Consider the following 225,918-nt stretch of genomic DNA (forward strand, 5'->3'; position numbering starts at 1 on the left):
GCCTCGCAGGTGATCAACAACGCCGACGAAGTCTGGGCGCGCCACCGATGAAAACAGTCATGACCGTTTGCATCGGGAATATCTGCCGCAGCCCGATGGCCGAAGGCCTGCTTGCCGCAGGCCTGCCGCATTTGCGCGTGGTGTCCGCGGGCACGGGTGCCCTGGTCGGCAAACCCGCCGACCCGATGGCGCGCCGTTTGATGGACGCACGAGGCATCGACATTTCTGGCCACCTTGCACAGCAAGTGAGCCAGATGCTCTGCCGCCAAGCCGATTTGATTCTGGTGATGGACACCGAACAGCGTCGCTTTCTGGAAGCGACCTATCCGTTTACGAGGGGGAAGGTTTTTCGTATTGCTGAAGCTGCCAAGCAGGATGTGCCCGATCCATACAAAGAAGGGGAAGAAGCTTTCGAACATGCATTGAGCCTGATCGAAGTGGGGGCGCGGACGTGGATCGACCGCATTTTGAAGATTACGAAGACTGAGCAGCAATCGATATGAATTCAAACCAGCAGGTCGCCTTGCCGAATCAGGCGCTGGAAGATGATGAAGACGGCATCAACTTTACCGAGTATCTCGACATATTAATAGACAACCGCTGGCTAATTGCCTTGATTGTTTGTTGTTCAGTTATTTTGGGCGCTGCTTATGCAATTTTTGCACGCCCAAAATATGAAGCCAATGTCGCAGTACAGGTTGAAGACTCGGGAAATTCAGCTGGGAGTTTCTTGGGTGATGCTGCAGCTTCTTTACTTAGCGTCAAGACACCAGCTGCAGGTGAAATCGAAATAATTAAGTCGCGGTCCATATTGGGACAGGCGATGGAGAACACAAAACTTTATATCAGTGCTCAGCCGCGATATGCCCCTGTAGTTGGAGTTTGGCTGGCTCGCACCGCTACAGAACTCTCAACACCTGGCTTTATGGGTCTGTCTGGCTATGTCACGGGGGCTGAGAAAATTGTCGTTCCGCAATTTGATGTGCCAAAGGAGTTGGAGGAAAAGAAATTTATCCTTACAACGGGATTGAATGGGAATTACGAACTCTCAATCGCCGACTTCTCCTTCAAAGGTACGGTAGGAAAAGTAATCGAGGCACAAGTTTCAAGTGGCACTATTCGGCTATTGGTTAGTTCCATCTATGGAAATGCCGGGGCCCAATTTCAACTCATTAGGTATTCCAAGCAACTTACTTTGCTCAACCTGCAAGACGAAATAATTGTCGTTGAAAAGGGCAAGCAATCTGGCGTCCTAGACGTTAGTTGGAAAAGCCCAGACGCGGAAAAGCTTACCCAGTTGCTAAACGAAATTGGACGGTTATACGTTCGCCAAAATATAGATCGAAAGGCTGCAGAAGCAGAAAAAACTTTAGGTTTCCTTGACACTGCACTACCCCAGTTTAAGACTCAACTCGAACAAGCTGAGGATACATATAACCGCTATCGAAATCAAAATGGCACCGTAAGTCTGGATGACGAGGCGAAAAATGCGCTTACTCAAACGGTTGATCTTCAAGCGAAGCTCCTTGAGGCAGAGCAGAAGCGGCGGGAGCTGTCTGCGCGCTTTACCGACAAGCATCCAAATATCGTGACCCTTGATGCGCAAATTGCTGCGTGGAAAACAGAGATTGCAGGGGTAGACTTAAAAATAAGAAAGCTGCCATTGTTGCAGCAAAACACGGTGCGGATGCAGCGCGATATCAAAGTTAACACAGATCTTTATGTGTCGCTTTTAAATAGTTCTTTGCAGATGCGTCTAGCCAAAGAAGGCAAAGTTGGAAATGTTCGGATGCTTGATGAGGCACTAACTCCAGAGGAACCGGTTTGGCCAAAAAAGCCGCTCGTGCTGGCGGTGGCGTTCTTGGTGGGACTAATCATCGGGGCAGTTACGGCTATATTGCGAAGTTCCTTTTTTGGGGGTATTCGAAATCCAACTGAAATTGAGGCTCATACGGGCCTTAATGTATATAGCACTATTCCGTTAAGTGTTACGCAAAAAATACTGGACAAGAGCGTCGAAAATAAGGTGAAGGGTGTTCACGTATTGGCGCTATCTCATCCAGAGGATGCAGCTATCGAAAGTCTGAGAAGCCTAAGAACCGCCTTGCAATTTGCCATGCTGGAGGCGTCTAATAATCGGCTAATTATCTCTGGCGCTACCCCAGGCGTAGGGAAGACCTTCGTCTCGGTGAATTTTGCTGCAGTCACTGCTGCAGCAGGCAAACGTGTGCTCCTAATTGACGCCGATCTTAGAAAAGGGCGTGTAAATCAGTTTTTCTCGATTGCACGTGCTTCAGGCCTCTCAGAATTGATTGTTGGAACGCTCGGATTGAATCAAGCCATCAGGTCGCAGATGTTGCCAAATCTCGATGTCTTGACTACTGGTGTACTTCCGCCCAACCCAGCTGAACTATTGACCAGTACGTCTTTTGCTCAAATTCTCGACAAAGTGTCCGCCGATTATGACTTGGTAATTGTTGACACCGCCCCGGTACTTGTAGCTGCCGACACCGCATCCGTGGCTCCGCTGAGTGGGACATTACTATTGGTGGCACGGGCAGAGAAAACCCATCTCGGCGAACTAAACGAGAGCGTCCGTCGATTGGCACATGCCGGGTGCTCGCCAAATGGCGTGATTCTGAACGGACTGAACCTAGCTCGTCGTCATACGGGCGCGCATGGCTATAAATATGGCGGATATCGCTATACGGCATACAAGTATAAAGACGACGGAAGTTCTATTTAACAATGTGAATTTTTTTCGCCGAAATAATTTCCAAGTAAGACTCGATTTATTTGGCGTAGAAATCAATTTGGCAAAAATTCAGGTTTAAATGGATTTGCACCGAAAACGGCCGTGCTTCTTAGTAGTTGAACCCTTGAGCGAAACCCGTATGCCCGCAACGAATGCTTTTAGCTAAGAATACTTCCAAGGTGATGAAATGACATCCTATCGCGAACGGTCATTTGACGCTCTAAGCGAGGAGTTGCCATCCGTGACCGAAGGCTCACCTTTTGACGACGAGTTGTGCCGTCCAAAGCAGTCTAGGCTTCTGAGTGCCGCGAAGCGGGCGGTCGATATAGGTGGGGCCTGTCTATTTTTCTTGGCGTTTGGCTGGCTTTATGCGCTTATTTGGGTTGGCGTTGTAAGCACCTCAAGGGGACCGGGAATTTACTCACAGACCCGCCTAGGTCGTAACGGGAATGTTTTTAAACTCTATAAATTCCGCTCCATGATTCCTGATGCCACTCAGGCTCTCGAATCATATTTAGACGCTAACCCAGATGCTCGGAAGCAATGGGAGAACTACCAAAAATTAGACGGCGATCCAAGAATAACTACGTTTGGTAAATTTATTCGACGAGCGAGCCTTGACGAACTTCCACAGTTTTGGAATGTGTTGAAGGGTGATATGAGTCTTATTGGTCCCCGGCCTTGCATGGTCGAGCAAAAAAGACTCTACGGATCGTACTGGAAATACTATTGTGCTGTCAGGCCGGGTCTCACGGGGCTTTGGCAAGTAAGTGGCCGTAATCACTTAAGTTATCGGCAAAGAGTTGAATTGGATTCTCAATACGTGAAAAATATTTCAGTGTACGGGGATATTTTAATCTTTATCAAAACACTTTGGGTTGTGATTTCCGGCCACGGCTCTCGATAGTCCATCTAAGTCTGGCAGATTCGCGATCAACCAAATGCTTGCCCGTAGCCTTTAATATATAAATGCAGCAAAAAACTCTTCGAATTTTGGGTACGCGGGGCCTTCCTGCACGTCACGGTGGCTTTGAGACTTTTGCTGAAAGTTTGGCGGAATATCTTGTTAAGCGAGGTTGGCGCGTAATTGTTTATTGCCAAGAGCAAGGAAGCGGCGGAATCTATTTTGACGAATGGAACTCCATTGAGCGAGTGCATATTCCGGTAAAAGGCGACGGACCTTTTGGGACAATCCTGTTCGATTGGCTGGCTACTGCGGACGCCGCAAGAAATTCTGATTTGTGCCTAACCCTCGGCTATAACACCGCGATTTTCTGCACACTGTTAAGGATCGCTTCTGTACCAAATGTCATCAATATGGACGGAATCGAATGGCGTAGAAAAAAATGGGGCCCTGCAGCCAAACTTTGGTTTTGGATGAACGACTGGGCCGGGTGCTGGCTTGGTAATCATCTAATTGCGGACCACCCGGAAATTAAAAAACACTTATCGACGCGCGTCGATTCTAAGAAGATTACGACCATTGCTTATGGCAGCGCCCAAATTCTGGATGCTGACGCCCATGAAGTCCAAAAAAGGGGATTAGAGTGCGGTCAATATTTGACCGTTATTGCTAGACCTGAGCCTGAAAATTCGCTTTATGAAATAGTAAGCGGATTCTCAAAAAAGAACCGCGGGTTAAAGTTGGCAGTGCTTGGAAACTATGAGGATAGTGATCCATACCATCGAAAGGTTAAAGCTGCAGCAAGCAAGGAAGTTATTTTTTTGGGCGCCATCTACGATAAGGCTGCAGTGAATGCCCTGAGATTTTACTCAGCCGCATATGTGCATGGTCACCAAGTTGGGGGGACCAATCCGTCGCTGGTCGAGGCTTTAGGTGCGGGAAATCCTGTAATCGCGCACGACAACAAATTCAATCGCTGGGTGGCAGGTACGCGCGCAAAATATTTTGTGGACGATACCGATTTTTGCGAGCTGCTTGACGCGCTTTCGAAAAATCCTGACTTGCTCAAGGATATGAAGAACGAAAGTCGTCTTCGACATGAAGTCGAATTCACTTGGCCATCAGTACTTAGTCAGTATGAAAAAATCCTGATGGATTATTTGCCGGCCACGAGCGCGCTTCGTGCAAATTAGAGATATCTCCTAATGATTAAAAATTTCCTATTGATCGATGCGTTTAGCACGTTGCACGTCGGTAACGGTGCGCTGATCGAAAATACCTACAATTTGGTTCGAGAGAATGGCGGAGAAAGTATCAATATTTTATCTATTGATCCTCAAACTAACATCGGACATTTTCCAAACGTCTACGAAGATATTTTTAAAAAGTACAACGGAGGTGCGTTCCAAAAGTTATCGTTTGCTCTTTCTTTGGGATGGTTCTTTTGCGTCGAGCTAATAAACACAATCGCATTTCGCAGCAAGCTGCGTTTGCCTTGGGGCGAGGGAAAAAGAAAACTTCTTGACCTGATCGACGAGTCGGATGTCTGTATTTCGTTATCTGGTGAGACCATTAATGATCATTATTTCCCGCACATGTATCAGCGCGTCCTTATATATTGGCTGGCGATTTTGAAGAAGAAAGATTTCATAATTTTTCCACAAAGCATAGGTCCAATTTTTAGGCCAATTTCTCGCTATCTATTGCGACTTACGCTAGGGAATTCAAGGTTTATTATCGCCCGGGATAAACAGTCTTTAGAAGTCGCGACCTTACTCTGGGAAGGAAAGCCGGCAAAAATATTTTTTTGCCCGGACGTTGCAGTTATGCAAGATTCGAACCAAATTCAATCTGAGCTTAAAAAGGCCTCTAAGAAGTTACTCGGCGTAACGGTGTCTGACGCACCAAAAGCAGAAATGGGAATCACCGGTGATTATCTTCAGGAGCTGTATAGGGCAATAGGCTTAACTTTTCCAGCCGAAGAGTATGAAATTCTGATGATGCCCTCCAACTACAGCCATTCCGGCGTTAGTAAGGATTATCAAGCGTGCCAAATTGCTATGGAAATATTTATTGAAAATGGATATTCAGCAAGAATTCTGGAAAATCGGCTTCACTACCCCCAAGAATTCCAGGGAATTCAAAAATCACTATTTGCGTTCATATCTACCAGAATGCATGTGGGAATTTTGGCCACTAGCGCTGGCATACCAACATTCATGATTAATACCCAGCATAAAATACTCTCGTATATGGAGAATATTGAGATGCAGTCGTATGTCTCTGGAATCGACGAGCCGGAAAATGTTTTAATCGAGAAACTAGAAAAAATACGCGACCTGAATGAGCAAATTCGGTTGAAATTAATAGCTGCTAATCAAAAAATGCGGGCGGAAGTCACCGCAAAGATGGCATATATATTTCAAAAGATCAGTGAGTAAGGACGTTTGTGCCAGCAATGCTAAAGGGTGGAGGCCTTTTACTACTAGCTTCGATCGCCGGATTCTTGTCGAATTTCTTGTTTTCGATGTTGCTTTCTAAAGAGTCGTTTGGTCAAATTTTCTCGCTCTTTTCTTTAGTTAGCATTGTCGGTTTGATCGTGCCATTTGGATCGAATAGTTATTACTTGACAGATCGTGATAACTACGTAAAGCATGCGCGCGCGATCCAGCTTTTCCCCCAGATCCTCGCAGCTGCAATTGCGCTAATTTTCTTTTTCGCGCGGCCAAGCATGCAAAGTTGTGCCGCTGGTTTTTTGCTGATAGCGACTACTTCGTCTATCCAAGGGATTTTGGCGGGGCAGATTAATCAAAGCTCGTCACAGGCTGCAATCTTTCAATCAATTCCGTCATTAATTAAAGCTGCTGCTGCGCTCGCGCTACTGGTTGTTTCCTTCAGTCCGAAGGGCCCTGGCAGTGCAATGGCCGACCGTGCCGTCTCGTGGTCACTGATCACTTTCAGCATTTGTGCAATCTTTCTAATAGAGAAAAATTCGAAATCAAATGCACTTCGAGTTAACTGGGTTGCTTTCCTGAAGAGTATTAGCCGAAAATCGAGCGTTGAAATGCTTTCATTCTGGGCATCTACAGTTTTAGGAATGCTTTTTAGCCTCGGCATTACCCCGCTCACTGCAAAATTTCATGGTTATGCACTTTCTGGCTACCTAGGGGTTTACTTTATTTTTTGGTCCGCAAACAACATTGGAATAACGTCGATCATAAATAATCATTTCTGGCCGAAGATATCCATCTTGAGGAACAAAAAACAAAACCTGGGTGAGGTACTCAAAATGTCATTCATTGCAGCCTCGCTGCTCGCCGCTATTTCGCTACTAGGGACGACTGGCATGGCGTGGGGGGTTTCAGAAAGAATATGGACGAACTTCCCAGGAATTCAAAAATTCTTAATTATTTGTGCGATAGCATTGTGGATCCGCACTTATAGCGCGTGGATTGGAATGATGCTCCTTAGCTTTGAAGGGATGATCAAATTTAAGGCTGGAGTGCAATTTCTCGGTGTTTTGCTGATGGTTTTTCTTGTGACTCAATGCGAGGGTGTCGATCCCGAAAAAGTGGCGTGGATTATGGTGGCGGTTGAGGCTTTTGGATTGTTGGGGTATTTGGGACTAGGGGTCGGAGTGAAGAAGCTAGGAACAAAATATGAGCTATCAGAAACTAAAAAATAGACTCAAATCTGTGTTATCGGCCTCTAAGCTCGATCAACTCAAGCTCGTAAGGGAGATTTTTCTTTTCTTTCCGAGTTGTATCTACGACATGTATCGGTTTGCGAAATTTTCTGCGACATTTAGAGTTTACAGGTCTAAAGAAAAGCTTCAGGCCATGCTGATCAAGGACTTTCATATTATCGAGAAAGGTATGTCGCTACCACTGCCACGCCCTGGATATGGCCAGGCAGTCGTCAATCGGACGATTTTACGCATTGAAAGATATACCGCGAGCTACGGTAGCGATTCTATTTCTGTAAGTGCGATTAACGCATTGCTGCAATACCGAAATTTCAATTGGCAGCATGGTGTCGCCCTATCAAAAATTGATGCGAAAATTTCCGAGCTGGCGGACTCGTTTCATGGGGTTGCAGAGAAAAGAGGCGGAGTCTTGCTTTTGAGTAGAGCCGAAATAAGTTTACCCGGAAACCAGGGATTTTCTGAGCTTGCGAGAACCAGGTATAGCATCAGAGACTTTGACGATTTACCGGCGGATACTACGCTCCTGGAAAGAGCAGCCGAGATTGCCGCAAAAACGCCATCGGTATGCAATCGGCAGAGTTCAAGAATCTATATCTTTTCCGGCGAGCAAAAATCTGCAATCTTGGCTTTGCAGAATGGCAATCGTGGTTTTGGTGAGCGTGCCAGCCATGTCGCGATAATTGTTTCGGATCTGCACTGTTTTACTGGAGCGGGAGAGCGGAATCAGCCATTCGTTGACGGAGGCCTGATGGCAATGAGCTATGTCTACGCTCTTCATTCTTTAGGCCTAGGTACTTGCTTTTTGAACTGGTCAGTGACTTCGAACGTAGATCAGCAGTTACGGAGAGTCATTAATATTCCTGCATCGCATGTTGTAATTACTTGTCTCGCTATCGGGAATATTCCGCAGAAGCTGAGCGTTGCAGAGTCTCCAAGGAGGTCTGTAGCGGACTTCTTCAGGATCGTGTGATGTCAATAAATCAACCTCGAGAAAATTTGTCTTTTATTCAAAGGAGAAATGCGAGTAAAAAACTTGCATTTGGTGTTCTTGGGTGTTTTTGCATTTTTATTAACATTCAAGAATACTTGCTTTCGAGCCTGAAGCTTGGGGGGGGCGTTGGATATGTCGATGAAGCGTTTCTCTTAGTTCCTTACGTGCTGGCTGCTGGCCTATTAAGTCGAAAAAGAAATGGGTGGATGCTAGGAGTTTTGCTATTCCCATTTGTTTCGATAATTTATGGTGTTTTGGTTAATGGATTTTCATATTCTAATATTAGGTTTGCGAATGTTGCTGTGCAATCCTTTATTAGCGCGAAGCTTTTTTTATACTCGTTAATTTTTTTCTATGCTTTAAAAATTGCCGGCAAGGATTCGAATTTCTTCGAGACAATACTTAGAATTTGTTTAATTGTTTCCTTGGTCGGCGTTGTTTTTAACATTATAAATCCGGCCGGCTTTATCTATTCTGATTTTGCCTATGAATTGGAGAGGAATCGTTTGGTCGGATTTCAATTTAAGCCAAACGACCTTTCGATACTTGCGGCATTTTCCTTCATCTTCTTTCTGTTGAAAAGAAAGAAGAGCATGTTTGACAAATTGTTATTTGTTGCCGTAGCAATGATTGTCGGCTTTGGAGGTTCGCGCACTGCATTGCTGATTGTCCTGATCGCGCTTGGTGGCTATCTGATTGCATTTGGTTCCTACAAAGTATTTATCCCAGGGTTCCTCTTGGCGGTGCTGGCTGTGTTGATTGGCTGGAATTATTTGGCAAACTCATTTTTCTTTCAGGAGACCTTAAGGAATTTTTCTGAATTCGAATCAATTGACCAATCGCAATATATCAGATTTATCATGGTCTATTACGGGGCTTATTTGTCCGCGATAAATTTTCCTGTCGGAGTAGGCCCTGCCAACTTTGGAACAGTCCTTTCGGCAAATAGTCCGGTTTATGAACAGCTAGGACTTTCTGGGAGTCGATTTTTTCAAGAGTTGGCAGGAATCTACGATAGCAATATAGCATCCGTTTTGGGCGAGTACGGCTTTTTAGGAGTACTGACCTTCGGCTATTTTTCAAAAAAAATCGTTGGAAATTTTTCGTTTAATCCGCGGCTGAAGTTTTTTCTGTTTGTGGCAGTTGTTATTGTTGTTTCATTTTCCCAGCCGTTTTTCGCATACCAAGTTAATTCGATAAACTTTCTTTTGGTTATTTTTTCATTAGTCCAAGACGAAAGAATATTTATATCAAAAGCGCGAGCCAATGAGCTGCGAACTTCGCCATGAAGATCGTACTGGCCGGGCAAAATTTTCGTATAACCGGGGGGTCGGATAGGGTTTTTTTTGATGAGCTCGAGCTGTTGGAAGAGCATGGTCATATTGTTGCTCCGTTCTGCGCGAGACATGCGGCGAATATGTATTCAGCATGGAGTTCTTATTTCCCGGTTGGTGCTGAATTTGAAAACCCCGGAATAAACGATGCGGTCAACTACATCTATTCTCGGAATGCTAGACGCTCTGTTACCCGTTTGCTTGAAGATTTTCGGCCGGACATTTTCCATTGTCATATTTACTATGGGAAACTGACCGCGTCAATAATTGCACCGGTGAAACAGGCAAAGATACCTTTAGTTCAGACGTTGCATGAGTTCAAGGTCGTGTGTCCAACATACACCCTTATGTCGCGAGGGGAAATTTGCACAAAATGTTCAGGATTTAATTTCCACAACGTTATTGCAAATCGATGTAACCGCGAGAGTTTTCTACGCTCGGCTTTGACTTATGTGGAAGCCACAGCTTCAAGAATCTTGGGGGCGGTGTCCGCTTTCGATCATTTCATTGCTGTTAGCGATTTTTTGCGTGGCAAAGTGATTGAGATGGGTGTGCCGAGCGAAAAAGTGACGACCGTTCATAACTATACCGACGCAAAAAAATTCAAGCCGGATTTCAATCCCGGTGATTATTTTCTTTATTTTGGTCGGCTTGAGAGAAATAAAGGACTAGGTTTACTGCTGGAGGCTTTTGAAGGGTTGCCGAAGGCAAGGTTAGTAATAGTCGGCGGCGGCTCGATGGAATCAGAAATTAAAAGCCATATAAAAAACAATCCGTCGGGGAATATCGATTTTTTGGGATTCAAAACGGGGCTGGAGTTATCGGAGATAATTCGTCGAGCGAGGGCGGTCGTGGTCCCGTCTATTTGGTTTGAAACGTTTGGGTTGACGATTACCGAGGCTTTCGGGCACGGCAAGCCGGTAATAGCTTCCGATATTGGTGGAATCCCGGAAGTTGTGTCTTCTGGTGAGGACGCAATACTTGTGGAGCCGAAGAACGTGCATGCATTAAGAAGTGCGGTAGAGGATTTGCTCGTTAGCGACACCCGTGTCTCAGCAATGGGGCGTGCTGGGCACGCCAATCTAATTGCTAAATTCAATAGTGACATTCACTATAAAAAGCTTAATGAGGTTTATGAAAAATGCAGAAGCTAAAACTCATTTTTTCGTTCGTGGCTTTTTTTGTCGTGCTCCAAGTCTGCAATGCGGCACCTTTGGCTAACACGAATCCGTTGAAAGGATTCAATATTGATGACAGGCTGACCGAACAAGACTTTCGAGACCTCAAGGAGTTGAACGTAAAGCTTCTAAGGGTTAGCTTTCCCCGCGAGCCATTTCTTGAGGGAAGTCCACCCTTCAAAGTTCGCGAGCAGCCGTTTATTATTCTTGATAAATATTTGCGCTGGGCAAAGTTATATCAGTTTCAGATTGTTCTGGATCCGCATTATTTTCCCGGAATGAAGGGGAAATATAGTACTACTCCCGAGGATTTGATTTGGAGTGATCGAGTTGCTCAAGACGCAATCGTGAATTTATGGGAGGTATTGGCGAGGAGGTATGCGGGACAATCATCTCAATTTTATGGTTACGACTTATTCAACGAGCCAGCGATGCCTGAAGAGGTTTTAGGTAAAGGGCGCTGTGAGTTTTACAATAAATTTATTCGCTCCCTAATTGCTGGTATTCGAAAATATGATCAAAGAGTTCCGTTGATTGTTCAATTTCCCTTCGCGTTAAATGCAGTAGGGCGACCCACCAATCAAATGGATGATGTGGATTGTGTGTCTCCGGTTCTTGATGCACACATAATTTACTCATTTCATATGTATGACCCCGGAAGATTTACTCATCAGGGAGTGTTGAATGGATTTGATAAGGGAGTACGACTTGTCGGCGATGGAAATGAGCGGAAGCTCCATAGTTATCTCTCCGAGAGAATGAAATCTGTATTGGATTTTCAACGCAAATATTCAGTGAATATTTACGTTGGAGAATTCGGGGTTTCAAATTTTGCTGGGAATGACGGCGACCGCTACGTAAAAAGTCTGTTGGAGATTTTTGGCGATTACGGTTGGGACTGGACTTATCATAGCTTTAGGGAGGCCGTCGTTTGGGATCCAGAGTTGGCCGGTGCAACTACGCAAAATCGAAGGGACTCGAATTCAGCGCGAATGCGATTGCTGAAAAATGGAATTTCTCCGTAGTTGGTATAGTCCACCGAAATTGAATATCAGAATCCTTGAGGAGAATTTCTTTAGTTAGTTCGCTCTGAACAATGCCCAAGTCGTTGATGTGCTTCGACATTCGTAACGTTTGCTGGTGCACAATTTGCGGGGGAGGGCGGCGTAGAACACTGCCTTCTTGCATGTTCCGACAAGGTTTGATGATGAAGCCCAAGCTCGCATGAGCCGAGACCGACGAGTTGTTCATCTCCCGGTTCGACGAGTTGATCAACATGCCCCATCCACCGGTGCGTTTGGCCGGCCTGATCGAGTGAGCTGAGATCGGGCGCACTTTCGGTGCCCTCTTCAGTTCGGGGCGTGGTTCACCTGCATTGCCTGCACCGCTCATCGCAGTTCGGCTGTACTTGCAAGACACGTTCGACGTGTCGGATGAAGCACTGTTCAATTCCTGGGTCTAGAACCCCTTTGACAGTATTTTTGCGGTGAGGAATACCTTCAGAGGGAGGCGCCCATTGACCCGAGCCGCCTGACACGCTGGAGGAAGCGCCTCGTGAGGAAGGAGTAGAGACACCCTGCGCATGGCGGCCATTGAAACTACACGGCGCGTCGGTGTTGAGAAGACGTCCAGCATGGATCACGCCGTCGTCGATACGACACTCAAGCCCCAAGGCCGTCGCGCATCTCGCTGACTGTCGCACGCTGGAGAAGGGCCACCAGCACCTAGTGAAGGAGACCCGGGAACATGGCACGGGTCTTCCCAGAACTAGATCCGCATCACTCCGCTCATGGCCGCAAAGATCGGGTGCTATGCCCTTGCCAAACGGTGAAAACGCATGCGCCGTGCCGTTCGCGCCATGCGCACATGCGTGGCTTGAGTGCAGCGTGAAGTGACGTCCCAACTCGGCGCTTTGCGCGAGCCGGCGTAGGCCGGGGTAGGTGACTGCTTGCCTGCACAGGCCGCATCTTGGCCCAGCGCACGAAGGACAAGAACAGCTCTATGCGCTGGATGCCCCGGAAGTCGAATGCATCTCCAAAAGCAAGGCCTGAACGCCGCACGGATTTGGCGTGAAGGTCACCATTGCGACGACTTTGAAGGAAGGGTTGGCGGCGGGCATGCGCAGCATGCCTGGCAATCCGTATGATGGCCACAGGCTGAAAGAAACCCTTGAGCAGGTCGCCATCCGGCCGAGCGGAAGCCGACAACTGCGATCGTGGACAAGGACTATCGGGGCGCGGAGCGCGGTGATACGCGGGGCGGTTCACAACCTGCGGCTGATTGCGGCGAAGCAGCGGCTTCTTACCGCTTGATTCGGACTCGCCTTGCGCGTGTTCCTAAGGGCGGCCGCGCCGTCAGCGGCCAAATTCTGTTCGCCCGATTTTGGAAACTGGATTGTTCATGGCGGGCTAGTTAAGGCGAAATAGCGAAAAGTTATTGGTGCTGCTGATCTATCGTCCAAAATCCAAGATGTTGTCTCCGGCCTTCGGGGCTTGACTGGCTGGCGCTCCGAAACTGAAAGCCTGCCCATCTCTCACTGTGGTCATGTCATACAACTGATTGATCCGCCCAAGCTTCGCCCCCCCATCCCGAACAAGCGGAGCCCACGTGAAGTTCGCTGAGAACTTGCTCGACCGCGGCAGCAAGGCGTCAAACGGAATCGAGAAGTAGATGCCCTTGTCGAAGCTGCCTTCGCCGAACTGCTTCGCCGACAGATTGGTCTTCGTCACATAGGCACCAATCGTCACGCCGTTGTCGAAGACGCGGCTGATGTTCAGGGTCACGCCCTTGTCGCCTGCCAAGTACTGACCGGCGCTGACCGTGGCCACCACACCGTTCCAACCGGTGTTCCAGTACATCGTGGCGTGGCCCGTCGTCACCTTGTAGTCGCGCAGTCCAAAGTCTTGCTCAAAGGCGCGCTGCCGCACGCGGTTGATGTCGACGCCAAACGCGACGTTGCTTCGCCATGGCCGGTAGAGCCATTCCGCGCCAACGCCGGCATACATTGACTCCAGCGCACCGCCGTACACGCTGTAGTACTGGTTGTCCGTCAACCTGCCCACGTGTGTCAGTTGCAGCACAGGCATTGTCAGGCGGCTGGTGGTCACGTATTCGCGCTGGAACGTCCGCACGCGCGGCAGGTTGCTGGGGGCCGTGTAGGTGAACTTGTCGAAGTTGTCGAGCAATCGCCAGTTCAGTGCACCGTTGACCCAGGTGCTCGGGGTGAAACGGTACTGAACGGTGGCGGCAACGCCAAGCTGGTAGAGCACGAACGCATCGGGCCCGCCAATGATCTGACCGAAGCTTGGCGTGATGCCGAACTCGAATTTCTTGGGCGCCGGCTCCCAGGGACCGAGCGATGTGGGGTCGGTCTTTGAGCTCGGTGCATTCACGTTGCTTGAAGCGCTGGTGCTCGAAATAACGGAACGGTTGAGCAACCGGTCTTCGCTGTTGTCTTCCGGCGGAGCGTAGTCGCGTTGGCTGGTCGCGCGCACTTCGGCGGGCGAGCGCGCCTGGTAGTGCTCGGCCACCCACTCGGCACGTTCGATCACTTGCGCACCCATGGCCAGGCCACGCTCGTTGTAGTGAATGATGAAGGTCTTGATCGACGCCGGGGCGTCCCGGTGCAGCACGGCCGCGATCTGCTGCACCCGAGCTTCTCGGTATACCGTATTGCTCTCGGTGATCCACACATGCAGGCCGGCGTTCTGTGGCGCGATGCGTTGCACGGTCCAGTCGGTGCGGTTTTCGATCTCGGCCGCAGTGGACGCCCACCCCGGCGGATTCGCGGGAGGGTCAGGGGTGAAACGCGGCGCTGGCAGGTCGGCGAGCTTGGGTGTGCTCAACGCCGCAAGTTTTGTCGAAAGCGTCACGCCGAACATGACCTTGTTGCCGCGCTCGAAGCCGGCAGAGAAAGCCACGTTGGGCGAGTAGCGGTACTCGAGACCGATGTTGAACGGCGTGCGCTGCGGCAGGTTGTTCTTCAGCGGTTCGTTCTGGTAGTTGTTGCCTTCGTACTCGAGCTTGATCGTCAGCGGCTCCCATGGCGTGCGCCATTGCACGCCGCCGAAGAGAGCGGCAGGGCCGCGAAACAAGGAGCCGAAGTTCGTTCGGCCAGCGTTGGATACCGAGTTACTCGCTGCCGGGCGCGTCCTGAAACGATCGCCCAGAAGGTTGAACGGATTGCTGATGTTTCCGCTGTTGCCCAAATAGCCCCAGCCAATCCCAAGGCTGAAGTCGAGATCGCCGTAGCGCTTGTTGGCCACGAGGTACTCGGCAGAAAACAAGCCGGTACCACCTACGTCGCGGAAGCCAACGGCGAGCTCGGGCACATACGCGGACTCCTTGAGCAGCCTTGCCTTCAAGTCGATGCTCTTGTCCTTGTAGTCCTGATCGCTGATCCCGTAGATGCGGTTGTTGACCGACGTATACCGAAACCCCGCCTCCAGCCAGTCGAACGGCTGGAACATGAAGTTCAACCGCATGTAGGGCGACACGTTCGAGAACGACGACCGGAAATCCCCCGCCACGCCCATGCGGGCGCTGGGCGTTTGCAGCAGGCCGGTTTCGCCCCAGTCGTTGGCGCTGGTGCGTACCGCCTGGTAGCGTGGTGCCAGCTCGGGACGCACGGAGATCGTGGTGCTGCCGCTCTGCGCAAGTGGTTCGGCCGCCGACGGAGCAATGCCCACAGCGCTGGCAACAGGCACAGCGGTCGGGGAGGGCGCTGCCGCCTGCAGGTCTCCTTGTGGCGACGGCCCCTGCGTCGCCAGGAACTTGATGATCCCTTCCGATGCGGCCACCAGGTCGCCCATGCTGCGAGGCGCCGCCCAGATCCACGCGCCGGGCGCGGGTTCGTCCGACGGCTCGCCGGTCCATGGCGCAACGCCCACGCGGGCGGTGCGTCCGTCGGGCTGTGCAACCCAGGCCCAGTCGTAGCCGGCCTGCAGGTCGCAGGCAAGGATGTAGTCCCACGCACTGCGGCCGGCCTCGTGCGCCACGTGGCACAGCTCGCCATTGGCGCGCACCACGGCCACGGTCTTCACGCTGGGGGGCGGCGCCACCAGTGTCTGGCCGGCGGTCAGCACGGGATCTTCTTCGGGGTGCGCCTGCAGCCAGCGCGCGTCGACCACGCCCAGCGCCACGCGCCCGGTCACGGGCAGGCTCTGCAGCCATCGGATGAGCTTGTAGCGCTCCGCCTGTTCGGGCTGGGTGGCGCGCCGGGTGGCGGTTTCAATGCGAAGCAGCAGCGTGTTCTTCAGGAACTGCTGGGCCAGCCGCTCCTGCGGCACGCGCCAGGCCAGTCCCGGTGCGGACACCTCCGCCGGCTGGCGCAGCAGCCAGGTGCTCAGGCGCTCGCCCGGCCGCACGTCCGCGTCGTTGGTGGTTTCGTTCTTGACGGGGGCGGTGGCGGGCTGTGCCGACGCAGACCAGCCCACGGCCATGAATGCGCAGGCAATGGCCGTGCGGCGAGGCCAGGAGGGCTTGCGCATACCGGGGAGCGAGGGTTTCATGTGCCAGCGCTCGAGGGAGTGCCGGCTGCTGGCGTGGCAGGTGTCCACCGCTCGAAGCTCATACAAAGATCACTGGATATGCATTGCTCCGAATACACCACGCGCGGTGTGCCGGAGCTTTCTGAAATGGCAAAGCGCGCGGGCGGCACCGATGCCGCGGCGGGGCGCGATGTGCTGCGCTCTTCGAACCAGCGCAGCGAGGCGGGCGGGGCCACGGTGAGGGCGCTTTTCTGCGGCGGCGCCACGGCGATGCGAACGACGTCGTCGCGAATGCCGAAGCGGTAACCGGGCATGAGGTCGCGCTCGCGCACGAAGCGCTGGGCGGAAGAGGGGGTTGCTGATGCGTCAGGCGCATCGGCCGCGCCGGCGGGCCATGGCGGCACGGCGGAGAAGCGCACCCCGCGCCAATCGGTCGAGAGGCCGGTGGTGCCCACAAGCCGCCCGTCGAGCAACCGGACGACTTCGCCGCTGCTGCTGTACCAGACCTCGACCGCGCCTTCGGGCCTCTTGTCGACGTAGCCGAGCACCATGTAGATGACGCGGCCGTTGACCGTGGTTCGCAGGTAGCGGTAGCTGGGGTTGTAGGACGGCGTCGGCGTATCAGCCGAGCTGTTGTAGAGGAGCCGTGCTGTGTCCAGCATGGCCTTGGAGCCGGAAGAACAACCGCCTACGCCCAAAAAAAACGTTGTCCAGAGACAACATTTTATAAGTCGCGTGGCGATACCAACGCGCGGACTTTTCAGCGAATGCCCTCCGTTGCGGAGGGCATGCGGCATCAGTTGGTGCCGGTGGTACCCGTGGTGCCGGTGGTACCGGTCGTGCCGCCAGGGCCGATGCCGAAGCCGCCGCCCGAGTTGCCGCCGTTGCTGCTGCCGGCAGCAAAGCCCAGTGCCACGCCTGCGGCGATGGTTGCGATGACGGGAGGGGTCAGCACGCCAGCTGCAGCGCCGGTGGCACCGGTAGCGCCAGCCGCCGGGGTTTCAGACGTGGGCGTGGCGGGGGCTGCAGGCGTGCCCTGAGCGAATGCCGACGAAGTGGCCACTGCGGCCAGGGCCACGGCTGCGAAGAGCTTGGAAATTGTCATGCTGATCCCTCGAAATATCGGTGTGTACCCTGCGAAGCGTAACAGCAACGTTAATGTTTCTCAACAGTTTCCCCGTCTCGTAAACAACGTGTTTTCAGAGGGGCGTCCCCTGCGGGGCGGGTGTTTCGCGGTGCTACGTAACGTGTTCCGCCACATGCTTCGTAACAGTGACGCGAAACAGTGTCCACCTACCGCTTTCCGCAGGCCGGGATTTCACTGATTACCTCGGTATTCCCCAATGAAATCAATGTGATCGGCCTGAAGACGGGGCTCCACGCATCCAGGTGTTTCGGGGCGGGCATCGTTCCTGCAACGTCTGATACGAAAGTGAACATTTCTAGTTCCCGGAGTTGTCGCCATGAGCCTTGTATTCCACCCCTCTTCTTCGTTGCCGATGCTGGCGCCCGGAGCGCCCAAGGCTTCCTACGGCGGTGCCTTCCACGGCGTGCTGGTCGTGGAGCAGGACCTCGCCATGGGCGAGCGCATGCGGCGCATCGTGAGCGGGCTTGCGCCGGGTCGCCGCGTGGTGATTGCATCCACGCGCGCCGAGGCCTGCAACCTGCTGGCGGCGCTGCCTTACGACCTGGTGCTGATAGACATGCGCCTGCCCGACCATGACGGCGTGGCGCTCATCAAGCACGTTCGCCAGACCTACCCGTGGATCGAGAGCGTTGCGATGTCGGCCGCCGACGATCACGACCTGGTCGACGCCGCCATTACCGCGGGGGCGGTGGGCTACCTGCTGACCGAGGCGGACGATGCCGAGCTGGCCTTCCTGCTGAGATCGATCGAGCGCGGCGGTGCGCCGATGGACTCGCGCGTGGCGCGCCGCCTGCTGAGCGTGATCGCGGCGTCGTCCAGGCCGCAGGGCATCGCGCCGGTCATGACGCGGCCGTCGATGCCGTCGGCGTCTTCCGCGCAAGCCCGTCCGGCGCCCAGCCCGCTGTCGCCGCGTGAACTCAAGGTGCTGCGGCTCATTGCGCAGGGCTGGAGCAATCGCGAGATTGCCGAGGCGGTCTTTCTCTCGGTCAACACGGTCGAGTTCCACGCCAAGAGCATCTATCGCAAGCTCTCCGTGAAGTCGCGGACCCAGGCGGTCCACGAGGCGACGCAGCACGGTCTCCTGAACTGAGAGCCCGTGTGTCCATGCCGCCCCGTCACGCGGGCGGCAAGGCCACGCCTTCGATGGCGCGCAGCGCAAGCCCGCGCAGCGCCACCGCGCGCCGCTTCAGCGGGTTTTCCGCCTGTTGAAACTCCTTGAAGCGCCCCGCTACAATCCTTGGTTGACCTTGCTACGGTTAAGGTTGGCCCTGCTCCAGCGAAGAAGACAAGAGGATCCCCATGAGTGACATGACCTCCGGCTCGCCCCGGACCGACACCAGCAAGCGGACGTGGTTGATCGCATCCGGATGTGCCGGCGTAGCAGGTGGCGTAGCCACCGCCATCCCTTTTGTGAGCACTTTCCAGCCGTCCGAAAAGGCCAAGGCTGCGGGTGCCGCGGTCGAGGTCGATATCAGCGGCCTCAAGGTCGGCGAGAAGATCACCGTCGAATGGCGCGGCAAGCCGGTCTGGATCCTCAAGCGCACGCCGGCGCAACTCGCCGAACTTCCCAAGCTGGACGGCCAGCTCGCCGATCCGCTCTCCAAGCGTCACCCCGACGAATTCACCCCCAAGTACGCGCAGAACGAGCACCGCTCGATCAAGCCCGACGTGCTGGTCGTGGTCGGCATCTGCACCCACCTGGGCTGCTCGCCCACCGACCGTTTCCAGGCCGGCCCGCAGCCCTCGCTGCCCGCCGACTGGGAAGGCGGCTTCCTCTGCCCTTGCCACGGTTCCACGTTCGACCTGGCAGGCCGGGTCTTCAAGAACAAGCCCGCGCCCGACAACCTGCCGGTGCCGCCGCACATGTACCTGTCGGACACCAAGCTCCTGATCGGTGAAGACTCCAAGAAGGCCTGAGGCAGAAGAACGACATGGCTGAATTCCACGATATCTCCCCCAATGCGCCCGCGGGCGCGAAGCTGCTCAACTGGGTCGACAACCGGTTCCCGCTGAGCAAGCTCTGGAACGACCAGTGGGGCAAGTACTACGCACCGAAGAACTTCAACTTCTGGTACATCTTCGGCTCGCTGGCCATGCTGGTGCTGGTGATCCAGATCGTCACCGGCATCTTCCTGGTGATGCACTACAAGCCCGACGCGACCCAGGCGTTCGCATCGGTCGAGTACATCATGCGCGACGTGCCGTGGGGCTGGCTCATTCGCTACATCCATTCGACGGGCGCCTCGGCGTTCTTCATCGTGGTGTACCTGCACATGTTCCGCGGCCTCATGTACGGCAGCTACCGCAAGCCGCGCGAGCTGATCTGGGTGTTCGGCTGCGCGATCTTCCTGTGCCTGATGGCCGAAGCCTTCATGGGCTACCTGCTGCCCTGGGGGCAAATGAGCTACTGGGGCGCCCAGGTCATCGTGAACCTGTTCGCCGCCATTCCGTTCATCGGCCCCGACCTGGCCCTGCTGATCCGCGGCGACTACGTGGTGAGCGACGCCACGCTGAACCGCTTCTTCAGTTTCCACGTGATCGCCGTGCCGCTGGTGCTGCTCGGCCTCGTGGTGGCCCACCTGATCGCGCTGCACGAAGTGGGTTCGAACAACCCCGACGGCATCGAGATCAAGGCCAACCGCGGGCCCGACGGCCATCCGGTCGACGGCATCCCGTCGCATCCGTACTACACGGTGCACGACATCTTCGGTGTGGTGGTGTTCCTCACGATCTTCTCGGCGGTGATCTTCTTCGCCCCTGAAGCCGGCGGGTACTTCCTCGAATACAACAACTTCATTCCGGCCGACTCGCTGAAGACGCCGAACCACATCGCCCCGGTCTGGTACTTCACGCCGTTCTATTCGATGCTGCGCGCGACCACCGACGACATGGTCAACGTGTTCGCGCTGATCATCGGCGCGGCCGCCATCTGGAACTTCGTCAAGGGCAAGTCGGGCATGGGCCTGAAGATCGCGGCCCTGGTCGTGGCGGCCGTGGTCATCTTCCTGCTGAAGACCTTCGACGCCAAGTTCTGGGGCGTGCTCGTGATGGGCGGCTCGGTCATCATCCTGTTCTTCCTGCCGTGGCTCGACCACAGCGAAGTCAAGTCGATCCGCTACCGTCCGAGCTGGCACAAGTACGTGTATGGCGTGTTCGTGTTCTTCTTCCTGATCCTGGGCTACCTGGGCATCCAGCCGCCTGGCGTCTGGGGCAACCTGGTCATCGGTTCCTTCGCCCTCGACATCGCACAGACCATTTCGCAGATCGGCACGCTCTTCTACTTCGGCTTCTTCCTGCTGATGCCGTGGTGGAGCCGCAAGGGCGATTTCAAGCCCGTGCCCGAGCGCGTGGTTTTTGCCGCGCATTGAGACAAGCCGCCCCCAAGAGCTGAGAGAACACACGATGAAGAAAAGCATTTCCGGCTGGCTCGCGGTCCTGGGTCTGGCACTGGGCCTGACCTTTTCCGCGGCGGCGTCCGCCGAGTCCGAGGGCATTGCCTGGGACAAGGCGCCCAACAAGACCAACGACGTGGCCTCGCTGCAGAACGGCGCCAAGCTGTTCGTCAACTACTGCCTGAACTGCCACTCGGCCGCGTTCATGCGCTACAACCGCCTGCAGGACATCGGCATCACCGAGCAGCAGATCAAGGACAACCTTCTGTTCACGACCGACAAGGTCGGCGAAACCATGAAGGCCAACATCGACGCGCGCCAGGCCAAGGAGTGGTTCGGCACCACGCCACCCGACCTGACGCTGGTCGCCCGCTCGCGCGCCGGCCACGGCGGCACGGGTGCCGATTACCTCTACACGTATCTGCGCACGTACTATCGCGACGACACCAAAGCCACCGGCTGGAACAATCTCGTGTTCCCGAGCGTCGCCATGCCGAACCCCCTGTGGGAACTGCAAGGCGAACGCCGACCGGTCTACACCAAGGTCGAACAGCACGGCCACGAAACCGAAGTGTTCAAGGGCTGGGAGCAAGTCACTCCCGGCACCCTGACATCCGTGCAATACGACAATGCCGTCGGCGACCTGGTGAGCTACCTGCAATGGATGGCCGAACCGGCACAGAACACACGCATTCGCATCGGCGTGTGGGTGCTGCTGTTCCTGGCCATGTCGGTGGTTTTTGTGTGGCGACTGAACGCCTCGTACTGGAAAGACGTCAAGTAGTTCCGTCCACGCCGACCGGGCGCCCGCTGGGGGCAACCGGTCCCACAGAGTGGGTTGCCAACGCGACCCACTCTTTTTGATTTTTAGGAGTCTCTCGCCATGATGGTCTTGTATTCAGGAACGACCTGCCCCTTTTCCCACCGTTGCCGTTTCGTGTTGTTCGAAAAGGGCATGGACTTCGAGATTCGCGACGTCGATCTCTACAACAAGCCCGAAGACATCAGCGTGATGAATCCGTACGGCCAGGTGCCGATCCTGGTCGAGCGCGACCTGATCCTGTACGAGTCGAACATCATCAACGAGTACATCGACGAGCGCTTCCCGCATCCGCAACTGATGCCCGGCGACCCGGTCGACCGCGCCCGCGTGCGCCTGTTCCTGCTCAACTTCGAGAAGGAACTCTTCGTGCATGTCGCCATGCTCGAGAACCGCACCACCAAGGGCAACGAGAAGGCGATCGAGAAGGCCCGTTCGCACATCCGCGACCGCCTCACGCAGCTGGCCCCCGTGTTCCTCAAGAACAAGTACATGCTGGGCGACAACTTCTCGATGCTCGACGTGGCCATTGCGCCGCTGCTCTGGCGCCTGGACTACTACGGCATCGACCTCAGCAAGAACGCTGCGCCGCTGCTGAAGTACGCCGAGCGCATCTTTTCGCGCCCCGCCTACATCGAGGCACTGACCCCGTCCGAAAAGGTCATGCGCAAGTAAGTAAGCTTCGTGCCTGCTTTCACTGTTCTTCGCCGTCCTTCATGATCAACGCGCTCGAGTCGTCTTCCACCCGCCCGTACCTCATCCGGGCGTTGTATGAATGGTGCACGGACAACGGGTTCACGCCCTATGTCGCCGTGCAGGTCGACGACACCGTCCAGGTGCCGCGCGAATACGTGAAGAACGGCGAGATCGTGCTCAACATCAGCTTCGACGCGACCAGCTCGCTCAAGCTGGGCAACGATTTCATCGAGTTCAAGGCCCGTTTCGCGGGCTCGGCGCGAGAAATCAGCGTGCCGGTGGGGCGCGTGATTGCTATCTACGCGCGCGAGAACGGACAGGGCATGGCGTTTCCTGCGCCTGTGCCGTCCGTTCCGGCGGACCTGCAGGGCGGCGACGCCCCGGCGGCCGTGCCGTCGCCGCAGGGCCCGGCGCGCATGCCCTTGCGTGACGCTTCGCGCGGCACCGAAGGCGACGCCGGCAAGGTCGTCCATCTGGTGACGGGCGAGGACAGCGACGAATCCGTCGTCGATGCCGGTGCAGGCACCGACCCGGTCGACGAGCCGCCACGCCCGCCGGTCAACGGTGGCGCACGACCGTCGCTCAAGCGCGTCAAGTAGGTGTGTGCAGGGGCGGGCGGCCATGCCGGCCGACGCCACTAGAATCACGCACTGGATTTCAGCCGCTTTAGCTCAATTGGTAGAGCACCCGCCTTGTAAGCGGAAGGTCGTCAGTTCGATTCCGACAAGCGGCACCATGCAAAGAGCCCCCAAGTCAGCAATGGCTTGGGGGTTTTTTCATGCCGATGCCTCTGTGGCAGCGGACTGCGCCACGCCCTGCATCAGCAGCCCCAGCATCGCCAGTTGCGCCACCAGCGCCGGCCGCTGTGCGGAGCGCAGGTTTTCCAGAACCGTGCCCAGCAGCGCCGCGCCCCGGTCGAGCCCGGCCTGCTTCAGTTGCAGCACCTGTGCCTCGGCACGCGACAGCGCATTGCCGCCCTGATGCCGAAGGCCCTGGCGCAGCCACAACGCCAGCAGCGCGAGCGTGTCGTTCGCGAGCGCGTTCAGCGCGGGCGCCTCGTCGACTTCGCTGTGCAGGCCCAGCGGCTGCGGCGCCTCCGTCTCGACCTGCAGCACCACGGCGCGTTGTGCGGTCAGTAGGCTCAGCGGCTGCATGACCGCCACGCCGCCTTGCAGGTGCACCGTGCCCGCCACGGCGCGCAGCGCGCCATGGTCGCCGGCGAGGGTGCGGGCCAGCGCATCGACCGCGCCCGGCGCCACCGCGCGGTGCGGCAGTGCCAGATGCAGCTGCTCTTCGGCGCGCACCGCTGCGGGTTCGCCTGCCTCGTCCACCAGCGTCTGCGTCTGCGCCTGTGCCTGCGCCAGCGCCGCATGCAGCACCTGCGCGGCCGCATCCCAGTGGCACGACACCACCTCCATGCGATCGAAGGCAACCACATGCAGCTGCCCCGAGGCCCCGGCGGACGCACCGCTCGCCGCCTGCCTGGGACGGACGAAATCGGGCGGCGCCTCGCGCAGGTGCGCCACCAGCGCGGCCACGCTGCCTTGCCGCAGCGGCGCGACGAGGTCGTTCCACGACGTGGGCGAGAGCGGCAGCACGCCCGTCTGCCGCGCGCCGGCCGTGATGTCGACCAGCCCGTTGGCGCGCCGCGTCGCGGTCTTGGTGATGACCTGCCCGCTCGCGAGCTGCCGCAGCGGAAAGCCCGCCACGCGCCGGTTCATCAGCGCCTGCGCCGCGCCGCCGGCCGCCGCGTCGGCCGCGCGCGTCCACTGGCGCTCCAGCACTGTCACGTTCTGCGTGTCGGGGTCGGCAAAGAGAATGCTCGCGCCTTCCGCCGTGTCGTCGGACCAGAGCTCGGCGCCGAGCGACACCAGCCGCAGGTGGTCGAGCGCCACTTCGCCCTTCACGCCGACGCCGAGGATCTGGCTTGCCAGCAGGGCCGGCCGCGGGGTGCCCGGCTGTTCCGCATGCGCCGCCGCCTGCAGCCGCGCCCACAACTCGGCCAGCACGCGCACCAGGCGCAGCGGCTCGAAGCGGCTGCTGCGTGCCTGCTGTGCCTGCAGCAGCTGCCACAGCTCGTCGAGCGCGTCGTCGACCCAGTTCCAGCCGAGCGCGCGGGCCTGTTCGCGCACGGCCTCGAAGCGCGCGGCGAGCGCCATCAGCGGCTGGCCCGAGCCGTCGAGCCAGAGCGAGAGCAGCAGGGCGTCGATATGAGCGCGCAGCGTGCGCGCAGCGTCGCCCTGCATCAGCGGCTGCTGTGCGCCCGCCGTTGCGTCCGCATCCGCCGACGTGGGCGGGCGGACTTCGACCATCGCTTCCGCGGCGCCCGGCGGCAGCGCGCCGGCTTGGCGGAACGCCCACACCGCGACCACCACGTGCGCGCAACCGCTGCCCTGCTTGCAGTCGCAGCGCGCATGCACGAGCGAGCTGCGCGAGAAGAAGCGCACGCTGCACATCGGCAGCCGCGCCACCGGCGGCGCGCTCGCGCTGCGCCACGCCTGCACGCCGACCACCGGCCGCGCGGCGGCGAGCTTGTTCGCCTGTTCGAGCACGGACGGCGCAAAGCTCGCGGCCAGCGCGGCGTCGTCGAACTGCGCGGGGTTCCAGGCGCCCTCGGACTCGGCGGGCGTATCGTCCGCGGCCGCAGGTGCCTGCGCTTTCGAAGACGCCGCCAGCGCCTGGTACGCCAGCACCAGCATCACGCGGTGCCTGCACATGCCGCTGGCCGGGCAACTGCACTGCGCATCGCGCAGGGTGCGCCCGGGCGGCAGGCTGGTGCGCACGCCGTCGTCGAAATGCGCCTGCACCACGCCGTCCGCACCGGCCTCCAGCCGCGGCAGCAGGCCGGCGGCCACGTCCTTCTGCGCACGCTTCACGAAGCCCGCGTTGGCCAGTGCCGTGAGCGCCTCGGGCGTCAGCTCCAGCAGGTCGGTGCGCCATGCGATGTCGCTGCTCATCCCTGCACCTTCTCTGCGAGCCAGCCGGCCAGTTGCCCGGGCGTCATCGCGCCGATCTGCGCGCCTTCGCGCACCAGCCGCGCGGCCATCTCGCGGTCGTAGTTGGGTTCGGCCTGTGCATCGAGCGCGGCCAGGCCCAGCACCTTGGCGCCAGACTCCACCAGCGCCTTCACGCGCCGCACCAGCTCGTGGGGGCTGCCGCCTTCGTAGAAGTCGCTCACCAGCACCACGATGCTGCGGGCCGGATTGGCGACGAGCGACTGCGCATAGCCCACCGCCTTCGCGATGTCGGTGCCGCCGCCCAGCTGCACCTTCATGAGCAGCTCGACCGGGTCGGACACGTCGGCCGTCAGGTCGACCACCGCCGTGTCGAAGGCCACCAGCCGCGTGCGCATGCCGGGCAGCTGCCACAGGCAGGCCGCCATCACCGCGCTGTGGATCACCGAGTCGACCATCGAGCCGCTCTGGTCGATCAGCAGGATGATGTCCCACGGCTCGGCATGCCGCTTCGTGCGGCTGATGAACACCGGCCGCTCCACGTAGAGCTTGCGGCGCTCGGGGTCGTAGCGGTGCAGGTTGGCCGCCAGCGTCTGCTTGAAGTCGAAGTTGCGCGCCACCTTCATGCGCGAGCGGCGGCGCCGGTCGCGGCTGCCGCTGAAGGCCTGGCGCACTTCGGTGGCGAGCTTCTCCATGATGCGGCGCACCACCTCGGCCACCAGCTTGCGCGCGGCCGCCAGCACCTCGGGGTTCATCAGGTGCTTGGTGTGCAGCACGGCGCGCAGCAGCGACTCCGACGGCTCGATGCGCTCCAGCACCTCGAGGTTGGTCACCACCTCGTCGATGCCGTAGCGCTCCACCGCGTCCTGCTCCAGCCGCTCGATCACTTCCTTCGGAAAGAGCGTGTGGATGGTGTTGATCCAGTCCGGCGTGCTGAGCGCCGAGGGGCCCAGGCCGGCGCTGCGTTCGCCGCGGCTCGCGCGGTCGCTGTCGCGGCCGTAGAGCCAGTCGAGCGCGGCGTCGGCCGCTTTCGCTTCGGCGCTCAGGCCGCCGCAGGCCGCCTCGGCCGGGTCGCCCAGCAGCAGGCGCCAGCGTTGCAGCGGGTCGGGAATGTCCAGGCTCATGGGTGAAGCGTTCCTTGCGTATCGTCGAGCGTCACGCCCCAGGCGGCGAGGCGCGCGAGCACGGCGTCTTCCACGCGGCGCGCCTCGGCCAGCTGCGCGGGCGCGGCCTCGCCGGCGCGGTGCGCCGTGAGCGTGCGGCGCGACAGGTGCGCGGCGTCGTGCAGCGCCAGCACCTGGTCGGCCAGCAGTCCGCGCTCCTGCGGCGGCAGCCAGGCGAAGGCGGCGCGCAGGCTGGGCATGGCGCGCACGAAGTCGGCGTTGTCCAGTGCCTGCACGGTGCGGTCCATGCCGGCGATGAAGGCGGGCTCGGACGCCAGCGTCTCGCGCGCCAGCGCCAGCAGGCCGGTGAGCGCATCGCCGAGCACGGGGGCGGTCAGCGAGTGCAGCAGCAGCATCGCCTCGCCCACGCCGTCTTCATGCGCTTGTGCATGCGGCAAGCGACCGGCCAGGCTCAGCGTGGCGCCCAGCGCCGCGCCGCGGCTCACGGGCGCGGCGCCGGCGTCGGCGGCCTTGCGCCGCCACACGGCGAGCGCGCGGGCGGGCTCCACGTCGAGCAGCGAGGGCGCGTGCATGTCGTGTGCGCCGTGGGCGTTGTCCTGCGCATGGGCCAGCACGTCGGCCACGATCTGGCGAAGCGCCAGGTGGCCTTCCAGGTGCGGCTGCATGTCGGCCGGCGCTACGGCGGCGGGCGGCTCCAGCAGCCACAGCGCGCGGTCGAAGCCCGCGCCGATCACCACGCGCAGCACCGGCGCGTCGGCCATGCCCAGCGTCTGGCCGTGGCGCAGCAGCGTGTGCAGCACCGACAGGGCGGGCCCCAGCGCCTCGAAGCGCGCTTCGTTGGCAATGGCGCCCTGCAGCTCGCGCAGCAACGCATCGCTGAGCGCCGACAGGCCCGCCCATGCGGCCTGGTTGAGGCCGTCGGCCAGCGGGGCGATCTGGCCTTGTGCCTGCCGCAGGTCGTCTTCCAGCCGGGCGCGCGCGGCGTCGTGCAGGCTTGCGCCCCAGGCGCCGGCCTCGATCAGCGCGGCCTGCTGTTCCAGCGGTTCGCCGAGCGACCAGAGTTCGGTGCGCTCGCCCGACATCGCGAGCTTCGGCCCCTGCGTGCGCCGCACGCCAGGCAGCCGCAGGATCGACAGCCGGTGCAGCACGCGGCTCTTCGCACGGTCGGCTTCGCCCAGCAAATCGAGCTTGAGCTGCCCGCGCAGCACGATGCCGTGCGCCGCCAGTTCGGCCTGCACCGCGGCCACCAGCGGCGGCTGCGGCGTGCCCGGCGCGAGGCGCCCGACGGTGTCGCCGGCCAGCACGTCCATGGCCTGCACCAGCACGGGATCGGTGCCGGGGCGCATGGCGCCGCGGTAGGTCCAGGGCAACGGGGCGTCGAGCGCGTCTTTCACCAGTGCGCCGGCCAGCGCGTCGAGCCAGTCGGAGCGCAGCGGCTTCTCGTGCCCGCGCAGCCGCGCGAGCCCTTGCGCGCGCAGGTGCACGGCCATCAGGTCGGCGGTGGAGGCAGGGAGCTTCTTCTCGCGCAGGCGCTGCATCACGTGCTGCAGCGCGCGGTGCGCCGCGCCTTCGGGGCCCACCTCCCACACCCACTGGTAGTAGGCCGGGGAGGGCATGCCCGAGGCATAGCCGGCGAAGGCGTCCAGGCGCTTGAAGGTGTAGGGCACGAGGTAGGACCCGAAGCGCAGCGGGGCTTGCGCATCGCGCGTGCCGGCGCCTTCTTCGTCTTCTTCGTCTGGCTCGGTGGATTCGTGCGAAGGCTCAGGCGTGGCGGGCAACTCGGCGGGCATGCCCGGCCACAGCCGCGCGAGCGCGGGCGCGTGGTAGCCGCCGCACACCACCAGCGCCTGCGCGCGGCCGGGCTCGGCCGGTTGCGCCATCGCCCAGGCGATCCAGCGCGCCATCATCTGTTCGCGCGCCTGGTTGCCCTGCGAGCCGGCGTCGTCGCCGCGCAGATGATCGAAGTAGGTGCCAAGGCGCTGCGCCAGTTCGGCCGCCTCGCAGCCGTCCTCGAACAGGTGGTCCCACAGCGCGTCGCGGCCCTGCACGGAAAGTTTCTCGGTCAGCGCGCGCTCGTAGGCTTCGGCGCGTTCCTCATGTGCATGGTCGGCCACGTCGGCATAGCGGTTCTCCATGTGCGAGAAGGCGCCGTGCCACGCGGGCAGGTCGATGAAGCGCACGGCCGCGCCCACCTCGCGCGCCACCGCCAGCGCCTGCCACTCGGGCGAATGCTCGGCAAAGGGCGACCACGAGCCGTGGTGCCGGTCGTCGCCCGACAGGTAGCTGTAGATCGCCACCGGCAAGCGGTGCGGCAGGTACAGCTCGTCGAGCCGCTCGTTGAAATCGGCCGGGCCTTCGATCAGCACGAACGCCGGGCGCAGCGTGCGGATGCGCTCGGCCACCAGCCGCGCGCAGGCCGGACTGTGATGGCGCACGCCGACGATGTGGGGCTGTGTCATCGCGGTATGGTCAGGGCAGGCGGTGGCGCGCTTCGTAGTACGCGCGCCAGTGGGCACCGTTGCGCTTGGCCGCCTTCTGCTCGAAGTAGCGCCGCAGCTTGGCGCGGTCGTCCGCGTTGTCCTTCACCACCGTGCCGGCGATGCAGTCGACCAGGTCGGCCGGCGAGCCTTCGCGCTGTTCGAGGAACCAGGCGCGCACGCCAACCGCATGCGCCACGTTCACCGCTTCGGCGGTCGACATGACGGCGGTGAGCTTGTCCATCGCGCCGTCGTTGCCCCCGTTGCCGTTGCCTTTTTCAGCCTTGCCAGGCGCGCCGCGCAGGTCGCGGAAGGTGGACACCAGCAGCTCCAGCACCGGCGCGGGCACGGTCTTCGGAATGCCGCTCTGCGCGAGCAGCCGCGCGGACGATTCCTGCACCAGCGCCAGTTCGCGGTCGAAGTCCAGGATGGGGAACACCGTCTCGAAGTCGAAGCGCCGCTTCAGCGCCGCGCTCATCTCGTTCACGCCGCGGTCGCGCGTGTTGGCGGTGGCGATGATGTTGAAGCCCTCGCGTGCGTAGAGCATGCCGTGCTCGCCCGCCAGTTCGGGCACCGCCATCACGCGGTCCGACAGCATGCCCAGCAGGCAGTCCTGCACCTCCAGCGGCGCACGCGTGATTTCCTCGAAGCGCACCACCTGGCCGCGCTGCATGCCCAGGTACAGCGGCGCGGGCACCATGGCGCGCGGGCTCGGACCTTCGTTGATGAGCAGCGCGTAGTTCCAGCCGTACTTGATCTGGTCTTCGGTGATCGACGCGCCGCCCTGGATGGTGAGCGTCGAGATGCCCGAGATGGCCGTGGCCAGCAGCTCCGACAGCATCGACTTCGCCGTGCCCGGCTCGCCCACCAGCATCAGCCCGCGGCCGGTGGCCAGCGTGACGAGCATGCGCTCGATGCTGGCCACGGGCGCGACGATCTTCGGCGCGATGCCGAGCGCCGCGTTGCCCAGGATGAACGAGCGCGCGGCTTTCAGGCCCAGTGCCCAGCCGGGCGGGCGCGGGTCGGTGTCCTGCGCCTGAAGGCGCGCGAGCTGATCGGCGTAGAGGATTTCCGCCGGCGGGCGTTGCAGCGCGGCGGCGCCGCCGGGCTGTGTGTCGGTCGGCTTGCGTGATGTGGCCATGGGTCGGGATCTGTGTGGATGTCGAATCGGATGATGGCGCCGGACTGTGCGGTGGCACGCGACCGGCGAGAACATAGCAGAGAGCTCTTTGCGCGGCGCCTTTGTCGGTCCTCAGCGCGCGCCCAGCGCGTCGATGTCGCGCACTGCCTCGCTGAAGACGATCGGGTCGAGTTCGCCGATGGGGTGCCCGTAGTGCAGCAGGCCCAGCGTCTGGTCTTCGCCGGCACCCGCGTTGTGCAGGCCGGGCCCGAAACGCAGCGCAAGCGTGCGGCCGCCGGGCAGCGCGCGCCAGGCGTGGTTGTAGGCGCCGCCTCCGTCGCGACCGCGCAGCCAGCCGCGCGACTCCAGTGCCCACAGCGGACCGGGCCGCGCGATGCGCCCCGACCAGCGCGCAAGCGCGGTCTGCGTGCGCTCTTCGTCGTGCGGCGCATGCACGGCGCGATGCAGCTGGTCGAAGGGCTGGATCAGCTCGTAGTCGGAGAATTGCTGCGAGAAGGCGGCAACCTGCGCGGCGCTCAGTTGCATCGGATGGGCGACGACGATGCGCGCGGCATCGTTGTTGCTGCCGTCGTCCAGGGGCCGCGGCGCTTCGTCGGCATCCACCCATTCGCCCTCCGCGTTCACGCGGAAGGCCGCGTGCAGCAGCGGCACGCCGCGCGCGTCGCGGCCATCGCCCGCCAGGCCCCAGACCAGTCGCTCAGCCAGGTGGCGCATCAGCGGATGCTCGGCGATGAAGCGGCGGAAGTCGGCGACCGGCCAGCTGCGGCCGGTGCCCATCGCGCGCTCGAGCCGCAGCGGCTGCTGGGCCGCGACGGTGGCCGCGTCCTGCTTGAGCGCCTTGAAGCGTGCCACGGCCGCCGCGGCGAGCTCGGCATCGTCGCTGGCACGCGGTCGCGGCGCCGTGGCCAGCCGCGCGCCGGGCCGGCCTTCGACCGACTCGCGCACGAAGGGCACCAGAGACTCGTCGAAGCCGACATGGAATTGGCGGGGACCGAAGTCCAGCAGCAGGCTGCCGCGCTCGTCCAGGCCGAGGTCGGGCGCGAGCCGGTCTTCCAGTTCGTCGCCGCGCAGGCCGCGTTCGGTGGCGGCCTGCGCGAGCTTCTCGACAGCGGTCTGCCGCACTGCGGCGATGCGGTTCTTGCGCGCGATCGCGTCGAGCTGCATCAGCGCGACGTCGCTGCCCAGGCGCGCGAGCGTTTCGAGCACCCAGCCGATACGCGTGGCAGTGCCGCCGGAGCCCGGCGCGCTCCAGCGCCGCACCAGGGCGCCGAGCCGGCGTGCCGTGTCGTCGGTGCCGACCAGACCGAGCGCGCGCAACGCCCAGTTGCCGGGCGCGCCGGCACCGGCCGCCTCCCACGACTCGCAGACGTCCCAGGCGAAGTCCGCCAGGCTCTGGGGATCGCAGGCGGCACGCACGTCGTCCAGTCCGGCATAACCCTGCGGCGAATCGGGGGCGAAGCCCAGCATCAGGCCCAGTGGATGCAGCGCCTCGTCGGGCAGCGGCAGGCCGTCTTCGCGCAGCCTCGGCTTGCGCCAGCCGGCGGGCTGCCAGAAGGCCGGCAGCTTGCTGCGCGCGTGGATGCGCGACGGAAAGTCCTGCAGGGGGTCTTCGGCCAGCAGGGCCTCGACGGCCGCCGGCACGGCCGTCGAGGCGTGGCGGCGTGCGACTGTGCGCACGGCCTCGGCCTGTCCCCGCGCCGCCAGGATGCGCAGCGCGGCGCGGGCCTGCTGGCGCGCTTCGCCGGGCGTGCCCAGCGCGGCCGGCAGCAGGCCGGCGACGGCGTGTTGCGCAAAGCGCGACAGCCATCGCAGGGCATCCGCGCGCCGCGTCGGCCGGCGCGCGATGGCCTGTGCCATGAAGGGCACGATCCGTGGCGCGCCGATGAAGCGCGCCACGAAGTGCTCGTCGCCGTCGTTGGCCAGCGCCTGCAGGAGGCCCGGCAGGGCGTGCGGGCCGAAGCGCGCGACAAAGCCTCCGGTGCGCGGCTCGGGCTTGCCGCTGCCGACGGCGTTCCAGAAGGCCAGCCCGGTGGCGGGCGGCAGGAACCATGCGGCCGCCACCGCCACGTAGTCGCCGTACTGGCGCCTGTCGGGTGCCGTTGCGTCGTGAGCCTGCTGCCAGTCGGCGATGAAGCGCTGCAGATCCTGCGGCGGGCGGGTGTGCAGTGCGGCGACCTCGTCCGGCGTCCAGCCGCGCAGCCGCTCGCAGACGGCTTGCTCGGCCTCCATCGGCTTGTCCAGGGTGTAGGGGCGGTCCCGCGCGATCCAGTGTTCGCGGATCTCGTCGCCCCAGTCTTCCTCGGGCGGTACGTCCAGCATGGGCAGGCCTTCAAGCACCAGCGTTTGTTCATCGGCAGGCCGTTGCATCCAGGGCGGCGCGGCCAGCACCGTGGGCCAGCGATCGCGCTCGGCGAACGCCGTGGGCGCCGAGCCGGCCTGATCGACGACCGCGCCGATCAGCCGCCGCACGGCGGGCGAGAGCGGCGCCAGCAGCGCGGACAGCCGCTCGCCGAGCGAGCCGGCCAGGGTCTTGAGCAGCGGCGTGAGGCGCGCGGCGCCGGCCTTGGGCAGGCCGCCGTCCTCGAGCACCCGCGCCAGCGCGAGAAAGCCGTGCTCCGGGCGCTCGCCCACGGCCCAGCCCAGTGCCTTGATGCAGGAGGCGTCGGCGGCGGCCAGGCGGGCCAGCGCTTCGGCGGCCTCGGGCGTGTCGAAGGCGGCCAGCGCCCAGGCCACGGCGGCGTTCTGGTGGCGCGATCCGAGGTCCAGCAGTATCGGCAGCAGCGCATCGTCGTGCGCGCGCAGCAGCACTGCCAGCAACGCGGGCCGGTCGAGCAGCGGCTCGCCGTTGCCCGCCACCTCGGCCAGCGGACGGCCCGCCGCCCAGGGCAGCCAGGGGCCGCGGCGCTCCAGTTGTCCGGGCGTGCCGTTGTCGAGCAGTTCCTGCGCGACGGCGCTCATCCCGGGCAGCACGATGGCGAAACGGGCGCGCGCCATGAGCGGCAGTTGCGGCTCCAGTTCGCGCATCCGGCCGATGCACGCGGCGCGCGTGTCCGCGTCCGCGAGCACCCAGTGGCCGCGCAGCTGCCACAGCGGGCTTTGCGGCTGGCCCCAGAACGCGTGGTCATCGTCGTCCAGGGGAAGGTCCTGCCGCAGCGTGCTGACGCCGCCGCGTTCGCTGCGCCAGCGCGCCGCATGCAGCAGCGCGTCGAAGGCCGCGCCCACGCCGTGCTGCAGTGCCAGCCAGTGCACCAGCGCGTCGCCCAGGTCGTCGTGCCCGCTGTAGGCCTGCTGGCGGCTGCGCGCGAGCATCAGGCCCAGGAGCCGCGTGTCGGCCGCATCCATCGCGCCTTCGAGCCAGGCCCGCGTGGCGGGTCGCCGCAGGCTCAGGGGCTCGGGCAGCAGCGCGCTGACCCAGTATTCGCCGCCCTTGTCGAGCACCCGCTTGCGCAGTGCGGGCAGTGCCGTGGGCCTGGGCGGCAGCCTGGCGCCGGGTTCGCCGGGCGGCAGGGCATTCTGGAGTTCAGGGGGGAGCGCCGGCGCGCCGCTCATGCCCGCAGGCCTTCCATGTCGCGGATCAGTTCACTCGCGGAAATCGGGTCGAGCTGGTTCAGCGTTTCCGCATCCTGCATGTCGCCCCAGCCCGAGGGCTTGCCGACCTGCACCTGGCCCAGCGTCTGCTCGGGGTACTCGTCCACCATGCCGACGATGATGCCGGGGTCCAGGCTGAGCTCGATCACGCGGCTCGTGCCCAGCGGCTTGCTGAAGTACCAGATGCAGCCCGCGTCCTGGGCCTGGCCGCGGCGCCAGCCCTTGTTGGCCAGCCCCAGCACGCGGCCCGTGGGCACCTTGACGTCTTTCCAGCGTTCGAGCTTCAGGCTCTTCTTCTCTTCGTCGGTCAGTGTGTACACGTCGCGGCCGATCTGCGCGAAGGGCTGCAGCAGCTCGTAGTCGGCGAACACCTGGCCGAAGGCCGCGGCGTCGGCGGCCGGCAGGTCCAGCGCATGCGGCACACCGATGCGGATGTTCGTGCCGTGGCCTGGTTCCGGCAACTCGAACGCGTCGTCTTCGGCCGTGGTGTAGCTGCCGTCCTCCGCCACGCGGAAGCACGCCTGCAGCGTGCCGCCGTAGTTGGCGTCGCCTTCCACCGCATACACGCCCCAGATCAGCCGCTGCACGATGTGGCGCACCAGCGGATGCTCGACCAGGAACATGCGGAACACCTCGGGCGTCCAGCGGCGGCGCGCGCACATCGCCACCTCCAGGCGCAGCAGCTGCTGGCTGGCGATGGTGCGTGCATCCTTCTTCAGCAGCTTGAAGCGCTCGACGGCTTCCTTGCTCAGTTCTGCGTCGTCGGTCTTCTTGGGCTTGGGCAGGTCGGGCAGGCGGGCGCCGTCCACACCGTCGGTCGTCTCGCGCACATAGGGCTTGAGCGTTTCGTCGAAGCCCACCTTGAACGCGCGCGGGCCGAAGTCCAGCCGCATCGTGCCCTGCTCGTCCAGGCCGAGGTCGGGCGCGAGGCGGTCTTCGAGCTCTTCGGTGCTCAGGCCGCGCGCTTCGGCAATGGCGTCGATCTTCTCGCGCGCCTTGTCCTGCAGGCCCTTGAACTTGACCTTCTGCGCAATGCCGTTGAGAAGCATCAGCGCCACGTCGCTGCCGATGGTGGCCAGCACGTCCAGCCCGGTCACGGCGCGCGCATGCGCCGCCTCGCCGGGCCACGCGCGAATGAAGGGCGTGAGCTTGCGCGCGGTGTCGTCGTTGCCGAACTGGCCCAGCATGGTGAGCGCCCAGCCTTCCTTGCTCGGGCCGCCGGCTTCGAGCCAGGCGGTGAAGGCGTCCCAGGCGAACTCGGCCAGCGAGACGGCGTCGCAGGCTTCCCTGACCACGGCGATGCCGCCGTAGACCTCTTCGTTGGTCGGAAAGGTCAGCATCTGGCCGAGGTTGTCGAGCGCGTCGTCGGGCAGGGCCTTGCCGTTCTTCAGCGCGGGCCGGCGCCAGCTGCGCGGCTGCCAGAACTCGGGCAGCTTGGCGCGCTTGGTGGGGAAGCGGTCGAGCGGGCTTTCGTCGAGCACGGCGCGCAATGCTTCCACCACTTCGGGCTTGCCGTAGCGGCCGGCCACCTCGAGCAGCAGCGCCTCGTGGCCGTTGGCCTGCAGCAGGCGCAGCGCGGAGCCGGCGCAGTCGCGCGCCTCGCCGGCCTTGCCGAGCGCCGGCGCAATCAGGCCGCAGGCGGTGTGCTCGGGGTACTTCAGCAGCCAGGCGCGGCCTTCGGCGCGCAGCGTCTTCAGCTTGGCGAAGGCGCGTGCCGCGGGCATGGCCAGTTCGGCCGCGCCGTAGTTCAGCGCATACGAGAGGTTCTCGGTAGGCTTGGTGCGCACCATGGCCACCAGGCCCGGCAGCACGGCCAGGCCGTGGGTGGCCAGGATGAGCCCGATGTCGTCGCTCTCGGCCTCACCGGCCACGGCGTTCCAGAACGGCACGCCGACGGCGGCGGGCAGCAACGCGGCATAGGCCGAGTCGAAGCGAAACCAGTAGTAGCGCTCCTTCTTGCGCTCGGCCACCATCGCGCGCCAGTGGGTGATGAGCGCGTCGGCGTCGCCGGCCTTCACGGCCTCGACCGCCAGCTTGCCCAGCGGGCCGATCGTCTTCTGCTTCGACTTGTCGAAACCCAGTTCGTCCATCAGCACCGACAGGTCCTGGCGCGCCGATGCATGGCGGTTCATTTGCCAGGAGTTGATGCGCAGCGCCTTCTCGCGTTCGCCTTCCTGCCATTGCTCCACGGGCGTCGATGCCAAGGGTTCCAGCGCGAGCGCGCCGGCCGCCTTCTTCTGCACCTTGGCCAGCCACGGCGGCGCCACCAGCACGCCAGGCAGCTCGCTCGCGTCGGCCACCTCGGTGGGGCCGGCCAGCAGCGCCAGTTGCTGGTCGATCACGGCCTGCGCGCCCGCGTCGAGCCAGGGCCGCAGCGCGGGCAGGGCCGCGCCGTGCGCGCGCAGCAGCCGCGTGAGGCTGGGCTTGACGAGGTTCGCGTCCTTGCCGCCTGCCGCGACCAGCCGCGACAGCGCGGGAATCGCCGCCATCGGCCAGCGGTCGACCGACAGCGCCAGGCGTGCCAGCGCGCCCTTCGACGTGCTCGCCACGCGGGCCAGCGCCAGCACCGCATCGGGCGTGCCGATGCAGGCGAGCGCGTCGCCCGCGTCGTCGGTGGCCGCGCCGCGCTCCAGCACGGGAACCGCGTCGACCCCTCGCTCCTGCGCCAGCGTGCTGGTCATGGGGCCGTTGCCCCAGAAGCCGCTCGAATAGCTCAGCCGCACCTTCGCGGCCAGCGCCACGGCGTCGGGGTCGGTGGCTGTCAGCTGCAGCCAGTGCATCGTCTCGGGCGCGGGCTTCGCGGCCGCGAGCGCATGCACCAGCGCGTTGGAAATTTCGGGCGCATCGGGCAGCAGCATCGCCAGCGCGGGCTGGCGGCTCGGGTGCACGCGGGGCAGGCCGGCCTCGATGCGGTCGCGGCAGTCCTGCCAGACCTCGGGCGCGGCCAGCGCCAGCTGCGCGCGGAAGGCCTGCTCGCCTTCACCCAAGGGGCCGTAGTAGGCGCTGCCCATCTGCTTGGAGACGCTGGCGCTGAAGCTGTAGTGGTGCTTCTTCGCCGCCCGGTCGTAGTCGGACTGCACCTCGATCTGTTGCGCGGCCAGCAGGATGTCGACGGCGCCCGGCAGGCCGTATTGCGCCGCCAGGTAGGGCACCAGCTCCGCGCCCATCTGGCTGTTGCCGTGGTTGCCGCTGCTCAGCGCAAGCGCCAGCAGCACCGTGTCGGCCTCGGCATCGGCCGCGGGAATGGGCTGCGTGCTGCGGTCGATCATGCGCTGCGTGGCGTCGCGCAGCACCGCGTCGGTGCCGGTCATGTTCACGTGGAGTTCGAGCTTGCGGCGCACCGGCAGCCAGGCTGCGCCCACGCTCACCGGCGGCTCGAACGGCTTGGGCGGAAAGCGGCGCGAGGGGAATGCTTCGCGCAGCATGTCGGGCGTGAGCCGCATCGGCGTGCCGGCGGCGAGCCAGGGCGGTGTGTCGGCGCTGACGGGGACTTCCGAGGCCGGTGCGGACGAGGCCGCGGCCTGCGTGGTCGAGGCCGAGGTGCCCAGTTCTTTCGCGATGGCCTGCGCGTCCTTGGTTGGCGAGCAACTGGTGCCCCAGCCCTCCAGCAGACCCGCGGATTGCAGCCGCTTGAAGGCGAGCGCGGCGCCTTGTTCGCTCACGCCGTGCTGGCGCTTGAGGCTGGCGGGCGAGAGCGTGTCCTTGCGGGTGAGCGTGCCCTCTTCGATCTGCGAGCGCACGCTTTCGAACACGCGGTCGGCCTGGCTGTCGATGCCTTCGGCGGGCGCGTCCGCCGCTGCGGTGTCGCTTGCTGGCGCGGCCTTCGCGGCCGATGCAGCCGTGGCCTTTTCCGGTGCCGCCTCGGCCTTCGCCTTCGTCTCGGGCTTCGTCTCTGCCTTCGCCTCGGTCTTGCCGATGGCCGCACCCGCCGCCACGCCCACTTCGCTGTAGCCCTTGCCCGTCTTCTCGGCCACCAGCTTGGTCAGCGCGGTGGCGGCCTTGGCGGCGTCGGCGAACGACTTGGTCTGGCTCTGGCCCGCGGTGCCAATGCGGCCCCAGCGGATGTTGAGGTCGGTGTCCGACTGCTCCACTTCCCAGAATTTGCTGGCGGTTCCTTCGATCAGTTCAAAACGGCGCATGGAAAAAACGTCCTCCTGTGAATGCATGGAGCGCCCGCGCGCGATGCGCGCAGCGCTGGATGTGGGGCGGATGAATGAGAGGGCCCTGGCAGCCCGGACCTGTCAGCCACGCGAAGGCGGTGCCGTCGGCGGTGCTGAGAAAACAGGCAGTGCGAAAGCATGGAATCTCATGCCTGAATCATGCACTGTGCCTCGCGGGACGCGAGGTAAGAAGAAGGTTCGAAAGCCGGACGCGCCGCTGGCGTGCCTCGCGCGCCCTTGCTGTCAGCCCTGCGCCGCGCTTCCCGAATTTTCCCCGGCGAACGCATAGGACGGCCCCATGCGCTGCCGCTTGCAATGGCGCAGTGCGCGATCGGCCGATTCGAGCAGGCGCGCCAGCGTGTCGCCGTCGGCAGGGTGGCATGCGATGCCCATGCTGAGCTCGCCGCCCGCGAGCAGCCGGCCTTCGAAGGCCACCGGCGTGGCGCCCGCGGTCTCGATGCGGATCGCCATCTCCGCGAGTTTCTGCCGCGCCGGGTTGCCGGCCAGCAGGATCGCGAACTCGTCGTCGCCCAGGCGGGCCACCATGTCGTCGGCGCGCACCTGCTGGCGCAGGCGCTGCGCGATGGCGGCCAGCACCGCGTCGCCGCCCGCGCGGCCGTGGCGTTCGTTCACGCGCTTGAAGCCGTTCAGGTCGACCATCATCAGCGAGAAGGGACGGCCTTCGCGCAACCATTCCGCGCCGCGGCTTTCCAGGCCCGCGCGGCTGGTGGCGCCGGTGAGCGCGTCGGTGCCCATGGCGCCCATCAGGGCCTGCGTGCGTTGTTCCAGCGCCTTCTCGGCGCGCAGCACCTGGCGGATGCGCGCGGCCAGCGCAAGCGCCAGCAGCGCGAGTTCGGCGATCACGGCGGCCTGCGCGGTATTCATGCGCAGCGCGGTCCAGGGCTGTTCGGCCCAGGCCGGCAGCGGCGTGGCCGAGATGCCGGCCAGCAGCAGCACGGCACCCGCGCAGAACAAGGCCACCGTCCAGGGCAACGCGCGCCACGCCAGCAGCGCACCCACCGCGAGCAGCACGGTGGAGGCCACCACCAGCCCCTGCACCGCGCGCAGCGTCCAGCCCAGCCGGTTGTCGAGCGCGGCGAAGAGCAGGGTGAGGCCGAGCGCGGCCAGCAGCACCAGCGCGGCCTTGTCCAGGCGCGGCGCGAAATGCCGCATGCGCAGCAGCTGCCGCGCGAACTGCAGCCGGCACGCGGCCCACAGCACCAGCGCCGCGGCCGGCCAGTGCGCGAATGCATCGTGGGGCGCCAGGCTGTTCCATCCGGCAAAGGCGGCCAGCGCGAAGCCGCAGGCCAGCACGTACCAGACATGGATGAACGTGCCGAACACCAGCAGCAGCACGAGGCCGCAGACCATCAGGCCCGCCAGCAGGCCATGGCTCGCACCGTCGGTCATGAGCGACGGTCCTGGGTGGAGGAAAAGCGGGAGCAGGGGCTGGGCGGCATCCGGGTAAGTCGAGGCACGGGCACTGACGAAAGACGAGGTCTCCGATCGTATGCCTGAAGCGCCCACCGCCTATGCGCTGCGTCTCAGAAATCTTCAGGCCGCGCCCACGCTGCCCGTCACCGGCAGCACGATACCGGTGATGTAGCTGGCGCAACTCGGCGCGGCAAGGAACACGTAGGCCGGCGACAGTTCCTCGGGCTGGGCCGGCCGCTTCATGTCGGTGTCCTTGCCGAAGTTCTTCACGTCCTCGGGCGCCTTGTCGGCGGGGTTCAGCGGGGTCCACACCGGCCCCGGCGCCACCGCGTTCACGCGGATGCCCTTGTCCAGCAGGTTGCTGGCCAGCGCCTTGGTGAAGGCGTGGATGGCGCCCTTGGTGGTCGAGTAGTCCAGCAACTGCGCGCTGCCTTCCAGCCCCGTGACCGAGCCGGTGTTGATGATCGAGCCGCCCTTGCGCAGGTGCGGCACCGCGGCGCGCGCCATCTGGAAATAGCCGAACACGTTGGTGCGCAGCGTGAGGTCGAAGCGCTCGTCGGTGATGTCCTCGATGGATGCCGCGTGCAACTGGAAGGCGGCGTTGTTGACGAGGATGTCGAGCTTGCCGAAGGCCTTGACGGTCTTGCCGACCGCCTTGTCGCAGAACGCCGGCTTGCGCACGTCGCCCTTGACGAGCAGGCAGCGCGCGCCTTCGGCTTCCACATGGCGCCGTGTCTCCTGTGCGTCGGTGTCTTCGTCGAGGTAGACGATGGCCACGTCCGCGCCTTCGCGTGCGTAGAGCACCGCCACCGCGCGCCCGATGCCGGAGTCGCCGCCGGTGATCAGCGCGGTCATGCCCTTGAGCTTGCCGCTGCCCTTGTAGTCCGGCGCTTCGAAGCGCGGCCGCAGCGCCATGCCGGCTTCGTGGCCGGGCTTGTCCAGATGCTGGGTCGGCAACGGCGTGGCGGGTTGCGGCCGGGGGCCGGCCTGCACCGCTGCCTTCTTCGCTTTCTTCTCTGTCTTTTTCGTGGCCGCAGGCTTGGCGCTGTCCCGCGCGTCCTGTTTGCGCTGCGCGGCGCGGGCGGTGGTGCTGGCTGACTTCATGGACGGCATCTCCTGTGGCAAATGACCACGGTAGAACGCGTGCGCCCGGCGCGGCCGTAGGAGTCCGCCGCCAAAACACGCCCGCCACCCCCGGCCCGCCAACCCGGCCTGATTGCCGACCCTCTTTCAAGCAGTGCCGACGCCAGCCTACGCGTGGCGCGGCGGCCGGCGGGCGATAAACACGCTGCCATGCCAACGCCTCCGAAACAACCCCAGAAGAATCCGTCGATCGGTGAGCTGACCCACCGCAACATCGAAGCCATCCTCTGCCTGGAGGAGGGCAACCGCCGCTCGAAGCCCGCGCTCTACAAGCTGGTGGCGCGCATGTCGCGCTTCTGCGGCACGGTGGCCTTCCTGTGGTGGAACCTGAGTTTCTTCGCGCTGTGGATCGTGCTCAACCAGTGGGTGTGGAAGATCGACCCGTACCCCTTCACCTTCCTGCTGTTCCTGGTGTCGATCGAGGCCATCGTGCTTGCCATCATGATCCTCATCAGCCAGAAAATGTCCGACGAGGAGAACGAGCGCCGCCACCACCTGGACCTGCAGATCAACCTGCTGAACGAGCGCGAGATGACCGCCATGCTGCGGCTGGTGACCCGCATGGCCGAGAAGATGGAGCTGCCGCCCGAGGCCGACGACGAAGTGAAGGCGCTGACCGAGCGCACCGACCCGAGCAAGGTGCTGCACCAGATCGTGTCCGCCGAGGCTGCGCACGGCAAGGGCGCCTGAAGCGCCCCTTGCGCCCCTTGCGCCGCTTTGCGCGCTGCAACCGGAACTAGAACTCCGCGCCTTCGACCAGGAAGCGCAGCCGCCGCACGCCTTGCCATTCGTCGGCATCGAGCCGGAACGCCAGCATCACCTTGGGCGGCAGGGGCTCGGTGTGGCTGAACCAGATCGCGTCGATCGGCTGCCCCTGGTGCCTGAGCTTGAGCGACAGGTGCTTCTCGCCCACCAGGCGCTGCGACACCACCTCCACCTCTTCGCTGAAGGTCGGCGGTGCGAAGCCCTGGCCCCACACCTCCTTGTGCAGCGTGTCGACCAGGTCGATGCGCATGTACTCGCGCGCGATCGGCCCGTCGGTCTCCAGCTGCCGCGTGAGCGCCGAGGCCGCCAGCCATTCGCCGGCCACCTGTGCCAGGCCCTGCTCGAAGGTCTTGAAGTGCTCGCGCGCCACCGTGCAACCCGCGGCCATCGCATGGCCGCCGAAGCGCAGCAGCACGCCCGGATGGCGCTTGGCCACCAGGTCGAGCGCGTCGCGCAGATGAAAGCCCGGAATCGACCGGCCCGATCCCTTGAGCTCGTGCTCCTTGCCGGGTGCGCCGCTCGCCGCGAAGACGAAGGTGGGGCGGTGAAAACGGTCCTTGATGCGCGAGGCCACGATGCCGACCACGCCTTCGTGGAAGTTGGCGTCGAACACGCTGATGGCCGGCGGCGGGGCTTCGATGCCTTCACCATCCGCGGCGAACAGCGACTCGGCCAGCAGCAGCGCCTGGTCGCGCATGCCGCCTTCGATGTCGCGCCGCTCGCGGTTGATGCCGTCGAGCATGCGCGCCAGCTCTTCGGCACGGCCCGCGTCGTCGGTCAGCAGGCATTCGATGCCCAGCGTCATGTCGGCCAGCCGGCCGGCCGCGTTGATGCGCGGGCCCAGGGCAAAGCCGAAGTCGAAGGTGGTGGCGGCGGACGCCGTGCGGCCCGCGGCCTTGAAGAGCGCGGCCACGCCGGCCGGCATGGCACCGGCGCGGATGCGGCGCAGGCCCTGCGCCACCAGGCGGCGATTGTTGGCGTCGAGCTTGACCACGTCCGCGACCGTTCCCAAAGCCACCAGCGGCAGCAGCGCATCGAGCTTCGGTTGCGTGGCCACGTCGAACACGCCGCGCTTGCGCAGCTCGGAGCGCAGTGCGAGCAGCACGTAGAACATCACGCCGACGCCGGCGATGCTCTTGCTTTCGAAGTCGCAGCCCGGCTGGTTGGGGTTGACCAGCACATCGGCCACGGGCAGCTCGGGGCCGGGCAGGTGGTGGTCGGTCACCAGCACCTGCAGGCCGCGCGCCTTGGCGGCGGCCACGCCGTCGACGCTGGCAATGCCGTTGTCCACGGTGATGAGCATGTCGGCTCCGCTGTCGGCTACGCGCTCGGCAATGGGGGGTGTGAGGCCGTAGCCGTCGACCACGCGGTCGGGCACGAGGTAGCTCACGTGCCTGGCGCCCAGCAGGCGCAGGCCGCGCACGCCGACCGCGCAGGCGGTGGCGCCGTCGCAGTCATAGTCGGCCACGATGCACAGGCGCCTGTCCTGCGCGATGGCGTCGGCCAGCAGCACGGCGGCGGCCTGCGTGCCGCGCAAGGTATCGGGCGGCAGCAGGCGCGCAAGGCCGTCGTCGAGCTCGTCCTTGGCGCGCACGCCGCGTGCCGCGAACAGGCGCGCCAGCAGCGGGTGCACGCCCGCCTGCTCCAGTGCCCAGACGGTGCGCGGCGGGATCTCTCTAGCTATGATTTTCATAGCGACTCCAGCACAGCCGAAGCCCGTTTGCGGTCGAAAAGGCTCCTGGCCCAGCGCGCCAGGCCGCGCGGCTGCAAGGTGTAGCGCTGCGCGGCGCGGTCGCCGCACAGCGTGAGCGCCACGTCGGCGCCGCGCGTGCAGTCGGCCAGCAGCGTGGCGATGGGGCCGGCGTCCAACGCCTGCCACGCTTGTGCCCAGCCGGCGCCGTCGTCGCGCAGCGAGGCCACGCGCAGCGCGTCGCTCACCTCGGGCGCGGGGCCGGTCGGCGACGGTGTTTCTTTCAGCGCGCCGGTGCCGCTGAGCCAGAAAGAATTGATGGGCGGCACGCCGCGCGCGGCGCGGTCGTCGTTCACGCGCTCGGTGTACAGCAGCATCTGCATTTCGTTCTGCAGCCGGCGCAGCGAGCGCGCGGCATCGGCCAGCGGCGACCACTGCGAGATCGGGTAGCCCACCGCGCGGTCGATGGAGGCGGTGGCCAGTCCGTCGAAGATGCGCGCGCGCGCCAGCCAGCGGCCGGGCACGGGAGACGCGTGCAGCGCAATGCCGTCTTCCTCGAAGAAGGGGCGCGCCACGGCCAGCAGCGCCGCCGATTCGGCCGCGTCGATCTCGATGGCGGACGGGTCGCCCAGCGCCACGTCGTCGATGCCGACCTGCCAGTTGCACAGCGTGACGAGGCCCCAGCCTTCGGCATCGTCCGGCGTGGCGATGCCGAGCTGCCGCGCCTCGAAGGCGGCCCAAGGGATGCAGCCGTCGGCCGCCTGAATGCCGAGCGCCCGCGCCAGCGCGCGTTCGTGCGGCGGCGAGCGCGTGCTGTCGTCCTGCGTGTCGGTGTCCGCGAGCGTGAGGCGCTGCAGCAGGGTTTCGAGGTTGGGCAGCCGCAACGTGGGCAGTGCCGCACGGCAAGCCGGGGAACCGCGGCCGGCAAAGGGGATCAACAAGTGACGTGGGAGGGTTTCGGCCATCTCCCTATTGTCCGGGAAGCCCTGAGGTCATCCGGAATGCCACAATTCCGACCCTATGCGATTTCCCTATGAACTGCAGCTCGGCTGGCGCTACACGCGCGCAGGCCGGGCGACGCGGCGCAACGGCTTCATCTCCTTCATCTCCGGTGTCTCGATGCTTGGCATCGCCCTGGGCGTGGCGGCGCTGATCATTGTGCTCAGTGTGATGAACGGCTTCCAGAAAGAGGTGCGCGACCGCATGCTCGGCGTGGTGTCGCACATCGAGATCTTCTCGCGCGACGGGCAGGCGCTGCAAAGCCTCGACCAGATCATGGCCGCGGCGCGCAAGAACACCGAGGTGGTCGGCGCGGCGCCCTTCATCAGCACGCAGGCGCTCATTGCGCGCGGCGAGGACATGAAGGGCACCATCGTGCGCGGCATCGACCCCAAGCTCGAACCCGAGGTGACCGACATCAACGGCATTGCGTCGAAGGGCACCTTCGACAAGCTGGTGCCGGGCGAGTTCGGCATCGTGCTGGGCGCCGAGTTGGCGCGCTCGCTGTTCGTGCAGCCGGGCGACCAGGTCACGCTGGTGGCACCGGGCGGACAGGTCACGCCGGCCGGCGTGGTGCCGCGGCTGAAGCAGTTCACCGTGGTCGGCACCTTCGATTCGGGCCACTACGAGTACGACTCGGCGCTGGCCATGGTGCACGAGCAGGACGCGGCCAAGGTGTTCCGCCTCGAAGGCCCCACCGGCATCCGCCTGAAGCTGAAGGACCTGAACGAGGCGCGCGACGTGGCCGACCAACTGGCCGTGAGCCTGCCGGGCGAGTTCCTCATCCGCGACTGGACGCGCCAGAACAAGACATGGTTCGCGGCCGTGCAGGTCGAGAAACGCATGATGTTCATCATCCTCACGCTCATCGTGGCGGTGGCGGCGTTCAACCTGGTCTCCACGCTGGTGATGACCGTGACCGACAAGCGCGCCGACATCGCCATCCTGCGCACGCTGGGCAGCTCGCCGCGCAGCATCATGGCCATCTTCGTGGTGCAGGGCGCGATGGTGGGCGTGATCGGCACGCTGGCCGGGCTGCTGCTGGGGCTGGGCATTGCCTACAACATCGACGTGATCGTGCCCTTCCTGGAGCAGCTGTTCCATGCGAGCTTCCTGCCGAAGGACATCTACCTGATCAGCAAGATGCCGAGCGATCCGCAGCAAAGCGACATCCTGCCGATTGCGATCATTTCCCTGGTGCTGGCCTTCGTCGCCACGCTGTATCCGAGCTGGCGCGCCAGCCGCGTGAACCCGGCCGAGGCCCTGCGCTATGAGTGACGTTGTATTGAAGGCCCGTGGACTGACCAAGCGGTTCCACGAAGGCCGGCTCGACCTGACAGTGCTGCATGGGGTGGACCTCGACGTGCACGCCGGCGAAACGCTGGCCATCGTCGGCGCCTCGGGTTCGGGCAAGAGCACACTGCTGCACCTGATGGGCGGGCTCGATGCGCCCACGGGGGGCAAGGTCGAGCTGCTCGGCAAGGACATCGCGCATGCGGACGCGGCGGAGCAGGGGCGCTTGCGCAACCAGCACCTCGGCTTCGTCTACCAGTTCCATCATCTGCTGCCCGAGTTCAGCGCGCTCGACAACGTGGCGATGCCGCTGAAGATCCGGCGCGTGGAGCCTGCCACGTCGGCGCAGGCGGCCACGAAGATCCTCCAGAGCGTGGGGCTGGGCGAGCGGCTGCACCACCGGCCGGCCGAGCTGTCGGGCGGCGAGCGCCAGCGCGTGGCGATTGCGCGCGCACTGGTCACGCAGCCGGCCTGCGTGCTGGCCGACGAACCCACGGGCAACCTCGACCGCGGCACGGCGGACAACGTGTTCGAACTGATGCTCGACCTGGCAAGGCGTCATGGCACGGCGTTCGTGATGGTCACGCATGACCAGGACCTGGCGAAGCGGTGCGACCGGGTGCTGCAGCTGGTGGCGGGGCGCCTGGCCGGCTGATTCCGGTCTTTCTCCCTCCCCCGCTGGGGGAGGGCCGGGGTGGGGGCTCGCGGCCTTCAACGCCATGCAGCCTTCAAGGCCGCGCGTGCCCCCATCCCAACCTTCCCCCAGAGGGGGAAGGAGCTGATTCAAAGGCAGGCTTCTTCTTCGGTCTGCCGCGCATCCAGCGGCAGCACGCACAACACCTTGCCGCCCAGCGTCAGCACCAGCCCGAGCCGTCCGCCCATCTGCACCACCTGGCAGACCGCGCGCGGCGCGCCCGGCCTGGGTGCCATGGCGGCCGACACCGCGACCGCACGCACCGGCGGCTGCCGCAGCATCGCGAACAGGGTTCGCGCATCGCAGTCGCTCAGCGCCTGCCGGTACGCCTGGAAGGCCGCTCCCGACCCGGTGTCTTCCCCGTCCCCGTCCTCCCCGTCCTCCCCGTCCTCCCCGTCCTCCCCGTCCTCCCCGTCCTCCCCGTCCTTGCCCTGGCGCAGCCGCAGCAGCGCGCGATGCAGCTGCTGCCGGCAGGCTGCCTCGGTCTTGCCGCTGGCCTGCGCAATCTCCTTGAAGCTGGCCTCGAAGACCTCGCGCAACAGCACCGCGGCACCATCGGCCGGCGACAGCCTGGCGGCGATCGAGCGCAGCGCCTGTTCGATGGACTCGGCCTGCGCCGCATCGGCTTCCGCCGAAGGTGCTTCGAGCGTGAGCGGATCGGCATCGCGCAGCCAGCGCTGCATCCAGTTGTCGCGCCGCAACCGATCTACCGCAAGGTTCTGCATCACCGTGGTCAGCCACGCCTGTGCCGAATCGGGCGGCTGCATGTCGCCGGCTTCGAGCGCGCGCAGGTAGGTGTCCTGCACCACGTCCTCTGCTTCGGCCTGCGTGCCCAGCATGCGCGCCGCCGCGCGAACCAGCCGGGCTCGCAGCGCCGGAAATTGCGAGAGATAGCGTTCATCGAGCATCGGCGCAGCTTGCCACAGCAGGCGCGATGTCACGAAACTGTGGGCTTGTTCGTCAAGACAGTCCAACCACAGGAGCTTTCTTCATGCACCCGATGTTCTCTCTGGAATCCGACGACGACACCAAGCCCGCCGCCACCGCCGAGCCGCGCAACTCCTACCTGGAAGAAAAGGCGTTCAAGTCGCGCACGCTGCTGATCTTCGGCAGCATCACCGACGCCGTGGCCGCCGACGTGACGCGCCGCCTCATCGCGCTGGACGCGGACAGCGCCGACAAGCCCATCGACATCCTCGTGAGCTCGCCGGGCGGCCACCTGGAGTCGGGCGACGCCATCCACGACATCGTGCGTTTCATCAGCGCGCCGGTGAACATGATCGGCACCGGCTGGGTCGGCAGCGCGGCCACGCACCTGTTCCTGGCCGCTCCGCGCGAGCGCCGGGTGTGCCTGCCGAACACGCGCTTCCTGATCCACCAGCCCAGCGGCGGCGCGGGCGGACAGGCGACCGACATCGCCATCCAGGCGCAGGAAATCATCAAGGCGCGCCTGCGCATCGCGCACGAGATCGCGCGCGAAACCGGCAAGCCGCTCGACGTGGTGCTGGCCGACATCGAACGCGACCGCTGGCTGTCGGCCGAAGAGGCCGTCGACTACGGGCTGGTCTCGCGCGTCATCCAGCGCAAGACCGAACTGAACTGACGGTTCAGGCCTTGGGCTTGTACGCGACGACGTCGATTTCGACGCGCGCGTCAATCATCAGCCGCGCCTCGGTGGTCGAGCGCGCGGGCTTGTTCTCGCCGAAGTAGCCCATGTAGATGCGGTTGAAGGCACCGAAGTCGCGCGCGTCCTGCAGCCAGACGGTGCTCTTGCACACGTCGTCGAGCGTGGCGCCGGCCAGTGCGAGCACGGTCTTGAGGTTTTCCATGACCTGGCGCGTCTGCGCCTCGATGCCGCCGGCCACGATTTCGCCTTCCTTGTTCACAGGCACCTGGCCCGACACGTAGACGAAATCGCCGGCGCGCACGGCCGGTGAGAAAGGGCGCACCTGACGGTCCGAAGCGAGGGGCGGGGCGCCGAGGTATTCGAGGGGCATGGGAACTCCTTGGGGATGAAAGATGGGGGAAGACACAGGGATCAAACGCGCCGCGAGTATCCCTCCATTCTGAAAATCTATTTCAAAATAACCCCGGACAGAGGGTTTACACGGATGATTTGGCACGGATAGTGCTTCAAAGTGCAGGCAGAAAAGAAAATTTCTTTCACAAACCGCCCACCTCGCGGCGCTTGCCCCAAGAAGGAGTCCCCCATGCCCCACGTCGGTCCAGTCCAGCGCCTGTCTTCCCCTTTGGTGCCCTTGCTGTCCAAACGCACCCTGCTGGGCGCTTCGCTGCTCGCGATGCTGTGTGCCGCATTGCCTCACCAGAGCGCCCATGCGCAGGGCCCGCGCAATTTCGCCACGCTGGCGATGGTGGCCGAGCCGCAGACGCTCGACCCGATGGCTTCGACCGCCGACCTGGTCGGAACCATCATGCAGCACGTGTACGAGACGCTCTACACCTTCGACGCCAAGTGGAACGTGGTGCCGATGCTGGCCGAGGGCATGCCGAAGATCTCGGCCGACGGCAAGACCTACGCCATCACCTTGCGCCGCGGCGTGATGCTGCACAACGGCCGCGAACTCACCGCCGACGACGTGGTCGCCAGCCTGCAGCGCTGGATGGAGCAGTCGCCGCGCGGCAAGGCCGTGGGCAAGGAAATCGACAGCCTGAAGGCCAAGGGCCCGCTGGCGGTCGAGGTGGTGCTGAAGGAGCCCTATGCGCCGCTGCTGTCGCAGCTCGCGCTGCCCAGCGGCATGGCCGCGATCATGGCCAAGGACTCGATCGCCTCGCCGCTGAAGGACTTCGTCGGCACCGGCCCCTACAAGTTCAAGGAGCGCCGCCCCGACCAGTTCGTGCTGCTCACGCGCTTCGACAAGTACGCCGCGCGCAAGGAGCCCGCCAGCGGCTACGGCGGCAAGCGCGAGGCGGCCATCGAGGAGCTGCGCTTCGTGCCCGTGCCCAATGCCAGCACGCGCGTCGAAGGCGCGCTGGCCGGCCAGTACGACTTTGCGGACCTGCTTCCGGTGGAAGCCCTGCCGCGCCTGGAGAAGTCCGGCGGCAAGACGGTGCCGATCATGACGCCCTCGTTCGGCTTCCCGTACCTCGTGCTCAACACCAAGGAAGGCGTGGCCGCCAACCCGGCCCTGCGCCAGGCCATTCAAACCGCGCTGGGCGAGGGCGAGATGCTCGCGGCCGGTTTCGGCGACACGCGCTTCTTCGTGGCCGAGGGCAACCACTTTCCGAAGGGCTCGCCGTTCTATTCGACGGCCGGCGCCGACCAGTACAACCAGCGCAACGCACCCAAGGCCAAGGAGGCCGCGGCCAAGGCCGGCTACAAGGGCGAGCCCATTCGCGTGCTCACCAGCCGGCAGTACGACTTTCACTACAACATGTCGCTGCTGATGGCCGAGCAGTTGAAGCGCGCCGGCTTCAAGGTCGACCTGAACGTGGTCGACTGGGCCACGCTGGTGCAGCGCCGCAACGACTCCAAGCTGTGGGACATCTACGTGACCCATTCGGGCCAGTTCCCCGAGCCCATGCTCTCGCCGCCGCAGCTCGGCGACGGCGCGCCCGGCTGGTGGGACACGCCCGCCAAGAAGGCGGCGCTGCAGGCCTTCAACGTCGAGAGCGACCCGGCCAAGCGCGGCGCGCTGTGGGGCAAGGTGCAGCAGGTGGTCTACGACGAGGTGCCGTACATCAACGTGGGCAAGTTCAACGGCCTGTCGGCCAGGAGCCCGGCGCTGGACAACTACACGCCCGCCACATGGCCGTTCTTCTGGAACGCAAAGATCAAGTAAGCCCGCAAGGACACCCGCCATGCCATCGCGTCGCCAACTTCTGCAAGCCAGCGCACTGGCCTCCGGCCTCGGAGCCTTGGGCCTCACGTCCACTGCCGTCCGGGCCGCAACGTCCGGCCCGGTCTACGCCTACGTCGGCACCTACAGCGACGGCGGCAAGCCGTGGCGCGGCGGGCGCGGGCTGGGCGTGCACCAGTTCGTGCTCGACAGCGCGACCGGCGCGCTCAAGCCCATTCCGGGCGCGCCGCCGGCCGTGGCCAGCACCGGCGAGGGCGCCAAGCTGCGCAACCCCGCATCGCTCGCGCGCCACCCGACGCTGCCCATGCTGTACGCGGCCAACGAGTTCGAGGCCGGCTCGGTCTCGGCTTTTCGTATCGGGGCCGACGGCGCCTTGTCGTTCGTGTCCGAGACGCCCTGCGGCGGCAAGGACCCGGCCTACATCAGCGTGCACCCCGACGGCCGCTTCCTCTTCACCGCCAACTACGCGAGCGGCGACGTCAGCGTGATCGCGCTGCGCGCCGACGGCACGCCCGACGCCGGCACCGCCGCCGTGGTCTACAAGGACATCGAGGCCTGCGGCGCCGGCACGCCCTGCAAGCCCGGCGCTGACGTGGTGCCCGCCGCCGCCCGCTCGCACGAAGGCTTCGCCACCAGCGACCACGACGGCCCGCATGCGCACATGGTGCATGCCGACCCGAAGGGCAACTTCGTGCTGGTGGCCGACCTGGGGCTGGACCGCGTCATCTCCTACCGCTTCGACCGCATCACCGGGGTGCTGAGCCAGCCGAGCACCGTGGCCGTGGCCGAGAGCTCGGGCGCGCGGCATTTCGTTTTTCACCCGAACGGCAAGTGGCTGTACCTGGTGAACGAAGAGGCCTCGACCATCGCCTTCATGCGCTACGACAACGCCACGGGCGTGCTTGCGCTGGTGAGCGAGACCTCGGCGCTGCCGCAGGGCTTCAAGGGCACCAGCTACGCATCGGGCATTCGCATGCTGCCGGACGGCCAGCACTTCGTGTCGCTCAACCGCCTGCACGATTCGATCTCGCTCTTCAGGATCGACGCGCGCACCGGCGCCCCCGCGCTGGTGCGCGAGGAGTGGACGCGCGGCAACTACCCGCGCAGCTGCACGCTCGACCCGAGCGGCCGCTTCCTCTACGTGTGCCACAACAAGCAGGGCGACAACGTGACGGTGTTCCGCGTGCGCAAGGGCGACATCCGGTTCACCGGCCAGTACGTGGCGGTGGGCAGCGCGTCGGCCATCGAGTTCTCTGCGTGATGAAAAGCGCTCCGCTTCGCTACATCGCCTCGCGCGCGCTCGGCATGCTCGTGGTGCTCGCCCTGGTGGCGGTGATCGTCTTCGTGCTCACGCGCGCGGCCTCGGGCGACCCGGTGTCGGTGCTGCTGGGCGACCAGGCCACCGCGGCCGACATCGCCCGCGTGCAGAAGGAATACGGGCTCGACAAACCGCTGCCCGTGCAGTTCGGCTACTGGCTGCGCGAGGTGCTGCAGGGCAACCTCGGCACCTCCATCTTCCTGCAGCGCCCGGTCACGCAGGCGCTGTGGGAGCGCGCCGAGCCGACCACGCTGCTGGCGCTGATGGCGGTGGCCATTGCGGCGCTCATCGGCGTGCCGTGCGGCATCGTCTCCGCCGTGTTCCGCGGGCGGGTGGTCGACCAGCTGTTCACCGGCATCGCGATGCTGGGCGCCAGCATTCCAAGCTTCTGGCTCGGCATCGTGCTGATACAGATCTTCGCGGTGTCCTTCGGCTGGTTCCCGGTGTCGGGCTACGGCGCGCCCGACGCGCCGCTGGCCGAACGCCTGCATGCGCTGGTGCTGCCGGCCGCGGTGCTGGGCCTGCTGAACTCGGCGCTCATCATCCGCTTCACGCGTGCGTCGATGCTTGACGTGCTGGGCGAAGACTACGTGCGCACCGCGCGCTCCAAGGGCCTGAGCGAAAGCACGGTGGTGTTGAAGCATGCGCTGCGCAACGCGCTGGTGCCCATCGTCACGGTGATCGGCCTCACGGTGGCGCTGATGATCGGCGGCGCCGTCATCACCGAGACCGTGTTCGGCCTGCCGGGCGTGGGCAACCTCGTGGTCAGCGCCGTGCTGCGGCGCGACTACCCGGTCATTCAAGGTGCGCTGCTCGTGATTGCGGCGATCTACGTGCTGATCAACTTTTCCATCGACCTGCTCTACGCCGTCGTCGATCCGCGCGTGAAGGTCTGAGGAAAGAAAAATGCAAATGCCTCGCATGCTCCGCCAGCTGATGCATCGCCGCATCGTGATGGTCTCCGCTCTGGTGCTGCTGGTGATCGCCATCCTGGCGATCGGCGCGCCGGTCTTCGCCTCCATGGACCCCAACGACACGGCGGTGCTCGACCGCCTGAAGCCGCCGAGCGCCGCGCACCTGCTGGGCACCGACGAACTGGGCCGCGACATGTACGCGCGCATCGTGCACGGCGCGCGCTACTCGCTGGCCATCGCGGCGCTCACCGCGCTCGGTGCCGTCATTGCAGGCACCGCGCTGGGCCTGATGGCCGGCTTCTTCCGCCGGCTCGACACGCCGCTGATGCGCGTGGTCGACGCGATGATGTCCTTTCCCGACATCCTGCTGGCCATTGCGCTGGTGGCCATCCTCGGGCCCTCGCTGCTCAACACGGTGCTGGCGCTGGTGCTGGTCTACACGCCGCGCGTGGCGCGGGTGGTGCGGGCCTCGACGCTGGTGGTGCGCGAGCTGCTCTTCGTGGAAGCGGTGCGCGCGCTGGGCGTGCGCACCTCGCGCATCCTGTGGCGGCACATCCTGCCGAACCTGATGTCGCCGATCCTGGTGCAGGTGTCGTTCATCTTCGCGTATGCGATCCTGGCGGAGGCGGGGCTGTCGTTCCTCGGCGTCGGCGTGCCGCCCGAGATCCCGACCTGGGGCACCATGGTCGCGGGCAGCCAGCAGTACGCGCACCAGGCTTTCTGGGTGGTGCTGTTCCCGGGCCTGGCCATCATCTTCACGGCGCTGTCGCTGCAACTGCTGGGCGACGGCGTGCGCGACCTGCTCGACCCGAAACTGAAGAAGACCTCGTGATGACGAACACCACCCCACGTCTCACGGTCAGCAACCTGAGCACCAGCTTTCCCACCGAAGACGGCCTCGTGCGCTCGGTGGCCGACGTGAGCTTCTCCATCCAGCCCGGCAAGACGACCGCGCTGGTCGGCGAGTCGGGCTCGGGCAAGTCGGTGACCAGCCTCACGCTGATGCGCCTCTTGCCCAAGACGGCCAATGCGCAGGTCAGCGGCAGCGCCTCGTTCGTGACGCGCGAAGGCAAGACGCTCGACCTGCTGCAGATCGGCGAACGCGAAATGCGCTCGCTGCGCGGCAACCAGCTGTCGATGATCTTCCAGGAACCGATGACCAGCCTGAACCCGGTGTTCACCATCGGCGAGCAGATTGCCGAGAGCGTGCGCCTGCACAAGGGGCTGGACCGCAAGGCGGCCATGGCGCATGCGCTGCGCATGCTGGAGCTGGTGGAGATTCCGGCCGCCGCGCAACGCATCCACGAGTACCCGCACCAGCTGTCGGGCGGCATGCGCCAGCGCGTGATGATCGCGCTGGCCATGGCCTGCGACCCGACGCTGCTGATCGCCGACGAGCCCACCACCGCGCTCGACGTGACCATCCAGGCGCAGATCCTGGAGCTCATGCGCCGGCTGCAGGCCGAGACGGGCATGAGCATCCTGTTCATCACGCACAACCTCGGCGTGGTCGCGCACCATGCGGACGACGTGGTGGTGCTGTATGCGGGCCGCGTGGTCGAGAGCGCGCCCGTGCGGCCGCTGTTCGCGCAGCCGGAGCATCCGTACACGCAAGGGCTGCTGGCCTGCCTGCCAGGCAAGGCGCGCCTGCCGGGACAGCCCCGCCCCAAGCGCCTGTTCGCGATTCGTGGGCAGGTGTCGAGCCCGCTGGCCCCGCCGCCGGGCTGCGCCTTCGAGCCGCGCTGCGACCTGGCGCTGCCCGAGTGCAGCGCCGCCATGCCGCCGCTGATCGAAACGCTCCATGGCCGCGAGGCGCGCTGCGTGCGCGTGCAGCCGGCGCAACCGTTGCCGAGAGTCGCATGACAAGCGCGCTGCCTGGTGTGTTGCTCCTTCCCCATCCGGGGGAAGGCTGGGATGGGGGCAAGCGGCGTTCGTTCGGCGCAGTGCTTCATCCAGTGCCGTCGTGCCCCCACCCCAACCCTCCCCCGGAAGGGGAGGGAGCCCAAACCAAAACCTCACGATGACCACCGCCGCCCCCCTCATCGAAGTCCGCGGACTCAAGAAATACTTCGGCAGCGGCGACCGTCCGGTGCGCGCGGTCGACGACGTGTCCTTCGCGATCCAGCCCGGCGAAACGCTGGGCCTGGTCGGCGAATCGGGCTCGGGCAAGAGCACCATCGGGCGCACCGTGCTGCGCCTGCTCGAACGCACCAGCGGCCAGGTGCTCTACCGCGGCGAAGACATCGGCGCGCTCTCGGGCGAGCGCATGCGCAAGCTGCGCAGCAAGCTGCAGATCATTTTTCAGGACCCGTACGCCAGCCTGAACCCGAAGATGCGCATCAGCGCCATCCTCGGCGAGGCGCTGTCCACCCACGGCCTGCACAAGGGCGCGGCCGCGCGCGACAAGCGCATCGCCGAGCTGCTCGAAACCGTGGGCCTGCGCGCCGAGCACGCCAGCCGCTTTCCGCACGAGTTCTCGGGCGGGCAGCGCCAGCGCATCGGCGTGGCGCGCGCGCTGGCCGTGGAGCCCGAGTTCATCGTGGCCGACGAGCCGCTGTCGGCGCTCGACGTGTCCATCCAGTCGCAGGTCATCAACCTGCTGGCCGACCTGCGCGAGCGGCTGGGCCTGACGATGCTCTTCATCTCGCACGACCTCGACGTGGTCGAGTACCTGTGCGACCGCGTGGTCGTGTTGTACCTGGGCAAGGTAATGGAAGTGGCCACCACCGACGAGCTGTTCGCGCGCCCCTCGCACCCCTACACGCAGGCCTTGCTGGCCGCCAGCCCGAAGCCCGACCCCGAGGTCGCGACCGAGCGCATCGCGCTGAAGGGCGACATTCCCAGCCCCATCTCGCCGCCCTCGGGCTGCGTGTTCCGCACGCGCTGCCCGCATGCCATCGAGGCCTGCGCGCAGACCGTGCCGCCGCTCGACGAAATTTCCACGGGACACTACAGCGCCTGCATCCGCAAGGACCTGCTCTCCAACATCACCGCATGACCATGACCGACAAAGCCGCTGCCGCCGACGCCATCGCCTCCGACTTCAACGACCCGCTTCTCAGCGACCGCTTCAAGGGCTACCCGCGCACCCAGGCGCCGCGCCGCCGCAGCGAAGTCGGTGCCGCCGGCTGGAACGTGCTGGCCGGCGACCTGCCGCTGCCGCTGGCGGTGCTCAAGCGCGAGGCGCTCGAGCACAACCTGGCGTGGATGCAGGCGCGCGTGCGCGAGTGGGGTATCGACCTGGCGCCGCACGGCAAGACGACCATGTCGCCGCAGCTGTTCCAGCGCCAGCTCGACGCGGGCGCCTGGGGCCTGACCTTCGCCACCGTCACGCAGCTGGCCGTGGGCGTGGCCGCCGGCGCGCGCCGCACGCTCATCGCCAACCAGGTGGTGAGCGACGAAGACCTGGCCGGCATCCAGCTGCTGCTGCGCGCGAATGCCGGCCTGCGCATCGTGTTCCTGGTCGATTCGCTCGCGCAGCTGGCCTTGATCGAGGACTGGACGACCCGCCATGCCGGCAGCCTGCCCTTCGAGGTGATGCTGGAGATCGGCGTCGAAGGCGCGCGCACCGGTTGCCGCACGCACGACGAAGCCATTGCGCTCGCCACGCGGCTGCGCGCCAGCGAGGCCACCCGGCTCGTCGGCATCGAGACCTACGAAGGGCAGGGCGCCACCGGCGCCAGCGAGCCCGACGCGGCCTATGCGAAGACACTCATGGATCGCGTGGAAGCCGTGGCGCGCCATTGCGACACGCACTCGCTCTTCGAGACCGACGAGGTGCTGGTCTCCGCCGGCGGCTCGGCCATCTTCGACCTGGTGGCCGGCCGCCTGAAGCCCGCGCTCGGCGCACCGGTGCGCGGCCTGCTGCGCTCGGGCTGCTACGTCACGCACGACCACGGCTTCTACAAGCGCATGGTGACCGCGGTCGACGAGCGCCTGGGCTGCGGCTGCGGCGAAAGCCTGGTGCCCGCCATGGAGGTGTGGGCCACCGTGCAGTCGCGTCCCGAGCCGGGCCTGGCGATTCTTGCGGTCGGCAAGCGCGACATCTCCTTCGACCTGTCGCTGCCCGTGCCCATCGCGCGCGCGGCCCGCGGCGCGCTCGAAGCGCAAACAGTGCCCGCCGGCTGGAAGATCACCGCGCTGAACGACCAGCACGCCTACCTGCGCTGGGACGCGGGCGAGGAAGCGCAGGCCCCCGTGGTCGGCGAGCGCGTCGGCCTGGGCATTTCGCACCCCTGCACCACCTTCGACAAATGGCACTGGATGCCCGTGGTCGAAGAGAACTACCGCGTGAGCGACGCGGTGGCCATGCACTTTTGAACGCGCACCGATGACGCCCTCCCTGCTTCAGAAAATCGCCGAGCTGCGCAGCAGCGCCCCGGCCACGCGGCGCGCGATTCTCGACCTGATCCTCGAAGACCCCGACCGCGCGCTCGAAGAAAGCTTCGAGCAGCTGGCCGAGCGCTCGCGCAGCTCGGTGCCGACCATCATGCGCACCTGCCGCGACCTGGGCTTTGCCGGGCTGCGCGAGTTCAAGCTCGCGCTGGCGCAGGAACTGGCGCTGGGCGGCTCGCCGCTGCACCGCCGCGTGAACATCGAGGATGCGGCCGACGAGGTGGTGGGCAAGATCGCGCGCAGCGCGGCGGCGTCGGTCTCGGGTGTGCGCGGACAGCTCGACATGCAAGTGCTCGAAGGTGCGGTGGCGGCCATTGCGGCGGCGCCGCACGTGGACATCTACGGCGCGGGCGCCACCTCGTGGTTCATGGCCAACGACCTGCAGGCACGGCTGTTCCGGCTCGGCCTGTCGGCCAACGCCTGGGCCGACTACCACCTGCAGCAGGTGGCCGGTGCGGCGCAGCGTCCGGGCGGCGTGGTCATCGCCATCTCGCACGTGGGCGGCATGCCGTCGCTGCTCGACGCGGTGGACATCGCGCGCGGGCAGGGTGCCCAGGTGGTCGCGCTCACGCGGCCCGGTACGGCGCTCGCGGCCAAGGCCGACTTTCTGCTCGGCCTGTCGGTGCCCGACGACGCGGTGATGCACGTGGGCATCGACGCCTACCTCACGCACCTCACGGCCATCGAGATCCTCACGGTGCTGGTGGCGCAGCGCCGCGGCGAGCCCGCGGTGCAGCGCCTGCAGCGCGCACGCGAGGCGTTCCAGCGCCACGGCATCGACGCCACCACGCACCCGCTGCAAAGCTGGGACGGCGGCGGCATCAACAGCAAGAAGGCCGCACCATGAACGAGACCACCAGCAGAGCCATCCTGCTCGAAGCGGGCCTGGTGGTCGACGGCTCGGGCGGGCCGTCGTGGCCGGGCGACGTGCTGCTGCGCGGCGACCGCATCGTCGCGCTGGGCGAAGGCCTGCGCGGGCGGCTGCCCGACGGCCTGGCGCTGGCCGACGTCGACGTGGTCGACTGCCGCGCCAAGGTGATCGCACCCGGCTTCATCGACGCGCACACGCACGACGACGCCATCGTGCTGCGCGACCCGCTGTGCCTTCCGAAGGTGTCGCAAGGCATCACCACGGTGGTGACGGGCAACTGCGGCATTTCGCTGGCGCCGTACCGCACGCCGCAGTCGAAGCCGCCGCTCACGCTGCTGGGCGCCGAATCGTTCCAGCACGCGACCATGGCCGCGTACCGCGCGGCGGTGGACGCGGCGCAGCCCGCGCTCAACGTGGCCGCGCTCATCGGCCACACCACGCTGCGCTTCGCGACCATGCAGGCACTCGACCGCCCGGCCAGCGCCGACGAACTCGCGCGCATGGCGGCGCTGCTCGACAGCTGCATGGCCGACGGCGCGCACGGCATGTCCTCGGGCCTGTTCTACGAAGAGGCCTTTGCGGCGCCCGCGGAAGAGGTCACCGCGCTGGCCCGCGTGGTGGCGCGCCACGGCGGTGTGTATGCCACGCACCTGCGCAGCGAGATGCAGCAGATCATCGAGGCGCTGCACGAGGCCGGCGACTCGGCCTTCGCGGCCGGCGTGCCGCTGGTCATTTCGCACCACAAGTGCGCCGGCCCCGCCAACTGGGGCCGCACCAGGGAAACGCTGCCGCTGATAGAAACACTAGCGCAGCGCCAGCAGATCGCGATGGATGTCTACCCCTACGTGGCCGGCTCCACCGTGCTGCGCGAGGACCTGGTGGACGGGGTGATCGACGTGCTGCTCACCTGGTCCGACCCGCACCCGGAGATGACCGGTCGCCTCGTTTCCGACATCGCGCGCGAGTGGGGCACCACCGAACAGGAGGCCTGCCTGCGCCTGAAGCCCGGCGGCGCCTGCTACTTCCAGATGCAGGAGGACGACGTGGAGCGCGTCATCGCGCACCCGCTCACCATGATCGGCAGCGACGGTCTGCCGCACGACCGCCATCCGCATCCGCGCCTTTGGGGTGCCTTTCCGCGTGTTCTGGCGCGCTACTGGCGCCAACGCCGCCTCTTCACGCTGGAGCAGGCCGTGCACAAGATGACCGGCATGACCGCGCGCAACCTGCGCATTGCCGACCGCGGCCTGCTGCGGGCCAACGCCATGGCCGACGTGGTGGTGTTCGACCCCGAGACCATCGCCGACACCGCCACCTACGACCGGCCGCATGGCGTGAGCCTGGGTGTGGAGCGGGTGTTCGTGAACGGCGTGCTGACCTACCGCGGCGGCGAGGCCGAAGCGCGTGTGCTCGCTCGGGCGGGCCGGATGCTGACGCGCGGCGCCTGAAAGACCGCGACGTCAGGCTGGTTGCTGGCCCTGCCGGTCGGGCGACGGGCCTAAGCTATCTGAAAGTACTAACAGTACGATAGAAAATGCGTCACACTGGCGCCAGACGGGCGGACCTCTACGTGACAGGAGCGACCATGGACAAGGACGCGAACAGCCTCGGAGCCGACTACGAACAGTGGCAAAAGCTCACGGACGACTACGAAAAGGCGCTCGACGCATTGGCTCGCGGCGAGACCGGTGCACGTGAACATGCGATTGCTCTTTCCTTGGCGCTGCGGCGTCTGTACCCGGTACAGAACGTCAGCACTGTGAATTAAATGCTTCGCCTGCTGGAGCGTTACGGACAGAATCGCTATCGTCGATTGATTTTCTATCTCGATGAGGGCATAGCCTCTTGGCTGTGAGCATTCATCAACTTATTCGCGAAGGTCGAAAACGTCTCGGGATGAGCGAGCAACAGTTTGCTGACGCCGTCGGAGTGAGCCGTGGTGCCGTACAACAATGGGAAAAGGCCGGCGGAACCGCACCGAAGCGAAGCAACCAGCCGCGCGTCGCCGAACTGTTGGGTGTCTCGCTGGCCGAACTGGTCTCCGGCGGCACCAACATCAGCCCGGGCTTCGACATGCGCGCTGAGGTGCCGCTGGTGTCCGAAGTCGAGGCGGGCAACTACACCGTCATTGACAACTTCAAGCCCAAGGGCCGGTTCGAAACCGTGCCCGTCACGGTGCCGATCAAACGCCACACCTATGCGCTGCGCGTGCACGGCGACAGCATGGTCAGCGAGACCGGCGACTCGTTTCCCGACGGCTCGCTGGTCATCGTCGAGCCCGAGATGGCGGCCTTGCCGGGCGACTACGTGATCGCCATGAACGACACGAACGAAACCACCTTCAAGCAGCTCATCCGTGACGGCGGCGACCTCTATCTCAAGCCGCTCAACACGCGCTATCCCATCAAGCTGCTGGGCAGCGCCACCGTGATCGGCGTGGTGCGCGAGTTCACCAAGCGCTTTCGGTAGCCGCTTTTCATTTATTTCCAGATAGATTTGCCTGCGGGCCGATGAATTTGCTATCGGTGTCCGCGATCCGGCGGCAGGCCGTCATGGGTCTGTCACCTCGGGTTCACAGAATCGGGCCGCCTGCGGCGGGGCGGGCCACGCCTGCACGGGCGTGCCCAGTCTCTTTTTCCTGTGGACTTTCATGCATCACAACTTTCGATGGACCTGCGCGCGCGCCGCGGGATTGGCCGGCCTTGCGGCCTTGTCTCTGGCAGCTTGCGGCGGCGGTGGGGGAGGAAGCGGCTTCGTGCCGGTCGGCGCCCCTGCTGCGGGCGCCCCCGGCGCCGGCAATCCGGACGCCCCCGTCGTGGCGCTCCAGCCGCTGGCGGGCGGTTCGCAGTACACGGGCACCGCCAGCTTCGGCGACACCGTGTCCATCACCCTCGACCAGCCCGCGGCCGGCAAGCTCACGCTGCGCTTCGTCGATTCGCGCTTCGGCCTGGCCGGCGCACTGAGCGCCAGCTACACCACCCAGCCCGACGGCTCGCTGCTGGCCGGCAACTTCGCCGTGGTGGCCGGCAGCGGCGTGCCCGATGCGCTCGCCGCCGCGCTGCCCCGCCTGGGCCTGCGCTTCCAGCTCGACGGCGGCCTGCTCAGCGGCTCGCTGGCCCAGGTGCCCAACCTCAAGGCGGCCGATGGCTCGCTGCTGCAGGGCGAGATTGCCGCTTCGAACCAGGGCGTGGCCGACGTGGCCCGCCTGGCCGGTGTGTACAGCTTCGTCAGGCTCACCACCGCCTACAACGCCAAGGGCGTGGCGCAGGCGGGCCCCGAGTCGGCGTTCGGCCAGTTCAACGTGGCGGCCGACGGCAGCGTGCGCGCCTGCCTGGGCCAGGCCTATGCAGACACCTGCAGCGCCGCACGCACCGGCAAGCTCGCGGCCGAAGCCGACCAGGCGACCTACCCGGGCGCGCTGTCGCTGACGCTGGACGGCCAGCGCGTCGGCCGTGTCATGGTCAATGCGCAATCGGGCGCGGCCACGTTGTTGGCCGATGAGTTCACCACCGCCGCCGACGGCAGCTTCCGCACCGGCACCTGGGTGCTGCAGAGCGCGTCGATGGCCTTGCCCGCCACCGCGCTCGACGGCGAATGGCTGTGCAGCCAGCCCGCGCTCGATGCCACCACCGGCGCGGCCACCGGCCGCACGCAGCGCAACTTCGTGTCGGTGGGCCAGGGCCTGCTGCAGACCGACACCATCGACTACGACGTGAAGCTCGGCGCGGCGGGCACCAGTGCCGTGAACGGCCTCGTCACCGGCCAGTGGGCCGACAGCCAGAAGGCCGCGCGCGTGCTGCTGCCCGTGGGCAAGCAGACCGTGTACTACGTCGGCACCGGCAGGGATGCCGCTGCGTCCACCAACTTCTCGGGGGTATGCCGCATGCTGCCGGTGCAGCCCGTCATCGGCACCTACGCATCGGCGCCCACCACCGGCACCGCCGTCATGGACATCCGCATCGGCGACGCGCGCCCCACGCAGCCGGCCATCGGCTACGACCAGGTCTATTACAAGCAGGCGCGCTACCGCAACAACGCCAACGGGTCGACGCAGTGGAAGAAAGAGTTCGACGACTATTGCGAAGCCCGGGGCCTCACGGACGGCGCCAAGGGCTCGACGGTCATTGCGGGCACCTCGCTGCTCACCGACCCCGCCAGCTTCACCTGCTCGACCAAGAACGCCTTCGACCAGGGCGCGCTGAAGTCGGCCGTGGTCGGCCCGCGCGGCGTGCTGTACCTGACGGACGGCCACCACACCCTCACCAGCTTCTGGGAGGCACCCAACGGCGGCGGTGCCGACGTGAAGGTGCCGGTGGTGATGAAGGGCAACTTCATGGACCAGAACAACGCCACCTTCTGGCGCGGCATGCGTGCGAACAAGACGGTGTGGCTCAAGCTGCCCGACGGCCGCGCCATCACGCCGGCCGACCTGCCGCAGCAGCTGGGCCTGGGCAACGGACTGCTGGACGACCCGTACCGCGCGCTGCTGTATTTCACGCGCGACATCGGCTATGCGCAGCCCGCCAACAGCACCGAGTTCCTGGAGTTCTACTGGTCCGAATGGCTGCGCGCCGCGCCGCAGAACCTGCAGCTCTCGGCCTACACGCTGACTGATGCCGCGAGCTACCTGCAGGCCATCCAGACCGCGTCGAACCTGATGATCGCGACGCCTGACACGACGCCGATCGGTTCCTCGGGCCTCACCGCGCTGCAGATGGGCAAGCGCGCGAGCTTCGACAGCGCCGCCTTCGCCGACCTCAACACGCCGGTGACGGCCGCGAAGCCGGGCAAGCTGGCGTATGCGTTGAGCTACCGGGCGTCGCTGGCGACGAAGTAGGCGGGGAGCAGGTCGCTCGCTGAGCTGCGGGTGTTCAGCCCGGCGAAGCCTCTTCTTCCCCCTGCGCCTGGAACATCCGCGTGAAGTCGCAGCATTCCTGCGCCAGCATCACGATGGACGAGGTCAGCGCGCTGCGGTGCTCGCCCTTGTGCATGGCCACGTACCGCACCACGGGCAGGGCAGGCGTCACCTCGATCACCGCGAGCATGCCCGCGTCGACCATCGGCGACAGGCATTCGCGCGGCAGGTAGCTCACGCCCAGGCCCGACACCGTGAGCCCGGTGAGCGCCACCAGGTTGCTCACCACGATCACGTTGGCCGGCTGCACGCCTTGCTCCTTCATCCATGCGTCGTAGGCACGCCCGGTGCCCGAGTTGTTGCCCTGCACCAGCATGCGGTGGCGCGCCAGCTCGTGCAGCCGCACGGTGCCGCTGGCCGATGCCGCAGGCACCACGCCAGGCTTGCACATCCACGCGCTGCGCACCTGCCCGATGACCGTGTGCGGCAGGCGCGACTCGGCGAAGGTGTCGGGCACGATGACCAGGTCGAGCTCGTCGGCCAGCAGCTTGTCGCGCAGCTGCAAGCTGTCGTCCACGTCGGGCTCCAGGATCACCTTGGGGTAGTGCTGCTGGATCAGCCCCACCAGCCGCGGCAGCCAGGTCATGGCGGTGAGCTCGGTCACGCCGATGCGGATGCGCCGCTCCACCACGCCGGGCTTGCCGAACTGCTCGACCGCGGCGTCGCGCTGTGCCAGCAGCTTCTGCGCGAGCACGAACATCTCCTCGCCCTTCTCGGTGAGCCGCGCGGTGCGCTGGCTGCGGTCGAACAGCGCGGTGTCGAACAGCAGCTCCAGCTCGTGCACCCGCTTGGACACCGCGGACTGCGAGGTGTGCAGCTGGTTCGCCGCCTGCGCAAAGCCGCCCAGCTGCCCGATCCAGTAGAGGGCTTCGAGTTGCTTGAAAGTCATCACGGTGCGGCACTCCGGCTGAAAGAACGCTTTTAGTCATGTGATTCGATCACAAAAAATCGCTTTTGGAAATTCATCCAGAGGCAGAAGATGCGGCCAAGCCACCCCTCATCCACCCTCCGTCCACTCTCTTCGACCCTTCAAGGAACCCCCGATGACCTTCAAGAAACTGCCCCTCGCGCTCTGCCTCGGCCTTGTCTTCGCCTGCGGCGCGGCCAGCGCCCAGGACGGCGGCACGCTGCAGAAGATCAAGGAGAGCGGCACGATCCAGATCGGCGCGCGCGACAGCCAGATTCCGTTCTCGTACAAGCTCAGCGCCGACAGCGCGCCCATCGGCTTCACCAACGACATCTGCCTGAAGATCGTCGACGCGGTGAAGGCCAGGCTCGGCCTGCCGAAACTCGAGGTGCGCTACACCATGCTCAACTCGACCAACCGCATTCCGCTGCTGCAGAACGGCACCGTCGACCTCGACTGCGCCACCACCACCAACACCACCCAGCGCCAGGCACAGGTCGACTTCGCGCCCAGCCACTTCGTGACCAACATCACCGCCGCGGTGAAGAAGGCCTCGGGCATCAATTCGCTGGCCGACCTGAACGGCAAGAACGTGGCCACCGTCTCGGGCAGCACCTCGATCCAGCTGCTGCGCGGCGCGCGCAAGAGCGGCACCATCGAAGTCAACGAGATCGCCGGCAAGGACACCTCCGACGGCTTTCTGCTGCTGTCCACCGGCCGCGCCGACGCCTACGTGCTCGACGACGTGCAGCTCGCCGGCATGGTCGCCAGCGCCACCAACCCGGGCGAGTACAAGCTGCTGAAGGAGTCGCTGCGCCAGGAGCCCTACGGCATCATGCTGCGCAAGGACGACCCGCAGTTCAAGGCGCTGGTGGACGAGACCGTCACCGGCCTCATGAAGTCGGGCGCCATCGAGCAGCTGTACACCAAGTGGTTCCTCTCGCCGATTCCGCCGAAGAACGCGAACCTGAACTTCCCCATGTCCGACGCGGTGCGCGAGATCTACAAGAACCCCAACAACAAGGGCGTCTGAACGATGGCTTCCCCGCACGCACAACACCCCCATGGCCTGGTCTTTTCCGATGCGCTGATGCGCGAGGTGCAGCAGCGCTTTCTCGGCGTGGACCATGACCACCACGGCCGCGAGCGCCTGTACTTCGACAATGCCGGCGGATCGTTTCGCCTGAAGGCGGCGGTCGAGCGCTTCGCGCAGGTCGACGCCATTCCCGACAACGCCGAGCGCATCCACGCCACGGCCGTCGAGCTGCAGGACATCCAGGCCCGGGGCAGCGACGACCTGCGCACCATCCTGAATGCGAAGGGCGGCAGCGTGTACGCCTCGCTCACCGCCTCTGGCGCGATGTTCGACATGGTGCGCGCCATTGCCGAGAACGTGCCGGGCACGAACATGGTCACCACCGTGCTCGAGCATCCCTCGGCCTTCGACGCGATGAGCCTCTATGCCCAGCGCCTGGGCCGCGAGCTGCGCGTGGCGCAGAGCAACCCCGTCACCGGCGGCGTCGATGTGGAAGAGATCGTGCGGCTGGTCGACAAGGACACCTGCCTGCTCAACGTGATCTACGCGTCGAACATCTCCGGTGCCAAGCTCGACATGGAGGAGATCGTGCGCCGCGCGCGCGCCATCAAGCCCGACCTGTACATCGTGGTGGACGCCGTGCAGCATGCGCCGCACGGCCTCATCGACCTGCAGAAGACGCCGGTGGACGGCGTCAACATCGCGCCCTACAAGTTCTTCGGCTGCCGGGGCTCGGGCCTGTCATGGATGTCCGAGCGTGCGGCCGTGCTGCCGCACCACAAGCTGGCCGCCAAGAAGCCCGACTACTGGGACCTGGGCAGCTCGGCGCCGTGGCAGTTCGCGGTGCTGACCGAAATCGTCGACTACGTGTGCTGGCTGGGCAGCCACTTCACGGATGCCACCGAAGCCACCGGCCGCCGCGCCCTGTTCGTCGCGGGCATCACCCACATCGAGCTGCACGAGCGCGCGCTGCTCGCCGTGCTGCTCGACGGCAACGCCAACGCGACCGGCATGCGCGAGATGCGCGGCGTCGAGGTGTTCCTCGACCACGAAGACCTGACCCGGCGCGACCTGATCCTGGGCATCGGCTTCGACCACATCGACTGCACACAGGCGGTGGTCGAGTACGGCAAGCGTGGCGTGACGGTCTACGAACGCGTGGCGACCAGCCTGTATTCGAAGCGCATGCTCGAGTCCTTCGGCCTGGCGGGCACGGTGCGGGTGTCGCCGCTGCATTGCAACTCGGTGGCCGACATGGAGAAGTTCCTGCGGATCACGCAGGAGATCGCGGCTCAGCAGGGGTAGCCCTGCGGCCTTGACGGCGCCGGGCTTCAGGCGAAGGGCGGTGCCGGCTGCACCGCGTCGTCCACGCTCCACGGCGCATACACGTCCGCATGCAGGTCGGGCGAATTCACCTTGGCCAGCAGGTCCCGCACGTCGTCTTTCACACGCGCCAGCGACAGGCGCGCGCCGCGCACGCGCACGTAGGCCGCGAAGTCGCACAGCGCCTCGATGCTGGTGGCGTCGAGGTCGGGCGATTCCTCCAGGCTCAGCACCATGCGCTGCAGGCCCGGCATCGCATCGACGCGCGCACGGATCGACGCGAACACCGCATCCGCATTGCCGAAGAACAGCGGCACCTCGGGCCGCGCGATCAGCGTGTGCGGCGGCACCACCGCCTCGGGGTGGCGGGCCGTGTCGACGTAGTCGTGGCTCTGGCCCAGCCGGCCGAGCCAGCTCACCGTGGTGCGCGAGAAGCCGCGCAGCAGCAGCAACAGGCTCACGCCGATGGCGGCCAGCAGCCCGTCGAGCACGCCCAGCAGCAGCACGGCGGCCACCGCCACGAGTGCCACCAGCCGGTCGCGCCGCCACTGGAAGTAGGGCCGCAGCGCGGCCGGGTTCAGCGTGTGGCTCACCGCATGGATCACGATGGCGGCCAGCAGCGGCTCGGGCGTGTGCGCGATCCACGGCAGCAGCGTGAGCACCGCCACCAGCACCACCAGCCCCGCGACGATGCCCGCCGCGCGGCTCTGCGCGCCGGCCGACTCGTTGGCCGAGGTGGCCGAATAGCCCGCGCCCACCGGCATGCCCTGGAACAGCGCCGAGAGCAGGTTGGCGCCGCCCAGCGCCAGCAGGTCGCGGTTGGCCGACACGTTGTCGCCATGGCGCAATGCGAAGGTGCGGATCGACCCGTACGACTCGGCATAGAGGATCAGCGCCATCGCGAAGGCCAGCCCGCCCAGGTTCTGCCATTGCGCGCGGTCCAGCGGCGGCACGCCGGGGTGCGAGAAGTCCAGCGAGATCGGTCCCACCGCCGCCACGCCCCAGGCCTGGCACAGCCCGCTCACGTCGAGCGCGATGCCGCCCGCGATCACCAGCAGCGCGGCCGGCACCGCGCGCCAGCGCGCGAGACCCCGCAGCAGGGCGAGCGCGACCAGCGCCATGGCCGCGCCGGCCAGGTTCCAGTGCCGCCACTCGCCCAGCAGCCCGCCGGCGAGCCGGAAGAAGTCGCTGTGCGCCGGCTGCACCGCCAGCACCTTGGGCAATTGCTTCACCACGATGGTCAACGCCAGCCCGAGCGCGAAGCCGCGCAGCACCGGCTTGGCGATGAGGCTGGACACCGCGCCGAGCTTCGCGACACCCGCGACGACGAAGAACAGGCCCGCCAGCAGCACGATGCCCGCGCCCATCGCGAGCCGCGTGGCGGCATCCACGCCCGTGACCGACATCGTGGCCGCGAACAGCACCGCGGCGGACGACGACGTGGCCGAGACGATCGCGAAGCGGCTGCTGCCGAAGAGGCCGTAGACCAGCAGGCCCGCGAACAGCGCGATCACGCCGGCCTGCGGCGGCAGGCCCGCGATGCTGGCGTACGCCACGGCCTCGGGCAGCAGCAGGCCCGCGATGGACACGCCCGCCACGAGGTCGGCGAGACCGGGGCGGCGGGAGGCGGTGCTCCGCGGCGGGATTGGCGGGATGGGTGCGGCGGGCGGCGTGGCTGCGGTCATGAAGGAGTGGGGTGTTGCCGCCGCAAGCTATCAGGCGCCGGCGGACCGGAAGCTGACGGCATGCGCCATGTGCGCGGCCCCTGCGGACCGCAGGCCGTTGAGCCCCGCGGGGTCGTAGCGTGCAATGGCCTGGTGCCCGTCGAGATCTTCCTTCAGCCGCAGGCCGGTGTCGAGCAGCAATGCCTGCAACGCCGCGGGATCGAAGCCCGACAGGAAGGACTCTCCTGCGGCCGACACATCGCTGCGCAGCTTGCGGAAGGCCTGCGCACCGGCATGGCCCGGGGCGAGCGCGGCTTCGTCGATGTAGGTGAAGACCAGTTCGCTGTGAGCGGACGTGCACGACGCGATGGATCGCAGCGCCGCCAGGTTCGCCTCGCGCGTGAGGTACATGGTGACCCCCAGCCACGAGAAGAAGGCCGGCTGTGTCGGGTCGAAGCTCGAGCGGGCCAGCGCGGTGCCGAGGTCTTCCGTGGCCAGGTCCGCCTCGATGAAATGCACCGACGGCGACGCGGCCACGCCGCACGCCTGCAGGCGCTGGCGCTTCAGGCGCTGCGTGTCGGGGTGATCGACTTCGTAGATGTTCAGTGTGTGCGCCCATGCGGGCCGGCGGCACACGAAGCTGTCGAAGCCCGCGCCGACGATCACGTACTGCGCCACACCCTTTGCCACGGCCGCCTGGAGCGCGTCTTCGGTGTAGCGCGAGCGCAGCACCACGTCGGCATACGCCGCGTTCGCGCGCCACACGGCGTCCAGCACGCTGTCGGATGAAAAGGCGGTCTCGGCCGCGGCCCCGGCCTTGCCGGCTGCTGCGTGCCGTGCCATCGCCCGCTCGCGAAAGGCCGCGCGCACGGCCTCCGGCACCAGGCGGTCGCCCCACGGGTCGTCCAGCAGCGGGGCGGGGTCGCAGCGCGAATGCAGTGCGCGCATCAAGGACGTGGCGAGGGCGGTGCGGCTGGCTTTCAAGGGGGTCACTGGGGCGGGCTCCAACGTGGAATGGGTGCGCAGTGTGCGTCGCCGGCGTGCCTCTGTACAGTGCATTGTTTCAAGCAAGTACCTGCACGAAATGAATTCATTGGACCTGAACCTGCTGGCCGCGCTCGATGCGTTGCTGAGCACCGGCAGCGTCAGTGCCGCTGCCGAGCGCATGCACCTGAGCGCGCCCGCCATGAGCCACACGCTCGCACGCATCCGAGAGGCGCTCGGCGATCCGGTGCTCGTGCGCGCCGGCCGCACGCTGATTCCCACGCCGCGTGCCCAAGCCATGCGCGAGCCGGTTCGACGGCTGATTGCCGATGCCCGGCTGCTGATGCAACCCGATGGCGGCGTGCCGCTGGCGCAACTGGAGCGCGAGTTCACGGTGCGTTCGCCCGAGGGCATGGGCATCGTCTATGGCGCGACGCTGCTTGCGGCGCTGCGCCGCGACCTTCCGCTCGCACGCCTGCGCTTCGTTCCTGAAAGCGACAGCGACGCGATTGCGTTGCGCGAAGGGCGCATCGACCTCGATGTCGGCACGCTGTTCGACAAGGGCCCCGAGATCCTGACCTCGCTGCTCTACGAGCAGCGCATCGTGGGCGTCGTGAAATCGGGGCATGCGTTGCTGCGGACGCGGGTCACCCCGAAGCGCTTCGCCGCGCAGCAGCATGTGGCGGTCACGCGCCGCGGAAAGTCCAGGGAGCCCATCGACAGCCTGCTCGCCGGGCATGGCTGTACACGGCAGATTGCATTGACGGTGCCCAGTGCCTACGGTGCGTTGATGGCGGCCGCGCGCTCCGCGCTGGTCGCCTGCGTGCCCGAGCCCTTGGCGCGGACCGTGGCGGCGAGTCTCGACCTCGAGATCTTCAAGTTGCCCGTGGCCGTGCCCGTCGAGCAGGTGCTGCAGGCGTGGCATCCACGTGATGCCGCGGACCCTGCGCACCGGTGTCTTCGCGACTGCGTCGCCGCCGTGTCGCGGGACACGCGCTTCGGTCCGCTTGCGGGCCGCGACGCGTCGGACCCGATGCGCGGACGCACGATCGCCGCGCATCGCGCATTGATCTCGAAGGTGCGGTGAATGCTTTAGAACGGGTCGCACGCGATGCGGCGAAAAACTTAAATCTTCCAGGCTAAGCCCTTCGTACGAAGTCCATCTTTCACTCGAAAAATGAGGTCTCGGCTGACACGCCGGGCCTCATGAAAGACGCATCGCGCTGGTATGGTGCGCGGGTAGTTTTTTGTTCGCCCGTGTCTTTGCATCGGGCCCGCCACATGCCCATTCGCCACGCCAGAATCTTTCCGCGCTACTCGTTCTATTGCGTCCTCGGCGGTCTGGCCGCCATCTATGTCTTCTGCGCCATGATGCTGGTGCCGATCAAGGTCTACATCCTTCCGTACCTGATCACGCCGGACTTCATTCGCTACAAGGGTGCGATCGTCGTTCTGTTCCTGGCCATTCCCGCGGCGATCTACCTGATCTGCTGGAAGGGCAGCGACTTCTTCGCGTGGTTGCGCACGCCCGAAACGCTGACCGTCGGCGAGCACGGCCTGCAACTCGGCGAACGCACGCTGGCCTTCGCGGACGTCACGCGCTTTCGCCATCGCCACAACCGCAACCACGTGCTGCTCTCCACGCGCGACGGCAAGACGCTGCGCCTGCGGCTTGATCTGTGGGACCAGCCGGACGCGCTGCTCGCCGAAGTGGAAGAGGCCATCGGCGACACCATGGCGCACGACGTGGAGCGCCGCCTGCATGCGGGCGAGACGGTGAAGTTCGGTGCGCTCGGCCTGCAGGCCGAAGGCCTGGTGCACAAGGGCCAGCTCATTGCGTGGTCGAGCATCGGCACCATCCGCACGCAGTCCGACGAGGAAGGCATGGACGTGGACGAACACCTGGTCATCGTCGCCAGCGGCAAGACCCGAAAGATCGATCGCTCGAAGATCGACAACGAACCCGTGCTCATGGCCTGCCTGATGCAGCGCCTGCCCGCGCACTGAATCTTCTTCGTCGCCCTTCAGCCCTTTTTTCAACCACTCCAACAGACGCACACAGCGAACACCACAAATGGAAATCTACAGCTCCGCCGCACAGCAAGAAAAGACCCGCCAGGACCGTCCCGTGTTCTATTCCCGCTCGCGCCTCATCGGCGGCACCGTGCTCTGGGGCGTGGTGACCCTGGTGCTGGCCGTGCTGTGCATCCGTGCGCAGGACAAGAACATCGGCATCCTCATCGCGGCCTGCTTCGCGCTGCTTACGGCGTGGCTGACCTTCAAGTGCTTCAACACGCTGCGCAACATCGCGACGCCGGCGTTCGTGGTCGGCCACCAGGGCCTGACCTTCGAGAACGGCATGGTGCTGCCGTGGGGCAACATCGTCGAGAACACATGGGTGAACCAGAGCTACGTCGGCATTCCGATCAGCCGGCAGATCCAGATCAGGACCGACCTGCCCAAGCCCAAGGCACGCGTGCTGCGCCGCGCCACGGCGCTGGAGATTTCGGGCGACGAGTACCTCGCGCTGTGCGACGCCTACCGTTGATTCAGCGCTGACTCCTGCATGAACAACGCACAGCACCGCCAGAGCGTTCCGCTCGACAAGGCCTACCGCCTGATGAACCACGGCCCCACCGTGCTCGTGAGCGCCGCGCACGGCGGCCAGCGCAACATCATGGCCGCGGCCTGGGCCATGCCGCTGGACTTTGCGCCGCCCAAGGTGGCGGTGGTGCTCGACAAGAGCACCTGGACGCGGGTGCTGCTCGAAGGCGCAGGCACCTTCGCGCTGCAGGTGCCCACGCGCGCGCAGCTCGACCTGACCGAGGCGCTGGGCAGCAGCTCGGGCCGCGAGATCGTCGAGACCTCGGGCCGCGACAAGTTCGCCGCCTACGGGCTGGAGACCTTCGCGGGCAGTGCCACCGGCGCGCCGCTGCTCGAAGGCTGCGCGGCCTGGCTCGAATGCCGGCTGCTGCCGGAGCCGCACATCCAGGAACGCTACGACCTGTTCCTGGGCGAGGTGATTGCCGCGCAGGCCGATGCGCGCGTGTTCGCCAACGGGCGCTGGAACTTCGACGACCACGACGCGCTGCGCACGCTGCACCATGTGGCGGGCGGGCACTTCATCGTCGACGGCGAGGCGGTCGATGCGCGGGCGTTGCCGCCCACGCCTTAGTTCTCAGGGGCGCCCGGCTCAGGCCGAGTTGCCCCGCGCCGCGCGCGGTACCAGCATCGCGCGCAACACCACCACGCCGCACACGGCCGCCGCCAACGCCAGCAGCACGGCCCACAGCAGGCGCGAGGGCGATGCGGCCTCCAGCCAGTCGGCCAGCAGCAAGGTGGTGGTGTTGTAGGTGGCGTGCAGCGCAATGCACGGAATGAGCGAGCGCGTGCGTTCGTACAGCCAGGCGAGCACGGTGCCCATCACGAAGCCGACCACGAACTGGTAGATGTTCATGTGCGCCGCGCCGAACAGCAGCGCCGACATGAAGATGGCCTGCCAGCGCGGATAGCGCTGCAGGAAGCCGCGCAGCACGATGCCGCGGAACAGCATCTCCTCCAGCAACGGCGCCATCACGCACACCGCCAGCACGGCCGCCACGCTGCCGTCGGCCATGCGGCTGAAGAACGACTCCTCCCAGCGCGACAGCGGCACGATCGCCATCAGCAACTGCAGCGCGGAGGTGATGGCGAGCAGCAGCGCCGGCACCAGCAGCAGCACCGGCGGCACCACCAGCATCAGCATGGCGCCCGGCGATGAAGGCGAATGATGGAAGAGCTCGCGGTAGGTGAGCTTCTGGAAGTGCATGACCACCGCGAACACGCAGCCGTTGCCCAGCACGGCCGAGAGCACGCCGATCTGCATGAGGTTCAGGCCGAGCCAGCCATTGGCGTCGCGCAACGCGGCGCCCACGACGAACTCGCAGAGGAACAGGGCCACGAACAGCAGGGCGGCTTGCGCCGGCGAAGGGAAGGCCGCGCTTTTCGGGGAGGGCATGAGGGGGTGCGCCGGTGGGCGCCTGGGGGACGGTGGCGCGGATGTTACGCGACCGCCCGGGCGGCTCAGGGGCTCGCCAGTTTCCCGTTGCGCAACAGCTGCGAGAGCGGCGACAGCCAGATGCCCCCCGGTTGGCCGGGCAGCGGCAGCACCAGCTCGCGCAGCACCGCGTACTCGTGCAGCCGCGCCGATCCGTGCGGGTCGCCGGGCATGATGCCGGCGGCGGGGTGGCACATGAGCACGTCGCCGCTGCCGCTGGCCGAGAGCCATTCGGCCAGCCGGCGCGCATAGTCGCCGGCATCGCCCGAGAAGTCGTACACGCCCAGCAGGTGCCGGCTCGTGGGAATGCCGTGGCGTGCCGCGAGCGCGGCCAGCCGCGCGCCGCCCAGCGCGTGGATGAGCCTGGCCTTCCAGCGGTCGGGCCCCTGCAGCCAGCCCGGTGCGGTGCATCGCAGCCAGGGCGGCGAATCCGCGTAGCGCCGCGCGATCTCCTCCACCAGCAGCTCGCGCACCACGGGGAACTGGTGCACGTGGCGGTGTCCGTCGATGAAGGCCGGCGCGCGGCCCATGGCGTCCTCGAAGCGTGTCATCTGGTCGCGGATGTCGGCCTTCAGCCCCGCCGCGAACACCGTGCGCGTGAAGGTCCGCGCGAGCAGGCCGGCCAGGCCGGGCTCGGGCCCGTCGACCTGCGACGGCCGCGTGAGGTCCAGGTGCAGCCCGACATCGAGCCGCGCGGGCGCGATGCGCCGCAGCGCCTTCGCACCGGCCAGCCAGGCACTGCGCCGCACCATGCCGCCGGTGGCGGAGATCTTGCCGCGCTCGGCCAGGTCGACGACGGCCGCGTTCACGCCCACGCTCAGGCCGAAGTCGTCCGCGCAGACGCAGATGCGGCGCGCCGTGGCGAGGTGCACGCCGGCCATGTCAGTCATCGCCGCCGCCTCCCGGGGGCGGTGCGCCGGGTGCGGCGTCCAGGCAATGCGGGTCGCTGGTGGCGCTGCCCGCGAAGCGCCACGCGGCCAGGGCATGGTTGACCGCCAGCAGCCGCGCGCGAGCCAGCCAGGGGTTCGCCAGGTGCGCGGTGTTCGCGCCCACGATCCAGGTGGCGCGCGGCACGCAGAGCGTGGAAGCCAGCTGCGTGCGCTCGAGCAGCGTGGCGGCGGCGCGTGCCGGCTCGAAGCGGCCGGCGTCGAAGATCTCCTTGCGCCAGTTGTCGCGGGTGTCGCGGGCCGCCGCCTGCCAGTCGTCCGACACCAGCACCGGCTCGCGCAGGTTCCAGTAGAACGGAATCTCGTAGCTGTAGCTGTCGAGCATCAGCACCCGCTCGCCGGGCGCCACCGACGCGCCGGCCGGCAGGCGCAGGTGTGCGCCCGGTGGCGTCGCATACACCGCCACGGCGACCACGCAGGCCACGCACAGCGCCGCAGACGCCAGCGTGGTGGCGCGCACCTTGGACAGCAGCGATTCCGGCGTGCGGCCCGCGAGCACGCGCTGCGCGATCAGGTACGCCAGCGGCGGCAGCGCCGGCAGCACGTAGCCCACGAGCTTGGAGCGCGGCATCGAGAAGAACACCACGATCACCGCGAGCCAGATCCACATGAGCACGTCGACGTCGGAGCGCCTGGGGCGGGTGTCGTCGTCCTTGCCGCGCGGCACCAGCACCCATGCGAACCACGGCAGCGTGAGGCCGGCCAGCACCGGCAGGTAGAACCAGAAGCCGTGCTCGTTGTTGAAGCCCGACGAGGCGAAGCGCCGGAAGTGCTGCGTGACGACGAAGTAGTCGAAGAACTCGGGGTACTTCATCTGCATGGCCACGAACCACGGGCCGGCCACGGCCAGCAGCACGGCCCATCCGGGCAGCCACAGCGCGAGCTTCAGCGCCGCGAGCCTGCGCGTCGCCGCGCACCAGATGACGATCACCATCGCAGGCAGCACCAGCCCGATGAGCCCCTTGGCCAGCAACCCGGCCGCGGCGAACAGGTAGGCGCCCGCGAGCAGCGCGCGCCACGGCTCGTCGCGCTCCTTCGCCAGGCACGCGCCTGCCGCCAGCAGCACCGTGCACGCGATGCAACCCGCCACCAGCATGTCGAGGTTGGCGAACTGCGCGCCCAAGAAGAAGAAGGGGGTGGTCACGAGCACCACGGTCGACAGCAGCGCCACGCGCACGGTCGACCAGCGGCGCAGGAACAGGAACAGCCCCGCCGCCGCCGCGCCCGCGCCCAGCACGGAGGGCAGCCGCGCCGCCCATTCCACCGGCCCGGTCAGCGCCATCGCGGCCGCGCCGATCCAGTAGAACAGCGGCGGCTTGTGGAAGAAGGGCAGGCCGTCGAGCCGCGGCACCAGCCAGTCGCCCGAGTGCAGCATGGCCAGCGCGATGCCGCCGTAGCGGCCCTCGTCGGGGGCCATCAGGGGACGCACCCATGCCGTGGCCAGCAGCCACGCGAAGAGCGCCGCGATGAGCCACAGGGGCTGGGGCGCGGTCCACCAGCGAGAGCCTGGTTGCCTCATGGGTTCTCGGTCTCCAGGCCGGCGCCGTCCGTTCGGCGCACCACGTACAGCGGCCGGCCCTTGACCTCCTCGTAGATGCGCGCGATGTACTCGCCGACGATGCCGGTGGAGATCATCTGCACGCCGATGAAGAACATCAGGCTCACCACGATGGTGGTCCAGCCGGAGACCGCATTGCCGAACAGCAGGTGGTCGACGGTCACGTAGATGCCGTAGGCAAAGGCCGGTACCGCGAACAGCAGTCCGACCACGCTCACCATGCGCAGCGGCCAGGTGGTGAAGGCGGTGAGGCCGTCCAGCGCCAGGCGCACCAGCCGCCGTGCGTTGAAGCTGCTCACGCCCTCCGCGCGCGGCGCGGGCGTGTACGGCATGGCCACGGCGCGAAAGCCGACCCAGGCGTACAGGCCCTTCATGAAGCGGCTGCGCTCGGGCAGGCTCATGAGCGCGTCGACCACCTTGCGGTCCATCAGGCGGAAGTCGCCCGCGTCCTTGGGCACGGCGAAGCGATCCGACGCGTTGACCAGGCGGTAGAAGAGCTTGCTGCCGAGCTGCTTGAAGCGGCTTTCGTCGCTGCGCTCCTCGCGCACGGCGTACACCACTTCGGCTCCGGCCACCCACTGCGCGATCATCTGGTGGATCAGGTCGGGCGAGTGCTGGAGGTCGCCGTCGAGCAGCACCACGGCGTCGCCGGTGGCCGCCGCCAGGCCCGCCGTGATCGCGGCCTCCTTGCCGAAGTTGCGCGACAGCGAGATGCAGCGAAAGCCCGAGAGCTCGCACCACGCGCGCGCGACGTCGGCCGTGTCGTCGGTGCTGCCGTCGTCCACCACGATGATCTCCCAGCGCAGTTTCGTGGCCCAGAGGATGTCTTCGAGCCGAGGCAGCAGGTGGCGCAGGTTGGCGCCCTCGTTGAAGCAGGGGATCACACAGGAGATGCTGCGCGCGTCGCCGGCCGGTGCACGCGGCACGTCCGTGCGCGAAGCGGGCATGGGCACCCGCGACAGCGTGGGCGGGGCACCCGCGCCGATACCGGCGCGTGCATGCCGGGCGTTGGTAGAAGAAATCATGGATGCCTCCGGAGCGATGCGGCCGCGGTCTTCCTGTCGCGCGCGCGGCCGGCTTGCGACGTCGGAAAAGAAAGGAAGCGGTGTGCCAGCCACTGCGCGCTGCGCAGCGCGCCGGCCACCAGGCCGCCGAGCAGCAGGCCCGCCACGATGTCGAGCGGAAAATGAACGCCCACGTAGATGCGCGCCCACCCGGTGACCGCCGCCAGCGCCAGCAGCGGCAGGCCCAGCCTGCGCAGGCTGGGACGCAGCATGAAGGCCAGCGCCACCATGAACATCACCGACGCATGCGTGCTGGGCAGCGAGCCGCGCCCGGCGTGCACGATGTACGAGGGCGCCAGGCCCAGCACGAAGGGCCGTGGCACGTCGAGCGACGCGCCGATGGTGTGCGCCAGCAGCGAGGTCAGGCCCGCCGCCGCCGCAACGACGAACAGCCAGGCACGGTCAGTGGGCTGGCGCCACAGCGCCACCGCGACGATGCCGGCGCTCGCCCAGGCGCCCCACAGCGCGAAGCCCGACGCCACGGACAGCACCCACGGCGTGGGCTGGCTGCCGGCGGCCAGCCATTGGAAGAGTGCGATGTTCAGCGCGTTCATGGGGCGACCCCGGACAGGCGAGCGAAGACGACAGGCGCACGAAGGCGCCTGGTGCGGCGTGCGCACCAGAAGAAACAGGACATGGTCGAGACCTTTTTCGATGAGAAAGGGGCCGCGCTGCGCGATGTCGCGTGATGCGACGTGACGCAGCGAGGCGTTGCGACGCACGCGGCGTCGAATCGCTTCTCAGATCGGGGAAGGTGGGGCGGTGGTGGGCGGCAGGCGCCGCCAGGGCGCCGCGGTGGGCGGCGCGCCGCCGTGCGGCGGTACATGCTCGGGCACCTTGCGCACGATGGGCACGACCAGCCGTGCCATCGCCAGCACCAGCGGCAGCATCGCCAGCACCAGGGCCATCAGGGCGCCGAGCGCGAAGCTGAAGGCGTCGGGGTGGTCGATGCTCGCCGGCGCCTGCGCGAACACGGTGGTTTCGCGGTCCGTTGGATGGTCGGCGCGGTCGTCGGCCTCGAACTGCGCGGTGTCGCTCAGGCTGCGCACCCGCAGCATCGGTTCGTCTTCCAGGCCGTCGCAACGGAAGTGAACCGCGATGAAGGGTTGAACGAGAACCAGCAGCATGCCGAGCACACACCACGCCTTGCGGTGGGCTTCGGCAAAACGGCGGACGCGTGCGAGGAACATGCGCGGATGCTAGGGGCGCCGTGTGAACGCAACCTGATCGTGCGGGTCAGCGTCCCGCAAGGTTGCCGGCGCGGCGCGGTGCGACGCCGCGCGACGTGCGCAGTGCGCGGGCTACAGCAGGAACGGAATGAAGCGCCGCGTGCCGCGCATGTACGCGCGGTAGTCGTCGCCGAAGTGCGCAATGCACTCCTGCTCGTCGCGCAGCGCCGTCAGAAACAGCAGCACCGTGGCCGCGAGCACCAGCGCCAGCGTGAGCCAGGTGAACTGCTTGAGAAAGGCGCCCCACGCGAGCAGCAGCAGCGCGGTGTACATCGGATGGCGGATGTAGCGGAAGGCGCCGGTCTTCACGATGGACGAGGTCTTCTCGAAGCCGTAGAGCGCGGGGTCGTCGTTGCGCGCCTCGGTGGGCTTGCCCACGGCCCGCAGCAGCCGCACCGCATGAATGGGCAGCCAGATCGACAGCACGAAGAACGCCGAGGAGACGATCTGCTTCGGCGAGAACGGATCGTCGTGCCACCTGGGCAGGTTCACCACGATCAGCACCAGCATGCATTCCCACGCGAAGAAGCGGTAGAAGCCGTGCGAGCCGGGCTGGCTCAGCGGGCCGCGCGACACGTACAGCAGCGCGGCCGTGCCGGCGACGAACAGGAAGAGCTGGAACCAGAAGAGCATGGCGGCCGAATTTACACGGCCTTGCCCGTCCGATGGCGCCTCAGGCGCCCGGTGCGTCGGGTTTCTTGGACACCAGCGTCAGGATGTCGTAGCTGGCCACCAGCTCGCCGTCCTGGTTGGTCACCTCCACGTCCCAGGCCACCACGCCCTGGCCCTGGCCGCTGGCGTCCTTCTTGTTGCGGTCGATCTTGCGCTTGCAGGTCAGGCGCGCCTGGATGGTGTCGCCGATGCCCACGGGCTTCGTGAAGCGCAGCGTGTCCAGCCCGTAGTTGGCCAGCACCGGGCCCGGCGACGGCGACACGAACAGGCCGGCCGCGGCCGACAGCACGAAGTAGCCGTGCGCAATGCGCTTGCCGAACGGACTCTGCTTTGCGGCCACCTCGTCGAAGTGCATGTAGAAGTAGTCGCCCGAGATGCCGCCGAAGGCGACGATGTCGGCCTCGCCCACGGTGCGGCGGTGCGTGAGCAGCGAATCGCCCACGCGCAGGTCTTCGAAGTAGCGGCGGAAGGGGTGCACCTCGCTCTCGCGCACCGCCGCGCCGCGCACGTGTTCGCCGGTGATGGCGGCCAGCATGGTGGGCGAGCCCTGCAGCGCTGCGCGTTGCAGGTAGTGCTTCACGGCGCGCAGGCCGCCGAGCTCTTCGCCGCCGCCGGCGCGTCCCGGTCCGCCGTGCTTGAGCTGCGGCAGCGGCGAGCCGTGGCCGGTCGATTCGGCGGCGGCTTCGCGCTCCAGCACCAGCAGGCGGCCGTGCCATGCGGCGGCCACCGGAATGGCCCTGGCCGCGATGGCGGGGTCGCGCGTGACCAGGGTGCCCACGAGGCTGCCGCGGCCACGTGCGGCCAGCGCCAGCGCCTCGTCGATGCCGTCATAGGGCATCAGCGTGCTGACCGGGCCGAAGGCCTCGACGTCGTGCGCGGCGTCGTGTTCCAGCGGCTTGCGGCTCAGCAGCAGCGTGGGCGCGAAGAAGGCGCCTTCGGCCACGCCGTCACCGACGGGGGAGAAGCCGTCGCGTTCGCCGTACACCAGCTCGGCGCCCTGCAGCAGCGTGGCCACACGTTCGGCCACGTCGGCCTGCTGGTCGCGCGAGGCGAGGGCGCCCATGCGCACCTCTTCGCGCGACGGGTCGCCGACCACCACCTTGGCCAGCCGCGCGCGCAGCCGCTCGGCCACCGCGTCCAGGTGCTGGCGCGGCACGATCGCGCGGCGGATGGCCGTGCACTTCTGGCCGGCCTTGATGGTCATCTCGCGCGCCACCTCTTTCACGAAGAGGTCGAACTCCTCGTCGTCGGGCGTGACGTCGGGCGCGAGGATGGCGCAGTTGAGCGAGTCGGCCTCGGCATTGAACGGAATCGACTGGCGCACCAGGTTCGGGTTCACGCGCAGCCGGGCGGCCGTGTCGGCCGAGCCGGTGAAGGTGACCACGTCGGGGCCCTCGAGCCGGTCGAGCAGGTCGCCCGTGCTGCCGATGACCAGCTGCAGGCTGCCCGCGGGCAGGATGCCCGACTGCACGATGAGGCGCATCAAGGCTTCGGTGAGGTAGCTGGTGGCCGTGGCCGGCTTGCCGATGCACGGCATGCCCGCGAGGAAGCTGGGCGCGAACTTCTCGAGCAGGCCCCACACGGGAAAGTTGAAGGCGTCGATGTGCACCGCCACGCCGCCGCGCGGCACCAGGATGTGCGTGCCCGCGAAGCCGCCCTTCTTGCCGAGCGGGAAGGCCGGGCCTTCATGCACCAGGTTGCCCGAGGGCAGCTCGTTGGTGCCGATGCCGGCATAGGCGCTCAGCGTGCCCGCGCCGCCTTCGATGTCGATCCAGCTGTCGGCGCGCGTGGCCCCGGTGTGGGCCGAGACGGCGTAGAGAGTTTCCTTGTTCGCGGCCAGGTACCTGGCCAGCGCCTTCAGGCGTTCGGCGCGCTGCTGGAAGTCGAGCGCCATGAGCGCGGGAATGCCGGTGCGGCGCGCGTAGGCCAGCGCTTCGGCGAAGTCGATCGCCTCGGCGTGCGTGCTGGCCACGGGCTGGCCGTTGACGGCGCTGCGCAGCTGCTGCGCGGCCTGCTGGCCGATCCAGCGGCCGGCGATGTAGCTTTGGAGGGTGGTGGTCATGGTGCGTGTCCTTTGACTGTGTGTTGCCTTGCTCCTTCCCCCTTTGGGGGAAGGCGGGGATGGGGGCAAGCGGCGCCGGTGCGGCGCGATGCTTGATCGATCGCCGCGTGCCCCCACCCCAGCCCTCCCCCGGAAGGGGAGGAAGAAATACCGTCAATCCTTCTTGCCGATGCCCAGGTACGTATCGATGATCCGCTGGTCGTGCAGCAGGTCGCGCGCCTTGCCTTCGAGCGCCACGGCGCCCATTTCGAGCACATAGGCGCGGTCGGCCACCTGCAGCGCGGCGCGCGCGTTCTGTTCCACCAGCAGCACCGACACGCCGTGGCTCCTGAGTTGCGACACCACGCGCAGCACTTCGCGCACCACCAGCGGCGCCAGGCCCAGCGAGGGTTCGTCGAGCATCAGCAGGCGCGGGCGCGCCATCAGCGCGCGGCCGATGGCCAGCATCTGGCGTTCGCCGCCCGAAAGCGTGGAAGCCATCTGCGGGTGGCGCTCCTTCAGGCGCGGGAAGATCTCGAAGATCTCGTCCATGCGCGCGCGCTGGTCGCGCTTGCCCTTGCGCCACTGGTAGAAGCCGCCGAGCAGCAGGTTGTCTTCCACCGACATCTCGCCGAACAGCTCGCGCCGCTCGGGCACCAGCGCCACGCCGCGCGCCACCATGGTCTCCACGCCGGGGCGCGCGATGCGCTCGCCGTCCAGCGCGAGCTGTCCGGTGGACGGCAACAGGCCCATGGCCGCGCACAGCAGCGTGGTCTTGCCCGCGCCGTTGGGGCCGATGACGGTGACGATCTCGCCCTCGTTCACCTGCAGGCGCACGTTGTGCACCGCTTCCACGGTGCGGTAGGCGACGCAGAAGTCGTCGAGTCGAAGCAGGGGGTGGCTCATCGTGCGTCCTCAAGCAGTTCGTCGTCGGCGCCGCCCAGATAGGCTTCGAGGACGCGCGGGTTGGCCTGCACTTCGGCCGGCGTGCCGGTGGCGATGACGGTGCCGAATTCGAGCACCGTGATGCGGTCGGCCAGGTTCATCACGAACTCCATGTCGTGCTCCACCACGAGGATGCCCAGGCCTTCGGCGCGCAGCTGGCTCAGCAGCACGGAGAGCGCGCGCTTTTCCAGGTGGCGCAGGCCGGCAGCGGGTTCGTCGAGCAGCAGCACCGAAGGCTGGCCGGCCAGGGCACGTGCAATCTCGACCACGCGTTGCTGGCCCAGCGACAGCGATGCGGCGGGCGTGTCGGCATGTGCGCCGAGGCCGCAGCGTTCGATCTGCCTGCGGGCCTCGGCCATCAGCGCGGCCTCTTCGGCGCGGTCCAGCCGCAGCATGGCCGCGAGCCAGCCGCGCCTGGCGCGCAGGTGGGCGCCCAGCGCCACGTTCTCGACCACGCTGCGCTGCCCCAGCAGGCGCACATGCTGAAAGGTGCGGCCCAGGCCCAGCGCGGCAAAGGCGCGCGAAGGCTTGGCGGCCATCGGCTGGCCCGACAGGCGCACTTCGCCCGAGGTGGGGTCGTCCACGCCCGAGATCATGTTGAAGAAGGTGCTCTTGCCGGCGCCGTTGGGGCCGATCAGCGCATGGATCTCGCCGGCCTTCAGCGTCATGGAGATGGCGTTGTTGGCGACGAGGCCGCCGAAACGCTTGCTCACGTCGCTGGCCTGCAGCAGCATCTCGCCGCTGGCGGGCAGGGTGCGCTGCGCGAGCTGCACGGCGGGCGTTTGGGTCGATGCCGACGATGCGGCAGGCGCCTTGCCCGTCGTGTCCTCGCGCACCCAGCGGCGCACCAGGCGCGCGAGCGTGGGCCACAGGCCGTCGGAGAAGCGCTGCAGCACGAAGAGCATCAGCAGGCCGAACACGATCACCTCGAAGTTGCCGCTGGTGCCCAGCAGGGCGGGCAGCACGTCCTGCAGTTTTTCCTTCAGCAGCGTGATGAGCGTCGCGCCCAGCACCGCGCCCCACAGGTGGCCCGCGCCGCCGACCACCGCCATGAACAGCAGCTCGATGCCGATGTTCAGGTTGAAGGGCGTCGGGTTCACGAAGCGCTGCAGGTGCGCATAGAGCCAGCCCGACACCGCCGCCAGCAACGCGGCCAGCACGAACAGCTTGATGCGATGGCGTGCCGTGTCCACGCCCATCGACTCGGCCATGAGCCGCCCGCCCTTGAGCGCGCGGATGGCGCGGCCTTCGCGCGAATCGAGCAGGTTGTGCAGCGCCCACAGCGCCAGCAGCAGCACCGCCCAGATCACCACGCCCAGCATGCGCGGCGTGGCCAGCGACACGCCTGCGACGACCAGCGGCGGCACGCCGGTGATGCCGGTCTGCCCGCCCAGGAAATCCATGTTGCCCAGCAGGTAGTACAGGCTCAGGCCCCACGCGATGGTGCACAGCGGCAGGTAGTGGCCCTGCAGCTTGAGCGTGACCGCGCCCAGCGCCCAGGCCAGCGCGAAGGTGAACACCAGGCCCAGCAGCAGGCCGGCCCAGGGCAGCAGCGCCGGGCTCAGCGCGCCGCCCAGCCAGGCTGCGGCCGTGGGCGAGGTGCAGATCCACGCGGTGGCATACGCACCCATGCCGACGAAGGCGGCCTGGCCGAAGGAGGTCATGCCGCCCACGCCGGTCAGCATGACCAGGCCGGCCGCGACCAGCGCATAGAGGCCGATGTTGCTGAGCACCGAGACGGTGAACTCCGGCAGGAAGCCCCAGGCCAGCGCCAGCAGCACCACGCACACCAGCGTGAGCTGGCGCGGCGTGACCAGCGGCTTGCCTTCGGGCGGTGCGGACACCGCGAGGTTGTTCGAAGACGCGCTCATTCCTCGTCCTCCACATGATGGCTGTTGAGCGAACGCCACCACAGCACCGGAATGATCAACGTGAAGACCAGCACCTCCTTGAACGGGCTGGCCCAGAAAGAGGCGAAGGCCTCCAGCTGCCCGACCAGCAGCGCCCCGGCCAGCGCCAGCGGATAGCTCGCCAGCCCGCCGACGATGGCGGCGACGAAGCCCTTCAGGCCGATGAGAAAGCCGGTGTCGTAATACACCGTGGTGATGGGGGCGATCAGCAGGCCCGAGATGGCGCCGATGAGCGCCGCGAGCGCAAAGCTCAGGTCACCCGACAGTTCCGTCGGAATGCCCGAGAGCCGCGCACCCACGCGGTTGATGGCGGTGGCGCGCAGCGCCTTGCCGACCATCGAGCGGCCGAAGAACAGGAACATGGCAATCACCAGCAGCAGCGTGACACCCACCACCACCAGCGACTGCCCGCTGACGGGGATGCCGCCGATGTCGAAACGCGCGTCCGAGAACGCCGTGGTGCGCGAACCTTCGGCACCGAAGAACAGCAGGCCCAGGCCGACCAGCACGCCATGCAGCGCGACCGAGACGATCAGCAGCATCAGCACGTTGGCGTCCGCCAGCGGCCGGTAGGCCAGCCGGTAGAGCAGGGGCCCGAGCGGCATGATGAGGAGCAGCGTGGTGAGCGTCTGGCCCGCCATGGAGGTGGGCTTGAGCAGCAGCACCAGCGCGGCGGCGGCCGCAGGCAGCACCACGCACCATGCGAGCGCGGAGGCCCAGTCGACCACCGCGCCGCGCTTCCAGCGCCAGAACTCGACCACGAGCACCGCAACGGCCAGCACCAGCAGCAGCCACAGCGTGGCCGGCACGCGGCCGGCCTGCAGCATCGCCATCGAGAGGGCCCCGAAGGCGACGAACTCGCCTTGCGGAATGAAGATCACGCGAGTGACCGAAAACACCAGCACCAGCGCGAGCGCCATCAGTCCGTAGACCGCGCCGTTCACGATGCCGTCCTGCCCGAGCAACAGGGCAATCTGCAAATCCATATAAAACCTTCGGGCTCGGCCCTTGTATCGAGTCAGTGGGAGCGGCAGGCGCAGTCAACGGGCGTTGCTGTCTTGCTCCTTCCCCCGCTGGGGGAAGGTCGGGATGGGGGCAGCACCCGCGTTCAAGGCCGCGCGGAGGTCAATGCCGTCATGCCCCCACCCCGGCCCTCCCCCAGCGGGGGAGGGCGCAAGGCAAAGACCTCAGGGCTGGTATTTCCAGGCGTTGTTTTCGATCTTCACCATCACGCGGGCGCGTTGGTCCAGGCCCAGGTGGTCCTTCTCGGTCGTGTTGAACACGCCGTGCGCGCCCGCCACCTCCTTGGTCTGCTCCAGCGCGTCGCGCAGCGCGGCGCGGAACTCCGGCGTGCCGGGCTGCGCCTTCTTCAGTGCGATGGGAACGGCCGAGCTCATCAGCAGGCCGGCGTCCCAGGCGTGCGCGCCGAAGGTCGACACGGTGCCCTTGCCGTAGGCGGCTTCGTAGGCGGTGACATAGGCCAGCGCAGACTTCTTCACCGGGTTGGTGGCGGGCAGCTGCTCGGCCACGAGCACCGGGCCCGCGGGCAGGAAGGTGCCTTCCACGTCCTTGCCGCCCACGCGCAGGAAGTCGGCATTCGCCACGCCGTGCGTCTGGTACATCTTGCCGGTGTAGCCGCGCTCCTTGAGCGTCTTCTGCGGCAGCGCGGCCGGGGTGCCCGAGCCCGCGACCAGCACGGCGTCGGGCTTGGCGGACATGATCTTCAGCGCCTGGCCGGTCACCGAGGTGTCGGTGCGCGAGTAGCGTTCGTTGGCGACCACGGTGATCTTCTTCAGCGCGGCGGCCTTGGCGAACTCTTCCGACCAGCCTTCGCCGTACGCGTCGGAGAAGCCGATGAAGGCGACCGTCTTCACGCCGTTGGCGGCCATGTGCTCTGCAATGGCCAGCGACATCATGATGTCGTTCTGCGGCGTCTTGAACACCCACTTCTTCTTGGCGTCCATCGGTTCGATGATGCGGGCCGACGCGGCGATGGAGATCATCGGCGTCTTGGCCTCGCTCGCCACGTCGATCATGGCCAGCGAGTTGGGCGTGGTGGTGGAGCCCAGGATGATGTCGACCTTGTTCTCGGCGATGAGCTTGCGCGTGTTGGCCACGGCGGCGGTGGTGTCCGACGCGTCGTCCAGCACGATGTAGTTGATCTTCTGGCCCGCGATGGTCTTGGGCATCAGCGAGATGGTGTTCTTCTCGGGAATGCCGAGCGAGGCGGCCGGGCCGGTGGCCGAGACCGTCACGCCGACATTGACGTCGGCCCAGGCCGCGGCGGCGGTGGCGCACAGTGCGGCGATCAGCAGGGGCTTGAAGAATTTCATGGGTGGTTTGTCTCCGGGTTGAATAAAGGTTGAGGCCTGAGGTTTTTCAGCGCTCGTCGAACGAAAGCGTGACGCGTTCGGTCAGTGGGTGGGCCTGGCAGGTCAGTACGAAACCTGCAGCCACTTCATTCTTGTCGAGCGCGAAATTTCTTTCCATGCGGACTTCCCCGTCCACGCATTTGGCACGGCAGGTTCCGCACACGCCGGACGTGCACGAGAACGGCACTTCGAGCCCGGCCGCCGACGCTGCGTCGAGGATGCTGGGCTGGCCTTCGGTGAAGGTGATTTCGCGCTGCAGTCCGTCGCGCACGATGGTGATGCGCGCCTGCTTGGCGTCGCCGGGCAGCGCCTCGTGCACCACGGCGCCCACCTGCTCGGCAGACGTCGTCGAGGGCAGCGCAACGCCGAAGCGTTCGATGTGGATGCGTTCCTCGGGCACGCCGGCCGCGAGCAGTGCGGCCTCGGCCTCGTCGTTCATCTGGAACGGGCCGCACACGTACACGTGGTCGATGCGCGCGGCGGGCACCACGCTCTTCAGGAACTCGCCGATCTTCTCGCGGTTCATCACGCCGAAGCCCAGCGGCGAGTCGGTGTGCTCGTCGGAGAACACGTGCTGCAGCACCAGGCGCGTCATGTAGCGGTTCTTCAGGTCCTCGATTTCTTCCTTGAACATCGTGGACTGCAGTTGCCGGTTGCCGTAGATCAGCGTGAAGCGGCTGCGCGGCTCGCGCGCCAGCACCGTCTTCATGATCGACAGGATGGGTGTGATGCCGCTGCCGCCGGCAATGCCGACGTGGTGGCGCGCGGCCTGCGGCTCGATCGGCACGAAGAAGCGGCCTTGCGGCGCCATCACCTGCACCTCGTCGCCGGGCTGCAGGTGGGCGTTGATCCAGTTGGAGAACACGCCGCCGCGCACCTTGCGCACGCCGACGCGCAGTTCGCCGTCGTCCAGGCCGGCGCAGATCGAATACGAGCGGCGCAGGTCCTGGCCGTCGATGTCCTTGCGCAGCGTGAGGTACTGGCCCTGGGTGAAGCCGAAGACCTGCTGCAGGTCGCCGGGCACGTCGAAGGAGACGATGACGGCCTCGGCCGTGTCGGGCTCCACGGCCTTCACGCGCAGGGGATGGAAAAGGGTGCTCATCGTGGACATCGTGGGCTCAGATCGGCTTGAAGTGTTCGAAGGGTTCGCGGCAGGCCATGCAGCGGTACAGCGCCTTGCACGCCGTCGAGCCGAAGGCCGAGAGCCGCTCGGTACGCTCGCTCGCGCAGCGCGGGCAGGTGATGCGCTCGCCGGAGATGCGGCCGAAGAGCTTGATCGGCATGGCGGTGCCGGCCGCGGCTTCGGGTGTGAGGTGGGCCGGCGGCGCGATGCCGTAGGCCTTGAGCTTGGCGCGGCCTTCCTCGCTGATCCAGTCGGTGCTCCACGCGGGTGCGCGGCGCAGCGTGGCGCGGGCGTGGCCGAGGCCGGCCTGTTCGATGGCGGCCAGCACGTCGTGCTCGATGGCCTCGGTCGCGGGGCAGCCGGAGTAGGTGGGCGTGAGCACGATCTCCAGGCCGTCGTCGTGGTCGATCACCTCGCGCACGATGCCAAGGTCGCAGACCGACACGGCCGGCACCTCGGGGTCGAGCACGGTGTGCAGCACGGCCCACGCGGCATCGACGCGCGAGGCGGTCATGGCGGTCGCGGCGTGGGTGTTCACCACACGCCCCCGGGGTAGCTGCGTTGCAGGTGCTGCATCTCGGCCAGGATGAAACCCATGTGCTCGCTGTGCACGCCCTGCTTGCCGGTGCTGCGGAAGGCGGCTTCCTTGGGGCTGGCGAGGCCGGCGGCGTCCAGCACCTGCTGCATCTCCGCAAGCCACGGTTCGCGCAATTCGCTCCAGGCCGGGCCCAGGCCGCTGGCGCTGGCTTCGGCTTCCACCGCGTCGCTCTCGAACAGCTCGGGCATGTAGAGCCACAGCTGCTTGAGCGCCTTCTCGGTGCGGCGGCGCGATTCCTCGGTGCCGTCGCCCAGGCGGATCACCCAGTCGCCCGAGTGCTGCTGGTGGTAGCGCGCTTCCTTCACGGCCTTGCCGGCAATGGCCGCCACTTCGGCGTCGCTCGACGTGGCCAGGCGCTGCCACAGCAGCTTGAGCAGGGTCGACACCATCGTGTTGCGCACGACGGCGAAGGCGAAGTCGCCGCGCGGCAGTTCGGCGATGGTGAGGTTGAAGTAGTCGCGCTCGTCGCGCAGGTAGGCCAGCTGGTCTTCGTCGTGCACTCGGCCCTCGTCGCCGCCTGCGCCTTCGAGCTTGCCGGCGTGCGTCAGCAGCGCGCGGGCCTGCCCGACGAGGTCCAGCGCGATGTTGGCCATCGCGATGTCTTCCTCCAGCGCGGGCGCATGGCCGCACCATTCACCCAGGCGCTGCGCGAGCACGAGGCAGGTGTCGCCGATGCGCAGCAGGTACTGCACGGCGGGCGTTCGGTTCAGTTCGATCGATGCTTGCATGGCAGTTCAGTCCTTGCTCACATGTGGTCCACGGACTTGGGCAGCGCGTAGAAGGTCGGATGGCGGTACACCTTGTCCTCCGCGGGGTCGAAGAACATGTCCTTGTCCCCCGGGTCGCTCGCCACGATCTGCTCGGAGCGCACCACCCAGATGCTGCTGCCTTCCTGGCGGCGCGTGTACACGTCGCGCGCCATCTGGATGGCCATCTTCGAATCGGCCGCGTGCAGGCTGCCGCAGTGCTTGTGGTCCAGGCCGGCCTTGCTGCGCACGAACACTTCCCACAGGGGCCATTCTTGTTTTGCTTCGGTGCTCATGCTGCTTCCTTCATCGGTTGTTTGTTGGCGTGCGCCATGGCGGCTTCGCGCACCCAGGCGCCGTCTTCCCATGCATCGACGCGGGCTTGCAGGCGCTCGCGGTTGCAGGGGCCGTCGCCGCCGATCACGCGCCAGAACTCGCTCCAGTCGATGGTGCCGGAGTCGTGCGCCTGGCGCTCTTCGTTCCACTTCAGGTCGGGGTCGGGCAGGGTCACGCCGAGGATGGCGGCCTGCTCCACGGCGGCGTCGATGAACTTCTGGCGCAGCTCGTCGTTGCTGAAGCGCTTGATGCCCCAGCGCATCGACTGCGCCGAGTTGGGCGACTGGTCGTCCGGCGGGCCGAACATCATGATCGACGGCCACCACCAGCGGTTGACCGCGTCCTGCACCATCGCCTTCTGTGCGTCGGTGCCGTGGGTCATCATCGTCAGCAGGGCCTCGTAGCCCTGGCGCTGATGGAAACTTTCCTCGCGGCAGATGCGGATCATGGCGCGCGCATACGGGGCGTACGAGCAGCGGCAGATCGGCACCTGGTTCATGATGGCCGCGCCGTCCACCAGCCAGCCGATGGTGCCCATGTCGGCCCAGGTGAGCGTGGGGTAGTTGAAGATCGAGCTGTACTTGGCCTTGCCGGTGTGCAGCGCATCGAACATCTGGTCGCGCGAGGTGCCCAGCGTTTCCGCCGCGGCGTACAGGTAGAGGCCGTGGCCGCCTTCGTCCTGCACCTTGGCCAGCAGGATGGCCTTGCGCTTCAGCGTGGGCGCGCGGCTGATCCAGTTGCCCTCGGGCAGCATGCCGACGATTTCGGAGTGCGCGTGCTGGCTGATCTGGCGCACCAGCGTCTTGCGGTAGTGCTCGGGCATCCAGTCCTTCGCCTCGATGAAGTCGCCGGCGTCGATGTGGGCATCGAAGCGCGCTTCGAGCTGCATCTCGTCGGCCGAACGCACAACCTTCTTCTTGTCGTCGCCGGCGTCCTTGCCCATGGTGTCCATCGCTTGGGTGTACATGCGGGTGTCCTTTAGGTGGGGTGTGGGGGTGGCTCAGCGCGCGCGCGTGTCGATCACGCGGCGTGCCTTGCCGGTCTGGGTGCGTTCCATCTCGTTGGGCGCGTGAACCACGACGCGCGTGGAAATGCCGATGAGCGTCTTCACGCGGTGCTGCACCCATTCGCCGATGGCGGCGCGGTCGGCCGAGGCGGCGTCGGCGGCATTGAGCTCGCAGTGCACCTCGACCTGGTCGAGCTTGTCGGCGCGGCTCACATGCACCTGGTAGAGGCCCGAGAGGCTCTTGTGCGCGAGCACGATTTCTTCCACCTGCGTGGGGAACACGTTGACGCCGCGGATGATCATCATGTCGTCGCTGCGCCCGACGATCTTGCCCATGCGGCGGAAGGCGCGCGAGGTGGGCGGCAGCAGGCGCGTGAGGTCGCGCGTGCGGTAGCGCACGATGGGCATGGCCTCTTTGCTGAGCGAGGTGAACACGAGCTCGCCTTCTTCGCCGTCGGCCTTCAGCTCGCCGGTCTCGGGGTCGATGATCTCGGGGTAGAAGTGGTCTTCCCAGATGACGGGGCCGTCCTTGCTCTCCACGCATTCGCTGGCCACGCCCGGGCCCATCACTTCCGACAGCCCGTAGATGTCGACCGCGTCCAGGCCGGCCTTGGCCTCGATGTCGCGGCGCATGGCCTCGGTCCAGGGCTCGGCGCCGAAGATGCCGACCTGCAGAGAGCTGTCTTTCGCGCTCAGGCCCTGGCGCTCGAACTGCTCGATGATCACCTGCATGTAGCTGGGCGTGACCATGATGATGTTCGGCTTGAAGTCTTGAATGAGCTGCACCTGTTTCTCGGTCTGCCCGCCCGACATCGGGATGACGGTGCAGCCCGCGCGCTCGGCGCCGTAGTGCGCGCCCAGGCCGCCGGTGAACAGGCCGTAGCCGTACGACACATGGATCATGTCGCCGGGCCGCCCGCCCGCCGCGCGGATGGAGCGTGCGACCAGGTCGGCCCAGGTGTCGATGTCCTTCAGCGTGTAGCCCACCACGGTCGGCTTGCCGGTGGTGCCCGACGACGCATGGATGCGTGCCACCTTCTCGCGCGGCACGGCGAACATGCCGAAGGGGTAGTTGTCGCGCAGGTCGCTCTTCACGGTGAAGGGAAACTTCGACAGGTCGGCGAGCGACTTCAGGTCGTTCGGGTGCACGCCCTTGGCGTCGAAGGCCTGGCGGTAGTGGGGCACGTTGTCGTAGGCGGTCTGCAGCGTGGCGCGCAGCCGGGTGAGCTGCAGCGCGGTGATCTCGTCGCGGCTGGCGGTTTCGATGGGGTCGAGGTCGCCGGGGGCGGGGTGTTTCACGGTCATGGGTTTGTGTCTCCTCAGGCTGCGACAGCGGGGCGGCCCTTGGCCGTGTAGGAGCGCCCGCGGAACATCGCGATGCGCTCGCCGCGCTGGTTGGTGATTTCGGTGTCGTACACGCCGGTGCGCCCGGCCTTGGACACCTCGTGGCAGCGCGCGGTGAGCAGGTCGCCCTCGCGCGCCGGGGCGATGAAGTCGATCGAGAAGCCCGAGGCCACGGTCAGCTCGTTGTACGAGTTGCACGCAAAGGCGAAGGTCGAGTCGGCCAGCGTGGCCATGAAGCCGCCGTGGCAGGTGGCGTGGCCGTTGAGCATGTCGGGGCGGACCTTCATTTCGAGCGTGGCCTGGCCGGGGCCGACCTCGACGATGCGCATGCCCAGGCCCTGGGTGGCGTTGTCGTTGGCGAACATGCCGTCGCGGACGTACTCGGCGGTCTGCTGCGGGGTGCGGTGGGTGTCGGTCATGGCTCAGCGGTCCTTGAACACCGGGGCGCGCTTGGCGCGAAAGGCCTCGACGCCTTCGCGGTAGTCGTCGGCGTTGCCCAGGTCGCGCTGCAGCCGGGCTTCTTCGGCGAGCGCGGTGTCCAGGTCCATGTGCTGCGCGGCGGCCATGGCCTGGCGCGTGGCGACGAGGGCACGCGTGGGCATGCCGGACAGCTTCAGCGCGAGTGCTGCCGCGGTGTCGGTGAGTGCCGCGTCGTCCACGCACTGCCAGATCAGGCCGATGCGGGCGGCTTCTTCCGCTGGCAGCTTGTCGCCCAGCATCGCAATGCCCAGCGCGCGCGCCGAGCCCACGAGGCGCGGCAGCAGCCAGGTGCCGCCCGTGTCGGGCAAGAGGCCGATCCTGGTGAAGGCCTGGATGAAGCTGGCCGAGCGGCCGGCCACCACCAGGTCGCAGCACAACGCCAGGTTCGCGCCCGCGCCTGCGGCCACGCCGTTCACCGCCGCGACCACCGGCACCGGCATCGAGCGCAGGCGCGCGACCAGCGGGGCGTAGTACGTGGAGATGACGTGGCCCAGGTCCTTGGGGGCGGCGCCGGGCGTGGGGTCGGGCGCGACCGAGGGGTCGGCCAGGTCTTGCCCGGCGCAGAAAGCGCGGCCGGCGCCCGTGAGCACCACGCAGCGCACGCCATCGTCGCGCGCGGCCGACTCGAGCGCCGCCAGCAGTTCGGCGTGCAGTTCGGTCGTGAAGCTGTTGAGCGCCGCGGGGCGGTTGAGGCTCAGCGTGCGCACCGCGCCGGCGTTGCTGATGAGTACCAAAGGCTCAGTCATGCGTGTCTCTTTCATCCTTCGTGGGAGGTCGATCGACATGCAAACACTATTGACCGACCGTTCGGTTGATTTTAGGATCGACCTCGATGACAGCACAAGCGGCGGCGGTTTAGGGCAAACCCTAGGCCTCGCACCGCCAACGCGCGCACCCCACGAAACAAGGAGACCGGATGCCCAGCTATTCCATCGACGGCGTGATTCCCGTCGTCGACCCGAGCGCCTACGTGCACCCCACGGCCGTGCTGATCGGCGACGTGATCGTCGGCCCGCGTTGCTATGTGGGCCCCTGCGCCAGCCTGCGCGGCGACTTCGGGCGCATCGTGCTGGAGGAGGGCTCCAACGTGCAGGACCACTGCTGCATCCACGGCTTTCCGGAGAACGACACCGTGGTGGAGGTCAACGGCCACATCGGCCACGGCGCCATCCTGCACAGCTGCATCGTGCGGCGTGACGCGCTGGTGGGCATGAACGCGGTGGTGATGGACGAGGCCGAGATCGGCGAGAAGGCCATCGTGGCGGCCTGCGCCTTCGTGCCGGCCGGCATGAAGGTGCCGCCGCGCTCGCTGGTCGCCGGCATTCCGGCGAAGGTGAAGCGCGAACTGAGCGACGACGAAATCGCGTGGAAGCTGGAAGGCACGCGGACCTACCAGGCGCTCACGGTGCGCAGCCTCGCGAGCCTGCATGAGGTGGCGCCGCTGCCGCAGGTGGAGGCGGGCCGCCCGCGCCTGCCGCAGGCCGAGGTGCGCTCGCTCATTGCCACCAAGCGAGGCGAGGGCGGCTGACCGCGCCGGGCTTCGTGCAAGATTGCGCGTTGCCCTCAACCTTCCAACCCAGGAACCCGACCCGATGCCGCGTGGAAGATCCGCCACCTACGACGACCAGCGTGAACTGATCCTGGCGCAGGCCGCCCAGCTGTTCGCGCGCAGCGGCTATCCGGCCACCTCGATGAACCAGGTGGCCGAGGCCTGCGGGCTCTCGAAGGCGACGCTCTATCACTACTACAAGGACAAGAGCAGCCTGCTGATCAGCATCGCCGAGACGCATGTCTCCAAGCTGGCGGCCCTGGTGGCCGAGGAAGAAGCCTCGACGCAGACCGACGAGGAGCGCCTGCGCCGCTTCATCTACCGCATCGTCGAGGAATATGCCGGCGCGCAGGACGCGCACCGCGTGCTGACCGACGACGTGCGCTTTCTGGAAGAAGCCGACCGCGAGCGCGTGCTCGACCAGGAGCGCAAGGTGGTCGCGGGCTTTGCGCGCGCGGTGGCGGCGCTGCGCCCGGGCACGCCGAGCGACGACCTGGCCAAGCCGCTGACCATGCTGCTGTTCGGCATGATCAACTGGATGTTCACCTGGATGAAGCCGAACGGAAAGCTCGACCACGCGGCCATCGCGCCGATCGTGGCCGACCTGTTCCTGGGCGGCATCGGCGCGGTGAAGTCGCCGGACTACGCGGCCATCGAGGCCGCCCAGACCGATCCTGCCGATCACGCCGTCGCCAGGTAGCGCGCCGCCGGCTTGCTGGTCTGCGATGCGGCGAACAGCTTGGCGCCCGCATCGACAAAAGTCGCGAGGAGGGCGGCATCGTTCACCGACGGCAGGGTGATCGGCTCGCCCAGGTCGAGGCCGGCCAGGGCGGCGTCCACGCAATCTTCGGCGGCCATGATGGTGCCTTCGGCCAGCGCCGACATCGGCACACCCGAGAGCTCCCAGATGTCGGTGGCCGTTGCTGCCGGCAGCACCAACTGCACCTTCACGCCGGTGCCCGCCACCTCGTCCTGCAGCCCGCGCGTGAACGCGACCACGAAGGCCTTGGTGCCGCTGTAGATGCTGCTGATGGGCAGTGTGTGAAAGCCGAGCACCGAGCCGATGTTCACCAGCGTGCCGCGGTTGCGTGCCTTGAAGGCGGCCAGCGCGGCGTGGCTCAGGTGCGCCAGGGCGTTGAGGTTCACGTCCAGCATGCTCTGCAGTTGCGCGGTGGTGGTCTGCGCGACGGGCGCCAGCGTCGAGAGGCCGGCGTTGTTGACCAGCAGCGTGACCGAGGCGTCTGTGGCCAGGACGTGGGTCACACGCGCAAGGTCGTCGTCGGTGGCCAGGTCGGCGGTGAGCGTCTGCACTTTCACGCCGTACCTGGTGCGCAGGGCGACCGCGACTTCTTCCAGCAGGTCGGCGCGGCGCGCCACCAGCACCAGGTCGTGGCCGCGGCGCGCCAGGCGGTCCGCGTAGATCTTGCCCAGGCCGGCCGAGGCGCCGGTGACGACGGCGGTGCCGAGGGTTGCTTGTTCGCTCATTTCGATTCCATTCAAAGGTAGGGTCAGGGGGATGTGGCTTTAAGCATGATGACCATCATGTTTGGCGCGTTGAAGCATGATGACTATCATGCTTAACGTCAAGCCAGCCTACGAAGTACCCAGGAACGGAAAGAGGTCACATGCGATACCCCGCAGCGGAAACCGCCGAAAAGCACCAGAAGATCCTTGCCGAGGCCTCGCGCCTGTTCAAGGAGCGCGGCTTCGACGGCGTGAGCGTGAGCGAAATCATGAAAGCCACGGGCCTCACGCACGGGCCCTTCTACAACCACTTCGATTCGAAAGAAGCGCTCATGGCCGAGTGCATCGCCCATTCCGGGAGCGCCGCACTGACCGATCTCGATGCGGCCGGCGAAACGCCCGAAGGCATGCGCGCCTATGTGCGGGACTACCTGAGCCCCGACCACCGCGATGGTCGTGCCGATGGCTGCCTGGTGGCGGCGTTTGCGGCGCAGTCGGGAACCGAGAGCAGCGGGGGCATCAGCGTGCCGCTGACGACCTATCTCCAGTCGGTCATCGACCGCTTCACCAGGAACTTTCCGTGGCGCGCGAAGAAGAACGCACGGGGCGACGCGATCCGCATGCTGGCGTCGATGTACGGTGGCGTGGTGCTGGCCCGCGCCGTGGACGACGAGGCCCTGTCGGAAGAAATCCTGCGCGAGGTGCTCGCCGGCCTGCAAGCCGCGCCCAAGGCCTAGAAGGCGCCTAGAGGATGCGGTTGAACCACAGCAGCGACAGCCCCGCCGACAGCAGCGTGAGCACCGCCGCGCCCAGCGCGAAGAGCGCGGAGATTTCGGTTTCCTTCTTCTCCACGGTGAGCTTGGAGCTCAGCGTGTTGTAGACCTTCTTCAGGTCGCTGGCCGTGCCTGCGTAGAAGTACTCGGCATTCGTCTTGTTGGCGATGGCCTTGAGCGTGTCCTCGTCGAGCCGCACGCGCATCGACCAGCCTTCGAAGCCGATGGTCTCGCCGTCGACAGTGCCCACGCCCACCGTGTAGATGCGCACGCCGCGGTCGGCCGCGGCCTTGGCGGCGTCGAGCGGGTCGACGCCGGTGGTGCGCTGGCCATCGGTCAGCATGATGATCGCGGCCGAGGTGAACGAGCCGGGCGCCACGGGCGTGAAGTCCTTGAGCTTTTTCTCCGACTGGTCGATGGCCGCGCCGCGCTGGCGGCTCGGTGCGTTGAACTGCTCCACGTCGAGGCCCGCGTCCGGGAACAGCGTGGCCAGCGACACCACGATGGCGTTCCCCGTGGCGGTGGCACGTTGCAGCTGGAAGCTGTCGATGGCAGTCACCAGGTCTTCGTGGTTGGTGGTGGGCAACTGCGCCACCTGCGCGCTGCCCGCGAAGGCGACGATGCCCACCTTCACGCTGCGCGGCAGGTCCTTGATGAAGCTCTTGGCCGCCTCCTGCGCCGCCACCAGCCGGTTGGGCAGCACGTCGGCCGCGCGCATGCTGCCGGACACGTCCATCGCCAGGATGATGGTCTGCTGATTCGACGGCAGCACCACCACCGCCATGGGCCGTGACGCGGCGATCAGCATCGCGGCCATGGCCAGCAGGAACAGCAGCGGCGGCAGGTGGCGCCGCAGGCTCTGCCCGGGGCCCATGGCCTCGCGCACGATCGACAGGCTGGCGTAGCGCACCGCCATCTTCTTCTTGCGGCGAATCAGCCAGAGGTACAGCAGCACCAGCAGCGGCAACGCCGCCAGCAGCCAGAGGAATTGAGGCCAGAGAAAGTTCATGCTGCCACCGCCTTCGCGCCTGCGGAGCCGATGCGCGTGCGGCGCTTGCGCAGATCGGCAAAACGAACGATGGCCTCGACCAGGTCGTCGCTGGTCGACAGCTCGAGTGCATCGACGCCGGCCTTGGCCAGCGCGGCACGCAGGGTGCTTTCGCGCTCGGCCGCCAGGCGCGCGAAGCGCTTGCGAAAGCCGCTGTCGTGGGTGTCGACCCAGAGCTGCTCGCCGGTCTCGGCGTCGCTCAGCGGCACCAGGCCAAGGTCGGGCAACTCGAGTTCCAGCGGGTCGAACAGGCGCACGGCGATCACTTCATGGCGTTGCACCAGCTGCCCCAGCGGTTTTTCCCAGCCGGGTTCGCTCAGGAAGTCGGAGACCACGAACACGGTGGAGCGCCGCGGCATCAGGTTGGCGGCGGACTTGAGCAGGTCGTCCAGCCGCGTCATGCCTTTTTGCGTGGGCACGGCGTGGGCCTGGTCGGCGCGCCGTTCCATCGAATGCAGCAGGTGCAGCACGTGGCGGCGTCCGCTGCGCGGCGGAATCACCGCCTCGAGGTCGTTGCCGTACACCAGCGCACCGACCCGGTTGCCGTGCCGCGTGAGCAGCCGCGCCAGCACGCCGACGAAGCCGGCGGAAATCTCGCGCTTGGCCTTCAGGCCCGAGCCGAAGTCGACCGAGCGGCTCAGGTCGAGCACGAACCAGGCGGCCATCTCGCGGTCTTCGGTGAACACGCGCACGTAGGGCGTCTGCAGCCGCGCGGTGACGTTCCAGTCGATATGGCGCACGTCGTCGTGGTGCTGGTATTCGCGCAGGTCGGCCAGGTCGAGGCCGGCGCCGCGCATCAGCGTGCGGTAGTCGCCCTGCAGCAGGCCGTCGAGCCGGCGGATCACGGTCCACTCGAGCCGGCGCAGCGCGCGCTCGGCACCCCCGGCCACCGCCGCTTCGGCGGCGAGCCGTTCGTCGTTCGCGGCCGCAGGGGCCTTACGCCACCAGCTTTTCATGCGATTCAGGGCACACCGCGGAACCGGCTTTGCCGGACCGCAGGTGTTGCCCCCTGCAAGGGGGAAGGCGTAGCGACACGAAGTGCGCGAAGACTGGGGGTGTGCTCATTTCAGGCCACCAGCTTTTCATGTTCCAGGGGTTTGGGAGGAGCGGGGACGGCACGCATGATCTTCTCGATCAGGCTGTCGGGCGTCAGGCCTTCGGACAGGCCTTCGTAGGAAAGCGTCACGCGGTGGCGCAGCACGTCGGGCACCAGCGCGGTCATGTCCTCGGGCAGCGCATAGCTGCGCCCGCGCAGCATGGCCAGGGCACGCGCGCCTTCGGTCAGGCTGATGCTGGCGCGCGGGCTGGCCCCGAAGGTGATGAAGCGGCGCAGGTCCTTCAGGCCGTGCTTCTCGGGCGTGCGGGTGGCAGATACCAGCTTCACGGCGTACTGGATCAGCGAAGGGTCCACATACACGCGCCGCGTCTCGGCCTGCAGCGCCGCGAGCTGTTCGGTGGTGGCGACCGCCGTGGCCTCGACCGGCGGGCCGATCACGCGCTGCACGATCACGAACTCTTCTTCGTCGGTCGGGTAGTCGACCAGCACCTTCATCATGAAGCGGTCGACCTGCGCCTCGGGCAGCGGGTAGGTGCCTTCGGTCTCGATGGGGTTCTGCGTGGCCATGACCAGGAAGGGGCGCGGCACCTTGTGCGTTTCACCGGCAATGGTGACCTGGCGCTCCTGCATCACCTCGAGCAGTGCGCTCTGCACCTTGGCCGGCGCGCGGTTGATTTCGTCGGCCAGCAGCAGGTTGGCGAACACCGGGCCCAGCGAGGTGCTGAATTCGCCCGTCTTCTGGTTGTAGATGCGCGTCCCCACCAGGTCGGCCGGCACCAGGTCGGGCGTGAACTGGATGCGCTTGAAATGGCCGCGCACGGTGTCGGCCAGCGTCTTGATGGTGAGCGTCTTCGCCAGCCCCGGCACGCCTTCGACCAGCAGGTGCCCGCCCGCGAGCATGGCGACCATCACACGCTCCAGGAAGCGGTCCTGGCCCACGACCACGCGCTTGACCTCGTAGAGGATCTGCTCCATCAGTTCGGCGGTTCCGGCGGCGGTGGAGTTGGAAGTCTCTGTGCTCATGCGAAAGGCTTTCGTGGAGGTTCGTAGACGGAACGAAGAATCAGAACGGCGGCGACCCGGCGGCGGAGGCCGCGTTCTCTATGGGCACCGCGAAGCCGATGCCGATGAAGGTGCGCTGCTGCGTCGGGTTGAGGATGGCGGTGACGATGCCCAGCACCTCGCCGTCCATGTTGATGAGCGGGCCGCCCGAATTGCCGGGGTTGGCGGCCGCGTCGAACTGGATCAGGTTGCCCAGCTCCTGCTTGCCCTCGGGCGAGCGGAACGAGCGCTTCAGGCCCGACACCACGCCGGCCGACACCGACGGCCCGATGCCGAACGGAAAGCCCACGGCCGCCACCTGATCGCCGGGGCGCAGGTCGGCGGTCGAGCGCATGGTGGCGGGAATGAGGTCGTCGGGCACCTTCTGCGCCTGCAGCACCGCCAGGTCGTTCTCGGGCTGCACGCCGGTAATGGTGGCAACGGCCTCCAGGCCGTCGAAGAAGGTGACCTTGATCTTGTCGGCGCCCGCGACCACGTGCAGGTTGGTGAGGATCACACCCTTGTCGACGATCACCACGCCCGTGCCCACGCCGCGCTCGACCTCGCCGGTCGGCCCACCGTCGTTGGGCGCTTCGGGCGCCTTGCCCTTGGCCAGGTTGCGGCCGCGCTTCTGGGTCTTGGCTTCGGGGGTGTTCTTTTCTTCGCCGTAGCTCACCACGCGCACCACGGAAGGCCGGATGATGTCCGCCGCCTTGGACGCGGGCGAGGGCAGGGTGTTGGTCTGCAGCGTGCGCAGCACGGCCGCGTCGATGTCTTTCTGGGTGAGGGCCTTGGCGCCGGGGCGGGGTGCCCAGATGGCACCGCCGACCAGTGCGGCCGACAGCACGACCAGGAGTGCGAAGCTGCGGCGTCCGGGTTGCCAGCCTGTCTTCTTCGCCGTCGCGGCCTGAGCGACGGGGGCGGCACCGGCCGAACCCGCTGCGCCGGTGGCGACAGGCGATGCTGACGCCTGCGCACTCTCGGCCGCCTCTGCGGCCGGTGGCGGCGTGCGTGGCGAACGGCTGTAGAAAGCAGGCCTGCGCATCGGAGCACCTCCGGCAAAAAATATCGCGTGAAGGAGTTCACGGTAGCACGCTTTCCGCGGCCGTGCATCCCTTCGGGCATCATCGCCCGATGGCTACCTTCGTCGATACCCATTGCCATCTGGACGCGCCCGAGTTCGGTGCGCAAATGCCCGAAATCCGCGCCCGCGCCGCCGAAAGGGGCGTGGCGATGTGCGTCATTCCCGCCGTGGCCGTCTTCAATTTCACGACCGTGCGCGCGCTGGCCCACGCGCAAGGCGACGCCTATGCGCTGGGCATTCATCCGCTGTGCACCGCAGAGGCCAAGGACGAAGACCTCGACACGCTCGACGCCGAGCTCACCGCGCACCGCGGCGACCCGCGCCTGGTGGCGGTCGGCGAAATCGGGCTCGACTACTTCGTGGAAGGCCTGGACGGCCCGAAGCAGGAGCGTTTCTTTCACACTCAGTTGCAACTGGCACGCAAGCACGGGTTACCCGTGCTCATCCATGTACGCCGCTCCGTCGACAAGGTGCTCAAGCACCTGCGGCAGACATCGGGCGGCCAGCCGTGGCAGGGCATCGCCCATGCCTTCAACGGCAGCGAGCAGCAGGCCCGGGCCTGCATCGCGCTGGGCCTGAAGCTGGGCTTCGGCGGCGCGGTGACCTTCGAGCGCGCGCTGCAGCTGCGCCGACTGGCCAGCACCTTGCCGCTCGAATCGATCGTGATGGAGACCGACGCGCCCGACATCCAGCCGCACTGGCTCTACCGCACCCAAGCCCAGCGCGACGCTGGCGAACCGCAGGGCCGCAACGACCCCGGGGAGCTGCCGCGCATTGCCGGCGTGGTGGCCGGCCTGCGTGGAGTCAGCACCGAGGAACTGGCCGAAGCCACCACCCGGAATGCGCTCGACACGCTGCCACGTCTGAAAAATCTCACGCCGCTGTCGGAACGCCCGCCGCACCGCGCGTAGGCCAACGTCCCGACCTGCGCACGTGTGTGCAGATGCTGCGGATTTACTGTCATCCTTGAGGTTCGGAAGTTCGTTGCTTAGACCAGTGGCAAGTCAGTCACTTCAAAAACTTCATCCAAACAGGAGCCTTTACATGACCACATCTTTCATTCGCACCATGCCTGTCGTCCTCGCGCTGGCGCTCGCCTCCATCGGCGTGTCGGCCGTGGCGCAGACCACCGCTCCCGCCACCGCGGCAACCCCGGCCACGGCCGAGCCCACCACCGGCGAAAAGGTGAAGGAAGCCGGCAGCAACGCCGTCGATGCCACCAAGCGCACGACCAAGAAGGCCGTGAACGCCACCGAAAACGGCGCCGAAAAGGCCTGGGACGCGACCAAGCGCACCACCAAGAAGGCCGCCAATGCCACCGAAAACGGCAGCAAGAAGGCCTGGAACGCCACCAAGCGCACCACCAAGAAGGCCACCACGGCCACCAAGAACGCCGCCGTGAAGACCGGCGACGCCGTTGAAAACACCGGTCACAAGGCGGCCGACGGCATGCGCAGCACCGGCGCCGCCATCGGCGAGAAGATTCCCGGCACCGCCGAGAACGCAGCCGCCAAGAAGCAGTAAGCCTGCTTCGGCGCGCACGAAAGAACCCGCTTCGGCGGGTTTTTTCATGGGGCCCGACAGTGGCACCATGCCGCCCATGAATTCACCTGTGCTCACCGGGCTCGCGCCCATCGTTTCGCCGAACACGGCCGTGCTCGTGCTCGGCAGCTTTCCCGGTGTGAAGTCGCTCGAACGGCAGCAGTACTATGCACACCCCCAAAACCAGTTCTGGAAGATCCTGCAAGTCGTGTGGCCCGACATTCCCCTCCCCTCGGGCGACCACAGCTACGGCCGGCGTTGCCAATGGCTGCTCGAGCGCGGCCTGGGCGTGTGGGACGTGTACGGCGCCTGCGAGCGCGAGGGCAGCCTCGACTCGGCCATCCGCTCGCCCGTGGTGAACGACATCGCCGGGCTGCACCTGCCCAGGCTCGCCGCCATTGCCCACAACGGCGGCGAAAGCTTCAAGCACGCGCGCCACACGCGCACCCTGGGCGTGCCGGTTCATTCGCTGCCATCCACCAGCCCCGCCAACGCGTCGTGGAGCTTCGAGCGCAAGCTCGCGGCCTGGCGCGAGGTCTTCGTCGCCCACCACCTTCTCTGATGGCATCGAGCAAAACACCCGTCCCGACCCTGGTCCTCCCCGAAGTCAATTTTTCCGACTGGGGCGACATCCGCTACCTGCACCTGGGCACCGAATGGGTCCAGGGCTCGATGAAGATCGACGCGCCCTTCGAGATCGAACTCGAGTACGTGCAGCGCATGATGGCCTGGCTGCTGTTCGCCGACGGCAAGACCGTGGCCAGCCGCCACGCCATGCAGCTCGGCCTGGGCGCGGCCACGCTCACCAAGTTCAGCCGAAAGATCCTGCGCATGCGCACCACCGCCGTCGAGCTGAACCCGCAGGTGGTGTCGGCCTGCCGCGGCTGGTTCAAGCTGCCGGCCGACGACCCGAAGCTGCGCGTGGTGATCGCCGACGCGGCCGCCGAGATCCGCAAGCCCGAGTGGCACCAGACGGTCGATGCACTGCAGGTCGACCTGTACGACCACGAGGCCGCCGCACCCGTGCTCGACAGCGAAGACTTCTATGCCGACTGCCGCGCGCTGCTCACCGAGGACGGCTGCATGACGGTCAACCTGTTCGGCCGCTCGTCGAGCTACGAGCGCAGCCTGGAGAAGATTGCGGCCGCCTTCGGCGCCGATGCGGTCTGGGCCTTCAAGGCGACGCGCGAAGGCAACACGGTGGTGCTGGCGCAGCGCACCCCCAGCCGTCCGAAGCGCGAGGTGCTTGCCGAGCGCGCGCAAACGATCCAGACTCGCTGGGGCTTGCCCGCGCCCAAGTGGCTGCGGGTGTTCAAACCCCAGAATCTCTCCATCACCCGACCTTCCGGCTCATGAGCGCTGCTGTTCCCGCTGCTTCCGCCCCCGTTCCCTTGGCCACCCGCCACGAAGGCCCCCTCGAACTGCGCCGCCTGATCGAATGGCTCGCCGCCGACGGCGTGATCTCCCCGGTCGAGGCCAAGCGGACCATCGCGCGCTGCGCGCAGGCCGAAAGCCGCCAGGCGCCGCTGGTGCGCCTGGCCAATGTGGCCATGACGCGCGAGAGCGACAGCAAGCCGCTCGATCTCGAAATGCTCACGCAATGGCTCGCCGGCCGCGCGGGGCTGGCCTACCTGCGCATCGACCCGTTGAAGGTCGACGTGGGCAAGGTGGCCGACACCATGAGCGCGGGCTATGCCGAGCGCCACAAGGTGCTCCCGGTGCAGGTGCTGCCCCACGAGGTGGTGGTGGCCACCGCCGAGCCCTTTCTCACCGACTGGATCTCCGAGGTCGAGCGCCAGGCGAAACGCACGGTGCGCCGCGTGGTGGCCAACCCCTCGGACATCCAGCGCTACACGGCCGAGTTCTTCGCGCTCGCGAAGTCGGTGCGCGCGGCGCAGAAGGCCGGCGGCAACACCGGCGGCGCGAGCTTCGAGCAGCTGGTGGAACTGGGCAAGAGCAACAAGCAGCTCGACGCCAACGACCAGAGCGTGGTGCAGGTGGTCGACTGGCTGTGGCAGTACGCCTTCGACCAGCGCGCGAGCGACATCCACCTGGAGCCGCGCCGCGAGCAGGGCGTGATCCGTTTCCGCATCGACGGCATCCTGCATCCGGCCTACCAGATGCCCATGGGCGTGATGAACGCGATGGTCGCGCGCATCAAGCTGCTGGGCCGCATGGACGTGGTGGAAAAGCGCCGCCCGCTCGACGGCCGCATCAAGACGCGCAACATGCGCGGCGACGAGGTCGAAATGCGCCTGTCGACCCTGCCCACGGCCTTCGGCGAGAAGATGGTGATGCGCATCTTCGACCCCGACACCGCGGTGAAGGACCTCGACGCGCTGGGCTTCGCGCAGCACGATGCGCAGCGCTGGGAACAGCTGGTCACGCGGCCCAACGGGATCATCCTGGTGACGGGGCCCACCGGATCGGGCAAGACCACCACGTTGTATTCCACGCTGAAGCGCGTGGCGACCGAAGAGGTCAACGTGAGCACGGTGGAAGACCCGATCGAAATGATCGAGCCCTCGTTCAACCAGACGCAGGTGCAGCCGCAGCTGGACTTCGGTTTCACCGAGGGCCTGCGCGCGCTGATGCGGCAGGACCCGGACATCATCATGGTCGGCGAAATCCGCGACCTGGCCACCGCCGAGATGGCGGTGCAGGCCGCGCTCACCGGCCACCTGGTGTTCAGCACGCTGCACACCAACGACGCGCCGAGCGCCATCACGCGGCTGATGGAGCTGGGCGTGCCTTCGTACCTCATCAACGCGGTGATGCTCGGCGTGCTGGCCCAGCGGCTGGTGCGCACGCTGTGCCCGCACTGCAAGCAGCCCGACGACACCGTCACCCGCGAGAAGCTGGAGACCATCGTCAAGCCCTGGCAGATCACGGGCTCGGTGCGCGCCTACAAGCCGGTGGGCTGCGTCGATTGCCGCATGACCGGCTACATGGGGCGCATGGGGCTGTACGAGCTGCTGAGCATCAGCGAGGCGTTCAAGGCTCAGGTGACCAAGGAGCCCAACCTGTCGGGCCTGCGCAGGCAGGCCGTGATCGACGGCATGCGACCGCTGCGGCTGGCCGGTGCGCTGCGCGTGGCCGAGGGCCTGACCACCATCGAGGAAGTGCTGAGCGCCACGCCGCCCCTGGAATAGAGTCCTCTTGTTTCCATATCGGCCGGCCTTCACGGGGCCACTGTGTTCTTTCGGGTTATCCCTAGGCCTTTGGTTAGTGGAATCCACATCAGGCTGACCGGAAGCTGACTCGACAATCCCGCATCGAAATTGTTCGAGGAGACTGTTCGTGAAGATCAAGAGTCAGAAAGACTTTTTTTCGGGTCTGATGTTCACCGTGGTCGGTGTGGCGTTCGCATGGGGCGCCACCACCTACACGGTGGGCTCGGGTGCCCGAATGGGCCCGGGTTATTTCCCGTTGATGCTCGGCATCCTGATGGCCGTCATCGGCCTCGGGATCATGTTCACCGGCTTGACCGTTGAAACCACCGACGGCGAAAAAATCGGCAAATGGGCCTGGAAGCAGGTCGTGTTCATCCTGGGTGCCAACCTGGCGTTCGGCGTTCTGCTCGGCGGCCTGCCGAGCCTGGGCGTGCCGGCCATGGGAATGATCATCGCCATCTACGCGCTGGTGATCATCGCCAGCCTCGCAGGCAACGAGTTCGACCTCAAGAAGGTGCTGGTCCTGGCCACCGTTCTGGCTGTCGGCAGCTACGTGGCCTTCATCTGGGCGCTCAAGCTCCAGATCCAGGTCTGGCCGACCTTCATCACCGGCTGAGAAACAAGCGACTCACATCATGGAATTGTTTGAACACCTCTCGATGGGTTTTGGCGTTGCCTTTACCTTCACCAACCTGCTGTACTGCCTGGTCGGCTGCATTCTGGGCACGCTGATCGGCGTGCTCCCGGGCATCGGCCCGGTCGCGACCATCGCGATGCTGCTGCCCGCCACGTACGCGCTGCCGCCCGTGTCGGCACTCATCATGCTGGCCGGCATCTACTACGGCGCCCAGTACGGCGGCTCCACCACGGCCATCCTGGTCAACCTGCCCGGCGAGTCTTCGTCGGTGGTGACCGTGATCGACGGCTACCAGATGGCGCGCAAGGGCCGTGCGGGTCCCGCACTCGCAGCGGCCGGCCTGGGTTCGTTCTTCGCGGGTTGCGTGGGCACGCTGATCCTGGCTGCCTTTGCGCCGCCGCTGACCGAGCTGGCCTTCAAGTTCGGCCCCGCCGAGTATTTCTCGCTGATGATCCTGGGCCTGATCGGTGCCGTGGTGCTGGCGTCGGGCTCGCTGCTCAAGGCCATCGCGATGATCGTGCTGGGCCTGCTGATGGGCCTGGTCGGTACCGACGTGAATTCGGGTGTCGCGCGCTACAGCTTCGACATTCCGGAACTCACCGACGGCATCGGCTTCGTGGCCATCGCCATGGGCGTGTTCGGCTACGGCGAAATCATTGCCAACCTCTCGCGCCCCGACGACGAGCGCGAAGTGTTCACGGCCAAGGTTTCGGGCCTGTTCCCGACCAAGGAAGACTTCAAGCGCATGATTCCCGCCGTGCTGCGCGGCACGGCCCTCGGTTCGGCCCTGGGCATCCTGCCCGGCGGCGGTGCGCTGCTGGCGGCTTTCGCGGCCTACACGATCGAGAAGAAGACCAAGCTGAAGCCGGGCGAAGTGCCCTTCGGCAAGGGCAACATCCGCGGCGTGGCGGCACCTGAATCGGCGAACAACGCCGGTGCGCAGACCTCCTTCATTCCGCTGCTCACGCTGGGCATTCCGCCCAACGCGGTGATGGCGCTGATGGTGGGCGCCATGACGATCCACAACATCCAGCCCGGTCCTCAGGTGATGACCAGCAACCCCGAGCTGTTCTGGGGCCTGATCGCCTCGATGTGGATCGGCAACGCGATGCTGATCGTCCTGAACCTGCCGCTGATCGGCATGTGGATCAAGCTGCTGTCGGTGCCGTACAAGTACCTGTTCCCGGCGATCGTGCTGTTCTGCGCGATCGGCGTGTACTCGACCAACAACAACACCTTCGACATCTGGATGGTGGGCATCTTCGGTCTGGTGGGCTACACCTTCTTCAAGCTGGGTTGCGAGCCTGCACCCTTGCTGCTCGGCTTCATCCTGGGGCCGATGATGGAAGAAAACCTGCGCCGTTCGCTGCTGCTGTCGCGCGGCGACTGGAGCGTGTTCGTGACGCGTCCGATCTCGGCGAGCCTGCTGGCTGCGGCTGCACTGCTGCTGGTCATCGTGCTGCTGCCCGCGGTGAAGTCGAAGCGCGAGGAAGCCTTCGTCGAGGAATGACCTGAGCCTTGCGCTCTTTGAAAACGGCGCCTTCGGGCGCCGTTTTTACTGGGGCTTGCCTGAGCGCGGCGGCTTCATGTGCTGGCGCGCCATGGCCAGGAAGGCAAGGGCGGCAGGGCTCAACGGATGCTTGGCCAGCCGCACCGCGACCACGGGGTACTCCAGCGTCGGGCGGGTGACGGCCACCGCGCGCAGATTGGGCGGCATCAGCACCTCCACGTAGCGCGGCAACAGCGCCACACCCGCGCCCGCCTGGATCAGGCCGAAGGCCGTCGACAACATCGACACGTGATGCACCACCCGCGGATACACGTTGGCCATGCTCGAGAGCTGGCGGCTGACAGAACGCCACACGTTCGCGTCCGGATTCACATGAATGAACGGCAAGGACTCCAGGTGCCGCGCGTCGACCACCACACGCTGCGCCAGCGCATGGTCTTCACGCACGAACAAGGCCATGCGCTCGGAAAAAAGCGGCTCCGTCGCCAGCTCCGAATGCTTCTGGCCGATGTCCGAGCCGAAGCCCAGGTCGGCCTCCTGCGACAGCACACGCGAGATCATTTGCTCGGCCGTGCTGTCGAGCAGCGTGGTCGCCAGCGTCGGGTGCTGCTGCGAGAAGCGGCCCAGCAACGGCGGCAGCAATGCGCCCGCGGTCAGGTGGCCCACCGCCAGCACGACGCGGCCTTCGCGCAACTGCGACTGCGAACGGCAGGCGCCCACCGACTCGTCGATCAACCGCAGCGCGCGCACGGCAGTCTCCACCATCACCTGGCCCGCGCTCGTCAGCTGGATGCGGCGGCCCCGCACCACCAACGGCTGGCCGAGCTCTTCTTCCATGCGCTTGATCAGGTGGCTGATCGCCGGCTGGGTCAGCTGCAGGCTTTCGGCCGCCAGCGTGAAGCTGCCTGTTTCGGCCACCGCCGCCAGCGCGCGAAGCTGCTGCAGCGAGACCTCTTCGGTGGCGTTCTTTGTCATAAGCAGCGCTCATAGTTGAATAAGCAGAATTATCTGGCTTGATGCGCGGACGCTGAATAGCATGCAAGGTTTTTCCACCGGTCCAGAATCCAGCACCATGAAAAGAATCCAGTTCCTTCAAGGCTTTGCCGCTGCGCTGTGCCTGGCCGCGTCGTCCGCCAGCCTGGCCCAGGGCTACCCGACCAAGCCCATCCGGCTGATCGTGCCGTTCCCGGCGGCCGGCGCCACCGACCTCTTTGCCCGCACGCTGGGCCAGAAGATGGGCGAGAAGCTCGGCACCACGCTGGTGGTCGACAACAAGCCCGGCGCCGGCGGTGCCATCGGCTCCGACCAGGCCGCCAAGGCTGCACCCGACGGATACACCATTCTTCTGGCCACCACCAGCACGCACTCCATCGGCCCGGCCATCAGTAAGCTGCCGTACGACACGGTGCGCGACTTCACGCCCATCGCCCACGTGGGCGACGCGGCCAGCATCATGCTGGTGCCGGTCAACTCGCCCGCCAAGACCGTGCGCGAATGGATCGACTACGCCAAGAAGAACCCCGGCAAGCTCAACTACGCGTCGAGCGGCAACGGCACCATCGTGCAGCTGACGGCGGAGCTGTTCAAGGCGCAGGCCGGCGTGTTCGTCACGCACATTCCGTACAAGGGCACGGCACTTGCCATTCCCGACCTGATCAGCGGCAAGGTCGACGTGCTGTTCGACTCATTGCCCACCGGCATGCCGCACGTGCGCGACGGCCGACTGCGCGCGCTGGGCGTCACCTCGCTCAAGCGCAGCCCACTGGCGCCCGAGCTGCCGCCCATTGCCGACACGCTGCCGGGCTACGAGTCGAACACCTGGTTCGGCTTCTACGGTCCGAAGAACCTGCCGGCCGACCTGGTGGCGCGCATCAACAAGGCAGCGAACGAAGCATTGGCCGACCCCGAGGTCAAGGAAAAGCTCGCGCGCCTGGGCATCGAGCCCGCGACGCCGGGCACGCCCGACCAGTTCGCGAAGATGGTGGCGGTCGACGCCGCCAAGTGGAAAAAGATCGTCGTAGACCGCAAGATCACCAACGAGTAATGGGCTCGCCCCCAGGCTGCGCGCACTTCGTGTCGCTTCGCCAACCCCCTACCGGGGGCAACACCAGCGGCCCGGCAAAGCCGGTTCCGCGGTGTTCCTGAATTGTTCAAGCTATCTTTGAAGGCACTGTATGAAGTTTGACTACGCCAACCCCTACCTCTCCACGCGCATCCCGATCTTCGCGCGCAACGTGGTCTCGACCTCGCACCCGCTGGCCTCGCAGGCCGGCCTGCGCATCCTGCAGCAGGGCGGCAACGCGGTCGATGCGGCCATTGCCACCGCCGCCGTGATGACGCTGGTCGAGCCGGTGAGCAACGGCCTGGGCAGCGACGCCTTCTGCATCCTGTGGGACGGCAAGGAACTGCACGGCCTGAACGCTTCGGGCCCGGCGCCCAAGGCCTGGACGCCCGAGTACTTCAAGGCCAAGTACGGCGCCGACGCCACCACGCCGCCGATGCGCGGCATCGACTCGGTCACCGTGCCCGGCGCGGTGCGCGGCTGGGTCGCGATGAGCGAGCGCTTCGGCAAGCTGCCGTTCGCCGACCTGCTGGCGCCGGCCATCGACATCGCCGAGCGCGGCTACCTGGTGCCGCCGGTGGTGCAGGGCAAGTGGGCTGCGGCCACGCCGGTGCTGCAGTCGCAGCCGGGCTTCGCGCAGACCTTCCTGCCGTGGGGCCGCGCGCCCGAAGTGGGCGAGCTGTTCCGCTTCACGGCCGCCGCGCGTGCGCTCAAGGCCATTGCGCGCACCAAGGGCGAGGCCTATTACAACGGCGAGATCGCCGAGGCGCTGGCCAAGTTTTCCGCCGAGCAGGGCGGCTCGCTGACGGTGGCCGACCTGGCTGCCTACCAGCCCGAGTGGGTCAAGCCGATTTCGCGCGACTACCGCGGCCACACGCTGCACGAGATTCCGCCGAACGGGCAGGGCATCGCGGCACTCATCGCGCTGGGCATCCTCGAGAAGTTCGACATCGCCTCGCTGCCGGTCGACTCGGTGCAGTCGCAGCATCTGCAGATCGAAGCGATGAAGCTGGCCTTTGCCGACGTGTACCGCTACGTGTCGGAACGCGGCACCATGGAAGTGACCACCGAGCAGATGCTCGACGACGCCTACCTCGCCTCGCGCGCGCGCCTCATCGACGTGAAGAAGGCACAGGACTTCAAGGCCGGCAACCCGGTGAAGGGCGGCACCATCTACCTCACGGCGGCTGACGAGAGCGGCATGATGGTGAGCTTCATCCAGAGCAACTTCATGGGCTTCGGCTCGGGTTGCGTGGAGCCCGAGTTCGGCATCAGCCTGCAGAACCGCGGCCACGGCTTCAGCCTGAAGGCCGAGAGCCCGAACGTGGTGGCGCCGGGCAAGCGCCCGTTCCACACCATCATTCCGGCCTTCCTCACCAAGGACGGCCAGCCGGTGATGAGCTTCGGCGTGATGGGCGGCAACATGCAGCCCCAGGGCCACATGCAGACCCTGGTGCGCATGCTCGACTACAAGCAGAACCCGCAGGCCGCCTGCGACGCGCCGCGCTGGCGCTTCAACGCGGGTCTGGAAATCAACGTCGAGGCGGCGATGAACCCGGCCGCGCTGCAAGGCCTGCGCGACCTGGGCCACCACCTGGAAGTGATCAACGACTCGTACCAGGACTTCGGCGCGGGCCAGTTCATCTGGCGCGCGGGCGAGCCCTCGGTGGAAGGCTACGTGGCCGCCAGCGACCCGCGCCGCGACGGCGTGGCTGCGGGGTATTGAGCCAGGGGGCGCAGCAAGGGCGCGAGCTTGCCGCGATGATCGGGGGATGAACAAGACAGCCGCATCGGCCGGCATTCCCATTCCCCCTCACGACGCGCCCAGAAAGGGCTACGCGTCCGGCCTGGTCCTTGCCACCCTGGGCGCCATCGCGTTCAGCGGCAAGGCCATCATCGTCAAGCTGGCCTACCGCTACGGCGTGGACGCCATCACCCTCATCATGCTGCGCATGCTGTTCGCGTTGCCGCTCTTCGCGGTGATGGCATGGTGGGCGGGGCGCGGCAAGCCGAAGCTCACGGCCCGCGACTGGCTCGGCGTGGTCGGCCTCGGCTTCTCGGGCTATTACCTCGCGAGCTTTCTCGACTTTGCGGGGCTCGCGTACATCTCGGCGAGCTTCGAGCGGCTCATTCTTTATCTCAACCCCACGCTGGTGCTGCTGTTCGGCTGGCTGCTGTACCGGCGGCGCGCCACGCGCCCGCAGGTGCTGGGCATGGTCGTGAGCTACGCCGGCGTGCTGCTGGTGTTCGGCCACGAGCTGTGGACCGGCGGCGGCGGCAAGGGCGGCGGCGCGGCGGCCTGGGGCGCGTTCCTGGTGTTCCTGAGCGCGGTGAGCTATGCGGGCTACCTCGTCTACAGCGGCGAGTTCGTCAAGCGCCTCGGGTCGCTGCGGCTCGTGGGGCTGGCCACCACCGTGGCCTGCCTGCTGTGCATCCTGCAGTTCGTGCTCACGCGGCCGATGAGCGCGGCCTTCGAGGTGGCGCCCGAAGTCGTCTGGCTGTCGGTGCTCAACGCCACGCTGTGTACCGCGGTGCCCGTCCTCATGGTGATGATGGCCATCGAGCGCATCGGCCCGGCGGTGGCGGCGCAAACCGGCATGATCGGGCCCCTGTCCACCATCCTCATGGGGGTGGTCATACTCGGCGAGCCGTTCACGCCGTGGATCGCCGCCGGCACGGTGCTCGTCATTGCGGGCATCTTCGTTTTCACACGCAAGGGGCGCCCTGCCCCTGCACGATAGGAGCAAACAACATGGATCTGGGTATTGCAGGCAAGACCGCGCTGGTGTGCGGCGCAAGCAAGGGGTTGGGCTACGGTTGCGCCGAGGCGCTGGTGCGCGAAGGCGTGAACGTGGTGATCGTGGCGCGCGGCGCCGAGGCGCTGGACGCCGCCGCGAAGAAGCTGACGCAAGCCGCCACGGCGGGCGCGTTCGTCAAGCACGTGGCCGCCGACATCACCACCGAAGCCGGCCGCGCGGCCGTGTTCGCGCTGGGCCACGACTTCGACATCGTCGTCACCAACGCCGGCGGCCCGCCGCCCGGTGACTTCCGCAACTGGGACCGCGAGGCGTGGATCAAGGCGGTCGACGCGAACATGCTCACGCCCATCGAGCTCATCAAGGCCACGGTGGACGGCATGGCCCAGCGCGGCTTCGGGCGCATCGTCAACATCACGTCGAGCTCGGTGAAGTCGCCCATCGACATCCTGGGCCTCTCCAACGGCGCGCGCAGCGGCCTCACCGGCTTCGTGGCCGGCGTGGCGCGCACGCCCATCGCGGCGCAGGGCGTGACCATCAACAACCTGCTGCCCGGCTCCTTCGACACCGACCGCCTCAAGGGCACCATGGCCGGCACGGCGCAGAAGACCGGCCAGGACTTCGACACCGTGTGGGAAGCCCGCAAGAAGAACATCCCGGCCAAGCGCTTCGGCACGCCGGCCGAGTTCGGCGCCATCTGCGCGTTTCTCTGCAGCCAGCAGGCCGGATACATGACCGGGCAGAACGTGCTGGCCGACGGTGGGGCCTACCCGGGTACCTACTGAGCGGGTTCACGAGAGCGCCGCGCCGCCACCACGATCCCGCCCACGATCAGCAGGAACGCCGCCCCGTGGTACCAGTGCGGCGGCTCGCGCAGGAAGGCCGCCGACAGCACCGCCGCGAACAGCGGCGTGAGGTTCATGAAGACGCTCGCCGCCTGTGGGCCCGCGCGCTGCACCCCCGTGCCCCAGCAGCGGTAGGCGACCAGCGCGGGGCCGATGCCGATGAACAGCATGGCGGCGGCGAGCGGCCAGCCCATGTCGATGTGCGCGTCGGTCAGCGTCCATTCGCCTGCCGCCAGCGCGCCCGACCAGGCCAGGCCGAACACCAGCTGCGCCATGAGGAAGGCGGCCCAGTCCTGGCGCACCGCCTTCGGCTCGTGCGTGCGCGCCAGCAGCCAGCTGTAGAAGGCCCAGGCGATGGTGCCCGCAATCATGTACAGGTCGCCGGGCACCAGCCGCAGGCCGAGCAGTTGCCGCCATTCGCCGCGGCTCAGGACCAGCAGCACGCCGGCCATCGACAGCAGCGCGCCGCCGATCTCGCGCGCATTGACGCGGGCGCCGAAGAACAGCGTGCCCACCGCGAGCATCCACAGCGGCAGGCTGGAGCCGACCAGCGTGGTGTTGATCGGTGTGGACGTCTGCAGCGCCAGGTACTGGAAGGCGTTGTACAGGCCGATGCCCAACAGCCCGAGCACCGCATAGCGCTTCCAGTGCGCCCACAGCGGGCTGCCGCGGCGCAGCACCGGTGCGGCCAGCGGAAGCAACAGCACGAAGGCGATGATCCAGCGCACGAAGTTCAGCGTGACCGGCGACACCAGGTCGCGCACCATGCGGCCGACGACCGCATTGCTGGCCCACAGCAGCGGCGGAACGAGCAGCAGGAGGACGGTCAGGGCTGTGAGTGGCGCGTGGCGCGAGAGGTGCTGCGGCGGTGTGGACATGGCCGCCGACTCTACCCGGGCAATGATGGCCTGCGCCGCCGCGGGACACCCGGGCGTGGCAGGATGCTCGTCTTCCTTTTTTCCCCGTGCTTGGAGACTCCAACGATGATCAGCAAAGCCGTCCGTATCGACCGCCATGGCGGCCCCGAAGAACTGAAGATCGTCGACGTGGAAGTCGGCGAGCCCGGCCCCGGCGAGATCCGCATCCGCCACAAGGCCGTGGGCCTGAACTTCATCGACACCTACCAGCGCAGCGGGCTCTACCCGTTCCAGATGCCGCTGCAGCTCGGCATGGAGGCCTCGGGCATCGTCGAGGCGGTGGGCGAGGGCGTGACGCACCTGAAGGCCGGCGACCGCGCGGCCTACGCGAGCCCGCCGCCGGGCGCCTACTGCGAGCTGCGCGTGATGCCGGCCAAGTGCGTGTGCAAGCTGCCCGACGACATCTCCTTCGAGACCGGCGCGGCCATGATGCTCAAGGGCCTGACCACGCAGTACCTGCTGAAGAAGACGCTGCCGGCCGAAGGCCTGCAAGCCGGCGACTTCATCCTGTTCCATGCGGCCGCCGGCGGCGTGGGCCTCATTGCCTGCCAATGGGCCAGGGCGCTGGGCCTGCAGCTGATCGGCACGGCCGGCAGCGACGCCAAGTGCAAGCTGGCGCTCGAGCACGGCGCGGCGCACGCCATCAACTACAGCACCGAGAACTTCGCCGCCCGCGTGAAGGAGATCACCGGCGGCAAGGGCGTGAAGGTGGTGTACGACTCGGTGGGCAAGGACACCTACGAAGGCTCCATCGACTGCCTGCGCCCGTTCGGCCTGCTGGCGGTGTTCGGCAACGGCTCGGGCCCGGTGCCGCCGATCAACCTCGGCACGCTGGCGTCCAAGGGCTCGCTGTACGTCACCCGGCCCACGCTGTTCACCCACATGAGCACGCGCGAAAGCACGCAGGCGATGGCCGACGATCTGTTCGCGGTGGTGCGCAGCGGCGCGGTGAAGATTCCGATCGAACAGCGCTATGCGCTGGCCGACGTGCAGCAGGCGCACCGCGACCTCGAAGCGCGCAAGACCACGGGCTGCACGATCCTGACGCTCTGAGCCTGCGGCCGGCAGAACCCCGGTGAACGGCGACAGACTTGTCCTACCTGGGCTGGGGTGTCATGCCTTCGACTTGTGCAGGATGCATTTTGTAGCCTCGATCGCTAGCGCATGAGCGCACCATTCAAGCCCAGGCCGTGATGACCACCATTCGCACCTTCATCGTCGAAGACAACCCCACCATCCGGGAGAACCTCGTGGGCACCCTGCGGGAGGTCGCGCGCATCGACCCCATCGGGCAGGCCGAATCGGAAGCCGAAGGAACGCGCTGGCTCACCGGCAACCTGTCGCAATGGGACCTGGCCATCGTCGACCTGTTCCTGAAGGACGGCACCGGTTTTCGCGTGCTGGAGGCCTGCCGCGAGCGCGATCCGGCGCAGAAGGTGGTGGTGCTGAGCAACTACGCCACGCCCGAAATGCGCCGCAAGTGCGCCTTGCTGGGCGCGGACGCGGTGTTCGACAAGGCCACCGAGGTGGAAGACCTGATCGACTACTGCGTGCAACAGCGGCAGTTGCATTTCACGGTTCAGCCTTCGGTGCCGTTGCGCCAGAAAAAGTTGCCGCACTGAGCAAGGCGGTGTCGCGCACGATGCCCCACACATGCTGCGCCAGGGGCGAGAGCGCCCGGTTGCCGCGGCGGATGAGCATCACGGCGCGCTGAACGCGCGGCGTCAGCGGGCGCACGGCCAGCTGTGCCAGCCCTTCCGGCGGCAACGACATGCCCGGCATCACGCTGATGCCGATGCCGGCTTCCACCATCCGGAAAATCGTGGTCGGATGGCCGAGCTGCTGCTTCACGTCGCAATGCGCCCCATGGCGCTCCAGCGCCTGGTCGATCAGGCGGCGGCTGCCCGAGGCGTGGTCGAGCAACACCAGCGCCTCGCCTTCGAGCGCGCTCCAGCGAACGGACGTTTTTTGCGCGAGCCGGTGCGTGGGCGGCAGCACCAGCACGAAGGGGTCGTTCAGGATGGGCTCGCAGTGCAGGTCGCCCGCTTCCGAAGGCTCGATGACCACGCCGAAGTCGACCTCGCCACTGCGCACGCTGTCGAGCACGTCCTGCTGGATGCGGTCGAGCAGCAGAAACTGGATGCCGGGCGCCTGTTCGGCGCAGGTGGCGATGCAGGCCGGCATGAGGTTGGCCGAGAGCGTGGGGCTGCTCGCCACCCGCACCTTGCCGCCGCGCGCGCTGGCAAGGCCTGCCACGTCCTGCAGTGTCTGGTCGAGGTCGTCGAGCACCCGGTCCAGCCGTGCCGCGAGCGCGTGGCCGGCCTCGGTCAGCACCACCTCGCGCGTGGTGCGGTCTAGCAGCTTGAGGCCGAGCTGCCCTTCAAGCTCCAGGATCGAGCGGCTCACCGCCGGCTGGCTCAGGCCCACCTGGTCCCCAGCCCGGCTGAAGTTGCGGCCCTCGGCGACCGAGCGGAACACGCGGAGCTGACGCAGGGTGACGTTCATGCATTGAAATCATATATCCATCCGATAAATCCATTTCTCTTTTGAATGGCGGCGGCGTCCAATCCGGGTCATGGCCCGTTCACGCTTTCTCCCCGACAACTTCACGCTCGCGCTCGTCTCGGTCGTGACCCTTGCAAGCCTGCTGCCCGCCAGCGGGCGCGCTGCGCATTTCTTCGAAGGACTGACGACCGTCGCGATCGGCCTGCTGTTCTTCCTGCACGGCGCCAAGCTCTCGCGCGAAGCGATCATGGCGGGCATCACGCACTGGCGGCTGCACCTGCTGGTGTTCGCGAGCACCTTCGTCCTGTTTCCCGTGCTGGGGCTGGCGCTGAAGCCGGTGCTGTCGCCGCTGGTGACGCCCGACCTGTACACCGGCGTGCTGTTTCTCTGCGTGCTGCCGGCCACCGTGCAGTCGGCCATCGCGTTCACCGCCATGGCGCGCGGGAACATGCCCGCTGCCATCTGTAGTGCCTCGGCTTCCACGCTGCTCGGGGTGTTCATCACGCCGGTGCTGGTGAACCTGGTGGTGTTGCCGCACGGCGGCAATGCGACCTCGTCGTTCGATTCGATCGGGCGCATTCTTCTGCAGCTGATGGTGCCGTTCCTGGCCGGGCACCTGCTGCGGCCGGTGATCGGCAAGTGGGTGCAGAAGCGGGCGGCGGTGCTGAAGTTCGTCGACCAGGGGTCGATCCTGCTGGTGGTCTACACGGCGTTCAGCGCGGCGGTGATCGAAGGGCTCTGGAAGCAGATTCCTGTGAGTGCGCTGCTGGGCTTGCTGCTCGTTTGTGCGGTCTTGCTGGCACTGGCCTTGACCCTCACGACGTTCATGGCGCGCAAGTTCGGCTTCGACGTTGCCGATGAGATCACGATCGTGTTCTGTGGGTCCAAGAAGAGCCTGGCGAGCGGGATTCCGATGGCTAAGGTGCTGTTTGCGTCGCACGCTGTGGGGGCCATTGTTTTGCCGCTGATGTTGTTTCATCAGATGCAGTTGATGGTGTGTGCTGTGTTGGCGCAGCGGTATGCGCGGCGGGCTGTTGTTGTGCCTGCTGTTGCTGCTGCTGAAAAGACTCAGGGGCTTAAGACGGCTGACTGAGGTTTTTTTTCCGGGGCCGGGACTCGCCCCGGCGGGCGACTTACTTTCTTTTGCTTCGCCAAAAGAAAGTAAGCAAAGAAAAGGCGACCCCACTGTCTGCGACCCTTCGCTTCGCTACGGGCAACCTGCGGTGCTCGCGTTTCGCGGGGTCTCGCAGAACTCGCTTCGCTCAAACAGCTGCGAGCCCTGATCCGCGAAACACTCCGCTCCTCGGCGCAGCCAGAGGGGGTGGAGACCACCCGGGCCTTTGCTTCGCTCGGCCACCAACCGCAGCAGGCGCTGCGCGCCTGCTGCGGTTGGTATTGGGTATTTGGGGTTGGCTGTTGGAATTTCGGAAGCCGAGCGCAGCGAAGGCGTGTCGGTATCCCCACCCCTTCTGGATGCGCCGAGGAGCGCAGCGTTTCGCGGATCAGGGCTCGCCCGTGTTCGAGCGAAGCGAGTTTGGGCGAGACCCCGCGAAACGTGAGCACCGCAGGTTGCCCGCAGCGAAGCGAAGGGACGCAGCCAGCAGGGGTCGCCTTTCTTTGCTTACTTTCTTTGGCGAAGCAAAGAAAGTAAGTCGCCCGCCGGGGCGAGTCCCGGCCCCGGAACCAAACCAGACCTATCCCTCAATCTTCCCAAGCCGAGATTCCCGCAGCCGACTAGGCGCCAACGCCCCAGCCGACTCAAGAATCGGATAAGCAATAGAGCAAATATGCGAATTGATCCGCTTCAAATCGCTGATCAAATCGATGTGCAGAGAACTCGTCTCGATGCTGAGCGTCGTCCGATCCGACAACCGATCCAGATGAGTCGTCGCATAGGCTCTTTCCAGATCCCGAAACCGAGCCTTCTCTTCCAGCAGCTTCTGCGCGTCGCGCACGTTGCCGTTCAGGAACACGCTCATGCTCAGCCGCAGGTTGGCCACCAGCCGGCCGTGCAGCTCGACGATCTCGGCCATGCCGGCTTGCGAGAAGTTGCGCTGCGGTTTGATCTTCTTGTCTTCCACGTCGATGATCACGCGCTCGATGATGTCGCCGATCTGCTCCATGTTGATCGTGAAGCTGATGATGTCGGTCCAGCGCCGGCTTTCCTCTTCGCCCAGCGCCTCGCGCGAGATGCGCGTCATGTAGTACTTGATGGCCGAGTACAGCTCGTCCACCGTGTCGTCGAGCTGCCGCAGCTCCTGCGACAGCCGCGTGTCGTTGTTGCGGATCACGTCGAGCACGCCGATGAGCATGGTCTCCACGATGTCGGCCTGGTGCAGCGCTTCGCGCGCGGCGTTCGAAATGGCCAGCGATGGCGTCGACAAGGCGGACGGGTCGAGGTGATGCGGCCGGCTGGTGCCCGCGGGTTGCTGCGGCGTTGGCAGCATCCGCGTGACCAGTTTGGCCACCCATTGCGTGAGGCCGATGAAGCCCACGCTGATCACCACGTTGAACGCCAGGTGGAACAGCACCACGCCATGCGTCTGGTTGGGCAGCTCGGGCTGCACGTAGCGGATCCACAGGCCGATGAAGGGTGCGACCAGTGCCACGCCCAGCGCCTTGAAGAGCAGGTTGCCGATGGTCACCTGCCGCACCGCGACGCTCGCCTTGGCGGTGGTCAGCACCGCCAGCAGGCCGCTGCCGAGGTTGGCGCCGAGCACCAGGCCCAGGGCCACGTCAAGGGGCACCACGTTCGAGGTCGCCATGGCCGCGACCAGCAGCACCACCGCCAGGCTCGAATAGGCCACGATGGCCAGCACCGAGCCGATGGTGATCTCCAGCAGCACGTCGCTGTTGATCGACGAGAGCAGCGCGCGCACGGCCGGAGAGGAGAACAGGGGCTCGGTGGCTTCGACCACCAGTTGGAGGGCCAGCAGCATCAGCCCCAGGCCGATCAGCACCCGGCCCACGCGGCCGGCCACCGTGTCCGCGCGCGTGATGAACAGCACCACGCCCACGAAGATGAACATCGGCGACAGCCACGAGAGGTCTGCCGAGAACAGCACCGATATCAGCGCCGTGCCCACGTCCGCACCCCGCATCACCGCCAGCGCCGCAGGCAGCGTGACCAGGCCCTGCCCGACGAAGGACGAGGTCATGAGGGAGGTGGCGGTGCTGGACTGCACCAGCGCGGTCACGCCGATGCCCGACAGGGCGGCCGTGAACCGGTTGCGCATGCTCTGCACGAGGATCTTGCGCAGGTTGGCGCCGAAGACGCGCAGCACGCCGGTTCGAACGAGTTGCGTACCCCACACCAGCAAGGCAATGGCCGCGAGCAGATTCAGGAGATGCTTCATGGGTGTCGGGTTCTATCCTTTTCGTTTTGGTTCGTTTTGACCCCCATTTTCCACCAGTACGCGTTTCAGTCGATCAGCGCTCCGTTGTCGTGGAAAGGATAAGGGCCTTCGAAGCTTCCAGAGGCCGCCAGATGGGTCACCAGCCGTCGACCGGCAGGGGACCATGCATGCACCCGGAAGGCGGGCGGCTCCAACGTCCAGGCCGAGGGCGCATCGCTCGCCAGGTCGAGGCACACCTGGTGGGCCTGCGCCGGCGACGTCGAGGCGATGGTGCCGCCGAAGCGCACGTCGATGGCGCGGTGCAGGTGGCCGCAGATCACGCGCTCGACGTTCGTGTATCGAGAAAGCAGCGCTTCGAGCGCCTCGGCGCCCTGCAGCAGGCCGATCTCGTCCATGTGCCCGATGAGCGTCTGGAACGGCGGGTGGTGCATGGCGACCACCACGGGCTCGTCGCGGCTGGCGTCGAGCTGGGCTTCGAGCCAGGCCAGTCGCTGGTCGCACAGCGATCCATGGCTCGCACCGGGCACGCAGGTGTCCAGGGTGAGCAGGCGCAGCGGACCGACGCGCACCGAATACTGGATGAAGCCGCCGGTCTCGGCGCCGGTGCCCAGGTACGCATGGCCGGGAAAGCTGCGGCGCAGCTGGTCGCGGTCGTCGTGGTTGCCGGGCAGCAGGTACACCGGCATGGTCAGCGGGGCGAGCAGGCGGGCAAGGTGCTCGTACTCGGCGGCGCGGCCGAAGTCGGTCAGGTCGCCGGTGACAACCACCGCGTCGGGCGGCTGGCGCAGGGCCAGCACCGACTGCACGGCGCGCTCGAGGTACGGTGCCGTGTCGATGCGGCCGTAGGCCAGCCGGCCCGGCTCGCGGATGTGCAGGTCGGTCAGCTGGACCAGGACGGTGAGCTTGTTGTTCGTTGTTGTCGTCATGCGCTGGTTTCCTGCGATGTCATCAGGCGCTCGGGGTGGATGCGCAGACCCACCGCGTCGCCCGGTCCGAAGGGGTTGTCGCGACCGACGTCGGCCACGAGCACGGGCTGGTCCTGCAGGCGCAGGTGCAGCTGCACGCGGTCGCCGAGGAAGGTGCGGCGTTCGACGGTGGCGGCGCCCCAGCCTGGCTGCTGTGCGCCGACCTCGATGTCTTCAGGCCGGACCAGCAGGGTCGCATGGCTTTGCCACGCGCCCGGGCAGGGAAGGTTCGACCCTCCGAGTCGGACAACGCCCTGCGTGACGGCGTCGGCCGCGCGCTCCAGCCGGTTGACCCGGCCCAGGAACTCGGCAACGAAGGGGTGCGCCGGTGCGCGGTAAAGGTCTTCGCCGCGCCCCACCTGCACGATGCGCCCGGCGCGCATCACCGCGAGGCGGTCGGCAATGGCCAGTGCTTCCTGCTGGTCGTGCGTGACGTGAATGGCCGTGATGTGCAGGCGGCGCAGCAGCTCGGCCAGTTCGTCGCGCAGCGACTCCTTGAGCTTGGCGTCCAGCGCGGCCAGCGGCTCGTCGAGCAGCAGCACGCGCGGGCGCACGGCCACGGCACGCGCCAGCGCCACGCGCTGCCGTTGGCCGCCCGAGAGTTCGGCGGGGCGCTTGTTCTCCAGCCCGCCCAGGCGCACCAGGTCGACCAGCTCGCCCACGCTGCGCTTTTCTTCGGCGGGCGACACGCCGCGAATGCGCAGCCCGTAGCCGATGTTGGCCGCCACCGTCATCTGCGGAAAGAGCGCGTAGCTCTGGAACACCATGCCCACGCCGCGGTGCTCGACCGGGCGCTGCGTGACGTCCTGGTCGCCGAACACGATGCGGGAGCCCGCGTCGGGCGCCTCCAGCCCGGCGATCAGCCGCAGCAGCGTGGTCTTGCCGCAGCCCGAGGGGCCGAGCAGGGCCAGCACCTCGCCGGCCTCCACCCGCAGGTCGGTGGGTTGCAGGCCGCGCGTGCCGTCGGCATAGGTCTTCGCGCAGTTTGAAATGTCGATAGGGATGCGTTCAAGTTCCATGGCGTTTCTGCATCAGGTTGGCAAGGTACTGCAGGCCCCACAGCACCGGAAGAATGACGGCGAAGAAGACCAGCGTGTAGGCCGATCCGATCTCGATGCGCATCGAGGCGTAGCTGTCGGCCAGGCCCACGGGCAGGGTGCGCGTGAGCGGCGTGTGCAGCATCCAGGTGAGGTTGAACTCGCCCACCGACAGCGTGAACACCATCAGGCTGCCGGCCACGATGGCAGGGAACACGGCCGGCACCAGGATGCCCATGAAGCGCTGGCGAAAGTTGGCGCCCAGCGAGCGCGCGGCCTCTTCCAGCGCGAGCAGGTCGTCGCGCTGGAAGGCCGAGCTCACGGTGCGCACCATGAAGGGCAGCGTGAAGATCATGTGGCCCACGAGGATGAACGCGAAGCTCTGGCGAAAGGCGGTGAGTTGGCCGTAGGCGAGGATCAGGGCGAGTGCCGTGGCCAGGCCCGGCACCGCGACCGGCAGCGTCAGCAGTTCTTCGAAGATGCGCGCCGCGCGCGAGCGGCTGCGCGCCAGCGCATAGGCGCAGGGCACGCCCAGCAGCACGGTGCCAATGACGCAGGCCACGGCCAGCGCGATCGACCAGCCGACGGTGCCGCCGTAGTTCTCCCACACCTCGGCGAGCCAGCGCAGGGTGAGGCCGCTTTTCAGGCCGACGCTGTAGTTGTTGACGAGGCCCGCCATGACCGACAGCAGCATCGGCGAGATCATGAACAGGCTCACGATGACCGTGACGGCCAGCAGGAAGGGCGCCTTGGCGTGTGTGTTGTTTCGCATGGTGCGTGGGCTTCGGCGTTCAGCGTGCGACGGGGTTCGCGCCGAAGCGGCGCGCCACGAACAGCACCAGCCAGGTCACGATGCCCAGCGAGATCGACAGCGACGCGGCGAGCGCGAAGTTGGCGTAGTTGGTGAACTCGTTGTAGATGGTGATCGGGATCACCTCGAACTTGCTGGCCAGCGTGAAGGCCGTGCCGAAGGCGCCCATGGAAGTGGCGAACAGGATGGCGCCGCAGGCCAGGGTGGTGGGCGCGAGTTCGGGCATCCACACGTCGCGTGCCACGCGCAGGCGCGATGCACCGAGCGAACGCGCGGCCTCCTCAAGCTGCGTGTTCATCGACTCGGCCGCGGCGGCGTAGGTGGCGATGGCGCGCGGCAAAGAGAAATACAGGTAGGCCAGGAACAGCCCGAGCAGGCCGTAGGCGAAGGTGATGCGCTCGCCGAACAGGCTGTCGCTCAGGTCGGCCACCACGCCCTGCCGCCCGCCCAGCAGGATCACGAAGAAGCCGATGATCACGCCCGGGAACGACAGCGGCAGCGTGAGCAGCGACAGCAGCATGCGCTTGCCGGCGAAAGTGTGGCGCGCGAGGTAGATGCCTACCGCCGCGCCCAGCACCAGCGTGGTCAAGGTCACTGCCACCGAGAGCGCGACGGTGTTGGCCATGCTCGTGAGGTAGCGCGAATCGGTCAGCACGGCGAAGTAGGTGGCCCAGCCCTTGTCGGCCGGCAGCGTCAGCAGGCGCACCACCGGCAGCAGCCAGAAGGCCGCGAAGAAAGCGGCCGCGGGAGCGACGCAGGCCAGCAGCCGCCAGCGCGGGTTCCAGGCGTTGGAGGCGTTGGACGCGTTGGAGGTGGCGGCTTGCGTCATCTCATGCGGCGCGACTCAGCGCACTTCCTTCAGGTACTGGTCGGAGAAGGCGCGCTGCGCAGCCGCCATGCGGCCGTAGTCCACGCTCTTGGCGCGGGCGTATTCGCTGGCGGGCAGGAACTGCGCCTCGATGTCCTTGGGCATGGCGCTGGCGCGCACCGGCCGCAGGTAGGCCTTGGCCCAGATGGCCTGGCCTTCGTCGGACAGCGTGAAGTCGAGCACCTTCTTCGCATCGGCCGCGTGCGGGGCCTTGGCGACCAGGCTCATCACGTAGGGCACGGCCAGCGTGCCTTCGCTCGGAATGACGAAGGCGACGTTGGCCTTGTCCTTGTACTTGGCGCGGTAGGCGTTGAAGTCGTAGTCGAGCAGGATCGCGATTTCACCCGACAGCACGCGTGCGTACGAGGTCTGCTTGGGCACGATGGGCTCGTTCTTCTGCAGTGCCTTGAAGTAGTCGATGGCCGGCTTGAAGTTGTCCAGCGTGCCGCCGCGCGCTTCGTTCACGGCGACCGCGCCGACATAGCCCACGAAGGCCGATGCCGGGTCGAGGTAGCCGATCAGGCCCTTGTATTCGGGCTTGAGCAGGTCGGCCCACGACTTGGGAACCGGCTTGCCCTTGAGCGCGTCGACGTTGACCATGAAGCCGAGCGTGCCCGAGTGAATGGTGAACCAGTTGCCGGCCGGGTCCTTCAGGCCGTCGGGAATGTCTTTCCAGGCGGCGGGCTTGTAGGGCTCGACCAGGCCGTCCTTTGCGGCCTGCACCGCAAAGGTCACGCCCAGGTAGGTCACGTCGGCGATCGGGCTGGCCTTTTCGGCCGTCAGCTGCGCGAGCGACTGGCCCGAGTTCTTGTTGTCGGCCGGCACGGTGACGCCGGTCTTGGCCTTGATGGCCTTGAGCTGCGTGCCCCAGTCGGCCCACTCGGTCGGGCAGTTGTAGCAAATGGCGGTCTGGGCCATGGCGCCGCCGGCGGCGAATACCGCGGCCAGCACGCCAAGGCGGGCGAATCGTTGGAGGCGAAGAGACATGTGGGAGCTCCTTGGAGGGGTGTGGTCGGAGGACGAGGGACAGAGGTGGGTCAGGTCAGGACACTGCGGCGTTGTTGTCTTCGCGCGCGCAAGCGCACGACTCGCCGTCTCGGAAGGCATGGGGCAGCAGCAGGCTGGCATCTGCCCGCAGCGCGGTGCCGCCGGCCATGGCCTGCATCAGCAACTCGACGCTGTGGCGGCCGATGTCGCTGTTGGGTTGCGCGATGGTGGTGAGCGCGGGCGTGAGGTCTTCGCCCAGCGCAATGCCGTCGAAGCCGACCACGCTCAGGTCGTCGGGCACCGACAGGCCGCTGAGGTGCGCGGCGCGGATGCTGCGAATGGCCAGCAGGTCGTTCGAGCAGACGAGGGCGGTGGGGCGGTTGCGCATCTGCAGCTGGCGGGAAAGGGCATCGACGGCGGTTTCGACGAAGGGCACCTCGACGAGCGCCGGCGCCTCCAGGCCGGCTTCCGCCATGCCCCGCTGGTAGCCGCGGTAGCGCTGCTGCGCACGGTCCGACGCGGCCAGCGTGCCGCTGACCATCGCGATGCGCCGGTGGCCCAGCAGCACGAGCCGCGTCACCGCATCGGCCACGGCGCCTTCGCTGTCGACCGACACGCACGGGTGGTCGGGATGGCGGTTGTAGGCCAGCACATAGGGCACGCCGGCGGCCTGCAGACGGGGCAGGGTGGCCGATGTGGAGGGGTTCGACACCACGAGGATCAGCCCGTCGACATTGCCGGCCAGCAGCAGGTGCACGGCGCGCTCTTCCTCGTCGAGCCGGTAGCCGGTGGTGACGGGAATGATCGCGTAGCCGCCCGCGACGGCGGCGCGCGCAATGCCTTGCAGGCACTCGGCGAAGGTCGGGTTCAGCAGCGTGGGCAGCACCACGCCGAGCACGCGGCTGCGCTGGGTGCGCAAGGTGCGTGCGCTGGCATTGGGCAGGTAGTTGAGCTCGCGCGCCACGCGCTCCACCAGCTCGCGCGTGGCGGGCGTCACCTTGTCGGGGAAATTGAAGGCCCGCGACACGGTGGCCACGGAGACCCCGGCTTTGGCTGCTACGGCTTGGATGCTCATCGTGCGGAAGTCAGTGATCGGTGTTCATGTAATCGATTACATTGGACCGCGGCAGTATGACTTTGTGATGACAGCTCTGAAGCGGGGACAAACCCTCGGCACCTGGCGAAGGTGGCGCTGCCCCCAAAGAAGAAGGGGCCCGTGGGCCCCTTGAGAAACTTGCTTACTTGCCCCGGCGCACCCGCCGGATCTCGTCGACGATCAGGCAGATCGCCCCCAGCGTGATGGCGCTGTCCGCCGCATTGAACGCCGGGAAATACCAATTGCCCAGGTGAAAGCTCAGAAAGTCCACGACGTAGCCGTGCATCATCCGGTCGACCACGTTGCCGATGGCGCCGCCCAGGATGCAGGCCATCGAAAACGAGAACAGCTTCTGCCCTGCGTGCGAGCGAAGCATCCACACGATGAAGATCGCCGCGGCCACGCCGATGGCCGTGAAGAACCAGCGCTGCCACCCCGAGTGATCGGCGAGGAACGAAAAGGCCGCCCCCGTGTTGTGCGCGCGCACGACATTGAAGAAGCCCGTCACGTAGGTCGCGTCACCGAGCTTGTAGTAGCCCAGGATCAGCGTCTTGGTGAACTGGTCGATGATCACGATGATCAGCGCCAGCCCCAGCCAGGGCCAGATGCTGCCGGCGCGCGAGCGCGATGCCGACATGGAGCGTGCGGCGGCCATCAGGCAAAGCTCCGCGATTCGCCGGCGCCGAACAGGTTGCTGGTGCAACGCCCGCAGATCGTCGGATGGGCCGCGTCCTGGCCCACGTCGTCGCGGTAGTGCCAGCAACGCTCGCACTTCTGCGCGGTGCTCGGCGTGACCACCGTCGCCAGCGTTTCACCCGCGGCCAACGCGATGGCCGAGGTGATGAAGACGAACTTCAGGTCCTCGCCCAGCGAGCCCAGCAGCGCGAAGTCGTCGGCCGATGCCGTCACCTGCAGGTCGGCCTGCAGCGACGAACCCACCTTGCCTTCGGCGCGCACCGCCTCGATGTCCTTGTTCACCGCGTCGCGGATCTCGCGGATGCGGCCCCATTTGGCGAGCAGCGCTTCGTCAGGGGCGTCGAACTGGCTGTAGGTCTGCGTGAAGATCGACTCGCCCGGCTTGCCCGTGCCCACGAACTTCCAGGCCTCTTCGGCCGTGAAGCTCAGGAACGGCGCCATCCAGCGCAGCATGGCTTGCGAGATGTGCCACAGCGCCGTCTGCGCGCTGCGGCGCGCCAGCGAGCCCGGCGCCGAGGTGTAGAGCCGGTCCTTCAGGATGTCGAGGTAGAAGCCGCCCAGGTCTTCCGAGCAGTAGATCTGCAGCTTGGCCACCACCGGATGGAACTCGTACACCTTGTAATGCGCGAGGATCTCGGCCTGGAACTTCGCCGCGCGCGCCATGGCGTAGCGGTCGATCTCGAACAGCTGGTCGAGCGGCACCGCGTCCTTCGCGATGTCGAAGTCGCTGGTGTTGGCCAGCAGGAAGCGCAGCGTGTTGCGGATGCGGCGGTACGCATCGACCACGCGCGCCAGGATCTTGTCGTCGCCCGCGATGTCGCCCGAGTAGTCGCTCGCGGCCACCCACAGGCGGATGATTTCCGAGCCCAGCTTGTTGCTGATTTCCTGCGGGTCGATGCCGTTCTTGAGCGACTTGCTCATCTTGATTCCCTTGGAATCCACCGTGAAGCCGTGCGTGAGCAGGCCGCGGTACGGCGCGCGGTCTTCCAGGGCGCAGGCGATCAGCAGCGACGAATGGAACCAGCCGCGGTGCTGGTCGTGGCCCTCGAGGTACAGGTCGGCTTCGGGGCCGGTCTCGTGGTGCACCGTGGGGTGCGTGCCGCGCAGCACGTGATAGAAGGTCGAGCCCGAGTCGAACCACACCTCGAGGATGTCGGTGCTCTTGGTGTAGCTCGGCGCATCTTCGGCGCCCAGGATCTCTTCGACCGTCACGCGGCTCCAGGCCTCGATGCCGCCCTTCTCGACGATGTCGGCGGCCTGGTCGAGGATTTCCATGGTGCGCGGATGCAGCTCGCCCGAATCCTTGTGCAGGAAGAAGGGGATCGGCACGCCCCAGCTGCGCTGGCGGCTGATGCACCAGTCGGGCCGCCCGGCGATCATGTCGTGCAGTCGCGCCTTGCCGTTCTCCGGATAGAAGCTGGTCTGCTCGATGGCGTCGAGCGCGGTCTGGCGCAGCGTCTTGGGGGCCTTGTCCTTGGTGAACACGCCTTCGCCTTCGTCCATGCGGATGAACCACTGCGCCGCGGCGCGGTAGATCACCGGCGTCTTGTGGCGCCAGCAGTGCGGGTAGCTGTGCGTGATGGTCTCGGTGGTCAGCAGGCGGTTGGCGTCGCGCAGCGCGGCGATGATCACCGGCACGGCCTTCCAGATGTTCTGGCCGCCGAACAGCGGGAAGTCGGGCGCGTAGCTGCCGTTGCCCTGCACCGGGTTCCGGATGTCGTCGTACGCCACGCCGTGCGCCACGCAGGAGTTGAAGTCGTCCACGCCGTAGGCGGGCGAGGAGTGCACGAGGCCGGTGCCGTCGGTGGCGGTGGCGTAGTCGGCCAGGTACACCGGCGACAGGCGCTTGTAGCCGGCATCCACGTCGTACAGCGGGTGCTCGAATTCGAGGCCGCCGAGCTGCTCACCCTTGACGGTGGCCAGCACCTTGCCGTCCAGCGCATAGCGCGTCATGCACATCTCGACCAGCGAGTTGGCCAGGATCAGCAGGCCACGCTCGGTGTCGACCAGCGAGTACTCGATCTCGGGGTTGAGGTTGATCGCCTGGTTGGCCGGGATGGTCCACGCGGTGGTGGTCCAGATCACCGCGAAGATGTCGCCGAGGATGGTGTGGTCGGTGCCGAAGGCCTTGAGCACCTTCTCGCGCTCGTGCGCCTTGAAGGCCACGTCGATGGTCTGGCTCTTCTTGTCGGCGTATTCGATTTCGAACTCTGCCAGCGAGGAGCCGCAGTCGAAGCACCAGTACACGGGCTTCAGGCCGCGGTACACGAAGCCGCGTTCGATCACGCGCTTGAACGCGCGCAGCTCGCCGGCTTCATTGGCGAAGTCCATGGTCTTGTACGGATGGTCCCATTCGCCCAGCACGCCCAGGCGCTGGAAGTCGACCATCTGCTGGGCGATCTGCTCCGTGGCGAAGGCGCGGCTCTTGGCCTGCATCTCGTCGCGGCTCAGGTTGCGGCCGAACTGCTTTTCGATGGCGTTCTCGATCGGCAGGCCGTGGCAGTCCCAGCCGGGCACGTAGAGCGCGTCGAAGCCTTCGAGCTGGCGCGCCTTGGTGATCATGTCCTTCAGGATCTTGTTCACGGCGTGACCCATGTGGATCTGGCCGTTGGCGTACGGCGGGCCGTCGTGCAGGATGAACTTGGGCGCGCCGTGGCGGGCGTCGCGCAGGCGGTGGTAACGGCCTTCGTCGTTCCACTCCTTCACCCAGCCCGGCTCGCGCTTGGGCAGGTCGCCGCGCATCGGGAAGGGGGTGTCGGGCAGGTTCAGCGTGGAACGGTAATCTTTGGGGGAAGCAGCGTCAGACATGGTGGGGTACGGCGAAACAGGGGGCTCCGACAGGCTCGGCCCGAACTGCCCGGGAAAAAAAGGAGCGTGTCGGTGCGGAAGATAAAGCCGTTCGCCCTGAGCTTGTCGAAGGGCGGCAGCACGGTGCGTGCAGGGCTAAATTCGATCGCGCGTGGTCTGGCGGTGGGTTTCTGCGTGGGTCGATGCAAAGAACGCACGTGCGTCGCGCCCATCCTTCGCGATGCCCGCAGTGAGGGCCTCGAGGCTGGTGTAGCGCAATTCGTCGTGCAGTTTGTGCAGCAGTTCCACGCGGACGATTTTACCGTAGGCCCCTTCGCTCCCGAGATGGGAGGGCCACTCCAGGCAATGGGTTTCGAGCAGCACCCGCCCGCCGTTGACGTCATTCGCGTCCAGCGAAGGGCGCACGCCCAGGTTGGCCACGCCCGGCAGGGGCTGCTCGGCCAGGCCGTGCACCAGCACCGCGAAGATGCCGTTGGCTGCCGGTTTCCAGTGCTTGAAGCGCAGGTTGAGGGTGCGAAATCCGTCGTCCTGGCCAGGCGACGAGGCGCCCAGCGCACGGCCGAGCTTGCGGCCGTGGACCACGTGGCCCGAGATGGTGTACGGCCGCCCGAGCAGGGTGTGGGCGTCGGCCATGCGGCCTTCGGCCAGCGCCTCGCGCACCGCCGAACTGGACACGCGCAGGCCATGGACCTCGTAGCTGTTCATGCGCGCGACGTCGAAGCCTTGCGCGCCGCCGGCCGCATCGAGCATGGCGTAGTCGCCTGCGCGCCTGGCGCCGAAGCGGAAGTCGTCACCCACCAGCACGTAGCGCGCGCCCAGGCCGTCGAGCAGCACGTTCTGGATGAATTCCTCCGGCGACTGGGTGGCCAGCCGGCCGTCGAACGGCAGCACGATGGTCTGCGCCACCCCGCAGGCCGCCAGTTCGCTGAGCTTGTCGCGCAGCGTGCCGATGCGCGCCGGCGCCAGGTCGGGTTTCTTGGTGATGGCCGCGAAATAGTCGCGCGGATGCGGCTCGAACGTGAGCACGCAGCTCGGCAGCCCGCGCTGGCGGGCCTCGGTCTGCAGCAGCGCGAGCATGGCCTGGTGGCCACGGTGCACGCCGTCGAAATTGCCAATGGTGAGAGCGCAGGCAGGGGCCACGCCCGGGTGCCGGAAGCCGCGAAAAACCTGCATCGGTGAGTATCTTTTTGATAGCGCCTTTCGCCCGCCAATTGGGCGAATCAGGCCGATTTGTCACAAAGCCGGTATATTGTGACGCAGTGCGTTGTCCGGCGTGGGTCTGCAATGCGCTCCGTGTCCCTGGTCTTTCCGTGGTTCTTCCCTTTTTTGAGGAGACGTTGGTGAAGGTCTTGAAGCTGTCGGCCCAAGGGCTGCCCCAGTCATGGATATCGCTTGAACAGGCGGTGATTCACTACGCGGCGGACGAAGTTCGCTGGGAAGTGGGCGCGCAGGTGGCGGTGTTTCGTGGCGGCCACAACGCGGTCACGGGCGAGCAGTCGCAGATCGCGATCAACAGCATCATCGGCACCAAGGGCGTGCCGCGCATCAATCCCTTCACCCAGCGGCCCGGGCTGACCAACAGCAAGCTCTTCTCGCGCGACCGCAACGTCTGCGCCTACTGCGGCGGCCACTTCCACGAAGACGAGCTCACCCGCGAGCACATCATTCCCTTTGCCCAGAAGGGCATCGACACCTGGATGAACGTGGTCACGGCCTGCAAGCCCTGCAACCACCGCAAGAGCAGCCGCACGCCCGAGCAGGCGAACATGCCGCTGCTGTACGCGCCCTACGTGCCCAGCCTCTGGGAAGACTTCATCCTGCGCAACCGCCGCATCCTGGCGGACCAGATGGAGTTCCTGATGGCGCACCTGCCGCAAAGCTCGCGGCTGCACGACAGCTAGCTGGCTTCAGCGCTTCCAGGCCGGTGGGCGCTTCTCGATGAAGGCCTGCACGCCTTCGAGCGCGCTCTCGTCCATCATGTTGCAGGCCATGGTCTGGCTGGCGTCGGCCAGCGCGGCCTCGATGCCGGTTTCGAGCTGGCGGTAGAACAGGGCCTTGCCCAGAGCCAGCGCCCGGCGTGGCTTGGCGACGATGCTGGCCACCAGCGATTCGACGGCCGCATCGAGTTCCGCAGGCGGCGCCACCCGGTTGACCAGCCCCTTGTCGCGGGCTTCCTGCGCACCGATGAACTCGCCCGTCACCAGCATCTCGAAGGCCTCCTTGCGCCCCAGGTTGCGCGACAGCGTGACGCTGGGCGTGGCGCAGAACAGGCCCACGTTCACGCCGCTGACCGCGAACCGCGCGTCGCTCGATGCCACGGCCAGGTCGCACACCGCCACCAGCTGGCAGCCCGCCGCCGTCGCAATGCCGTGCACGCGGGCGATCACCGGCACCGGAAGCTTCTGGATCGACAGCATCATCGCGCCGCACCGCTCGAACAGCCGCTGGTAGTAGCCGAGCGACGGTTCGGCGCGCATCTCCTTCAGGTCGTGGCCCGCGCAGAAGGCCTTGCCCGCCGCTGCAATGACGACGGCGCGCACGCTCTCGTCGGCCGCCACCTCGCCGAGCGCCTGTTCCAGCGCGCCGAGCATGCCTTCCGACAGGGCATTGAAAGACGATGGCCGATTCAGCGTGAGCGTGACCACGCCGCGTTCGTCGCGTGACTGCAGCACGAAGGGAGCGCCGGTGTCGTTCATGGCGATGCCTCAGTAGGTGAGTTCGAGCACGGTCGTGTGTTCGTTCGCGGCCGGCCATGTGAGGCCCGTGATGCGCTCGCCGTTGAACTCGCCGGTCACCGCGCGCGGCGCACCGCCGCCTTCCAGGCGCAGCCGGGAGGTCGACACGCCAGCCCCCTTGGGCGGCACGCCGGCCGGCGGGCTCTTGCCGTCGAAGCGCAGGGTGTCGCGCTGGGCGTCGAAGTAGCCGCGCGGACGGGTGAACACCACGACCGAGCTCGCGCCGTTGTCTGCCGGCGTGACGCGTTCGGGCCGCAGGTGCACGAAACTGCCGCTGCGCGGAAACGGGCTGCGGTAGATGTGCGTGGTGCCGTAGCCGGGCGCTGCCAGGACGAATTCGTAGCTAGTGTCGCTGTGCGCCTTGAAAGGCCCCCAGCGGCCGTCGGCGCCCACGGACTGGGTGTGGACGGCTTCGCCGCGCCGCACGCCGGTGGCCGGGTCGACCGCATGGACGGTCACTTGCGCGCCGTTCAGCGCCAGGTTCTCGGCGCCGATCGCGCGGCCGTCGAGCACCACGTTCGGCTGCAAGGCGATGTCGGTGCTGCGCGGTGCCTGGCCCGTCAGGAACTGCCACGTCGCGGCGAACGCGGCGGGCGAGAACGAGGTCTCGCGGTGGTCCACGCGCGGCAGCACGACGTTGGTCGCACCCTTGAGCGCCGGCCCGTCGAAGCCGATGTTCGTCGGCTTGCCCGGCGCGCCGATCCACACGCCGTCGGGCTGGGCGTACTTGTCGTTGTTGTCGGAGCGCAGGGTCATCCATTTCACGCCCGGCGTGACCTCTTCGCCGTTCGGCCCCTTCGGCGCATTGAGCTGCTGCATGAAGCCCGACAGCCCGGAGAACTCGTTGTTCTCGCGGAAACCCTTCACGGCCCAGATGCCGTGCGCCGGGTTGCCGCCCAGCACCACGTGGCTCACCACGGCCGCGCCGCCGCCGTTCTGCACGTAGTTGCGAATGGTGTTGCCGCCGCGCGAATTGCCTACCAGCACGACCTTGCCGGCACCCGTGGCCTTGAGCACCTGGTCGATCCGGGCCTTGAGGAACACGGCCGAATCGGCCGTCGAACTGCGCCCGGCCTGGGCCACGGCATCGTCGTCGCGCGCCAGCGGGTTGGGCTGGTCGAACGCGAAGAGCCGGTCGGCCGGCCAGCCGTTCGACTCGAAGCGCCAGATCGTCGTTTGCCAGAGCGCGGCCGAATCGCCGTTGCCGTGCACGAACACGACGGGCGGGCGTTCGGTGTACGACGGCGACGGGGAGGTGGCGCAGGCGGTGAGCATGGTGGCGGCGGCGATTGCGGAGGTCGTGACGACGGCCATGGCAAGGAGGGTGCGACGGGATTGCATGTTTCGTTCCTGGGGCAGGTTTCCAAGTGAAAACGCCCGCCGGCGCAAGGCGGGCGGGCGTTGGATGCTATGAGAAAAAGACCGTCAGGCGAAGACGCCGGCCGTGTCCTGCATGCGTGCCGACACTTCGCCCAGGTGGTGCAGGGTGTCGCCGAAGGTCATTTCCATCTGCGTGAGCTTGCGGAAGTAGTGGCTGCCGATGTATTCGTCGGTCACCCCGATGCCGCCGTGCAGCTGCACCGAGTTCGCGGCGACGTAGCGCATCGACGTGCCCAGCTGGTACTTGGCGCGCGCGAGCGCCTGGCGGCGTTCGTCGGCCGGGGCGTTGAGCTTGAGCGTCGCGTAGTAGCTCATGGAGCGCGCGAGCTCCAGCTGCATCTTCATGTCGGCCACGCGATGGCGTAGCGCCTGGAAGCTGGAGATGACCACGCCGAACTGCTTGCGCTGGTTCATGTAGTCGATGGTCAGCGCAACGGTCTTGTCCATCACGCCGACCGCTTCGGCGCAGAGGGCGGCAATGCCCACGTCGACCGCGTGTTCGAGCGCGGCCAGGCCGTCGGCCGTGACCAGGGTGGCGTCGGCCTTGTCGAACACCACCTCGGCCGCACGGCTGCCGTCCTGCGTGCCGTAGCCGCGGGCCTCGACGCCGCTGGCGCTGCGCTCGACCAGGAAGAGGGCGATCTTGCCGTCGACCTTGGCCGGCACGATGAAGGCGTCGGCCTCGTCGCCCACCGGCACCACGCTCTTGGCGCCGGTCAGCGAATAACCGCTGCCCGACTTCACGGCCGTGGCGTCGCACAGGTCGAGGCGGTAGCGCGCCTTGCGTTCCTGGTACGCCAGCACCACGATGGCCTGGCCGCCGGCGATGCGCGGCAGCCGGCTTTCCTTGGTGCTGCCGTCGGCATATCCGCTGAGCACCGCGCCGGCGATCAGCGTCTGCGCGAAGGGCTCCAGCACGATGCCGCGGCCCAGTTCTTCCATCACGACCATGCCGGCCACCGGGCCCATGCCCAGGCCGCCGTCGTCCTCGCTGATGTACAGGCCGCCCAGGCCCAGCTCGGCCAGTTCGTCCCAGGCCTCGCGCGAGAAGCCGCCCTTGGCCTCGATGCCGCGGCGGCGCTCGAAGTCATAGCCCTTGTCGACCCACTTGCGAACGGCGTCGCGCAGCTGTTCCTGGTCGTCGGTGAAATTGAAATCCATGTTCGTGTCTCCTCAGCCCAGGACCGTCTGCGCGACGATGTTGCGTTGCACTTCGTTCGAACCGCCGTAGATGGTGGTCTTGCGCATGTTGAAGAAGGTCGATGCCAACGGTGCGAGCGCCGGGTTACCGCCGGGGAAGTTGCCCTGCCAGCCGGCTTCCATCGCTTCGCGGATCAGCGGCAGCGAATAGGCGCCGCCGGCCAGCATCATCAGTTCGCTGTAGCGCTGCTGGATCTCGCTGCCGCGGATCTTGAGCAGGCCGGCCACGTCGAGCGAGTTCTTGCCCGAGGTGGCGGCCGACAGCACGCGCAGCACCATCATCTCGAGCGCGACGATGTCGACCTCGAGCTTGGCGATCTCGTCGCGGAAGCGCACGTCTTCGTACACGCCCTCGCTTTTGGCGATGCGCTTGAGGCGTTCGAGCTCGCGCTTGGCGCGGTTCACGTCGGCGATGTTGGTGCGCTCGTGCGAGAGCAGGTGCTTGGCGTAGGTCCAGCCCTTGTTCTCTTCGCCGATCAGGTTTTCGGCCGGCACTTCGACGTTGTCGAAGAACACCTCGTTCACTTCATGGCCGCCGTCGAGCAGCTTGATGGGGCGAACGGTGACGCCGGGCGACTTCATGTCGAGCAGCAGGAAGCTGATGCCGGTCTGCGGCTTGCCTTCGTTGCTGGTGCGCACGAGGTTGAACATCCAGTCGCCGTACTGGCCCAGGGTGGTCCAGGTCTTCTGGCCGTTGACGATGTATTTGTCGCCCTTGCGCTCGGCCTTGGTCTTGACCGAGGCCAGGTCGGAGCCCGAGCCCGGTTCGCTGTAGCCCTGGCTCCACCACACTTCGCCGCTGGCGATGCCGGGAAGGAAGCGCTTTTGCTGCTCGGCGTTGCCGAAGGCCATGATCACCGGTGCGACCATCACGGGGCCGAAGGGGATGATGCGCGGCGCGCCGGCCAGTGCGGTTTCTTCCTCGAACAGGTGGCGCTGGATGGCGGTCCATCCCGGGCCGCCGAATTCGGTGGGCCAGCCGTAGCCCAGCCAACCCTTCTTGCCGAGGATCCTGGCCCAGCCTTGCAGATCGTCGCGCGTCAGTTCGAGCGCGTTGTGCACCTTGTGCGAAATCTCCTTGGGGAGGTTGTCCTTGACCCAGGCGCGAACTTCTTCGCGGAACTTCTGTTCTTCGGGTGTGAAGCTCAAATCCATGCGTGCCTCGCTGTGTTGATCGTTTCGCCGCAGACGCGGTGTGTCTCCGGAGCCCGGAGTTTTAGCACGGTCGTGCTGCTATGCGGTGTCCGCGCCGCGACAAGGGAGACAGGCACGGATAATCCCGCCTCCCATGAAGAACATCGTGATCCTGATCTCCGGCGGCGGCTCCAACATGGCGGCCATCGTGCGCGCCGCCGAGCGCGAGCGCTGGGCCGAGCGCTTCGGCGCACGCATTGCCGCGGTGGTGAGCAACAAGGCCGAGGCCGGCGGGCTGGCGATTGCCGCCTCGCACGGCATCGCCGCGGCCGTGGTGCCGCACCAGGCGTTCGCCACCCGCGAGGCCTTCGACGAAGCATTGGCGCAGGCGGTCGACGCCCACGCGCCCGCGCTGGTGGTCCTGGCCGGGTTCATGCGCATCCTGACGCCGGGCTTCGTCGGGCGCTATGCGGGGCGGCTGGTGAACATCCACCCCTCGCTGCTGCCGGCTTTCCCGGGGCTGCACACGCACCAGCGCGCCATCGAGGCGGGCTGCAAGGTGGCCGGGGTCACGGTGCACCAGGTGACCACGGAGCTCGACCACGGACCGATCCTGGCGCAGGCCGTGGTGCCCGTGCTGCCCGAAGACACTGCCGCCACATTGGCCGGCCGGGTGCTCGCGCAGGAGCATCTGTTGTATCCGCGTGCCATCGCGGGATGGCTTGCAGATACATTGAGTCACAAACCTTAAAGTTGTTTATATTCGCGGGTTTTCGGGAGTGTTGACGTGAAAACCCAATCGTTGCTGTTGGCCGCCTTCGGCGCCGCCCTGCTGGCCGGCTGTGCAGCGCCTGCGCCCGCGCCCGCAGCGGCTGCACCCGTACCGCCGCCGGAGCCGGTCTTCCAATGCAGCGCCGACGGTGCACGTTTTGCCGTGGGCCAGCCCCTGACGCCCCAGCTCGAAGCCGCCGCCCGCGTTCGCGCAGCAGCCGGCACGGTGCGCGTGCTGAAGCCAGGTGACGCAGCCACGACCGAACTGAATGGCGGACGGCTCAATCTCGATGTGGACGCGCGCAACCGCGTGACCGACGTCCGCTGCGGTTGAAGTGAATAGTTTGCTATTTAAAAAATAGCAAACTATTCAGGCTGGGCAAGCGTTTCCCGGCTTGAATGACTAGATTTTGGTGAATCTTTGCCGCGGTGTGCCGTCGATGTCGACGGTCTCGCCGAACATGGCGGCCGGCCGGACCCAGAGTCCGTGGGCGCCATACAAGGCACGGTACAGCGTCATCGGCTCCAGCGTTTCGCTGTGGCGCACGGTGCCGATCACCTCGTATTCGCCGCCCTTGTAGTGACGGTAGCGGCCGGGCGGTGTTTCGATCAGGGGCGGGAGGTCTTCGTCGTTCAACGGGGGCTTCTTTCAGGAACTGTCTGGGATTGATGTGACGGGAGTCGGATGGATCGCGCGGATTTTGTTCACCTGGTTCGACTGAGCGAGCATGCCAGTGCGGACGACAGTGCGCGCTATCGACGCAGCGTGGCGGCCTTTGCCGCGCTCGGCTATGTCTGGGTGCTGGGCTGCCTCGGACTTGCGGTGGGGCTCATTGTCTGGGTGCTTGTGTCGATTCGCGACGAGCGCTTCAGCTTCACGCGCGGCTGGGTGCTGCTGTTTGCGGGCGGACTGCTCTGGGCCACGCTGCGCGCGCTCTGGGTGCGCTTCGACGAGCCGGAGGGCGTGGAGCTCCAGCGCGACGACGCGCCCGCGCTCTTCGAGGCGCTGGACCGCATCCGCAGCAAGATCAAGGGCCCGCTGGTCCACCACGTCTACCTGGACGACGAATTCAACGCCAGCATCCGCCAGGTGCCGCGCTTCGGCCTCTTCGGCGGCGCCATCAATTCTTTGAGCATCGGCCTGCCGCTCTTGATGATGCTCGACCGGCGGCGCCTGCTGTCGGTGCTGGCGCACGAGTACGGCCACCTGCGCGGCAACCATGGCAAGCTGAGCGCGTGGATCTACCGCACACGGCTGTCCTGGATCAAGCTCGACGCCAACCTGCAGCGCAACGAAGGCGTGATGGCGCTGTTCTCGCAGGCTTTCTTTCGCTGGTATTTCCCGCGCTTCGCGGCCAAGACCTTCGCACTGGCCCGGCAGGACGAGTACGAGGCCGACCGCATCTCGGGCCGTTTGCTGGGCACCTCGGTGGCGGCCGCCGCGCTGACCGAAATCGCGATCAAGGGCAGCTGGTACGCCAACGAGTTCTGGCCCTGGCACTGGTCGCGCGCCGAGCATGACCCGCAGCCGCCGGGTCCGTTCGCGGCGCTGCGCAAGCGCGTGCGCACGCCGCCCGACGAGGACTTTGCGCGCCAGGCGCTGCGCGAGGCGATGCGCCGCGTCAGCGACCTGGACGACACCCACCCGGTGCTGCGCGACCGGCTGGAGGCACTCCACCAGAAAGCAGTCCTGCCCGAATGGTCCCAGCGCTCGGCGCTCGAACTGCTCGCAGACCGCAAGAAGTGGATCGAATACTTCGACAACCAGTGGCGCCGCGCGCATGCGGCCGACTGGAAGCAGCACCATGCGCACCGCTTGCGCATTCGTGAACGCATCTTGGTGCTGGCTGCGCGCGGCGAGCACAACACGCCCGACGAGATGGTCGAGTGGGCCGATTCGGAGCGGCGGCTCGATCCGGCGGCGCCCGTTCGTGTGCGCTACGAAAGCGCCCTGCGCATCGCTCCGGAGCATCCGGGCGCGCTGCGCGGCCTGGCCCAGATGCTGCCCGCGAGCGACCGTGCGTCGCGGCTCGCCGTGCTCGAGCGGCTGCACGGCTCCGGCGCGGCCAGCCGCTGGTGGGCCGCCAGGAGCGCGGTGGGCACGTTGGAAGACCCCGATGCGGGACCGCACGAGGAAGAGGCGCTCAAGCTGTGGCGCGGCCGTCTCAAGGAGGCGGAGGAGGCCGAGGCGCGCGCCTGGGAGGAAATCACGGGCACGCCGTTCTTCAGCCAGATCTCGCGGCACGACCTGAGCGGCTACGAGTTGGGAGAGCTTCGCGCCGACCTCGTGCGCTGCCTGCCCGCCTCGCGGGCTTGGCTGGTGCGCAAGAATCTGCGCGAGTTTCCCTGGCGCCGTGCCTACATCGTGTTCGTCGACCTGCCGGGGCTCGACGACGAGGACCGTTGGCAGATGTGCCGCCAGCTGGAGCAGACGCTGACCCTGCCGGGCGCCACGCTGGTGCTGTGGGCGGGCCATTCGCCCTCGGTGGAAGACATCGAACAGCAGGCTTTCGGCGAGGTCTGGGCGCGCACTGCATAACCCTTCAATGCGGCGCCGGACCGAAGGGGTCGGCTGGCTGAGACAATGGGGGGATGCACCCCAAAGCCCTGTTGGAGGCCACCGCCGATCTGGTCGGCCTTGTCCTGAAATTCGATCACCCGGCCGACCAGGTCGTTTCGCGCTTTTTCCGCGACCACCGCGAGTTCGGCCCGCGCGAGCGCGCGACGCTCGCCGAAACCGTCTACACCGTGCTTCGCAAGAAGCTGTTGTTCGACCACCTCTCGCCCTCGGGCAGCGGCTCGAAGGAGCGCCGCATGGCGATCCTCGGCTTCTATGGCCCGCGCGACTTCCTGAAGAGCGCGCTCAACGACACCGAGAAGCGCTGGCTCGACAACTGCGACGCCGTCAAGCCCGACGACCTGCTCGAACGCCATCGCCACAACCTGCCCGAGTGGCTGGTCGCGCCGTTGAAGGCGCAACTGGGCGACGGCTTCTGGCCGCTGGTCGAGAGCCTGCAGCAACCCGCCCCGCTCGACCTGCGCGTCAATGCGCTGACCGACAAACGAGCGGAAGTGAAGGCGGAGCTTGCAAAGGCTGCTATCAAATCTGAAGTAACGCCGTTCTCGCCCTGGGGCTTGCGCATCGAAGGCAAGCCGGCGCTGACCAAGCTGGACGCATTTGCCCGCGGCGCGGTCGAGGTGCAGGACGAGGGCTCGCAACTGCTCGCGCTGCTGCTGGACGCCAAGCGCGGTGAAATGGTGGTCGACTTCTGCGCCGGCGCGGGCGGCAAGACGCTGGCCATCGGCGCGACGATGCGTAATACCGGCCGCCTGTACGCGTTCGACACGTCGGCGCACCGGCTGGACGCGCTCAAGCCGCGGCTGGCGCGCAGCAAGCTGTCGAATGTGCATCCGGCCGCCATCGCCCATGAACGCGACGACCGCGTCAAGCGCCTGGCGGGCAAGATCGACCGCGTGCTGGTCGATGCGCCGTGCTCCGGGCTGGGCACGTTGCGGCGCAACCCGGACCTGAAATGGCGCCAGTCGGTCAAATCGGTCGAGGAACTGACGGTCAAGCAGACCGCCATCCTGCAAAGCGCGGCGCGGCTCGTGAAATCGGGTGGCCGTCTGGTTTACGCCACGTGCAGCGTGCTGCCGGAGGAAAACGAGGCCATTGCCGAGGCTTTCGGTGCTGCCAACCCCGATTTCGTGCCGGTGGACGCGGCAGAACTGCTGCAAGGCCTGAAAGTCGAGGGTTTTGAAGCACTGTGCGCCGGCGGGGAGGGGGGGCTGCGCTACCTGCGCCTGTGGCCCCACCGTCATTCCACCGACGGTTTCTTTGCCGCCGTGTGGAACCGCAAATAGGGACAGCACTCCAAACGAGGGTAAATCTGCGGTTTTCTTGAAGGTTTAAAGGGTCCGTTTCCGGTCCACCCCTTTAAAATCGCAGGTTACCTTAAGGCTGCACCTTCGTGTGGCCATGGAGTACCTGACTCAATGTTGCTTCCTGACTCCGCCGTTCTCGACGCGGCCATTCAATGGCTCGGACACGGCCTGTGGGACCTCGCATGGTGGCAAGTCGTGCTGTACACGCTCGTCACCACGCACATCACGATTGCCGCGGTCACGATCTTCCTTCACCGGACGCAAACGCACCGGGCGATGGATCTCGGCCCGATTCCGTCGCATTTCTTCCGCTTCTGGTTGTGGCTCGGCACCGGCATGGTGACCAAGGAGTGGGTTGCCATTCACCGCAAGCACCACGCCAAGTGCGAAACCGTCGACGACCCGCACAGCCCGCAGGTCAAGGGCATTGACGAAGTGCTCTGGCGCGGCGCAGAACTCTATCGCGCCGAATCGAAGAACAAGGAAACGATGGAGCGCTATGGTCACGGCACGCCGGATGACTGGATCGAGCGCAACCTGTACACGCGCTACAGCTGGCAAGGCGTCGGCCTGATGCTGGTCATCAACCTGGCACTGTTCGGCACGCTCGGCATGGCCGTGTGGGCGGTGCAGATGCTATGGATCCCCATCACCGCCGCCGGCATCATCAACGGCATCGGCCACTATTGGGGCTACCGCAACTTCGAGGCGCAGGACGCCAGCCGCAACATCATGCCCTGGGGCCTGATCATCGGTGGCGAAGAGTTGCACAACAACCATCACACCTACCCGACCTCGGCCAAGTTCTCGGTCAAGAAGTACGAGTTCGACATCGGCTGGGTCTACATCCAGGTGTTCCAGAAACTCGGCTGGGCCAAGGTCAAGAAGGTGCCGCCGAAGATGCAGATGGGCGACATCCAGCCCGTGGCCAACGAGAAGACCCTCGAAGCCGTCATTGCCAACCGCTACGAAGTCATGGCCGGCTATGCGCGTGAAATGCGCCGCGCCACCAGCCTGGAGCTGGATGCGCTGAAGACCAAGGGTGCCGACCTGTCGGTGCTCAAGGCCGCCAAGCGCTGGCTGCACCGTGACGACGACAAGGTGCCGGCGTCGGCCCGCACGCACGTTGTGCAGGCCCGCGCTGCTCATCCGGTGCTCGACAAGATGGTCACGATGCGCGAAGAGTTGCGCCAGCTCTGGCTGAACACCTCGCAGTCTCGTGAGCAACTTGCGGCCGATCTGGCGGCATGGTGCCATCGTGCGGAAGCCAGCGGCATTGCCGGTCTGCGCGACTTCTCGACCCGCCTGCGTGCCGCACGCGCCTGACGCGAGCCAACCCAATCAAGAAGCCGGCCTGAGGGCCGGCTTTTTTACGTCTGTCAGTTTCGAGCGCCTGCCCTGCTTTTGCGAGAAGTGCAGTGAGGCGAAGAAAGTGCAGGCAACAAAAAACCCGCTGGGTAAGCAGCGGGTTTCTTGTTTTGGAAAACGGGAGCTGAATTACTTCAGCTTGATTTCCTTGTATTCGACGTGCTTGCGCGCCTTCGGGTCGAACTTCATGATCGACATCTTTTCAGGCATCGTCTTCTTGTTCTTGCTGGTCGTGTAGAAGTGGCCGGTACCCGCAGTGGATTCCAGCTTGATCTTTTCGCGTCCGCCTTTGCTCGTTGCCATGATTCAGCTCCTTAAGCTTGGCCGCGTGCGCGCAGGTCTGCGAGCACGGCGTCGATACCGTTCTTGTCGATCAGGCGCAGGGCAGCGCTCGAAACGCGCAGGCGAACCCAGCGGTTTTCAGTTTCGACCCAGAAACGGCGGTATTGCAGGTTCGGCAGGAACCGGCGCTTGGTTTTGTTGTTGGCGTGGGAAACATTGTTTCCGACCATCGGGCCTTTGCCCGTTACGTCGCATACGCGTGCCATGAGGACACTCTTTCTTGAACAGCTGGCACCGCTCGCAACCGAAAAGTCGCAGGGTGTTTTGCAGCTTGACCTCGCCAGAAACGGGTGGCGGTACCCCGGCTTTGCCGTAACCTGTCCTTGTTGAAGGGTGGTCCTATTTCGGCAAAGCCTCGGATTATAGCCCTTTCCCCCGCCGCCTGGTTTAAAGCGTGCCGTCCTGTTCCAGGAAGCGCTGCGCGTCCAGGGCCGCCATGCAGCCGGTGCCTGCGCTGGTGATCGCCTGGCGGTACACGTTGTCCTGCACGTCGCCCGCGGCAAAGACGCCGGGAATGCTGGTCATCGTGGCAAAGCCTTGCAGGCCGGAGCGGGTCAGGATGTAGTTGTCCTTCATGTCCAGCTGGCCCTGGAAGATGTCGGTGTTGGGGTGGTGACCGATGGCAATGAAGCAACCCTTGAGGTCGATCTGTTCGGTGGCGCCGGTCTTCGTGCTCTTGAGGCGGATACCCGTCACGCCCGAATCGTCGCCCAGCACCTGGTCGAGTTCGCTGTGCAGCTTCAGGACGATCTTGCCCTCGCCCACTTTCTCCATCACCTTGTCGATCAGGATCGGCTCGGCGCGGAACTTGTCCCGGCGGTGCACCAGCGTGACCTTGTTTGCGATGTTGGAGAGGTAAAGCGCCTCCTCGACGGCCGTATTGCCGCCGCCGATCACGCAGACTTCCTGTTCACGGTAGAAGAAGCCGTCGCAGGTGGCGCATGCAGAGACGCCGCGGCCCATGAACTTTTCTTCGGAAGCCAGCCCCAGGTACTTGGCCGAGGCGCCCGTTGCAATGATGAGCGAGTCGCAGGTGTAGGTGGCGCTGTCGCCGGTCAGGGTGAAGGGACGCTTGCTCAGGTCGACCTTGTTGATGTGGTCGAACACGATCTGCGTGTTGAAGCGTTCGGCGTGCTCCAGGAAGCGCTGCATCAGATCCGGGCCCTGCACGCCGTGCACGTCGGCGGGCCAGTTGTCGACCTCGGTGGTGGTCATCAGCTGGCCGCCTTGAGCGATGCCGGTGATGAGCAATGGCTTCAGGTTTGCGCGCGCTGCGTAGACGGCGGCGGTGTAGCCGGCGGGGCCGGAGCCGAGAATCAAAACCTGGGCGTGTTGGGGTGCGGACATGAGTGGAAAACCTAGGATGAACGCTTCGTCAGCGTGTACATTTTCAGGGTGGTAGCGATATGTATGGAGTATCACTGCCCGGTTCAACACCGGGTAAACGGTGTTTTCAATGCGCGCGATTGTAGTAATCCATTGGCGGGTCTTCTGGACTGCTCCGTGCGCTGTCTCAGGGATTGATTAATGTCGATGCTGTCCAACCTCGAATTGCTTCGGCGCGTTCCCTTGTTCGCGTCTCTGACGGCCACGCAGTCCGCAAGCATCGCGGACGCGATCATCAAGAAGCGATTCAAGCGCTCCGAGGTCGTCGTGGAGCAAGGCAAGAAGTCCGACGCGCTCTACATCATCCTGACGGGGCGCGCGCGCGTCACCAGCGCCGACAGCCGCGGGCGCGAAGTCATCCTGGCCACGCTGCATCCCGGCGACTACCTGGGCGAGATGAGCCTGATTGACGACGAGCCGCATTCGGCCACCGTGCGCACCGAAATCCAGTGCGACGTGCTCATGCTGGGACGCGACGCCTTCGCGCGTTGCCTGCCCGAGAACTCCTCCATGGCATACAACATCATGCGCGGCCTGGTGCAGCGCCTGCGCCACGCCGACCGCAAGATCGAATCGCTTGCGCTGATGGACGTGTATGGTCGCGTGGCGCGTTCGCTGCTCGAGTTCGCCATCGAGGACGGCGCGGGCAACCTGAAGGTGCGTGACAAGATTTCCCGCCAGGACCTGGCCAAGATGGTGGGCGCTTCGCGCGAGATGGTGAGCCGCGTCATGAAGGACCTCGAAGAGCGCGGTTTCGTGCAGACCCAGGAAGACGGCTCGATGATCGTCAAGGAACGGCTCCTGTCCCTGGCTTGAGCCTGCGGGGTCGGCCCATCACTGGCGGCCCCGGCCTTTTGTTGTAGTGTTCGTGCGTCCGCCTCCGTTTTCCCGGGCCGGACGCCGTGTTTTTCATGACCTATTCGCTCAATACGCTTCAATCTTCTTCTGCCGCCCAGGGCCAACCCGTGCGCGTGCGCGCCATGCGCTTCGCCCACGAGATCACGCTGATTGCAGGATTCGCAGCGCTGTTGTTCTGGCTGCTCGCCATGCTGAGCTTCACGCCTTCCGACGCGGCCTGGTCGACATCGGGCACCGGGGGCGAAATCAAGAACTGGGGCGGGCGCATCGGCGCCTGGCTGGCCGACGGCAGCTATTTCCTTGCGGGTTATTCCGTCTGGTGGTGCCTTGCCGCCGGGCTGCGTGCCTGGCTCTCGTCGCTCGCAGGATGGCTGCGCGGCGGTGAGTCTGCGCCAGCGGCCGAGCAGCCCCCGCGCGGCCGTTTCAATCGCAGCCGCCTGGCGTTCTGGTTCGGCCTCGTGCTGCTGCTGTGCGCGAGCACGGTACTCGAATGGTCGCGACTGTATCGTCTCGAAGCCCATCTGCCGGGTTCCGGCGGCGGCGCGCTGGGCTACCTCGTGGGCCCGGCCAGCGTTCGCTGGATGGGCTTCACAGGTTCGGCGCTGATTGCCATCGCGGGCGGCGTGATCGGTTCGGCGCTGGTGTTCCGCTTCTCATGGAGCCTGATCGCCGAGCGCATCGGCGCGCGTGCGTATTCGCTCTTCGAGTCGCGCCGCGAGAAACGCGAAATGGCGGCCGACATCGCCATGGGCAAGCAGGCCGCCCGCGAGCGCGCCGAGGCTGACGAGCCGGCCTTCATGCGCGGCGATTCGCTCGGCAAGGCCGAGCCCTCCATGGCGCCAGCGTCGGGCGGTTTCGCTGACGACGACGAAGAAATTCTCATCGAGCCGCGGCCCAAGCGCCGTGCCGCTTCCCCGCCGGTACAGATCGAGCCCGCGTTGGCCGAAGTGCCCAAGAGCGATCGCGTCGTCAAGGAGCGCCAGAAGCCGCTTTTCAAGGAACTGCCCGACAGCAAGCTGCCTCAGGTCGACCTGCTCGATGCGGCGCTGGTGCGCCAGGAAACGGTGTCTTCCGATACGCTCGAGATGACCTCGCGCATGATCGAGAAGAAGCTCAAGGACTTCGGCGTCGAGGTGCGCGTGGTGCTTGCGTCGCCCGGCCCCGTCATCACGCGCTACGAAATCGAGCCCGCCACCGGCGTCAAAGGATCGCAGATTCTCGGCCTGGCCAAGGACCTCGCGCGCTCGCTCTCGCTGGTGTCGATCCGCGTGGTCGAGACGATTCCGGGCAAGAACTACATGGCGCTCGAACTGCCGAACGCCAAGCGCCAGTCGATCAAGCTCAGTGAAATCCTGGGCTCGCAGATCTACAACGAAGGCAAGTCGATGCTCACCATGGGCCTCGGCAAGGACATCATCGGCAACCCGGTGGTGGCCGACCTCGCGAAGATGCCGCACGTGCTGGTGGCCGGTACCACCGGCTCCGGCAAGTCGGTCGGCATCAACGCCATGATCCTGTCGCTGCTCTACAAGGCCGAGGCACGCGACGTTCGCCTGCTCATGATCGACCCCAAGATGCTTGAAATGTCGGTCTACGAAGGCATTCCGCACCTGCTGGCGCCCGTGGTCACCGACATGCGCCAGGCCGCGCACGGCCTGAACTGGTGCGTGGCCGAAATGGAGCGCCGCTACAAGCTCATGAGCAAGCTCGGCGTGCGCAACCTGGCCGGCTACAACACCAAGATCGACGAAGCCAAGGCGCGCGAAGAGTTCATCTACAACCCGTTCAGCCTCACGCCCGACGATCCGGAGCCCCTCAAGCGCGAGCCGCACATCGTGGTGGTCATCGACGAACTGGCCGACCTGATGATGGTGGTCGGCAAGAAGATCGAAGAGCTCATTGCACGCCTTGCGCAAAAGGCACGTGCCGCTGGCATCCACCTGATCCTGGCCACGCAGCGTCCCAGCGTCGACGTGATCACCGGCCTGATCAAGGCCAACATCCCGACCCGCATCGCGTTCCAAGTGTCGAGCAAGATCGACAGCCGGACCATCCTCGACCAGATGGGCGCCGAAGCGCTGCTCGGCATGGGTGACATGCTCTACATGCCCAGCGGCACGGGTCTTCCGATCCGCGTGCATGGCGCCTTTGTCAGCGACGAGGAAGTGCACCGCGTGGTCGCCTACCTGAAGAGCCAGGGCGAACCCGACTACATCGAAGGCGTGCTCGAGGGCGGCACGGTCGACGGCGACGGTGACGGCGACCTGCTGGGTGGCGGCGATGCCGAAAAAGACCCGATGTACGACCAGGCGGTCGAGGTCGTGCTCAAGAATCGCAAGGCCAGCATCTCGCTGGTGCAGCGTCATCTGAAGATCGGCTACAACCGCGCGGCGCGCCTTGTCGAAGACATGGAAAAGGCCGGTCTGGTCAGTTCCATGAGCGGCAGCGGCCAGCGCGAAATTCTGGTGCCGGCACGCGCGTCGGAGTAATTCGCCGCGGGCCTTCGAGTTCAGGTTACGTGCTGAAAGGCAATTTGCAAAAGCGTTGTACGGCATTGCAAATCTTCATCCAGACCTACAGCTGCCGCAATTGACGGCAGTTAGGGTCGAAGCCCGTGGCACAGCCCCGTGCAACAGCACAGCTATTGCGAGCAATCGCGAGGAATCCAAATTGAAATTGCGTCATTGGCTATTGATCGGCCTCCTGTGTTCCGCCAATGCATGGGCCGGCGGGCTCGAGAGCCTCGAAACCTTCGTGAAGACCGTCAAGTCGGGCCGCGCCGACTTCACCCAGACCGTGACCGCCCCGCCGCGCGAAGGCCAGCCCGGCCGCACCAAGACCTCGACGGGCACCTTCGAATTCCAGCGCCCAGGCAAGTTCAAGTTCGACTACCAGAAGCCTTTTGCACAGAGCATCGTGGCCGACGGCAAGACGCTGTGGCTGTACGACGCCGACCTCAACCAGGTCACGCAACGTACGCAGGCCCAGGCGCTGGGCTCCACACCCGCGGCGTTGATTGCCGCGGCGCCCGACCTGCGCGCCTTGCAGGCCGATTTCACGCTGGAAGCCGCGCCGGAGCGCGATGGCCTGCAATGGGTCAAGGCCACGCCGAAGAACAAGGACGGCCAGCTGCAGAGCGTGCAGGTCGGCTTCCAGGGCGACGCGCTGGCGGCGCTCGAGATTCTCGACAGCTTCGGCCAGCGCTCGGTGCTCAAGTTCAGCAAGGTCGAAGTGAACCCGTCGATGCCCGCCAGCGTGTTCGATTTCAAGGCGCCCGCCGGCGCCGACGTCGTCAAGCAATAGCGCAATCTCCATCGGTTTGGCCACCTCCGCCCACCAACCCCTTGCCGAACGCCTGCGTCCCAAGACGCTGGGCGAGGTGATCGGCCAGCAGCACCTGCTCGGCCCGGGCATGTCGCTGCGCATCGCCTTCGAGTCGGGCCAGCCGCATTCCTGCATCCTCTGGGGGCCGCCGGGCACCGGCAAGACCACCATCGCGCGGCTCATGGCCGATGCCTTCGATGCCCAGTTCCTCAGCATCAGCGCGGTGCTGGGTGGCGTGAAGGACATCCGCGAAGCGGTCGACCGCGCCACCTCGGCGCGCGACGGGCTTGAGCAGCGGCGCACCATCGTCTTCGTGGACGAGGTGCACCGCTTCAACAAGAGCCAGCAGGACGCGTTCCTGCCGCATGTGGAATCCGGTCTTTTCACCTTCATCGGCGCGACCACCGAGAACCCGTCCTTCGAAGTCAACTCCGCGCTGCTCTCGCGTGCCGCGGTGTACGTGCTGCAGTCGCTCAACGAGCAAGACCTGCAGCAGATCGTGGTGCGCGCGCAGGCCATCCAGGCCGTGCCCGCCATCGAAGCCGCCGCGGTCGAACGCCTCGTGGCCTATGCCGATGGCGATGCGCGCCGGTTGCTCAACACGCTGGAGACGCTTGCCGTCGCGGCGCAGGCCGAAAAGCTCGGGCAGATCACCGACGAGTGGCTGCTGCGCGTGCTCGGCGAGCGCATGCGCCGCTACGACAAGGGAGGCGAACAGTTCTACGACACCATCAGCGCGCTGCACAAGTCGGTGCGCGGCAGCGACCCCGACGCCGCGCTCTACTGGTTCGTGCGCATGCTCGACGGCGGTGCCGACCCGCGCTACATGGCGCGCCGCCTGGTGCGCATGGCCAGCGAGGACATCGGCTTGGCCGACCCGCGCGCGCTGCGCCTGGCGCTGGACGCGGCCGAGGTCTACGAACGCCTGGGTACCCCCGAAGGCGAACTGGCGCTGGCCGAATGCGTGGTCTACCTCGCCATCGCGCCCAAGTCGAACGCGGTCTACAAGGCCTACAACGCGGTGCGCGCCCTCATCAAGAAAGACAGCACGCGCCCGGTGCCCATGCACCTGCGCAATGCGCCCACCAAGCTCATGAAGGAGCTCGACTACGGCAAGGGATACCGCTACGCGCACGACGAGGAGGGCGGTTTTGCCGCCGGCGAGCGCTACCTCCCGGACGGCCTGGAAGGCCAGGTCTTCTACGAACCGGTGGACCGCGGACTCGAAATTCGCATCGGCGAGAAGCTGCGCGAACTGCGGCGCCGAAACGCTGAAACCAACGACTGATACCGTCTTGCAACATGCACCCAGCGAGTGCATGACCTCACGCGCATACAGCATGAGGTGAGCGGGTAAACCCCGGTCAACGCGCACCAATTCAGCGCTGGTGCGTGCTTACAATCCCGCCCACAAATCCGCCAGCGACACATGTTGGCTGGTTTTTTGCTTGTCATGCCAAGGGCGCCAAACCGGTGCCTCGGTGGGTGAATGGCACCCCGCGTCGGTGCAACACATAGGAAATCGCGTTATGGAAATATTGCTGCAGCAGATCATCAACGGTCTGGTACTGGGCAGCATGTATGCCTTGATAGCCTTGGGCTACACCATGGTGTACGGCATCATCAATCTGATCAACTTTGCACACGGAGAGGTATTGATGGTGGGGGCTCTGACGAGCTGGACCATCATCGGGCTCATGCAGGACGCCATGCCCGGATCACCCGGGTGGCTGATCCTTCTCATTTCCCTGGTCATTGCCTGCATCGTTGCGGCAACCCTGAATTTCGTGATCGAGAAGGTGGCCTACCGGCCGCTGCGCAACAGCCCCAAGCTCGCGCCGCTCATCACGGCCATCGGCATGTCGATCCTGCTGCAGACGCTGGCCATGATCATCTGGAAGCCGACCAACAAGGCGTATCCCAACCTGCTGCCCACCGACCCCATCCACGTGGCGGGTGCGGTCATCTCCCCCACGCAGGTCATGATCCTGAGCGTCACGGCGTTCTCGCTCGTGGTGCTGATGTGGCTGGTCAACTACACCAAGCTCGGGCGCGCCATGCGCGCCACCGCAGAGAACCCGCGCGTGGCGGCCCTCATGGGCATCCGCCCCGACATGGTCATCTCGGCCACCTTCATCATCGGCGCCGTGCTTGCGGCCATCGCCGGCGTGATGTACGCGTCGAACTACGGCATCGCGCAACATGCGATGGGCTTCCTGCCCGGCCTGAAGGCCTTCACGGCGGCCGTGTTCGGCGGCATCGGCAACCTTGCGGGCGCGGTGGTCGGAGGCATCCTGCTGGGGCTCATCGAGGCCATCGGCTCGGGCTACATCGGGACGCTGACGGGCGGTGTGCTGGGCAGCAACTACAGCGACATCTTCGCGTTCATCGTGCTGATCGTCATGCTCACCCTGCGGCCGTCGGGCCTGCTCGGCGAACGCGTGGCGGACCGTGCCTAAGGAGCGAACCATGAAGAACAGCAAGAACCTCGCTCTCTACGTCGTCGGCATCATCGCCGTGCTGGCACTGCCCCTGCTGCTGCAGATGCAGGGCAACGCCTGGGTGCGCATCGCCGACATCGCACTGCTCTACGTGCTGCTGGCCCTGGGCCTGAACATCGTTGTCGGCTACGCCGGCCTGCTCGACCTGGGCTACGTGGCCTTCTTCGCGGTGGGGGCCTATCTCTATGCGCTGATGGGGTCGTCGCACCTGACCGAGACCTTCCCCTGGTTCGCCCAGATGTTCCCGAACGGCCTGCACACCTCGCTGCTGATCGTGGTCCCGCTGGCGCTGGTGGTGGCCGGCTGCCTCGGCGTGCTGCTGGGTGCGCCCACGCTCAAGCTGCGCGGCGACTACCTCGCCATCGTGACGCTGGGCTTCGGCGAAATCATCCGCGTGTTCCTGAACAACCTGGACCAGCCGGTGAACATCACCAACGGTCCGAAGGGCATCACGGCCATTGACTCCATCAAGTTCTGGGGCCTGGACCTGGGCAAGGCATGGAAGTTCGACGGCTTCACCATCTCGTCGGTGTCGCTGTACTACTACCTGTTCCTGGTGCTGGTGATCGCCACCGTGATCATCTCGCACCGCCTGCAGGTCTCGCGCATCGGGCGCGCCTGGATGGCCATTCGCGAAGACGAGATCGCCGCCAAGGCCATGGGTATCAACACCCGCAACATGAAGCTGCTGGCCTTCGGCATGGGCGCCAGTTTCGGCGGTGTGTCGGGCGCCATGTTCGCGGCATTCCAGGGCTTCGTGTCGCCGGAATCCTTCAGCCTGATGGAGTCGGTGATGATCGTCGCCATGGTCGTGCTCGGCGGCATCGGTCACTTGCCCGGCGTCATTCTGGGCGCGGTGCTGCTGGCAGCGCTGCCCGAGGTGCTGCGCTACGTGGCCGGCCCGCTGCAATCGCTCACGGGCGGGCGCCTCGACGCGTCGATCCTGCGCCAGCTGTTCATTGCGCTGGCCATGATCATCATCATGCTGGTGCGCCCGCGCGGCCTGTGGCCTTCGCCGGAGCACGGCAAGACGCTGACCAAGAAGGGCGGCGTGCCCGTCGACCCGGCCCATGCGGCCGTGGCTCCGGGGTCGCTGCAGACGCATGCGCCGGGCATCGACTCGCCCGCCGACGAACTGCCGGGCACGGCCTCGCGCCCCATGTCGATCAATCCGTGAACGCCGCAGGACCCATCAACATGACGACGACTACGGACACCATCCTCGACGTGCGCGGCATCTCCAAGCGCTTCGGCGGCTTGCAGGCCCTCTCGGACGTGGGCATCACCATCAAGCGCGGCCAGGTCTACGGCCTGATCGGCCCCAACGGCGCGGGCAAGACCACGTTCTTCAACGTGATCACCGGCCTGTACACGCCCGACAGCGGCAGCTTCGAGCTTGCGGGCAAGCCTTACCAGCCGACGGCCGTGCATGAAGTGGCCAAGGCCGGCATTGCGCGCACCTTCCAGAACATCCGCCTCTTCGCCGAGATGACGGCGCTGGAAAACGTGATGGTCGGGCGCCACATTCGCACGAATTCGGGCGTGTTCGGCGCGATGCTGCGCACCCGCAGCTTCAAGACCGAAGAAAAAGCCATTGCCGACCGCGCGCACGAGCTGCTCGACTACGTGGGCATCGGCAAGTTCGCCGACTACAAGGCGCGCACGCTGAGCTACGGCGACCAGCGCCGCCTGGAAATTGCGCGCGCCCTGGCCACCGACCCGCAGCTCATCGCGCTGGACGAGCCGGCCGCCGGCATGAACTCCACCGAGAAGGTGGCGCTGCGCGAGCTGATCGACCGCATCCGGCGCGACAACCGCACCATCCTGATCATCGAACACGACGTCAAGCTCATCATGGGCCTGTGCGACCGCGTCACCGTGCTGGACTACGGCAAGCAGATTGCCGAAGGAACGCCGGCCGACGTGCAGAAGAATGAAAAGGTGATCGAGGCTTACCTCGGCACCGGAGGCCACTGACATGAGCACCGCAACCATGAGCGAACAAGAAACCGTGTCGAACGCGGCGCAGGCCAAGGCCGCAGGCAAGACGCTGCTGAAGGTCAGCGGCCTGAAGGTGGGCTACGGCGGCATCCAGGCCGTGAAGGGCGTGGACTTCGAGGTGCGCGAGGGCGAGCTGGTCTCGCTGATCGGCTCCAACGGTGCCGGCAAGACCACCACCATGAAGGCCATCACCGGCACGCTGCCGGCGGGTGCAGGCCACATCGAGTTCCTGGGCCGCAGCATCAAGGGCCGCGGCGCCTGGGACCTGGTGGGCGAGGGCCTCGTGATGGTGCCGGAAGGCCGCGGCGTGTTCACGCGCATGACCATCACCGAGAACCTGCAGATCGGCGCCTACATCCGCAAGGACAAGGCCGAGATCGCCAGCGACATGGAGCGCGTGTTCGTCACCTTCCCGCGCCTGCGCGAGCGCAAGGACCAGCTGGCCGGCACCATGTCGGGCGGCGAGCAACAGATGCTGGCGATGGGCCGCGCACTCATGGCGCGCCCCAAGGTGCTGCTGCTCGACGAACCGACCATGGGCCTGTCGCCCATCATGTGCGACAAGATCTTCGAGGTGGTGCAGACCGTGGCCTCGCAGGGCGTGACCATCCTGCTGGTGGAGCAGAACGCCAACCGTGCGCTGCAGCTGGCCGACCGCGGTTATGTGATGGAGTCGGGCCTGATCACCATGAACGGTGAAGCCAAGGCCCTGCTCAGCGACCCGCGCGTGCGGGCCGCCTACCTGGGCGAATAGCCGGCTCGATTCCCTTCCGTATATACCGCGGAACCGGCGCTGCCGGACCGCAGGTATTGTCCCCTGCAAGGGGGTAGAGAAGCGGCACGAAGTGCGCGAAGCCTGGAGGTCAGTCCACTTTCGCGCCGGTCGCCTTGACGACCGCTTCGTACTTGGAGAGCTCGCTCTTCATGAACGCACCGAACTGCTCCGGCGAGCTGGCCACCGGCTCGGCCAGCAGGCCCGCGAAACGGGTCTTCGTTTCCGGTGCGTTCAGTGCCGCCACGAAGGCCTGGTTCAGCTTCACGACCACGTCGTGCGGCGTGCCGGCCGGTGCCACCAGGCCCCACCACGTATCGATGGAGAAGCCCTTGAGCGTGTCCGCGATGGGCGGCACGTCTGGCAGCGAGCTGCTGCGCTGCAGCGTCGTCACGGCAATCGCCTTGAGCTTGCCCGAGCGGATGTTCGGCGCGGCGGTGGCGAGGTTGTCGAAGTTGAAGTCGACCTGACCCGAAATCAGCGCCAGCTGCGCCGGGCTGCCGCCGTTGTAGGGAATGTGCAGCGCGAAGATGCCCGCTTCCTTCTTGAACAGCTCGCCCGCCAGGTGGCCGGCGCTGCCGTTGCCGCCGCTGCCGTAGTTGAGCTTGGCGGGGTTGGCCTTGGCGTAGCGGATCAGGTCGGCCACGGTGTTGATGTTCAGGCGCCTGGCCGTGTCGGCGTTCATCACCAGCACGTTGGGCACGCGGACCATCTGCGTGATGGGCGCAAAGTCGGTGGCGGCGTTGAACGGAATCTTGCTGTACAGCCAGGGGTTCACCGCGTTGGTGGCGGTGGCCGCAATGCCGATCGTGAGGCCGTCGGCGGGCGCCTTGGCCACGATGTCGGCACCGATGTTGCCGCCCGCGCCGGGCTTGTTGTCGATGATGACCGGGCCCAGCGTGTCCTTCACGCGTTCGGCCAGGATGCGCGCCGTGTTGTCGATGGGGCCGCCCGCGGCGTACGGAACCACGAGGCGGATGGGGCGCTGTTGCTGGGCCATCGCCGGCGCTGCGCCCATCAGGGCCGTGGCGCTGGCGAGCAGCGTGAGAAGGAAGTGTCTCGTCTTCATTGTTCTAGGGGTAGTGGTCTCGGGAAATTCAGGGAACGGCCTTGTCGGCCTCCGTGGTGAACGCGTCGGCGAAGAACTCTTCTTCGGGCAGGCCGGCCAGCGCCACGTAGTCCCGCTTGGCCGAGTCGACCACGATGGGCGCACCGCAGGCATACACCTGGTGGCCCGACAGGTCTGCAAAGTCTTCGAGCACGGCCTGGTGGACGAAGCCGGTGCGCCCGGTCCAGTTGTCGTCGGGCGTGGCGTTGGAAATGACGGGCACGTAGCGCAGGTGGGGCATCTGCGCCATCTGCTCGCGCACCCAGGCGTCCATGTAGAGGTCTTCGGGCCGGCGGCCGCCCCAGTAGAGCGTGGCGGGCCGCTGGCTGGCCTTGAACTTCAGGTGCTCCAGCAGCGCCTTGATGGGCGCGAAGCCCGTGCCGGACGCCAGCAGGACCATCGGCTTGCTGGAGTCGTCGCGCAGGAAGAAGCTGCCGAACGGGCCCTCGATGCGCAGGATTTCCTTTTCCTTCATGGTGGCGAACACATGGTCGGTGAACTTGCCGCCCGGCAGGTGCCGCAGGTGCAGTTCGATGCCCGTACCCGGCTCGCCCAGCGTGTGCGGCGCGTTGGCCATCGAATAGCTGCGGCGCGCGCCGTCGCGCAGGATGAACTCGACGTACTGGCCCGCATGGAACTGCAGCGGCTCGCCGGCGGGCAGTTGCAGGCGCATCATCATCACGTCGTGCGACAGGCGGGTGAGCGCCTGCACCCGCACCGGCATCTTGCGGATCGGCATGGCCCCGGCCTCGGTGACCTGGCGCGATTCGAGGACCACGTCGCTCTTGGCATGGGCGCAGCAGGTCAGCACGAAGCCGGCGAGCTGTTCCTCGGCGCTCAGGGCCTTGCTCTGGTGCGGGCCGAGCGTGACTTCGCCCGAGAGCTTTTTGCACTTGCAGGAACCGCAGGCGCCGTCCTTGCAGCCGTAGGGCAGGCCGATGCCCTGCCGAATGCCGGCCGCGAGGATGGTCTCGTCTCCCTGCACGACAAAATGCCGCCCGCTGGGTTCGACAGTGATCGAAAAACCCGCGTCGAGCGGCGCTGTAGCAGTCATCGGTATTCTTCGGCTTGTTTCAGCCTGTGTCTGAAAACGGAAAGGGAACAGGATTTTGCCTTCAATCAATAGCCCCTCCGGCGCACTGCCGGCGCGGTTCCGGCGCGAGCGCCTCCTGATCGTCGGTTGCGGCGACGTCGGCCAGCGCGTGGCGCGCGACCTGAGAGGCCGCATGCAGCTGGTGGCGCTCACGTCGTCGACCGACCGGGTGGGCGCCCTGCGGGCGGCCGGTATTCGCCCCTTGGTGGGCAATCTGGACGATGCCGCCACCCTGCGCCGGCTGGCGGGCATCGCCACGCGCGTGCTCCACCTGGCGCCGCCCGCCCGCGAGGGCGGCAAGGAATGGTGGCGCGACCATCGCACCACGGCGCTGGCGCGGGCATTGCGCCTGCGCTCGGTGCCCTCGGCCTTCGTCTACGGATCGACCAGCGGCGTCTATGGCGACTGCGGCGGCGCCTGGGTGGGCGAAGCCCGTGCCGTGCGGCCCGACACCCCGCGCGCCCACCGCCGCGTGGATGCCGAGCGCGCCGTGCGCTGGCTGGGCCGCAGCGCGGGCGTGCGCGCCAGCATCCTGCGCATTCCGGGCATCTATGCCCCTGACCGCGACAACGGCACGCCCCGCGCCCGCCTGCTGCGCGGCACGCCGGTGCTGCGGCGCGAGGACGATGTCTACACCAATCACATCCACGCCGACGACCTGGCGCGCACCTGCGTGGCGGCGCTGTTCCGCGGCAAGCCGCAGCGCATCGTGCATGCCTCGGACGACACCGAACTGCGCATGGGCGACTACATCGACCTGGCCGCCGACCTCTACGGCCTGCCGCGCCCGCCCCGCGTGGCACGCGGCGAGGCCGAGCGCCAGTTGCCGGTGCAGCTGTTGAGTTTCATGGGGGAGTCTCGCCTGCTGGACAACACGCGGCTGAAGCGCGAATTGCGGGTGCGGCTGGTGTATCCGACGGTGCACACCGGCCTGCGCGAAGCAGCCTGACTGCGGGTCGGCCGGGGCAGATGGCCCGGCCCCTTCCAGGGATACCGCGGAACCGGCTCCGCCGGTATCGCCCCCGGTAGGGGGAGGGAGAAGCGACACGAAGTGCGCGAAGCCTGGGGGCGAGAAAAAGTGTGGTGCCCGGGGCCGGAATCGAACCGGCACACCTTTCGGTGGGGGATTTTGAGTCCCCTGCGTCTACCAATTTCACCACCCGGGCAGGGTTCTGAAGCAAGCCCAAAATTATGGCACAGTGGCCGACATGAATTATCCGACGATCGAAGATGCCATCGGCAAGACGCCCCTGGTCGCCCTGCAACGCATCCACGCCGCAGAAAATGCCAAGCGCGGCAACGTGATTCTCGGCAAGCTGGAGGGCAACAATCCGGCGGGTTCGGTGAAAGACCGGCCAGCCCTCTCGATGATCAAGCGTGCCGAAGAACGCGGCGAGATCAAGCCCGGCGACACGCTCATTGAAGCCACCTCGGGCAACACCGGCATCGCGCTGGCCATGGCCGCGGCCATCAAGGGCTACCGCATGGTGCTGATCATGCCGGAGGACCTCTCCGTCGAGCGTGCCCAGACCATGAAGGCCTTCGGCGCCGAGCTTGTGCTCACGCCCAAGAGCGGCGGCATGGAATACGCGCGCGACCTGGCCGAACAGATGGTGGGGCAGGGCAAGGGCCGCGTGCTCGACCAGTTCTCCAACCCCGACAACCCCCGCATCCACTACGAGACCACGGGCCCCGAGATCTGGGCCGACACCAAGGGCAAGGTCACGCACTTCGTGAGCGCCATGGGCACCACCGGCACCATCACCGGCGTGTCGCGTTTCCTGAAGGAGAAGAACCCCGCCGTGCGCATCGTCGGCGCGCAGCCGGCCGAAGGCTCCCGCATTCCCGGCATCCGCAAGTGGCCGGCCGAGTACATGCCCAAGATCTTCGATCCGAGCCGGGTCGACCAGGAAATCAGCGTGACCCAGGACGACGCCGAGGAAATGTGCCGGCGCCTGGCGCGCGAAGAGGGCATCTTCGGCGGCATCTCGGCGGCCGGCGCCCTGTGGGCCGCGCTGGAGGTGTCCAAGACCGTGGAGAACGCCACCATCGTGTTCGTGGTGTGCGACCGTGGCGACCGCTACCTCTCCACGGGCGTCTTCCCGGCATAAACGACAACCCGCTGCCCCGCCCCCTGGGCGTGCGCTGCCATAAAAAAGAAAAGAGCCCCCATGCCCCATCCCAAGTTCTGCCAGGTCTGCGCCACGCCGCTCGAATGGATCGCGTTGATGGAAGACGGCGGCCCCAAGGAGCGCCTGCGCTGCCCCAACTGCGGCCACACGCACTGGAACAACCCCACGCCCGTGCTCGCCGCCATCGTCGAATACCGCGGCCAGGTGCTGCTGGCGCGCAATGCGGCGTGGCCGGGCAAGATGTTCGCGCTGATCACCGGCTTCATGGAGGCCGGCGAGACGCCCGAGGAGGGCATCGCGCGCGAGGTGAAGGAAGAAACCAACCTCGACGTCAGCGCTACCCAGCTGGTCGGCGCCTACGACTTCCAGCGCATGAACCAGATCATCATCGCGTACCACGTGGTGGCCGACGGCGAGGTGAAGCTCTCGCCCGAACTGGTCGACTACCGCCTGTACGACCTGCCCGACCTGCGGTGCTGGCCCGCCGGCACCGGCTATGCGCTGGCCGACTGGCTGCGCACGCGCGGGCACGAGCCGGTGTTCTTCACCGCCGCCGAAAACGAAGAGCGCCGCCGCGGGCTGGCCCTGCCGCCGGAGCCTGGCAATGCAAGTTGAAGTCGACCGCGAACTCGACACGCGCGGGCTGAACTGCCCGCTGCCGATCCTCAAGGCGAAGAAGTCGCTCAACGAGATGACGAGCGGGCAGCTGCTGAGGGTGGTGTCGACCGACCCCGGATCGATCCGCGACTTCCAGGCTTTTGCGCGCCAGACGGGCAACGAGCTGATGGAACAGGAAACCGTCGGCACCGACTTCATCCACGTGCTGAAGCGCCGCTGACAAGGCAAAAAGAAAAGGGCCGCAGCAGCGGCCCTTTGCACAAGCGCGATGCGCGCCGTGCGTTGTCTACAGCTTCAGGCTCTTGAGGTATTCGCGGAATTCCGCGCCCACCTCGGGGTGCGCCAGCGCCAGCTCGACGGAGGCCTGCAGGAAGCCTTCCTTGCTGCCGCAGTCGTAGCGCACACCCTTGTACGAATAGGCGTAGACCGATTCCTTCTTCATCAGCGCCGCGATGCCGTCGGTCAGCTGGATTTCGCCGCCTGCGCCCTTGGGCTGGTTGCGGATCTCGGCGAACACGCCCGGCGTGAGGATGTAGCGGCCCGCCACGCCCAGGCGCGAGGGCGCATCTTCGGGCTTCGGCTTCTCGACCATGCGGGTGACCTTGACCAGGCCGTCTTCGATGGCGTCGCCGGCCACGATGCCGTAGCGCTTCACGTGTTCCAGGGGCACCTCTTGCACCGCCAGCAGCGAAGCGCCGAGGCGGTCGAATGCGGCGGTCATCTGGGCCAGCACCGGTTGGCCGCCCACGGGGCCGACCATCAGGTCGTCCGCCAGCAGCACGGCGAAGGGCTCGTTGCCCACCAGATGCTCGGCACAGAGCACCGCGTGGCCCAGGCCCAGCATGCGCGGCTGGCGCACGTAGGAACAGGTCATGTCGTCGGGCATGACCGAGCGTGCGATGTTCAGCAGGGCGGTCTTTCCGCTGGCCTCGAGCTGGCTTTCCAGCTCGTAGGCGGTGTCGTAGTGGTCTTCGATGGCGCGCTTGTTGCGGCCGGTCACGAAGATCATGTCGCGGATGCCCGCGGCGTAGGCCTCTTCCACGGCGTACTGGATCAGCGGCTTGTCGACCACCGGCAGCATTTCCTTGGGCTGTGCCTTGGTGGCGGGCAGAAAACGGGTGCCGAAGCCCGCTACGGGAAATACAGCCTTGCGGATGCGTGTCGATGGTGTGGACATGGGCAGGTTCGGCTCAGTTCGTTGGAAGATGTAAATCAGTGTGCTGAAACGGCAAGCAATTGCCGAACCAGCATCCTAAACGCCCGCGATTTCGTGCGTCTGTCAGCCGAGGCGCACAAGCTGGTCGCGCAGGCGCTCCAGCGTGGCGGTGAAGTCGGCCAGGCGCTTGCGCTCCTGGTCGATCACCGCCGGCGGGGCCTTGGCCACGAAGGCCTCGTTGCCCAGCTTGCCGTGCACCTTGGCGATTTCGCCCTCGATGCGCGCGATTTCCTTGCCGATGCGGACCTTCTCGGCTGCCTTGTCGATCTCCATGTGCAGGCACAGGCGCGTTGCGCCCACCACCGCCACGGGCGCCGCTTCGGCGGCTGCCTGCCACGAGGCCTCGTCGTCGAAGACCTTCACTTCCTTGAGCTTGGCAAGCGCCTGCAGCACCGGCGCCGACTCGCGCAGGAAGGCCGCGCCTTCGGCATCGTCGGCCACCGCATACAGCGGCAGGCGCGTGGCGGGCGACACGTTCATCTCGCCGCGCAGCGTGCGGCAGGCATCCACCAGTGCCTTCAGCCGCGCCACATGGGCTTCGGCCGCTTCGTCGATCTTCTCGGGCTGGCTCTTCGGGTAGGCCGCCACCATGACCGACTCGCCGTCACGGCCCGCGACCTTCGACACCTTCTGCCACAGGGCTTCCGTGATGAACGGAATCACCGGGTGCGCCAGGCGCAGCAGCGTCTCGAGCGTGCGGATCAGCGTGCGGCGCGTGGCGCGCTTCTGCGAGTCGTCGCCGGTCTGGATCTGCACCTTGGCAATTTCCAGGTACCAGTCGCAGAACTCGTCCCAGGCGAACTGGTAGATCGCGTTGGCCACGTTGTCCAGGCGGTATTCCTCGAAGCCCTTGGCCACCTCGGCCTCCACGCGCTGCAGCTGCGACACGATCCAGTAGTCGGCGCGGCTGAACTTCAGGTAGCCGTGGGCCGGGCCGCCGACCTTGCAGTCTTCCTTGGTGTGCTCCAGCAGGCCGCAGTCCTGGCCTTCGCAGTTCATCAGCACGAAGCGCGTGGCGTTCCACAGCTTGTTGCAGAAGTTGCGGTAGCCCTCGCAGCGCTTCGAGTCGAAGTTGATGCTGCGGCCCAGCGAGGCGAGCGAGGCAAAAGTGAAGCGCAGCGCATCGGCACCGAAGGCCGGAATGCCGTCCGGAAACTCCTTCTGCGTGTTCTTGCGCACCGCAGGTGCCGTCTCGGGTTTGCGCAGTCCCTGCGTGCGCTTGTCGAGCAGCTCGGGCAGCTGGATGCCGTCGATCAGGTCGACCGGGTCGAGCACGTTGCCTTCGGACTTGCTCATCTTCTTGCCCTGCGCATCGCGCACGAGGCCGTGGATGTACACGTCCTTGAACGGCACCTTGCCGGTGAAGTGCTTGGTCATCATGATCATCCGGGCGACCCAGAAGAAGATGATGTCGTAGCCCGTCACGAGCACCTGCGAAGGCAGGTACAGCTCCAGGTCTTGCGTCTTTTCGGGCCAACCCAGCGAAGAGAAGGGCACCAGCGCCGCCGAATACCAGGTGTCGAGCACGTCCTCGTCGCGCCGCAGCGTCTTGCCCGGCGCCTTGGCTTGTGCGTCGGCCTCGTTCTCGGCCACGTACACGTTGCCTTCCTCGTCGTACCAGGCCGGAATCTGGTGGCCCCACCAGAGCTGGCGCGAAATGGTCCAGTCCTGGATGTTCTCCATCCAGTGGTTGTAGGTGTTGACCCAGTTCTCGGGCACGAAGCGCACCTCGCCCGACTTCACCACGTCGATGGCCTTCTGCGCGATCGACTGGCCGTCGGCGCCGGGGCGCGTCATGGCCACGTACCACTGGTCGGTGAGCATCGGCTCCACGATGGCGCCCGAGCGCGCGCAGCGCGGCACCATGAGCTTGTGCTTCTTCACCTCGACCAGCAGGCCCAGCGCATCGAGGTCGGCCACGATGGCCTTGCGCGCCACGAAGCGGTCCATGCCGCGGTACTTCGCGGGCGCGTTGTCGTTGATGGTCGCGTCCAGCGTCAGCACGCCGATCACCTCGAGCTTGTGGCGCTGGCCGACGGCGTAGTCGTTGTAGTCATGGGCCGGCGTGACCTTGACCACACCGGTGCCGAACTCCTTGTCGACGTAGTCGTCGGCAATGATGGGAATGAGCTTGTCCACCAGCGGCAGGCGCACGCGCTGGCCGATCAGGTGCTTGTAGCGTTCGTCTTCGGGGTGGACCATCACGGCCGTGTCGCCGAGCATGGTTTCGGGCCGGGTGGTGGCCACGGTCAGCGTGCCGCTGCCGTCTTCCAGCGGGTAGGCGATGTGCCAGAGCGAGCCGTCTTCCTCTTCGCTCTCGACTTCGAGGTCGCTCACCGAGGTCTTGAGCACCGGGTCCCAGTTGCCCAGGCGCTTGCCGCGGTAGATCAGGCCTTCTTCGTACAGCTTCACGAAGGTCTGCGTCACGACCGCCGACAGGTCTTCGTCCATCGTGAAGTATTCGCGGCTCCAGTCCACCGTGTCGCCCATGCGGCGCATCTGCTGGGTGATGGTGTTGCCCGACTTCTCTTTCCATTCCCACACGCGCGCCACGAAGTTCTTGCGGCCCAGGTCGTGGCGGCTGACCTTCTGCTCCTGCAGCTGGCGCTCCACCACGATCTGCGTGGCGATGCCGGCATGGTCGGTGCCCGGCAGCCACAGCGTGTTGTCGCCCTTCATGCGGTGGTAGCGCGTGAGGCTGTCCATGATCGTCTGGTTGAACGCATGGCCCATGTGCAGCGTGCCCGTCACATTGGGCGGCGGCAGCTGGATGGCGAACGAATCGGCGCCCTCCTTGGGGGCCTGCGTGCCGCGAAAGCCCGCCTTGGCGTAGCCGCGCTTTTCCCATTCCGGGCCCCAGTGCGCCTCGATGGCGGCGGGTTCGAACGATTTCGACAGGCTGTCGAGGCCGGGTTGGGCAAGGGGAGTGGTGGGTTCGCTCATGGGGAATGCAGAACGGCAGCCTCGGGGCGCCGTCGGTGACAGGGTGGGATTGCCCGCGATTTTACCGGCGTGGCCTGGCGTCACTTCACCCACTCATAATTCCGGGATGCTCTTCCTGCTCTCCCCTGCAAAGTCGCTCGACTACGACACCCCGGTTCCTTCCGAAATCCCCGCCACCCAGCCCCATTTCGAGTCCGCCCGCGGCCCTTCGGTCGAGCTGATCAAGCTGCTGCGCGAGAAGTCGCCCCAGCAGATCGCCGAGCTCATGCACCTGTCGGACAAGCTCTCCGCGCTGAACGTGGCGCGCTACGAGGCCTGGGCCAGCAAGAGCACCCCGAAGAACGCGCGCCAGGCCGCCTTCGCGTTCGACGGCGACGTCTACGGCGGCCTCGACGCCCGTACGCTCAACCCGGCGCAACTGGCTTGGGCGCAGGACCACATCGGCATCCTCAGCGGCCTGTACGGCCTGCTGCGCCCGCTCGACCTGCTGCAACCCTACCGCCTCGAAATGGGCACCCAGCTGGCCAACCGACATGGCAAGGACCTGTACGCCTTCTGGGGTTCGCGCATCGCAGAGCACCTGAACGAGCGCCTGGCGGCCGACCGCACGCCGGTGATCGTCAACGTCGCCTCGCAGGAGTACTTCAAGTCGGTCGACAAGAAGGTGCTCAAGGCCCGTGTGGTCGAATGCGTGTTCGAGGAATGGAAGGGCGACAAGTACAAGATCGTCAGCTTCTTCGCCAAGCGCGCGCGCGGCCTGCTGGCCCGCTGGGCCGTGCTGCACAAGGCAGCCACGCCCAAGGCGCTGGAAAAGTTCGACCTCGAGGGTTATGGTTTCGACGCGCAGGTGTCTACAGCCGAAAGGCTGGTGTTCAGGAGGAGGCTGGATTGACCCCCAGTCTTCGCGCACTTCGTGTCGCTTCGCCAACCCCCTTTCAGGGGGCGGCACCAGCGGCCCGGCAAAGCCGGTTCCGCGGTGCTTCTGGAACGGGTCGCTGCGAGGTCGTGCGTTGCGGGCCTCGCCTCAGCTGGAAGGAATACTGAAATGTCGCAAGCGATCAGTCCGGAACTGCGCGAATGGCTGGTGGCCCAGCTCGCGGCCGGGCACACGGTGTCGGCGCTGCGCGTGTCGATGCGGGCGGCCGGCTGGCAGGACGCCGCCGCCGACACGGCGCTGGCCCAGCTCGAAGCCGGTTTCCCGCACGTGGAAGCCGCGCTGGCGCCCGTGCGCACCGAAATGCCCGGCCCCGACCTCGACGGGGCGCCGCTCTACCTGGACGCCGGCGACCGCCGCGTGCAGGTGCTGCAGACCCTGCGGCATCCACGGGTGGTGGTGTTCGGCAACCTGCTGTCGGGCGAGGAGTGCGAAGCGCTGATCGCCGCCGCGCGCGTGCGCCTGGCGCGCTCGCTCACGGTGGAGACCCGCACCGGCGGCGAGGTGCTCAACGTGGACCGCACCAGCGAAGGCATGTTCTTCGAGCGCGGCGAAAACGAGATCGTCGCGCGCCTGGAGCAGCGCATCGCCATGCTGCTGCGCTGGCCGCTTGAATTCGGCGAAGGCCTGCAGATCCTGCGCTATGCCCCCGGCGCGCAGTACCGCCCGCACTACGACTACTTCGACCCCGGCGAGCCCGGCACGCCGACCATCCTCAAGCGCGGCGGCCAGCGCGTCGCCACGCTCGTCATGTACCTGCAGGAGCCCGAGGGCGGTGGTGCCACCACCTTCCCCGACGTGGGCCTCGAAGTGGCGCCCGTGCGCGGCACCGGCGTGTTCTTCAGCTACGACCGCCCCGACCCCGTCACCCGCACCCTGCACGGCGGCGCGCCGGTGCTGGCGGGCGAGAAGTGGGTCGCCACCAAGTGGCTGCGCGAGCGCGAGTTCAAGTAGACAGCCTCACACCAAGGACCGGATGAAAGTCACCGCCAACGGGTTGCAGATCGAAGTCGACGACACCGGGGGCGAGGGGCGCCCCGTCATCCTGCTCATCATGGGCCTGGGCATGCAGCTGGTGGCCTGGCCCACAGGCTTCGTGCAGCAGCTGGTGGACGCGGGCTTTCGCGTGGTGCGCCACGACAACCGCGACATCGGCCTGAGCCAGGGCTTCGACCACGCCGGCACCGGCAACGTGGTGTGGCAGACCATCCGCCATCGCCTCGGCCTGAAGGTGCGCTCGGCCTACACGCTGCAGGACATGACGCTCGATTCGCTCGGCGTGCTCGACGCGCTGGGCATCGCCAGGGCCCACATCGTCGGCGCCTCGATGGGCGGCATGATCGCCCAGCGCCTGGCCGCCACAGCGCCGCAGCGCACGGCCAGCCTCGTGAGCATCATGAGTTCCAGCGGCGCGCGCGGCCTGCCCGGCCCGCGCCGCGAAGTGACGACGATGCTCATGCGCCGCCCGCTGGGCCGCAGCGAGCCCGAGCTGGTCGCCCACAGCATCAGGCTGCTGCGACTCATCCAGAGCCCGGCCTACCCGCAGAGCGACGAAGAGCTTGCCGAGCGGCTCACCTTCAGCATGCGCCGCGCCTACCACCCGGCCGGCCTGATGCGCCAGATGCTGGCCATCGGCGCCGACGCCGAGCGCCCGCAGGTACTGCCTCGCATCCAGTCCCCCACGCTGGTGCTGCACGGCGACGCCGACGCGCTCGTGCCCATCGCCTGCGGCGAAGACACCGCAAGGCGCATTCCGGGCGCGCAGTTCGTCGCCGTTCCCGGCATGGGCCACGACCTGCCTCCCGAGGTGTGCACCATCCTCGCCAACCACATCGCCCCGTTCGCCCATGCCGCGGACGCCAAGGACAAAGCCCCATGAGCCACGACACCCCGCTTGACCCGCACAACCCGAGCAACGGGAACACCCCCGAGCAATCGCAGCTCGGCCGCGCCTCGGCCTACGCCGACCGCTACGACCCCACGCTGCTGTTTCCCATCGCGCGCGCCACGCAGCGCGAGGCCATGGGCATCCAGGCCGGCGCCTTGCCCTTCTTCGGCGCCGACCTCTGGACCGCCTTCGAGGTGAGCTGGCTCAACCTGCGCGGCAAGCCGCAGCTGGCCATCGCGCACTTCACCATCCCGTGCGAGACGCCCAACATCATCGAGAGCAAGAGCTTCAAGCTCTACCTCAACAGCTTCAACAACAGCCAGTTCGCGAGCGTGGACGCGGTGCGCGAGCACCTGCGCACCGACCTGGCCGAAGCCGCGTGGCGCGGCAGCGACCGTTCGGGCGGCATCGGCGTGACGCTGCTGGCGCCCGACATGTTCGACCGCGAGCCGGTGCACGAACTCGACGGCCTGGACCTCGACCGCCTGGACATCGAGTGCACCCACTACCAGCCAGCGCCCGAGCTGCTCGCGAGCGACACCACGCAGGTGCACGTGAACGAAACCCTCACCAGCCGCCTGCTCAAGAGCAACTGCCTGGTCACCGGCCAGCCCGACTGGGGCAGCGTGCAGATCCGCTACAGCGGCCCGCCCATCGACCAGGCGGGGCTGCTGGCGTACATCGTGAGCTTTCGCAACCACAACGAGTTCCACGAGCCCTGCGCCGAGCGCATGTTCACGGACATCTGGAAGCACTGCAAGCCGGTCAAGCTCGCCGTGTACGCGCGCTACACGCGCCGTGGCGGGCTGGACATCAACCCGTTCCGCACGAGCTGGCCGCAGGCGCTGCCGGCGAACATCCGTACGGCGCGGCAGTAAAGGCAACGGATCGCGGCGTAGCCCGCGATCACGTCCAGTCGAAGGTCAGCAGCGCCAGCCCTTCGACCGGCTCGTAGAACAGCAGGATCGAATCCGCGCCGGATGTCCTGTAGTGCCAGCCAGGCACCGACGCCACGTGATGGAAACGGTGGCCCGCCGGACTCATCGGCCAGACTGCGCAGGTGTCACGCGACTTGTCTTGGTGTTCTTCGACGGGGAACGCCACGGTACTGACCCAGTTGCCATATTCGGCTGTGCCGCCGAGCGCATCGACCCATGGGCTGGGATCTTCGCTGCCGTACTGCGGCTGGCCTTCCTCGTCGAGACGCACGAGCTTCCCGGTGCGCAGGAAATAGTCGCGCGAGGCGTTGTATGAACGCTCTTGCTCCTCGTAGTGCTGCTCCAGTTCCTCGCGAGCACCTTCGTACGGTTCCGGTATGTCGCCAGCGGCGTTTTCCAGCAGGAAGTAGCGCGGATCACCCAGCAGCCGATAGCGGCCATCGACGACCTTGAAGCCGATCCAGTTGGCAAGCAACAGCTCGGAATGAAAAGCCTCGGTCGCCTCACCCACAAGGCCTTCTGCCGGTTCCAGCGGGCTCAGCAGGTGCAGCCAGCCCGACCACGCCGGATTGACCGCGCCCAGGTCGACGGAAACAAGCGGATGCAGATGGCGCGCCAGAAAAGCCTGGTCGGGCGCGAACACATCGCTTGCCGCGGGAAAGGGTCTGAGGCTGTTCCCGGCCTCGGTGAATTCAGTGGCTTCTTCCGTCATGAAAGGTCTCTGTGTGGGGGCCGTCGCAGTGTAGGGGGCGCCGAAGCCCCTCTTCGTAAATCCGAAACCCGCAACCCGCCCCCTGTGGCATTCTGGAATCGACCCCGCGAACCCGCGGCCGAACTTCCGGAGCAGAGACAAAAATGGTTGAAGACAAAGTGGTCGTCGTCACAGGCGCTGGCGGCGGCATCGGGCGCGACATCGCACTGGCCATGGCGGCCCACGGCGCGAAGGTGGTGGTCAACGACATCGGCGCCGCGCTCGATGGCGCAGGCGGCAGTGCCGGCCCCGCGCAGCAGGTGGTCGACGAGATCCGCGCCGCAGGCGGCCAGGCCGTGCCCAGCACCGACAGCGTGGCCGACCCGGCCAGCGCCGCGCGCATCGTCGAATGCGCCGTCGAAAGCTTCGGCCGCATCGACGCGGTGGTCAACAACGCGGGCATCCTGCGCGACCGTTTCTTCCACAAGATGTCGATGGACGAGTGGGACGCCGTCATCAAGGTGCACCTGTACGGCGCCTACTACGTGAGCCGGGCGGCCGCCACGCATTTCAAGGAACAGAACGCGGGCGCGATGGTGCACATGACCTCGACCTCGGGCCTCATCGGCAACTTCGGCCAGGCCAACTATTCGGCGGCCAAGCTGGGCATCGTGGCGCTGTCGAAGTCGATCGCGCTGGACATGCTCAAGTTCAACGTGCGCTCCAACTGCATCGCACCGTTCGCGTGGAGCCGCATGATCGGCGCCATTCCCACGGACACCGAGGAGCAGCGTGTGCGCGTGGACAAGATCAAGCAGATGACGCCGGCCAAGGTGGCGCCGCTCGCGGTGTACCTGGCGAGCGATGCGGCGAACGCTGTCAACGGGCAGATCTTCTCGGTGCGCAACAACGAGATCTCGCTCATCAGCCAGCCGCGCCCGGTGCGCTCCATTCATCGGTCCGAAGGATGGACGCCGCAGAGCATCGCCGAGCACGCCATGCCCGCGATGCGTGCCGGCTTCTTCCCGCTGGACCGCTCGGCCGACGTGTTCAGCTGGGACCCGGTCTGAGGTCAAACCCGCAGAAGGGCGCACACCGGGACGCGCACCGCATCATTCGCCGGACAATGCGCGTTCCTTTTCTCCTTGCGGCGGCTGCCCGGTGAACCTGCATTTCGACCTGTTCGACCTGAAACTGTTCGTCTACGTGGCGGACGCGCGCAGCCTCACGCGCGGCGCCGAGAAGGCCTGCATCTCGCTGGCCGCCGCCTCCACCCGCATCAAGCAGATGGAAGAAGCCGTGGGCGGCAAGCTGCTGCACCGCAGCGCCCAGGGCGTGAGCCTCACTGCCGCGGGGCAGGCGGTGCTGTACCACGCCAAGCGCGTGATGCAGCAGATGGAGCACCTGCGCTGCGACATGCAGGACTTCGGCAAGGGCATCAAGGGCCATGTGCGCGTGTTCGCCAACACCACCTCCATCACCGAGTACCTGCCGCAGAAACTCGCGGGCTTTCTCACGCAGCACCCGGCCGTGCAGGTCGATCTGCGCGAATACCTGAGCGAGGAAATCGTGCGCGCCGTGGCCGACGGCGAGGCCGACATCGGCATCCTGGCCGGCGATGTGCACACCGGCGACTTCGACGCGCGCGCCTTCGGCAGCAACCAGCTGGTGCTGGTGGTGCCCACCACGCACCACCTGGCGGGTGCGAGCGCCGTGGCCTTCGCCGACACGCTCGACGAGCAGCACGTGGGCCTGCATCACGGCAGCGCCATCCACCGCTTCCTGCAGCGGCGCGCCGAGCTGGCGGGCCGGGGCTTCAACCCGCGCATCCAGGTCAGCAGCTTCGAGGCCATCTGCCTGATGATCGAGGCGGGCGTGGGCGTCGGCGTGCTGCCGGCATCTTCGGCGCAGCGGCTGTCGATGGCGATGCGCATCGCCACCGTCTCGCTCAGCGACCCCTGGGCCGAGCGCAAGCTGAAGCTGATCGCGCGCAACCGCGAGCAGTTGCCGGCTTCCGCGCGCGAGCTGTTCGACCACCTCGTTGCGCCCTGAAGGCGCGCCCTCCATGTCCGCCGACCTGAAGTCGCTGCGCCTGTTCGTCACCGTGGCCGACCACGGCAGCATCAGCGAAGGTGCCAAGCGCTGCCACATCGCGCTGGCGGCCGCCAGCAAGCGCATTTCCGACCTCGAGGCCCGCGCGCGGCTGCCGCTGCTGGTGCGCCATGCGCGCGGCGTCACGCTCACCTCGGCGGGGCACGGCCTGCTGCTGCATGCGCGCGCCGTGCTCTCGGCCATGGACCGGCTGGGCGCCGAGTTCGACGACTTCCAGCACGGCGTGGCGGGCGTGGTCAGCATCACGGCCAACGCCTCGACCATCGCGCAGTTCCTGCCCGCGCAGATCGGCTCCTTCCTGCGCCTGCATCCGGTGCTGAAGATCGACCTGCAGGAGCGCGCCAGCACCGAGGTGGTGAAGGCCGTGCAGGCGGGCCTGGCCGACATCGGCGTGATCGAGGGCCACACCCAGGCCGACGGCCTCGAATGCCTGCCGTACCGCACCGACGAGCTGGCCGTGGTCATTGCGCGCGACCATCCGCTGGCCCGGCGCAAGCGCATCGGCGTGGAAGAAGTGCTGGGCTACGACCATATCGTGGTGCGCGAAGGCACCGCGCTGCACCGCGTGCTGCTGGCCGCCGCGCTGGAGGCCCAGGTGCCGCTCAAGGTGCGCATGCAGGTGGGCAGCTTCGACATGGTGTGCCGCATGGTGGAGCAGGGCATCGGCATCGGCGTGCTGCCTTATGCGGCCATCCTGCCGCAGCTGCAGATCCTGAAGCTGCGCTGCCTGAAGCTCGACGCGCCCTGGGCGCTGCGCCGCCACCTGCTGTGCGTGCGCAGGCAGCAGGAGCTGACCGTGGCCGCGCGCTCGGTGCTGGAGCACCTGGGCCGGCCCGACTGAGCGTGAGCCTTCGCGCCGCGCGAAGGCTCGAACTCGCCAAAAACGAATTGTTCTCCCGCGGCCCGCGCGCAAAGATGCGTGCAAACCGAAGGAGACCGCCTTGAAGATCGTTCGCGTCAGCGCCACGCCGCTGAACATTCCCGTCACCATCGACGTGCTCGGCCTGAACAAGCAGACCTCGCTGTCGCTGTGCCTGACCGAGGTCGAGACCGACACCGGCCTCGTCGGCCATGGCATGACCGCCATCACCGAGGAAGAAATCATTGCCGCCGCGGTGTGCGAGGTGGCCGGCCCCGCGCTGATCGGCGAAGACCCGATGGCCACCGAGCGCCTGTGGGACAAGCTCTACTGGCTGCTCTCGCCGCGCGGCCAGACCGGCTATGCGAGCCACACCATCGCCGCGCTCGACATCGCCCTGTGGGACCTGAAGGCCAAGGCGCTCGGCCAGCCGCTGTGGCGCCTGCTGGGCGGCGCGCGCGCCAGGGTGCCGGTGTACGCCACCTTCGGTTTCGGCTTCTTCGAACGCGACCAGCTGGCCGCGGCCGCCAGGCTGTGGGTGTCGCAGGGCTTCCAGCGCCTGAAGATGACGGTGGGCAACCACGCGCTCGCGCGCCGCGACGAACCGCGCCCGCTCGACGAAGTCATTGCAGAAGACGTGCGCCGCGTGGCCGCCGTGCGCGAGGCCGTGGGCCCCGACGTGAAGCTGTACGTCGACGCCAACTGCGGCCTCGACCTGTTCCACGCCACCGAACTCGCGCAGCGCATCGAGCCCTACGGCATCGCCTTCTTCGAGGAGCCGCTCACGCAGAACGACGTGCGCCAGATGGCCCAGCTGCGCGCGCGCACCCGCATTCCGCTGGCCTGCGGCCAGAACGAGGGCCTGGCCTACCGCTTTCGCGACCTGCTGGTGAACCAGGCGGCGGACGTGCTGCAGCCCAACGTGACCATCTCGGGCGGCTACTCGCAGTGCCTGAAGATCGCCGGCATGGCGCAGGCCTTCAACGTGCCCATCGACAACGGCGGCGCCTGGCCCTTCCACAACATGCACCTGCACGCGGGCGTGTCGAACGGCGGGCTGGTCGAGTACCACTACGTGGCGGTGCAGATGCTCAAGCAGATCTTCGACGGCCTGCCGGTGCCCGAGCAGGGCTGGCTCACGCTGCCCGAGACGCCGGGCCTGGGCTTCACACCCAACGCAGAGCGCGTGCGCGAACTGGCGAAGCTGCCGACCTCGCACGGCAAGGGCAAGGCCTGAGCCGGGCGGCGAGATTGTTCCCTGCTCGGCGAGACTGTTCACCGCTTTCCTTCACGACCAGGCCGCGCAGACGGCCGGCGACACCCGAACCCCACGGAGACAAGATGAAAGACAGACAAGCGATCCGGCCGCCGCGCCGGCAGGCCCTTCGCACAGCGATGGCACTGGCCGTGGCCACCACCGTCGCCGTGCTCGCCGCGCCCGTGGCCTGGGCGCAGAAGTACCCCGACAAGCCCATTCGCCTGGTGGTCGGCTACTCGGCCGGCGGCGGCGTCGATGCGGTGGCGCGCCTGCTGGGCGTGCGCCTGTCGGCCGCGCTGGGCCAGCAGGTGCTGGTGGAAAACCGCACCGGCGCCACCGGCCTGATCGCGGCCGAGTTCGTCGCCAAGGCCCCGCCCGACGGCTACACGCTGATGATGGGCGACAGCGCCTTGCTCATCGCCAAGCTGCTGCAGCCGAAGATCGGCATCGATCCGCTCACCAGCTTCAAGCCGGTGGCGGGCGCGTTCATCTCGCCGCTGATGATCGTCACGGGCAACGACTTTCCCGCGAAGACGCCGGACGAGCTGGTGAAGGAGATCAAGGCGCATCCGTCGCGCTACTCGTACGCGACCTCGGGCGTTGGCACGGTGCAGCACCTGGGTTTCGAGATGCTCAAGCAGGCCACCGGCAGCACGGTGGTGCACGTGCCGTACCGCGGTGCCGCGCAGATCGTGCCGGACGTGATCGGCGGGCAGATTCCCATCGGCGTGGTGAGCGCCACGGCCGGCATGGCGCAGGCCAAGGCGGGCAAGCTGCGCGCGCTGGCGTTGATGAACACGGCCGCGCTGGAAGGCGTGGAAGGCGTTGCGCCGCTGGCCGATGCGCTGCCCGGTTTCGACGTGGCGCCGCGCATCTTCGTGCTGGCGCCGGCCGGTACGCCGAACGATGTGGTCGACAGGCTTTCGGCCGCCGTGAAGTCGGTGCTCGAGGCGCCGGAGGCAGGCGCCGCCGCGGCTACGCTGGGCACCTTGCGGGCCTACGCCACGCCGGCTCAGCTCGGGAAGGACATGGCTGCAGAGACTGTGCGATGGAAAAAGATCATCTCGGACCAGCACATCGTGGTTGAAGGGAATTGACGGCTGCTGCTCTGGGTGACGCTCACGCCGAGGGGAGCATCCGATGGCCTGTGCATTCGCCCTGAACGACAGCACGCAAAACACAAACGGGAGACATTGACATGGCAACCCCTCACTTGGGCTTGATCGTTCCTCCAGCAGCCGGCGCAGTGCCCGTGGACGGCCCGCTGCTCTTCGGCGATCGCATCCGCTTCAGCGCGCTGGGCCTGGGCCTTGGCGAAATATCGACGCGCGGCTACCTCGACGTGATCGACACCGTGGTCGAGAAGGCCGTTGCGCTCAAGAACGAGGGCGTGAGCGCGGTTTCGCTCATGGGCACATCGCTGAGCTTCTTTCGCGGCGTGGCGTTCAACCGGCAGCTCGAACTCGAAATGGCGCGCGCCACCGGGCTGCCCTGCACCACCATGAGCAACGCCATCGTCCGCGCGCTGCGACACCTGAACGTGCGGCGCGTGGCGGTGGCCACGGCGTACATCGACGAGGTCAACGTGCACTTGCGCAAGTACCTCGAACAGAGTGACTTCGAGCCGCTGGCGCTCGAAGGCCTCTCCATCTCCGATGTGCAGGCCGTCGGGCAGGTGCCCACCCAGGTGCTGGTCGACCTGTGCGTGAAAGTGTTCGAGGCGCAGCCCGGCGCCGACGGCATCCTCATTTCATGCGGTGGACTCGTCACGCTCGATGCAGTGCACGAAGTCGAGGCGCAACTGCAAGTGCCCGTGGTGTCCAGCTCGCCCGCCGGCTTCTGGGACCTGGCGGGCACCGCAGGTCTCGATGCGCGGTCTCCCGGGCAGGGGAGGCTGTTCGCCTGGAGTCCGTTCAGGCCAGCCAGCGGCCCACGCGCGACGTAGCTTCGAGCTGCCACACGCGCTCGCACAGCGCCTTCGCCTCGCCGGCCGTGGCGCCTTCACCGTAGTGCGCAAGGCGCTGCATCTTGTCCTCGATCTCCGCGCGGCTCAGGCTGTTGCCCGGGTCGCCCTTGGGTTCGTCGACACGGCCCTGCAGCGTGCGGCCGTCGGCGGTGTGTACGCTGACCTTGCCGATCCAGCGCGCGGGGTAGGCGGTGTCGACCTCGTCGTCGAGCGCCATCGTCACCTTGTCGCGGAAGGCCGAGACCTCGGGCGCGAGGAAGTCGCGGTCGAACTCGCCCAGGCCCGCGCGGCCGTGCACCGCGATCAGGCCCAGCACCGTGCCCATCGAGAACTTGCCCTGGTGCACCGTCGTCGGCACCGTCACGCGGCCCAGCACGTCGATGGCGCCCTGGTGCACGTGCGTGGTCACGCGCGACACGTCGGCGGGCTGCAGCGCGTGCTGCGTCATCACCTGCAGCAGCGCGTCGGCGGCGGGGTGCGTGTGGCGGCAGGAGGCGTGGTACTTGAACGAGGTCTCGGCCAGCGTCCAGCGCGTGCCGAGGCCGTCGGTGAGCTTCCCGGGATCTGCATCGCCCGACATGCCCACGCCCAGGCCCTGCGCGCCTTCGAGGATCTTCGCCGCGCCGGTGAAGCCGTCCTGCGCGAGGTAGGCCGACATCAGTCCGCTGGTTGCCGCGTGCGCGCAGTGCAGTTGCTTGGAATCCGCCGCGTCGCGCAGGAACTCCCACACGCCGGCCGACTGCGTGCCGGCCGAACCGAAGGCGTGCAGCATCTGCTGTGGCGTGAGGTCGAGCAGTCGACCCACTGCGGCGGCGGCCGCGAGCGTGCCGGCCGTCGCCGTCGTGTGAAAGGTCTTGTAGTGCGAGCGGCCTAGAAATTCACCCACGCGGATGCCGACCTCGTAGCCCGCGACCACAGCCGTCAGCAGTTGCGCGCCGCTCGCGCCAATGCTCTGCGCCACCGCGAGCGCGGGCGCAATGACGACTGCGGCGGGGTGGAACACCGAGCCGTTGTGCACGTCGTCCTGCTCCACGAAGTGCGAGGCCGCGGCATTGACCATTGCAGCGAACAGCGGCGAGCTGGTGCGGCGCGAGGTCAGTATTTCGCTCGGCCCTTCGGCGGGCCCCATCAGCTGCGCGAAGCGTTCGATGCTGCGGATGGGCCGCGCCGTGCGGGCCGCGAGCACCGAGCCCAGCCAGTCGAGCATCAGGTCTTCGGTGCGGCGCAGCACGGGCGCGGGAATGTCGGCGAACTGCAGTTCGGCCGCGAAGGTGGCGAGCACCTTGCTTGGATGATCGACAGGGTTCATGGCAATGGCGTCCTTCAGAACGATCGGGGCAGGCCCAGCATGTGCTCTGCTACATAGCTGAGGATCAGGTTGGTAGAGATCGGCGCCACCTGGTACAGCCGGGTCTCGCGGAACTTGCGCTCGATGTCGTATTCGCATGCGAAGCCGAAGCCGCCGTGGAACTGCAGGCAGGCATTGGCCGCCTCCCAGCTCGCCTTGGCCGCCAGGTACTTCGCCATGTTGGCCTGCGCGCCGCAGGGCTGGTGCGCGTCGAACAGGCGGCACGCTTCGTAGCGCATCAGGTTGGCCGCCTCGATTTCGATGAAGGCCTCGGCAATCGGAAACTGCACACCCTGGTTCTGCCCGATGGGCCTGCCGAACACCACGCGCTCCTTGGTGTAGGCGGTGACGCGGTCGATGAACCAGTAGCCGTCGCCGATGCACTCGGCCGCGATCAGCGTGCGCTCGGCGTTCAGCCCGTCGAGGATGTACTTGAAGCCCTGGCCTTCCTCGCCGATGAGGTTGCACGCCGCAATCTCCAGGTTCTCGAAGAACAGCTCGTTGGTCTCGTGGTTCACCATGTTCAGGATGGGCCGCACGGTCATGCCGTGGCCGATGGCTTCGCGCAGGTCGACGATGAAGATCGACATGCCTTCGGACTTCTTCTTCACGTCGGCCAGCGGCGTGGTGCGCGCCAGCAGGATCATCAGGTCCGAATGCTGGATGCGCGAGATCCACACCTTCTGCCCGTTGATGACGTAGCGGTCGCCCTTCTTCACCGCCGTGGTCTTGATCCTGGTGGTGTCGGTGCCGGTGGTGGGCTCGGTCACGCCCATCGACTGCAGGCGCAGCTCGCCGCTCGCGATGCGCGGCAGGTAGTCGCGCTTCTGCGCCTCGCTGCCGTGGCGCAGCAGCGTGCCCATGTTGTACATCTGGCCGTGGCAGGCGCCGGAGTTGCCGCCGCAGCGGTTGATCCCTTCCATGATGACCGAGGCCTCGGTCAGGCCCAGGCCCGAGCCACCGTATTCCTGCGGGATCAGCGCGGCCATCCAGCCGGCCTTGGTGAGCGCGTCGACGAACTCGGCGGGGTAGCCGCGCGCCTCGTCGATCTTGCGGAAGTAGGCGTCGGGAAACTGCGCGCACAGGTCGCGCACGGCGTCGCGGATGTCGGGGTGGTTCTTGTCGTTGGCGTTGTTCATCGGTCGTTACTCGTCAGTCGTGGCGTGGGCCGCCGGCTTCCTTCTCCACGCGTTGCCAGATCTCGATGGCCATCGGGTCGTCGATCTCCTCGAGGATGTGGCCCACCAGGCCGATGGCGCGCGCCATCACGCCGAAGCCGCGAATGATCTTCCACGGAAAGCCGAACTCCGCCGCAATCGCGCCGATGGCACCGGTCGCGTTGATCGGCAGCGATTTGCCCGACACGCGCTCGGCCTCTTCCTGCACCGCCTGCAGCAGCGCCACGTAGTGGCTCGAGAGGCCGTTCTCCGCCGCAATCTGGAACAACCGCGGCGTGCGCGGGTCGATGGGCTTGTGCAGCGGATGGCCCAGGCCCGGCACGATCTGCTTGCGCGCGCGGTGGTCGGCCACGATGTCCCGCGCCATGTCGGCCAGCGGGCGCGTGGGCTTCTCGCCGAAGGGAATCGCCTCGTAGAGCATCCGGGCCGCGCCTTCGGTGCTGCCGACGAACACAGTACCAAGGCCGCACAGGCCGGCTGCCACCGCGGCTTGCAGCGCCTCGGGGGCGCCCGCGTAGGTGAGCCGCGCGGCCAGTGCGCTGGGCGTGATGCCGTGCTCCACCAGCGTGACGACGATGGCGTTGAAGGTCACCGACTCCTGCGGCGTCGGGATGCGCCCGGTCAGCTCCAGGAAGGCCATGTCGCCCAGGTTCAGGTGGCCGAGGATCTCGGAGGGCAGGTCGCGCCCGCGCACGGTGATCTTGTCCGGCGTGCTGTGGCCCAGCTCGGTGTGCAGGGATTTCTTGATTTTCGTCATGGCAACGAATCTAGCCCTCCAGCGCGCGAGAAGGTTCTCTGATTGCGAAACCCTCCCTTCGGCAAATGCAAATGCCCGCCGCCGGGGTCTTGGGGCACGCTGCGGTTCGTCTTTGCAACGCAACGAGGCAACCTCACACATGGACTCCGAATCACTCGCGGCAGTGCGCGAAGCCGCCCTGGACTACTTCGTGCGCAGCCGCGCCATCGCCCGGCGGCGCAGCCGCACGGAGCAGCCGCATGCCGACGAGGCCGAAGGCTGGCGCCACATCGCCGAGCTCGGCTGGCCCGGCATGCTGGCACCCGAATCGGCCGGCGGCCTGGCGCTGGGGCTCGACGGCGCCGCGGAAGTCTTGCGCGCTGCGGGCGAGCACGTGGCGCCCGAGCCGCTGCTGGCCGTGGCTGGTCTCAGCGCGCTGCTGCTGGCACGGCTGGACACACCGCCGGCCCGCAGCCTGTTGGTGGAACTGGTCGCCGGCCGCAGCCTGCCCGCGCTGGCTTGGCAGGAGAGTGCCGGGGACCTGAGCGCGGTGCCGCTGGCCTGCGGTTGCGAAGCGCGCGGGGGCCACGCCGGCGGGGTGCTGCTGCAGGGCGAGAAGCTCATGGTGCTGCCCGGCGCGGCCGCGAGCGGCTGGCTGGTGTCGGCGCGCGGCAACGACGACGCGGTGCTGCTGTGGGTGCCGCGCGGCACCGAGGGCGTGACGGAAACCCCGGTGCCGCTGGTCGACGGCGGCCAGGCCTCCAACCTGCGCTTCGAGCAGGTCGAGCTGCCCCCCGGTGCGGTGCTGGCCGAAGGCCCGGCCGCGCAGGACGCGCTGCGCCATGCGCTCGCGGCCGGGCAGATCCTGCAATCGGCCGAGCTGCTGGGCGCAGGGCAGGCCATGCTCGCGCAAACGCTGGCCTACCTGCGCACGCGCTCGCAGTTCGGCAAGCCCATCGGCAGCTTCCAGGCGCTGCAGCACCGCTGCGTCGACATGTTCATTCACCTCGAAGTGGCGCAGGCCACGCTGAACGAGGTGCTGGCGCTGGCGGGCAAGGGGCTCGCACCGCAGCGGCTCGAGGCCGAGGCCAGCCGCGTGAACGCACGCTGCACGGCGGCCGCGCTGCAGGCGTCGCGCGCTTGCGTGCAACTGCATGGCGCCATCGGCTACACGCAGGAGTGCGACCTGAGCCTGTTCTACAAGCGCGTGCTGTGCCTGTCGGCGTGGCTGGGCAACGCCAGCGCGCACCAGCGCCGGCATGCGGTGCTGGCCGGCGAGGCCGAGGCGGCCACCGGCGCCGCCACCTGGACCGGCGAGTTCCCGCGCACTGCCGACTGGTCCGCGATGCCCGAGGCCGATTTCCGCCGCATGGTGCGCGCCTTTCTGCAGCAGCGCTACCCGCAGGCGCTGCGCTACCTGTCGCACCGCGCGCGCTGGAGCGAGATGCGCGACTGGTACCTCACGCTGTCGGCGCAAGGCTGGATCGCCCCCGCCTGGCCGCAGGCGCACGGCGGCATGGGCCTGCCCGCCGACAAGCTGATCGCCTGGATCGAAGAGCTGGAGCAGCACGGCGTGGCGCGTGCGCCCGACCAGGGCATCGTGATGATCGGGCCGCTGCTCATCCAGCACGGCACGCCCGAGCAGCAGCAGCGCTTTCTGCCGCGCATCCTGAGCGGCGAGAACATCTGGTGCCAGGGCTACTCGGAGCCCAACGCCGGCTCCGACCTCGCGGGCCTGCGCACCGAGGCGCTGCCGGCGCGCGACGCGCAGGGCGAGCATTTCGTCGTCAACGGCCAGAAGATCTGGACCACGCTCGCGCAGGACGCCGACCACATCTTCATGCTGGTGCGCACCGACAAGGACGCACGCAAGCAGGAGGGCATCAGTTTCCTGCTGTGCGACCTGCGCACGCCGGGCGTCACCATCCGCCCGATCCACACGCTCGCGGGCGAGCCCGAGTTCTGCGAGGTGTTCTTCGACAACGTGCGCGTGCCGGCCGAGAACCTCGTGGGCAAGCTGCATGGCGGCTGGACGATTGCCAAAGCGCTGCTGGGCTTCGAGCGCATCTTTCTCGGCAGCCCCAAGCAGTCGCAGTACGCGCTGGGCCAGCTCGCGCGGCTGGCGCAGGCGAGGCGCCTGTTCGCCGACCCGGTGTTCGCGCAGCGCTTCGCTGCGCTGCGGCTCGACGTGCTCGACCTGTCGGCCGCCTACACCGGCTTCGCGAACATCGTGCGCGCGAGCAAGCCGCTGCCTGCGTCGGTGTCGCTGCTGAAGATCTGGGCCAGCGAGACCTTTCACCGCATCGGCGCGCTGCTGGTCGAGGCGGGCGAGGAGCAGGGCGCCGTCGCCGGCGACCAGTTGCTCGACGGGCAGACCTTCAACGTGCTCTCGCCGCTCATCGGGTCCACGGCCGCAATGATCTACGGCGGCACCAACGAGATCCAGCGCAACATCCTCGCCAGGCAGGTTCTGGACCTGCCGGCCTGAGCGATGCAGCCGCCGAAGAATTCATAACAGGAGACAACGCTCATGACATCGATTCACATCTCGCGCCGCCACCTCATGGCCGCGATGGCAGGCGGCGCGGCCCTCGCTGCACTGCCTGCCGGCGTGCTCGCGCAGCAACCCTTGCCCCCTCTGCCGTCTCTCATCAAGCTGGTGGTGGGCTACTCCGCCGGCGGGCCGGTGGACGGTGCGGCCCGCCTGCTGGCCCCCGCGCTGAGCCAGGAGCTGGGCACGCAGGTGATCGTGGACAACCGCCCCGGCGCGAGCGGCTCGCTGGGCGGCGACGCCGTGGCCAAGGCCGCGCCGGACGGGGCGATGCTGTTCTTCGGCGCCAGCCCGACGATCACCATCAACCCGAACGTGCAGCGCAGGATGGCCTTCGACCCGATGAAGGACCTCACGCCCCTCGCGCCGCTGGTGGACTACACCAACGTGCTCGTCGTCAACAACGACGTGCCGGTGCGCAACGTGGCCGAGCTGCTGGCCTATGCGAAGGCGCGCCCCGGCAAGGTGTTCTACGGCTCGGCTGGCGTGGGTGCGTCCAACCACCTGAGCGGCGCGCTGCTGGAGAAGATGACCGGCGTGCAGATGACCCATGTGCCCTACAAGGGCAGCGCGCCGGCGCTGGCCGACGTGATGGGCGGCACCGTGACCATGATGTTCGACATCATCGCCACCTCCAAGCCCTTCATCCAGTCGGGCAAGGTGCGCGCGCTGGCCGTGACCTCGCGCCAGCGCAACCGCATGCTGCCCGACGTGCCGACCATGGTCGAGTCGGGCGTGCCGGGCTACGACGTGGGCGGCTGGTTCGGCCTGTACGGCCCCGCGCGCATGGACCCGGCGCTGGCCGCGCGCATCAACGCCGCCGCGCAGAAGATGCTGGCACGCGAAGACATCGCGAACCGGCTGCGCGAGCAGGGCTACGACGTGTGGTCGGGCGCGGCCGAGGTGCTGGCGACCAAGGGGCAGTCGGACCGCAGGCTCTGGGCCACGGCGTCCAAGGGCATCGAGGCCGAGTAAGCGATGCAGCGCATTCATCACCTGCTGGAGGCGCGCGCGGCGCGCACGCCCGACACGGTCTTTCTGTTCGAACCAGGCGGCACGACGACCTATGCGGCCTTGCAGGCGATGGTCGACGCGGCCGCGCAAGACCTGCGGGACGCCGGCGTGCGGCCGACCGACCGCGTGGTGCTGGTGGCGGAGAACTGCGCCGCCCACATCGCGCTGATCATGGCCTGCAGCCGCGTGGGGGCGTGGTCGTGCGGCGTGAATGCGCGCATGTCGCCGGGGGAGATTTCGGCCATCGTCGATCGGGCCGATGCGCGGCTGTGCTGTTTCACCGTCGCCGCGTCGGAGGCTGCCGAAAGGCATGCGCAACGCGCCGGTGCACAACCCGCCGCGTTGCCGGGCGTGATGCGCTCGGCCGTGCGTGCCCAGGCGCGCACCGAGCCCGACGCCGCACTCGCCGACACCGCCGCGATCATCTTCACCTCCGGCACCTCGGGCACGCCCAAGGGCGTGATGGTGTCGCACGGCGGCCTGCTGCACTTCGGGCGCGTGTCGGCGCAGGTGCGCGCGCTGGGCGAGCGCGACCGGGCCTATGCCTTCCTGCCGATGACGCACATCTTCGGCATCGGCACCGTGCTGATGGCCGCGCTCACGGGCGGTGCGTCGCTGGTGCTGCGCGGCAGCTTCTCTCCGGCCGACATGCTGCAGGCGCTGGCGCACGAACAGGTGTCGAACCTGCTCGGCCCGCCGACGATGTATGCGCGCCTGCTCGCGCACATCGAGGCCGAGGGCGCCGCGCCGCGTTTTCCGCAGCTTCGCTATGTGTACACCGGCTCCGCGCCGCTCGACCTGGCGCTCAAGCAGCGGGTGGAGGCCTTGTTCGGCCAGCCGCTGCACTACGGCTACGGCCTGTCGGAGTACGCGGGCTCGGTGTTCCTCACGCGCACCGAGGCGCCGCGCGCGGACACATCGGCGGGCTACGCGGTGGCGGGCGGCGAGGCCCGCATCGTGTCCGTCGACGGCCACGATGTGGCGCCGGGCGACACCGGCGAGATCTGGCTGCGCGGGCCGGGCCTGATGCTGGGCTACTTCCGCGACGCGGCGGCCACTGCGCAGGTGATGCGCCCCGGCGGCTGGTACGCGAGCGGCGACCTGGGCCGCTTCGACAGCGACGGCGCACTGTTCGTGGTCGGGCGGCTGAAGGAAATGATCATCCGCTCGGGCTTCAACGTGTACCCGGCCGAGATCGAGGCGGTGATCGGGCGCTTCGGCGGCGTGCACCTGTGCGCGGTGGTGGGCGTGCCCGAGGCCGACGGCAACGAGCAGATCGTGGCCTTTGTCGAGCTCAAGCCCGGCGCGTTGCTCGACGAGGCGGCGTTGCGTGCCCATCTGGTCGAGCACCTCTCGCCCTACAAGCGGCCGGCGCGCATCGAGGTGATCGACGCGATGCCCACCACGGCCAACGGCAAGCTGCTCAAGCGCGAGCTGCAGGCGCGCTGCCGCCTGCCCTGAGGGGGAGGCCCCTCGGGTCTTCGGGCGTTCTCCTGCACGCAGGCGCGCCGGCGTCCTCCAGTCCGGGGCCGGCATGCGCGCCATCGTGGGGGCTTCTACAAAGGACAACCCACCATGGCCGATGACCTGAGCAAGCGCGGGCCGCAGGATGCCGCCCGCATCAACGTGAACGAGCTGCACGAAGTGCGCTACTGGACGAAGACACTGGGCGTGACCGAAGCGCAGCTGCGCTCGGCCATCGCCGCCGCCGGCGTCGAGGTGAAGGACGTGCGCACCTACCTCGGCAAGCCCTGACTTCAGCGGACCGGGCGCGGCCGCGTGCTTCGGGCGGCCATCGTAGGCACGCTCCTACACCCGTGGCCAAGGGTGGGCACGATACTTGTATTTCCCCCTCTCGTTTCAGGAAGTACACCGTGACCGTGCCGATCAACCTTGCACCCGTGGCCGCCGCGCGATGAAAGCTTCTCCCAGCGCGCGCAGCTGGATCGCCGCCGGCGTGCGCCACGAACTTTTGACCCGGGCCTTGCCCGCCCTGCGCCACGACATGGCGGCGCCCGTTTCGGTGATCCGCATGGCGCTGCTGATGCTCAAGCGCCAGGTCGCCGCGCCCGCCATCGACCCCAAGGCCTGCGAGGAACGCGTGGCGCTCATCGACAACCAGGTGAGCGAACTGGTCGAGGCCATTCGTTCCCTGCGTGACTGGGAACTGGCCACGACCGACGACGGCATCAGCCGCAGCGCGCTGGTGGCGCAATGCGTGACGCTGATGCGCGCCGCCTTCGACCTGCACGGCGTGTCGCTCGAGACCGACGACGCGCTCGCGCCGCAAGAGGACGAACAGCGCTGGCCCGCCGCCGCCGCCTTGCGCTATTTGTTCCTGGGGTCGCTTGGCTACCTGCACGACAGCGTGGAAGACGCCGGCGCCATTCGCGTCGAGGCGGACGGCGCCAATGCGCTGCGCCTCACGGCCGTACCACGCGAGCCGGGTGCCACGCATGCGGTGTTCGAAGCACACCGTGCGCCGCGCGCGCTGGCCATCGACGCGGTCGCGCTGCAGAACCTGGCCGAAGACCTCGGCTATGCCGTGACGCTGGAGGCGGACAGCGTGCGCCTGGTCCTGGCCACCGGCAACTGAGCCTTGCTGTTGCCGGCGGGTTTCGTCGTGCCCTTGCGCGAGGGCAGGGCCACCCGGGTGGCGCGCCGCTCGCGCGCCTGGCCTTGGCGTTGCACCTTCAGGAAGGCCAGCATCCGGCGCTCCGCCGCATGCAGCCCGCGTGAGGTACGGGCCTTGCTGCTGCCGCCGATCTTCTCGAACAGCGCGCTCGTGGCCTCGTCGCCGTCCGACAGCGCGCTGCCCAGTGCCAGCACCGCAGGGTGCACATAGGCCTTCTTGCACACGGCCGGGGTGTTGCCCAGCTGCTTGGCCACGGCCGCCAGGATGTCCTTGGCCGTGTAGCGGGTGCCATCCGCGGCGGCGCGGCCGGGCTCGCAAGCCAGCCGGGTGAGCTCCAGCGCCTGCACGGTGCCGTGCCAGGTGCGGAAGTCCTTGGCGGTGAAGCGTTCGCCGCGCGCGGCCTCGGCCAGGTAGTCGTTCACGTCGGTGGACGACACGCTGTGCGGCGTGCCGTCGTCGTCCGCGTACTGGAACAGCGTCTGCCCCGGCAGCTGCTGGCACTGGCGCACCACCCTGGCCACGCGCGGGTCGTCCAGCCTGGCGTCGTGCATCACGCCGCTCTTTCCCCGAAAGCGCAGCCGCAGCGCCTGGCCCTGCACCGCCGCATGGCGGTTGCGCAGCGTGGTCAGGCCGTAGGAGCCGTTGGTGCTCGCATATTCCTCGTTGCCCACGCGCAGCAGGGTGGTGTCGAGCAGGCGCACCACCGCGGCCAGCACCTGGCTGCGCCCGGGCGTCTTGCTGCCCCGGGGCAATTGCAGGTCGCGCGCCACGCGGGCGCGGATGCGGGGCAGCGCCAGCGCGAAGGCCTCGAGGCGCTCGAACTTGCTCTCGTCCTTCATCGAGCGCCAGTCGGCGTGGTAGCGGTACTGCTTGCGCCCGCGCGCGTCGATGCCGGTGGCCTGCAGGTGGCCGTTGGGCAGCGGGCAGATCCACACCTGGGTGTAGGCCGGCGGAATGGCCAGCATGCGGATGCGCGAGATCTCGTCGACATCGCGCAGCCACCGGCCCTTGGCGTCCCGGTAGCGAAATCGCTCGCCCTGTTTCAGGCGCTGGATGCCCGGCATGTCGGGGTTCACGTAGACCAGCCCGTTGGCGATGGGCGTGGGCTTCGACGGGGGCTTGGCAGCGGGGGCGGAAGAAGCGGTGGTGGCCGGCATGGGGTGAGATGGTGAAGCTGTTGAAGCGACAACCCGCTTGTGCCAGCACCGACAATGGCCGCCTGTAGGACGCCGCAAGAGCCGGCCGTGCGCTGGGCGCGCTTGTTGCTTTTGCCGTCGCATCCCCTTTTCTTTTCTTTCGATCGACCACCCGAATGACTTCCCTCGCGTCTTGCGTCTTCACCGCCCGCTGGCTGGCAGTGCCCGCCGCGGCACTGCTTCTCACCGCGTGCGCCTCCACATCCACGTCCACCCCGGCAGCATCGGCGCCGGCGCCGGCCGCACCCGTGAAGGTCAAGGTCTTCGTCGCCGCCATGTTCGAGATCGGCCAGAACACGGGCGACCGCGCCGGCGAGTTCCAGCACTGGTACGAGCGCTACTGGAAGGGCGCCAGGCCCATCGCCGTGCCGGGCGCGCTGCAGCCCGTGTACTGCAACGCCGACGGCGTGTGCGGCGCGGTGCTGGGCATGGGCAAGGTCAATTCGTCGTCGTCGATGCAGGCCATCCTGCTGAACCCGCAGCTCGATTTCTCGCAGGCCTACTACGTGATTTCGGGCGTGGCCGGCACGCCGCCTTCGCGCGGCACCATCGGCGAGGTGAGCTGGGCGACCTGGCTGGTCGACTACGACCTGGGCCACCGCTGGGCGCCCGAAGAGAACAAGGCCGGCGAGCCGACCTTCATGCCGCGCAAGGGCTACGAGGACTACCGCCGCTTCCGGCTCAACCCCGACCTGGTGAGCTGGGCCATGAAGCTCTCGGGCGACACGCCGCTCAAGGACTCCGAGTCGGCCCGCAAGTACCGCCTGCGCTACCCCGACGCGGCCGCCCGCCGCGCGCCCTTCGTGGGCACCGGCACGCACATGACCGGCGACACCTTCTTCCACGGCCCGGGCATGTCGAAGCAGGCGCAGTACATCGCGAAGCTCTACGGCGCGGACGACTACGTCATCACCGAGATGGAAGCCGCCGCCATCACCCTCGTCATCAAGCGCACCCACGGCACCGACCGGGTGATGAGCCTGCGCGGCGCGGTCAACTTCGACCAGGGCAGCCCGAAGGAAACCACGCTGCAGCACCTGGACCCGGCGCCGGGCGAGACGGCGGGCGGCTTTGCGGAGACGGTGGAGAACATCGAGCTGGTGGGCAGCCGCGTGGTGGACCACATCGTCGCGAATTGGCCGACGTGGTCGGTGGGCGTGCCCAAGCCCTGAACACCGCCGCTCAAGGCGCCGCAGCTTGCAGGTGCCAGGTCACCGTGAAGTCGAACGGTGTCCAGCGGCTCACGGCAACGCCCGCCTGCCGCAACCCGCGTCCGGTCCAGGTGTTGCAGGTCTCGAACAGGTTGTAGCCGCCGTTGGCTTCGTAGAAGGCGTCCTGGTTGTCGTAGTGCGCGCCTGCGATGGGCGTGGCCCGGCCCTGGGGCAGGGCGACGCGAACGTAGCCGACCAGCTGCGCGTACTGGGCCTGCGACAGCGGCAGGGCGTAGGCGCCGCGCCCCAGTTGCCCGCGCCGCAGGTAGCTCACATGCATCAGCGCGCGGTTGCCGCCCGACAGCGCCCCGAAGGCGCGCGACGCCGTCAGGTCGGCCCAGGTGGGCGTGTTCAGGTAGAACTCGCGGTCGCCCCAGCCGATGGCGATGAACTCGGCATCGGGCGGCGGCGCGCGAAAGTCTTGCAGCGGAAACACCTGCAGCCAGTCGACGGCAGCCGAGCGGATGGGGAACACGTAGTCGGTGTGCACGCCGTTGCTGAGCACCCAGGCCTGCACCTCGGGCGCGGCCTTGCCTTGCTGCGGCTTCGCGTTGGCTGGCCAGAACATCAGCGCGCAGGCCGTGGCCACATAGAGGCCGACCAGCGCCACGAAGCCCAGCAGCGTGAAGGCGACGCGTCGAAGCCAGCGTTTCACTGCGGGTCCGTTCAGAACAGCGACGCCGTGGTCGCCACCGGCTCCGTCGCCGCACGCCCGGGGCCGGCCGGCGCCTGCGCCTCGGGGCTGCCCGCCTTGGCCAGCGCTCCCACGCGCACGCCCAGCAAGCGCAGCGGCCGCTCCAGCGGCACGCGCTTGAGGCACTGGCCGCCGGTCTGGCGGATGGTCTTCGCGTCGGCGGTGAAGCGCTCGATGGTCTGGTCGCGCGTGGCGATCTTGAAATCGTCGTAGCGCAGCTTGATGCCGATGGTCTTGCCCACATAGCCCTTGCGCTGCAGGTCTTCGGCCACCTTCTCGCACAGGTGCGTGAAGATCGCGCCCAGCTCGGCGCGGTCGCGCACCGCGTGCAGGTCGCGCTCGAAGGTGGTCTCGCGGCTCATCGACACCGGCTCGCTCTCGGTCACCACGGGCCGGTCGTCGCGGCCCCAGGACACCTCGTGCATCCAGGCGCCGGTGGCCTTGCCGAAGGTGGCCATGAGCCAGTCGCGGTCGCGCGCGGCCAGCTGGCCCACCGTCTCGATGCCGAAGCGCTTGAGCTTCTCGTCGGCCTTGGGGCCGATGCCGTTCACCTTGCGGCAGGGCAGGGGCCAGATGCGGCTTTCCAGGTCGCCCTCGTACACCACCGAGATGCCCTTGGGCTTCTCGAACTCGCTTGCCATCTTGGCGATGAGCTTGTTGGGCGCCACGCCGATGGAGCAGGTGAGGCCGGTGGCGTCGAGGATGGCCTTCTGGATCAAGCGCGCCAGCGAGCGCCCGCCGTCGCGCTGGCCGCCGGGCACGTCGGTGAAGTCGATGTACACCTCGTCCACGCCGCGGTCTTCCATGAGCGGCGCAATCTCCAGGATCACCTGCTTGAAGGCGCGCGAGTAGCGCCGGTATTCGTCGAAGTCCACCGGCAAAATGATGGCCTGCGGGCACAGCTTGGCGGCCTTCATGAGCCCCATGGCCGAGCCCACGCCGAACTGGCGCGCGGGGTAGGTGGCGGTGGTGATCACGCCGCGGCCGGTGTAGTCCTTCAGCCGGGGAAACGAATCGACCGGAATGTCGGCCAGCGTGCCGCCATCGGGCAGGTCGCGGATGGCCTCGTCCACGCGGCGCCGCCCGCCGCCGATCACCACCGGCAACCCCTTGAGCTGCGGATAGCGCAGCAGCTCGACGGAGCCGTAGAAGGCGTCCATGTCGAGGTGCGCGATGCGGCGGATGGGAGGAGACGGGGTCTGGGAACTCACGGCAACAATTGTCTCCCGGCCCGGCCCCGTTCGCCCGCGCGGGGCGATTGGGTCAGCGTGTTTCCACGGTGGTGAGCAGGGGCGAGTCGAACATCGCCACCGGCGAGATGACGGGCTCGTCCATCGGCACCCTGTCGCCGTAGCGCTCGCGCATCTTGGCGCGCACCGCCGGGTCGTTCAGGTTGAATTCGCGGATCTTCTGCAGCTCGCCGATGCGCACGCCCAGCGCGCGCTGGTAGAGCTTCCACACCAGCTCGGAACAGTAGATGCGCCCGTCCGACCATTCGAAGGTCAGGTCGTAGGGGCGGCCTTCGAAGTCCGAGGTCTTCGCGTGCAGGCGCGCGATGGCGCCGGGTGTCAGCAGCGTGTCGGCATTGCGCAGCCGCTTCGCCACGTAGTGCCCGCCGTTGCCGCGCGCCGTCCATTGCGCCAGCGGCGTGTAGCGCACGGTCTGCACCGCCTCGAACACGTAGGGCTTGCCGTCGCGCAACAGCACGATGCCCATGTGGCTGTAGCGCGAGCCGGTGGCGCGCTGCACCGCCACGCTCTGGGCCGAGCGCGAGGTGTGGAAGACGATGTCGCCGTCTTTCAGCGCGGCGGCGTGGCTGGTGCCGAAGGGCAGGGCGTACAGGAGCAGCGCGAGCGCTGCAGACAGAGGCAGCGCCAGCGCCGCGGGGAGCTTGAAGGTCATGTGGCGCGCATTGTGCGGCACACCTCGCGCCTGGCCAGGCAACCGCGAACCTGACCGCCACCTGCGGGCGCCGCGGGTCATTGCTTGCGCACTGCAGCATGGCGGTGCCATCATCCGCGCCATGCAAACCGTCGCCTCCATCCTCTGGCGCAGGCTCGACGCACCGGGTCACGATGCCTGCCGTCTCGAACGCAACGCCTCGGCCTGGCAGCTCGACGGCGCGGCCGTGTTCCGCCTGGAAGGCGGGCGCATCGGCCAGCTGCACTACCGCGTGCGCTGCGACCTGCACTGGCACACGCAGTGGGGCACGGTGCGCGGCTGGCTGGGCGAGTCGGCGGTCGACCTGTCGATTGCCCGCGACGCGCGCGGCCACTGGAAGCTCAACGACGAGGCGGTGCCCGACCTGTCGCACTGCGTGGACCTCGACCTGGGTTTCACGCCCGCCACCAACCTGCTGCAGCTGCGCCGGCTCAACCTTGCACAGGGCGAGAGCGCCGATGCACCGGCCGCCTGGGTCGACCTGGATGGCGGCGGCGTGCTGAGCGAGCTGGCACAGCGCTACCGGCGCACGGGCGACGGCGAATACGCCTACGAAGCCAAGCGCTTCGACTATGCGGCCACGCTGGGTGTCACCGAAGACGGCTTCGTGCGCGACTATCCGCGGCTCTGGGCCGCCGAAAACTGATCAGTCGAACTGCGACCGATCCCCCGCCACCAGCGCGCGGTTGCGCCGACGGTCGACGGCGATCTCTTGCGCGAAGTCGTCGCTGCTTCCACCCGCCGGCAGGTTGTACGCACCGCGCAAGCGCTCGCGCACCGCTTCGCTGCCGAGCACCCGGTTGATCTGCGCATTGAGCCGCTGAACCAGCGCCGCCGGCGTGCGCGCCGGCGCGAAGATGCCGAACAGCGAGTCGCGGTTGGCCTTGTCGAAACCCAGCTCCGCCAGCGTGGGCACCGCGGGCAGCGCCTCGATGCGCGCGGGCGCACCGACCGCCAGTGCCTGGAAACGCCCGCCCTCGATGTACTGCAGCTGCTGCGCCGCGACGTTGGTCGACAGCACCTCGAACTGCCCGCTGAGCGCATCGTTGAGCTGCGGCCCGCCGCCCTGGTAGGGAATGTGCGTGATGTCGGTGCGGCTTTGCATGCGCACCTGCGCGAGCACCATGTGGCCGATGGTGGCCACGCCCGAAGTCGCCCAGCGCACCGCGCCCGGCTGCAGCCGCGCCTGCGCGATCAGTTCGCCGAAACCGCGCCCCGTGAAGGCCGGCGTGCCGACCACCAGCACCGGCGTGCGCATCACGCTGGCCACGGGCACGAAGCCGCGCAGCGGGTCGTAGGGCACGCGCGCAAGCAGCGGGTGCAGCGTGAGCGGGCTGATGGCGGAAAAGGCCAGCGTGTTGCCGTCGGGCGCGGCGCGCGCGAGCGCGTCCATGCCCAGGCTGCCGCCCGCGCCCGGGCGGTTCTCGACGAGCACCGGCACGCCGAGCGCCTGTGCGAGCGGCTCCGCCAGCACGCGCGCCATGCCGTCGCTCACGCCGCCGGGCGGGTAGACCACGATCAGGCGCAACGGGCGGTTCGGGCCCGCGGCGTGCAGCAGGCGCGGCGTGGCGCACACGGCGGCCAGCGCGGTGCCTGCCCGTCGAATGAACGCGCGGCGCCGAAGCGGGCTCATGGCTCCGGGCTCTCGGAGGCCAGCCGGCGCAGCAAGGCGGCGAAGTGCCGCGCGGGCAGGTTGTCTTCCTCGGCGCGCGACACCAGCGTGAGCGGTGCGTCGAGCTGTCCGCCGTCGGCCAGCCGCGCATAGGCGATGGCGTGCGCGTGCACCCCGGTCATCGAGGCCGGCACCACCGACAGGCCGACACCGGCGGCCACGAGGTTCAGGTTGGTCATCATGCGATCGACTTCGGCCACCACGCGCGGGCGCAGGCCCTTGGCGTGGCACAGCGCGAGCAGGTCGGCATAGAGGCCGGGCGCGCCCGGGCGCCGCACGAGGATGATGCCTTCCTCGCACAGCCTGGCCAGCGGCAGCGCGCGCGAGCCCTTGCGCCGGCCCACGGCCAGGCGGTGGTCGCTGGGCATGGCCACCCACACCGGTTCGCGCAGCAGCGTCTCGAACACCAGCCCCTCGGGCCGCGCCACCGGCACACGCAGCAGGCCGCAGTGCAGGCGGCCTGCCGCCAGCGCCTCGGTGAGTTCGGCCGCGTTGTCTTCGCGCAGCTGCAGCGCCACCTTGGGGTAGGCGCGGCGGAACGCGCGCAGCGCCTCGGGCATGAAGCGGTGCGCCGCGGCCGAGCTGGTGAAGCCGACCGCCAGCGTGCCGGCCTGGCCGGTGGCCACGTGCGCCATGCGCTGCTTCATGGCCTCCATGTCCTGCAGCATGCGCAACGCCTCGGCCTGGAACAGCCGGCCCGCGTCGGTGAGCGCCACGCCGCGCGGATGGCGGCGAAACAGCAGCACGCCCAGCTCGCGCTCGAGCGACTTGATCTGCAGGCTCAGCGGCGGCTGCTGGATGCCCAGCTGCTCGGCCGCGCGCGTCATGTGGCCGGTCTCGGCCACGGCGGCGAAGTACCTCAGCGCCCGGATGTCCATGTGTCTCTCATATGTTTTTTGTATCAGGAGTGCCACTTTATTTTATTTGACCCTAAGTCACTCGTGAATCTATCGTCCGGCCGCCCATTCAAAAAGCGGCCCACCGAGGCCGCACGACGGAGACAAACCCATGCGCACACCGCGCCCCGCACCGAAGTTTCGTGTTGTCCTTTGCGCGACCGGCCTGTCGCTGGTCCTTGCTGCCTGTGGCGGCGGAAGCGGAGGGGGAGGCGGAGCAGGCTTCTTCCTGCCGACGGCGCCTTCCGCCGGCAGCGCCCCGCCGGCCAACGACCCACCGGACAACCTGCCGGCTCCGCCCGTGCAGCCGGTCGTCGCTTGCGCCGACCTGTCGGGCAAGAGCCTGCCCGCGGCGCTCATCGGCCTGCCCACGCAAGGCGCCACCGTCACCAGCGCCACGCCCGTGGCCGCCGGCGACGCGGGCAACACACTCGGCGACTACTGCCGCGTGCGCGGCACCATCCAGCCTGTGGACGCGAGCGCGTCGGCCATCAACTTCGCGGTCAACCTGCCCGAGCAATGGAACCGCAAGACCATCCATTTCGGGGGCGGCGGCTTCGACGGCGTGCTCATCGACGGCACCGAGGTCATCCGCTTCGGCCCCGCCGGCAAGCCCGCGCCGCTGGCGCTGGGCTACGCCACCTACGGCGACGATTCGGGCCACCAGTCGGGCAGCATCACCGACGGGCGCTTCGCCGCCAACGACGAGCAACTGGCCAACTACGGCGGCCAGTCGCTCAAGAAGACGCGCGACGTGGCGCAGGCGCTGGTGCTCGCGCGCTACGGCGTGGCGCCGAAGCATGCCTACTTCCTCGGCACCTCGACCGGCGGGCGCGACGCGCTGAGCTACATCCAGCGCTGGCCGCTGGACTACGACGGCGTGATCGCCAACGAGCCCGCGCTCAACTACACCGGCACGCGGCTGTCGAACGTGGCGGTGGGGCGTGCGCTCTACGCCAACGGTGGCGCGGGCTGGATGAACGTGGCCAAGACGCTGCTGGTGCAGAAGGCCGCCATGCAGGCCTGCGACAGGCTCGACGGCGCGGCCGACAACATCGTGAGCAACGTGGAAAGCTGCCGCCTGCTGAACGCGCAGGTCCTGGCCTCGCTGCGCTGCAGCGGCGGCACCGACACGGGCGACAGCTGCCTGTCGGACGCGCAGATCGCCACCGTGCGCACCATCGAGTCGCCGCTGGACTTCACGACCTATGCGCTGGCCAACGGCGTGAGGCGCGCGGGCGGCTACAACCTGCTCGAAGGCGCGCTGGTGGCGGGCCCGTACACCTCGCGCGACCTCGGCACGCGCAAGGTGCCGGGCAATCCGGCCACCTCGGCCGACGCCAACGTGTACCTCACCGGCGACCAGTGGGTGAAGTACTTCGTGACGCGCATCGCCGGCTTCGACACGCTCGGCTTCGACCCGCTGGACCCGGGTGCCTACGCGGCGCGGGTGACCGAGGTGTCGAATCTCACCGACGCGACCAACCCCGACCTGGCGCCGTTCTTCGCGCATGGCGGCCGGCTCATCATGCTGCACGGCCTGGCCGACGAGGTGATCAGCCCGAACTCGACCATCGACTACTACAAGCAGCTCATCGCCACGGTGGGCCAGGCGGCGGTCGACCAGAACGTGCGCTTCTACACCGTGCCCGGCATGGGCCACGGCACCGGCAGCTTCATTCCCAACTGGGACTCGCTGGCCGCGCTCGAGGATTGGGTGGAAGGGGGGCTCGCGCCCGCCACCGGCGTGGCGGTGGATGCGGTGGCCGGCACCTACGGCCGCACGCGCCCGCTGTGCCAGTTTCCGGCATGGCCCAAGTACCGCGGCAGCGGCAGCTTGGACGCGGCCGTCAACTACAGCTGCGTGACCGAAGTCGGCGACCCGCTGGCCTGCCCCAACCTGCCGGCATCCGTCACCAGCTACAAGGGCGGCGACAGCTTCGGCGAAGAGCTGCGCGTGCTGATCGACCCGTCCACCATGGCCTATACCGTGACCATCGATGCAAGCCTGCAGCGCGCCGCCGGCACGCAGCGCACCGGCTCGCTGGTGTCGGAGGGCAGCTGCAGCTACGCCAGCGGCGAGAGCGGGGCGGTGTTCAGTTTCGGCGCCGGCGGCGTGCTGCTGGGCGGCGTGAACGCCCCGAGCGGCGGCGGCTTCGCACCGCTGGTGGCGTTCCAGAACACCTTCGAGAACACGGCGGCGCCTGCGGTGTTCAACCCGGTGGCGGCCGTCTTCAACGCGGTGGGCGTGCAGCAGGGCTCGGGCGGCACGGCGGCGCATGCGTCCTCGGTGCGGCTGCGCAATGCGGGCACTTTCCAGTACTGCCGCGACGCGGTCACCGGCGGCTTCGTCACCTACGACGCCGCCTGCACGCAGACCGAGAAGGGCTACATCAACTACAACGCCGCGCATGGCGCCTTCGACCTGTTCTCCACCTCGCCCACGGGCAGCGCCGTCACCACCGGCGGCACGCTCACCGGCTCGATGGTGATCGGGCTGGTCAATGGCGTTGCCGTGCCGCTGCACCTGGTGCGCGAGTCGGCCGCCAATGCGGGGCTGCGCCTGTTCGGCCTGCAGCAGAGCCTGATGACCGGCGCGGCCGACGGCAGCTATGCGCTGGTCAGTGTCAAGGGCGAGAACCACGATGCCACGGTGGCCGGCAGCGGGTTCAATCTCGCCGGTGCGGCCGCGGTGCTGAGCTACGACACGCCCGTGCCCGGCGTGGTGCAGGCCGATGCAGGCCGACCAGGCAATTTCATCTTCAACAGCGGCGTTCTCGCATTCGTTTCCAACCCGGGCACGAATGCGGCGCTGGAACTCGGAGTACGGCATTGAACAAACCAAACGGCCATCGCCTGACATTCATCGCGGCATTCGCCCTGCTCGGCCTGGCGCCGATGCTGTCCGCGCAGGCGGCACCACCGTCCGCGCCCAAGGCCGCAGCCTGTCCCTCGCCGGTGCCCGACGCCGCGCGCTGCTACACCGGCGATGACGGCACGGGCGCCCTGTACTGGATCGCCATTCCGAAGGACTGGGCCAGGGACGGCAAGGGCGTGCTCGTCATGCACGCCCACGGCGGCCCAGAGACCGGGCCGCCCAAGCTCGAGCGCAGCGAGGAAGACCTCAAGCGCTGGGCCGTCACCGTGAAGGCTGGCTACGCCTGGGCCGGCTCCACCTACCGGCGCGGCGGCTACGGCGTGACCATGGCGGCCAAAGACACCGAGCGCCTGCGCCGGATCTTCGTGCGCTACTTCGGCCAGCCGCGCCGCACGCTGCTGCACGGACAGAGCTACGGCGGCGGCGTGGCCGCGAAGGCGGCCGAACTCTATGCGCCCGCCGGCGATGCGAAGAGTCCGTACGACGGCTTGCTGCTCACGAGCGGCGTGATCGGCGGCGGCAACAACAACTACGACTTTCGCCTCGACCTGCGCGTGGTCTACCAGTACGTCTGCCGCAACCATCCGCGTCCCGACGAGGCGCAGTACCCGCTGTGGATGGGCCTGCCGGCGGACTCGAAGCTCACGCGCGCCGACCTCGCCGAGCGCGTGAAGGAATGCACCGGCGTCGGCCTGCCCGCCGCGCAGCGCACGCCCGAGCAGGCGGCGCACCTGAAGACCATCCTGTCGGTCGTGAAGATCCAGGAGCGCTCGCTGCTCGGCCACCTCACGTGGGCGACCTGGCTGTTCCAGGACCTGGTGCAGAAGCGCCTGGACGGGCGCAACCCCTTCGGCAACATCGGCGTGGTGTACACCGGCTCGGCCGACGATGCGGCGCTGAATGCCGGCGTGGCGCGCTACGCGGCCGACCCGCAGGCCATGGGTGCCTTGGCGGCGGACAGCCAGCCGACCGGCCGCACCGCGCTGCCCACCGTGGGCCTGCATGCCATCGACGACCCGACCGCCTTCGTCGAACTGGAGAACGCGTACCGCCGCATCCGCGACGCGGCCGGCACCGGCAGCCTGCTGGTGCAGAGCTTCAGCAGCGAGCGCGAGCACAGCTACCTGAGCGACTCGGAATACCCCGCGCTCTTCGCAGCGCTGCTCGACTGGATCGACAAGGGCGAGAAGCCCACGCCCCAAGGCCTGGCGCAACGCTGCAAGGCGCTCGCGGCGCGCTACGACACCGACGGCAAGAACGGCTGCCACATCCAGCCCGCGTGGCAACCGCCCACGCTCGAAAGCCGCGTGCCCGCGCGCGCGCCCTGATTTTCTTTTCCACGTTACGGAGACTTCATGAAAAAACTGTTCGCCCTCGCGGCGCTCGCCGCTGCCGCCGTCGCTGCCCACGCGCAGGACTTTCCCGGCAGCAAGTCGATCACCATCATCGTGCCCTTCGCGGCCGGCGGACCGACCGACCGCGTCGCACGCGACCTGGCCGAGGCGTTGCGCAAGCCGCTGGGTGGCGGCACCGTCATCATCGACAACGTGCCCGGCGCGGGCAGCTCCATCGGCGCGGCCAAGGTGGCGCGTGCCACGCCCGACGGCTACACGCTGCTGCTGAACCACATCGCCATGGCGACCGTGCCGAGCCTGGTGCGCAACGTGCCGTTCAAGGTCGAGACCGATTTCGAGTACCTGGGCATCGTCAACGACGTGCCCATGACGCTCATCGCCAAGCCCAGCATCCCGGCCATCAACTACAAGGAACTGGCGAACTGGATTGCTGCGAACAAGGGCAAGATCAACATCGGCAACGCGGGCGTGGGCTCGGCCTCGCACCTGTGCGGCCTGCTGTACCAGAGCGCCACCAGGACCGAGATGACGCCCGTGCCCTACAAGGGCACCGCACCCGCCATCACCGACCTGATCGGCGGGCAGATCGACCTTCTGTGCGACCAGACCACCAACACCACGCCGCAGATCCAGGGCGGCAAGGTGAAGGCCTTTGCCGTCACCACGCCCCATCGCCTGGCGCTGCCGATGCTGAAAGACCTGCCCACGCTGGACGAAGCCGGCCTGAAGAACTTCCAGGTCACGATCTGGCACGGCCTGTATGCGCCCAAGGGCACGCCGGCGCCGGTGCTGAAGAAGCTGAACGACGCGCTCAAGGTCGCGCTGAAGGACCCGGACTTCATCCGCCGCGAAGAACTGCTGGGCGCGGTGGTGGCCACCGACGGGCGCATCGAACCGGCAGGCCACAAGAAGTTCGTGATCGATGAAATTGCGAAGTGGACGCCGATCATCAAGGCGGCCGGCGTGTACGCGGATTGATCGCTACCTGCTATCGGCACCCGTAGCGCGCGGCGCGGGATCCTTGCGGCGCGATCAAAAGTTCGAAGTTTGAATTGCTCGGGAATTCAGCATTCTTTTCGCGAGTTCACATTTGCTGGGCACAATGCCGGCATGCCAAACATTGCATCGATCCTTAAATCCGAGATTTCACGCGTCGCCCGCAAGGAAGTGCGCGTGGAAATCGAAACCCTCAAGAAGGCATCTGTACAGCACCGCGCGGCCATTGCCGCGTTGCGCCGCCAGGTGAGTGCGTTGGAAAAGGAACTGCGCAGCGTCGCCAAGGGCGCGACGCGCAGCGCACGCGCCAGCGAAAGCGACGAGGCGGACGAAGGCGGCACCAAGCGGCGCTTCAGCGCGGGCCGGTTGGCCTCGCATCGCACCAAGCTGGGTATTTCCGCTGCGTCTTATGGAAAGCTGGTGGGCGTGTCGGGCCAGACGATCTACCACTGGGAACAGGGCAAGGCACGCCCCCGGGCTGCGCAACTGGAGAGCCTGGCTGCCGTGCGTGGGCTTGGAAAGCACGAAGTGGCCGAGCGGCTCGGCGCCGAATAACGGCATCGAATCGAAGGTTCAGGCAGGCATCGAAGCCTGCCGCGCCTGCTCGAGCTCCGCACGCAGCGCCTCCATCGGCGGCCGGACGGCATCGCTCGCCTGCTCGGCAAACTCCTTCACCGGCGCCCACTTGTGCCCGCGCCCGTCGAGCGACAGGTCATAGGCGCGCTGCAGGTGTGCCAGCAGTTTTCTGGAAGATGCCTGCGCCACCAGCAGCGCATCGATCGCGCGCGGCATGTCGAAGCGCAGGTGGTCCACCGCCGCCAGCGCCGCCGTCACGCCCTCGAGTTCGAGCGACAGGTGCAGCAGGTCGAGCGCGGTTTCGTCGGGGTGCGACTTGACCTTCTCGGCGACCTTGTGCACCGCGTCGACCAGTTGCAAGGCCCCCTGGTGCAGCGAAAGCCGTGCCGCCGATGCCATGGCCGCGTGCTGCTGCGCTTCCAGCCCGCGCTGCCGCTGCACGACCCACAGGCCCAGCCCGACGGCGGCAATCGACCCGAAGGCCTGCGCCCATTCGGCCCAATCCCCGGGCGTGACCGGCGGATAGGCCGCGAAGACGCCGATCAACGCGCCGCAAATGAGCACGGCGGTGCCATACACCGCCACGGTTTCCAACTTTGACTTCATGCCTCTTCCCCTCGGAGGCTGGAAGTATGTCCCGGGGCCGGGCGCTTGAATTGCCCGAACAAAGGGACTTAAGCCGCTCAATGATCGTGATGCAGGTAGCTGGCCTGCTTCGGCAAACGCAGGCTGACGACGAACGCAAGCACCATCATCCCGCTCACGTACCAGAAGAACGCCGACTCGTGGCCCAGCGACTTGAGCCCCAGCGCCACGTACTCCGCCGAGCCGCCGAAGATCGCATTGGCCACCGCGTAGGCCAGTCCCACGCCCAGCGCGCGCACCTCGGGCGGGAACATCTCGGCCTTCACGATGCCGCTGATCGACGTATAGAAGCTCACGATGGCCAGCGCCACGATGATCAGCACGAAGGCCACCACCGGGCTGGTCGTGTACTGCAGCGCCGTCAGGATGGGCACCGTGGCCAGCGCGCCCAGGCCGCCGAACAGCAGCATGTTGTTGCGCCGCCCGATGCGGTCCGACAGCGCGCCGAACAAGGGCTGCATGCACATGTAGAAGAAGAGCGCGCCGGTCATCACGTAGCTGGCGGTCTTGATCGGCAGGTGCACCGTGTTCACCAGGTACTTCTGCATGTAGGTGGTGAAGGTGTAGAAGATCAGCGAGCCGCCGGCCGTGTAGCCCAGCACGGTGAGAAATGCGGGCGTGTGGTGCTTGAACAGGCCCGCCATGCTGCCGGCCTCCTTGTTGGCCTTGGCTTCGGCGCTCTGCGTTTCATGCAGCGTGCGGCGCAGCAGCAGGGCCACCACGGCGGCAATGGCGCCGATGACGAACGGAATGCGCCAGCCCCAGGCCTTGAGTTCGGCCTCGGTCAGCAGCTGTTCGAGCACCACGATGACCAGCACCGCGAGCAGCTGTCCGCCGATCAGCGTGACGTATTGGAACGACGAGAAGAAGCCGCGCTGGCCGCGCAGCGCCACCTCGCTCATGTACGTGGCGGTGGTGCCGTATTCGCCGCCCACCGACAGGCCCTGGAACAGGCGGCACATCAGCAGCAGGAAGGGCGCCCATGCGCCGATCTGCGCGTAGGTGGGCAGGAACGCGATGACGAGGGAGCCGCCGCACATCATCGTGACGGAGATCAGCATCGAGGTCTTGCGCCCGAGCCGGTCGGCCATGCGGCCGAAGAGCCAGCCGCCGATGGGCCGCATGAGGAAGCCCGCGGCGAACACGCCGGCGGTGTTCAGCAGCTGCGCGGTGGGGTCCGACTTGGGGAAGAAGGCCGGCGCGAAGTACAGCGCGGAGAACGCGTACACGTAGAAGTCGAACCACTCGACCAGGTTGCCGGAGGAGGCCGCCATGATCGCGAAGACGCGGTGGCGTTTTTCTTCGGCCGAGTAGTGAGGGGGAGAGGTTTCGGGCGACGAGGCCGCCGGGCCTCCAGAAACAGGCGTGACTGCGCTCATGGTGCCTTCTTGTGCCGTGCAGGCAATGTTGTTGTTGCCAAAACATTCTGCGCCGCCAAGAGGGTGCGGCGTGTCAGCCACCGCCGCATCGGCCTACCCCCGAAATGGCCTTCGCGGGCCTGCCAGAGCAGGTGCCGTCAGAACGTGCCCGGCAGCAGGATGCTCGAATCGACGTCGTCGATGTTCGTGCGGCCGCAGAAGGCCATGGTGATGTCCAGCTCCTTGCGAATGATCTCCAGCGCGCGCGTCACGCCTTCCTGGCCATGTGCGCCCAGTCCGTACAGGAAGCTGCGCCCGATCAGGGTGCCGCGCGCGCCCAGGGCGCGTGCCTTGAGCACGTCCTGCCCGCTGCGGATGCCGCCGTCCATCCACACCTCGATCTCGGTGCCCACCGCGTCGACGATGGCGGGCAGGGCCGCGATGGAGGAGGGCGCGCCGTCGAGCTGGCGCCCGCCGTGGTTCGACACGATGAGCGCATCGGCGCCGCTGGAGGCTGCAAGCCGCGCGTCTTCCACGTCCATGACGCCCTTCAGGATGAGCTTGCCGCCCCAGAGCTTCTTGATCCATTCCACGTCGGCCCAGCTCAGCGCGGGGTCGAACTGCTCGGCGGTCCACGACGACAGCGACGACAGGTCTTTCACGCCCTTGGCGTGGCCCGCGATGTTGCCGAAGGTGCGGCGCTTGGTGCCCAGCATGCCCATGCACCAGCGCGGCTTGGTGGCCAGGTTGATCAGGTTCTTGATCGTGGGCTTGGGCGGCGCGGTGAGGCCGTTCTTGATGTCCTTGTGGCGCTGGCCCAGGATCTGCAGGTCCAGCGTGAGCTGCAGCGCCGTCACGTTGGCGGCGCGGGCGCGTTCGATCAGGCGCTCGATGAAGTCGCGGTCCTTCATGACGTAGAGCTGGAACCAGAACGGATGGCGGCCGGTGTGCTCGGCAATGTCTTCGAGCGAGCAGATGCTCATGGTCGACAGCGTGAACGGAATGCCGAAGGCCTTGGCCGCGCGGGCGCCGAGGATCTCGCCGTCGGCGTGCTGCATGCCGGTGAGGCCGGTGGGCGCAATGGCCACGGGCATGGCGGCCTCCTGGCCGACCATGGTGGTGCGCAGCGAGCGGCCTTCCATGTTCACGGCCACGCGCTGGCGCAGCTTGATCTTCTGAAAGTCGCTCTCGTTGGCGCGGTAGGTGCCCTCGGTCCATGCGCCGGAGTCGGCGTAGTCGTAGAACATCTTGGGCACGCGGCGCTTGGCGATCACCCGCAGGTCTTCGATGCTGGTGATCTTGGAAAGGTCGGACACGGGCTGTCTCCTGGCTGGTCTTTGTGGGAAGGCGGGGGCGAACCGGCCATTATCGGCAGGCACTCTTGGGGGGCATCTGAAAAAAGCCGGCCCCGCAACTGAAATAAATTCAGTCGCCCCGGATCATCCCGCTGACTCAGTCCCGCAGCGCTTGTCGCAGCCACTCCACGAAGGTCGCGCACTCCCAGCGCTCCATCGCGCCCGGGCGCCAGCACAGGAAGTAGGCGTTCGGCGAAGGCACGCTGCGCGCCGACAGCCGCACCAGCCGGCCGCTGTCCAGCCAGGCACTGCCCAGTCGCAGGTGCATCAGCACCACGCCGAAGTCTTCGGCCGCCGCGTCCAGCGCCAGCCCCAGGTCGTTGAACTGGTGGCCCGTGGCCGGCTCGGGCAGGCCCACGCCGCAGGCCTTGAACCAGGTGCGCCACGACTCCAGCGGCGTGCGCAGCAGCTGCGCGCGCGACACCTCGGCATCGGTCGCGAAGCCGTCGAAGGGGCCGTGGCGCTTCAGGTATGCGGGGCTGCACACCGGGGACACCTCGTCGGCCAGCAATTGGAAAGACTCCCGGTCGTGGAACGGCCCGGTGCCGAAGCGCAGCTCGATGTCGGCCTCTTCCACCGTGGTATTGCGCACCGGCGCGGTCACCTGCAGCATCAGTTCGATGTTCGGATACGCATCGCGAAACTGCGCGAGCCGCGGCAGCAGCATCTGGCGCGAGAAGGTGGGCGTGACGGCCACGCGCAGCCGCCGCACCTGCGAGGCGGGTTCGCGCCCGGGCACCTGCTGCAGCGCCGCAATGGCCTCGCGCACGCGCGCCAGGTAGGTCATGCCGTCGGCGCTCAGGCCGAAGTCGCTGCCCGTGAAGAACTTCAGGCCCAGCAGCAGCTCGAGCTGGCGGATGCGGTGGCTCACCGCGCTGGGCGTGACGCTGAGCTCCTCGGCGGCCAGGTTCACGCTGCGCAGCCGTGCGACGGCCTCGAAGGCCTGCAGGCCCTGGGTCGAGGGGAGACGCGTGAAAGCCATCGGTTGTGGGTTGGGGGAGTGAGAGGGGATGTTAGCGAAACGCTGTCGGTTGCCCTTGCGTGGCCGTCACGGCGATGGTCGTGAAGCATCGGCAACTGCGACCAGCGCTTCGAGCAGCCGCCGCAGGTCGTCGACGGCCTCGCGCGCCTCGGCCGCGTCGCCCATCTGGGCCTTGACGATGGCGCCGTCGACACCGAGCCCTGCCGCCTGTGCGAGCGCCATGCGTCCCGGCAGCCGTGCGGGCAGCAGGCCCGCAATGACTTCGACCATCTCGCGCTTGTGTTCGCGCGCGCGCTGCAGGGCGCCTTCCACGCTGCCGCCCACTTCGGCCGTTGCGTTGATGAAGGCGCAGCCGCGAAAAACCGGGTCGGCGAACCATTCGACCATCACGTCGGCCAGCAACAGCAGCGCATCGGCATCGTCCGCGCGCTCGTGCGCGCCGCGCCGGCCCAGCGCATCGACGAACCAGGCCATCCACCGCGTGTGCCGGTGATCGAGAAACTCGCGCACCAGGTCGTCCTTCGAGGAGAAGTGCCGGTAGAAGGTGACCTTGGTGACGCCCGCTGCGGCAATCACGCGGTCGATGCCGGTGGCGCGGATGCCGTCGGCATAGAAGAGGTCGTGCGCGGTGAGCAGGATGCGCTCGCGCGCGGGGAGCGAGGCGATGGTGGAGATGTCCATGCGGCGATTGTAGGCATGTAGACAGGTCTGTCTACGTGTGGCACATTGCGGCGCATCCCCTCTTCACTTCTTCATCGAAAGACGCTCATGGAATCCCGCCCGCCGCTGCCGCCCTTCACCCTCGAGACCGCCACCAGGAAAGTCCAGGCCGCCGAAGATGCCTGGAACACGCGCGACCCGGTGCGCGTGAGCCTGGCCTACACGCCCGACACCGAATGGCGCAACCGCGCCGACTTCGTCAACGGGCGCGAGCAGGTGGTGGAGTTCCTCACGCGCAAGTGGGAGCGCGAGCACGACTACCGGCTGAAGAAGCAGCTGTGGGCCTTCATGGACAACCGCATCGCCGTGCGCTTCGAGTACGAATGGCACGACGCCGCAGGGCAGTGGTTTCGCAGCCATGGCAACGAGAACTGGGAGTTCGCGGAGAACGGGCTGATGCAGCGGCGCTACGCGAGCATCAACGACCAGCCCATCGCCGAGGCAGACCGCAAGTTCCGCTGGGAGCGCTGAGCGGTCTTGCTCCTTCCCCCGCTGGGGGAAGGTCGGGATGGGGGCAGGCCTTCGCACAGGCGCAATGCTTTCTCGAAGGCCGCGTGCCCCCACCCCGGCCCTCCCCCAGAGGGGGAGGGAGCAAGACATCGGGCACGGCTGTTGCTTGCTTTTGGTGCATGGAGACGCCCGTACTCGACCCGACCGCCAGCCACCCGCTCTGGCAGCACCAGCTCGGCCTGTTGCTGGAGTCGACGGGCGAGGGCATCTTCGGCATCGACCTCGACGGCCACTGCATGTTCATCAACCGGGCCGGCGCCCAGATGCTGGGCCACGAGGCGCGCGACGTGCTCGGCTCCAACATGCACGAGCTCACGCACCACTCGCACCCCGACGGCTCGCACTACGCCGACACCGACTGCCCCATCTTCAACGCCTTCCGCCGCGGCCTGCCGTGCCGCATCGACACCGAGGTGTTCTGGCGCCGCGACGGCAGCGCCTTCGCGGTCGAGTATTCGAGCCACCCGATCATGGACGGCGCGCAGGTGCGCGGCGCCGTCATCACCTTCGTCGACATCACCGAGCGCCGCCGCCAGGCCGAGGCGCTGCAGCAGGCCAAGGACGAACTCGGCCTGCGCGTGCAGGAGCGCACCCGCGAGCTCAGCGACGCGCTGGTGCAACTGCGCGAACTGTCCGCGTGGCTCGACAAGGTGCGCGAAGACGAGCGCACCCGCATCGCGCGCGAGGTGCACGACGAGCTCGGCAGCCTGCTGGTGGCGCTGAAGATGGACGTCAACTGGATCGGCAAGCGCCTGGGCGAGCAGCAGGAGCGCGCGCCCGACGCGGCGCAGGCCATGCGCGAACAGATGCGCTGCAAGTGCGGCAACATGAGCCAGCTGATCGAGCGCGCGGTCGACAACGTGGGCCGCATCATCACCGACCTGCGCCCCAGCATCCTCGACCACCAGGGCCTGTGGGCCGCGCTCGAGTGGCAGGCGCACGAGTTCGTGCAGACGGCCGAGCTCGCGCTCGACTGGCGCTTCGACGTACCGGCGGGCGTGGAACTACCCGAGGCCGCGGCCATCGCGGTGTTCCGGATCTTCCAGGAGATGCTGAGCAATGTCGGTCGCCATGCCAGGGCGCGCAGCCTCGGCATCCGCATCGGCGTCGAAGAAGGGCAGCTGAGCCTCAGCGTGCGCGACGACGGCGTCGGGGCGCCGGCGCAGGCCTTCGAGGCCGCCACCTCCTACGGCGTGCTCGGCATGCGGGAGCGGGCGCGCCACTTCGGCGGGCGCATCGACATCGAAAGCCATGTCGGCGAGGGGAGCACCTTCTGCCTGCACCTGCCGCTGGAAACGGCGCATTGAAATGAGCGACATCCGCGTACTCATAGGCGACGACCACCGCATCGTGCGCGAGGGCCTCAAGCAGATGCTCGGCGACCTCTCCAACGGCCTGCCCGCCATGGCCGTGCGCGCCGAAGCGCAGACCGGCCCCGAAGTGCTGGAGGCCGTGCAGGCGCTCGGCGGCCCCGAAGGCCTCGACGTGGTGCTGCTCGACATCGCGCTGCCCGAGCGCGACGGGCTCGACGTGCTGCAGGCGCTGCGCAAGCAGTGGCCCACGCTCCCGGTGCTCATGCTCAGCACCTACCCCGAGAAACAGTACGCCGTGCGCTGCATCAAGCTCGGCGCCTCGGGCTACCTGAACAAGAGCGCCGATGCCGACGACATGGTCGGGGCGGTGCGCAAGGTGGCGGCCGGCGGGCTGTATGTGTCGGCGGCCACGGCCGAGGCGCTGGCCACCGCCGTCGGCCGGGGCGCGGGGCAGGGCGCCGAAGTGCTCTCGCACCGCGAGCACCAGGTGTACCGCCTGCTCAGCGCCGGGCACAGCGTGAGCGAAATCGGTGCGCAACTGGGCCTGGCGCCCAACACCGTCAGCACCTACCGTGCACGCATCCTTGAAAAGACCGGCACCAAGAACGACGTCGAACTGGCCCTGTATGCCGAACGCCACGGCAAGCAGGGCGCAGCCGGCTGAAAACCCGGCGCGCATGCCCCGGCTTGTAGTGCCAGCCCTACAAGGCCTCGACATCGGCGGCACGATCTGAAGCCGCAACGCGCCGAACGGCCGGTGCGCGGCAATTCCGGCCCGGCGCTTGCAACGGTGGCTGCATCTTTCCAACGAGGTGCACCACCATGTCCAGCCCGCACGAACCGACCGCCTGCGATCCCTACGATGCCGACCGGCCTCTGAAAATGCGCTGCGCCTGCGGGCGCGTGCATGGTGCGGGCAGCTCGGGCGTGTTGCCGGAAGACAAGCTCGAGGCCAGCCTCATGAAGGCGCTGTTCCCCGTCGACAGCGTGCGCCGCGGCTTCCTGCGGGCCGTGGGCGCGAACACCGCGCGCGCCGCCATCGCCTCGGTCATGCCGCTGGGCGCGCTGCAGGCCATGGCGCAGGAGAAGGCGCCGCTGGAGAAGACGAAGCTGAAGATCGGCTTCATTCCCATCACCTGCGCCACGCCGCTCATCATGGCGCACCCGCTGGGCTTCTATGCCAAGCAGGGCCTCGACGTGGAGGTGGTCAAGACGGCGGGCTGGGCGCTCATTCGCGACAAGATGCTCAACAAGGAGTACGACGCCACGCACTTCCTGTCGCCCATGCCGCTGGCCATCTCGATGGGCGCGGGCTCCAACGCCGTGCCCATGAACGTCGCGACCATCCAGAACACCAACGGCCAGGCCATCACCCTGGCCAACAAGCACAAGGACAAGCGCGACCCGAAGATGTGGAAGGGCCTGAAGTTCGCCGTGCCCTTCGAGTACAGCATGCACAACTTCCTGCTGCGCTACTACGTGGCCGAGGCGGGCCTGAACCCCGACACCGACATCCAGATCCGCGTGGTGCCGCCGCCCGAGATGGTGGCCAACCTGCGCGCCGGCAACATCGACGGCTACCTGGGCCCCGACCCGTTCAACCAGCGCGCCGTGTTCGAGGAAATCGGCTTCATCCACCTGCTGACCAAGGACCTGTGGGACGGCCACCCGTGCTGCGCCTTCGGCACCTCCACCGAGTTCATCGAGAAGAACCCCAATACCTTCGCAGCGCTGGTGCGCTCGGTGCTCACCGCCTCGGCCATGGCGCGCGACCCGAAGAACCGCGAGCTCATCGCCAAGGTGATCGCGCCCGCGCAGTACCTGAACCAGCCGGAGGTGGTGCTCAACCAGGTGCTCACCGGCAAGTTCGCCGACGGCCTGGGCAACATCCGCACCGTGCCCGACCGCGCCGACTTCGACCCCATTCCCTGGCAGTCGATGGCCGTGTGGATGCTCACGCAGATGAAGCGCTGGGGCTACGTGAAGGGCGACATCAACTACAAGCAGATCGCCGAAAAGGTGTTCCTGCTCACCGACGCCAAGAAGCGCATGAAGGAACTCGGCCAGGCCGTGCCCGACGGCGCGTACCCCAAGTTCACCATCATGGGCAAGGTGTTCGATCCGTCCAAGCCCGACGACTACGTCAAGAGCTTCGCCATCGCGAAGATGGCCTGAGCCATGCCGAAGAAAGCCATCACCTTCAAGGCGGCGCTGGTGTCGCTGCTGATGTTCCTGCTGCTGCTCGGCGTGTGGCAGCTGGCGACCATGCCCAGCACCGATGTCTCTGCGGCGGCCGGCATGACCGCCGAGCAGATCGAATACCAGAAGATGCTGGGCAAGGACCCGACGCAAGGCCAGGTGAAGAGTTCGGGCTTTCCCACACCCGCCGAGATGGGCGCCACCGCATGGGCGCACCTGTCGAACCCGTTCTACGACAACGGGCCCAACGACAAGGGCATCGCCATCCAGCTGGCCTACTCGCTGGCGCGCGTGGGGCTGGGCTTTGCGCTGGCCTGCCTGGTGGCGGTGCCGCTGGGATTCGTCATCGGCATGTCGCCGCTGCTGCACAAGGCCTTCGATCCGTTCATCCAGGTGCTCAAGCCCATCTCGCCGCTGGCGTGGATGCCGCTGGCGCTCTACACCATCAAGGATTCGTCGGCCAGCGGCATCTTCGTGATCTTCATCTGCTCGGTGTGGCCGATGCTGCTGAACACCGCCTTCGGCGTGGCCTCGGTCAAGCGCGAATGGCTCAACGTGGCCAGCACGCTCGAAGTCAAGCCGCTGCGCCGTGCGCTGCGCGTGATCCTGCCGGCGGCGGCGCCCACCATCCTCACCGGCATGCGCATCAGCATGAGCATTGCGTGGCTGGTCATCGTGGCGGCCGAGATGCTGGTGGGCGGCACGGGCATCGGCTACTTCGTGTGGAACGAGTGGAACAACCTCTCGCTCACCAACGTGATCTTCGCCATCCTGCTGATCGGCGTCGTGGGCATGCTGCTCGACCAGGCCTTTGCCGGCCTGCAGCGCAAGGTGACCTATGTGGAGTGACCGCGTCCATCTTCCCGACCCGGGCGTTGCCATGACCTCACTCGTTCCTCCCACGCCGCTGGACGTTGCGGGCCTGCGCGGCTTTCTGCGCATCGAGGGCCTGGCCAAGGCCTTCGTGCCGGCGCGACCGGTGTTCGCCGACGTGTCGTTCACCATCGACCGCGGCGAGTTCGTCTGCATCATCGGCCACTCGGGCTGCGGCAAGACCACCATCCTGAACGTGCTGGCGGGCCTCGACCAGGCCAGCGCGGGCCATGTCTTCATGGACGGGCGCGAGGTGGCCGGCCCCAGCCTGGAACGCGGCGTGGTATTTCAAAGCCATGCGCTCATGCCCTGGCTCACCGTGCGCAGGAACATCGCCTTTGCGGTGGTCTCGCGCTGGCCCGAGTGGTCGGCCGCGCAGGTCGATGCGCAGGTGGAGCGCTTCGTGGCCATGGTGGGCCTGCAGGGCGCCATCGACAAGAAGCCCTCGCAGCTGTCGGGTGGCATGAAGCAGCGCGTGGGCATTGCGCGCGCCTTTGCCATCCAGCCCAAGATGCTGTTGCTCGACGAGCCCTTCGGCGCGCTCGATGCGCTCACGCGCGGCACCATCCAGGACGAGCTCATGGCCATCGTGCGCCAGACGCAGCAGACCGTGTTCATGATCACGCACGACGTGGACGAGGCCATCCTGCTGGCCGACCGCATCCTGCTGATGACCAACGGCGCCGAGCAGCCCGGCGGCGGCTACCGCGCCGGCAACATCGTCGAGACCGTGGTCAACCCGCTGCCGCGCGAACGCACGCGCGCGTCGCTGCACCACCTGGACGGCTACTACGCGCTGCGCAACCACATCGTCGATTTCCTCGTCACGCGCGCGAAGGCGTCGTGACTCCCGCGTTCTCTTTCCATCTTTCAATTCCATCAGGAGCAAACCCGCATGAATCGCAACGACGTCACCGAGAAGATCATCACCGTCAAGGTGAGCAAGGGCATCCAGTGGGCCGACGTGGCCAAGAAGGTCGGCCTTTCGAAGGAGTGGACCACCGCCGCCTGCCTCGGCCAGATGACGCTCGACGACAAGCAGGCCAAGGTCATCGGCAAGATCTTCGGCCTCACGGTCGAAGAGCAGAAGTGGCTGCAAGTGGTGCCCTACAAGGGCTCGCTGCCCACGCCGGTGCCGACCGACCCGCTCATCTACCGCTGGTACGAGGTGGTGAGCGTGTACGGCACCACCATCAAGGAACTGATCCACGAAGAGTTCGGCGACGGCATCATGAGCGCCATCGACTTCAGCATGGACATCCAGCGCCAGGCCGACCCCAAGGGCGACCGCGTCAACGTGGTGCTGTCGGGCAAGTTCCTGCCCTACAAGACCTACTGAACGTACTCGGCCGGATGCGGCCGGTGCCTGGCCGGCGGGCGCATCGTGCCGGCCGTGATGCCGTAGCCCTCGATGGCCCCGGCAATCGACCGGGCCACCGCATCCACCGGCACCGCGATGCGCCGGTTGGTGCGCATGCGCTCGCGGCAATAGCTGGCCGCGATGCGCTCGGCCAGCGGATCGCTCGGGCCGTTCACGTCGGGGCTGACCACCGTCACGTGCAGGCGGCCCGCATGCTCCTGGCGCAGCCCCTCGGAGATGGCATTCACCGCGTACTGCGTGCCGTGGTACACGGCCGAGCTGGGCGACACGCCCTGCATCGCCACCGGCGCCACGTTCACGATGTGGCCCCAGCCTTGTTCCTGCATCGCCGGCAGCACGGCCGCGATGCCCAGCAGCACGCCGCGCAGGTTCACGTCGATCATGAGTTCCCACTCCTCGATCTTGCGGTTCCACAGCGGCGACATCGGCATCACGCCCGCGGCGTTCACCAGCACGTCGATCTGCTCGTGCGTGTCGAGGGCGAACTCGGCAAAGGCCTCCATGTCGGGCCGGTGCGTCACGTCGAGCCGCTGGAAGCTCGCGGTGCCGCCCGTGGCCTCGATTTCGGCCACGAGTGCCGCCAGGCGCTCGGTGCGCCGCGCACCGAGCACCACCTTGGCGCCACGCCGCGCCAGCAGCCGCGCGGTCGCTTCGCCGATACCGCTGCTCGCGCCGGTGATGAGTACGACTTTTTCCTGGATTGCGCTCATTTGAAAACTCCTCGTGCGGGTCGGTTGCAGTAGGGTCCACGCAGAAGAGGGTGAACCGGGCATGGAAAGAAGTGTCTCGCGGCAGGGGCCGGAGGCGGTATCCGAATCGAACTCGGTTTTTGCCTGATCCTGCAAAACACGAAGCGGCCCGGTCGCACCGATCAGGCGGGTGGTCACCCGTTCGTTTGCATTTCTTGCCCGATTCGCCAGCGGCCGGTTCAGGTTGAGCCGGTTCCGAAAATCGAAGATGCTCTGTCGATGGCCGAAACCCTCGCAACACCCCAGCGCCCGTGGATCTACCTGGCGGGCCCCGATGTCTTCCGCCCCGATGCCAGGGACCACTTCGTGCGGCTCGCCGCCGCTTGCGACGCGCTCGGCCTCGCCGCGCTGCTGCCGGCCGACGGCAACGAAGGCCTGACCACCGAAGCACCGGAAAAGCAGATCTACGTCGCCAACATGCAGCGCCTTCGCGGCGCCGACGGCGTCGTCGCCAACCTCGCATGCTTCCGCGGCCTGGAGCCCGATTCGGGCACGGTGTTCGAGGTGGGTGCGGCGGTGGCGCTGGGGATTCCCGTCGTGGCCTACGGCGTGCCCGAGGGCAGCTATGCGGAGCGCGCGCAGGCCGCATTGCCATGCCAGAAAGACGCCAGCGGCGTGCTGCGCGAAAGCGCCACCGGCATCGCCGTCGAAGACTTCGGCCAGCAACTGAACCTCATGCTGGCCTGCTCGATCCACATCGAGCCGACGCCGGAGGCGGCCTTGCGCAAGATGGCCGAAGTGCTCGCGGCCGGTCGCGCGTCTAAAGCTGGAAACCCCTGATGCCCGTCCCAGCCGCCACCGCCTAGGATGGCAGTCCCCCTTTTTTCAACCGGACCACTGGAGCACCGCATGCCAATCACCGAGACGCACTTCGACCTGACCGCCAACGACGGCGTCACGGTGGAGGTCCATCGCTGGCAGGGCGCAACGCAGCGCGCCGTCATCCAGCTGGCGCACGGCATGGGCGAGCATTCGCTGCGCTATCGGCGCCTGGCGCATGCGCTGGTGGAGGCCGGCTGTGTCGTCTATTCGAACGAGCACCGCGGCCACGGCAAGGGCGCCTCGGCGCGCGGCGAACTGGGCGAGTTCGGTCCGCGCGGTTTCGCCGGGCTGGTCGACGACATGGCGCTGCTCAGCCGCCATGTGCGCGGCGTGCATCCGGGCCTGCCGCTGGTCCTGCTCGGCCACAGCATGGGCTCGTTCGCCACGCAGTACTACCTGGTCAAGCACAGCGAGCTGCTGTCGGGCGCGGTGCTCTCGGGCACCACGGCGCTCGACCTGCTGGGCGCCGCGCTGCAGTCCGGCTTCAAGCTGGAAGACATGAACGCCGCATTGCCCGATGTGCGCACGCCCTTCGACTGGCTCAGCCGCGACCCGGCGCAGGTCGACGCGTACATCGCCGATCCGCTGTGCGGGTTCACCGTGTCGGCCGAGGGCATGGGCTCGATGTTCGCGAACCTGGCCGACCTGGCGCCCGAGGCGATGCGCCGGCACATCCGCCCCGAGCTGCCGCTGTACCTGTTCGTGGGCGACGAGGACCCGGTCAGCAACAAGGCCGAATGGTTCTATCCGCTGGTGCAGCGCTACCGCGCGGCGGGGCTGCGCGACGTGTCGTGCCACGTGTTCGGCGGCGCGCGCCACGAGACGCTGAACGAGGTCAATCGCGAAGAGGTCGAGGCGGTGCTGCTGGCGTGGATTGCGCGGGTGGTCGACCAGCAGCGCTGAGCGCGCCGCAGCTGCCTACGCCGCCTTGCCCGAGGAGGCCCTGAACTCCTGCGGCGACATGCCGTACGCCCTGCGAAACGCCCGCGTGAAGTCCGACGGGCTCTTGAACCCGACGCCGTAGGCCACGTCGGTCACCATCAGGTGCGGGCAGCGCACCAGGTCGTCGGCCGCATGGCGCAGCCGCAGGTGGCGGATGTACGCGCCCAGGCCGCCTTCGTGCTGGAACATGCGGTACAGCGTGGGCCGCGGCAGGTGCAGCGTGGCGAGCACCTGCTCCGGGGAGAGCTCGCTGCGGTGCAGGTTGGCCTGAACATAGCGGCGCACCTGGCCGAACATGGCCGCGCGGGCGGCCGCGCGCGCACCGCCGCTCAGGCGTGCCTCCTTGCCGAAGCCGGCCAGCAGCAGTTGTGCGCTGGCACGCACGGCGCTTTGTGCCACGGGCGCGCTCATGTGGGCGATGTCGCGGCCCAGCGCCTCGACCTGCGCCAGGGCCAGCCGCGCAATGGGTGTGTCGACGGACATCGCCCGGCAGTGAAGGGCCGCGGGGTCGGGAAAGACCTCTTCCACCAGCGCACCGGGCACGAAGAAGGTCAGCACGCGGCAGGTGTTGCGCTGCATGCGCACCGGCTGGCCCATGTCGAGCGCCAGCACCTTGGCCGACCGTGGGGCGGTCCTGGGTTGTGCCGACGAGCGCACGCTCACGCCTTCGACGTCGCCCTCCAGGAACACATGCAGGGCGTAGTTGCGCACGTTGTCGGTGGAGATGCGTGCCAGCGAGCGTTCGAGCTGCATGGCGTCGGAACGGCAGTCGGTGAAGGTGATGTCGCCGATGTCGTAGCGGTCGATGGCCGCGTGAAACGGCCGGCCGATGCCGCCCGCCGCGGGCTGCACGTCGATGACATGCCCCACGCGCTCCCGCCATGCCTGCAACTGGCGCGCCGGCGGCTCTTCCAGCACGTTGAAATGACTGTGGGGAAGGCCGTTCTGCAGGGAAGAACGGACGCCGGGTGCGAGGTGACGCAGGCCGATCACAGGTGCTTGGAAAACGGGGGGTGAGCCCGTTTTTAAAACCTAAAAATAAGGAAAAAGTGCCAACAAATGCTGCAAAACAGCCGGATTCTCGCAAAAACTGAGACGCACGGTCAAGCCTGCAGGGCGCAAACCCGCAACCTTGGGGTGGACGTGGTTGCAAGGCCACGCCTGCGCAGCCGGGCCCGTCGGGCCGCGCGCTCCCCCTCTCTTGCCGAGCGAATGAAGGTGTCCATGTCCGTCGGAAAAATCAAGCGGGTTGCAGTGCAGCGTGACAGTGGCGACGGCGCCGGCATGTCCAGGCGCAACAGCCACGAGCCCTTGCTGCGCACGCTCGACGACGATGTGCAGCGGGTCGATTCGGCCGTGGCCGCCACCGCCGTGGGCCTGCTGTTCTCCAAGGCGAGCGAGGTGGAGCTGGCGTTCCTGATGCGGCTGGTCGCCGAGGGCGACACGGCCACCGCGTCGCGGATCGCGCAGCGCATCGTGGCAGGGAAGTCGTCCGTTGCGGCACCCGGGCAGCCCAAGGCGGCCTCGATGCCGCCGCAGCTGAAGGCGCGTGCGCAGCCGCTGGTTGCACAGCCGGCTGCGCTGCCCGTGAAGGCAAAGCGTCCGCGCGCCGCGCCGCCACCGGGGCCGGACCGTCAGGCCAGCATGTTGTCCCCGCGCGAACTCAGCGTGCTGCGAATGATTTCGCAGGGGTTGAGCAACCGGCAGATTGCCGAGGCGAGCTACCGCTCGACGCACACCGTGGATGCGCAGGTCAAGAACATCTACCGCAAGCTGGCCGTGAAGTCGCGCGCGCAGGCGGTGCGCGACGCCATGCAGAACGGCCTGCTCAATCCCCAAGCCGGCGCCTAGCCAACAGCTATTTCCTGCAGTCGCCGCCGGCGGACACGGTGCCGTCCCTGCATTCGGTGAGGATGGGCGCGCCCGAAGAGGCAGCGGGTGCTGCGGGCGTCGTGCCGCGGTCGGGCCCGGCGTCTTTCTCGTAGACGATCTTCCTGCTGCCGAGCTCGCAGCTGCCCACCACCTGCCCGTTGGCCGATGCGTTGGCATCGACCACGGTGACGGTGAAGCGCGCCACGCCAGCGGCGGCGATCTTCGACTCGATCTGGGTGCGCAGGGCGTCGCAGCTTTCGGCGCCGTGCGCCGCATGGGCCGCGCCGGCAAGGGCCAGCGCGGTGGGGAGCAACCAGTGTTTCATGGGGGGCCTGCCTTGCACAGCGTGGGAGGGGGAAACAGTCTAGTCCCACGCCCGTGCGCTGTGCATCCCCTGTTGGAAGGGGGGCAGGAAAGGCATGGGGCTTGCCCCCATGCCTGGGCCGGCCTCAGGCCTGGGCCGCCGCCAGCGTCGCGTTGAGCGTTGCGCTCGGACGCATCACGGCGGTGAACTTCTCGGGGTCGGCCAGGTAGTAACCGCCGATGTCTACAGGCTTGCCCTGCACGGCCGCAAGTTCGTCGACGATCTTCTTCTCGTTGGCGGCCAGCGTCTCGGCCAGCTTCTTGAACTTGCCTTGCAGCGCCGTGTCTTCGGTCTGCGCGGCCAGCTCCTGTGCCCAGTACATGGCCAGGTAGAACTGGCTGCCGCGGTTGTCCAGCTGACCGGTCTTTGGCGACGGGTTCTTGTTGTTGTCCAGCAGCTTGCCGGTGGCGGTGTCCAGCGTCTTGGCCAGGATCTTGGCCTGCGCGTTGCCCGTCTTCAGGCCCAGGTCTTCCAGGCTCACGGCCAGCGCCAGGAATTCACCGAGCGAGTCCCAGCGCAGGTGGTTCTCTTCGACCAGCTGCTGCACGTGCTTGGGGGCCGAGCCGCCCGCGCCGGTCTCGTACAGGCCACCGCCGGCCATCAGGGGCACGATGGACAGCATCTTGGCCGAGGTGCCCAGTTCCATGATGGGGAACAGGTCGGTCAGGTAGTCGCGCAGGATGTTGCCGGTGGCGCTGATGGTGTCCAGGCCGCGCACGACGCGCTCCAGCGTGTAGCGCATGGCGCGCACCTGGCTCATGATCTGGATGTCCAGGCCCGAGGTGTTGTGCTCGTGCAGGTACATCTTGACCTTGGTGATCAGCTGCGCCTCGTGCGGGCGGTAGGCGTCGAGCCAGAACACCACCGGCATGCCGGAGTTGCGCGCGCGGGTCACGGCCAGCTTCACCCAGTCGCGGATCGCGGCGTCCTTGACCTGGCACATGCGCCAGATGTCGCCCTGCTCCACGTCCTCGCTCAACAGCACTTCGCCGGTGTCCAGGTCGGTGATGTTGGCGACGCCGTCTTCCGGAATCTCGAAGGTCTTGTCGTGCGAGCCGTACTCCTCGGCCTTCTGGGCCATGAGGCCCACGTTGGGCACCGTGCCCATGGTCTTGGGGTCGAAGGCGCCGTGCCACTTGCAGAAGTTGATGATCTCCTGGTAGATGCGGGCGAAGGTCGATTCGGGCATCACGGCCTTGACGTCCTTCAGGCGGCCGTCGGCGCCCCACATCTTGCCGCCGTTGCGGATCATCGCGGGCATGGAGGCGTCCACGATCACGTCGTTCGGCGAATGGAAGTTGGTGATGCCCTTGGCCGAGTCGACCATGGCCAGTTCGGGGCGGCCTTCGTGGCAGGCGTGCAGGTCGCGCTTGATCTCGTCCTGGGTGCTCTGGGGCAGCGTGGCGATCTTGGTGTACAGATCGACCATGCCGTTGTTGACGTTGATGCCCAGCTCGTCGAACAGCTTGCCGTGCTTCTCGAAGGCTTCCTTGTAGAAGATCTTCACGCAGTGGCCGAACACGATGGGGTGCGACACCTTCATCATGGTGGCCTTGACGTGCAGCGAGAACATGACGCCGGTCTTGTGCGCGTCCTCGATCTCCTTTTCATAGAAGGCCAGCAGCGCCTTCTTGCTCATGAACATGGAGTCGATGACTTCGCGGTCCAGCAGTGCCACCTTGGACTTGAGCACGACGGTCTTGCCGCTCTTGGTGATCAGCTCCATCTTGACGTTGCGCGCGCGGTCCAGCGTCATGGACTTTTCGCCGTGGTAGAAGTCGCCGCCGTGCATGTGCGAGACGTGCGAGCGCGAGGCCTGGCTCCACTCGGCCATGCTGTGCGGGTTCTTGCGGGCGTATTCCTTCACCGCCTTGGGGGCGCGGCGGTCGGAGTTGCCCTCGCGCAGCACCGGGTTCACCGCGCTGCCGGTGCACTTGTTGTAGCGCACGCGGATGTCCTTGTCCTCGTCGGTGGTCGGGTTCTCGGGGTAGTCGGGGATCTTGAAGCCCTTGTCCTGCAGTTCCTTGATCGCCGCCTTGAGCTGGGACACCGAAGCGCTGATGTTGGGCAGCTTGATGATGTTGGCGTCGGCCTGGAGCGTGAGCTTGCCGAGTTCGGAGAGGTTGTCGGGCACCTTCTGCGCGTCGCTCAGGAATTCGGGGAACTCGCCCAGGATGCGGGCGGCCACGGAGATATCGCTCGTGGTGACGTTGATGCCGGCCGGTTGGGTGAAGGCGCGGATGATGGGCAGAAACGCGTAGGTCGCCAGCAGGGGCGCCTCGTCGGTGAGGGTGTAGACGATGGTGGGTTGCTTCGAGCTCATGCGCTGGCTTCCGTAAAACTTGAGTTGTCGGGTTGGCTGGAACTTCTGGCGGAGTTCGCACCGCCGGAATCGCCGATTGTCACCCGTCGGCGGCCGGTTCGGTCCGCCAAAGGGCCTAACACCCCCATGGGGGGCGCTGTCAATGGGGTTTCAGGGCAGCGGCAGGGTGATGGTGGCCGCCAGCGGCACGGTGTCGATGCGCTCGGCGCTGGCGACCAGGAAGGCCCGGTGCGACCCCGTCTGCCCCAGTTCGCCCAGCGAACGCCACAGGCAGCGCACCGACCCCGCATCGAGCGCGGCCGTCGGCTCGTCGAGCAGCACCAGCGGGCGGCTCGAGGCCAGCGCCGCGGCCAGCCACACCTTGCGCTTGGAGCCGGTGGACAGCATGAACATCGACTTCGCCAGGTGCGGGGTCAGGGAAAAACCTTCGACCAGCGCCTGCCATCGCGCCTCGTCGAAGCCCGCGTCGCCCTGGCGCAGCGCGGCGGTGCATTCGTGCACGGTGGCCTGGTCGAAGCGGTCGGTGGACGGGTCCACGAAGAACACCTGGCGCCGGTAGGCCTCGGGCGCGGTGTCCAGGCTGGCGCTCGCCACGGTGAGGCGGCCGGTGGCGGGCAGCGCGCCCGCCATCACCTGGAGCAGGGCCGACTTGCCGCTGCCGGTGTCGCCGTGCAGCAGCGTGACGCCGGGGCCGATGGCGGCGGTCCAGTTCGAGGCGATGGGCGGCTGGCCGGGGTAGGCGAAGCCGAGCGCGTCGATCCGGAGGATGGAGGGCAAGGAGGGCAAGGAGGGCAAGGAGGGCAAGGAGGGCAAGGAGGAGGGTGAAGGGGACGAAGGGTTCATGGTCGAGGCCGACTCTATCAATCAAGCAGCCGCACGCGAACGCCAAGGCATGGCTACCATTCGGCTCCATGAAAAAGCTGCTGCTCACCGCCGGTCTCCTCGTGTCGCTGTTCACTGTGCCCGTGTTCGCCGCGCCGCCGGCCCAGGTGTTCGACGCGGTGAAGAAACCCGAGGCGCTCGACCTGCAATGGCGCACCCGCCTGTGCGCCTTGCTGCCGCAGCCCTGCGACGTGCAGCAGCTCGGCCTGTACCGCCCGCGCGGCGCCACGCCTGCCGACTACGTGGTGCTCTCTGCCGAGCCGCTGGCCATGGCGCGCGTGAAGCGCACCACCGACGCGAAGGGCTGGCAGCTCGACCGGCTGCACGATTTCTCGGGCTATGCGCAGTCCCTCAAGAAAGAAGACACCGGCACCGCGAGCGACACCGGCGACAAGCGCGACATGCGCCTGTCGCTCGCGCCCGCGCTCTACCCGCTGGCCGAAGGCAAGTGGGCCGTGGCCGTGCTGCAGACCGTGTCGGAGATGTACTCGGGCGGTGGCGCCTCGTTCGACACTGCCGACTTCGTGCCGCTCGAAGGCGGCAAGGCCTTGCACGAAGGCATTCCCTTCTCGTGCTTCAAGATGATCCGCGCCTGCTTCAGCGAGAAGGACTACAAGACCTCGAAGCACTGCCATGACGAAAGCAACGGCAGCCTGCGCATCGTGTACGGCGAGGCCGCCAGCCCCGGCGCGCCCTACGACTGGCAGTACACGTGGCTGCAGAGCGAGTGGCCGCAGAACGAGCCGCAGCGCGCCGCCACCACCACGCGCATCCGCTTCACCGCCAAGACCACCGAGCGTGCGGACTTCTGCGGCGGACCGCAGTAAGCACCGAAGACTTCTCGCGCATTGCTGCGTTTTGGCACGCAATCTGCTTTGAGAAGTTCATCCAGGAGAAATGCCGGCTCGATGCTTCGAGTTAGTGCATTACCGAAGGCGATGGCCCAGAACGCTCAGGTCCCAAGACTGGATTTTTTCTAACGCTGGAGAGCGCTGACCGACCCCTTGCAGGGGCCGAGGGCAGCCGCCGAAGGGGCAAGCCCTGTGCGATGTGCGCGCAGGGTGAATCTCTCAGGCAAAAGGACAGCAGGGGCACGCCGCGCACAGAGCGCGGGGGTGCCCTTGTTCGCTTCCGGAGCCGCTTTCTTTCATGACCTGTTTCCCGCAACGCCGCACGACGAATGTCTTTCCTGGCGTTGCACGTGCTCGCGTCCCTCTTTTTCAACCGGAGAACTGACCCATGCTGATGAAACGACAACTGAAAGCCATGTTCGTGGGCGCGCTGCTGGCCGCAGCGGCGGCCACCGCCTTCGCACAGGACGCTGGCAAGGTGCTGCGCCTGGTGCCGCAGTCCGACCTGAAGATCCTCGACCCGATCTGGACCACCGCCTTCATCACGCGCAACCACGGCTACATGGTGTACGACACGCTCTTCGGCGTGGACGAACAAGGCAAGGTGCATCCGCAGATGGTCGACAAGTACACGACCAGTCCCGACGGCAAGACCTGGACCTTCACGCTGCGCAAGAGCCTGGCCTTCCATGACGGCAAGCCTGTCACCTCGGAAGACGTCATTGCATCCCTCAAGCGCTGGGGCCAGCGCGACGGGCTGGGCCAGAAGATGTTCACCGCGCTCGACAAGGCCGAGGCCGTGGACGCCAACACCTTCAGGCTGGTGTTCAAGGACACCTTCGGCATGGTGCTCGACGCGCTGAGCAAGCCGTCGTCGAACCCGCCGTTCATCATGCCCGCGCGCGTGGCGGCCACGCCCGCCGACAAGCAGATCGACGACGCCACCGGCTCCGGTCCCTACATCTTCAAGAAGGACGAGTACCGCCCCGGCGAGAAGATCGTCTACCTGAAGAACACCAAGTACGTGCCGCGCACCGAGGCGCCCTCGGGCACTGCGGGCGGCAAGAACGTGTACGTCGACCGCATGGAATGGATCATCCTGAAGGACGCGCAGACACAGGCCAACGCACTGGCCAACGGCGAGGTCGACATGATCGAGTGGGTGCCCTCGGAGCAGTACACCGCGCTGAAGAACAACCCGGCCATCACGCTCGACAGCCCGGTGGCCAAGGGCTCGTTCGCGCTGCACCTGAACCACTTCATTCCGCCCTTCGACAACCCCAAGATCGCGCAGGCCGCGTTCATGGCCATCAACCAGGAAGCGCTGATGCGCGCGCAACTGGTGCACAAGGAGCTCTACAACAGCTGCGCCTCCATCTACCCGTGCGGCTCGGCCTATGCCTCCGACAAGACCGGCTACTTCACCGGCAAGCCGCAGTTCGAAAAGGCGAAGGCGCTGCTCAAGGAGGCCGGCTACGACGGCAAGCCCGTCGTGCTCATGTACCCGGCCGACTTTGCGGTGCTCAACAAGTTTCCGCCGGTGATGGCGCAGCTGCTCAAGCAGGCCGGCTTCAACGTCGACATGCAGTCGATGGACTGGCCCACGCTGGTCACGCGCCGCGCCAAGAAAGACCCGGTCGACAAGGGCGGCTGGAACCTGTTCATCACCGGCTGGGGCATTGCCGACAACATGAACCCGATGTTCTTCGCACCGCTCACCGGCAACGGCGAGAAGGGCTGGTTCGGCTGGGCCACCGACGACAAGCTGGAGCAGCTCAAGTCCGAGTTCCTGGCCACGGCCGACGAACCCAAGCGCAAGGAGCTGGCCACGGCCATCCAGCAGCGCGTGTACGACACCGGCATCTACGCGCCCATCGGTGAATACAAGCCCCTCACGGCCTACCGCAAGGGCGTGGTGAGCGGCGTCGTGCGCTCGCCGGTCGGCGTGTTCTGGAACCTGAAGAAGAACTGAGCCAACGCCACGGAACCCGCCCCATGCTGCTCTTTCTTGCACGCCGCATTCTGTCGACCGTGCCGGTGCTCGTCATCGTCGCGCTGATCGTTTTCCTGATGCTGCGGCTCGCGCCCGGCGACCCCGCGGCCGCCATCGTGGGCGACAGCGGCACCAGCGAGAACATCGCCAAGGTGCGCGAGCAGCTGGGGCTCAACCAGTCGCTGCCGGTGCAGTTCTTTCACTGGAGCGCGCAACTGCTGCAGGGCGACCTGGGCGAGTCTTACTTCATGAAGAAGACGGTGACCGAGCTGATCGGCCAGCGCATCGAGGCCACCGTGTCGCTGGCGGCCGTGACGCTGGTGGTCACCATCCTCATCGCGGTGCCGCTGGGCGTGATTGCCGCATGGCGGCACGGCGGCTGGCTCGACCGCATGCTCATGGGCTTTTCGGTGATGGGCTTTTCCATTCCGGCGTTCGTGATCGGCTACGTGCTCATCTGGATCTTCGCGCTGCACCTGCAGTGGCTGCCGGTGCAGGGGTATGCGCGGCTGAGCCAGGGGCCGCTCTTGTGGATCAAGCATCTGATACTGCCGTCGATCACGCTGTCGGTCATCTATGTGGCGCTGATCGCGCGCGTGACGCGCGCGGCCGTGGCCGAGGCCATGACCGAGGACTACATCCGCACCGCGCGCGCCAAGGGCATTTCCGAAAAACGCCTGCTGATGCGGCACGCGCTGGCCAACGCGGCGATTCCCATCGTCACGGTGATCGGCATCGGCATTGCGCTGCTGATCGGCGGCGTGGTGGTCACCGAGACGGTGTTCGCCATTCCGGGGCTCGGGCAGCTCACGGTCGACGCGGTGCTGTCGCGCGACTTTCCGCTCATCCAGGGCATCACGCTGTTCTTCTCCGTCATCTACGTGCTCATCAATCTGCTGATCGATGTGAGCTACCTGGTGTTCGACCCACGTATCCGTTACTGAAGCCACGGAACCGCAACGAAGAAACACCATGACCGATTCATCCCTTTCCCTTGCTCCCGATGCGCCCGATGCCGCCGTGGAGGCGCTGCCGCCACCCAGGCGACGCTCGCTGCTCAAGCGCATCCTGGCCAACTGGTCGGTGCGCGCGGGCGGCAGCGTCCTGGTGGTGCTCGTGCTGATGTCGCTGGCCGCGCCGTGGCTGGGCACCATCGACCCGACCGCCATCGACCCCGCCAGCTCGAACATATTGCCGGGCACGCGCGGCGAGTTCAACAGCCTGGCCGGCGACACCTTCGAGCACCTGTTCGTGATGGGCACCGACAGCCTGGGGCGCGACATCTGGAGCCGCACGCTGTACGGCGCGCGCGTGTCGCTCACCGTGGGCATCGCGGTGGCCGCGCTGGCCATGGTGTTCGGCATGGTCGTCGGGCTGATGGGCGGCTACTTCCGGCGCATCGACAGCGTGCTCATGCGGCTGATGGACGGCGTCATGGCCATCCCCGGCATCCTGTTCGCGATCAGCCTGGTGGCGCTGTTCGGCGGCAAGCTGCTCACGGTGGTGGTGGCCATCGCGGTGCCCGAGATTCCGCGCGTGGCGCGGCTGGTGCGCTCGGTGGTGCTCACCGTGCGCGAGGAGCCTTACGTGGAGGCGGCCATCGCGCTCGACACGCCGACCTGGAAGATCCTCACGCGCCACATCCTGCCGAACGCGATCGCGCCGCTGATCATCCAGGCGACCTATGTGTGCGCCTCGGCAATATTGGTGGAGGCCATCCTGTCGTTCCTGGGCGTGGGCCTGCCGGCGGACATGGCGACCTGGGGAAACATCATGGCGGAGGGCCGTGCGCAGTTCAACCAGTTCCCGCACAACGTGCTGTTCCCGGGCATCTTCCTGGCCCTCACGGTGCTGGCGGTGAACATCCTGGGTGACGGCCTGCGCGACACGCTCGACCCGAAGTTCAACAAGCGGGGAAGCTAGTATGAAGAACACCCCCAGTCTTCGCGCACTTCGTGCCGCTTCGCCAACCCCCTTGCAAGGGGCAACACCGGTGGCCCGGCAAAGCCGGTTCCACAGTGTTTCTCGCACGGGAAAATTCAAATGACACAGGTGCCGGTACTTTCCGTGCGCGACCTCGCCATCGCGTTGCCGCCCGGCGGCGACCGCGCGCATGCGGTCGCGCACATCTCCTTCGACGTGCCGCCCGGCAAGATCGTCTGCCTGCTCGGCGAATCGGGCTCGGGCAAGTCGGTCATCGCCAACGCGGTGATGGGCCTGCTGCCGCCGGGGCTCGTGCCCGTGCGCGGGGTGATCGAGTTGCAGGGCGAGAACCTGCTCGCGGCGCCGCAAGGGCGGCTTCGTGCCCTGCGCGGCCCTGCGATGGCCATGGTGTTCCAGGAGCCGATGACCGCGCTCAACCCGGTGATGACCTGCGGCGCGCAGGTCGACGAAATGCTCGCGCAGCACGTGCACATGGGCGCGGCCGAGCGGCGCCAGAAGATCCTGGCCATCATGGCGCGCGTGCGGCTGCCCGAGCCCGAGCGCATCTATGCCTCGTACCCGCACCAGCTCTCGGGCGGGCAGCGCCAGCGCATCGTGATCGCGATGGCGCTCATCCTGAAGCCCGCGCTGCTGATCTGCGACGAGCCGACCACCGCGCTCGACGTGACCACGCAGGCCGAGATCCTGCGGCTCATCCTGGAGCTGCAGACCGAGAGCGGCACGGCCGTGCTGTTCATCACGCACGACTTCGGCGTGGTCGCCGAAATCGCCGACGAGGTGGTGGTGCTGCAGCTGGGCGCCATGATCGAGAAGGGCGACAAGATGGCGGTGCTCACCGCGCCGCGCGAGCCCTACACGAAGATGCTGCTCGATGCGGTGCCCGAACTCTCGGCGCCCCGGCGCCCGCCCGTGGCCGAGGCCTACCCGCTGCTCAACGCGGTGAAGATCTGCAAGACCTACGTCACCGGCAGCTGGCCGGGCAAGCGCCGCACGGTGAACGCCGCGCGCGACGTGACGCTCGAAGTGCGCCCCGGCGAAACCGTGGGCATCGTCGGCGAGTCGGGCTCGGGCAAGTCGACGGTGGCGCGCTGCATCGCGCGGCTGATCGACCCGACCTCCGGCGACATCTTTGCCGACGGCCGCTCGGTGGCGCATGCCACGGGGCGCGCGTTGTCGCCGTTCCGGCGCACGGTGCAGGTGATCTTCCAGGACCCCTACCGCTCGCTCAACCCGCGCCAGACCGTGGGCGCTTCCATTGTCGAAGGGCCGGTCAACTTCGGCATGCCGCACGACCAGGCCTGGGCGCGCGCCGAGGAGCTGATGCACCTGGTGCGCCTGTCGCCAGACGCGCTGCGCCGCTACCCGAGCGAGTTCTCGGGCGGGCAGCGCCAGCGCATCTCCATTGCGCGTGCGCTGGCCTGCGAGCCCAAGGTGCTGATCGCCGACGAGGCGGTGTCCGCGCTCGATGTGTCGGTGCAGGCGCAGATCCTGCGGCTGCTCGACGAGATCCAGCAGCGGCTGAAGATCGGCATTCTGTTCATCACCCACGACCTGCGCGTGGCCAGCCAGATCTGCGACAGCGTGCTCGTCATGAGCCAGGGAGAAATCGTGGAGCGCGGCATGGTGAAAGACGTGTTCTTCGCGCCGCAACACGACTACACGCGCAAACTGCTGGCCGCAGCGCCCGGGCGCGACTTTGCCTTCGCGCGCAGCTGAGGCCGCGCCCCGGTCATTCATTCATCGCTTCATCCCACGACAAGGAATCCATGAAAGTCTTCATCGCCGGTTTCCAGCACGAGACCAACACCTTCGCCCCCAGCAAGGCCGACTGGGCCGCGTTCAACGCGGGCTCCAGCTTTCCGCCGTACCGGCGCGGCGCGGTCATCGTCGAGGCCTATGCGGGGCGCAACATTCCGGTGGGCGGCTTCATCGACGCGGCGCGCGAGAAGGGCTGGCTGCTGGTGCCCTCGGCATGGGCCGGCGCCACGCCTTCGGCGCACGTGACCGAAGACGCCTTCGAGCGCATCTCGGCCGCCATTACCGAAGACCTGGCCGCGGCGCTGGCCGACGGCGGCATCGACGCGGTGTACCTCGACCTGCACGGCGCGGCCGTGACCGAGCACCTCGAAGACCCCGAAGGCGAACTGATTGCGCGCATCCGCACGCTGGTGGGCCCCGACGTGCCCATCGTCGCGAGCCTGGACCTGCACGGCAACATCACCGCGCAGATGCTGGCCGAGGCCGATGCGCTGGCCACCTACCGCACCTACCCGCACATCGACATGGCCGACACCGGCCGCCTGGCCGCGACGCTGCTGGAGCGCCGCATGGCGCGCGGTTCGCGCGAGCCGCTGCATGCGCGGCGCTTCAGCTTCCTGCTGCCGCTGAACGTGCAGTCGACCATGATCGAGCCGGCTGCATCCGTGTACGCGCTGCTGAAGGAACTCGACGTGAAGCACGACGCGGTGCTGAGCTTTGCCACCGGCTTCCCGGCCGCGGACATCGCCGAATGCGGGCCGGTGGTGTGGGGCTACGGCGACGACGCCGGCGCGGCCGTGGCCACGCTGTACGAGCGCATCGACCAGCCGCGCTCGCAATGGCGGCTCGACGTGCTGGAGCCTCGCGTGGCCGTGGCGCGCGCGCTCGAACTGGCCGAGGGCGCGAGCCAGCCAGTGGTCATCGCCGACACGCAGGACAATCCCGGCGCGGGCGCCGACAGCAACACCACCGGCATGCTGCATGCGCTGCTGGCCGAGGGCGCGGGCAAGCGCTTCCCGGGCAAGGTGGCACTCGGCCTGATGTTCGACCCGGCCGCCGCGGCCGCGGCGCACGAGGCCGGCGTGGGCGCGCAGATCCGCATCGCGCTGGGCACCTCGGTGCCCACCTGGGGTGGCCAGTTCAGCGATGTGCCGGTCGAAGGCCTGTTCACCGTGACCGCGCTCAGCGACGGCCAGGTGCAGGGCAAGGGGCCGATGTCGCGCGGCGGCACGGTGTCGCTCGGCCCCAGCGCCTGCCTGGAGATCGACGGCGTGCGCATCGCCGTGGCCAGCGGCAAGAGCCAGATGCTCGACCGCGAGTTCTTCCGCTATGTGGGCATCGAGCCCGAGGCGATGAAGGTGCTGGTCAACAAGAGCTCGGTGCACTTTCGCGCCGACTTCGCGCCCATCGCCAGCACCATCCTCGTGGCCAAGGCGCCGGGCCCGATGGCCGCCGACCCGGCCGACCTGCCATGGACGCGGCTGCCGGCCACGATGGCGCTGCAGCCCTGAGCACCCACCCCGTCTTCCCTTCCACCGAACCAGAGCACACGATGCCCCAGAACGCACAGCACTACCTCGAGTACATGAAAAAGCACGCCGCCGAATTCGTGACGGTGCGCCAGCAGATCCACCAGAACCCCGAGCTCGGCTTCGAGGAGTTCGGCACCAGCGACCTGGTCGCCGAGCGCCTCACGGCCTGGGGCTACGAGGTCGAGCGCGGCCTGGGCGTGACCGGGCTCGTGGGCCGTCTGAAGCGCGGCAACGGCACGCGCGCCGTGGGCATTCGCGCCGACATGGACGCACTGCCCATCGAGGAGAAGACGGGCCTGGCCTACCGCAGCGGACGGCCCGGCATCATGCATGCCTGCGGGCACGACGGCCACACGGCCATGCTGCTTGGCGCGGCCAAGTACCTGGCGCAGCACGGCGAGTTCTCGGGCACGCTCAACCTGATCTTCCAGCCGGCCGAAGAGGGCATGGGCGGCGCCGTGAAGATGATGGACGACGGCCTGTTCGAGAAGTACCCGTGCGACGCGGTGTACGCCATGCACAACTCGCCGGGCCGCAGGCAGGGCGACCTGGTGTTCCGCGAGGGCGCGGCCATGGCCTCGTCGGACTACGCCACCGTCACGCTCACCGGCGTGGGCGGCCACGGCGCCATGCCGCACCGCACGGCCGACCCGATCGTGGCGGCGTCGAGCATCGTGATGGCGCTGCAGACCATCGTCTCGCGCAACGCCGATCCGCAGGAGCTGTCGATCGTCACCGTGGGCGCCATCCACGCCGGCAAGGCCAACAACGTGATTCCGGAGACCTGCACGCTGGAGATCAGCGTGCGCTCGCTGAACCGCGAGGTGCGCGTGCTGCTCGAGAAGCGCCTGAAGGCCATCGTCAACGCGCAGGCCGAGAGCTTCGGCGTGAAGGCGCACATCGACTACCGCAAGGGCTACGCGGTGCTGGTGAACACGCCGCAAGAAACCGAGTTCGCGCGCCGCGTCGGCTACGCGCTGGTGGGCGAGGCGCACGTGGAGCCGCAGGGCCCGGCCGTCACGGGCAGCGAGGACTTCGCGTTCATGCTGGAGAAAAAACCCGGCTGCTACCTGTTCATCGGCAACGGCGCGCCGGGCGAGCACGGCGGCTGCATGGTGCACAACCCGGGCTACGACTTCAACGACGGCAACCTGCCGATCGGCGCGGCCTACTGGGCGCTGCTGGCCGAAACGTACCTGCAGTAAAGGGGGAAAGGGCCGGGCCGCAGCCCTGCGGGCGCCGGTTCAGTGCCGGGGCACGGTCGTCGTGCCCACGTGCATCGTGCGGCCCGCGCCCAGGCCCGCGACGACGAGCGCGATGCCCAGGCCGATGAACAGCCACGACGAGGCGCGAAAGCTCCCCGTCCAGCCGTGCAGCAGCCCGGCCAGCAGCGGGCCGAAGGCCGCCACCATGTAGCCCACGCCCTGTGCCATGCCCGACAGGTGCGCGGCCACGTGCGAGTCGGGCGAGCGCAGCACGATCATGGTGAGCGCCAGCGCAAAGGTGCCGCCCTGGGCGATGCCCAGCAGCACGGCCCAGGCCCACACCCCGCCGAGCGGCGCGAACAGCATCGCGAGCATGGCCGTCACCGTGAGCGCCGCCAGCACCACCGACAGGCCGCGCTGGTTGCGCAGCTTCACGGCCAGCGCCGGCACCACCAGGCAGGTGACGACCTGCGTCATGACCGACAGCGACACCACGTAGCCCGCGGTCTCGCTGCCCAGGCCGCGCTCGCGCAGGATCGGCGCGAGCCAGCCCATCACGATGTAGGCGAGGGCGGACTGCAGGCCCATGAAGAAGGTGACCTGCCAGGCCAGCCGGTCGCGCCACAGGCCGCGCACGGTGAAGCCCGATTCGCTGGCCACCGGCTTGCGTGCCAGCGCCTGCGGCGCCCAGATCAGCGTGACCAGCGCGGCCGGCAGCGCCCACATGGCCAGCGCGGTGGTCCAGCCGCCGTCCAGCGCATGCTCGATGGGCACCGTGAGCCCAGCCGCGCTGGCGGCGCCGCCGCACACGGCCATGGTGTACAGGCCCATCATCAGCGCGGCCTGCTTGGCGAAGTCGCGCTTCACCAGGCCCGACAGCAGCACGTTCGACACGGCGATGCCGCTGCCCGCGATGGCCGAGGCCAGGAACAGCAGCGGGATGTTGCCGGTGCCTCGCAGCAGCGTGCCGACCAGGATCAGCACCATGCACCCGAGCAGCGTGCGCTCGGTGCCGAAGCGACGGCCCAGGCCCGGTGCCAGCGGCGCGAACACGCCCAGGCAGACGATGGGCAGCGTGGTCAGCAGGCTCGCGGCGGTGGCCGAGAGGCCGGTGGCCTGGATGATCTCCGGCAGCACCACCGACAGGCTGGCGAACACGGGGCGCAGGTTGAAGGCGATCAGCACCACGCTGGCGCCGAGCAGGATGCGGCGTGCCAGGCCCTGGGGGCCATGTGCCGGCGCGGCGGTGGCGGTAGAAGAGGAAGAAGAGATGGTGGCCGAGTTCATGGCGTGCCCAGCGACAGTGCGTTGATCATCGGCGCCATGAACGCGCGCACCGCCGCGGCCGCCGCGTCGGGGTCGCGGCTGGCAATGCCTTCGACGACGGCGCGGTGCGCGGCCTCGTCGGGCTCGGGCAGCACCGTGCCCATGGTGCTGGCGATGGTTTCCTTGATGTAGCCCGTGATGAAGCGGCAGGTCTCGGCCAGCGCCAGGTTGCCGGAGACGTCGACGATGGCCAGGTGAAAGGCCAGGTCGCGCTCGATGAACGATGCGCCCTCGTCGCCCGGCTCGGGCACGCCGCGCTTGTCGAGCAGGGCGTGCAGGCGGCGCAGGTCGCGCGCGGTGTGGCGCACGGCGGCGAGCCGCGCGGCTTCCACCTCGAGCGCGCGGCGCACCTCGAACTGGTCGCGCAGGCTGGCCAGGCGCATCTTCTGCAGGCTGGAGGAGGGGTCGAAACCCGAGCGCACATAGGTGCCCGAGCCCTGGCGCACTTCGAGCAGTCCGCGCGAGACCAGCGTCTTGACCGCTTCGCGCACGGTGCCGCGGCTCACGCCCAGCAACTGCGCAAGCTGCGGCTCGATGGGAATGCGCGAGCCGACCGTCCAGCGTCCGGCGGAGATTTCTGCCCTGATGCTGTCGGCGGCGGTATCTGCAAGGGAGGTACGGGGGGCTTGGGCGAGCATCGAGAGGGCCTATTCATTCAATGATTGGACGAATTCTGCCGCCAATGCAAAGCCCGGGCCAGGGGTGCGGTGGTTGCCCGTGCATTGACGCAACAGAGGTGCAGACCTTTGTTCGCAGGATTGCGCAAGCTGGGTTCAAAGATATGTCATCAAAAAGTGAACTTCTTCCGGAATCGAGAAAACGTTCACCAATTGTTACTAATTATTGCCTGAGTGGCCGAAAATGAAACTAAAGGTCACTCGCGGACGCGCAAGCGCCTTCCGAACAACCCCAAAGCAGAAAAAAACGGATCCCCCCAGAAGTTGAAATGAAGGACTTTTCTTTGTCGGACGTGCGGCTCTTCACCAAGGCCGTCCAGCTTGGCGGACTGACCCCGGCGGCCGACGTTCTGAACGTGCCCAAGGCCTCCGCATCGCGCCAGCTGCAGCGGCTGGAAGCCACGGTGGGGCACCAGTTGCTGCACCGCGGCGCCGCCCGCTTCGCCCTGACCGACGAGGGACGGCAGTTTCTGGTGGCCGCCCAGCACGTGCTGACGATCCTGGACGACGTGATGCTGAACCTGTCCGCGGGTGGCGGCACCGTCACCGGCCGGTTGCGCATCGCCGTGCCGCATTACTACGGGCGCGAACTGCTGACGAGCCACTTGCCCGATTTCATGCGCGCCCACCCGCAGCTCGACGTGATGGTCGAAACCGGCAACGACCGCGCGGACCTGGTGCGCGACGAAGTCGACGTGGCCATCCGGCGCGGGCGCGAAGGCTGCGACGAGCTGGTGGCGCGCCACCTGAAGAACGAGCCACTCATGCTGTGCGCCGCGCCGGGCTACCTGGCACCGCACGCCCCGATCGAAAACCTGGCCGGCCTGGCTTCGCACGCCTTCCTGTCGGCCGAAGCCGAGGGGCGCAAGCGGGAGGTGCATCTCGCGACCCTCGAGCGGACCCACCGCGTTCGCGTGGACAGCGTGTGCCAGTCGGACGACCTGGAGCTGACCCTGCAGCTGGCCTTGTCGGCCCGCGGCATTGCGCTGCTGCCGGTGTCGCTGGCGCAGCCGCAGGTTGGCGCCGGCCTGCTGGTGCCGGTGCTGCCCGCGCTCCAGCTCAAGCCGCAGGAGATCAACCTGGTCTACCTGCCCGCGCGGCGCAACTCGCCCAAGATCAAGACCTTCGTCGACTACGTGCTGGATGTCTTCCGGGCGTCCTGACGCGCTGACGCCCCGGAGCTACCAGCTTCCCGAGGCGCCGCCGCCGCTGCTGGAGCCGCCGCCGGACGAGGAGGACGAACTGGAAGAAGACGAGGAAGAGGACGACGACGAAGAAGAACTGCTGCTCCAGCCGCTGTCGTCGTCGCTGTCGCTGCCGCCATTTCCACCGCCGCCGTAGGGCAGAAAAGCGAACAGCAGCGCGATGAAGGTCGCGAGCACCGTGGGAATCCAGGTCTCGTCGGGCACCGGGCCCGGGTGCGTCGTCAAGACCATGAAGACAAAGATGCCCGCCACGACCAGCAGGCGCACCGTGAAGCCCAGCACGCTGCGCTGCCAGGTGTTGCGCATGCACACCCCGATGACCGTGGCGAACAGGGCGACGCCGCCGATGCCCATGGCCCACAGAAAGCCCCACCAGAACCGCTCCGCGCCGAGCGCGAACGCCAGGACGACCAGCCCCGCGATCGCGAGCGCGATGCCGCCCACCACATAACTCACCGCGCGCGAACGCCCGCAGGCGTAGCCGATGCCGCAGGCGACCAGGGCCGGCATGGCCAGGAACGCCGCCATCATGGGGTTGGCCAGCGCCACGGCGGCGCCCGCCGCGCCGGCTCCCAGCAGGACCAGCGCCACGCGCCAGCTGGGTTTGCGCCTGGGCGCCTCGAGCGCGTCGGGCGCGACCGACGCGATGGCTTCGGCCAGCAGTTCGGGGCGCCGGGCCTTGCCCTGGAGCTTGCCCTTGCGCTTGCGGGGCGCCTGCTGCAGCGCCGCGCGGCCGCGTGCGTTGCCGGCCATGCCGCGCCCGTACCACACGCCCACGCCCAGGCTCCAGGCCAGCACGCCGAACAGCGCCCAGCCTTCGTCCGTGACATGGGC

At 66.9% G+C, this 225,918-nt stretch carries 204 protein-coding genes, 2 tRNA genes, 1 pseudogene and 1 riboswitch (2 of these 208 cut by a window edge); of the genes and pseudogenes, 115 read left to right on the plus strand and 92 right to left on the minus strand.

The window, feature by feature from the left end:
* From ACSFBM_RS01550 to ACSFBM_RS01605, 12 genes and pseudogenes are all read left to right on the plus strand, one after another.
* Positions 1-51, plus strand: the end of a protein-coding gene (locus ACSFBM_RS01550) for a polysaccharide biosynthesis/export family protein (protein ID WP_435482821.1). It extends 1,113 nt beyond the left edge of the window; 51 of the gene's 1,164 nt are visible here — the last part of the coding sequence; the start codon falls outside the window, past its left edge; the stop codon is at positions 49-51.
* Complete coding sequence (locus ACSFBM_RS01555) at positions 48-503, plus strand: low molecular weight protein-tyrosine-phosphatase (RefSeq protein ID WP_435482822.1); 456 nt, start codon at positions 48-50, stop codon at positions 501-503. The genes ACSFBM_RS01550 and ACSFBM_RS01555 overlap by 4 nt, the downstream gene beginning before the upstream one ends.
* Positions 500-2,746, plus strand: a complete 2,247-nt coding sequence (locus tag ACSFBM_RS01560) for a polysaccharide biosynthesis tyrosine autokinase (protein WP_435482823.1) — start codon at positions 500-502, stop codon at positions 2,744-2,746. The genes ACSFBM_RS01555 and ACSFBM_RS01560 overlap by 4 nt, the downstream gene beginning before the upstream one ends.
* A 196-nt stretch (positions 2,747-2,942) precedes the next feature.
* The gene (locus ACSFBM_RS01565) at positions 2,943-3,662 is read left to right on the plus strand and encodes a sugar transferase (RefSeq protein ID WP_435482824.1); all 720 of its coding nucleotides are present in this window, start codon (positions 2,943-2,945) and stop codon (positions 3,660-3,662) included.
* 62 nt (positions 3,663-3,724) lie between these two features.
* A complete protein-coding gene (locus tag ACSFBM_RS01570; protein WP_435482825.1) occupies positions 3,725-4,852 on the plus strand; it encodes a DUF1972 domain-containing protein in 1,128 nt (375 codons plus the stop codon).
* Between the two features lie 12 nt (positions 4,853-4,864).
* Positions 4,865-6,100: a polysaccharide pyruvyl transferase family protein gene (locus ACSFBM_RS01575; RefSeq protein WP_435482826.1), complete on the plus strand. Its 1,236-nt coding sequence runs from the start codon at positions 4,865-4,867 to the stop codon at positions 6,098-6,100.
* An 86-nt stretch (positions 6,101-6,186) separates the two neighbouring features.
* Positions 6,187-7,344, plus strand: a complete 1,158-nt coding sequence (locus ACSFBM_RS01580) for a hypothetical protein (RefSeq protein WP_435482827.1) — start codon at positions 6,187-6,189, stop codon at positions 7,342-7,344.
* Complete coding sequence (locus ACSFBM_RS01585) at positions 7,319-8,335, plus strand: nitroreductase family protein (RefSeq protein WP_435482828.1); 1,017 nt, start codon at positions 7,319-7,321, stop codon at positions 8,333-8,335. Before ACSFBM_RS01580 ends, ACSFBM_RS01585 begins: the two co-directional genes overlap by 26 nt.
* Entirely contained in the window at positions 8,335-9,645 is a 1,311-nt protein-coding gene (locus ACSFBM_RS01590; protein WP_435482829.1) for a hypothetical protein, read from the plus strand. The genes ACSFBM_RS01585 and ACSFBM_RS01590 overlap by 1 nt, the downstream gene beginning before the upstream one ends.
* Positions 9,642-10,844: a glycosyltransferase family 4 protein gene (locus ACSFBM_RS01595; protein WP_435482830.1), complete on the plus strand. Its 1,203-nt coding sequence runs from the start codon at positions 9,642-9,644 to the stop codon at positions 10,842-10,844. The genes ACSFBM_RS01590 and ACSFBM_RS01595 overlap by 4 nt, the downstream gene beginning before the upstream one ends.
* Positions 10,832-11,893: a glycoside hydrolase family 5 protein gene (locus ACSFBM_RS01600; protein WP_435482831.1), complete on the plus strand. Its 1,062-nt coding sequence runs from the start codon at positions 10,832-10,834 to the stop codon at positions 11,891-11,893. Before ACSFBM_RS01595 ends, ACSFBM_RS01600 begins: the two co-directional genes overlap by 13 nt.
* A gap of 960 nt (positions 11,894-12,853) precedes the next feature.
* Positions 12,854-13,054: pseudogene (locus ACSFBM_RS01605) on the plus strand (IS5/IS1182 family transposase); the annotation flags it as partial.
* A 264-nt stretch (positions 13,055-13,318) separates the two neighbouring features.
* Here the strand turns inward: ACSFBM_RS01605 and ACSFBM_RS01610 are convergent.
* From ACSFBM_RS01610 to ACSFBM_RS01620, 3 genes are all read right to left on the minus strand, one after another.
* Positions 13,319-16,378, minus strand: coding sequence for a YjbH domain-containing protein (locus ACSFBM_RS01610; protein ID WP_435482832.1), 3,060 nt, complete (start codon positions 16,376-16,378; stop codon positions 13,319-13,321).
* On the minus strand, positions 16,375-17,019 hold the full coding sequence (locus ACSFBM_RS01615) for a YjbF family lipoprotein (RefSeq protein ID WP_435482833.1): 645 nt from the start codon (positions 17,017-17,019) through the stop codon (positions 16,375-16,377). Before ACSFBM_RS01615 ends, ACSFBM_RS01610 begins: the two co-directional genes overlap by 4 nt.
* Positions 17,020-17,153: 134 nt before the next feature.
* Positions 17,154-17,462, minus strand: a complete 309-nt coding sequence (locus tag ACSFBM_RS01620) for a hypothetical protein (protein WP_435482834.1) — start codon at positions 17,460-17,462, stop codon at positions 17,154-17,156.
* A gap of 358 nt (positions 17,463-17,820) precedes the next feature.
* Here ACSFBM_RS01620 and ACSFBM_RS01625 point away from each other — a divergent pair, with 358 nt between their 5' ends.
* The 7 genes from ACSFBM_RS01625 to ACSFBM_RS01655 all read left to right on the plus strand — a co-directional run bounded on the left by ACSFBM_RS01625 (position 17,821) and on the right by ACSFBM_RS01655 (position 23,148).
* A complete protein-coding gene (locus ACSFBM_RS01625) occupies positions 17,821-18,594 on the plus strand; it encodes a LuxR C-terminal-related transcriptional regulator (protein ID WP_435482835.1) in 774 nt (257 codons plus the stop codon).
* A gap of 209 nt (positions 18,595-18,803) precedes the next feature.
* Positions 18,804-19,421 (plus strand): ubiquinol-cytochrome c reductase iron-sulfur subunit, encoded by a 618-nt coding sequence (petA, locus tag ACSFBM_RS01630; protein WP_435482836.1) that lies wholly within the window; start codon positions 18,804-18,806, stop codon positions 19,419-19,421.
* Between the two features lie 14 nt (positions 19,422-19,435).
* On the plus strand, positions 19,436-20,872 hold the full coding sequence (locus tag ACSFBM_RS01635; RefSeq protein WP_435482837.1) for a cytochrome b: 1,437 nt from the start codon (positions 19,436-19,438) through the stop codon (positions 20,870-20,872).
* Positions 20,873-20,906: 34 nt separating this feature from the next.
* On the plus strand, positions 20,907-21,680 hold the full coding sequence (locus ACSFBM_RS01640; RefSeq protein ID WP_435482838.1) for a cytochrome c1: 774 nt from the start codon (positions 20,907-20,909) through the stop codon (positions 21,678-21,680).
* Between the two features lie 99 nt (positions 21,681-21,779).
* Positions 21,780-22,391 (plus strand): glutathione S-transferase N-terminal domain-containing protein, encoded by a 612-nt coding sequence (locus tag ACSFBM_RS01645; RefSeq protein ID WP_435444840.1) that lies wholly within the window; start codon positions 21,780-21,782, stop codon positions 22,389-22,391.
* Between the two features lie 41 nt (positions 22,392-22,432).
* Positions 22,433-23,011 (plus strand): ClpXP protease specificity-enhancing factor, encoded by a 579-nt coding sequence (locus ACSFBM_RS01650; RefSeq protein WP_435482839.1) that lies wholly within the window; start codon positions 22,433-22,435, stop codon positions 23,009-23,011.
* A gap of 61 nt (positions 23,012-23,072) precedes the next feature.
* A tRNA-Thr gene (locus ACSFBM_RS01655) sits at positions 23,073-23,148 on the plus strand.
* A 40-nt stretch (positions 23,149-23,188) separates the two neighbouring features.
* Here the strand turns inward: ACSFBM_RS01655 and ACSFBM_RS01660 are convergent.
* The 8 genes from ACSFBM_RS01660 to ACSFBM_RS01695 form a co-directional block, all read right to left on the minus strand.
* Positions 23,189-25,369 (minus strand): SWIM zinc finger family protein, encoded by a 2,181-nt coding sequence (locus tag ACSFBM_RS01660; protein ID WP_435482840.1) that lies wholly within the window; start codon positions 25,367-25,369, stop codon positions 23,189-23,191.
* The gene (locus ACSFBM_RS01665; protein WP_435482841.1) at positions 25,366-26,490 is read right to left on the minus strand and encodes a VWA domain-containing protein; all 1,125 of its coding nucleotides are present in this window, start codon (positions 26,488-26,490) and stop codon (positions 25,366-25,368) included. Before ACSFBM_RS01665 ends, ACSFBM_RS01660 begins: the two co-directional genes overlap by 4 nt.
* Positions 26,487-28,949: a DUF5682 family protein gene (locus tag ACSFBM_RS01670; RefSeq protein WP_435482842.1), complete on the minus strand. Its 2,463-nt coding sequence runs from the start codon at positions 28,947-28,949 to the stop codon at positions 26,487-26,489. Before ACSFBM_RS01670 ends, ACSFBM_RS01665 begins: the two co-directional genes overlap by 4 nt.
* A 10-nt stretch (positions 28,950-28,959) precedes the next feature.
* Positions 28,960-30,108 (minus strand): ATP-binding protein, encoded by a 1,149-nt coding sequence (locus tag ACSFBM_RS01675; protein WP_435482843.1) that lies wholly within the window; start codon positions 30,106-30,108, stop codon positions 28,960-28,962.
* Between the two features lie 111 nt (positions 30,109-30,219).
* Positions 30,220-33,657, minus strand: a complete 3,438-nt coding sequence (locus ACSFBM_RS01680; RefSeq protein ID WP_435482844.1) for a DUF4132 domain-containing protein — start codon at positions 33,655-33,657, stop codon at positions 30,220-30,222.
* Positions 33,654-37,835 carry a WGR and DUF4132 domain-containing protein gene (locus ACSFBM_RS01685; protein ID WP_435482845.1) on the minus strand — a complete coding sequence of 1,394 codons (4,182 nt, stop codon included), beginning with the start codon at positions 37,833-37,835 and terminating at the stop codon, positions 33,654-33,656. Before ACSFBM_RS01685 ends, ACSFBM_RS01680 begins: the two co-directional genes overlap by 4 nt.
* Before the next feature lie 264 nt (positions 37,836-38,099).
* Positions 38,100-39,266, minus strand: a complete 1,167-nt coding sequence (locus ACSFBM_RS01690; protein ID WP_435482846.1) for a GGDEF domain-containing protein — start codon at positions 39,264-39,266, stop codon at positions 38,100-38,102.
* A gap of 144 nt (positions 39,267-39,410) precedes the next feature.
* The gene (locus ACSFBM_RS01695; RefSeq protein ID WP_435482847.1) at positions 39,411-40,394 is read right to left on the minus strand and encodes an SDR family oxidoreductase; all 984 of its coding nucleotides are present in this window, start codon (positions 40,392-40,394) and stop codon (positions 39,411-39,413) included.
* Between the two features lie 189 nt (positions 40,395-40,583).
* Here ACSFBM_RS01695 and ACSFBM_RS01700 point away from each other — a divergent pair, with 189 nt between their 5' ends.
* The gene (locus ACSFBM_RS01700; protein ID WP_435482848.1) at positions 40,584-41,123 is read left to right on the plus strand and encodes a DUF1003 domain-containing protein; all 540 of its coding nucleotides are present in this window, start codon (positions 40,584-40,586) and stop codon (positions 41,121-41,123) included.
* Between the two features lie 46 nt (positions 41,124-41,169).
* Here ACSFBM_RS01700 and recJ read toward each other — a convergent pair whose 3' ends face one another.
* Both recJ and ACSFBM_RS01710 read right to left on the minus strand, forming a co-directional pair.
* The gene (gene recJ / locus ACSFBM_RS01705; RefSeq protein WP_435482849.1) at positions 41,170-42,891 is read right to left on the minus strand and encodes a single-stranded-DNA-specific exonuclease RecJ; all 1,722 of its coding nucleotides are present in this window, start codon (positions 42,889-42,891) and stop codon (positions 41,170-41,172) included.
* Positions 42,888-43,853 (minus strand): hypothetical protein, encoded by a 966-nt coding sequence (locus tag ACSFBM_RS01710; protein ID WP_435482850.1) that lies wholly within the window; start codon positions 43,851-43,853, stop codon positions 42,888-42,890. Before ACSFBM_RS01710 ends, recJ begins: the two co-directional genes overlap by 4 nt.
* Before the next feature lie 55 nt (positions 43,854-43,908).
* Between ACSFBM_RS01710 and ACSFBM_RS01715 the strand changes: the two genes are divergently transcribed.
* Both ACSFBM_RS01715 and lolD read left to right on the plus strand, forming a co-directional pair.
* Positions 43,909-45,165 (plus strand): lipoprotein-releasing ABC transporter permease subunit, encoded by a 1,257-nt coding sequence (locus ACSFBM_RS01715; RefSeq protein WP_435482851.1) that lies wholly within the window; start codon positions 43,909-43,911, stop codon positions 45,163-45,165.
* Entirely contained in the window at positions 45,158-45,835 is a 678-nt protein-coding gene (gene lolD / locus ACSFBM_RS01720; protein ID WP_435482852.1) for a lipoprotein-releasing ABC transporter ATP-binding protein LolD, read from the plus strand. The genes ACSFBM_RS01715 and lolD overlap by 8 nt, the downstream gene beginning before the upstream one ends.
* 128 nt (positions 45,836-45,963) lie before the next feature.
* Here the strand turns inward: lolD and ACSFBM_RS01725 are convergent, their stop codons facing one another.
* The gene (locus ACSFBM_RS01725) at positions 45,964-46,815 is read right to left on the minus strand and encodes a sigma-70 family RNA polymerase sigma factor (RefSeq protein WP_435482853.1); all 852 of its coding nucleotides are present in this window, start codon (positions 46,813-46,815) and stop codon (positions 45,964-45,966) included.
* Positions 46,816-46,865: 50 nt separating this feature from the next.
* Here ACSFBM_RS01725 and ACSFBM_RS01730 point away from each other — a divergent pair, with 50 nt between their 5' ends.
* Positions 46,866-47,477 carry an ATP-dependent Clp protease proteolytic subunit gene (locus tag ACSFBM_RS01730; protein ID WP_435482854.1) on the plus strand — a complete coding sequence of 204 codons (612 nt, stop codon included), beginning with the start codon at positions 46,866-46,868 and terminating at the stop codon, positions 47,475-47,477.
* Between the two features lie 4 nt (positions 47,478-47,481).
* On the opposite strand, the gene ACSFBM_RS01735 is transcribed toward ACSFBM_RS01730, so the two are convergent.
* On the minus strand, positions 47,482-47,871 hold the full coding sequence (locus ACSFBM_RS01735) for a RidA family protein (RefSeq protein ID WP_435482855.1): 390 nt from the start codon (positions 47,869-47,871) through the stop codon (positions 47,482-47,484).
* 213 nt (positions 47,872-48,084) lie between these two features.
* Here ACSFBM_RS01735 and ACSFBM_RS01740 point away from each other — a divergent pair, with 213 nt between their 5' ends.
* From ACSFBM_RS01740 to ACSFBM_RS01795, 12 genes are all read left to right on the plus strand, one after another.
* Positions 48,085-49,674, plus strand: coding sequence for an ABC transporter substrate-binding protein (locus tag ACSFBM_RS01740; protein ID WP_435482856.1), 1,590 nt, complete (start codon positions 48,085-48,087; stop codon positions 49,672-49,674).
* Positions 49,675-49,693: 19 nt separating this feature from the next.
* Positions 49,694-50,953 (plus strand): lactonase family protein, encoded by a 1,260-nt coding sequence (locus ACSFBM_RS01745; RefSeq protein ID WP_435482857.1) that lies wholly within the window; start codon positions 49,694-49,696, stop codon positions 50,951-50,953.
* Positions 50,953-51,906, plus strand: coding sequence for an ABC transporter permease (locus ACSFBM_RS01750; RefSeq protein ID WP_435482858.1), 954 nt, complete (start codon positions 50,953-50,955; stop codon positions 51,904-51,906). Before ACSFBM_RS01745 ends, ACSFBM_RS01750 begins: the two co-directional genes overlap by 1 nt.
* A 10-nt stretch (positions 51,907-51,916) precedes the next feature.
* Complete coding sequence (locus ACSFBM_RS01755) at positions 51,917-52,756, plus strand: ABC transporter permease (protein ID WP_435482859.1); 840 nt, start codon at positions 51,917-51,919, stop codon at positions 52,754-52,756.
* The gene (locus ACSFBM_RS01760) at positions 52,756-53,787 is read left to right on the plus strand and encodes an ABC transporter ATP-binding protein (RefSeq protein ID WP_435482860.1); all 1,032 of its coding nucleotides are present in this window, start codon (positions 52,756-52,758) and stop codon (positions 53,785-53,787) included. Before ACSFBM_RS01755 ends, ACSFBM_RS01760 begins: the two co-directional genes overlap by 1 nt.
* 157 nt (positions 53,788-53,944) lie before the next feature.
* The gene (locus ACSFBM_RS01765) at positions 53,945-54,922 is read left to right on the plus strand and encodes an ABC transporter ATP-binding protein (protein ID WP_435482861.1); all 978 of its coding nucleotides are present in this window, start codon (positions 53,945-53,947) and stop codon (positions 54,920-54,922) included.
* A complete protein-coding gene (locus tag ACSFBM_RS01770; protein ID WP_435482862.1) occupies positions 54,919-56,244 on the plus strand; it encodes an amino acid deaminase in 1,326 nt (441 codons plus the stop codon). Before ACSFBM_RS01765 ends, ACSFBM_RS01770 begins: the two co-directional genes overlap by 4 nt.
* A gap of 10 nt (positions 56,245-56,254) precedes the next feature.
* A complete protein-coding gene (locus ACSFBM_RS01775) occupies positions 56,255-57,166 on the plus strand; it encodes a MurR/RpiR family transcriptional regulator (protein ID WP_435482863.1) in 912 nt (303 codons plus the stop codon).
* Positions 57,163-58,638 carry an N-acyl-D-amino-acid deacylase family protein gene (locus ACSFBM_RS01780; protein ID WP_435482864.1) on the plus strand — a complete coding sequence of 492 codons (1,476 nt, stop codon included), beginning with the start codon at positions 57,163-57,165 and terminating at the stop codon, positions 58,636-58,638. The genes ACSFBM_RS01775 and ACSFBM_RS01780 overlap by 4 nt, the downstream gene beginning before the upstream one ends.
* A gap of 137 nt (positions 58,639-58,775) precedes the next feature.
* The gene (locus ACSFBM_RS01785; RefSeq protein WP_435482865.1) at positions 58,776-58,958 is read left to right on the plus strand and encodes a hypothetical protein; all 183 of its coding nucleotides are present in this window, start codon (positions 58,776-58,778) and stop codon (positions 58,956-58,958) included.
* An 83-nt stretch (positions 58,959-59,041) separates the two neighbouring features.
* Positions 59,042-59,659, plus strand: a complete 618-nt coding sequence (locus ACSFBM_RS01790) for a LexA family protein (RefSeq protein WP_435483707.1) — start codon at positions 59,042-59,044, stop codon at positions 59,657-59,659.
* Between the two features lie 181 nt (positions 59,660-59,840).
* Positions 59,841-62,027, plus strand: a complete 2,187-nt coding sequence (locus tag ACSFBM_RS01795) for a ParB/Srx family N-terminal domain-containing protein (RefSeq protein WP_435482866.1) — start codon at positions 59,841-59,843, stop codon at positions 62,025-62,027.
* Positions 62,028-62,061: 34 nt separating this feature from the next.
* On the opposite strand, the gene ACSFBM_RS01800 is transcribed toward ACSFBM_RS01795, so the two are convergent.
* The gene (locus tag ACSFBM_RS01800; protein ID WP_435482867.1) at positions 62,062-62,994 is read right to left on the minus strand and encodes a LysR family transcriptional regulator; all 933 of its coding nucleotides are present in this window, start codon (positions 62,992-62,994) and stop codon (positions 62,062-62,064) included.
* A gap of 154 nt (positions 62,995-63,148) precedes the next feature.
* Here ACSFBM_RS01800 and ACSFBM_RS01805 point away from each other — a divergent pair, with 154 nt between their 5' ends.
* Complete coding sequence (locus ACSFBM_RS01805; RefSeq protein WP_435482868.1) at positions 63,149-64,045, plus strand: transporter substrate-binding domain-containing protein; 897 nt, start codon at positions 63,149-63,151, stop codon at positions 64,043-64,045.
* 3 nt (positions 64,046-64,048) lie between these two features.
* A complete protein-coding gene (locus ACSFBM_RS01810; protein WP_435482869.1) occupies positions 64,049-65,353 on the plus strand; it encodes an aminotransferase class V-fold PLP-dependent enzyme in 1,305 nt (434 codons plus the stop codon).
* Between the two features lie 26 nt (positions 65,354-65,379).
* Here ACSFBM_RS01810 and ACSFBM_RS01815 read toward each other — a convergent pair whose 3' ends face one another.
* Both ACSFBM_RS01815 and ACSFBM_RS01820 read right to left on the minus strand, forming a co-directional pair.
* On the minus strand, positions 65,380-67,056 hold the full coding sequence (locus ACSFBM_RS01815) for a SulP family inorganic anion transporter (RefSeq protein ID WP_435482870.1): 1,677 nt from the start codon (positions 67,054-67,056) through the stop codon (positions 65,380-65,382).
* 30 nt (positions 67,057-67,086) lie between these two features.
* A complete protein-coding gene (locus tag ACSFBM_RS01820; protein WP_435482871.1) occupies positions 67,087-68,028 on the minus strand; it encodes a class I SAM-dependent methyltransferase in 942 nt (313 codons plus the stop codon).
* 91 nt (positions 68,029-68,119) lie between these two features.
* Between ACSFBM_RS01820 and ACSFBM_RS01825 the strand changes: the two genes are divergently transcribed.
* From ACSFBM_RS01825 to ACSFBM_RS01840, 4 genes are all read left to right on the plus strand, one after another.
* Positions 68,120-69,106, plus strand: a complete 987-nt coding sequence (locus tag ACSFBM_RS01825; RefSeq protein ID WP_435482872.1) for a LysR family transcriptional regulator — start codon at positions 68,120-68,122, stop codon at positions 69,104-69,106.
* 194 nt (positions 69,107-69,300) lie between these two features.
* Positions 69,301-70,026 (plus strand): hypothetical protein, encoded by a 726-nt coding sequence (locus tag ACSFBM_RS01830; protein ID WP_435482873.1) that lies wholly within the window; start codon positions 69,301-69,303, stop codon positions 70,024-70,026.
* Between the two features lie 67 nt (positions 70,027-70,093).
* Positions 70,094-70,567 (plus strand): hypothetical protein, encoded by a 474-nt coding sequence (locus ACSFBM_RS01835; protein WP_435482874.1) that lies wholly within the window; start codon positions 70,094-70,096, stop codon positions 70,565-70,567.
* Positions 70,568-70,585: 18 nt separating this feature from the next.
* On the plus strand, positions 70,586-71,194 hold the full coding sequence (locus tag ACSFBM_RS01840) for a flavin reductase family protein (RefSeq protein WP_435482875.1): 609 nt from the start codon (positions 70,586-70,588) through the stop codon (positions 71,192-71,194).
* Positions 71,195-71,212: 18 nt separating this feature from the next.
* Here ACSFBM_RS01840 and ACSFBM_RS01845 read toward each other — a convergent pair whose 3' ends face one another.
* From ACSFBM_RS01845 to ACSFBM_RS01940, 20 genes are all read right to left on the minus strand, one after another.
* Positions 71,213-72,016 (minus strand): CPBP family intramembrane glutamic endopeptidase, encoded by an 804-nt coding sequence (locus ACSFBM_RS01845; RefSeq protein WP_435482876.1) that lies wholly within the window; start codon positions 72,014-72,016, stop codon positions 71,213-71,215.
* 65 nt (positions 72,017-72,081) lie between these two features.
* Positions 72,082-72,945, minus strand: a complete 864-nt coding sequence (locus ACSFBM_RS01850; RefSeq protein WP_435482877.1) for a ChbG/HpnK family deacetylase — start codon at positions 72,943-72,945, stop codon at positions 72,082-72,084.
* Positions 72,938-74,521: an ArnT family glycosyltransferase gene (locus ACSFBM_RS01855; protein ID WP_435482878.1), complete on the minus strand. Its 1,584-nt coding sequence runs from the start codon at positions 74,519-74,521 to the stop codon at positions 72,938-72,940. The genes ACSFBM_RS01850 and ACSFBM_RS01855 overlap by 8 nt, the downstream gene beginning before the upstream one ends.
* Complete coding sequence (locus ACSFBM_RS01860) at positions 74,518-75,507, minus strand: glycosyltransferase family 2 protein (RefSeq protein WP_435483708.1); 990 nt, start codon at positions 75,505-75,507, stop codon at positions 74,518-74,520. Before ACSFBM_RS01860 ends, ACSFBM_RS01855 begins: the two co-directional genes overlap by 4 nt.
* A gap of 74 nt (positions 75,508-75,581) precedes the next feature.
* Positions 75,582-76,178, minus strand: a complete 597-nt coding sequence (locus ACSFBM_RS01865) for a phosphatase PAP2 family protein (protein ID WP_435482879.1) — start codon at positions 76,176-76,178, stop codon at positions 75,582-75,584.
* Between the two features lie 186 nt (positions 76,179-76,364).
* Positions 76,365-76,814: a hypothetical protein gene (locus ACSFBM_RS01870; protein ID WP_435482880.1), complete on the minus strand. Its 450-nt coding sequence runs from the start codon at positions 76,812-76,814 to the stop codon at positions 76,365-76,367.
* A 111-nt stretch (positions 76,815-76,925) separates the two neighbouring features.
* Positions 76,926-77,486, minus strand: coding sequence for a methyltransferase family protein (locus ACSFBM_RS01875; RefSeq protein ID WP_435440589.1), 561 nt, complete (start codon positions 77,484-77,486; stop codon positions 76,926-76,928).
* A gap of 40 nt (positions 77,487-77,526) precedes the next feature.
* Positions 77,527-79,587, minus strand: coding sequence for a phenylacetic acid degradation bifunctional protein PaaZ (paaZ, locus tag ACSFBM_RS01880; RefSeq protein ID WP_435482881.1), 2,061 nt, complete (start codon positions 79,585-79,587; stop codon positions 77,527-77,529).
* A 153-nt stretch (positions 79,588-79,740) separates the two neighbouring features.
* Positions 79,741-80,472, minus strand: a complete 732-nt coding sequence (locus tag ACSFBM_RS01885) for an ABC transporter ATP-binding protein (RefSeq protein ID WP_435482882.1) — start codon at positions 80,470-80,472, stop codon at positions 79,741-79,743.
* Positions 80,469-82,382, minus strand: a complete 1,914-nt coding sequence (locus tag ACSFBM_RS01890) for a branched-chain amino acid ABC transporter ATP-binding protein/permease (RefSeq protein ID WP_435482883.1) — start codon at positions 82,380-82,382, stop codon at positions 80,469-80,471. The genes ACSFBM_RS01885 and ACSFBM_RS01890 overlap by 4 nt, the downstream gene beginning before the upstream one ends.
* Positions 82,379-83,407 (minus strand): branched-chain amino acid ABC transporter permease, encoded by a 1,029-nt coding sequence (locus ACSFBM_RS01895; RefSeq protein ID WP_435482884.1) that lies wholly within the window; start codon positions 83,405-83,407, stop codon positions 82,379-82,381. The genes ACSFBM_RS01890 and ACSFBM_RS01895 overlap by 4 nt, the downstream gene beginning before the upstream one ends.
* 201 nt (positions 83,408-83,608) lie before the next feature.
* Positions 83,609-84,754, minus strand: coding sequence for an ABC transporter substrate-binding protein (locus tag ACSFBM_RS01900; protein ID WP_435482885.1), 1,146 nt, complete (start codon positions 84,752-84,754; stop codon positions 83,609-83,611).
* A 46-nt stretch (positions 84,755-84,800) separates the two neighbouring features.
* Positions 84,801-85,895, minus strand: coding sequence for a 1,2-phenylacetyl-CoA epoxidase subunit PaaE (gene paaE / locus ACSFBM_RS01905; protein WP_435482886.1), 1,095 nt, complete (start codon positions 85,893-85,895; stop codon positions 84,801-84,803).
* Positions 85,896-85,911: 16 nt separating this feature from the next.
* Positions 85,912-86,430 carry a 1,2-phenylacetyl-CoA epoxidase subunit PaaD gene (gene paaD / locus ACSFBM_RS01910; protein WP_435482887.1) on the minus strand — a complete coding sequence of 173 codons (519 nt, stop codon included), beginning with the start codon at positions 86,428-86,430 and terminating at the stop codon, positions 85,912-85,914.
* 20 nt (positions 86,431-86,450) lie between these two features.
* The gene (gene paaC, locus ACSFBM_RS01915; protein ID WP_435482888.1) at positions 86,451-87,242 is read right to left on the minus strand and encodes a 1,2-phenylacetyl-CoA epoxidase subunit PaaC; all 792 of its coding nucleotides are present in this window, start codon (positions 87,240-87,242) and stop codon (positions 86,451-86,453) included.
* 17 nt (positions 87,243-87,259) lie between these two features.
* Positions 87,260-87,556: a 1,2-phenylacetyl-CoA epoxidase subunit PaaB gene (gene paaB / locus ACSFBM_RS01920; RefSeq protein WP_093123531.1), complete on the minus strand. Its 297-nt coding sequence runs from the start codon at positions 87,554-87,556 to the stop codon at positions 87,260-87,262.
* Complete coding sequence (gene paaA / locus ACSFBM_RS01925) at positions 87,553-88,563, minus strand: 1,2-phenylacetyl-CoA epoxidase subunit PaaA (protein WP_435482889.1); 1,011 nt, start codon at positions 88,561-88,563, stop codon at positions 87,553-87,555. Before paaA ends, paaB begins: the two co-directional genes overlap by 4 nt.
* 33 nt (positions 88,564-88,596) lie before the next feature.
* A complete protein-coding gene (gene paaK / locus ACSFBM_RS01930; RefSeq protein ID WP_435482890.1) occupies positions 88,597-89,907 on the minus strand; it encodes a phenylacetate--CoA ligase PaaK in 1,311 nt (436 codons plus the stop codon).
* A 14-nt stretch (positions 89,908-89,921) separates the two neighbouring features.
* Positions 89,922-90,365 carry a hydroxyphenylacetyl-CoA thioesterase PaaI gene (gene paaI, locus ACSFBM_RS01935; protein WP_435482891.1) on the minus strand — a complete coding sequence of 148 codons (444 nt, stop codon included), beginning with the start codon at positions 90,363-90,365 and terminating at the stop codon, positions 89,922-89,924.
* A gap of 3 nt (positions 90,366-90,368) precedes the next feature.
* A complete protein-coding gene (locus ACSFBM_RS01940; RefSeq protein WP_435482892.1) occupies positions 90,369-91,172 on the minus strand; it encodes an enoyl-CoA hydratase-related protein in 804 nt (267 codons plus the stop codon).
* A gap of 170 nt (positions 91,173-91,342) precedes the next feature.
* Between ACSFBM_RS01940 and ACSFBM_RS01945 the strand changes: the two genes are divergently transcribed.
* Together ACSFBM_RS01945 and ACSFBM_RS01950 are read left to right on the plus strand one after the other, a co-directional pair.
* Entirely contained in the window at positions 91,343-91,954 is a 612-nt protein-coding gene (locus ACSFBM_RS01945) for a phenylacetic acid degradation protein PaaY (protein WP_435482893.1), read from the plus strand.
* A gap of 64 nt (positions 91,955-92,018) precedes the next feature.
* Positions 92,019-92,675, plus strand: coding sequence for a TetR/AcrR family transcriptional regulator (locus tag ACSFBM_RS01950; RefSeq protein ID WP_435482894.1), 657 nt, complete (start codon positions 92,019-92,021; stop codon positions 92,673-92,675).
* On the opposite strand, the gene ACSFBM_RS01955 is transcribed toward ACSFBM_RS01950, so the two are convergent.
* Positions 92,657-93,460 (minus strand): SDR family NAD(P)-dependent oxidoreductase, encoded by an 804-nt coding sequence (locus ACSFBM_RS01955; protein WP_435482895.1) that lies wholly within the window; start codon positions 93,458-93,460, stop codon positions 92,657-92,659. The two genes, ACSFBM_RS01950 and ACSFBM_RS01955, sit on opposite strands and share 19 nt — an antisense overlap.
* A gap of 140 nt (positions 93,461-93,600) precedes the next feature.
* On the opposite strand from ACSFBM_RS01955, the gene ACSFBM_RS01960 reads away from it, so the two are divergent.
* Complete coding sequence (locus ACSFBM_RS01960) at positions 93,601-94,176, plus strand: TetR/AcrR family transcriptional regulator (RefSeq protein WP_435482896.1); 576 nt, start codon at positions 93,601-93,603, stop codon at positions 94,174-94,176.
* A 7-nt stretch (positions 94,177-94,183) separates the two neighbouring features.
* Here the strand turns inward: ACSFBM_RS01960 and ACSFBM_RS01965 are convergent, their stop codons facing one another.
* The 4 genes from ACSFBM_RS01965 to ACSFBM_RS01980 all read right to left on the minus strand — a co-directional run bounded on the left by ACSFBM_RS01965 (position 94,184) and on the right by ACSFBM_RS01980 (position 98,403).
* The gene (locus ACSFBM_RS01965) at positions 94,184-95,221 is read right to left on the minus strand and encodes a VWA domain-containing protein (protein WP_435440603.1); all 1,038 of its coding nucleotides are present in this window, start codon (positions 95,219-95,221) and stop codon (positions 94,184-94,186) included.
* Positions 95,218-96,216: a DUF58 domain-containing protein gene (locus ACSFBM_RS01970; protein ID WP_435482897.1), complete on the minus strand. Its 999-nt coding sequence runs from the start codon at positions 96,214-96,216 to the stop codon at positions 95,218-95,220. Before ACSFBM_RS01970 ends, ACSFBM_RS01965 begins: the two co-directional genes overlap by 4 nt.
* Before the next feature lie 110 nt (positions 96,217-96,326).
* Positions 96,327-97,340, minus strand: a complete 1,014-nt coding sequence (locus tag ACSFBM_RS01975) for an AAA family ATPase (RefSeq protein WP_435440605.1) — start codon at positions 97,338-97,340, stop codon at positions 96,327-96,329.
* A 40-nt stretch (positions 97,341-97,380) separates the two neighbouring features.
* Positions 97,381-98,403 (minus strand): S1C family serine protease, encoded by a 1,023-nt coding sequence (locus tag ACSFBM_RS01980; RefSeq protein WP_435482898.1) that lies wholly within the window; start codon positions 98,401-98,403, stop codon positions 97,381-97,383.
* 89 nt (positions 98,404-98,492) lie between these two features.
* Here ACSFBM_RS01980 and ACSFBM_RS01985 point away from each other — a divergent pair, with 89 nt between their 5' ends.
* The 7 genes from ACSFBM_RS01985 to ACSFBM_RS02015 all read left to right on the plus strand — a co-directional run bounded on the left by ACSFBM_RS01985 (position 98,493) and on the right by ACSFBM_RS02015 (position 105,304).
* Positions 98,493-99,353 (plus strand): TatD family hydrolase, encoded by an 861-nt coding sequence (locus ACSFBM_RS01985; protein ID WP_435482899.1) that lies wholly within the window; start codon positions 98,493-98,495, stop codon positions 99,351-99,353.
* A gap of 133 nt (positions 99,354-99,486) precedes the next feature.
* Positions 99,487-99,966, plus strand: a complete 480-nt coding sequence (locus ACSFBM_RS01990; protein WP_435482900.1) for a hypothetical protein — start codon at positions 99,487-99,489, stop codon at positions 99,964-99,966.
* Positions 99,967-100,033: 67 nt separating this feature from the next.
* Positions 100,034-100,546 (plus strand): DNA-deoxyinosine glycosylase, encoded by a 513-nt coding sequence (locus tag ACSFBM_RS01995; protein ID WP_435483709.1) that lies wholly within the window; start codon positions 100,034-100,036, stop codon positions 100,544-100,546.
* Positions 100,546-101,340: a spermine/spermidine synthase domain-containing protein gene (locus ACSFBM_RS02000; RefSeq protein ID WP_435482901.1), complete on the plus strand. Its 795-nt coding sequence runs from the start codon at positions 100,546-100,548 to the stop codon at positions 101,338-101,340. The genes ACSFBM_RS01995 and ACSFBM_RS02000 overlap by 1 nt, the downstream gene beginning before the upstream one ends.
* Positions 101,337-103,136, plus strand: a complete 1,800-nt coding sequence (tfpB, locus tag ACSFBM_RS02005) for a type IV pilus assembly ATPase TfpB (protein WP_435482902.1) — start codon at positions 101,337-101,339, stop codon at positions 103,134-103,136. The genes ACSFBM_RS02000 and tfpB overlap by 4 nt, the downstream gene beginning before the upstream one ends.
* A 148-nt stretch (positions 103,137-103,284) precedes the next feature.
* Entirely contained in the window at positions 103,285-103,773 is a 489-nt protein-coding gene (locus ACSFBM_RS02010; protein WP_435482903.1) for a tripartite tricarboxylate transporter TctB family protein, read from the plus strand.
* 19 nt (positions 103,774-103,792) lie between these two features.
* The gene (locus ACSFBM_RS02015) at positions 103,793-105,304 is read left to right on the plus strand and encodes a tripartite tricarboxylate transporter permease (RefSeq protein WP_435482904.1); all 1,512 of its coding nucleotides are present in this window, start codon (positions 103,793-103,795) and stop codon (positions 105,302-105,304) included.
* A gap of 45 nt (positions 105,305-105,349) precedes the next feature.
* On the opposite strand, the gene ACSFBM_RS02020 is transcribed toward ACSFBM_RS02015, so the two are convergent.
* On the minus strand, positions 105,350-106,279 hold the full coding sequence (locus ACSFBM_RS02020; RefSeq protein WP_435482905.1) for a LysR family transcriptional regulator: 930 nt from the start codon (positions 106,277-106,279) through the stop codon (positions 105,350-105,352).
* A 97-nt stretch (positions 106,280-106,376) separates the two neighbouring features.
* Between ACSFBM_RS02020 and ACSFBM_RS02025 the strand changes: the two genes are divergently transcribed.
* From ACSFBM_RS02025 to ACSFBM_RS02040, 4 genes are all read left to right on the plus strand, one after another.
* On the plus strand, positions 106,377-107,348 hold the full coding sequence (locus tag ACSFBM_RS02025; RefSeq protein WP_435482906.1) for a Bug family tripartite tricarboxylate transporter substrate binding protein: 972 nt from the start codon (positions 106,377-106,379) through the stop codon (positions 107,346-107,348).
* Positions 107,349-107,478: 130 nt separating this feature from the next.
* Positions 107,479-109,092, plus strand: coding sequence for a gamma-glutamyltransferase family protein (locus ACSFBM_RS02030; RefSeq protein ID WP_435482907.1), 1,614 nt, complete (start codon positions 107,479-107,481; stop codon positions 109,090-109,092).
* Positions 109,093-109,138: 46 nt separating this feature from the next.
* On the plus strand, positions 109,139-110,107 hold the full coding sequence (locus tag ACSFBM_RS02035; RefSeq protein WP_435482908.1) for a DMT family transporter: 969 nt from the start codon (positions 109,139-109,141) through the stop codon (positions 110,105-110,107).
* Between the two features lie 11 nt (positions 110,108-110,118).
* Positions 110,119-110,907: an SDR family oxidoreductase gene (locus ACSFBM_RS02040; RefSeq protein ID WP_435482909.1), complete on the plus strand. Its 789-nt coding sequence runs from the start codon at positions 110,119-110,121 to the stop codon at positions 110,905-110,907.
* Here the strand turns inward: ACSFBM_RS02040 and ACSFBM_RS02045 are convergent.
* Entirely contained in the window at positions 110,901-111,845 is a 945-nt protein-coding gene (locus ACSFBM_RS02045) for a DMT family transporter (RefSeq protein WP_435482910.1), read from the minus strand. The two genes, ACSFBM_RS02040 and ACSFBM_RS02045, sit on opposite strands and share 7 nt — an antisense overlap.
* 105 nt (positions 111,846-111,950) lie before the next feature.
* Between ACSFBM_RS02045 and ACSFBM_RS02050 the strand changes: the two genes are divergently transcribed.
* The gene (locus tag ACSFBM_RS02050; protein ID WP_435482911.1) at positions 111,951-112,937 is read left to right on the plus strand and encodes a quinone oxidoreductase family protein; all 987 of its coding nucleotides are present in this window, start codon (positions 111,951-111,953) and stop codon (positions 112,935-112,937) included.
* 140 nt (positions 112,938-113,077) lie between these two features.
* Positions 113,078-113,506: a response regulator gene (locus ACSFBM_RS02055; RefSeq protein ID WP_435482912.1), complete on the plus strand. Its 429-nt coding sequence runs from the start codon at positions 113,078-113,080 to the stop codon at positions 113,504-113,506.
* Here the strand turns inward: ACSFBM_RS02055 and ACSFBM_RS02060 are convergent.
* Entirely contained in the window at positions 113,457-114,389 is a 933-nt protein-coding gene (locus ACSFBM_RS02060) for a LysR family transcriptional regulator (RefSeq protein WP_435482913.1), read from the minus strand. The genes ACSFBM_RS02055 and ACSFBM_RS02060 overlap by 50 nt on opposite strands.
* A 70-nt stretch (positions 114,390-114,459) precedes the next feature.
* Here ACSFBM_RS02060 and ACSFBM_RS02065 point away from each other — a divergent pair, with 70 nt between their 5' ends.
* Positions 114,460-115,482 carry a bile acid:sodium symporter family protein gene (locus ACSFBM_RS02065; protein WP_435482914.1) on the plus strand — a complete coding sequence of 341 codons (1,023 nt, stop codon included), beginning with the start codon at positions 114,460-114,462 and terminating at the stop codon, positions 115,480-115,482.
* Positions 115,483-116,083: 601 nt separating this feature from the next.
* Here ACSFBM_RS02065 and ACSFBM_RS02070 read toward each other — a convergent pair.
* The 10 genes from ACSFBM_RS02070 to ACSFBM_RS02115 form a co-directional block, all read right to left on the minus strand.
* On the minus strand, positions 116,084-117,745 hold the full coding sequence (locus tag ACSFBM_RS02070; RefSeq protein WP_435440625.1) for a Na/Pi cotransporter family protein: 1,662 nt from the start codon (positions 117,743-117,745) through the stop codon (positions 116,084-116,086).
* Positions 117,746-117,810: 65 nt separating this feature from the next.
* Positions 117,811-118,671, minus strand: a complete 861-nt coding sequence (locus ACSFBM_RS02075) for a phosphodiesterase (RefSeq protein ID WP_435482915.1) — start codon at positions 118,669-118,671, stop codon at positions 117,811-117,813.
* Entirely contained in the window at positions 118,668-119,729 is a 1,062-nt protein-coding gene (locus ACSFBM_RS02080; protein ID WP_435482916.1) for an ABC transporter ATP-binding protein, read from the minus strand. The genes ACSFBM_RS02075 and ACSFBM_RS02080 overlap by 4 nt, the downstream gene beginning before the upstream one ends.
* The gene (locus ACSFBM_RS02085; RefSeq protein ID WP_435440628.1) at positions 119,719-120,519 is read right to left on the minus strand and encodes an ABC transporter permease; all 801 of its coding nucleotides are present in this window, start codon (positions 120,517-120,519) and stop codon (positions 119,719-119,721) included. Before ACSFBM_RS02085 ends, ACSFBM_RS02080 begins: the two co-directional genes overlap by 11 nt.
* 19 nt (positions 120,520-120,538) lie before the next feature.
* Positions 120,539-121,387, minus strand: coding sequence for an ABC transporter permease (locus ACSFBM_RS02090; RefSeq protein WP_435482917.1), 849 nt, complete (start codon positions 121,385-121,387; stop codon positions 120,539-120,541).
* A gap of 15 nt (positions 121,388-121,402) precedes the next feature.
* The gene (locus tag ACSFBM_RS02095) at positions 121,403-122,413 is read right to left on the minus strand and encodes an ABC transporter substrate-binding protein (RefSeq protein WP_435482918.1); all 1,011 of its coding nucleotides are present in this window, start codon (positions 122,411-122,413) and stop codon (positions 121,403-121,405) included.
* Positions 122,414-122,468: 55 nt separating this feature from the next.
* Positions 122,469-123,488 carry a LacI family DNA-binding transcriptional regulator gene (locus ACSFBM_RS02100; RefSeq protein WP_435482919.1) on the minus strand — a complete coding sequence of 340 codons (1,020 nt, stop codon included), beginning with the start codon at positions 123,486-123,488 and terminating at the stop codon, positions 122,469-122,471.
* A 163-nt stretch (positions 123,489-123,651) separates the two neighbouring features.
* A complete protein-coding gene (lspA, locus tag ACSFBM_RS02105; RefSeq protein ID WP_435440632.1) occupies positions 123,652-124,164 on the minus strand; it encodes a signal peptidase II in 513 nt (170 codons plus the stop codon).
* Entirely contained in the window at positions 124,164-127,013 is a 2,850-nt protein-coding gene (gene ileS / locus ACSFBM_RS02110; protein ID WP_435482920.1) for an isoleucine--tRNA ligase, read from the minus strand. The genes lspA and ileS overlap by 1 nt, the downstream gene beginning before the upstream one ends.
* Before the next feature lie 135 nt (positions 127,014-127,148).
* Positions 127,149-128,186, minus strand: a complete 1,038-nt coding sequence (locus ACSFBM_RS02115) for a bifunctional riboflavin kinase/FAD synthetase (RefSeq protein ID WP_435482921.1) — start codon at positions 128,184-128,186, stop codon at positions 127,149-127,151.
* Between the two features lie 167 nt (positions 128,187-128,353).
* Between ACSFBM_RS02115 and ACSFBM_RS02120 the strand changes: the two genes are divergently transcribed.
* Entirely contained in the window at positions 128,354-128,914 is a 561-nt protein-coding gene (locus ACSFBM_RS02120; RefSeq protein ID WP_093440106.1) for an HNH endonuclease, read from the plus strand.
* Between the two features lie 6 nt (positions 128,915-128,920).
* Here the strand turns inward: ACSFBM_RS02120 and ACSFBM_RS02125 are convergent, their stop codons facing one another.
* The 4 genes from ACSFBM_RS02125 to ACSFBM_RS02140 all read right to left on the minus strand — a co-directional run bounded on the left by ACSFBM_RS02125 (position 128,921) and on the right by ACSFBM_RS02140 (position 133,483).
* Complete coding sequence (locus tag ACSFBM_RS02125; protein ID WP_435482922.1) at positions 128,921-129,709, minus strand: enoyl-CoA hydratase; 789 nt, start codon at positions 129,707-129,709, stop codon at positions 128,921-128,923.
* Between the two features lie 9 nt (positions 129,710-129,718).
* A complete protein-coding gene (locus ACSFBM_RS02130; RefSeq protein WP_435482923.1) occupies positions 129,719-131,089 on the minus strand; it encodes an alpha/beta fold hydrolase in 1,371 nt (456 codons plus the stop codon).
* Positions 131,090-131,173: 84 nt separating this feature from the next.
* Positions 131,174-132,289, minus strand: coding sequence for an acyl-CoA dehydrogenase family protein (locus ACSFBM_RS02135; RefSeq protein ID WP_435482924.1), 1,116 nt, complete (start codon positions 132,287-132,289; stop codon positions 131,174-131,176).
* Positions 132,290-132,301: 12 nt separating this feature from the next.
* Positions 132,302-133,483 (minus strand): acyl-CoA dehydrogenase family protein, encoded by a 1,182-nt coding sequence (locus tag ACSFBM_RS02140; protein WP_435482925.1) that lies wholly within the window; start codon positions 133,481-133,483, stop codon positions 132,302-132,304.
* 133 nt (positions 133,484-133,616) lie between these two features.
* On the opposite strand from ACSFBM_RS02140, the gene purN reads away from it, so the two are divergent.
* Both purN and ACSFBM_RS02150 read left to right on the plus strand, forming a co-directional pair.
* Complete coding sequence (purN, locus tag ACSFBM_RS02145) at positions 133,617-134,213, plus strand: phosphoribosylglycinamide formyltransferase (RefSeq protein WP_435482926.1); 597 nt, start codon at positions 133,617-133,619, stop codon at positions 134,211-134,213.
* 36 nt (positions 134,214-134,249) lie between these two features.
* Positions 134,250-134,567, plus strand: a complete 318-nt coding sequence (locus ACSFBM_RS02150; protein ID WP_435482927.1) for an I78 family peptidase inhibitor — start codon at positions 134,250-134,252, stop codon at positions 134,565-134,567.
* Between the two features lie 69 nt (positions 134,568-134,636).
* Here the strand turns inward: ACSFBM_RS02150 and ACSFBM_RS02155 are convergent, their stop codons facing one another.
* Positions 134,637-134,870, minus strand: a complete 234-nt coding sequence (locus ACSFBM_RS02155) for a DUF1653 domain-containing protein (RefSeq protein WP_435440641.1) — start codon at positions 134,868-134,870, stop codon at positions 134,637-134,639.
* Between the two features lie 48 nt (positions 134,871-134,918).
* Between ACSFBM_RS02155 and ACSFBM_RS02160 the strand changes: the two genes are divergently transcribed.
* From ACSFBM_RS02160 to ACSFBM_RS02170, 3 genes are all read left to right on the plus strand, one after another.
* Positions 134,919-136,772: a M48 family metallopeptidase gene (locus tag ACSFBM_RS02160; protein WP_435482928.1), complete on the plus strand. Its 1,854-nt coding sequence runs from the start codon at positions 134,919-134,921 to the stop codon at positions 136,770-136,772.
* Positions 136,773-136,825: 53 nt separating this feature from the next.
* Complete coding sequence (locus ACSFBM_RS02165) at positions 136,826-138,097, plus strand: RsmB/NOP family class I SAM-dependent RNA methyltransferase (protein WP_435482929.1); 1,272 nt, start codon at positions 136,826-136,828, stop codon at positions 138,095-138,097.
* A gap of 132 nt (positions 138,098-138,229) precedes the next feature.
* Positions 138,230-139,444, plus strand: coding sequence for a DesA family fatty acid desaturase (locus ACSFBM_RS02170; RefSeq protein WP_435482930.1), 1,215 nt, complete (start codon positions 138,230-138,232; stop codon positions 139,442-139,444).
* Between the two features lie 171 nt (positions 139,445-139,615).
* On the opposite strand, the gene rpmG is transcribed toward ACSFBM_RS02170, so the two are convergent.
* From rpmG to trxB, 3 genes are all read right to left on the minus strand, one after another.
* Positions 139,616-139,789 (minus strand): 50S ribosomal protein L33, encoded by a 174-nt coding sequence (gene rpmG, locus ACSFBM_RS02175; RefSeq protein ID WP_007830291.1) that lies wholly within the window; start codon positions 139,787-139,789, stop codon positions 139,616-139,618.
* Positions 139,790-139,800: 11 nt separating this feature from the next.
* On the minus strand, positions 139,801-140,034 hold the full coding sequence (gene rpmB, locus ACSFBM_RS02180) for a 50S ribosomal protein L28 (RefSeq protein WP_007830293.1): 234 nt from the start codon (positions 140,032-140,034) through the stop codon (positions 139,801-139,803).
* Positions 140,035-140,215: 181 nt separating this feature from the next.
* A complete protein-coding gene (trxB, locus tag ACSFBM_RS02185) occupies positions 140,216-141,175 on the minus strand; it encodes a thioredoxin-disulfide reductase (RefSeq protein WP_435482931.1) in 960 nt (319 codons plus the stop codon).
* Between the two features lie 180 nt (positions 141,176-141,355).
* Between trxB and ACSFBM_RS02190 the strand changes: the two genes are divergently transcribed.
* The 8 genes from ACSFBM_RS02190 to ACSFBM_RS02225 all read left to right on the plus strand — a co-directional run bounded on the left by ACSFBM_RS02190 (position 141,356) and on the right by ACSFBM_RS02225 (position 150,652).
* Entirely contained in the window at positions 141,356-142,030 is a 675-nt protein-coding gene (locus ACSFBM_RS02190; RefSeq protein WP_435440646.1) for a Crp/Fnr family transcriptional regulator, read from the plus strand.
* Between the two features lie 95 nt (positions 142,031-142,125).
* The gene (locus ACSFBM_RS02195; protein WP_435482932.1) at positions 142,126-144,561 is read left to right on the plus strand and encodes a DNA translocase FtsK; all 2,436 of its coding nucleotides are present in this window, start codon (positions 142,126-142,128) and stop codon (positions 144,559-144,561) included.
* Between the two features lie 181 nt (positions 144,562-144,742).
* Positions 144,743-145,375, plus strand: coding sequence for an outer membrane lipoprotein periplasmic chaperone LolA (lolA, locus tag ACSFBM_RS02200; RefSeq protein ID WP_435482933.1), 633 nt, complete (start codon positions 144,743-144,745; stop codon positions 145,373-145,375).
* Between the two features lie 16 nt (positions 145,376-145,391).
* Positions 145,392-146,684 (plus strand): replication-associated recombination protein A, encoded by a 1,293-nt coding sequence (locus tag ACSFBM_RS02205; RefSeq protein WP_435482934.1) that lies wholly within the window; start codon positions 145,392-145,394, stop codon positions 146,682-146,684.
* A gap of 241 nt (positions 146,685-146,925) precedes the next feature.
* On the plus strand, positions 146,926-147,855 hold the full coding sequence (locus ACSFBM_RS02210) for a branched-chain amino acid ABC transporter permease (RefSeq protein ID WP_435482935.1): 930 nt from the start codon (positions 146,926-146,928) through the stop codon (positions 147,853-147,855).
* Between the two features lie 10 nt (positions 147,856-147,865).
* The gene (locus ACSFBM_RS02215) at positions 147,866-149,074 is read left to right on the plus strand and encodes a branched-chain amino acid ABC transporter permease (RefSeq protein ID WP_435482936.1); all 1,209 of its coding nucleotides are present in this window, start codon (positions 147,866-147,868) and stop codon (positions 149,072-149,074) included.
* A gap of 20 nt (positions 149,075-149,094) precedes the next feature.
* Positions 149,095-149,874 (plus strand): ABC transporter ATP-binding protein, encoded by a 780-nt coding sequence (locus ACSFBM_RS02220; protein ID WP_435440652.1) that lies wholly within the window; start codon positions 149,095-149,097, stop codon positions 149,872-149,874.
* Between the two features lie 16 nt (positions 149,875-149,890).
* The gene (locus ACSFBM_RS02225) at positions 149,891-150,652 is read left to right on the plus strand and encodes an ABC transporter ATP-binding protein (RefSeq protein WP_116908571.1); all 762 of its coding nucleotides are present in this window, start codon (positions 149,891-149,893) and stop codon (positions 150,650-150,652) included.
* A gap of 109 nt (positions 150,653-150,761) precedes the next feature.
* On the opposite strand, the gene ACSFBM_RS02230 is transcribed toward ACSFBM_RS02225, so the two are convergent.
* Complete coding sequence (locus ACSFBM_RS02230; RefSeq protein ID WP_435482937.1) at positions 150,762-151,739, minus strand: Bug family tripartite tricarboxylate transporter substrate binding protein; 978 nt, start codon at positions 151,737-151,739, stop codon at positions 150,762-150,764.
* A 28-nt stretch (positions 151,740-151,767) separates the two neighbouring features.
* Positions 151,768-152,832: a CDP-6-deoxy-delta-3,4-glucoseen reductase gene (locus tag ACSFBM_RS02235; protein WP_435482938.1), complete on the minus strand. Its 1,065-nt coding sequence runs from the start codon at positions 152,830-152,832 to the stop codon at positions 151,768-151,770.
* 55 nt (positions 152,833-152,887) lie between these two features.
* Between ACSFBM_RS02235 and ACSFBM_RS02240 the strand changes: the two genes are divergently transcribed.
* Entirely contained in the window at positions 152,888-153,820 is a 933-nt protein-coding gene (locus ACSFBM_RS02240; RefSeq protein ID WP_435482939.1) for an SDR family oxidoreductase, read from the plus strand.
* Positions 153,821-153,952: 132 nt separating this feature from the next.
* Here ACSFBM_RS02240 and ACSFBM_RS02245 read toward each other — a convergent pair.
* Positions 153,953-154,037: transfer RNA gene (locus ACSFBM_RS02245), tRNA-Leu, on the minus strand.
* A 42-nt stretch (positions 154,038-154,079) separates the two neighbouring features.
* On the opposite strand from ACSFBM_RS02245, the gene cysM reads away from it, so the two are divergent.
* Genes cysM through ACSFBM_RS02260 form a run of 3 tightly spaced genes read left to right on the plus strand, consistent with a single transcriptional unit; the run spans position 154,080 to position 155,841 of the window.
* Positions 154,080-154,982, plus strand: coding sequence for a cysteine synthase CysM (cysM, locus tag ACSFBM_RS02250; protein WP_435482940.1), 903 nt, complete (start codon positions 154,080-154,082; stop codon positions 154,980-154,982).
* 60 nt (positions 154,983-155,042) lie between these two features.
* Positions 155,043-155,618, plus strand: coding sequence for an NUDIX domain-containing protein (locus ACSFBM_RS02255; RefSeq protein ID WP_435482941.1), 576 nt, complete (start codon positions 155,043-155,045; stop codon positions 155,616-155,618).
* Positions 155,608-155,841: a sulfurtransferase TusA family protein gene (locus tag ACSFBM_RS02260; protein ID WP_435435131.1), complete on the plus strand. Its 234-nt coding sequence runs from the start codon at positions 155,608-155,610 to the stop codon at positions 155,839-155,841. Before ACSFBM_RS02255 ends, ACSFBM_RS02260 begins: the two co-directional genes overlap by 11 nt.
* A gap of 66 nt (positions 155,842-155,907) precedes the next feature.
* Here the strand turns inward: ACSFBM_RS02260 and galU are convergent, their stop codons facing one another.
* Positions 155,908-156,798: a UTP--glucose-1-phosphate uridylyltransferase GalU gene (galU, locus tag ACSFBM_RS02265; protein ID WP_435482942.1), complete on the minus strand. Its 891-nt coding sequence runs from the start codon at positions 156,796-156,798 to the stop codon at positions 155,908-155,910.
* 102 nt (positions 156,799-156,900) lie between these two features.
* Complete coding sequence (locus ACSFBM_RS02270) at positions 156,901-159,780, minus strand: valine--tRNA ligase (protein ID WP_435482943.1); 2,880 nt, start codon at positions 159,778-159,780, stop codon at positions 156,901-156,903.
* 106 nt (positions 159,781-159,886) lie between these two features.
* On the opposite strand from ACSFBM_RS02270, the gene yaaA reads away from it, so the two are divergent.
* The 4 genes from yaaA (at position 159,887) to queF (ending at position 163,480) form a co-directional block, all read left to right on the plus strand.
* Positions 159,887-160,672, plus strand: a complete 786-nt coding sequence (yaaA, locus tag ACSFBM_RS02275) for a peroxide stress protein YaaA (protein WP_435482944.1) — start codon at positions 159,887-159,889, stop codon at positions 160,670-160,672.
* Positions 160,673-160,825: 153 nt separating this feature from the next.
* Positions 160,826-161,668: a 2OG-Fe(II) oxygenase gene (locus ACSFBM_RS02280; protein WP_435482945.1), complete on the plus strand. Its 843-nt coding sequence runs from the start codon at positions 160,826-160,828 to the stop codon at positions 161,666-161,668.
* A 22-nt stretch (positions 161,669-161,690) separates the two neighbouring features.
* Positions 161,691-162,593, plus strand: coding sequence for an alpha/beta fold hydrolase (locus ACSFBM_RS02285; protein WP_435482946.1), 903 nt, complete (start codon positions 161,691-161,693; stop codon positions 162,591-162,593).
* Positions 162,590-163,480, plus strand: a complete 891-nt coding sequence (gene queF, locus ACSFBM_RS02290) for an NADPH-dependent 7-cyano-7-deazaguanine reductase QueF (RefSeq protein ID WP_435482947.1) — start codon at positions 162,590-162,592, stop codon at positions 163,478-163,480. The genes ACSFBM_RS02285 and queF overlap by 4 nt, the downstream gene beginning before the upstream one ends.
* A 28-nt stretch (positions 163,481-163,508) precedes the next feature.
* Here queF and ACSFBM_RS02295 read toward each other — a convergent pair whose 3' ends face one another.
* The gene (locus ACSFBM_RS02295; RefSeq protein ID WP_435482948.1) at positions 163,509-164,252 is read right to left on the minus strand and encodes a hypothetical protein; all 744 of its coding nucleotides are present in this window, start codon (positions 164,250-164,252) and stop codon (positions 163,509-163,511) included.
* Between the two features lie 143 nt (positions 164,253-164,395).
* On the opposite strand from ACSFBM_RS02295, the gene ACSFBM_RS02300 reads away from it, so the two are divergent.
* The 6 genes from ACSFBM_RS02300 to ACSFBM_RS02325 all read left to right on the plus strand — a co-directional run bounded on the left by ACSFBM_RS02300 (position 164,396) and on the right by ACSFBM_RS02325 (position 170,405).
* A complete protein-coding gene (locus tag ACSFBM_RS02300; protein ID WP_435482949.1) occupies positions 164,396-165,301 on the plus strand; it encodes an SDR family NAD(P)-dependent oxidoreductase in 906 nt (301 codons plus the stop codon).
* A gap of 91 nt (positions 165,302-165,392) precedes the next feature.
* The gene (locus ACSFBM_RS02305) at positions 165,393-166,283 is read left to right on the plus strand and encodes a LysR family transcriptional regulator (protein WP_435482950.1); all 891 of its coding nucleotides are present in this window, start codon (positions 165,393-165,395) and stop codon (positions 166,281-166,283) included.
* 13 nt (positions 166,284-166,296) lie between these two features.
* Positions 166,297-167,184: a LysR family transcriptional regulator gene (locus ACSFBM_RS02310; protein ID WP_435435141.1), complete on the plus strand. Its 888-nt coding sequence runs from the start codon at positions 166,297-166,299 to the stop codon at positions 167,182-167,184.
* A gap of 100 nt (positions 167,185-167,284) precedes the next feature.
* The gene (locus ACSFBM_RS02315; protein WP_435482951.1) at positions 167,285-168,439 is read left to right on the plus strand and encodes a mandelate racemase/muconate lactonizing enzyme family protein; all 1,155 of its coding nucleotides are present in this window, start codon (positions 167,285-167,287) and stop codon (positions 168,437-168,439) included.
* Positions 168,440-168,543: 104 nt separating this feature from the next.
* Positions 168,544-169,557, plus strand: a complete 1,014-nt coding sequence (locus tag ACSFBM_RS02320) for a Bug family tripartite tricarboxylate transporter substrate binding protein (protein ID WP_435482952.1) — start codon at positions 168,544-168,546, stop codon at positions 169,555-169,557.
* A 101-nt stretch (positions 169,558-169,658) separates the two neighbouring features.
* The gene (locus ACSFBM_RS02325; RefSeq protein ID WP_435482953.1) at positions 169,659-170,405 is read left to right on the plus strand and encodes an arylmalonate decarboxylase; all 747 of its coding nucleotides are present in this window, start codon (positions 169,659-169,661) and stop codon (positions 170,403-170,405) included.
* Here ACSFBM_RS02325 and ACSFBM_RS02330 read toward each other — a convergent pair.
* Genes ACSFBM_RS02330 through ACSFBM_RS02340 form a run of 3 tightly spaced genes read right to left on the minus strand, consistent with a single transcriptional unit; the run spans position 170,374 to position 173,709 of the window.
* Positions 170,374-171,735 carry an MmgE/PrpD family protein gene (locus ACSFBM_RS02330; protein WP_435482954.1) on the minus strand — a complete coding sequence of 454 codons (1,362 nt, stop codon included), beginning with the start codon at positions 171,733-171,735 and terminating at the stop codon, positions 170,374-170,376. The two genes, ACSFBM_RS02325 and ACSFBM_RS02330, sit on opposite strands and share 32 nt — an antisense overlap.
* Before the next feature lie 14 nt (positions 171,736-171,749).
* A complete protein-coding gene (locus ACSFBM_RS02335) occupies positions 171,750-172,913 on the minus strand; it encodes an acyl-CoA dehydrogenase family protein (RefSeq protein ID WP_435482955.1) in 1,164 nt (387 codons plus the stop codon).
* A 13-nt stretch (positions 172,914-172,926) separates the two neighbouring features.
* Entirely contained in the window at positions 172,927-173,709 is a 783-nt protein-coding gene (locus ACSFBM_RS02340) for a citryl-CoA lyase (protein WP_435482956.1), read from the minus strand.
* A 139-nt stretch (positions 173,710-173,848) separates the two neighbouring features.
* Here ACSFBM_RS02340 and ACSFBM_RS02345 point away from each other — a divergent pair, with 139 nt between their 5' ends.
* The 5 genes from ACSFBM_RS02345 (at position 173,849) to ACSFBM_RS02365 (ending at position 179,849) form a co-directional block, all read left to right on the plus strand.
* Positions 173,849-176,176 (plus strand): acyl-CoA dehydrogenase family protein, encoded by a 2,328-nt coding sequence (locus ACSFBM_RS02345; RefSeq protein WP_435482957.1) that lies wholly within the window; start codon positions 173,849-173,851, stop codon positions 176,174-176,176.
* Positions 176,177-176,218: 42 nt separating this feature from the next.
* A complete protein-coding gene (locus tag ACSFBM_RS02350) occupies positions 176,219-177,214 on the plus strand; it encodes a Bug family tripartite tricarboxylate transporter substrate binding protein (RefSeq protein ID WP_435482958.1) in 996 nt (331 codons plus the stop codon).
* A 3-nt stretch (positions 177,215-177,217) separates the two neighbouring features.
* Positions 177,218-178,714: a class I adenylate-forming enzyme family protein gene (locus tag ACSFBM_RS02355; RefSeq protein WP_435482959.1), complete on the plus strand. Its 1,497-nt coding sequence runs from the start codon at positions 177,218-177,220 to the stop codon at positions 178,712-178,714.
* A gap of 114 nt (positions 178,715-178,828) precedes the next feature.
* Positions 178,829-179,008 (plus strand): DUF3606 domain-containing protein, encoded by a 180-nt coding sequence (locus tag ACSFBM_RS02360; RefSeq protein ID WP_435482960.1) that lies wholly within the window; start codon positions 178,829-178,831, stop codon positions 179,006-179,008.
* A gap of 160 nt (positions 179,009-179,168) precedes the next feature.
* On the plus strand, positions 179,169-179,849 hold the full coding sequence (locus ACSFBM_RS02365; protein WP_435482961.1) for a hypothetical protein: 681 nt from the start codon (positions 179,169-179,171) through the stop codon (positions 179,847-179,849).
* Here the strand turns inward: ACSFBM_RS02365 and ACSFBM_RS02370 are convergent.
* Positions 179,792-181,045, minus strand: coding sequence for a DNA topoisomerase IB (locus tag ACSFBM_RS02370; RefSeq protein WP_435482962.1), 1,254 nt, complete (start codon positions 181,043-181,045; stop codon positions 179,792-179,794). The genes ACSFBM_RS02365 and ACSFBM_RS02370 overlap by 58 nt on opposite strands.
* 155 nt (positions 181,046-181,200) lie before the next feature.
* On the opposite strand from ACSFBM_RS02370, the gene ACSFBM_RS02375 reads away from it, so the two are divergent.
* Positions 181,201-182,256, plus strand: a complete 1,056-nt coding sequence (locus ACSFBM_RS02375) for a purine-nucleoside phosphorylase (protein ID WP_435482963.1) — start codon at positions 181,201-181,203, stop codon at positions 182,254-182,256.
* Between the two features lie 10 nt (positions 182,257-182,266).
* Here the strand turns inward: ACSFBM_RS02375 and ACSFBM_RS02380 are convergent, their stop codons facing one another.
* Genes ACSFBM_RS02380 through ACSFBM_RS02390 form a run of 3 tightly spaced genes read right to left on the minus strand, consistent with a single transcriptional unit; the run spans position 182,267 to position 184,891 of the window.
* Entirely contained in the window at positions 182,267-182,950 is a 684-nt protein-coding gene (locus ACSFBM_RS02380) for a TIGR02117 family protein (protein ID WP_435482964.1), read from the minus strand.
* Positions 182,951-182,961: 11 nt separating this feature from the next.
* Positions 182,962-184,200, minus strand: coding sequence for a DNA polymerase Y family protein (locus tag ACSFBM_RS02385; protein WP_435482965.1), 1,239 nt, complete (start codon positions 184,198-184,200; stop codon positions 182,962-182,964).
* Positions 184,201-184,252: 52 nt separating this feature from the next.
* Positions 184,253-184,891, minus strand: coding sequence for a YiiX family permuted papain-like enzyme (locus ACSFBM_RS02390; RefSeq protein ID WP_435482966.1), 639 nt, complete (start codon positions 184,889-184,891; stop codon positions 184,253-184,255).
* A gap of 121 nt (positions 184,892-185,012) precedes the next feature.
* Here ACSFBM_RS02390 and ACSFBM_RS02395 point away from each other — a divergent pair, with 121 nt between their 5' ends.
* Positions 185,013-185,576: a putative glycolipid-binding domain-containing protein gene (locus tag ACSFBM_RS02395; RefSeq protein WP_435435158.1), complete on the plus strand. Its 564-nt coding sequence runs from the start codon at positions 185,013-185,015 to the stop codon at positions 185,574-185,576.
* Here ACSFBM_RS02395 and ACSFBM_RS02400 read toward each other — a convergent pair whose 3' ends face one another.
* Positions 185,577-186,563 carry a Bug family tripartite tricarboxylate transporter substrate binding protein gene (locus tag ACSFBM_RS02400; protein WP_435482967.1) on the minus strand — a complete coding sequence of 329 codons (987 nt, stop codon included), beginning with the start codon at positions 186,561-186,563 and terminating at the stop codon, positions 185,577-185,579.
* Positions 186,560-187,480: a LysR family transcriptional regulator gene (locus ACSFBM_RS02405; protein ID WP_435482968.1), complete on the minus strand. Its 921-nt coding sequence runs from the start codon at positions 187,478-187,480 to the stop codon at positions 186,560-186,562. Before ACSFBM_RS02405 ends, ACSFBM_RS02400 begins: the two co-directional genes overlap by 4 nt.
* A gap of 130 nt (positions 187,481-187,610) precedes the next feature.
* Here ACSFBM_RS02405 and ACSFBM_RS02410 point away from each other — a divergent pair, with 130 nt between their 5' ends.
* From ACSFBM_RS02410 to ACSFBM_RS02425, 4 genes are all read left to right on the plus strand, one after another.
* Positions 187,611-190,334 carry a tannase/feruloyl esterase family alpha/beta hydrolase gene (locus ACSFBM_RS02410; protein ID WP_435482969.1) on the plus strand — a complete coding sequence of 908 codons (2,724 nt, stop codon included), beginning with the start codon at positions 187,611-187,613 and terminating at the stop codon, positions 190,332-190,334.
* Between the two features lie 62 nt (positions 190,335-190,396).
* Positions 190,397-191,704, plus strand: a complete 1,308-nt coding sequence (locus ACSFBM_RS02415) for an alpha/beta hydrolase (protein ID WP_435483710.1) — start codon at positions 190,397-190,399, stop codon at positions 191,702-191,704.
* A gap of 27 nt (positions 191,705-191,731) precedes the next feature.
* A complete protein-coding gene (locus tag ACSFBM_RS02420) occupies positions 191,732-192,709 on the plus strand; it encodes a tripartite tricarboxylate transporter substrate-binding protein (RefSeq protein ID WP_435482970.1) in 978 nt (325 codons plus the stop codon).
* A gap of 132 nt (positions 192,710-192,841) precedes the next feature.
* Positions 192,842-193,282 carry a helix-turn-helix domain-containing protein gene (locus ACSFBM_RS02425; protein ID WP_435482971.1) on the plus strand — a complete coding sequence of 147 codons (441 nt, stop codon included), beginning with the start codon at positions 192,842-192,844 and terminating at the stop codon, positions 193,280-193,282.
* An 18-nt stretch (positions 193,283-193,300) separates the two neighbouring features.
* Here the strand turns inward: ACSFBM_RS02425 and ACSFBM_RS02430 are convergent, their stop codons facing one another.
* The 5 genes from ACSFBM_RS02430 to ACSFBM_RS02450 form a co-directional block, all read right to left on the minus strand.
* Positions 193,301-193,909: a hypothetical protein gene (locus ACSFBM_RS02430; protein ID WP_435482972.1), complete on the minus strand. Its 609-nt coding sequence runs from the start codon at positions 193,907-193,909 to the stop codon at positions 193,301-193,303.
* 77 nt (positions 193,910-193,986) lie between these two features.
* On the minus strand, positions 193,987-195,327 hold the full coding sequence (locus ACSFBM_RS02435) for an MFS family transporter (protein WP_435482973.1): 1,341 nt from the start codon (positions 195,325-195,327) through the stop codon (positions 193,987-193,989).
* Between the two features lie 137 nt (positions 195,328-195,464).
* Positions 195,465-196,622 carry an alpha-hydroxy acid oxidase gene (locus ACSFBM_RS02440; protein ID WP_435482974.1) on the minus strand — a complete coding sequence of 386 codons (1,158 nt, stop codon included), beginning with the start codon at positions 196,620-196,622 and terminating at the stop codon, positions 195,465-195,467.
* Between the two features lie 136 nt (positions 196,623-196,758).
* Complete coding sequence (locus ACSFBM_RS02445) at positions 196,759-197,643, minus strand: LysR substrate-binding domain-containing protein (RefSeq protein ID WP_435482975.1); 885 nt, start codon at positions 197,641-197,643, stop codon at positions 196,759-196,761.
* A 66-nt stretch (positions 197,644-197,709) separates the two neighbouring features.
* The gene (locus ACSFBM_RS02450; RefSeq protein ID WP_435482976.1) at positions 197,710-198,324 is read right to left on the minus strand and encodes a TetR/AcrR family transcriptional regulator; all 615 of its coding nucleotides are present in this window, start codon (positions 198,322-198,324) and stop codon (positions 197,710-197,712) included.
* 87 nt (positions 198,325-198,411) lie between these two features.
* Here ACSFBM_RS02450 and ACSFBM_RS02455 point away from each other — a divergent pair, with 87 nt between their 5' ends.
* The 7 genes from ACSFBM_RS02455 (at position 198,412) to cynS (ending at position 204,597) form a co-directional block, all read left to right on the plus strand.
* Complete coding sequence (locus ACSFBM_RS02455) at positions 198,412-198,834, plus strand: nuclear transport factor 2 family protein (protein WP_435482977.1); 423 nt, start codon at positions 198,412-198,414, stop codon at positions 198,832-198,834.
* 158 nt (positions 198,835-198,992) lie between these two features.
* Complete coding sequence (locus ACSFBM_RS02460) at positions 198,993-200,180, plus strand: sensor histidine kinase (RefSeq protein ID WP_435482978.1); 1,188 nt, start codon at positions 198,993-198,995, stop codon at positions 200,178-200,180.
* 1 nt (position 200,181) lies between these two features.
* On the plus strand, positions 200,182-200,850 hold the full coding sequence (locus ACSFBM_RS02465) for a response regulator transcription factor (RefSeq protein ID WP_435482979.1): 669 nt from the start codon (positions 200,182-200,184) through the stop codon (positions 200,848-200,850).
* Between the two features lie 158 nt (positions 200,851-201,008).
* The gene (locus ACSFBM_RS02470) at positions 201,009-202,361 is read left to right on the plus strand and encodes a CmpA/NrtA family ABC transporter substrate-binding protein (protein ID WP_435482980.1); all 1,353 of its coding nucleotides are present in this window, start codon (positions 201,009-201,011) and stop codon (positions 202,359-202,361) included.
* A gap of 3 nt (positions 202,362-202,364) precedes the next feature.
* On the plus strand, positions 202,365-203,234 hold the full coding sequence (gene ntrB / locus ACSFBM_RS02475) for a nitrate ABC transporter permease (protein ID WP_435482981.1): 870 nt from the start codon (positions 202,365-202,367) through the stop codon (positions 203,232-203,234).
* A 31-nt stretch (positions 203,235-203,265) separates the two neighbouring features.
* Positions 203,266-204,105 carry an ABC transporter ATP-binding protein gene (locus ACSFBM_RS02480; protein ID WP_435482982.1) on the plus strand — a complete coding sequence of 280 codons (840 nt, stop codon included), beginning with the start codon at positions 203,266-203,268 and terminating at the stop codon, positions 204,103-204,105.
* A 48-nt stretch (positions 204,106-204,153) separates the two neighbouring features.
* Complete coding sequence (cynS, locus tag ACSFBM_RS02485) at positions 204,154-204,597, plus strand: cyanase (RefSeq protein WP_047784436.1); 444 nt, start codon at positions 204,154-204,156, stop codon at positions 204,595-204,597.
* On the opposite strand, the gene ACSFBM_RS02490 is transcribed toward cynS, so the two are convergent.
* Entirely contained in the window at positions 204,591-205,349 is a 759-nt protein-coding gene (locus tag ACSFBM_RS02490) for an SDR family oxidoreductase (protein ID WP_435482983.1), read from the minus strand. The genes cynS and ACSFBM_RS02490 overlap by 7 nt on opposite strands.
* Before the next feature lie 258 nt (positions 205,350-205,607).
* On the opposite strand from ACSFBM_RS02490, the gene ACSFBM_RS02495 reads away from it, so the two are divergent.
* Together ACSFBM_RS02495 and ACSFBM_RS02500 are read left to right on the plus strand one after the other, a co-directional pair.
* Positions 205,608-206,168 carry a nucleoside 2-deoxyribosyltransferase gene (locus tag ACSFBM_RS02495; protein WP_435482984.1) on the plus strand — a complete coding sequence of 187 codons (561 nt, stop codon included), beginning with the start codon at positions 205,608-205,610 and terminating at the stop codon, positions 206,166-206,168.
* A 69-nt stretch (positions 206,169-206,237) separates the two neighbouring features.
* A complete protein-coding gene (locus tag ACSFBM_RS02500; RefSeq protein WP_435482985.1) occupies positions 206,238-207,113 on the plus strand; it encodes an alpha/beta fold hydrolase in 876 nt (291 codons plus the stop codon).
* Positions 207,114-207,128: 15 nt separating this feature from the next.
* Here ACSFBM_RS02500 and ACSFBM_RS02505 read toward each other — a convergent pair whose 3' ends face one another.
* Positions 207,129-208,145, minus strand: coding sequence for an AraC family transcriptional regulator (locus ACSFBM_RS02505; protein ID WP_435482986.1), 1,017 nt, complete (start codon positions 208,143-208,145; stop codon positions 207,129-207,131).
* 231 nt (positions 208,146-208,376) lie between these two features.
* Here ACSFBM_RS02505 and ACSFBM_RS02510 point away from each other — a divergent pair, with 231 nt between their 5' ends.
* Positions 208,377-209,003: a helix-turn-helix transcriptional regulator gene (locus ACSFBM_RS02510; RefSeq protein WP_435482987.1), complete on the plus strand. Its 627-nt coding sequence runs from the start codon at positions 208,377-208,379 to the stop codon at positions 209,001-209,003.
* A 7-nt stretch (positions 209,004-209,010) separates the two neighbouring features.
* Here ACSFBM_RS02510 and ACSFBM_RS02515 read toward each other — a convergent pair whose 3' ends face one another.
* From ACSFBM_RS02515 to ACSFBM_RS02525, 3 genes are all read right to left on the minus strand, one after another.
* Positions 209,011-209,349, minus strand: a complete 339-nt coding sequence (locus tag ACSFBM_RS02515) for a DUF1161 domain-containing protein (RefSeq protein WP_435482988.1) — start codon at positions 209,347-209,349, stop codon at positions 209,011-209,013.
* A gap of 124 nt (positions 209,350-209,473) precedes the next feature.
* On the minus strand, positions 209,474-211,711 hold the full coding sequence (locus tag ACSFBM_RS02520) for an NADP-dependent isocitrate dehydrogenase (protein ID WP_435435186.1): 2,238 nt from the start codon (positions 211,709-211,711) through the stop codon (positions 209,474-209,476).
* A gap of 150 nt (positions 211,712-211,861) precedes the next feature.
* Positions 211,862-212,488 carry an ABC transporter ATP-binding protein gene (locus ACSFBM_RS02525; RefSeq protein WP_435482989.1) on the minus strand — a complete coding sequence of 209 codons (627 nt, stop codon included), beginning with the start codon at positions 212,486-212,488 and terminating at the stop codon, positions 211,862-211,864.
* 134 nt (positions 212,489-212,622) lie between these two features.
* On the opposite strand from ACSFBM_RS02525, the gene ACSFBM_RS02530 reads away from it, so the two are divergent.
* From ACSFBM_RS02530 to ACSFBM_RS02560, 7 genes are all read left to right on the plus strand, one after another.
* Positions 212,623-213,420 (plus strand): hypothetical protein, encoded by a 798-nt coding sequence (locus tag ACSFBM_RS02530; protein ID WP_435482990.1) that lies wholly within the window; start codon positions 212,623-212,625, stop codon positions 213,418-213,420.
* 145 nt (positions 213,421-213,565) lie between these two features.
* Positions 213,566-213,689, plus strand: a riboswitch (glycine riboswitch).
* 149 nt (positions 213,690-213,838) lie between these two features.
* The gene (locus ACSFBM_RS02535; RefSeq protein ID WP_435483711.1) at positions 213,839-215,416 is read left to right on the plus strand and encodes an ABC transporter substrate-binding protein; all 1,578 of its coding nucleotides are present in this window, start codon (positions 213,839-213,841) and stop codon (positions 215,414-215,416) included.
* Between the two features lie 23 nt (positions 215,417-215,439).
* Positions 215,440-216,381 carry an ABC transporter permease gene (locus ACSFBM_RS02540; RefSeq protein WP_435482991.1) on the plus strand — a complete coding sequence of 314 codons (942 nt, stop codon included), beginning with the start codon at positions 215,440-215,442 and terminating at the stop codon, positions 216,379-216,381.
* 28 nt (positions 216,382-216,409) lie between these two features.
* A complete protein-coding gene (locus ACSFBM_RS02545; protein ID WP_435482992.1) occupies positions 216,410-217,360 on the plus strand; it encodes an ABC transporter permease in 951 nt (316 codons plus the stop codon).
* Positions 217,361-217,480: 120 nt separating this feature from the next.
* Complete coding sequence (locus ACSFBM_RS02550) at positions 217,481-219,097, plus strand: dipeptide ABC transporter ATP-binding protein (RefSeq protein WP_435482993.1); 1,617 nt, start codon at positions 217,481-217,483, stop codon at positions 219,095-219,097.
* Between the two features lie 50 nt (positions 219,098-219,147).
* A complete protein-coding gene (locus ACSFBM_RS02555) occupies positions 219,148-220,650 on the plus strand; it encodes a M81 family metallopeptidase (RefSeq protein ID WP_435482994.1) in 1,503 nt (500 codons plus the stop codon).
* 41 nt (positions 220,651-220,691) lie between these two features.
* A complete protein-coding gene (locus ACSFBM_RS02560) occupies positions 220,692-221,876 on the plus strand; it encodes a M20 aminoacylase family protein (RefSeq protein ID WP_435482995.1) in 1,185 nt (394 codons plus the stop codon).
* Between the two features lie 39 nt (positions 221,877-221,915).
* Here the strand turns inward: ACSFBM_RS02560 and ACSFBM_RS02565 are convergent, their stop codons facing one another.
* The gene (locus tag ACSFBM_RS02565) at positions 221,916-223,163 is read right to left on the minus strand and encodes a CynX/NimT family MFS transporter (protein ID WP_435482996.1); all 1,248 of its coding nucleotides are present in this window, start codon (positions 223,161-223,163) and stop codon (positions 221,916-221,918) included.
* Positions 223,160-223,840 carry a FadR/GntR family transcriptional regulator gene (locus ACSFBM_RS02570; protein ID WP_435482997.1) on the minus strand — a complete coding sequence of 227 codons (681 nt, stop codon included), beginning with the start codon at positions 223,838-223,840 and terminating at the stop codon, positions 223,160-223,162. Before ACSFBM_RS02570 ends, ACSFBM_RS02565 begins: the two co-directional genes overlap by 4 nt.
* 308 nt (positions 223,841-224,148) lie before the next feature.
* On the opposite strand from ACSFBM_RS02570, the gene ACSFBM_RS02575 reads away from it, so the two are divergent.
* A complete protein-coding gene (locus ACSFBM_RS02575) occupies positions 224,149-225,042 on the plus strand; it encodes a LysR family transcriptional regulator (RefSeq protein ID WP_435482998.1) in 894 nt (297 codons plus the stop codon).
* Between the two features lie 18 nt (positions 225,043-225,060).
* Here ACSFBM_RS02575 and ACSFBM_RS02580 read toward each other — a convergent pair whose 3' ends face one another.
* On the minus strand, positions 225,061-225,918 hold the 3' portion of the coding sequence (locus ACSFBM_RS02580; protein WP_435482999.1) for a TPM domain-containing protein. It continues 591 nt past the right edge of the window; 858 of the gene's 1,449 nt are visible here — the last part of the coding sequence; its start codon lies beyond the right edge, outside the window; the stop codon is at positions 225,061-225,063.

It is taken from the genome of Variovorax pasteuri (assembly GCF_051216435.1).
GTDB lineage: Bacteria > Pseudomonadota > Gammaproteobacteria > Burkholderiales > Burkholderiaceae_C > Variovorax.

Coding starts and splice junctions, on each gene's coding strand:
- ACSFBM_RS01555 (WP_435482822.1), top strand. CDS start 48: ATGAAAACAGTCATGACCGTTTGCATCGGGAATATCTGCCGCAGCCCG.
- ACSFBM_RS01560 (WP_435482823.1), top strand. CDS start 500: ATGAATTCAAACCAGCAGGTCGCCTTGCCGAATCAGGCGCTGGAAGAT.
- ACSFBM_RS01565 (WP_435482824.1), top strand. CDS start 2,943: ATGACATCCTATCGCGAACGGTCATTTGACGCTCTAAGCGAGGAGTTG.
- ACSFBM_RS01570 (WP_435482825.1), top strand. CDS start 3,725: ATGCAGCAAAAAACTCTTCGAATTTTGGGTACGCGGGGCCTTCCTGCA.
- ACSFBM_RS01575 (WP_435482826.1), top strand. CDS start 4,865: ATGATTAAAAATTTCCTATTGATCGATGCGTTTAGCACGTTGCACGTC.
- ACSFBM_RS01580 (WP_435482827.1), top strand. CDS start 6,187: ATGTTGCTTTCTAAAGAGTCGTTTGGTCAAATTTTCTCGCTCTTTTCT.
- ACSFBM_RS01585 (WP_435482828.1), top strand. CDS start 7,319: ATGAGCTATCAGAAACTAAAAAATAGACTCAAATCTGTGTTATCGGCC.
- ACSFBM_RS01590 (WP_435482829.1), top strand. CDS start 8,335: ATGTCAATAAATCAACCTCGAGAAAATTTGTCTTTTATTCAAAGGAGA.
- ACSFBM_RS01595 (WP_435482830.1), top strand. CDS start 9,642: ATGAAGATCGTACTGGCCGGGCAAAATTTTCGTATAACCGGGGGGTCG.
- ACSFBM_RS01600 (WP_435482831.1), top strand. CDS start 10,832: ATGCAGAAGCTAAAACTCATTTTTTCGTTCGTGGCTTTTTTTGTCGTG.
- ACSFBM_RS01610 (WP_435482832.1), bottom strand. CDS start 16,378: ATGAAACCCTCGCTCCCCGGTATGCGCAAGCCCTCCTGGCCTCGCCGC.
- ACSFBM_RS01615 (WP_435482833.1), bottom strand. CDS start 17,019: ATGCTGGACACAGCACGGCTCCTCTACAACAGCTCGGCTGATACGCCG.
- ACSFBM_RS01620 (WP_435482834.1), bottom strand. CDS start 17,462: ATGACAATTTCCAAGCTCTTCGCAGCCGTGGCCCTGGCCGCAGTGGCC.
- ACSFBM_RS01625 (WP_435482835.1), top strand. CDS start 17,821: ATGAGCCTTGTATTCCACCCCTCTTCTTCGTTGCCGATGCTGGCGCCC.
- petA (WP_435482836.1), top strand. CDS start 18,804: ATGAGTGACATGACCTCCGGCTCGCCCCGGACCGACACCAGCAAGCGG.
- ACSFBM_RS01635 (WP_435482837.1), top strand. CDS start 19,436: ATGGCTGAATTCCACGATATCTCCCCCAATGCGCCCGCGGGCGCGAAG.
- ACSFBM_RS01640 (WP_435482838.1), top strand. CDS start 20,907: ATGAAGAAAAGCATTTCCGGCTGGCTCGCGGTCCTGGGTCTGGCACTG.
- ACSFBM_RS01645 (WP_435444840.1), top strand. CDS start 21,780: ATGATGGTCTTGTATTCAGGAACGACCTGCCCCTTTTCCCACCGTTGC.
- ACSFBM_RS01650 (WP_435482839.1), top strand. CDS start 22,433: ATGATCAACGCGCTCGAGTCGTCTTCCACCCGCCCGTACCTCATCCGG.
- ACSFBM_RS01660 (WP_435482840.1), bottom strand. CDS start 25,369: ATGAGCAGCGACATCGCATGGCGCACCGACCTGCTGGAGCTGACGCCC.
- ACSFBM_RS01665 (WP_435482841.1), bottom strand. CDS start 26,490: ATGAGCCTGGACATTCCCGACCCGCTGCAACGCTGGCGCCTGCTGCTG.
- ACSFBM_RS01670 (WP_435482842.1), bottom strand. CDS start 28,949: ATGACACAGCCCCACATCGTCGGCGTGCGCCATCACAGTCCGGCCTGC.
- ACSFBM_RS01675 (WP_435482843.1), bottom strand. CDS start 30,108: ATGGCCACATCACGCAAGCCGACCGACACACAGCCCGGCGGCGCCGCC.
- ACSFBM_RS01680 (WP_435482844.1), bottom strand. CDS start 33,657: ATGAGCGGCGCGCCGGCGCTCCCCCCTGAACTCCAGAATGCCCTGCCG.
- ACSFBM_RS01685 (WP_435482845.1), bottom strand. CDS start 37,835: ATGCGCCGTTTTGAACTGATCGAAGGAACCGCCAGCAAATTCTGGGAA.
- ACSFBM_RS01690 (WP_435482846.1), bottom strand. CDS start 39,266: ATGACCGACGGTGCGAGCCATGGCCTGCTGGCGGGCCTGATGGTCTGC.
- ACSFBM_RS01695 (WP_435482847.1), bottom strand. CDS start 40,394: ATGAAGTCAGCCAGCACCACCGCCCGCGCCGCGCAGCGCAAACAGGAC.
- ACSFBM_RS01700 (WP_435482848.1), top strand. CDS start 40,584: ATGCCAACGCCTCCGAAACAACCCCAGAAGAATCCGTCGATCGGTGAG.
- recJ (WP_435482849.1), bottom strand. CDS start 42,891: ATGAAAATCATAGCTAGAGAGATCCCGCCGCGCACCGTCTGGGCACTG.
- ACSFBM_RS01710 (WP_435482850.1), bottom strand. CDS start 43,853: ATGGCCGAAACCCTCCCACGTCACTTGTTGATCCCCTTTGCCGGCCGC.
- ACSFBM_RS01715 (WP_435482851.1), top strand. CDS start 43,909: ATGCGATTTCCCTATGAACTGCAGCTCGGCTGGCGCTACACGCGCGCA.
- lolD (WP_435482852.1), top strand. CDS start 45,158: ATGAGTGACGTTGTATTGAAGGCCCGTGGACTGACCAAGCGGTTCCAC.
- ACSFBM_RS01730 (WP_435482854.1), top strand. CDS start 46,866: ATGCACCCGATGTTCTCTCTGGAATCCGACGACGACACCAAGCCCGCC.
- ACSFBM_RS01735 (WP_435482855.1), bottom strand. CDS start 47,871: ATGCCCCTCGAATACCTCGGCGCCCCGCCCCTCGCTTCGGACCGTCAG.
- ACSFBM_RS01740 (WP_435482856.1), top strand. CDS start 48,085: ATGCCCCACGTCGGTCCAGTCCAGCGCCTGTCTTCCCCTTTGGTGCCC.
- ACSFBM_RS01745 (WP_435482857.1), top strand. CDS start 49,694: ATGCCATCGCGTCGCCAACTTCTGCAAGCCAGCGCACTGGCCTCCGGC.
- ACSFBM_RS01750 (WP_435482858.1), top strand. CDS start 50,953: ATGAAAAGCGCTCCGCTTCGCTACATCGCCTCGCGCGCGCTCGGCATG.
- ACSFBM_RS01755 (WP_435482859.1), top strand. CDS start 51,917: ATGCAAATGCCTCGCATGCTCCGCCAGCTGATGCATCGCCGCATCGTG.
- ACSFBM_RS01760 (WP_435482860.1), top strand. CDS start 52,756: ATGACGAACACCACCCCACGTCTCACGGTCAGCAACCTGAGCACCAGC.
- ACSFBM_RS01765 (WP_435482861.1), top strand. CDS start 53,945: ATGACCACCGCCGCCCCCCTCATCGAAGTCCGCGGACTCAAGAAATAC.
- ACSFBM_RS01770 (WP_435482862.1), top strand. CDS start 54,919: ATGACCATGACCGACAAAGCCGCTGCCGCCGACGCCATCGCCTCCGAC.
- ACSFBM_RS01775 (WP_435482863.1), top strand. CDS start 56,255: ATGACGCCCTCCCTGCTTCAGAAAATCGCCGAGCTGCGCAGCAGCGCC.
- ACSFBM_RS01780 (WP_435482864.1), top strand. CDS start 57,163: ATGAACGAGACCACCAGCAGAGCCATCCTGCTCGAAGCGGGCCTGGTG.
- ACSFBM_RS01785 (WP_435482865.1), top strand. CDS start 58,776: ATGGACAAGGACGCGAACAGCCTCGGAGCCGACTACGAACAGTGGCAA.
- ACSFBM_RS01795 (WP_435482866.1), top strand. CDS start 59,841: ATGCATCACAACTTTCGATGGACCTGCGCGCGCGCCGCGGGATTGGCC.
- ACSFBM_RS01800 (WP_435482867.1), bottom strand. CDS start 62,994: ATGACTTTCAAGCAACTCGAAGCCCTCTACTGGATCGGGCAGCTGGGC.
- ACSFBM_RS01805 (WP_435482868.1), top strand. CDS start 63,149: ATGACCTTCAAGAAACTGCCCCTCGCGCTCTGCCTCGGCCTTGTCTTC.
- ACSFBM_RS01810 (WP_435482869.1), top strand. CDS start 64,049: ATGGCTTCCCCGCACGCACAACACCCCCATGGCCTGGTCTTTTCCGAT.
- ACSFBM_RS01815 (WP_435482870.1), bottom strand. CDS start 67,056: ATGACCGCAGCCACGCCGCCCGCCGCACCCATCCCGCCAATCCCGCCG.
- ACSFBM_RS01825 (WP_435482872.1), top strand. CDS start 68,120: ATGAATTCATTGGACCTGAACCTGCTGGCCGCGCTCGATGCGTTGCTG.
- ACSFBM_RS01830 (WP_435482873.1), top strand. CDS start 69,301: ATGCCCATTCGCCACGCCAGAATCTTTCCGCGCTACTCGTTCTATTGC.
- ACSFBM_RS01835 (WP_435482874.1), top strand. CDS start 70,094: ATGGAAATCTACAGCTCCGCCGCACAGCAAGAAAAGACCCGCCAGGAC.
- ACSFBM_RS01840 (WP_435482875.1), top strand. CDS start 70,586: ATGAACAACGCACAGCACCGCCAGAGCGTTCCGCTCGACAAGGCCTAC.
- ACSFBM_RS01845 (WP_435482876.1), bottom strand. CDS start 72,016: ATGCCCTCCCCGAAAAGCGCGGCCTTCCCTTCGCCGGCGCAAGCCGCC.
- ACSFBM_RS01850 (WP_435482877.1), bottom strand. CDS start 72,945: ATGACTGACATGGCCGGCGTGCACCTCGCCACGGCGCGCCGCATCTGC.
- ACSFBM_RS01855 (WP_435482878.1), bottom strand. CDS start 74,521: ATGAGGCAACCAGGCTCTCGCTGGTGGACCGCGCCCCAGCCCCTGTGG.
- ACSFBM_RS01860 (WP_435483708.1), bottom strand. CDS start 75,507: ATGCCCGCTTCGCGCACGGACGTGCCGCGTGCACCGGCCGGCGACGCG.
- ACSFBM_RS01865 (WP_435482879.1), bottom strand. CDS start 76,178: ATGAACGCGCTGAACATCGCACTCTTCCAATGGCTGGCCGCCGGCAGC.
- ACSFBM_RS01870 (WP_435482880.1), bottom strand. CDS start 76,814: ATGTTCCTCGCACGCGTCCGCCGTTTTGCCGAAGCCCACCGCAAGGCG.
- ACSFBM_RS01875 (WP_435440589.1), bottom strand. CDS start 77,486: ATGCTCTTCTGGTTCCAGCTCTTCCTGTTCGTCGCCGGCACGGCCGCG.
- paaZ (WP_435482881.1), bottom strand. CDS start 79,587: ATGACCACCACCCTCCAAAGCTACATCGCCGGCCGCTGGATCGGCCAG.
- ACSFBM_RS01885 (WP_435482882.1), bottom strand. CDS start 80,472: ATGAGCCACCCCCTGCTTCGACTCGACGACTTCTGCGTCGCCTACCGC.
- ACSFBM_RS01890 (WP_435482883.1), bottom strand. CDS start 82,382: ATGAGCGCGTCTTCGAACAACCTCGCGGTGTCCGCACCGCCCGAAGGC.
- ACSFBM_RS01895 (WP_435482884.1), bottom strand. CDS start 83,407: ATGGATTTGCAGATTGCCCTGTTGCTCGGGCAGGACGGCATCGTGAAC.
- ACSFBM_RS01900 (WP_435482885.1), bottom strand. CDS start 84,754: ATGAAATTCTTCAAGCCCCTGCTGATCGCCGCACTGTGCGCCACCGCC.
- paaE (WP_435482886.1), bottom strand. CDS start 85,895: ATGAGCACCCTTTTCCATCCCCTGCGCGTGAAGGCCGTGGAGCCCGAC.
- paaD (WP_435482887.1), bottom strand. CDS start 86,430: ATGACCGCCTCGCGCGTCGATGCCGCGTGGGCCGTGCTGCACACCGTG.
- paaC (WP_435482888.1), bottom strand. CDS start 87,242: ATGCAAGCATCGATCGAACTGAACCGAACGCCCGCCGTGCAGTACCTG.
- paaB (WP_093123531.1), bottom strand. CDS start 87,556: ATGAGCACCGAAGCAAAACAAGAATGGCCCCTGTGGGAAGTGTTCGTG.
- paaA (WP_435482889.1), bottom strand. CDS start 88,563: ATGTACACCCAAGCGATGGACACCATGGGCAAGGACGCCGGCGACGAC.
- paaK (WP_435482890.1), bottom strand. CDS start 89,907: ATGACCGTGAAACACCCCGCCCCCGGCGACCTCGACCCCATCGAAACC.
- paaI (WP_435482891.1), bottom strand. CDS start 90,365: ATGACCGACACCCACCGCACCCCGCAGCAGACCGCCGAGTACGTCCGC.
- ACSFBM_RS01940 (WP_435482892.1), bottom strand. CDS start 91,172: ATGACTGAGCCTTTGGTACTCATCAGCAACGCCGGCGCGGTGCGCACG.
- ACSFBM_RS01945 (WP_435482893.1), top strand. CDS start 91,343: ATGCCCAGCTATTCCATCGACGGCGTGATTCCCGTCGTCGACCCGAGC.
- ACSFBM_RS01950 (WP_435482894.1), top strand. CDS start 92,019: ATGCCGCGTGGAAGATCCGCCACCTACGACGACCAGCGTGAACTGATC.
- ACSFBM_RS01955 (WP_435482895.1), bottom strand. CDS start 93,460: ATGAGCGAACAAGCAACCCTCGGCACCGCCGTCGTCACCGGCGCCTCG.
- ACSFBM_RS01960 (WP_435482896.1), top strand. CDS start 93,601: ATGCGATACCCCGCAGCGGAAACCGCCGAAAAGCACCAGAAGATCCTT.
- ACSFBM_RS01965 (WP_435440603.1), bottom strand. CDS start 95,221: ATGAACTTTCTCTGGCCTCAATTCCTCTGGCTGCTGGCGGCGTTGCCG.
- ACSFBM_RS01970 (WP_435482897.1), bottom strand. CDS start 96,216: ATGAAAAGCTGGTGGCGTAAGGCCCCTGCGGCCGCGAACGACGAACGG.
- ACSFBM_RS01975 (WP_435440605.1), bottom strand. CDS start 97,340: ATGAGCACAGAGACTTCCAACTCCACCGCCGCCGGAACCGCCGAACTG.
- ACSFBM_RS01980 (WP_435482898.1), bottom strand. CDS start 98,403: ATGCGCAGGCCTGCTTTCTACAGCCGTTCGCCACGCACGCCGCCACCG.
- ACSFBM_RS01985 (WP_435482899.1), top strand. CDS start 98,493: ATGGCTACCTTCGTCGATACCCATTGCCATCTGGACGCGCCCGAGTTC.
- ACSFBM_RS01990 (WP_435482900.1), top strand. CDS start 99,487: ATGACCACATCTTTCATTCGCACCATGCCTGTCGTCCTCGCGCTGGCG.
- ACSFBM_RS01995 (WP_435483709.1), top strand. CDS start 100,034: ATGCCGCCCATGAATTCACCTGTGCTCACCGGGCTCGCGCCCATCGTT.
- ACSFBM_RS02000 (WP_435482901.1), top strand. CDS start 100,546: ATGGCATCGAGCAAAACACCCGTCCCGACCCTGGTCCTCCCCGAAGTC.
- tfpB (WP_435482902.1), top strand. CDS start 101,337: ATGAGCGCTGCTGTTCCCGCTGCTTCCGCCCCCGTTCCCTTGGCCACC.
- ACSFBM_RS02015 (WP_435482904.1), top strand. CDS start 103,793: ATGGAATTGTTTGAACACCTCTCGATGGGTTTTGGCGTTGCCTTTACC.
- ACSFBM_RS02020 (WP_435482905.1), bottom strand. CDS start 106,279: ATGACAAAGAACGCCACCGAAGAGGTCTCGCTGCAGCAGCTTCGCGCG.
- ACSFBM_RS02025 (WP_435482906.1), top strand. CDS start 106,377: ATGAAAAGAATCCAGTTCCTTCAAGGCTTTGCCGCTGCGCTGTGCCTG.
- ACSFBM_RS02030 (WP_435482907.1), top strand. CDS start 107,479: ATGAAGTTTGACTACGCCAACCCCTACCTCTCCACGCGCATCCCGATC.
- ACSFBM_RS02035 (WP_435482908.1), top strand. CDS start 109,139: ATGAACAAGACAGCCGCATCGGCCGGCATTCCCATTCCCCCTCACGAC.
- ACSFBM_RS02040 (WP_435482909.1), top strand. CDS start 110,119: ATGGATCTGGGTATTGCAGGCAAGACCGCGCTGGTGTGCGGCGCAAGC.
- ACSFBM_RS02045 (WP_435482910.1), bottom strand. CDS start 111,845: ATGTCCACACCGCCGCAGCACCTCTCGCGCCACGCGCCACTCACAGCC.
- ACSFBM_RS02050 (WP_435482911.1), top strand. CDS start 111,951: ATGATCAGCAAAGCCGTCCGTATCGACCGCCATGGCGGCCCCGAAGAA.
- ACSFBM_RS02055 (WP_435482912.1), top strand. CDS start 113,078: ATGACCACCATTCGCACCTTCATCGTCGAAGACAACCCCACCATCCGG.
- ACSFBM_RS02060 (WP_435482913.1), bottom strand. CDS start 114,389: ATGAACGTCACCCTGCGTCAGCTCCGCGTGTTCCGCTCGGTCGCCGAG.
- ACSFBM_RS02065 (WP_435482914.1), top strand. CDS start 114,460: ATGGCCCGTTCACGCTTTCTCCCCGACAACTTCACGCTCGCGCTCGTC.
- ACSFBM_RS02070 (WP_435440625.1), bottom strand. CDS start 117,745: ATGAAGCATCTCCTGAATCTGCTCGCGGCCATTGCCTTGCTGGTGTGG.
- ACSFBM_RS02075 (WP_435482915.1), bottom strand. CDS start 118,671: ATGACGACAACAACGAACAACAAGCTCACCGTCCTGGTCCAGCTGACC.
- ACSFBM_RS02080 (WP_435482916.1), bottom strand. CDS start 119,729: ATGGAACTTGAACGCATCCCTATCGACATTTCAAACTGCGCGAAGACC.
- ACSFBM_RS02085 (WP_435440628.1), bottom strand. CDS start 120,519: ATGCGAAACAACACACACGCCAAGGCGCCCTTCCTGCTGGCCGTCACG.
- ACSFBM_RS02090 (WP_435482917.1), bottom strand. CDS start 121,387: ATGACGCAAGCCGCCACCTCCAACGCGTCCAACGCCTCCAACGCCTGG.
- ACSFBM_RS02095 (WP_435482918.1), bottom strand. CDS start 122,413: ATGTCTCTTCGCCTCCAACGATTCGCCCGCCTTGGCGTGCTGGCCGCG.
- ACSFBM_RS02100 (WP_435482919.1), bottom strand. CDS start 123,488: ATGAGCATCCAAGCCGTAGCAGCCAAAGCCGGGGTCTCCGTGGCCACC.
- lspA (WP_435440632.1), bottom strand. CDS start 124,164: ATGGCCGCCGCACGCTCCATGTCGGCATCGCGCTCGCGCGCCGGCAGC.
- ileS (WP_435482920.1), bottom strand. CDS start 127,013: ATGTCTGACGCTGCTTCCCCCAAAGATTACCGTTCCACGCTGAACCTG.
- ACSFBM_RS02115 (WP_435482921.1), bottom strand. CDS start 128,186: ATGCAGGTTTTTCGCGGCTTCCGGCACCCGGGCGTGGCCCCTGCCTGC.
- ACSFBM_RS02125 (WP_435482922.1), bottom strand. CDS start 129,709: ATGAACGACACCGGCGCTCCCTTCGTGCTGCAGTCACGCGACGAACGC.
- ACSFBM_RS02130 (WP_435482923.1), bottom strand. CDS start 131,089: ATGCAATCCCGTCGCACCCTCCTTGCCATGGCCGTCGTCACGACCTCC.
- ACSFBM_RS02135 (WP_435482924.1), bottom strand. CDS start 132,289: ATGGATTTCAATTTCACCGACGACCAGGAACAGCTGCGCGACGCCGTT.
- ACSFBM_RS02140 (WP_435482925.1), bottom strand. CDS start 133,483: ATGGATTTGAGCTTCACACCCGAAGAACAGAAGTTCCGCGAAGAAGTT.
- purN (WP_435482926.1), top strand. CDS start 133,617: ATGAAGAACATCGTGATCCTGATCTCCGGCGGCGGCTCCAACATGGCG.
- ACSFBM_RS02160 (WP_435482928.1), top strand. CDS start 134,919: ATGGATCGCGCGGATTTTGTTCACCTGGTTCGACTGAGCGAGCATGCC.
- ACSFBM_RS02165 (WP_435482929.1), top strand. CDS start 136,826: ATGCACCCCAAAGCCCTGTTGGAGGCCACCGCCGATCTGGTCGGCCTT.
- ACSFBM_RS02170 (WP_435482930.1), top strand. CDS start 138,230: ATGTTGCTTCCTGACTCCGCCGTTCTCGACGCGGCCATTCAATGGCTC.
- rpmG (WP_007830291.1), bottom strand. CDS start 139,789: ATGGCAACGAGCAAAGGCGGACGCGAAAAGATCAAGCTGGAATCCACT.
- rpmB (WP_007830293.1), bottom strand. CDS start 140,034: ATGGCACGCGTATGCGACGTAACGGGCAAAGGCCCGATGGTCGGAAAC.
- trxB (WP_435482931.1), bottom strand. CDS start 141,175: ATGTCCGCACCCCAACACGCCCAGGTTTTGATTCTCGGCTCCGGCCCC.
- ACSFBM_RS02190 (WP_435440646.1), top strand. CDS start 141,356: ATGTCGATGCTGTCCAACCTCGAATTGCTTCGGCGCGTTCCCTTGTTC.
- ACSFBM_RS02195 (WP_435482932.1), top strand. CDS start 142,126: ATGACCTATTCGCTCAATACGCTTCAATCTTCTTCTGCCGCCCAGGGC.
- ACSFBM_RS02210 (WP_435482935.1), top strand. CDS start 146,926: ATGGAAATATTGCTGCAGCAGATCATCAACGGTCTGGTACTGGGCAGC.
- ACSFBM_RS02215 (WP_435482936.1), top strand. CDS start 147,866: ATGAAGAACAGCAAGAACCTCGCTCTCTACGTCGTCGGCATCATCGCC.
- ACSFBM_RS02220 (WP_435440652.1), top strand. CDS start 149,095: ATGACGACGACTACGGACACCATCCTCGACGTGCGCGGCATCTCCAAG.
- ACSFBM_RS02225 (WP_116908571.1), top strand. CDS start 149,891: ATGAGCGAACAAGAAACCGTGTCGAACGCGGCGCAGGCCAAGGCCGCA.
- ACSFBM_RS02230 (WP_435482937.1), bottom strand. CDS start 151,739: ATGAAGACGAGACACTTCCTTCTCACGCTGCTCGCCAGCGCCACGGCC.
- ACSFBM_RS02235 (WP_435482938.1), bottom strand. CDS start 152,832: ATGACTGCTACAGCGCCGCTCGACGCGGGTTTTTCGATCACTGTCGAA.
- cysM (WP_435482940.1), top strand. CDS start 154,080: ATGAATTATCCGACGATCGAAGATGCCATCGGCAAGACGCCCCTGGTC.
- ACSFBM_RS02255 (WP_435482941.1), top strand. CDS start 155,043: ATGCCCCATCCCAAGTTCTGCCAGGTCTGCGCCACGCCGCTCGAATGG.
- ACSFBM_RS02260 (WP_435435131.1), top strand. CDS start 155,608: ATGCAAGTTGAAGTCGACCGCGAACTCGACACGCGCGGGCTGAACTGC.
- galU (WP_435482942.1), bottom strand. CDS start 156,798: ATGTCCACACCATCGACACGCATCCGCAAGGCTGTATTTCCCGTAGCG.
- ACSFBM_RS02270 (WP_435482943.1), bottom strand. CDS start 159,780: ATGAGCGAACCCACCACTCCCCTTGCCCAACCCGGCCTCGACAGCCTG.
- yaaA (WP_435482944.1), top strand. CDS start 159,887: ATGCTCTTCCTGCTCTCCCCTGCAAAGTCGCTCGACTACGACACCCCG.
- ACSFBM_RS02280 (WP_435482945.1), top strand. CDS start 160,826: ATGTCGCAAGCGATCAGTCCGGAACTGCGCGAATGGCTGGTGGCCCAG.
- ACSFBM_RS02285 (WP_435482946.1), top strand. CDS start 161,691: ATGAAAGTCACCGCCAACGGGTTGCAGATCGAAGTCGACGACACCGGG.
- queF (WP_435482947.1), top strand. CDS start 162,590: ATGAGCCACGACACCCCGCTTGACCCGCACAACCCGAGCAACGGGAAC.
- ACSFBM_RS02295 (WP_435482948.1), bottom strand. CDS start 164,252: ATGACGGAAGAAGCCACTGAATTCACCGAGGCCGGGAACAGCCTCAGA.
- ACSFBM_RS02300 (WP_435482949.1), top strand. CDS start 164,396: ATGGTTGAAGACAAAGTGGTCGTCGTCACAGGCGCTGGCGGCGGCATC.
- ACSFBM_RS02310 (WP_435435141.1), top strand. CDS start 166,297: ATGTCCGCCGACCTGAAGTCGCTGCGCCTGTTCGTCACCGTGGCCGAC.
- ACSFBM_RS02320 (WP_435482952.1), top strand. CDS start 168,544: ATGAAAGACAGACAAGCGATCCGGCCGCCGCGCCGGCAGGCCCTTCGC.
- ACSFBM_RS02325 (WP_435482953.1), top strand. CDS start 169,659: ATGGCAACCCCTCACTTGGGCTTGATCGTTCCTCCAGCAGCCGGCGCA.
- ACSFBM_RS02330 (WP_435482954.1), bottom strand. CDS start 171,735: ATGAACCCTGTCGATCATCCAAGCAAGGTGCTCGCCACCTTCGCGGCC.
- ACSFBM_RS02335 (WP_435482955.1), bottom strand. CDS start 172,913: ATGAACAACGCCAACGACAAGAACCACCCCGACATCCGCGACGCCGTG.
- ACSFBM_RS02340 (WP_435482956.1), bottom strand. CDS start 173,709: ATGACGAAAATCAAGAAATCCCTGCACACCGAGCTGGGCCACAGCACG.
- ACSFBM_RS02345 (WP_435482957.1), top strand. CDS start 173,849: ATGGACTCCGAATCACTCGCGGCAGTGCGCGAAGCCGCCCTGGACTAC.
- ACSFBM_RS02350 (WP_435482958.1), top strand. CDS start 176,219: ATGACATCGATTCACATCTCGCGCCGCCACCTCATGGCCGCGATGGCA.
- ACSFBM_RS02355 (WP_435482959.1), top strand. CDS start 177,218: ATGCAGCGCATTCATCACCTGCTGGAGGCGCGCGCGGCGCGCACGCCC.
- ACSFBM_RS02360 (WP_435482960.1), top strand. CDS start 178,829: ATGGCCGATGACCTGAGCAAGCGCGGGCCGCAGGATGCCGCCCGCATC.
- ACSFBM_RS02365 (WP_435482961.1), top strand. CDS start 179,169: ATGAAAGCTTCTCCCAGCGCGCGCAGCTGGATCGCCGCCGGCGTGCGC.
- ACSFBM_RS02370 (WP_435482962.1), bottom strand. CDS start 181,045: ATGCCGGCCACCACCGCTTCTTCCGCCCCCGCTGCCAAGCCCCCGTCG.
- ACSFBM_RS02375 (WP_435482963.1), top strand. CDS start 181,201: ATGACTTCCCTCGCGTCTTGCGTCTTCACCGCCCGCTGGCTGGCAGTG.
- ACSFBM_RS02390 (WP_435482966.1), bottom strand. CDS start 184,891: ATGACCTTCAAGCTCCCCGCGGCGCTGGCGCTGCCTCTGTCTGCAGCG.
- ACSFBM_RS02395 (WP_435435158.1), top strand. CDS start 185,013: ATGCAAACCGTCGCCTCCATCCTCTGGCGCAGGCTCGACGCACCGGGT.
- ACSFBM_RS02400 (WP_435482967.1), bottom strand. CDS start 186,563: ATGAGCCCGCTTCGGCGCCGCGCGTTCATTCGACGGGCAGGCACCGCG.
- ACSFBM_RS02405 (WP_435482968.1), bottom strand. CDS start 187,480: ATGGACATCCGGGCGCTGAGGTACTTCGCCGCCGTGGCCGAGACCGGC.
- ACSFBM_RS02410 (WP_435482969.1), top strand. CDS start 187,611: ATGCGCACACCGCGCCCCGCACCGAAGTTTCGTGTTGTCCTTTGCGCG.
- ACSFBM_RS02415 (WP_435483710.1), top strand. CDS start 190,397: ATGCTGTCCGCGCAGGCGGCACCACCGTCCGCGCCCAAGGCCGCAGCC.
- ACSFBM_RS02420 (WP_435482970.1), top strand. CDS start 191,732: ATGAAAAAACTGTTCGCCCTCGCGGCGCTCGCCGCTGCCGCCGTCGCT.
- ACSFBM_RS02425 (WP_435482971.1), top strand. CDS start 192,842: ATGCCAAACATTGCATCGATCCTTAAATCCGAGATTTCACGCGTCGCC.
- ACSFBM_RS02430 (WP_435482972.1), bottom strand. CDS start 193,909: ATGAAGTCAAAGTTGGAAACCGTGGCGGTGTATGGCACCGCCGTGCTC.
- ACSFBM_RS02435 (WP_435482973.1), bottom strand. CDS start 195,327: ATGAGCGCAGTCACGCCTGTTTCTGGAGGCCCGGCGGCCTCGTCGCCC.
- ACSFBM_RS02445 (WP_435482975.1), bottom strand. CDS start 197,643: ATGGCTTTCACGCGTCTCCCCTCGACCCAGGGCCTGCAGGCCTTCGAG.
- ACSFBM_RS02450 (WP_435482976.1), bottom strand. CDS start 198,324: ATGGACATCTCCACCATCGCCTCGCTCCCCGCGCGCGAGCGCATCCTG.
- ACSFBM_RS02455 (WP_435482977.1), top strand. CDS start 198,412: ATGGAATCCCGCCCGCCGCTGCCGCCCTTCACCCTCGAGACCGCCACC.
- ACSFBM_RS02460 (WP_435482978.1), top strand. CDS start 198,993: ATGGAGACGCCCGTACTCGACCCGACCGCCAGCCACCCGCTCTGGCAG.
- ACSFBM_RS02465 (WP_435482979.1), top strand. CDS start 200,182: ATGAGCGACATCCGCGTACTCATAGGCGACGACCACCGCATCGTGCGC.
- ACSFBM_RS02470 (WP_435482980.1), top strand. CDS start 201,009: ATGTCCAGCCCGCACGAACCGACCGCCTGCGATCCCTACGATGCCGAC.
- ntrB (WP_435482981.1), top strand. CDS start 202,365: ATGCCGAAGAAAGCCATCACCTTCAAGGCGGCGCTGGTGTCGCTGCTG.
- ACSFBM_RS02480 (WP_435482982.1), top strand. CDS start 203,266: ATGACCTCACTCGTTCCTCCCACGCCGCTGGACGTTGCGGGCCTGCGC.
- cynS (WP_047784436.1), top strand. CDS start 204,154: ATGAATCGCAACGACGTCACCGAGAAGATCATCACCGTCAAGGTGAGC.
- ACSFBM_RS02490 (WP_435482983.1), bottom strand. CDS start 205,349: ATGAGCGCAATCCAGGAAAAAGTCGTACTCATCACCGGCGCGAGCAGC.
- ACSFBM_RS02495 (WP_435482984.1), top strand. CDS start 205,608: ATGGCCGAAACCCTCGCAACACCCCAGCGCCCGTGGATCTACCTGGCG.
- ACSFBM_RS02500 (WP_435482985.1), top strand. CDS start 206,238: ATGCCAATCACCGAGACGCACTTCGACCTGACCGCCAACGACGGCGTC.
- ACSFBM_RS02510 (WP_435482987.1), top strand. CDS start 208,377: ATGTCCGTCGGAAAAATCAAGCGGGTTGCAGTGCAGCGTGACAGTGGC.
- ACSFBM_RS02515 (WP_435482988.1), bottom strand. CDS start 209,349: ATGAAACACTGGTTGCTCCCCACCGCGCTGGCCCTTGCCGGCGCGGCC.
- ACSFBM_RS02520 (WP_435435186.1), bottom strand. CDS start 211,711: ATGAGCTCGAAGCAACCCACCATCGTCTACACCCTCACCGACGAGGCG.
- ACSFBM_RS02530 (WP_435482990.1), top strand. CDS start 212,623: ATGAAAAAGCTGCTGCTCACCGCCGGTCTCCTCGTGTCGCTGTTCACT.
- ACSFBM_RS02535 (WP_435483711.1), top strand. CDS start 213,839: ATGAAACGACAACTGAAAGCCATGTTCGTGGGCGCGCTGCTGGCCGCA.
- ACSFBM_RS02540 (WP_435482991.1), top strand. CDS start 215,440: ATGCTGCTCTTTCTTGCACGCCGCATTCTGTCGACCGTGCCGGTGCTC.
- ACSFBM_RS02545 (WP_435482992.1), top strand. CDS start 216,410: ATGACCGATTCATCCCTTTCCCTTGCTCCCGATGCGCCCGATGCCGCC.
- ACSFBM_RS02550 (WP_435482993.1), top strand. CDS start 217,481: ATGACACAGGTGCCGGTACTTTCCGTGCGCGACCTCGCCATCGCGTTG.
- ACSFBM_RS02555 (WP_435482994.1), top strand. CDS start 219,148: ATGAAAGTCTTCATCGCCGGTTTCCAGCACGAGACCAACACCTTCGCC.
- ACSFBM_RS02560 (WP_435482995.1), top strand. CDS start 220,692: ATGCCCCAGAACGCACAGCACTACCTCGAGTACATGAAAAAGCACGCC.
- ACSFBM_RS02565 (WP_435482996.1), bottom strand. CDS start 223,163: ATGAACTCGGCCACCATCTCTTCTTCCTCTTCTACCGCCACCGCCGCG.
- ACSFBM_RS02570 (WP_435482997.1), bottom strand. CDS start 223,840: ATGCTCGCCCAAGCCCCCCGTACCTCCCTTGCAGATACCGCCGCCGAC.
- ACSFBM_RS02575 (WP_435482998.1), top strand. CDS start 224,149: ATGAAGGACTTTTCTTTGTCGGACGTGCGGCTCTTCACCAAGGCCGTC.